At 42.1% G+C, this 230,686-nt stretch carries 201 protein-coding genes, 1 tRNA gene, 1 pseudogene and 1 riboswitch (1 of these 204 cut by a window edge); of the genes and pseudogenes, 141 read left to right on the top strand and 62 right to left on the bottom strand.

Translation table 11 applies throughout. The features are described from left to right. Positions 1 to 112 precede the first annotated feature (112 nt). From IT970_RS14305 to IT970_RS16055, 20 genes are all read left to right on the top strand, one after another. Positions 113 to 1,231, top strand: coding sequence for a polysaccharide export protein (locus IT970_RS14305; RefSeq protein WP_196857447.1), 1,119 nt, complete (start codon positions 113 to 115; stop codon positions 1,229 to 1,231). Between the two features lie 12 nt (positions 1,232 to 1,243). After that, positions 1,244 to 1,678 (top strand): low molecular weight protein-tyrosine-phosphatase, encoded by a 435-nt coding sequence (locus IT970_RS14300; protein ID WP_118844695.1) that lies wholly within the window; start codon positions 1,244 to 1,246, stop codon positions 1,676 to 1,678. 14 nt (positions 1,679 to 1,692) lie between these two features. Further along, positions 1,693 to 3,948, top strand: a complete 2,256-nt coding sequence (locus IT970_RS14295; protein ID WP_196857446.1) for a polysaccharide biosynthesis tyrosine autokinase — start codon at positions 1,693 to 1,695, stop codon at positions 3,946 to 3,948. Positions 3,949 to 4,084: 136 nt separating this feature from the next. Further along, on the top strand, positions 4,085 to 5,365 hold the full coding sequence (gene tviB / locus IT970_RS14290; protein ID WP_180311173.1) for a Vi polysaccharide biosynthesis UDP-N-acetylglucosamine C-6 dehydrogenase TviB: 1,281 nt from the start codon (positions 4,085 to 4,087) through the stop codon (positions 5,363 to 5,365). A 15-nt stretch (positions 5,366 to 5,380) separates the two neighbouring features. Further along, positions 5,381 to 6,337, top strand: a complete 957-nt coding sequence (locus IT970_RS14285; protein WP_182395649.1) for a Gfo/Idh/MocA family oxidoreductase — start codon at positions 5,381 to 5,383, stop codon at positions 6,335 to 6,337. A 2-nt stretch (positions 6,338 to 6,339) separates the two neighbouring features. Next, positions 6,340 to 6,915, top strand: coding sequence for an acyltransferase (locus IT970_RS14280; RefSeq protein ID WP_182395647.1), 576 nt, complete (start codon positions 6,340 to 6,342; stop codon positions 6,913 to 6,915). Positions 6,916 to 6,934: 19 nt separating this feature from the next. Next, positions 6,935 to 7,999 (top strand): DegT/DnrJ/EryC1/StrS family aminotransferase, encoded by a 1,065-nt coding sequence (locus tag IT970_RS14275; RefSeq protein ID WP_196857445.1) that lies wholly within the window; start codon positions 6,935 to 6,937, stop codon positions 7,997 to 7,999. A gap of 11 nt (positions 8,000 to 8,010) precedes the next feature. Continuing rightward, on the top strand, positions 8,011 to 8,499 hold the full coding sequence (locus IT970_RS16110) for an acyltransferase (protein WP_269216515.1): 489 nt from the start codon (positions 8,011 to 8,013) through the stop codon (positions 8,497 to 8,499). After that, a complete protein-coding gene (locus IT970_RS14265) occupies positions 8,492 to 9,709 on the top strand; it encodes a lipopolysaccharide biosynthesis protein (RefSeq protein ID WP_196857443.1) in 1,218 nt (405 codons plus the stop codon). The genes IT970_RS16110 and IT970_RS14265 overlap by 8 nt, the downstream gene beginning before the upstream one ends. A gap of 2 nt (positions 9,710 to 9,711) precedes the next feature. After that, a complete protein-coding gene (locus IT970_RS14260) occupies positions 9,712 to 10,986 on the top strand; it encodes an O-antigen polymerase (protein ID WP_196857442.1) in 1,275 nt (424 codons plus the stop codon). Between the two features lie 5 nt (positions 10,987 to 10,991). Continuing rightward, positions 10,992 to 12,134, top strand: a complete 1,143-nt coding sequence (locus tag IT970_RS14255; protein WP_196857441.1) for a glycosyltransferase — start codon at positions 10,992 to 10,994, stop codon at positions 12,132 to 12,134. 129 nt (positions 12,135 to 12,263) lie between these two features. Further along, the gene (locus IT970_RS14250) at positions 12,264 to 13,382 is read left to right on the top strand and encodes a glycosyltransferase family 4 protein (protein WP_196857440.1); all 1,119 of its coding nucleotides are present in this window, start codon (positions 12,264 to 12,266) and stop codon (positions 13,380 to 13,382) included. 70 nt (positions 13,383 to 13,452) lie between these two features. Continuing rightward, entirely contained in the window at positions 13,453 to 14,679 is a 1,227-nt protein-coding gene (locus tag IT970_RS14245) for a glycosyltransferase family 4 protein (protein WP_196857439.1), read from the top strand. Then, entirely contained in the window at positions 14,676 to 15,272 is a 597-nt protein-coding gene (locus IT970_RS14240; protein WP_196857438.1) for a sugar transferase, read from the top strand. The genes IT970_RS14245 and IT970_RS14240 overlap by 4 nt, the downstream gene beginning before the upstream one ends. Next, positions 15,265 to 15,909, top strand: coding sequence for an acetyltransferase (locus tag IT970_RS14235; RefSeq protein ID WP_196857437.1), 645 nt, complete (start codon positions 15,265 to 15,267; stop codon positions 15,907 to 15,909). The genes IT970_RS14240 and IT970_RS14235 overlap by 8 nt, the downstream gene beginning before the upstream one ends. Positions 15,910 to 15,938: 29 nt before the next feature. After that, entirely contained in the window at positions 15,939 to 17,114 is a 1,176-nt protein-coding gene (locus IT970_RS14230) for a DegT/DnrJ/EryC1/StrS family aminotransferase (protein WP_196857436.1), read from the top strand. A 317-nt stretch (positions 17,115 to 17,431) separates the two neighbouring features. After that, positions 17,432 to 19,396 (top strand): polysaccharide biosynthesis protein, encoded by a 1,965-nt coding sequence (locus tag IT970_RS14225; RefSeq protein WP_196857435.1) that lies wholly within the window; start codon positions 17,432 to 17,434, stop codon positions 19,394 to 19,396. A gap of 449 nt (positions 19,397 to 19,845) precedes the next feature. Beyond that, positions 19,846 to 20,754, top strand: a complete 909-nt coding sequence (galU, locus tag IT970_RS14220; protein WP_196857434.1) for a UTP--glucose-1-phosphate uridylyltransferase GalU — start codon at positions 19,846 to 19,848, stop codon at positions 20,752 to 20,754. 274 nt (positions 20,755 to 21,028) lie between these two features. Then, positions 21,029 to 22,087, top strand: coding sequence for a YjbH domain-containing protein (locus tag IT970_RS16060; protein ID WP_231387290.1), 1,059 nt, complete (start codon positions 21,029 to 21,031; stop codon positions 22,085 to 22,087). A 200-nt stretch (positions 22,088 to 22,287) separates the two neighbouring features. Continuing rightward, positions 22,288 to 23,160 carry a hypothetical protein gene (locus tag IT970_RS16055; RefSeq protein WP_231387289.1) on the top strand — a complete coding sequence of 291 codons (873 nt, stop codon included), beginning with the start codon at positions 22,288 to 22,290 and terminating at the stop codon, positions 23,158 to 23,160. A gap of 27 nt (positions 23,161 to 23,187) precedes the next feature. On the opposite strand, the gene IT970_RS14210 is transcribed toward IT970_RS16055, so the two are convergent. From IT970_RS14210 to IT970_RS14195, 4 genes are all read right to left on the bottom strand, one after another. Beyond that, complete coding sequence (locus tag IT970_RS14210; protein WP_196857433.1) at positions 23,188 to 23,556, bottom strand: four helix bundle protein; 369 nt, start codon at positions 23,554 to 23,556, stop codon at positions 23,188 to 23,190. Positions 23,557 to 23,714: 158 nt separating this feature from the next. Next, the gene (locus IT970_RS14205; protein ID WP_196857432.1) at positions 23,715 to 25,085 is read right to left on the bottom strand and encodes an MBL fold metallo-hydrolase RNA specificity domain-containing protein; all 1,371 of its coding nucleotides are present in this window, start codon (positions 25,083 to 25,085) and stop codon (positions 23,715 to 23,717) included. Between the two features lie 888 nt (positions 25,086 to 25,973). Further along, on the bottom strand, positions 25,974 to 27,053 hold the full coding sequence (locus tag IT970_RS14200) for a phosphotransferase enzyme family protein (RefSeq protein WP_196857801.1): 1,080 nt from the start codon (positions 27,051 to 27,053) through the stop codon (positions 25,974 to 25,976). A 13-nt stretch (positions 27,054 to 27,066) separates the two neighbouring features. Further along, on the bottom strand, positions 27,067 to 27,981 hold the full coding sequence (locus IT970_RS14195) for an NTP transferase domain-containing protein (RefSeq protein ID WP_196857431.1): 915 nt from the start codon (positions 27,979 to 27,981) through the stop codon (positions 27,067 to 27,069). A gap of 819 nt (positions 27,982 to 28,800) precedes the next feature. Between IT970_RS14195 and IT970_RS14190 the strand changes: the two genes are divergently transcribed. The 5 genes from IT970_RS14190 (at position 28,801) to IT970_RS14170 (ending at position 37,118) form a co-directional block, all read left to right on the top strand. Further along, positions 28,801 to 29,274, top strand: a complete 474-nt coding sequence (locus tag IT970_RS14190; RefSeq protein WP_036973240.1) for a DUF721 domain-containing protein — start codon at positions 28,801 to 28,803, stop codon at positions 29,272 to 29,274. Between the two features lie 589 nt (positions 29,275 to 29,863). Then, a complete protein-coding gene (gene secA / locus IT970_RS14185; RefSeq protein ID WP_036973239.1) occupies positions 29,864 to 32,572 on the top strand; it encodes a preprotein translocase subunit SecA in 2,709 nt (902 codons plus the stop codon). A gap of 62 nt (positions 32,573 to 32,634) precedes the next feature. Beyond that, positions 32,635 to 33,033 carry an 8-oxo-dGTP diphosphatase MutT gene (gene mutT, locus IT970_RS14180; protein WP_065979523.1) on the top strand — a complete coding sequence of 133 codons (399 nt, stop codon included), beginning with the start codon at positions 32,635 to 32,637 and terminating at the stop codon, positions 33,031 to 33,033. Positions 33,034 to 34,392: 1,359 nt separating this feature from the next. Beyond that, on the top strand, positions 34,393 to 36,465 hold the full coding sequence (locus IT970_RS14175) for a M13 family metallopeptidase (RefSeq protein WP_196857430.1): 2,073 nt from the start codon (positions 34,393 to 34,395) through the stop codon (positions 36,463 to 36,465). Between the two features lie 53 nt (positions 36,466 to 36,518). Continuing rightward, on the top strand, positions 36,519 to 37,118 hold the full coding sequence (locus IT970_RS14170) for an REP-associated tyrosine transposase (protein WP_231387288.1): 600 nt from the start codon (positions 36,519 to 36,521) through the stop codon (positions 37,116 to 37,118). A gap of 494 nt (positions 37,119 to 37,612) precedes the next feature. Here IT970_RS14170 and yjgA read toward each other — a convergent pair whose 3' ends face one another. Then, positions 37,613 to 38,134: a ribosome biogenesis factor YjgA gene (gene yjgA, locus IT970_RS14165; protein ID WP_036973236.1), complete on the bottom strand. Its 522-nt coding sequence runs from the start codon at positions 38,132 to 38,134 to the stop codon at positions 37,613 to 37,615. A 137-nt stretch (positions 38,135 to 38,271) separates the two neighbouring features. On the opposite strand from yjgA, the gene pmbA reads away from it, so the two are divergent. Both pmbA and IT970_RS14155 read left to right on the top strand, forming a co-directional pair. Further along, the gene (gene pmbA / locus IT970_RS14160) at positions 38,272 to 39,609 is read left to right on the top strand and encodes a metalloprotease PmbA (protein WP_036973235.1); all 1,338 of its coding nucleotides are present in this window, start codon (positions 38,272 to 38,274) and stop codon (positions 39,607 to 39,609) included. 126 nt (positions 39,610 to 39,735) lie between these two features. Further along, positions 39,736 to 40,152, top strand: a complete 417-nt coding sequence (locus IT970_RS14155) for a VOC family protein (RefSeq protein WP_118844667.1) — start codon at positions 39,736 to 39,738, stop codon at positions 40,150 to 40,152. 1,158 nt (positions 40,153 to 41,310) lie between these two features. Here IT970_RS14155 and IT970_RS14150 read toward each other — a convergent pair. Further along, complete coding sequence (locus IT970_RS14150; protein WP_065979377.1) at positions 41,311 to 41,970, bottom strand: LiaF domain-containing protein; 660 nt, start codon at positions 41,968 to 41,970, stop codon at positions 41,311 to 41,313. Between the two features lie 319 nt (positions 41,971 to 42,289). Between IT970_RS14150 and IT970_RS14145 the strand changes: the two genes are divergently transcribed. From IT970_RS14145 to IT970_RS14135, 3 genes are all read left to right on the top strand, one after another. Continuing rightward, positions 42,290 to 42,856, top strand: a complete 567-nt coding sequence (locus IT970_RS14145) for a BON domain-containing protein (protein WP_036973231.1) — start codon at positions 42,290 to 42,292, stop codon at positions 42,854 to 42,856. A 55-nt stretch (positions 42,857 to 42,911) separates the two neighbouring features. Beyond that, on the top strand, positions 42,912 to 43,070 hold the full coding sequence (locus tag IT970_RS14140) for a YqaE/Pmp3 family membrane protein (protein ID WP_036973230.1): 159 nt from the start codon (positions 42,912 to 42,914) through the stop codon (positions 43,068 to 43,070). 248 nt (positions 43,071 to 43,318) lie between these two features. Then, positions 43,319 to 43,540, top strand: a complete 222-nt coding sequence (locus IT970_RS14135; protein ID WP_036973229.1) for a hypothetical protein — start codon at positions 43,319 to 43,321, stop codon at positions 43,538 to 43,540. Between the two features lie 113 nt (positions 43,541 to 43,653). On the opposite strand, the gene IT970_RS14130 is transcribed toward IT970_RS14135, so the two are convergent. Further along, positions 43,654 to 45,681 carry a methyl-accepting chemotaxis protein gene (locus IT970_RS14130; protein WP_065979378.1) on the bottom strand — a complete coding sequence of 676 codons (2,028 nt, stop codon included), beginning with the start codon at positions 45,679 to 45,681 and terminating at the stop codon, positions 43,654 to 43,656. Between the two features lie 123 nt (positions 45,682 to 45,804). Here IT970_RS14130 and IT970_RS14125 point away from each other — a divergent pair, with 123 nt between their 5' ends. Next, a complete protein-coding gene (locus IT970_RS14125; RefSeq protein ID WP_074989331.1) occupies positions 45,805 to 46,575 on the top strand; it encodes an NADP-binding protein in 771 nt (256 codons plus the stop codon). Here IT970_RS14125 and hutC read toward each other — a convergent pair whose 3' ends face one another. Then, positions 46,576 to 47,283, bottom strand: coding sequence for a histidine utilization repressor (gene hutC, locus IT970_RS14120; protein ID WP_036973226.1), 708 nt, complete (start codon positions 47,281 to 47,283; stop codon positions 46,576 to 46,578). It lies immediately after the preceding gene. A 143-nt stretch (positions 47,284 to 47,426) separates the two neighbouring features. Here hutC and hutI point away from each other — a divergent pair, with 143 nt between their 5' ends. After that, a complete protein-coding gene (gene hutI / locus IT970_RS14115; protein ID WP_036973224.1) occupies positions 47,427 to 48,668 on the top strand; it encodes an imidazolonepropionase in 1,242 nt (413 codons plus the stop codon). 120 nt (positions 48,669 to 48,788) lie between these two features. Further along, entirely contained in the window at positions 48,789 to 50,462 is a 1,674-nt protein-coding gene (locus IT970_RS14110; RefSeq protein ID WP_227006798.1) for a GGDEF domain-containing phosphodiesterase, read from the top strand. A 1,808-nt stretch (positions 50,463 to 52,270) separates the two neighbouring features. Here the strand turns inward: IT970_RS14110 and IT970_RS14105 are convergent. After that, entirely contained in the window at positions 52,271 to 53,320 is a 1,050-nt protein-coding gene (locus IT970_RS14105) for a formimidoylglutamase (RefSeq protein ID WP_075593948.1), read from the bottom strand. 5 nt (positions 53,321 to 53,325) lie between these two features. Then, positions 53,326 to 53,826: a ribonuclease E activity regulator RraA gene (rraA, locus tag IT970_RS14100; RefSeq protein ID WP_036973221.1), complete on the bottom strand. Its 501-nt coding sequence runs from the start codon at positions 53,824 to 53,826 to the stop codon at positions 53,326 to 53,328. A 241-nt stretch (positions 53,827 to 54,067) separates the two neighbouring features. Here rraA and IT970_RS14095 point away from each other — a divergent pair, with 241 nt between their 5' ends. The 3 genes from IT970_RS14095 (at position 54,068) to IT970_RS14085 (ending at position 57,636) form a co-directional block, all read left to right on the top strand. Then, complete coding sequence (locus IT970_RS14095) at positions 54,068 to 54,604, top strand: phosphatase PAP2 family protein (protein ID WP_075593949.1); 537 nt, start codon at positions 54,068 to 54,070, stop codon at positions 54,602 to 54,604. After that, the gene (locus tag IT970_RS14090; protein WP_036973219.1) at positions 54,601 to 55,650 is read left to right on the top strand and encodes an MJ1255/VC2487 family glycosyltransferase; all 1,050 of its coding nucleotides are present in this window, start codon (positions 54,601 to 54,603) and stop codon (positions 55,648 to 55,650) included. Before IT970_RS14095 ends, IT970_RS14090 begins: the two co-directional genes overlap by 4 nt. Positions 55,651 to 55,755: 105 nt before the next feature. Further along, positions 55,756 to 57,636, top strand: a complete 1,881-nt coding sequence (locus tag IT970_RS14085) for a methyl-accepting chemotaxis protein (protein WP_196857429.1) — start codon at positions 55,756 to 55,758, stop codon at positions 57,634 to 57,636. 73 nt (positions 57,637 to 57,709) lie between these two features. Here IT970_RS14085 and IT970_RS14080 read toward each other — a convergent pair whose 3' ends face one another. The 5 genes from IT970_RS14080 to priA all read right to left on the bottom strand — a co-directional run bounded on the left by IT970_RS14080 (position 57,710) and on the right by priA (position 62,831). Further along, the gene (locus IT970_RS14080; RefSeq protein ID WP_074989335.1) at positions 57,710 to 58,084 is read right to left on the bottom strand and encodes a gamma-butyrobetaine hydroxylase-like domain-containing protein; all 375 of its coding nucleotides are present in this window, start codon (positions 58,082 to 58,084) and stop codon (positions 57,710 to 57,712) included. A gap of 79 nt (positions 58,085 to 58,163) precedes the next feature. After that, positions 58,164 to 59,492, bottom strand: coding sequence for an HslU--HslV peptidase ATPase subunit (gene hslU, locus IT970_RS14075; RefSeq protein ID WP_036973213.1), 1,329 nt, complete (start codon positions 59,490 to 59,492; stop codon positions 58,164 to 58,166). Positions 59,493 to 59,503: 11 nt separating this feature from the next. Next, positions 59,504 to 60,022 (bottom strand): ATP-dependent protease subunit HslV, encoded by a 519-nt coding sequence (gene hslV, locus IT970_RS14070; protein ID WP_008115012.1) that lies wholly within the window; start codon positions 60,020 to 60,022, stop codon positions 59,504 to 59,506. 80 nt (positions 60,023 to 60,102) lie between these two features. Beyond that, positions 60,103 to 60,633, bottom strand: coding sequence for an SPOR domain-containing protein (locus IT970_RS14065; protein WP_065978292.1), 531 nt, complete (start codon positions 60,631 to 60,633; stop codon positions 60,103 to 60,105). A 17-nt stretch (positions 60,634 to 60,650) separates the two neighbouring features. After that, complete coding sequence (priA, locus tag IT970_RS14060; RefSeq protein ID WP_075593951.1) at positions 60,651 to 62,831, bottom strand: primosomal protein N'; 2,181 nt, start codon at positions 62,829 to 62,831, stop codon at positions 60,651 to 60,653. A gap of 246 nt (positions 62,832 to 63,077) precedes the next feature. On the opposite strand from priA, the gene rpmE reads away from it, so the two are divergent. Together rpmE and IT970_RS14050 are read left to right on the top strand one after the other, a co-directional pair. Then, complete coding sequence (rpmE, locus tag IT970_RS14055; protein WP_036973208.1) at positions 63,078 to 63,293, top strand: 50S ribosomal protein L31; 216 nt, start codon at positions 63,078 to 63,080, stop codon at positions 63,291 to 63,293. 524 nt (positions 63,294 to 63,817) lie between these two features. Then, positions 63,818 to 65,059, top strand: a complete 1,242-nt coding sequence (locus IT970_RS14050; protein ID WP_065978294.1) for a malic enzyme-like NAD(P)-binding protein — start codon at positions 63,818 to 63,820, stop codon at positions 65,057 to 65,059. Between the two features lie 122 nt (positions 65,060 to 65,181). Here IT970_RS14050 and metJ read toward each other — a convergent pair whose 3' ends face one another. Beyond that, entirely contained in the window at positions 65,182 to 65,502 is a 321-nt protein-coding gene (gene metJ, locus IT970_RS14045) for a met regulon transcriptional regulator MetJ (RefSeq protein ID WP_036973203.1), read from the bottom strand. 223 nt (positions 65,503 to 65,725) lie between these two features. On the opposite strand from metJ, the gene metB reads away from it, so the two are divergent. Next, the gene (metB, locus tag IT970_RS14040) at positions 65,726 to 66,991 is read left to right on the top strand and encodes a cystathionine gamma-synthase (RefSeq protein ID WP_074989337.1); all 1,266 of its coding nucleotides are present in this window, start codon (positions 65,726 to 65,728) and stop codon (positions 66,989 to 66,991) included. A gap of 4 nt (positions 66,992 to 66,995) precedes the next feature. Further along, positions 66,996 to 69,341, top strand: a complete 2,346-nt coding sequence (metL, locus tag IT970_RS14035; RefSeq protein WP_074989338.1) for a bifunctional aspartate kinase/homoserine dehydrogenase II — start codon at positions 66,996 to 66,998, stop codon at positions 69,339 to 69,341. Between the two features lie 85 nt (positions 69,342 to 69,426). Here the strand turns inward: metL and IT970_RS14030 are convergent, their stop codons facing one another. Next, the gene (locus IT970_RS14030) at positions 69,427 to 71,937 is read right to left on the bottom strand and encodes a penicillin-binding protein 1A (protein WP_196857428.1); all 2,511 of its coding nucleotides are present in this window, start codon (positions 71,935 to 71,937) and stop codon (positions 69,427 to 69,429) included. A gap of 132 nt (positions 71,938 to 72,069) precedes the next feature. Here IT970_RS14030 and IT970_RS14025 point away from each other — a divergent pair, with 132 nt between their 5' ends. From IT970_RS14025 to IT970_RS13985, 9 genes are all read left to right on the top strand, one after another. Beyond that, positions 72,070 to 73,149, top strand: coding sequence for a pilus assembly protein PilM (locus IT970_RS14025; protein WP_074989340.1), 1,080 nt, complete (start codon positions 72,070 to 72,072; stop codon positions 73,147 to 73,149). Continuing rightward, a complete protein-coding gene (locus IT970_RS14020) occupies positions 73,137 to 73,709 on the top strand; it encodes a PilN domain-containing protein (RefSeq protein WP_074989341.1) in 573 nt (190 codons plus the stop codon). The genes IT970_RS14025 and IT970_RS14020 overlap by 13 nt, the downstream gene beginning before the upstream one ends. Beyond that, entirely contained in the window at positions 73,699 to 74,304 is a 606-nt protein-coding gene (locus tag IT970_RS14015; RefSeq protein ID WP_036973195.1) for a type 4a pilus biogenesis protein PilO, read from the top strand. The genes IT970_RS14020 and IT970_RS14015 overlap by 11 nt, the downstream gene beginning before the upstream one ends. Beyond that, positions 74,301 to 74,837: a pilus assembly protein PilP gene (locus IT970_RS14010; RefSeq protein ID WP_036973194.1), complete on the top strand. Its 537-nt coding sequence runs from the start codon at positions 74,301 to 74,303 to the stop codon at positions 74,835 to 74,837. Before IT970_RS14015 ends, IT970_RS14010 begins: the two co-directional genes overlap by 4 nt. After that, positions 74,824 to 76,905 (top strand): type IV pilus secretin PilQ, encoded by a 2,082-nt coding sequence (locus tag IT970_RS14005; RefSeq protein WP_065978298.1) that lies wholly within the window; start codon positions 74,824 to 74,826, stop codon positions 76,903 to 76,905. Before IT970_RS14010 ends, IT970_RS14005 begins: the two co-directional genes overlap by 14 nt. 179 nt (positions 76,906 to 77,084) lie before the next feature. Then, positions 77,085 to 77,603: a shikimate kinase AroK gene (gene aroK / locus IT970_RS14000; RefSeq protein ID WP_036973192.1), complete on the top strand. Its 519-nt coding sequence runs from the start codon at positions 77,085 to 77,087 to the stop codon at positions 77,601 to 77,603. A 27-nt stretch (positions 77,604 to 77,630) separates the two neighbouring features. Beyond that, positions 77,631 to 78,701 carry a 3-dehydroquinate synthase gene (aroB, locus tag IT970_RS13995; RefSeq protein ID WP_196857427.1) on the top strand — a complete coding sequence of 357 codons (1,071 nt, stop codon included), beginning with the start codon at positions 77,631 to 77,633 and terminating at the stop codon, positions 78,699 to 78,701. Continuing rightward, complete coding sequence (locus tag IT970_RS13990) at positions 78,701 to 80,095, top strand: AAA family ATPase (RefSeq protein ID WP_074989342.1); 1,395 nt, start codon at positions 78,701 to 78,703, stop codon at positions 80,093 to 80,095. The genes aroB and IT970_RS13990 overlap by 1 nt, the downstream gene beginning before the upstream one ends. Positions 80,096 to 80,148: 53 nt before the next feature. Then, entirely contained in the window at positions 80,149 to 80,991 is an 843-nt protein-coding gene (locus IT970_RS13985) for a Dam family site-specific DNA-(adenine-N6)-methyltransferase (protein ID WP_065978301.1), read from the top strand. Here IT970_RS13985 and IT970_RS13980 read toward each other — a convergent pair. Together IT970_RS13980 and IT970_RS13975 are read right to left on the bottom strand one after the other, a co-directional pair. Next, on the bottom strand, positions 80,963 to 81,148 hold the full coding sequence (locus IT970_RS13980) for a DUF2970 domain-containing protein (RefSeq protein ID WP_196857426.1): 186 nt from the start codon (positions 81,146 to 81,148) through the stop codon (positions 80,963 to 80,965). The two genes, IT970_RS13985 and IT970_RS13980, sit on opposite strands and share 29 nt — an antisense overlap. A 5-nt stretch (positions 81,149 to 81,153) precedes the next feature. After that, on the bottom strand, positions 81,154 to 81,450 hold the full coding sequence (locus IT970_RS13975) for a hypothetical protein (protein ID WP_074989344.1): 297 nt from the start codon (positions 81,448 to 81,450) through the stop codon (positions 81,154 to 81,156). Between the two features lie 327 nt (positions 81,451 to 81,777). On the opposite strand from IT970_RS13975, the gene rpe reads away from it, so the two are divergent. Genes rpe through trpS form a run of 3 tightly spaced genes read left to right on the top strand, consistent with a single transcriptional unit; the run spans position 81,778 to position 84,179 of the window. Continuing rightward, positions 81,778 to 82,464 carry a ribulose-phosphate 3-epimerase gene (gene rpe, locus IT970_RS13970; RefSeq protein WP_036973185.1) on the top strand — a complete coding sequence of 229 codons (687 nt, stop codon included), beginning with the start codon at positions 81,778 to 81,780 and terminating at the stop codon, positions 82,462 to 82,464. Next, positions 82,461 to 83,126, top strand: coding sequence for an HAD-IA family hydrolase (locus tag IT970_RS13965; RefSeq protein WP_036973184.1), 666 nt, complete (start codon positions 82,461 to 82,463; stop codon positions 83,124 to 83,126). Before rpe ends, IT970_RS13965 begins: the two co-directional genes overlap by 4 nt. A gap of 48 nt (positions 83,127 to 83,174) precedes the next feature. After that, positions 83,175 to 84,179, top strand: a complete 1,005-nt coding sequence (gene trpS, locus IT970_RS13960; RefSeq protein WP_036973183.1) for a tryptophan--tRNA ligase — start codon at positions 83,175 to 83,177, stop codon at positions 84,177 to 84,179. 482 nt (positions 84,180 to 84,661) lie between these two features. Here the strand turns inward: trpS and IT970_RS13955 are convergent, their stop codons facing one another. Together IT970_RS13955 and uvrA are read right to left on the bottom strand one after the other, a co-directional pair. Further along, entirely contained in the window at positions 84,662 to 85,738 is a 1,077-nt protein-coding gene (locus IT970_RS13955; RefSeq protein WP_074989345.1) for a hypothetical protein, read from the bottom strand. 13 nt (positions 85,739 to 85,751) lie between these two features. Beyond that, on the bottom strand, positions 85,752 to 88,571 hold the full coding sequence (uvrA, locus tag IT970_RS13950) for an excinuclease ABC subunit UvrA (protein WP_074989346.1): 2,820 nt from the start codon (positions 88,569 to 88,571) through the stop codon (positions 85,752 to 85,754). Between the two features lie 163 nt (positions 88,572 to 88,734). On the opposite strand from uvrA, the gene IT970_RS13945 reads away from it, so the two are divergent. From IT970_RS13945 to IT970_RS13880, 14 genes are all read left to right on the top strand, one after another. After that, positions 88,735 to 90,102, top strand: a complete 1,368-nt coding sequence (locus IT970_RS13945) for an MFS transporter (protein WP_036973178.1) — start codon at positions 88,735 to 88,737, stop codon at positions 90,100 to 90,102. Positions 90,103 to 90,121: 19 nt separating this feature from the next. Then, positions 90,122 to 90,814 (top strand): single-stranded DNA-binding protein, encoded by a 693-nt coding sequence (ssb, locus tag IT970_RS13940; RefSeq protein WP_065978307.1) that lies wholly within the window; start codon positions 90,122 to 90,124, stop codon positions 90,812 to 90,814. A gap of 149 nt (positions 90,815 to 90,963) precedes the next feature. Next, a complete protein-coding gene (locus IT970_RS13935) occupies positions 90,964 to 92,307 on the top strand; it encodes a tyrosine-type recombinase/integrase (RefSeq protein WP_008467570.1) in 1,344 nt (447 codons plus the stop codon). Next, on the top strand, positions 92,297 to 93,904 hold the full coding sequence (locus IT970_RS13930) for a site-specific integrase (RefSeq protein ID WP_008467572.1): 1,608 nt from the start codon (positions 92,297 to 92,299) through the stop codon (positions 93,902 to 93,904). Before IT970_RS13935 ends, IT970_RS13930 begins: the two co-directional genes overlap by 11 nt. After that, complete coding sequence (locus IT970_RS13925) at positions 93,897 to 96,143, top strand: hypothetical protein (RefSeq protein WP_008467573.1); 2,247 nt, start codon at positions 93,897 to 93,899, stop codon at positions 96,141 to 96,143. Before IT970_RS13930 ends, IT970_RS13925 begins: the two co-directional genes overlap by 8 nt. Further along, entirely contained in the window at positions 96,143 to 96,640 is a 498-nt protein-coding gene (locus tag IT970_RS13920) for a hypothetical protein (protein ID WP_008467575.1), read from the top strand. Before IT970_RS13925 ends, IT970_RS13920 begins: the two co-directional genes overlap by 1 nt. Before the next feature lie 363 nt (positions 96,641 to 97,003). Then, the gene (locus IT970_RS13915; RefSeq protein WP_076918876.1) at positions 97,004 to 97,804 is read left to right on the top strand and encodes an undecaprenyl-diphosphate phosphatase; all 801 of its coding nucleotides are present in this window, start codon (positions 97,004 to 97,006) and stop codon (positions 97,802 to 97,804) included. A 12-nt stretch (positions 97,805 to 97,816) separates the two neighbouring features. Next, positions 97,817 to 98,794 (top strand): calcium/sodium antiporter, encoded by a 978-nt coding sequence (locus IT970_RS13910; RefSeq protein ID WP_008468262.1) that lies wholly within the window; start codon positions 97,817 to 97,819, stop codon positions 98,792 to 98,794. Then, positions 98,794 to 99,639, top strand: coding sequence for a mechanosensitive ion channel family protein (locus IT970_RS13905; RefSeq protein ID WP_008468264.1), 846 nt, complete (start codon positions 98,794 to 98,796; stop codon positions 99,637 to 99,639). The genes IT970_RS13910 and IT970_RS13905 overlap by 1 nt, the downstream gene beginning before the upstream one ends. A gap of 2 nt (positions 99,640 to 99,641) precedes the next feature. Further along, the gene (locus IT970_RS13900) at positions 99,642 to 100,658 is read left to right on the top strand and encodes an FAD:protein FMN transferase (protein ID WP_196857425.1); all 1,017 of its coding nucleotides are present in this window, start codon (positions 99,642 to 99,644) and stop codon (positions 100,656 to 100,658) included. 266 nt (positions 100,659 to 100,924) lie between these two features. Beyond that, positions 100,925 to 101,488, top strand: coding sequence for a recombinase family protein (locus tag IT970_RS13895; protein ID WP_008468268.1), 564 nt, complete (start codon positions 100,925 to 100,927; stop codon positions 101,486 to 101,488). 3 nt (positions 101,489 to 101,491) lie between these two features. Beyond that, positions 101,492 to 101,932, top strand: a complete 441-nt coding sequence (locus IT970_RS13890; RefSeq protein WP_008468269.1) for a hypothetical protein — start codon at positions 101,492 to 101,494, stop codon at positions 101,930 to 101,932. Beyond that, positions 101,929 to 104,103, top strand: coding sequence for an AAA family ATPase (locus tag IT970_RS13885; RefSeq protein ID WP_008468270.1), 2,175 nt, complete (start codon positions 101,929 to 101,931; stop codon positions 104,101 to 104,103). The genes IT970_RS13890 and IT970_RS13885 overlap by 4 nt, the downstream gene beginning before the upstream one ends. A gap of 485 nt (positions 104,104 to 104,588) precedes the next feature. Beyond that, positions 104,589 to 106,286, top strand: coding sequence for an EAL domain-containing protein (locus IT970_RS13880; protein WP_196857424.1), 1,698 nt, complete (start codon positions 104,589 to 104,591; stop codon positions 106,284 to 106,286). Here IT970_RS13880 and IT970_RS13875 read toward each other — a convergent pair whose 3' ends face one another. After that, on the bottom strand, positions 106,287 to 107,183 hold the full coding sequence (locus tag IT970_RS13875; protein WP_196857423.1) for a 1-aminocyclopropane-1-carboxylate deaminase/D-cysteine desulfhydrase: 897 nt from the start codon (positions 107,181 to 107,183) through the stop codon (positions 106,287 to 106,289). Positions 107,184 to 107,419: 236 nt separating this feature from the next. On the opposite strand from IT970_RS13875, the gene IT970_RS13870 reads away from it, so the two are divergent. From IT970_RS13870 to IT970_RS13825, 10 genes are all read left to right on the top strand, one after another. Further along, the gene (locus tag IT970_RS13870; RefSeq protein WP_196857422.1) at positions 107,420 to 109,444 is read left to right on the top strand and encodes an SUMF1/EgtB/PvdO family nonheme iron enzyme; all 2,025 of its coding nucleotides are present in this window, start codon (positions 107,420 to 107,422) and stop codon (positions 109,442 to 109,444) included. A 132-nt stretch (positions 109,445 to 109,576) separates the two neighbouring features. Then, the gene (locus tag IT970_RS13865) at positions 109,577 to 110,620 is read left to right on the top strand and encodes a rod shape-determining protein (RefSeq protein ID WP_036973172.1); all 1,044 of its coding nucleotides are present in this window, start codon (positions 109,577 to 109,579) and stop codon (positions 110,618 to 110,620) included. Then, a complete protein-coding gene (gene mreC / locus IT970_RS13860) occupies positions 110,620 to 111,462 on the top strand; it encodes a rod shape-determining protein MreC (protein WP_174403892.1) in 843 nt (280 codons plus the stop codon). The genes IT970_RS13865 and mreC overlap by 1 nt, the downstream gene beginning before the upstream one ends. After that, positions 111,455 to 111,934, top strand: coding sequence for a rod shape-determining protein MreD (mreD, locus tag IT970_RS13855; protein ID WP_036973169.1), 480 nt, complete (start codon positions 111,455 to 111,457; stop codon positions 111,932 to 111,934). The genes mreC and mreD overlap by 8 nt, the downstream gene beginning before the upstream one ends. Beyond that, on the top strand, positions 111,934 to 112,503 hold the full coding sequence (locus IT970_RS13850; RefSeq protein ID WP_036973166.1) for a Maf family protein: 570 nt from the start codon (positions 111,934 to 111,936) through the stop codon (positions 112,501 to 112,503). The genes mreD and IT970_RS13850 overlap by 1 nt, the downstream gene beginning before the upstream one ends. Position 112,504: 1 nt before the next feature. Then, a complete protein-coding gene (rng, locus tag IT970_RS13845) occupies positions 112,505 to 113,977 on the top strand; it encodes a ribonuclease G (RefSeq protein WP_036973165.1) in 1,473 nt (490 codons plus the stop codon). Beyond that, positions 113,977 to 117,837: a YhdP family protein gene (locus IT970_RS13840; RefSeq protein WP_196857421.1), complete on the top strand. Its 3,861-nt coding sequence runs from the start codon at positions 113,977 to 113,979 to the stop codon at positions 117,835 to 117,837. The genes rng and IT970_RS13840 overlap by 1 nt, the downstream gene beginning before the upstream one ends. Next, positions 117,827 to 118,657, top strand: coding sequence for a carbon-nitrogen hydrolase family protein (locus IT970_RS13835; RefSeq protein WP_065978312.1), 831 nt, complete (start codon positions 117,827 to 117,829; stop codon positions 118,655 to 118,657). The genes IT970_RS13840 and IT970_RS13835 overlap by 11 nt, the downstream gene beginning before the upstream one ends. After that, positions 118,654 to 120,093 carry a metalloprotease TldD gene (tldD, locus tag IT970_RS13830; RefSeq protein ID WP_036973157.1) on the top strand — a complete coding sequence of 480 codons (1,440 nt, stop codon included), beginning with the start codon at positions 118,654 to 118,656 and terminating at the stop codon, positions 120,091 to 120,093. Before IT970_RS13835 ends, tldD begins: the two co-directional genes overlap by 4 nt. Positions 120,094 to 120,252: 159 nt before the next feature. Next, positions 120,253 to 120,501, top strand: a complete 249-nt coding sequence (locus IT970_RS13825) for a hypothetical protein (protein ID WP_196857420.1) — start codon at positions 120,253 to 120,255, stop codon at positions 120,499 to 120,501. A gap of 72 nt (positions 120,502 to 120,573) precedes the next feature. Here the strand turns inward: IT970_RS13825 and IT970_RS13820 are convergent, their stop codons facing one another. Both IT970_RS13820 and gorA read right to left on the bottom strand, forming a co-directional pair. Next, a complete protein-coding gene (locus tag IT970_RS13820; protein WP_196857419.1) occupies positions 120,574 to 121,308 on the bottom strand; it encodes a glutaredoxin family protein in 735 nt (244 codons plus the stop codon). Positions 121,309 to 121,486: 178 nt separating this feature from the next. Then, positions 121,487 to 122,848 (bottom strand): glutathione-disulfide reductase, encoded by a 1,362-nt coding sequence (gene gorA, locus IT970_RS13815; protein ID WP_118844656.1) that lies wholly within the window; start codon positions 122,846 to 122,848, stop codon positions 121,487 to 121,489. A 151-nt stretch (positions 122,849 to 122,999) separates the two neighbouring features. Between gorA and prlC the strand changes: the two genes are divergently transcribed. The 5 genes from prlC (at position 123,000) to IT970_RS13790 (ending at position 129,833) form a co-directional block, all read left to right on the top strand. Continuing rightward, positions 123,000 to 125,051, top strand: coding sequence for an oligopeptidase A (gene prlC / locus IT970_RS13810; RefSeq protein WP_036973149.1), 2,052 nt, complete (start codon positions 123,000 to 123,002; stop codon positions 125,049 to 125,051). Between the two features lie 107 nt (positions 125,052 to 125,158). Continuing rightward, positions 125,159 to 126,337, top strand: coding sequence for a response regulator (locus IT970_RS13805; protein ID WP_036973146.1), 1,179 nt, complete (start codon positions 125,159 to 125,161; stop codon positions 126,335 to 126,337). A 104-nt stretch (positions 126,338 to 126,441) separates the two neighbouring features. Continuing rightward, positions 126,442 to 127,197: a class I SAM-dependent methyltransferase gene (locus tag IT970_RS13800; protein WP_036973144.1), complete on the top strand. Its 756-nt coding sequence runs from the start codon at positions 126,442 to 126,444 to the stop codon at positions 127,195 to 127,197. A 116-nt stretch (positions 127,198 to 127,313) separates the two neighbouring features. Then, positions 127,314 to 129,239 carry a methyl-accepting chemotaxis protein gene (locus IT970_RS13795; RefSeq protein WP_196857418.1) on the top strand — a complete coding sequence of 642 codons (1,926 nt, stop codon included), beginning with the start codon at positions 127,314 to 127,316 and terminating at the stop codon, positions 129,237 to 129,239. Between the two features lie 120 nt (positions 129,240 to 129,359). After that, positions 129,360 to 129,833 carry a peroxiredoxin gene (locus IT970_RS13790; protein WP_036973141.1) on the top strand — a complete coding sequence of 158 codons (474 nt, stop codon included), beginning with the start codon at positions 129,360 to 129,362 and terminating at the stop codon, positions 129,831 to 129,833. Positions 129,834 to 129,895: 62 nt separating this feature from the next. Here the strand turns inward: IT970_RS13790 and IT970_RS13785 are convergent, their stop codons facing one another. Beyond that, complete coding sequence (locus IT970_RS13785) at positions 129,896 to 132,022, bottom strand: S8 family peptidase (protein ID WP_065978316.1); 2,127 nt, start codon at positions 132,020 to 132,022, stop codon at positions 129,896 to 129,898. A 322-nt stretch (positions 132,023 to 132,344) separates the two neighbouring features. Here IT970_RS13785 and IT970_RS13780 point away from each other — a divergent pair, with 322 nt between their 5' ends. Continuing rightward, positions 132,345 to 133,529 carry an NAD(P)/FAD-dependent oxidoreductase gene (locus IT970_RS13780; RefSeq protein ID WP_036973136.1) on the top strand — a complete coding sequence of 395 codons (1,185 nt, stop codon included), beginning with the start codon at positions 132,345 to 132,347 and terminating at the stop codon, positions 133,527 to 133,529. A gap of 143 nt (positions 133,530 to 133,672) precedes the next feature. Here the strand turns inward: IT970_RS13780 and IT970_RS13775 are convergent, their stop codons facing one another. The 5 genes from IT970_RS13775 to coaBC all read right to left on the bottom strand — a co-directional run bounded on the left by IT970_RS13775 (position 133,673) and on the right by coaBC (position 142,825). Then, positions 133,673 to 135,373, bottom strand: a complete 1,701-nt coding sequence (locus IT970_RS13775; protein WP_196857417.1) for a diguanylate cyclase — start codon at positions 135,371 to 135,373, stop codon at positions 133,673 to 133,675. A gap of 177 nt (positions 135,374 to 135,550) precedes the next feature. Then, positions 135,551 to 137,764 carry a catalase/peroxidase HPI gene (gene katG, locus IT970_RS13770; RefSeq protein ID WP_036973125.1) on the bottom strand — a complete coding sequence of 738 codons (2,214 nt, stop codon included), beginning with the start codon at positions 137,762 to 137,764 and terminating at the stop codon, positions 135,551 to 135,553. A 188-nt stretch (positions 137,765 to 137,952) separates the two neighbouring features. Further along, on the bottom strand, positions 137,953 to 140,715 hold the full coding sequence (locus IT970_RS13765) for an alpha/beta hydrolase family protein (protein ID WP_196857416.1): 2,763 nt from the start codon (positions 140,713 to 140,715) through the stop codon (positions 137,953 to 137,955). Positions 140,716 to 140,931: 216 nt separating this feature from the next. Beyond that, positions 140,932 to 141,519 (bottom strand): nucleoid occlusion factor SlmA, encoded by a 588-nt coding sequence (gene slmA, locus IT970_RS13760; RefSeq protein ID WP_036973120.1) that lies wholly within the window; start codon positions 141,517 to 141,519, stop codon positions 140,932 to 140,934. Positions 141,520 to 141,631: 112 nt separating this feature from the next. After that, a complete protein-coding gene (gene coaBC / locus IT970_RS13755) occupies positions 141,632 to 142,825 on the bottom strand; it encodes a bifunctional phosphopantothenoylcysteine decarboxylase/phosphopantothenate--cysteine ligase CoaBC (RefSeq protein ID WP_065978320.1) in 1,194 nt (397 codons plus the stop codon). A 143-nt stretch (positions 142,826 to 142,968) separates the two neighbouring features. On the opposite strand from coaBC, the gene radC reads away from it, so the two are divergent. The 17 genes from radC (at position 142,969) to alr (ending at position 154,594) form a co-directional block, all read left to right on the top strand. Further along, positions 142,969 to 143,643 (top strand): RadC family protein, encoded by a 675-nt coding sequence (gene radC, locus IT970_RS13750; RefSeq protein ID WP_036973117.1) that lies wholly within the window; start codon positions 142,969 to 142,971, stop codon positions 143,641 to 143,643. Positions 143,644 to 143,917: 274 nt separating this feature from the next. Further along, on the top strand, positions 143,918 to 144,154 hold the full coding sequence (gene rpmB, locus IT970_RS13745; RefSeq protein WP_036973115.1) for a 50S ribosomal protein L28: 237 nt from the start codon (positions 143,918 to 143,920) through the stop codon (positions 144,152 to 144,154). Positions 144,155 to 144,165: 11 nt separating this feature from the next. Next, complete coding sequence (rpmG, locus tag IT970_RS13740; protein ID WP_022946036.1) at positions 144,166 to 144,321, top strand: 50S ribosomal protein L33; 156 nt, start codon at positions 144,166 to 144,168, stop codon at positions 144,319 to 144,321. A 244-nt stretch (positions 144,322 to 144,565) separates the two neighbouring features. After that, positions 144,566 to 144,907: a 30S ribosomal protein S6 gene (rpsF, locus tag IT970_RS13735; protein ID WP_036973113.1), complete on the top strand. Its 342-nt coding sequence runs from the start codon at positions 144,566 to 144,568 to the stop codon at positions 144,905 to 144,907. 67 nt (positions 144,908 to 144,974) lie between these two features. Beyond that, entirely contained in the window at positions 144,975 to 145,277 is a 303-nt protein-coding gene (priB, locus tag IT970_RS13730) for a primosomal replication protein N (protein WP_036973732.1), read from the top strand. Positions 145,278 to 145,289: 12 nt separating this feature from the next. Continuing rightward, entirely contained in the window at positions 145,290 to 145,517 is a 228-nt protein-coding gene (gene rpsR / locus IT970_RS13725; RefSeq protein WP_002962753.1) for a 30S ribosomal protein S18, read from the top strand. 35 nt (positions 145,518 to 145,552) lie between these two features. Next, positions 145,553 to 146,005 carry a 50S ribosomal protein L9 gene (gene rplI, locus IT970_RS13720; protein ID WP_036973111.1) on the top strand — a complete coding sequence of 151 codons (453 nt, stop codon included), beginning with the start codon at positions 145,553 to 145,555 and terminating at the stop codon, positions 146,003 to 146,005. Between the two features lie 337 nt (positions 146,006 to 146,342). Beyond that, positions 146,343 to 146,765: a type IV pilin protein gene (locus tag IT970_RS13715; RefSeq protein ID WP_196857415.1), complete on the top strand. Its 423-nt coding sequence runs from the start codon at positions 146,343 to 146,345 to the stop codon at positions 146,763 to 146,765. Between the two features lie 5 nt (positions 146,766 to 146,770). Further along, positions 146,771 to 147,223 carry a GspH/FimT family pseudopilin gene (locus IT970_RS13710; RefSeq protein ID WP_036973108.1) on the top strand — a complete coding sequence of 151 codons (453 nt, stop codon included), beginning with the start codon at positions 146,771 to 146,773 and terminating at the stop codon, positions 147,221 to 147,223. Then, a complete protein-coding gene (locus IT970_RS13705) occupies positions 147,220 to 147,618 on the top strand; it encodes a type IV pilus modification PilV family protein (RefSeq protein ID WP_118844649.1) in 399 nt (132 codons plus the stop codon). The genes IT970_RS13710 and IT970_RS13705 overlap by 4 nt, the downstream gene beginning before the upstream one ends. Then, positions 147,618 to 148,142, top strand: coding sequence for a prepilin-type N-terminal cleavage/methylation domain-containing protein (locus IT970_RS13700; RefSeq protein ID WP_118844648.1), 525 nt, complete (start codon positions 147,618 to 147,620; stop codon positions 148,140 to 148,142). Before IT970_RS13705 ends, IT970_RS13700 begins: the two co-directional genes overlap by 1 nt. After that, positions 148,123 to 149,871: a DUF7305 domain-containing protein gene (locus tag IT970_RS13695; RefSeq protein WP_196857414.1), complete on the top strand. Its 1,749-nt coding sequence runs from the start codon at positions 148,123 to 148,125 to the stop codon at positions 149,869 to 149,871. Before IT970_RS13700 ends, IT970_RS13695 begins: the two co-directional genes overlap by 20 nt. A gap of 125 nt (positions 149,872 to 149,996) precedes the next feature. After that, positions 149,997 to 150,548 carry an RNA polymerase sigma factor gene (locus IT970_RS13690; RefSeq protein ID WP_036973104.1) on the top strand — a complete coding sequence of 184 codons (552 nt, stop codon included), beginning with the start codon at positions 149,997 to 149,999 and terminating at the stop codon, positions 150,546 to 150,548. Further along, the gene (locus IT970_RS13685) at positions 150,535 to 151,023 is read left to right on the top strand and encodes a hypothetical protein (protein ID WP_083202712.1); all 489 of its coding nucleotides are present in this window, start codon (positions 150,535 to 150,537) and stop codon (positions 151,021 to 151,023) included. The genes IT970_RS13690 and IT970_RS13685 overlap by 14 nt, the downstream gene beginning before the upstream one ends. Positions 151,024 to 151,034: 11 nt before the next feature. Continuing rightward, positions 151,035 to 151,976, top strand: a complete 942-nt coding sequence (locus IT970_RS13680) for a DUF4097 family beta strand repeat-containing protein (RefSeq protein ID WP_036973102.1) — start codon at positions 151,035 to 151,037, stop codon at positions 151,974 to 151,976. Between the two features lie 159 nt (positions 151,977 to 152,135). Beyond that, positions 152,136 to 153,515: a replicative DNA helicase gene (gene dnaB, locus IT970_RS13675; RefSeq protein ID WP_036973100.1), complete on the top strand. Its 1,380-nt coding sequence runs from the start codon at positions 152,136 to 152,138 to the stop codon at positions 153,513 to 153,515. Next, complete coding sequence (gene alr, locus IT970_RS13670; RefSeq protein ID WP_074989353.1) at positions 153,515 to 154,594, top strand: alanine racemase; 1,080 nt, start codon at positions 153,515 to 153,517, stop codon at positions 154,592 to 154,594. Before dnaB ends, alr begins: the two co-directional genes overlap by 1 nt. Before the next feature lie 9 nt (positions 154,595 to 154,603). Here alr and IT970_RS13665 read toward each other — a convergent pair whose 3' ends face one another. Further along, the gene (locus IT970_RS13665; RefSeq protein WP_036973096.1) at positions 154,604 to 154,843 is read right to left on the bottom strand and encodes a DUF2960 domain-containing protein; all 240 of its coding nucleotides are present in this window, start codon (positions 154,841 to 154,843) and stop codon (positions 154,604 to 154,606) included. A 114-nt stretch (positions 154,844 to 154,957) separates the two neighbouring features. Between IT970_RS13665 and IT970_RS13660 the strand changes: the two genes are divergently transcribed. From IT970_RS13660 to IT970_RS13650, 3 genes are read left to right on the top strand one after another with little or no spacing between them, the layout of a single operon-like run. After that, positions 154,958 to 155,215, top strand: coding sequence for a YkoF family thiamine/hydroxymethylpyrimidine-binding protein (locus IT970_RS13660; protein ID WP_036973093.1), 258 nt, complete (start codon positions 154,958 to 154,960; stop codon positions 155,213 to 155,215). A gap of 23 nt (positions 155,216 to 155,238) precedes the next feature. After that, positions 155,239 to 155,862 carry a nicotinamide riboside transporter PnuC gene (gene pnuC, locus IT970_RS13655; protein ID WP_036973092.1) on the top strand — a complete coding sequence of 208 codons (624 nt, stop codon included), beginning with the start codon at positions 155,239 to 155,241 and terminating at the stop codon, positions 155,860 to 155,862. Then, positions 155,863 to 156,669 (top strand): phosphotransferase family protein, encoded by an 807-nt coding sequence (locus IT970_RS13650; RefSeq protein WP_065978322.1) that lies wholly within the window; start codon positions 155,863 to 155,865, stop codon positions 156,667 to 156,669. It begins immediately after the preceding gene. On the opposite strand, the gene IT970_RS13645 is transcribed toward IT970_RS13650, so the two are convergent. After that, complete coding sequence (locus tag IT970_RS13645) at positions 156,666 to 156,848, bottom strand: hypothetical protein (protein ID WP_036973088.1); 183 nt, start codon at positions 156,846 to 156,848, stop codon at positions 156,666 to 156,668. The genes IT970_RS13650 and IT970_RS13645 overlap by 4 nt on opposite strands. A 199-nt stretch (positions 156,849 to 157,047) precedes the next feature. Between IT970_RS13645 and IT970_RS13640 the strand changes: the two genes are divergently transcribed. Together IT970_RS13640 and IT970_RS13635 are read left to right on the top strand one after the other, a co-directional pair. Continuing rightward, positions 157,048 to 157,122: transfer RNA gene (locus IT970_RS13640), tRNA-Arg, on the top strand. A gap of 64 nt (positions 157,123 to 157,186) precedes the next feature. Then, on the top strand, positions 157,187 to 157,408 hold the full coding sequence (locus IT970_RS13635) for a Rho-binding antiterminator (RefSeq protein ID WP_036973086.1): 222 nt from the start codon (positions 157,187 to 157,189) through the stop codon (positions 157,406 to 157,408). A gap of 7 nt (positions 157,409 to 157,415) precedes the next feature. On the opposite strand, the gene IT970_RS13630 is transcribed toward IT970_RS13635, so the two are convergent. After that, complete coding sequence (locus IT970_RS13630) at positions 157,416 to 158,387, bottom strand: zinc transporter ZntB (protein ID WP_074989354.1); 972 nt, start codon at positions 158,385 to 158,387, stop codon at positions 157,416 to 157,418. A gap of 160 nt (positions 158,388 to 158,547) precedes the next feature. Here IT970_RS13630 and IT970_RS13625 point away from each other — a divergent pair, with 160 nt between their 5' ends. Genes IT970_RS13625 through IT970_RS13615 form a run of 3 tightly spaced genes read left to right on the top strand, consistent with a single transcriptional unit; the run spans position 158,548 to position 161,020 of the window. Continuing rightward, entirely contained in the window at positions 158,548 to 158,970 is a 423-nt protein-coding gene (locus IT970_RS13625; RefSeq protein ID WP_036973081.1) for an ATP-dependent zinc protease family protein, read from the top strand. A 52-nt stretch (positions 158,971 to 159,022) separates the two neighbouring features. Continuing rightward, positions 159,023 to 159,928, top strand: coding sequence for a 30S ribosomal protein S6--L-glutamate ligase (gene rimK / locus IT970_RS13620; protein WP_036973079.1), 906 nt, complete (start codon positions 159,023 to 159,025; stop codon positions 159,926 to 159,928). Between the two features lie 33 nt (positions 159,929 to 159,961). Beyond that, a complete protein-coding gene (locus IT970_RS13615; protein ID WP_036973078.1) occupies positions 159,962 to 161,020 on the top strand; it encodes a succinylglutamate desuccinylase/aspartoacylase family protein in 1,059 nt (352 codons plus the stop codon). Between the two features lie 45 nt (positions 161,021 to 161,065). On the opposite strand, the gene IT970_RS13610 is transcribed toward IT970_RS13615, so the two are convergent. The 4 genes from IT970_RS13610 to recQ form a co-directional block, all read right to left on the bottom strand. Continuing rightward, entirely contained in the window at positions 161,066 to 161,626 is a 561-nt protein-coding gene (locus IT970_RS13610) for a mechanosensitive ion channel domain-containing protein (RefSeq protein WP_036973077.1), read from the bottom strand. Positions 161,627 to 161,690: 64 nt separating this feature from the next. Continuing rightward, on the bottom strand, positions 161,691 to 163,406 hold the full coding sequence (locus IT970_RS13605) for a BamA/TamA family outer membrane protein (protein WP_231387286.1): 1,716 nt from the start codon (positions 163,404 to 163,406) through the stop codon (positions 161,691 to 161,693). Between the two features lie 67 nt (positions 163,407 to 163,473). Beyond that, positions 163,474 to 163,770 (bottom strand): DUF3630 family protein, encoded by a 297-nt coding sequence (locus IT970_RS13600; protein WP_036973075.1) that lies wholly within the window; start codon positions 163,768 to 163,770, stop codon positions 163,474 to 163,476. A 7-nt stretch (positions 163,771 to 163,777) separates the two neighbouring features. Continuing rightward, on the bottom strand, positions 163,778 to 165,601 hold the full coding sequence (gene recQ / locus IT970_RS13595) for a DNA helicase RecQ (RefSeq protein WP_036973074.1): 1,824 nt from the start codon (positions 165,599 to 165,601) through the stop codon (positions 163,778 to 163,780). Positions 165,602 to 165,990: 389 nt separating this feature from the next. On the opposite strand from recQ, the gene rarD reads away from it, so the two are divergent. Then, complete coding sequence (gene rarD / locus IT970_RS13590; protein ID WP_036973073.1) at positions 165,991 to 166,914, top strand: EamA family transporter RarD; 924 nt, start codon at positions 165,991 to 165,993, stop codon at positions 166,912 to 166,914. A 2-nt stretch (positions 166,915 to 166,916) separates the two neighbouring features. Here the strand turns inward: rarD and IT970_RS13585 are convergent, their stop codons facing one another. Next, positions 166,917 to 168,152: a GGDEF domain-containing response regulator gene (locus IT970_RS13585; protein WP_036973072.1), complete on the bottom strand. Its 1,236-nt coding sequence runs from the start codon at positions 168,150 to 168,152 to the stop codon at positions 166,917 to 166,919. Between the two features lie 79 nt (positions 168,153 to 168,231). After that, on the bottom strand, positions 168,232 to 168,606 hold the full coding sequence (locus IT970_RS13580) for a DUF413 domain-containing protein (protein ID WP_036973071.1): 375 nt from the start codon (positions 168,604 to 168,606) through the stop codon (positions 168,232 to 168,234). A 90-nt stretch (positions 168,607 to 168,696) separates the two neighbouring features. Here IT970_RS13580 and IT970_RS13575 point away from each other — a divergent pair, with 90 nt between their 5' ends. Together IT970_RS13575 and IT970_RS13570 are read left to right on the top strand one after the other, a co-directional pair. Further along, complete coding sequence (locus IT970_RS13575) at positions 168,697 to 169,551, top strand: LysR family transcriptional regulator (protein WP_036973070.1); 855 nt, start codon at positions 168,697 to 168,699, stop codon at positions 169,549 to 169,551. Positions 169,552 to 169,747: 196 nt separating this feature from the next. Continuing rightward, entirely contained in the window at positions 169,748 to 170,680 is a 933-nt protein-coding gene (locus IT970_RS13570; RefSeq protein ID WP_196857413.1) for a porin, read from the top strand. Between the two features lie 54 nt (positions 170,681 to 170,734). Here the strand turns inward: IT970_RS13570 and recG are convergent, their stop codons facing one another. Genes recG through asnC form a run of 3 tightly spaced genes read right to left on the bottom strand, consistent with a single transcriptional unit; the run spans position 170,735 to position 174,084 of the window. Continuing rightward, on the bottom strand, positions 170,735 to 172,816 hold the full coding sequence (gene recG / locus IT970_RS13565) for an ATP-dependent DNA helicase RecG (RefSeq protein WP_036973068.1): 2,082 nt from the start codon (positions 172,814 to 172,816) through the stop codon (positions 170,735 to 170,737). Positions 172,817 to 172,854: 38 nt separating this feature from the next. Next, positions 172,855 to 173,571 carry a tRNA (guanosine(18)-2'-O)-methyltransferase TrmH gene (gene trmH / locus IT970_RS13560; RefSeq protein ID WP_065978344.1) on the bottom strand — a complete coding sequence of 239 codons (717 nt, stop codon included), beginning with the start codon at positions 173,569 to 173,571 and terminating at the stop codon, positions 172,855 to 172,857. A gap of 54 nt (positions 173,572 to 173,625) precedes the next feature. Further along, the gene (asnC, locus tag IT970_RS13555) at positions 173,626 to 174,084 is read right to left on the bottom strand and encodes a transcriptional regulator AsnC (protein ID WP_036973064.1); all 459 of its coding nucleotides are present in this window, start codon (positions 174,082 to 174,084) and stop codon (positions 173,626 to 173,628) included. Between the two features lie 187 nt (positions 174,085 to 174,271). Here asnC and asnA point away from each other — a divergent pair, with 187 nt between their 5' ends. Continuing rightward, positions 174,272 to 175,267 (top strand): aspartate--ammonia ligase, encoded by a 996-nt coding sequence (gene asnA, locus IT970_RS13550; RefSeq protein WP_036973062.1) that lies wholly within the window; start codon positions 174,272 to 174,274, stop codon positions 175,265 to 175,267. 48 nt (positions 175,268 to 175,315) lie between these two features. On the opposite strand, the gene IT970_RS13545 is transcribed toward asnA, so the two are convergent. The 11 genes from IT970_RS13545 to IT970_RS13495 form a co-directional block, all read right to left on the bottom strand. After that, positions 175,316 to 176,920 carry a DUF342 domain-containing protein gene (locus tag IT970_RS13545; RefSeq protein WP_036973061.1) on the bottom strand — a complete coding sequence of 535 codons (1,605 nt, stop codon included), beginning with the start codon at positions 176,918 to 176,920 and terminating at the stop codon, positions 175,316 to 175,318. Positions 176,921 to 177,077: 157 nt separating this feature from the next. Then, positions 177,078 to 177,470: a RidA family protein gene (locus IT970_RS13540; RefSeq protein WP_036973059.1), complete on the bottom strand. Its 393-nt coding sequence runs from the start codon at positions 177,468 to 177,470 to the stop codon at positions 177,078 to 177,080. Between the two features lie 11 nt (positions 177,471 to 177,481). After that, a complete protein-coding gene (spoT, locus tag IT970_RS13535) occupies positions 177,482 to 179,587 on the bottom strand; it encodes a bifunctional GTP diphosphokinase/guanosine-3',5'-bis pyrophosphate 3'-pyrophosphohydrolase (protein WP_036973057.1) in 2,106 nt (701 codons plus the stop codon). Between the two features lie 130 nt (positions 179,588 to 179,717). After that, positions 179,718 to 179,993 carry a DNA-directed RNA polymerase subunit omega gene (rpoZ, locus tag IT970_RS13530; RefSeq protein ID WP_036973056.1) on the bottom strand — a complete coding sequence of 92 codons (276 nt, stop codon included), beginning with the start codon at positions 179,991 to 179,993 and terminating at the stop codon, positions 179,718 to 179,720. A gap of 110 nt (positions 179,994 to 180,103) precedes the next feature. After that, complete coding sequence (gene gmk, locus IT970_RS13525; RefSeq protein WP_036973055.1) at positions 180,104 to 180,724, bottom strand: guanylate kinase; 621 nt, start codon at positions 180,722 to 180,724, stop codon at positions 180,104 to 180,106. 112 nt (positions 180,725 to 180,836) lie between these two features. Then, complete coding sequence (locus IT970_RS13520) at positions 180,837 to 180,977, bottom strand: hypothetical protein (RefSeq protein WP_196857412.1); 141 nt, start codon at positions 180,975 to 180,977, stop codon at positions 180,837 to 180,839. A gap of 15 nt (positions 180,978 to 180,992) precedes the next feature. Continuing rightward, a complete protein-coding gene (locus tag IT970_RS13515; protein WP_196857411.1) occupies positions 180,993 to 181,769 on the bottom strand; it encodes a peptidylprolyl isomerase in 777 nt (258 codons plus the stop codon). Between the two features lie 45 nt (positions 181,770 to 181,814). After that, positions 181,815 to 182,498, bottom strand: coding sequence for a respiratory nitrate reductase subunit gamma (narI, locus tag IT970_RS13510; protein WP_036973053.1), 684 nt, complete (start codon positions 182,496 to 182,498; stop codon positions 181,815 to 181,817). Between the two features lie 10 nt (positions 182,499 to 182,508). Further along, positions 182,509 to 183,222 carry a nitrate reductase molybdenum cofactor assembly chaperone gene (narJ, locus tag IT970_RS13505; RefSeq protein ID WP_036973052.1) on the bottom strand — a complete coding sequence of 238 codons (714 nt, stop codon included), beginning with the start codon at positions 183,220 to 183,222 and terminating at the stop codon, positions 182,509 to 182,511. A gap of 3 nt (positions 183,223 to 183,225) precedes the next feature. Further along, positions 183,226 to 184,761: a nitrate reductase subunit beta gene (gene narH, locus IT970_RS13500; protein ID WP_036973051.1), complete on the bottom strand. Its 1,536-nt coding sequence runs from the start codon at positions 184,759 to 184,761 to the stop codon at positions 183,226 to 183,228. 14 nt (positions 184,762 to 184,775) lie between these two features. Further along, positions 184,776 to 188,501, bottom strand: a complete 3,726-nt coding sequence (locus IT970_RS13495) for a nitrate reductase subunit alpha (protein WP_196857410.1) — start codon at positions 188,499 to 188,501, stop codon at positions 184,776 to 184,778. A gap of 267 nt (positions 188,502 to 188,768) precedes the next feature. Between IT970_RS13495 and IT970_RS13490 the strand changes: the two genes are divergently transcribed. The 10 genes from IT970_RS13490 (at position 188,769) to IT970_RS13445 (ending at position 196,752) form a co-directional block, all read left to right on the top strand. Beyond that, positions 188,769 to 190,592 (top strand): histidine kinase, encoded by a 1,824-nt coding sequence (locus IT970_RS13490; protein WP_083422916.1) that lies wholly within the window; start codon positions 188,769 to 188,771, stop codon positions 190,590 to 190,592. Positions 190,593 to 190,715: 123 nt separating this feature from the next. Next, positions 190,716 to 190,847: riboswitch (molybdenum cofactor riboswitch) on the top strand. Beyond that, entirely contained in the window at positions 190,835 to 191,806 is a 972-nt protein-coding gene (moaA, locus tag IT970_RS13485) for a GTP 3',8-cyclase MoaA (protein WP_075593988.1), read from the top strand. Its footprint overlaps the riboswitch before it by 13 nt. A 1-nt stretch (position 191,807) precedes the next feature. Further along, the gene (gene mobA / locus IT970_RS13480) at positions 191,808 to 192,380 is read left to right on the top strand and encodes a molybdenum cofactor guanylyltransferase (RefSeq protein ID WP_118844642.1); all 573 of its coding nucleotides are present in this window, start codon (positions 191,808 to 191,810) and stop codon (positions 192,378 to 192,380) included. Then, entirely contained in the window at positions 192,368 to 192,919 is a 552-nt protein-coding gene (moaB, locus tag IT970_RS13475) for a molybdenum cofactor biosynthesis protein B (protein ID WP_036973048.1), read from the top strand. The genes mobA and moaB overlap by 13 nt, the downstream gene beginning before the upstream one ends. Continuing rightward, positions 192,919 to 193,389 carry a cyclic pyranopterin monophosphate synthase MoaC gene (moaC, locus tag IT970_RS13470; RefSeq protein WP_196857409.1) on the top strand — a complete coding sequence of 157 codons (471 nt, stop codon included), beginning with the start codon at positions 192,919 to 192,921 and terminating at the stop codon, positions 193,387 to 193,389. Before moaB ends, moaC begins: the two co-directional genes overlap by 1 nt. Positions 193,390 to 193,404: 15 nt before the next feature. After that, a complete protein-coding gene (moaD, locus tag IT970_RS13465; protein ID WP_065978349.1) occupies positions 193,405 to 193,650 on the top strand; it encodes a molybdopterin converting factor subunit 1 in 246 nt (81 codons plus the stop codon). A gap of 2 nt (positions 193,651 to 193,652) precedes the next feature. Continuing rightward, positions 193,653 to 194,102: a molybdenum cofactor biosynthesis protein MoaE gene (locus IT970_RS13460; protein ID WP_065978350.1), complete on the top strand. Its 450-nt coding sequence runs from the start codon at positions 193,653 to 193,655 to the stop codon at positions 194,100 to 194,102. 10 nt (positions 194,103 to 194,112) lie between these two features. Then, positions 194,113 to 194,865 (top strand): molybdate ABC transporter substrate-binding protein, encoded by a 753-nt coding sequence (gene modA / locus IT970_RS13455; protein ID WP_196857408.1) that lies wholly within the window; start codon positions 194,113 to 194,115, stop codon positions 194,863 to 194,865. Positions 194,866 to 194,869: 4 nt separating this feature from the next. Then, positions 194,870 to 195,562: a molybdate ABC transporter permease subunit gene (gene modB, locus IT970_RS13450; protein WP_118844640.1), complete on the top strand. Its 693-nt coding sequence runs from the start codon at positions 194,870 to 194,872 to the stop codon at positions 195,560 to 195,562. 14 nt (positions 195,563 to 195,576) lie between these two features. Continuing rightward, positions 195,577 to 196,752: an ATP-binding cassette domain-containing protein gene (locus IT970_RS13445; RefSeq protein ID WP_180311120.1), complete on the top strand. Its 1,176-nt coding sequence runs from the start codon at positions 195,577 to 195,579 to the stop codon at positions 196,750 to 196,752. On the opposite strand, the gene IT970_RS13440 is transcribed toward IT970_RS13445, so the two are convergent. From IT970_RS13440 to narL, 3 genes are read right to left on the bottom strand one after another with little or no spacing between them, the layout of a single operon-like run. Then, complete coding sequence (locus IT970_RS13440) at positions 196,749 to 197,033, bottom strand: hypothetical protein (RefSeq protein WP_036973042.1); 285 nt, start codon at positions 197,031 to 197,033, stop codon at positions 196,749 to 196,751. The two genes, IT970_RS13445 and IT970_RS13440, sit on opposite strands and share 4 nt — an antisense overlap. A gap of 15 nt (positions 197,034 to 197,048) precedes the next feature. Next, positions 197,049 to 198,305, bottom strand: a complete 1,257-nt coding sequence (moeA, locus tag IT970_RS13435) for a molybdopterin molybdotransferase MoeA (RefSeq protein WP_118844638.1) — start codon at positions 198,303 to 198,305, stop codon at positions 197,049 to 197,051. Positions 198,306 to 198,307: 2 nt separating this feature from the next. Beyond that, on the bottom strand, positions 198,308 to 198,961 hold the full coding sequence (gene narL, locus IT970_RS13430) for a two-component system response regulator NarL (protein ID WP_036973040.1): 654 nt from the start codon (positions 198,959 to 198,961) through the stop codon (positions 198,308 to 198,310). A gap of 278 nt (positions 198,962 to 199,239) precedes the next feature. Between narL and IT970_RS13425 the strand changes: the two genes are divergently transcribed. Beyond that, complete coding sequence (locus tag IT970_RS13425; RefSeq protein ID WP_036973039.1) at positions 199,240 to 200,853, top strand: antiporter; 1,614 nt, start codon at positions 199,240 to 199,242, stop codon at positions 200,851 to 200,853. 69 nt (positions 200,854 to 200,922) lie between these two features. After that, positions 200,923 to 201,294 carry a ribonucleotide reductase subunit alpha gene (locus IT970_RS13420; RefSeq protein ID WP_118844637.1) on the top strand — a complete coding sequence of 124 codons (372 nt, stop codon included), beginning with the start codon at positions 200,923 to 200,925 and terminating at the stop codon, positions 201,292 to 201,294. Between the two features lie 134 nt (positions 201,295 to 201,428). Here IT970_RS13420 and ubiT read toward each other — a convergent pair whose 3' ends face one another. Next, positions 201,429 to 201,947 carry a ubiquinone anaerobic biosynthesis accessory factor UbiT gene (gene ubiT, locus IT970_RS13415; RefSeq protein ID WP_036973036.1) on the bottom strand — a complete coding sequence of 173 codons (519 nt, stop codon included), beginning with the start codon at positions 201,945 to 201,947 and terminating at the stop codon, positions 201,429 to 201,431. A gap of 80 nt (positions 201,948 to 202,027) precedes the next feature. Here ubiT and ubiU point away from each other — a divergent pair, with 80 nt between their 5' ends. Both ubiU and IT970_RS13405 read left to right on the top strand, forming a co-directional pair. After that, the gene (gene ubiU / locus IT970_RS13410) at positions 202,028 to 203,020 is read left to right on the top strand and encodes a ubiquinone anaerobic biosynthesis protein UbiU (RefSeq protein WP_065978354.1); all 993 of its coding nucleotides are present in this window, start codon (positions 202,028 to 202,030) and stop codon (positions 203,018 to 203,020) included. 8 nt (positions 203,021 to 203,028) lie between these two features. Beyond that, complete coding sequence (locus IT970_RS13405) at positions 203,029 to 203,898, top strand: U32 family peptidase (protein WP_118844636.1); 870 nt, start codon at positions 203,029 to 203,031, stop codon at positions 203,896 to 203,898. Here IT970_RS13405 and IT970_RS13400 read toward each other — a convergent pair. Then, positions 203,895 to 205,613 (bottom strand): bifunctional protein-serine/threonine kinase/phosphatase, encoded by a 1,719-nt coding sequence (locus IT970_RS13400; RefSeq protein WP_036973029.1) that lies wholly within the window; start codon positions 205,611 to 205,613, stop codon positions 203,895 to 203,897. The two genes, IT970_RS13405 and IT970_RS13400, sit on opposite strands and share 4 nt — an antisense overlap. A gap of 321 nt (positions 205,614 to 205,934) precedes the next feature. Here IT970_RS13400 and IT970_RS13395 point away from each other — a divergent pair, with 321 nt between their 5' ends. The 3 genes from IT970_RS13395 to IT970_RS13385 all read left to right on the top strand — a co-directional run bounded on the left by IT970_RS13395 (position 205,935) and on the right by IT970_RS13385 (position 208,993). Beyond that, positions 205,935 to 207,203 (top strand): MFS transporter, encoded by a 1,269-nt coding sequence (locus tag IT970_RS13395; protein WP_065978355.1) that lies wholly within the window; start codon positions 205,935 to 205,937, stop codon positions 207,201 to 207,203. Further along, positions 207,200 to 208,402: an NnrS family protein gene (locus tag IT970_RS13390; RefSeq protein WP_196857407.1), complete on the top strand. Its 1,203-nt coding sequence runs from the start codon at positions 207,200 to 207,202 to the stop codon at positions 208,400 to 208,402. The genes IT970_RS13395 and IT970_RS13390 overlap by 4 nt, the downstream gene beginning before the upstream one ends. Before the next feature lie 147 nt (positions 208,403 to 208,549). Further along, a complete protein-coding gene (locus IT970_RS13385) occupies positions 208,550 to 208,993 on the top strand; it encodes a putative zinc-binding protein (protein ID WP_051501921.1) in 444 nt (147 codons plus the stop codon). Positions 208,994 to 209,009: 16 nt separating this feature from the next. Here the strand turns inward: IT970_RS13385 and IT970_RS13380 are convergent, their stop codons facing one another. Further along, entirely contained in the window at positions 209,010 to 209,753 is a 744-nt protein-coding gene (locus tag IT970_RS13380; RefSeq protein ID WP_118844635.1) for a HesA/MoeB/ThiF family protein, read from the bottom strand. A gap of 183 nt (positions 209,754 to 209,936) precedes the next feature. Between IT970_RS13380 and IT970_RS13375 the strand changes: the two genes are divergently transcribed. Together IT970_RS13375 and IT970_RS13370 are read left to right on the top strand one after the other, a co-directional pair. Further along, positions 209,937 to 211,127 carry an alginate export family protein gene (locus IT970_RS13375; RefSeq protein ID WP_036973023.1) on the top strand — a complete coding sequence of 397 codons (1,191 nt, stop codon included), beginning with the start codon at positions 209,937 to 209,939 and terminating at the stop codon, positions 211,125 to 211,127. Between the two features lie 331 nt (positions 211,128 to 211,458). Continuing rightward, on the top strand, positions 211,459 to 212,931 hold the full coding sequence (locus tag IT970_RS13370) for a NarK family nitrate/nitrite MFS transporter (RefSeq protein ID WP_036973021.1): 1,473 nt from the start codon (positions 211,459 to 211,461) through the stop codon (positions 212,929 to 212,931). Between the two features lie 85 nt (positions 212,932 to 213,016). Here the strand turns inward: IT970_RS13370 and mog are convergent, their stop codons facing one another. Further along, positions 213,017 to 213,544, bottom strand: a complete 528-nt coding sequence (gene mog, locus IT970_RS13365; RefSeq protein ID WP_036973017.1) for a molybdopterin adenylyltransferase — start codon at positions 213,542 to 213,544, stop codon at positions 213,017 to 213,019. A 265-nt stretch (positions 213,545 to 213,809) separates the two neighbouring features. Here mog and nrdG point away from each other — a divergent pair, with 265 nt between their 5' ends. Next, entirely contained in the window at positions 213,810 to 214,262 is a 453-nt protein-coding gene (gene nrdG / locus IT970_RS13360) for an anaerobic ribonucleoside-triphosphate reductase activating protein (protein ID WP_065978358.1), read from the top strand. Between the two features lie 5 nt (positions 214,263 to 214,267). Further along, the gene (gene nrdD, locus IT970_RS13355) at positions 214,268 to 216,067 is read left to right on the top strand and encodes an anaerobic ribonucleoside-triphosphate reductase (RefSeq protein WP_065978359.1); all 1,800 of its coding nucleotides are present in this window, start codon (positions 214,268 to 214,270) and stop codon (positions 216,065 to 216,067) included. Positions 216,068 to 216,100: 33 nt separating this feature from the next. Here the strand turns inward: nrdD and IT970_RS13350 are convergent, their stop codons facing one another. Beyond that, complete coding sequence (locus IT970_RS13350; RefSeq protein WP_051501920.1) at positions 216,101 to 216,682, bottom strand: hemerythrin domain-containing protein; 582 nt, start codon at positions 216,680 to 216,682, stop codon at positions 216,101 to 216,103. A 269-nt stretch (positions 216,683 to 216,951) separates the two neighbouring features. On the opposite strand from IT970_RS13350, the gene IT970_RS13345 reads away from it, so the two are divergent. From IT970_RS13345 to IT970_RS13315, 7 genes are all read left to right on the top strand, one after another. After that, positions 216,952 to 219,417, top strand: coding sequence for a S8 family peptidase (locus tag IT970_RS13345; protein ID WP_065978360.1), 2,466 nt, complete (start codon positions 216,952 to 216,954; stop codon positions 219,415 to 219,417). A 165-nt stretch (positions 219,418 to 219,582) separates the two neighbouring features. After that, complete coding sequence (locus IT970_RS13340; RefSeq protein WP_065978361.1) at positions 219,583 to 220,419, top strand: DUF6689 family protein; 837 nt, start codon at positions 219,583 to 219,585, stop codon at positions 220,417 to 220,419. A 29-nt stretch (positions 220,420 to 220,448) separates the two neighbouring features. Beyond that, positions 220,449 to 221,345: an FHA domain-containing protein gene (locus IT970_RS13335; RefSeq protein ID WP_051501919.1), complete on the top strand. Its 897-nt coding sequence runs from the start codon at positions 220,449 to 220,451 to the stop codon at positions 221,343 to 221,345. Positions 221,346 to 221,364: 19 nt separating this feature from the next. After that, positions 221,365 to 224,691, top strand: coding sequence for a serine/threonine-protein kinase (locus IT970_RS13330; protein WP_118844634.1), 3,327 nt, complete (start codon positions 221,365 to 221,367; stop codon positions 224,689 to 224,691). After that, a complete protein-coding gene (locus tag IT970_RS13325) occupies positions 224,684 to 225,400 on the top strand; it encodes a sensor histidine kinase (RefSeq protein ID WP_036973007.1) in 717 nt (238 codons plus the stop codon). Before IT970_RS13330 ends, IT970_RS13325 begins: the two co-directional genes overlap by 8 nt. 1 nt (position 225,401) lies before the next feature. Next, positions 225,402 to 226,040 carry a response regulator transcription factor gene (locus IT970_RS13320; protein ID WP_036973006.1) on the top strand — a complete coding sequence of 213 codons (639 nt, stop codon included), beginning with the start codon at positions 225,402 to 225,404 and terminating at the stop codon, positions 226,038 to 226,040. Positions 226,041 to 226,139: 99 nt separating this feature from the next. After that, entirely contained in the window at positions 226,140 to 228,605 is a 2,466-nt protein-coding gene (locus IT970_RS13315; RefSeq protein WP_182395482.1) for a S8 family serine peptidase, read from the top strand. Positions 228,606 to 228,710: 105 nt separating this feature from the next. On the opposite strand, the gene IT970_RS13310 is transcribed toward IT970_RS13315, so the two are convergent. Beyond that, the gene (locus IT970_RS13310; RefSeq protein WP_036973004.1) at positions 228,711 to 229,571 is read right to left on the bottom strand and encodes a YicC/YloC family endoribonuclease; all 861 of its coding nucleotides are present in this window, start codon (positions 229,569 to 229,571) and stop codon (positions 228,711 to 228,713) included. A gap of 180 nt (positions 229,572 to 229,751) precedes the next feature. Between IT970_RS13310 and rph the strand changes: the two are divergent. Beyond that, positions 229,752 to 230,465 (top strand): annotated as a pseudogene (gene rph, locus IT970_RS13305) (ribonuclease PH). A gap of 23 nt (positions 230,466 to 230,488) precedes the next feature. After that, a protein-coding gene (gene pyrE, locus IT970_RS13300) for an orotate phosphoribosyltransferase (RefSeq protein ID WP_036973002.1) crosses the window boundary here: on the top strand, positions 230,489 to 230,686 show its start. It continues 447 nt past the right edge of the window; only the first 198 of its 645 coding nucleotides appear in the window; it begins with the start codon at positions 230,489 to 230,491; the stop codon falls past the right edge of the window.

Below are 230,686 nucleotides of genomic sequence, written 5' to 3'. Positions count from 1 at the left end.
ACACTCAGTCTTGCGAACCAATGGTTGCCATGCTTTAATTAGGCAGCAAAAAAATAAACAGTTGTGGGTTTATTTAAACTGGACGTTTTAAAAAATTATTTGGGAAATAACAATGGCGCTTAGCTGTAAAACAATTGTGACGTCATTTGCGTTACTAGCAATGACTGGCTGTACAATCATCCCCGGTAGCCATTTTGAAGGAATCGAATCGGGTGAAAAAGTAGATAACTTTGAGAAGGAGCTCGATAAAGTAAATATTCAAATCATTGACTCTTCTTTAATTAATCAGCAAAAACAATCTCAAGTTACACACACTAAACCAACAAGCTTAGACGGTGTTGATACCTCTGACTATCAATACAGATTAGGCGTCGGTGATGTACTAACTATTGGTGTATGGGATCACCCAGAGCTTACAATACCAGCGGCTGTTCAGCGTACTGCCGAATTTGATGGCTTTCGTGTTCAAGCCGATGGCACAATTACGTATGCATATGCACCAAATATTCAAGCGGCTGGCAGAACAGTACAAGAAGTACACGCAGAACTTGTTAAGCGCTTAAGCCGCGTTATCGAAGACCCACAGGTCGATATTAAGATAGTTGGTTTTAGAAGCCAAAAAGCCTATGTCACGGGCGAGGTAAATAAACCAGGCGTACTACCAGTAACCGAAATTCCACTTACATTAATTGATGCATTAAACCAAGCCGGTGGTTTAACTGAATCTGCCGATTGGCGAACAGTGACATTTACACGCGGTGATAAAACCGAAGTTATTAAATTAGATGACTTTTACGCTAAAGGTGATATTTCACAAAATCGTTTGTTAAAACATGGCGATATTGTCCACGTAAACCGTAACGATATGCAAAAAGTGTTTGTATTAGGCGATGTTAAGCGCGCTGGTACAGTGGGTGTTAATCGTTATGGTTTAAATTTAGCGCAAGCATTAAGTGATGCGGGTGGTTTAAACGAAAACACGGCAGATGCTAACGGTGTCTTTGTACTACGTAAACGCAATTTAGAAACCGACGGTGTAATTGCCGATGTATATCAGCTACATGCTAAAAATGTGGCGGCTTTAGTGTTGGCCGAGCAGTTTAAGTTACAACCTCACGATATTGTATATGTAACAAGTGCACCGCTTGCCCGTTGGAACCGTGTAATAAGCTTACTACTGCCTTCTGTTAGTACGGTAGATGCTATAAACGACGTAGCAAACACAAACTAAGGGTTAAATGGTATGTTTGATTCTGTATTAGTTGTGTGTGCTGGCAATATATGCCGCAGCCCAACCGCCGAATATGTATTAAAAAGCAAACTGCAAGGTAAAAATGTTACTGTATCGTCAGCGGGGTTAACCGCCCTTGAAGGAAAACCCGCCGATGCCCAAGCTCAGTTAATTGCAAACGAGCATAATATTGATATGAGCGCGCATCAAGGTAGGCAAATTAACTCAAACCTTGTTGCAAATAATAGCGTAATACTCGTGATGGAGCAGCGCCACATAAATGACTTGTGCGCGCGTTACCCACAGGCTCGCGGTAAAACATTTTTGCTTGGTAAGTGGGTAGGCGATAAAGAAATACCCGATCCTTACCGTCAAAGCCAAGAGGCTTTTAAGCATGTTTACGAATTAATCGATAGCGCGTGTAGCGCTTGGCAAAAGTATTTATAAGGAAAGGCTAGTACATGAATGCTCAGCCCACTGCATTAGCAGCAAACAAACAAAATAGAACCCAACAAGAACAAGCAAGCCAAGAAATCGATTTAATGGCGTTATTAGGTGCATTAATTGACCGCAAATACTTTATAGCGGCAATTACGGCAGCCTTTATGGCTGTAGGTGTGTTTTATGCGGTTTTTTCTACTCCGGTTTACCAAGCAACGGCCATGATACAAGTTGAAGACGGTGGCGCATCGGTACCAGGCTTTGATGACATGGCCGGTATGTTCGAAAGTACCTCGGCTGCGGTAACCGAAATAGAGCTACTAAAATCGCGCTCTGTTATTGGTGAGGCCGTCGACACATTAAAGCTCGATATTATTGCCGAACCAAAGCTCTTTCCTGTAATTGGTAACAGAGCGTTTCGTAAGTTTACTCCAGTAGAAAATGGTGACCTAGCAGAGCCTAGTTTTGGGGCAAGCAGCTATGCGTGGGGTGGCGAGAGCATAAGCGTATTTAGATTTGACGTACCGCGTTCAGCAATCGGTACAGGTTTTACCTTAGTTGCTGGTGAAGGTACTGGCAATAATAAACAATTTACACTTTTAAATGGTGACGGCGACGTTATTTTAAAAGGTAAAGTGGGTGAAGAGCTAACAAATGGCAAATTTAACGTAACTATCCGCAGTTTAGTTGCGCGCCCTGGCACCGAGTTTACACTTTTACGTAAAGACCGTTTAAATACTATTTTAGATTTACAAGCTGCAATTGGTGCAGGCGAAAAAGGCAAAGACTCCGGCATTATTAATTTAAGCTTACAAAGCGAAAACGCGGGCTACGCCGAAAAAGTGCTCGATAAAGTGGCCGCTATCTATGTACGCCGCAATGTAGAGCGCAATAGCGCCGAGGCACAAAAGTCACTCGAGTTTTTAGAGATACAGTTACCCGAGGTCAAAAAGCAGCTTGAATACGCAGAGCAGCGTTTTAACGACTACCAAATAAAGCGCCAATCAATTGACATTACTTTAGAGACGCAAGGCGTACTAGAGCAAGTGGTAGAGCTTGAAACAAAATTACAAGAGCTTGAGCTAAAGCGTTTAGAGTTAAGTCGTAAATTTAAAGATAGCCATCCAACTTACCAAGGGGTGCTTGAACAAATAGAAGCGGTCGAAAAACAAAAGCAAAACCTAGTGGGCGAGGTAGGCAACCTACCCGAAACTCAGCAAGAGCTATTACGCTTAAAACGCGATGTAGAAGTAAGCAACCAAATTTACACACTACTGTTAAGTAAAACGCAAGAGCTCGATATCGTGCGTGCAGGCACGGTAGGTAATGTTCGTATAATAGACTATGCCGAGGTTAATACCTCAAAACCGGTTAAGCCTAAAAAAGCACTGATTGTTGTTATGGCAACCATGCTGGGTGGCATGTTAGCTGTAGCTATTGTATTAATACAAAAAGCGATACATAAAGGGGTCGAAGACCCTAACGAAATTGAGGCGCTAGGCCTGCCTGTATACGCAAGCGTACCGTACTCAGACTACCAAGATAAGCTAACCGGTTTTAGCCGTGCTAAAAAGGGCCGTAACAAACCTAAAACTATACTGGCGGTTGATAACCCTGCTGACTTATCAATAGAGGCATTACGTAGCCTACGTACCAGCTTGCATTTTGCGATGATGGAGTCTAAAAACAACCTGATTGCTATTTCGGGGCCAAGCCCAGGCGTAGGCAAGTCGTTTATATCGGTTAACCTTGCAACGGTGCTGGCACAAAGTGGTAAAAAAGTACTGATTATCGATGCCGATATGCGTAAAGGTTACTTGCAAACGCAATTTGGTATGCAATGGGATGATGGCTTAAGTGACTACTTATCGGGCCGTTTAAATCTAGAGCAAGTAACAAAGCACTCGCAAGTGCAAGACCTCGACGTAATTACACGGGGCCAAATACCACCAAACCCCTCTGAGCTACTAATGCACAGCAACTTCAGTAAGCTAGTCGAAGAAATAAAAAGCAAGTACGACATTGTAATAATTGATACACCGCCTATTTTAGCGGTAACAGACCCAGCTATAGTCAGTGCCCACACCGGTACAACATTGCTAGTAACACGTTTTGGCCAAAACCATGCGCGTGAAATAGAGCTTACCCGTAACCGCTTTGAGCAAAATGGCATTGATGTAAAAGGCGTGGTATTCAATGGCGTATTACGTAAAGCAAGCAATGCATATGGTTACTATGGTTATTACAATTACGAATATAAATCGGGTGGTAATTAAGCAGTTAAATTGTTTTATTTGGAGTAAAGCTGCTCTGCTTTTGAGTTGTGATAATGAATTATCTGTTCATGTTTAGTGAAAGGTGGTTTTGTGTTTTGGCAGTATAAGTATTTTTTAAATTTAAGAGAGTATTAAAATGCGCGATTCATTAACGGATCTAAAGATTGGCATAATAGGCTTGGGTTACGTAGGTCTCCCATTAGCAGTCGAGTTTGGTAAAAAGTACCCTGTACTGGGTTTTGATATTAACCAAAAACGAGTCGATGAGCTAGAAAAAGGGCATGACTCAACGCTTGAAGTTAGTGATACAGAGCTTGCAGATGTTAAGCATTTAACGTTTTCGTGTAATAAGCAAAATTTAGCTGAATGCAACGTTTATATTGTAACAGTGCCAACGCCTATCGATGAAAGCAATGCGCCTGACTTAACACCACTTCGTAAAGCATCTGAATTACTGGGGGAGTTTGTTAAAAAGGGTGATGTCGTTATATACGAATCAACCGTTTATCCCGGAGCAACAGAGGAAGTGTGTTTACCAATCATCGAAAAAGTATCAGGCTTAAAATTTAATGAAGACTTTTTTGCAGGTTACTCACCTGAACGAATTAATCCTGGTGATAAAGTAAACACGCTAACTAAAATAATGAAAATTACGTCTGGCTCAAACCCAGAAGTTGGTGAGTTTGTAAATAAACTATATGGCTCTATCATTACTGCTGGTACTCACTTAGCGAGCTCACTCAAGGTCGCAGAAGCTGCTAAGGTCATTGAGAACACGCAGCGTGATTTAAATATTGCAATTATTAATGAATTTGCAAAAATCTTTAATCGCTTAGGTATTGATACAGAAGAAGTGTTAAATGCGGCGGGAACTAAATGGAACTTTCTAAAATTTAAACCTGGGCTTGTTGGTGGGCATTGCATTAGTGTTGACCCTTATTATCTTACTCATAAAGCACAAGAAGTGGGTTATCGCCCCGAGGTTATTTTAGCGGGCCGTCGTATTAACGATGGTATGGGGGAGTATGTTGCCACCCAATTAGTTAAAAAGTTAGCGAGCAAAAAAATTCATATCGATGAAGCAAAAGTGCTTATTTTAGGCTTTACCTTTAAAGGTGATTGCCCAGATGTACGTAATACAAAAATTATTGATATTGTTAAAGAGCTTCAAGATTTTAATATGTCGGTAGATGTATATGATGGTTGGGCAAACCCGGCTGAAGTGAAGCATGAGTATGGTGTGGAGTTAATTACCACGCTAGAGAAAGGCAAATATGATGGTGTTGTATTAGCTGTTGACCACTCAGAGTTAAAAGAAATGGGTGAAGCAAACTTACGTGCATTAGGTAAAGAGAACCACGTTTTATATGATGTAAAGCACGTTCTAAAACCACATGAAGCCGATATCAGACTATAAAGGAATTAAAATAATATGAAAAACTTTGCTCTTATTGGTGCCTCAGGTTATATCGCACCCCGTCATTTAAAAGCAATTAAAGAAACTGGTCATAACTTATTGGTTGCAATGGATATCAACGATTCTGTGGGTATTATGGATAGCCACTTTCCTGAAGCGGAGTTTTTTACAGAGTTTGAAGACTTTACCGCATACGTTGAAGACCAAGCAATGCAAGGAAATAAGATTGACTACATTTCTATTTGTAGCCCTAATTACTTGCACGCGCCTCATATGAAGTACGCATTAAAAAATGGTATTGATGTCATATGCGAAAAACCATTGGTTCTGCATTCTGAAGATATGGATATTTTAAAAGAATACGAACAAAAATATGGTGCTAAAGTGAATTCAATTTTGCAATTACGCTTGCACCCATCAATTATCGCCTTAAAAGAAAAGGTTGCTGCTGCGCCTGCAGGCACTGTTTTTGATGTCGATCTAACGTATATGACTTCACGTGGTAAATGGTATATGAAATCTTGGAAAGGATTTGACCATAAATCGGGTGGTGTAGCGACCAATATTGGTGTTCACTTTTATGACATGCTGCATTTTATTTTTGGTGAGTTAAAGCATAACGAAGTTCATTTTAGAGACGAAAAAACTTCAAGTGGTTACCTTGAATATGAACGTGCTCGCGTAAAATGGTTCTTGTCAATTGACGCAAATAACTTACCTGAAAACGCTGTAAAGGGTGAAAAACTAACTTACCGTAGTATTACGATAAATGACGGCACTAACACAGAAGAGCTTGAGTTTTCGGGTGGCTTTACAGACCTACACACTCAAAGTTACCAAAATATTTTGGCAGGTAACGGCTTTGGTGTTGATGAGAATCGTGTGGCAATTGAAACAGTCGAAAAAATCCGTGAAATGCCAATTGCAGTTGCGAGTGATAAAGCGCACCCCTTACTTTCAAAGGTACTTTAGCCATGAATTATCATGTACACGATAGTGCCATTGTAGATGATGGCGCAAAAATTGGTGAAAACACACGTGTTTGGCACTTTGTTCACGTATGTGGTGGTGCTGAAATTGGTGAGGGCTGCTCGCTAGGTCAAAATGTGTTTATCGGTAATAAAGTAACCATTGGCCATAACGTAAAAATACAAAATAACGTATCAGTTTACGATAATGTGCACCTAGAAGATGATGTGTTTTGCGGCCCTAGTATGGTGTTTACTAATGTGTATAACCCGCGCTCATTTATAGAGCGTAAAACAGAATATCGCGATACGCTTGTTAAGCAAGGTGCAACACTTGGCGCTAATTGCACAATAGTATGCGGTGTGACAATAGGTGAATACTCTCTCGTTGGTGCTGGCGCTGTTATTAATAAAGATGTAAAGCCTTTCGCGTTAATGGTAGGTGTACCTGCTAAACAAATAGGCTGGATAAGCAAGTATGGTGAGCAGTTAGACTTGCCGCTCGAAGGAAATGCTATTGCTACATGTGAGCACACAGGTGAGCAATACAAATTAGAAAACGGCTTTGTTTCGATTCAATAATTTTTAGAAGTACTCATAAATGCAATTCATAGATTTAGCTGCGCAATACCAGCACTTAAAAACTAAAATAGATAAGCGTATACAAACAGTGTTAGACCATGGCCATTATATAATGGGGCCAGAAGTACACGAGCTTGAGGACCAGCTTGCAAGCTATGTGGGTGTTAAGCATGCCATTACCTGTGCAAACGGTACAGATGCTTTAACGCTCGCTATGATGGTGTTAGGTATCAAAGAAGGGGATGCCGTTTTTTGCCCAACCTTTACCTTTTTTGCAACGGCAGAAGTAATTGCTTACGAAGGGGCAACACCTGTATTTGTTGATTCTGACAAAGCAACATTCAATATTTGCCCTGTCGATTTAGAGAAGCGTATCCAAGCGACGATTGCTGAGGGTAAATTAACGCCAAAAGCGATTATTGCGGTTGATTTATTTGGCTTACCAGCAAATTACCCCGAGATTCAAAAAATAGCAGATAAGTACAATTTAAAGCTAGTTGAAGACGCGGCGCAAGGGTTTGGTGGTGAAATTGATGGCAAACGAGCTGGTAGCTTTGGCGATATAGCCACTACGAGTTTCTTCCCAGCTAAGCCTTTGGGTTGTTATGGCGATGGTGGTGCTGTTTTTACTAATAATGATGAGTATGCAGAGTTACTAAAATCATACCGCGTACACGGCAAGGGTAAAGATAAATACGATAACATCCGCATTGGTATGAACTCGCGCCTTGATACGATTCAAGCCGCGATATTGCTTGAAAAACTAGCCGAGTTCCCGGTAGAGCTAATTAATCGCAATAGGGCGGCGGATAATTACGAGAAGACTCTGTCAGATAGATATCAAACCCCACAAGTACCAACGGGTTATACAAGCTCATGGGCACAGTATACGCTTGTATCTGCCAATCGTGATGAAGAGATGGCAAAGTATAAAGAGCAAGGTATACCCACCATGATTTATTATGGTACCTGCATGCACGAGCAAACCGCATTTAGCAAGTTAGGTTATCAAGCAGGGGATTTTCCAGTTGCAGAAAAATTGGCTAAATCAGTGTTTAGCTTACCTATGCATGGGTATTTATGATGGTAAATAGCATGATCGCTCAAATTATTATTAAAATAATGAATTGGGCGAGAAGAGAGTCACAAAAGAAACTAATAAGTCAATTTCCAAATATTGACGATAATGTAGTCTTGGGAGTGGATTGCAGGCTCACAGGCCCTAAAAATAATATATATATAGGTGAATATACGTACATAAATGCTGCTCAATTACAGGTTGGAGATAGAAGCACAATAAAAATTGGGTGTGGGTGCGCAATTGGTTATAACGTAAATATTAAAAGTAAAACTCATAGTATGTCAAAACCAACAAGAACCTCCCTTGGTGATATTATTCATGTTGAAAAGGATATAATTATTGGTGATGAATGTTGGATTGGCGATAATGTTTTTATAAAGGAAGGGGTTGTACTGGGTAAAGGTTGCATTGTTGGTGCCAATTCTGTAGTTACTAAATCATTTTCAAATAACACTGTAATAGGTGGTGTTCCTGCTCGAATAATAAAGAAAAATAATGGCTAAAGGGGTTCTTTTTATTTTCTTGGGGTCACTTTTTTCACAGGTAATCCCTTTTCTTGCATTACCAATTCTCTCTAATTTGTATACTCCACTTGAATTTGGTTTTTATTCAACAATTTTAGCTTGGGTGGGGGTATTGTCAGCTGTAGCTTTTCTAAGGTATGAAGTTGCAATTGTAACTGTGGGAAAAGAAAGGCATGCACGTGCAATATTGTATTTTTGTCAAAAATTCAAATTTATCGTTTTTGTGGTAATGGTATTGATTTCTTCAGTTTTATATTTGGTTATTAGAGATGGTTTATTAATTTTTATACCTGTAGCTCTTTACTTTTCAATGAGTTACATCCTGAAGGAAAAGGTCTTAAATCGAGAGCAAGGGTATGGGGTCCTATCTCTAGGTAGAATTATAAAATCTTCAGTAGAATGCTTTGTTTCTCTAGGTTTTGGGTATTTTGCCATCTCAGAATTTGGTTTGGTTTATGGTGTGATTGCTGGCTTTTCAGCGGGAGCATTTTTTTTAGCTTACTCAAGTGAAGTAACAACTAGTTCTTTTAAAAAGGGTTATGTTGCGCAGGTTTTGCAAAGATATTCTGACTTCCCTAAGTATTCAGCACCTCAAGCCTTGTTAAATAATCTCACAACAAACTCTTTAATACTTTTAATACCTTTCTTTTATGGTAGTCATATATTAGGTGTTTTTGCTTTTGGCTATAAAATAGTGCAAGCTCCTCTAGGGATAATTTCAAAAGCCATACAGGTTGTGTTGTATCGCCATATTACAAAGAAAATTAATAATAGAGAAAGTGTATTGAAAGAGCTTTTTGGTTTTATATTTGTGTTGAGCTTTCTATGTATAATTATTGTTTTTTTAATGTATAATTTAGATAAGATTTTCACTTTTTTCTTCGATGAAACTTGGTCTGAAGGTGCTAGATATATCAAAATATTGACGCCCTGGCTTATTGTTTCATTTTTTGGCTCTCAATTTTCCTTTTTCCCAATCGTTCTAGGAGAGCAAAAAAAATCAATGTTCTTTGAATTTTTTTATTTTTTATCAAGAACTCTGCCTTTTTTGATTTTGTGGGTTAGTGGGGAAGATGATTTCGAGCTATTACTATATATGATTTCTTGGATGTCAAGTTCGATTTCTTTTTTTATATTGCTCTGGTACGCGAAACTTTGGTATCAGTATGAAAAATCTTTGGGGATGTAAAGATGTATTTGCAATTCTTGATAGTAATTTCTCCACTTCTGCTCGTAATTGGCATTATTCTTAAAAGTGCTAAAGAACCTAATGGTTCATTTTTTTTAGTATCTTATTTACCAATTTTAATAATAACACAGGCATATTTTTTATTTTTTGACGTTCAGTCTGATTTTTTAATCAATTTGCCATTTTTTGAACGTGAAAATTTATTATATATATATATTGCAAATACGTTTTTTTATGTTTTATTATTTTTTGTTTACTTCTTTTTAAAATCTAAAGAACTAAAAATGACTGATAAAGTTGAGGTGAACTTTTGTCCTCCATATCTATTGGTTGATATCCTTTTAATGATTGGTTTTTTGAACTTTTTATGGAATGTCTATACAGTTTCAGGGTTTGATCTTATTAATTACATTCGAACTATTTCTATTAGGAATGAACAGTTTTCTGATGGTGGAACAACGTTTTTTTACATGTTCTCCATGTTTTCTGGTTTCGTTTATGTTCATATGTATTCAAAAGGGAGTATTAGTCTTATTAAGTTATCTATATGCCTTACTATAATAACGTTGATATTATTTAGTAAAGGGAGGGTAACTAATACTTTGTCATATTATATATGTTTAATTGTTATTTTTTATAAGAGTAAGGATTTTTATTTTTATCGCTTTTTGAAGTATTTTTATTTGTTTTTATTTGTGTTTTTTATCTTCTATTTGTACAGGGTGTATTCAAGTTTTTCATTGAATGGCTTAGAAATGGAGTCCGATAAGCTTTTTGATTTGTTTACATTTTACTTGTTTGATAAGGGTAATACCCCCAATGTTTTAGTTGAGTACTTTATTATGGAGAAATACTATGACGCTAGTGATTCACCTATGCACGGCATATCCATTTTTTCATCGTTAATAAAGTTATTTTCAAATGATACCGCCACCTTCATTCCAAGTTTGTATATCAAGGAAAATTATTTTGGAGATATTTATGGTGGTGCTTTACCACCGACAATGCCTGGAGAAGCAATCTTAAACTTTGGTTTGCTAGGGTTGTTTATTTTTCCTATCTTTCTCGGTTTTTTAGTTTATCTGGTTGATAGAAGATACAAACGCTCATCTAGTTTTTTGGAGCTTGTAATAGTGGCAAATGTAATAGGTTATTTTTTATTTGCCTCTCCAAAAGGTGAGTTTGATAACTTTCCTCTAGTGCAACTAATTATTTTTATAATGTTATATTATTTCTTAGCATTATCGAGCGAAATAGTTAATGTTTTTAGGAGGTAGCAGTTATGCGAGTAGTAATAAATACACCAAATTACCCAAACCCATATAGCGAAGCTAGTTTTGTTTTTGTAAAGCAGCAGGTAAAAGCTTTAAGTAAATTACACAGTGTTACTGTGATTGCAGTCATTCCAGTTTCAATGAAATTATGTCTGAAAAGAAAGTCATTTAAATTTGGGTTTGTTAGATCTGGAGAGTCTCAAGAGCAAATTTTTTTATTTCCTGCCATCCCATATTTAAACAAGTTTAATAAGTTTGTTAGAAATGTGATTCTGCATAAGTTGAATCAATCATTCATAAAGAAAAATTCAGTAGATATTATACATGTGCATAATTCTGATGTATGTGCTAGTGCTTATGAGCTGAAAAGAAAGTACTCTATTCCATATGTGATAACCGAACACTCGACAGCATTTTCTCGTGGACTTGTATGTGAGGAAACTGTAAAAAAATACAAAATGTTTTACAGTTTTTCTGATGCTAATTTTGCAGTAAGTGAGCCGTTTTCAGCTTTACTTAATTCGATTTTTGATATGAATTTTAAGTATATACCTAATGTTGTCGACACAAACAGATTCGTTATCGAAAATGCTGCCTCAACTAAAGGTGATAATAATGTATTTAAGTTTATTAATGTTGGCTTTTTAGATAAGAAAAAAAATCAACTGCAACTGATTAAAGAGTTTAAAGTTGCACTGGCAGCTAAGCCGAATCTTCAACTGACAATCGTTGGAGATGGACCAGAATATAATGCTTTAACCAAATATGTTTTAGATCACAAGTTGGAAAGTAAAGTTTTAATGTATGGTTATGCTAGCCATTCTGAATTGAAGGATTTGTATCGAAGTCATGATTGTTTCATTTTGTCGAGTTTAATTGAGACTTTTGGTGTTGTAATTATTGAAGCTATGAGTGCTGGTTTACCTTCTATTTCGACAAAGTGTGGCGGTCCAGAGTCAATTATTACAAACTCAAAGTTAGGGGTTTTGGTAAACAATAATTCTGAGGGAGAGTTAACTCAAGCAATGTTACAGGTGACATGTATGAAGTTTGATAAAAACTATCTTAGAAACCATTGTTTGAAAACCTATTCATATGAAGCTTTTTCTGAAAAGATGACATCTGAATATACCAAAATAACTAAGAGTTAAATTATAATTATAATTTACATTGTATGTTTCTATTTTTATTGCCGACGGTATGTTTTTGTGCTCAATGTAGATGTTTAATTAATAATGAAGATTTTGTCGTTAGATAAGAGATTTATCAGCAGGTTTTTTATGAAAGAAAAGATAAAAATATGTCATTTGACTTCAGCCCATACTCGGTATGATACACGTATATTTATAAAAATGTGCTGTTCACTTGCCTTTAAAGGTTACAATGTTTCATTAATAGTTGCTGACGGAAAAGGCTTAGAGTCAAAAAGTGGTGTTTCGATTATTGATGTTGGATTTAAGAGTGGTAAGCGCTTAAGCCGAATGACTAATACTGTTTTCAAAGTGTATAAAGCTGCTGTTGACTTAGACGCAGCTATATACCACCTGCACGATCCTGAGTTGTTATTAGTTGCGTTACTTTTAAAGCGTAAAGGTAAAAATGTAGTTTTTGATGCACATGAAGATTTACCAGTTCAAATATTAAGTAAACCGTATTTACATCCTTTTTTTGCAAAAGTAATTTCTAGAATTGCGCATTATTACGAAAGTTATTTATGTAAGAGAGTTGATGCTGTTGTGGCTGCTACTCCCTTTATCCGCGATAAATTTCTAAACATAAACCCTAATACGGTTGATGTTAATAACTATCCTAAAGTTGAAGAGTTTATAAAAATCGATACAGCTAATTTTTCACATCGTGAGTCTTGTTGCTATCTTGGAGGAATTACTAAAGTTAGGGGGATTTATGAGATTGTGGATGCGATGTCGCGAAGTGAAGCTAATGGAAATTTATTGTTAGCTGGCAACTTTCTAGAAAAACAAGTGCAGGATGACGTAGTAAAACTAGAAGGGTGGAATAAGGTTGATGACCTTGGTTGGCTAAATCGTGAGGACATTCAAACTGTTTTAGGGCGTTCTTTTGCTGGTTTAGTTACATTGCATCCGATTGAAAATTATAAAGATGCATTACCGGTTAAAATGTTTGAATATATGGCCTCAGGCATTCCTGTAATAGCCTCAAATATCACATTATGGAAAGACATAGTAATAGGAGATGAGTGCGGTATCTGTGTAGACCCTTACTCAAGTAAAGAAATATCTGATGCTATGAATTATCTTGCTAATAATCTCGAAGTCGCCAAAGCTATGGGGGCTAGAGGGCGTGATGCTGTACTTAAAAAATACAACTGGCAGATTGAAGAAGAGAAATTGTTTCAGCTTTATTCAAAGTTAACTTAGAAATAAGTTTATTGCATGTTTTTGCTTTTGAGCAGTAAGAGATAATTAAGTATTTAATCGGCTGATTTTTATGAAAAAAAAAGTATGGTATATTTCAAAATATGCAAATGTAAATGCTTACGGAGCAGACACTCGACAAGCTAGCTTTTGTAACGAGTTTGCAAAAGCCGGACATAATGTACGGTTGATAACTTCAAATTCATCTCACCTTTATAGTACTTTGCCTGAATTTGAGTCTCGTTATAAAGATATGGAAAACGATGGCTATACAGTCACTTGGGTTAATACTTTAAAATACAGCAAGGCAACGAGCATTAAACGTATTTTAAGTTGGCTTTGGTTTGAGTTTTTTGTGTTGATGATGGCGTCCCGTAAGCAATATGAAAAACCCGATGTAGTTATTGCATCGTCACTGTCAATTTTATCTGTATTGTCTGGCTGTTTTTATAAGTGCTTTTACAACGCTAAGTTTATTTTTGAAGTGCGTGATATTTGGCCGCAAACCCTTATTGAACTAAAAGGGTTTAGTCATAAACATCCATTAATTTGGTTATTGTCAAGAGTTGAAAAGTTAGGTTATAAATACTCAGATTCAATAGTTGGTACAATGCCGGGCCTAAAAGAACATGTTGAAAATGAAGTCGGGCTAGGCAGTAAAGTTGTATCAATTCCGCAAGGTGTTAATTTAGATTTTTATACAGAGAATCAACAAGAGTTAACTTCAGCTTTTATAGAAAATTATATACCTAAAAATAAATTTATAGTTACTTACACAGGTACTATGGGTGATGCTAATGCACTAGAATATGTTGTTAGTGCTGCAAGAGTTATGCAGAGCGAACAGGTAGCTAATGTGCATTTTTTACTCGTAGGTGATGGTTACCTAAAAGATCAGTTAATTGAACAAGCCAAGGGGCTTAATAATATTACCTTTGCGCCAGCAATTAAAAAAGAGCAAGTTCAGCAAGTTCTAAAGCTGTCTAATATCTTGGTTGCATCAGTAAAAAATGAAAAAATATATAAATATGGTATTTCATTAAATAAATTTATTGATTATATGTATGCTAAGAAGCCAGTTATCTGTATGTTTTCAGGCTATCCATCCATGATTAATGAAGCGAACTGTGGCGAGTTTACTCCTGCAGAAGATGTACAATCATTTGTAGAGGCTATTAAAAAATACCAAGAAATGAGTGTAACTGAACTTAATACACTTGGTGAAAATGGGCATCGATTTTTAGTCGAGCAGCGTGTTTTTTCGACATTAGGGAATAAGTTTATGGAGTTATTTAAATGAAGCGTATCTTTGACTTTTTAATTGCCTTGTGTGCAATACTCACTTTACTCCCTGTAATTGTTATTGTTGCTGTACTTATTCGTTTTAAATTGGGCTCGCCTATTTTATTTACCCAAGACCGACCTGGTTTGAATGGTAAAACTTTTAAAATGATGAAGTTTAGAACCATGCTTGATGCTAAAGACAAGTTCGGAAATTTACTGCCTGATAATGAGCGAATGACTAAGTTTGGTGCCTTTTTACGCTCCACTAGCCTCGACGAGTTACCTGGGCTATTTAATGTACTCATGGGCGATATGAGTTTGGTGGGACCTAGGCCATTGTTAGTGCAATATCTACCACTTTATAGTACCGAGCAAGCTCGCCGCCATAATGTGCGCCCCGGTATAACAGGGTGGGCACAAGTAAATGGGCGTAATGCCATTAGCTGGGAAGATAAATTTAAGCTTGATGTATGGTATGTTGATAATCAAAGTTTTTGGCTCGATATAAAAATACTGTTTTTAACGATTAAAAAAGTATTTATTCGAGAAGGTATCAGTGCAGACGGTCATGTAACTATAGAGCCTTTTAAAGGCAGTAAAAATGACTAATACAAAGCCAGTAGTTGCTATTTTAGGAGCAAGCGGGCACGGTAAAGTGGTTGCCGATTTAGCTGAGCAGCTTGGTTACGCAGTTAGCTTTTATGATGACTCATTCCCAAAAAAAACAGCGCTTGAGCATTGGAATATTGTTGGTACTTTCTCAGATTTATTATTATGTGACTCATCACATTGTGAGGTGCTCATCGCTATTGGTAATAACGAAGTTCGCAAACAAAAATGTGATGAGTTAATACAGCGCGGCTTTTCTTTGGCCACATTAGTACACCCTACTGCAACAGTAAGCCAATACGCTAAAATAGCTGCGGGTACTGTTGTATTGGCTGGCGCAGCTATTAATGCCTTTGCTGAAATTGGCAGTGGTTGCATAATAAATACATCAGCAGTTATTGAGCACGATACTAAAATAGGCGAGTATTCGCATATTTGTCCAAATACAGCGCTAGCTGGAGCAGTTAAAATTGGTAAATGCTGTTGGATTGGTATTGGTAGCCAGATCATTCAATTAATATCAGTAGGTGATTACACCTTAGTGGGTGCAGGTAGTGTAGTTGTTAAAAGTTTACCTGCAAATGTAACTGCTTTTGGTTCGCCAGCAGTCGTAGTTAAAAGCGATAAAAAGAGTTAATAATCGCTCTTAGATGGATTTAATTTAAAATGTTAAACACCCCTTTTTCTCCTTGGCCTAGTTTTACACAAGAAGAGGCCGATGCGGTCAGCCGCGTTATTTTATCGAATAAAGTTAATTATTGGACAGGCACTGAATGTCGTGAGTTTGAAAAAGAATTTGCGACATGGGCCAACAGTGAATACGCAATTGCTTTGGGTAATGGAACATTAGCGCTTGATCTTGCTTTAAAAGCATTAGGTGTAGGCCAAGGCGACGAAGTAATTACCACTCCGCGTACATTTTTAGCTTCGGCTAGTAGCATTGTAACTGCGGGTGCAGCTCCTGTATTTGCCGACGTTGACTTAAATAGCCAAGCTATTACTGCACAAAGCATTAAGGCAGTATTAACGCCAAAAACTAAAGCAGTTATTGTTGTTCACTTAGCGGGTATGCCAGCCGAAATGGATGAAATAATGGCATTAAGCGCTGAGCATGGTTTTTATGTAATAGAAGATTGTGCTCAAGCGCACGGTGCTAAATACAAAGGTAAATCGGTTGGTAGTATTGGTCATGTAGGTGCGTGGAGTTTTTGCCAAGATAAAATTATGACCACGGGTGGCGAAGGTGGCATGGTTACCACAAACACTAAAGAGTTATGGAGTAAAATGTGGAGCTATAAAGATCATGGTAAAAGCTTCGATGCAATATATAACCGAGAGCACCCACCAGGTTTTAGATGGCTGCACGAAAGCTTTGGCACTAACTGGCGAATGACCGAAATGCAAGCTGTTCTTGGCCGTATTCAGTTAACACGTATGAGCGATTGGACCGCCAAACGCCAAGCCTATGGCACTGAGTTAGACAACGTAGCAGCTAACTTTAACTGTATTCGCTTAGTTGATGTGCCAGAGTATTGTGAGCATGCAGAGTACAAGCATTATATGTTTGTTAAACCTGAACAGTTGGCCGAAGGTTGGGATCGTGATCGTATAGTGAACGAAATAGTCGCGCGTGGTGTACCTTGTTTTCAAGGCAGTTGCTCAGAGGTATACCTTGAGAAAGCCTTTGATAACACACCATGGCGGCCTGAAAAGCGTTTACCAAACGCTGTAGAACTAGGCGAAACTTCAATCATGTTTTTAGTACACCCCACACTTACCACTGATGAAATCGCACAGTCAGTGCAAGTTTTAAAAGACGTGTTTGAGCTGGCGAGTAAGTAATGTCACTTTAGTTATTTTTGTGTTGTCATTGGGGGCTGGGCGTTTTGCTGTATTGCCGAGCCTTCAATGTTTAAATAAATTGAGAATATAAAACTAATAATTGCTTGGAGCGCTGTTCCTTAAAGAGAAAGTTTGGCGTTAAGTGGCACAAGTTAAGTAATTTTATTTTATAAAAATCAGTAGCTAATGATATTGTATTAGTTTGGTGGCTAGATTCATTTGGTTCAGCTATAATTCATGAAAATTTAACAACTGTTAAGCAGCCAGTCAGCTTAGGTTGGTATGTTAATCGGCAAAAACAAGACAGGGAACTTGTTGTGGATAATATTATTCGCTCTATTTTAAACTCTTCGCGTGCAACTAAGCGCATTATTACTCTTTTTATCGATTCGCTATTTATAATATCAGCGTTTTGGCTTGCGTTAATAGTAAGGCTCGATAGCATTGCACCGCTTAGTAAAACAGACAACTGGATGTTGCTTTTACTACTTGTGCCAACTGCACTGTTTATTTTTATTAATTTAGGCTTGTACCGTGCAGTACTGCGTTATATGAACTCGCAAGCTTTATGGGCAATTGTAATTGGCACCCTTATTAGCACGATTGCTTTGGTACTTTTTGCTTTTTTTATTGGTGTAGAAATACCCCGTACTATGCCGTTTATTTTTGCTTGGCTGTGCTTACTTACAGTGGGCGGAGCACGTATTGTTGTACGTGCGATGATTGGTAAATTAACAACAGCAAATAAAGAGTCGGTTGTTATTTATGGTGCGGGTTCGTCGGGCCGACAATTAGCTACAGCTTTAGGCGCAGGGCCAGAGTACTTTGTACGTGCATTTATAGACGACGACGAAACAAAGCAGGGCTCTATTATTCAAGGTATTCCTGTTATTGCCTTTAAAGATATTTACGACCTAATTAACAGAGGTAAAGTAAGTAAGGTTTTACTAGCAATGCCTAGTGAGAGTAGAGCGCGTCGTAAACAAATTTTAGCGCAGCTTGAGCCGCTTTCTATTAAGGTGCTTTCTATTCCAGGTATGGCCGATGTAATAGAGGGTAAAGCTAAGCTTTCTGAGTTTAGAGATGTTGAAATAGAAGACCTATTAGGTCGCGATTGTGTTGCACCAAAGGCGCATTTATTGGCCGCTAATATTAAAAATAAAGTGGTTATGGTAACGGGGGCCGGTGGTTCAATAGGGTCAGAGTTATGCCGCCAAATAGTAAAGCAAAAACCAACTAAGCTTGTGTTGTTTGAGTTAAGTGAGTTTGGTTTATATTCAATAGAAAAAGAATTAGCAGAGTATATCGCTAATAATCAACTTAATGTTGAACTAATTCCAATTATGGGCTCTGTACAGCGCATTAACCGAATTGAAACAGTAATGATAGCGTTTGGTGTACAAACTGTTTATCACGCGGCAGCTTATAAGCATGTACCTTTAGTTGAACACAATGTTGTTGAAGGTGTACGCAATAATGTTTTTGGTACTTATTACACGGCTAAAGCTGCTGTAAATGCCAAAGTTGAAACCTTTGTGCTTATATCTACCGATAAAGCAGTGCGCCCTACTAATGTTATGGGGGCTACAAAGCGTATGGCAGAGCTATGTTTGCAAGGTTTGGCCCAAAATAAAGGTAAAAACCATAACACGCGGTTTTGTATGGTAAGGTTTGGTAATGTTTTAGGCTCAAGTGGCTCGGTAGTACCATTGTTTCGTAGGCAAATACGTGAAGGCGGCCCAATAACGTTAACTCATCAAGATATTACTCGTTTTTTTATGACCATCCCCGAGGCCGCACAACTTGTTATACAAGCAGGTGCTATGGGCAAAGGGGGCGATGTATTTGTACTTGATATGGGCGAGTCGGTAAAAATTATCGATTTAGCCACAAAAATGATTCGTTTATCTGGCTTTGAAGTAAAAGATAAAAACAACCCGCATGGTGATATAGAAATAGTGTGTACAGGCCTTCGCCCAGGTGAAAAGCTGTTTGAAGAGCTATTAATTGGTGACAATGTAGGCGAAACCTCGCATGAGCGCATTATGACTGCGAATGAAGTTATGCTGCCTCTAGCAGAGCTTAATGTGTTTTTAGAGGCGCTTGATATCGCTTGTCATAACTTTGATCACGAAACCATAAGACAATTATTGTTAGACGCACCAACCGGCTTTAATCCGACCGATGGTATTTGTGACCTGGTTTGGAATGCTAAACAAACAACAAGTCATAATATCAATGACTTTGCAGAGCAAGGCAAGGTAGTTAATTTAAAAAATTAACAAAGTATATTTGATGTTTTTTTAAAAAAAGGTTGCTACGTAAACGCGCCATGCAAGCATAACGCCTACGGTTTAATGTAGGCGTGAAATTTATTTCGCGCGAAAAGGGTTGTAGGCAACGATTTACGAGAGGCGAGCTAGTACAGCTAAATCGAGAAGGCTGTTTTATGCCGCTGTAAAGGTTTGCTTTTTCGGCGTTAAAACGCCTCCCACTGTGTGATGCGTTTTACTTGTAGGAGGCGTTTTAGCCGCGAATTTTTAAAGAGAAGTTGCAGCGAAAACGCGCCATGCATGCATAATGCCCACTGTTTTTGTCGGTTGCTCTTTGAATTTTATTATTCCAAAATAATATTGTTCGCATCTCGTACCCTAACAATCATTCATTTTATATCAAGCTTAAAACTGTTAATTTCAATTTAAATAGAATTAAATTCAAACAAGGACTTACTATGAAAGCCGTTATTCCTGTTGCAGGGCTGGGCACTCGCATGCTGCCAATGACTAAGGCTATTCCAAAGGAAATGCTGCCATTAGTAGATAAACCGCTCATTCAATATATTGTGAATGAATGTGTGGCTGCAGGCATTAAAGACATTGTACTCGTAACGCATAGTTCTAAAAATGCCATTGAAAACCATTTTGATACCAGCTTTGAGCTTGAAGCAACACTCGAAAAACGTGTAAAACGTACCCTACTTGATGAAGTACGTTCTATTTGCCCTGAAGATGTAACCATTATGCATGTACGCCAAGGCGAAGCTAAAGGGTTGGGCCATGCAGTAATGTGTGCTAAACCGATTGTTGGTGATAACGACTTTGTGGTTGTATTGCCCGATGTTATTTTAGATGCGTATACGGCAGATCAAAAAAACGAGAATATTGCTGCGATGATCAAGCGTTTTAAAGCGGTTAAAGCAAGCCAAATTATGCTTGAACCTGTTGCCTTTGATGATGTGAGCAAATACGGTATTGCCGACATAAACGGTGTAAAAATTAAAGCGGGCGAAAGCGCCCCTATTAAAACCATGGTTGAAAAGCCAAAAGCTGAAGATGCGCCTTCTAACTTAGCGGTTGTTGGTCGTTATGTATTGTCGAAAGCTATTTGGCCACTACTGGCTAAAACCCCCGCTGGTGCGGGCGGCGAAGTTCAGCTAACTGATGCGATCGACGAGCTAATGAAACACGAAATTGTTGAGGCTTTTCATATGAGCGGCCGCGCACATGACTGTGGTGATAAACTGGGCTACTTAAAAGCCATTGTTGAATACAGTATGCGTGATGAGAAATTAGGCGCTGAATTCACTGATTTTGTGACGCAAATGGTCAACCCTACAGAAAGGCACCTTAAAGCGGTTTAACAAAAAGATTTCAAATATAAGAAGTTAGATATTAGATTTCAGAAGTCAGATCACACAACACATTTAGTGGTTAGAAGTTAGTTAATAGCTTTTAACCACTTGCTTTATCCTCCCCCTAAACAAAATCTTGTTCAACTCGCAACTCGCAACTCGCAACTCGCAACTCGCAACTCGCAACTCGTCACTATTTAATTCGTACTATCTTCTTGTTTTTTGATTCTAATGTTATATTTACTTTAATTAAGGATTTTATAATTTTAACTCGGACTCACCTATGCCTAAATTTAATACCTTGTTTTTAAGCTGTGCTGCTGCATTAAGCTTACCGGCTGCTGCAGATGACATTAAAGTGTATCAATCATTCTCTGGTTACACAGGTTTAATAAACACCCCTAATGCAAAGGTGCAATTAAAAGGCACTGCCGATATTGGTTTTAATAATCAGTTAGATTTTTTTGGGCGGGAATATGTAGATGGCCATAACTTTATATTTTCTGCTGGGCTATTTGATGGCTTAGAAGTCAGTGGTCAAATAGCATCAAGTACAATGCACGATAATACCTATTCAATCGAAGGGCGTGGGCAAATTCGTGATTTATCATTTAACGCTAAGTATCAATTACCTTATATTCCAAAAAACTGGTTTAGTGTGGCTGTAGGCGCTAAAGATATAGGTGGTGCAGCCAATAACTACGAAACCTATTATGTAGTGGCATCAAAAGAGTTATGGGATTTTAGATTCAGTGCAGGTGTTGGCCGCAGTGACCGCCGCACAGGTGAAATGGACGGTGCCTTTGCGGGAATTGAGTGGCAACCACTCGAGTGGTTTAGTGTATTAACCGAGTACGATGCCGAAGCAGTAAATGCAGCTGCACGTATTACAGTACCTAAAAAGTGGCTTTACGAAATTGGTGAGCTTACTTTTACCAGCCGTTTTTACAGCAGTACCGATTTTTCTGAAGAAAAAGACACCTATTGGGGTGTTAACTTTAGCCTACCATTGTCTGATGAAGCTAAAAGTAATTATAAACCTGTTGAACCAGCGCCATATGTTGCACCGGTTAGCACTAAGCCAATGGCTAAAGTGAATGACCATGGTGTAGGGTTTATTCATACTGCCATGGCTCCAGAACTTGCAGAACAACCTAAGGCATTAACGCTTGCTAATATTAATAAAGCACCTAAAGAGCTGTCTAATGCAAATTTAGGTGACCAAGTTCAGCAATTAAAAGATGCTTTATTAAATGACGGCTTTGAAAATGTGGTAGTTGGTTTTAACACCAGTACAATTTTTATTAATTTTGAGACTCGGTATTTAACCGCAACAACGTAGACGCGATAGGTGTTGTACTTGGTCGCATTACAGAAAATGTTAGTATTGAAAACAAGCACTTTAGTGTTCAATTATCTAAGTCGGATTTACCACTAATCGCCATTCAGGGAAATATTGATAACTACCGTGCCTTTATAGAGCGTGGAATAAGCCCTGACTTAAATATTCAACATGGTCGAGCGAGTATCCCAGAGGGGGTTGTGTGGGCAGGTAAAGCACAAGCAAGCCCATACTTTAAGCCTCGTTTAACTGTAAGCCCTGTGCTTTCATCAACATATGCTACTGAGTTTGGTGTTTTTGATTACTCGGTAGGTGCACGTGCAACACTTGATATACCGCTTTGGAAAGGAGCGGGTATTAATGTGGCTGCGCAAACTATCATTGAAGAAAGCGACGACTTTGAAGACCGTAAAGTATTTGATAATTACAGCCTTGACGAAGGCATTGTAAATGCAAGTTTGTATCAAACCTTTGCGTTACCGTTTGGTTTTTATAACCAAACGCAAATAGGTTTTTATAAAGATTATTTTGATTACAAAGCGATTATTAACGAAACAGCATGGCTCAGCCCTGAAGGTCGCCATAAAGTAAGTGCAAAATTAGGCTATTTTGATTTTGCTGATTACAGAGCGACTCGCGAGTATCAAACGCTTTCTTATCAATACAACTGGGTAGAACACGATATTACTTTACACGCCACCGGCGGTAATTATTTTTACGAAGACAGTGGCTATAAGCTAGAAAGCCGTTTTTGGTTTGGTGACAGCTACGTAGGTGTATATTATCAAGATACTGAATCGCAAAAAATAGGTGTCGCAATTAGCATTCCGCTTACTCCACGTAAAGACATGAATGTCACGCGTTATGGTCAGTTAAAAGGCCAAGCTGCGTGGCGTACTTCTGTTGGCACACGTATCGGTAATGATGTAAATACCCTGGTATTTAATGAAGCTTATGCGCCTACATCATCAATCACACTCGATAATACGGTGTTTAATAAGGGCCGCTTAAATGCAAGCTACATTTACAACAACCTAGCGCGCATGAAAGAAGCGTATGAGAGTTATAAATAACGACCTTTAGAAGCTAGATATTAGAAGTTAGTGGTTAGAGCCACTAGCTTCTAGTCTTTTATCAAAGCGTTGTTTTAGGCCCGTTAGCATTGCACCTAACTCTTTTGTTTTTTTGATCCAAAGTTGTGCTTCATCTCGGTTTATATAGCCTATTTCTATACCAATATAAATTTGTGTTCTTGCTTCAGCAAGAGAAGCTCTCGCAATATCGATAAATCGACTTTTTTCTTTAAAACTTTCGCGACTAACCCCCTCTGCAATATTGCTAGGTACAGACAAACCTGAACGCGTTAACTGGTCTCGAAAGCCAAAATCTTTAATCTTAGTTGTTGATTTATAAATATCTGCACTTAACCGTGCCGAACGTTTCCATACATCTAAGTTTTCAAAATTCATAACAAATTCCTTGTGCTATTTTAATCTAGTTTCTAACCTCTAACCTCTAACCTCTAACCTCTAACCTCTAACCTCTAACCTCTAACCTCTAACCTCTAACTTCTAACTTCTAACTTCTAACTTCTAACTTCTAACTTCTAACTTCTAATTTCTAATTTCTAATTTCTAACCACTATTTCTATTCCTATTTCTTTTCCTAAAGCCTGTTCGAGTTTTTCTGCTAATGTCTGTTTTGCTTGTTCATCGCCATGAACGATTTTAATTAAACGGGGTTTTTTACGCATACCGGTTACAAACTTAATTAATCCGGTTTGATCTGCGTGGGCGCTGTAGCCGCTAATTGTGTGGATTTGTGCGTTTATGGTTACTTTTTCGTTATTTATAAATACATAACCATTGCGTGGGCCATAGGTTTGAATATCGCGCCCAAGAGTTCCTTGTCCTTGGTAGCCTACAAAAATGACATCGGTTGTTTTGTCTGGCAAAAAGCGAGCTAGATAATTCACAATTCTGCCACCGCTGCACATGCCACTTGCTGCAATAATAATGGCAGGCTGTTGTTTAGAATCTAAAAAGTTAATAAGTGCTTGGTGCTCTTGGTGAGTGTCGATGGTATGTAACTGGCTAAAATCGAGCGGATGGCGGCCTTGGTTTATTCTTTTTTTAGCTTCGTCGTCCCACAGTTCTTTAAAGTGCAGGTACTCAGTCGTGAAATTTGCCGCCATGGGTGAATCTACAATAATTTGTAGTGTATGCCACATGGAGCGTTTACTCGCGGCATGAATAATCTGTTCAAGCTCGTATAGGAGCTCTTGCGTTCGGCCAATACTAAAGGCAGGTATAAGCACCACTCCGTTGTCGCTTACAGCTCGCTCAATAACCTTTTTAAGCATTGTTACTCGCTCTTTTCTGCCCTGATGGTTTTTATCGCCGTAGGTTGATTCAATAACGAGAGTATCAGCTTTATAAGGTGGCTTAGGAGTAGGTAACAGTGGTGTATAGGGGGCGCCTAAATCACCAGAAAAAACGACGCGATGTGTATTTGGTTTACTGCCAAGTTCAATTTCAATATAAGCTGAGCCTAAAATATGCCCAGCACGCTGCAAACGAAACTTTGTTTTTAGCTGTAAGTCATCGAGAACATGCCACTGATTAAAATCAATCGCAATAATTTGTCGTTTAAGTAATTTAAGGCAAGTGCGGATCATGCTTTCATCGCGGGTGACGCCTACTTTTAAAGCATCTTCAATCACCATGGGCAGGAGTTTAGCACTTGCCAAAGAGGTATAAATAGGCCCTCTGAAACCTGCTGCGAGTAGGTATGGAATACGACCAACATGATCAATGTGGCAATGGGTAACAAGAAGCCCCTTTAATGTTGAAATATCAAATTCGATATTAAGATCGTGTTTGCTTTCTTCTCCCTGAAACAAACCACAATCAACAAGTAAAGAAGCCGAGTCGTTTATGAATAGCTGGTGGCATGAGCCAGTTACGCCGTTCACCGCTCCATGGTGTTTTATATGCATAATATACCTTCGGTATTAATGGGGTAGTTTTCAGCATAGAGGTTATTGGTTGTTAGAGCAACGGATGATAAGGCATAGGTAACCATAACGAGCAACGAGTAACGAGATGCGAGCTAAACCGTGAAGGATGTTTTATACCACTGAACAGGTTTGCTTTTTCGGCGTTAAAACGCCTCCCACATGTGTGATGTGTATCACTTGTAGGAGGGGCTTTAGCCGTGAAAGGGTTATAGTAACGAGTTACGAGTTACGAAGTACGAGATGCGAGCTAGTACAGCTAAATCGTGAAGGTTGTTTAATACCGCTGAACAGGTTTGCTTTTTCGGCATTAAAACACCTCCCACATGTGTAATGTGTATCACTTGTAGGAGGGGCTTTAGCCGTGAAAGGGGTGTAAGCAACGAGTTACGAGAAGCGAGATGCGAGATGCGAGCTAAACCGTGAAGGATGTTTAATACCGCTGAAAAGGTTTGCTTTTTCGGCGTTAAAACGCCTCCTACGTGAGAGATGTGTATCTTTTGTAGGCGTGAAATTTATTTCGCGTGAAAGGGTTATAAGCAGCGAGTTACGAAAAGCGAGATGCGAGCTAATGTAGGCGTGAAATTTATTTCGCGCGAAAGGGTTGTAAGCAACGAGCTGCGAGAAGCGAGATGCGATCTAAACCGTGAAGGATGTTTAATACCACTGAACAGGTTTGCTTTTTTGGCGTTAAAACACCTCCCACATGTGTAATGTGTATCACTTGTAGGAGGGGCTTTAGCCGTGAAAGGGTTATAAGCAACGAGCTGCGAAAAGCGAGATGCGAGCTAATGTAGGCGTGAAATTTATTTCGCGCGAAGATGGCTAACCTCTAACCTCTAACCTCTAACCTCTAACCTCTACTTCAGTTCATCCCTTATTTATCTCTAAAATCGCTTTAAGGGTATGCTCTTTGGCGAGAATATCGCGGTATAGGGCAAACTGGTTGCGGGCACGTTCTAGGTTATGGTGTGCGTGCTTGGTGGCAAAGTAGTTATCACCATCGATAAAGTCGGTTAAAAAGCGCAGGCCAATCATAAAGGTCATGACTTTTGTACCAAGCCAAAAGCTTTCTTTTTCGGCGTCGGTAATAACCTCTTTTAACGGTTCTACATAACCTTTTACGATAGCGGCGAAGATCTCTTCGCGAACGCGCACGTTGTTTAAATTCGTAGAGTCTTCTTGCTCTGGTGAGCAGAATGTACGCACCATGTCACCAAAATCAAACAACCAGTAGCCTGGCATGCAGGTATCTAGGTCGATAACGGCTTTGGCATCATCTGACTGCTTACAAAAAAGCATGTTGTTTATTTTCGTGTCGTTATGGCAAGGTCTAAGTGGAATTTTACCTTCAAGCTCTTTTAGCTCATCGACTAGCGTATATTGGTTTAAGCAAAAATCAATATCGCTTTGGCAAAGCGCAACTCTGCTTGCTGGGTCATGTTCGACGACCTTTTTGAAAGCATCAAAACGCATCGCTAAATTATGAAAATTAGGAATGACATGATGCAGCTGGTCAGCTTCAAAGTCTTGCAATGCTAGAGCGAATTGTCCAAATGCATTGGCTGCAGTTTGTGCCTGCGAAATCGTTGCAACAACATCTTCGCTGTAACTGCCGCCAATAAATTCGAGTGCACGCCACACACCGTGATCGTACTCAACCAAAAAGTCATTTTTTATTGTGGGTACATGGCGAATAATGTCTAAATCATACTCACCTTTTTGGTGTTTTTCTGTTAAATGCTGTTCAATCAAACGTGCATTTTCGACCAGTTGCTCTGGGTGTGGAAACACATCGGTATTGAGCTTTTGCACAACTAGCGCATGTTCGTCCGTTTTTAAAAGCATTGTGGTGTTGATGTGGCCGTTGCCAATTGGTTTTAGACTTACATCCACTTTGTTTAGGCCAAAACATTCAGATAAATGCGCTGCAACTGGGTTAGACTTCATAGGAAATTCACTTTTAATTTGCATTTGAACAGGTGTGCTTGTCGTTAGTTCGTCCGTGATGTAATTCATAAAGCTTTTTTGAAACCTTTTCTAGCTCTGATCTGTAAGTAACACCATACCAAGCAGATTGAGCCTGGTAGACAGCCACTGATTGAAATGTGTTTTTGATTGCTTTTTGGATTTGGTCAGGCAAATAATACTCTTTTGTGACACCGTTGTCATTATCTTCTAGAAACTCAGAAAAACCACTCTCTAAATACTCAAAAATACGCGGTGTAATTCCCCAAAAGCTCATTGAGCCTAGTGCATCATTTGCTATTTCGCACTGTTCACCGTGTGGGTTATTGCCATAAAGCGTGTTGTTCTCACGTTTTATATCTAAATACTCGACCACATCGATAAGATAACCTTGCTGATCTACTTTACATACCCCCCGGTTAACGCCACCTTGCTTTGAAAGCGTGTCTTTAATTGGGTAGCCAACCATTGCCCACTGCGAATTGTATTTAAAATGTTCTGCGATAATCTCGAATGATGAAGCACCGTAATAATCATCGGCGGTGATAACTATAGCAGGGTTATGAACAAACGGTTTTGCACATAAAAGTGCGTGGCCTGTACCCCAAGGTTTAGTGCGCGTTGTGGCTAGAGAGCTAAATTTAGTGGGTATCGATGTGATTTCTTGTTCTACGAGCACAATGTCGAGTGATTTAGGTAAGCGAGGTAAAATGGTGGCCTCGAACTCTGCACGTATTTTTTTATTAATCACGATGACAACTTGGCTTACCCCCGCGTTTACTGCATCGGCAATGCTGAGTTCCATAATGGTACAACCAAGGCCTGGGATCTCAGCAATTTGCTTATTTCCACCAAAACGGCTACCAAGCCCGCCCGCCAATACGATTAAAGTTAGAGAGTGTTGTGTCATTGCGCATTCAGAGTGAAAAAACAAAGGAAAAGTTTACCAGAAATATTTACGGCGTAGGAGGGGCTTGAACCGTGAAATTATAAGTAACGAGTTACGAGAAGCGAGATGCGAGCTAAATTGAGCTGGTTGTTTAATGTCACTGAACAGGTTTGCTTTTTCGGCGTTAAAACGCCTCCTACGTGTGTAGTGTGTATCACTTGTAGGAAGGGCTTTAGCCGTGAAAGGGGTGTAAGCAACGAAGTACGAGAAGCGAGATGCGAGCTAGTACAGCTAAATCGAGAAGGTTAATTAATACCGCTGAAAAGGTTTGCTTTTTCGGCGTTAAAACGCCTCCCACGTGTGAGATGAGTGTCACTTGTAGGAAGGGCTTTAGCCGTGAATTTTAAAAGAGACGTTGCTGCGCAAACGCGCCATGCAAGCATAACGCCTACGGTTTAATGTAGGCGTGAAATTTATTTCGCGCGAAGGGGTTATAAGCAACGAGTTACGAGAAGCGAGATGCGAGCTAAACCGAGATGGTTGTTTAATGTCGCTGAAAAGGTTTGCTTTTTCGGCGTTAAAACACCTCCCACGTGTGTGATGTGTATCACTTGTAGGAAGGGCTTTAGCCGTGAATCTTATAAAAGATGTTGCTGCGCAAACGCGCCATGCAAGCATAACGCCTACGGTTTAATGTAGGCGTGAAATTTATTTCGCGCGAAGGTGCTTTACAGCTCGCAGCTCGTATCTCGGTTCTCGCATCTTGTTATTCTCGCTTTACCTTGGCGGTCGGTGGTATATTCTCTTTGGTAGGTAATAAAACCGTTTAGGTAGATAATTATGGCAAAAGATAGATACGCGCCAAAAGCGCTTGGCGATATTATGGCTGGCTTGAGTGGCCGTCTTGCGTCGTATGCTGGAAAAACGCAAGGTCTTTCGAGCCAACAAGCTATTCTTGATGAGTTTTTAGGGGAAATACTGTCTAAAAAATGCCGCGTAAGTAACTATCGTGATGGTACGTTAATGATCGAAGCTGTTTCTGCGCCTATTGCGCTGCGTTTAAATTATTTAAAAATGGATATGCTTTCGCACTTTCGTGCTGCGGGTATGGCAGAGCTCGGGCAAATTAAAATAACAGCGAATCCGCAAGCAACCCAACGTTTATCAGCCTCACCAAAACACGACAATAAACCCGTTTCTAAGCGCCAAATGAGCGAGCAAACAGCTGATTACTTAACGGCTATCGCCGCTGATGCACCGCCATCACTGAAAGAAAAACTTGAGCGCTTGGCATTGCACGGGCGAAAGAAGTAACTTGTAGGCGTGAAATTTATTTCGCGCGAAGGTTTATAATAGAAGTTAGAAGTTAGAAGTTAGAAGTTAGAAGTTAGATATTAGAAGTTAGATATTAGAAGTTAGATATTAGAAGTTAGATATTAGAAGTTAGATCACGCAGCTTGCTTGAGGTTAAAGAGGATTTATTTTGTTCTAACCACTAACCACTAACCACTAACCACTAACCACTAACCACTAACCACTAACCACTAACCACTAACCACTAACCAAATCGCCTTTTTTCACCCCACATCTTGATTTTATTTCGAATGTCGCCATATCTATCGGGTGGTTTAATTTTCGTGTTTTTTTGCGGGGTTAAACTAAAGTTTACGGCTGATTTTTAAATTTTCTTGCTGAAATTCCATATCTTCACGCTGAGATGGTTTGATGTTGCGCAGACTCTGGTATGATAGCGCACGAAATAAGCGGTGTTTTGAACAGCGTACAGATAAATTGTTAATTAATATGCTCTACATCATAAGCATAAGCGCATATTAATTATCAATTGTAGAAAGTGGGTTAGCTAACGAGTAGCTAACAAAGAATATATTGTAACGGTTTTATCATGATATCTAATTTATTTACCAAGATTTTTGGTAGTCGCAATGACCGCACTATTAAAAACCTAAGAAAGACGGTCGCACTGATCAATGCGCTTGAAACGCAATTAGAAGCGCTTTCTGATGAAGATCTAAAAGCAAAAACAGCAGAATTTAGAGAGCGTTACGATAACGGACAAAGCCTAGATGATATTCTACCAGAAGCATTTGCTGTGGTACGTGAAGCATCTAAGCGTGTAAATGGCATGCGTCATTTCGACGTACAGCTACTAGGTGGTATGGTATTACACCAAGGCCGTATCGCAGAAATGCGTACCGGTGAAGGTAAAACACTAACAGCAACATTGCCTGCATACCTACGTGGTTTAACGGGTAAAGGTGTTCATGTTATTACCGTGAACGACTACCTTGCAAAGCGTGACGCAGAAACCAACCGCCCATTATTTGAATTCCTTGGCCTAACCGTAGGCTGTAATGTGCCAGGCATGATGCCACAGCAAAAGAAAGTGGCTTACAGCGCCGACATTACTTACGGTACAAATAACGAATTTGGCTTTGATTATCTTCGCGATAACATGGCATTTAGCATTGACGAGCGTGTTCAACGCCCACTTTACTATGCTGTAGTGGATGAGGTGGATTCAATCCTAATCGATGAAGCGCGTACGCCGCTTATTATCTCAGGCCCGGCTGAAGACAGCTCTGAGCTTTACATCGAAATCAACAAGATTGTGCCAGAACTTGAGCTGCAAGAAAAAGAAGACGAAGAAGGCGTTGAAGGCGACGGCGACTTTACTATCGATGAAAAGTCTAAGCAGGTTCATTTAACTGAGCGTGGCCAAATTAAGGTTGAAGAACTACTGATTGAGCGTGGCTTAATCGAAGAAGGTGATTCACTTTATTCAGCTTCAAGTATCACATTATTAAGCCATGTTTACGCAGCACTGCGTGCGCATAAGCTTTATCAAAAAGATGTTGATTACGTTGTTAAAGAAAACGAAGTAATTATCGTTGATGAGCACACAGGCCGTACAATGGAAGGCCGTCGTTGGTCAGAAGGCTTACACCAAGCTGTTGAAGCAAAAGAAGGTGTACGCATTCAAAACGAAAACCAAACATTGGCATCAATCACATTCCAAAACTACTTCCGTTTATACGACACGTTAGCGGGTATGACGGGTACAGCAGACACAGAAGCGTTTGAGTTCCAGTCTATTTATGGTTTAGACACGGTTGTAATGCCAACTAATAAACCGATGATCCGTGATGACCGTGCCGATCTTGTGTATTTAACACAAGAAGAAAAGTACGAAGCCATCCTTGCCGATATTAAAGACTGTCAAGAACGTGGTCAGCCAGTACTTGTGGGTACTATTTCTATCGAAAGTTCTGAGTACTTATCGCAATTCTTACGTAAAGAAAAAATTAAGCACAATGTACTTAATGCTAAATTCCACGCGCAAGAAGCCGACATTGTTGCTGACGCGGGCTTACCTGGCACAGTAACGATTGCCACTAACATGGCCGGTCGTGGTACCGATATCGTGTTAGGTGGTAACTGGCACAGCGAAATTGAAAAGCTAGAAAACCCAACTGATGAGCAAATCAAAACGATTAAAGAAGAGTGGCAAAAGCGCCATGATGCAGTAATCGAAGCTGGTGGTTTACACATCATTGGTACTGAGCGTCACGAGTCGCGCCGTATCGATAACCAGTTACGTGGTCGTTCTGGTCGTCAAGGTGACGCAGGTTCGAGCCGTTTCTACTTATCAATGGATGATGCGTTAATGCGTATCTTCGCAGGTGAGCGCATGACTAACATGATGCGTAAACTGGGCATGCAACGTGGCGAAGCAATTGAGCACCCTTGGGTTAACCGTGCAATCGAAAACGCACAACGTAAAGTTGAAGCGCGTAACTTCGACGTACGTAAACAACTTCTTGAGTACGATGATGTTGCAAACGACCAACGTCGCGTAGTTTACTCGCAGCGTAACGAACTACTTGAAGAAGGCGATATTTCAGAAACTATCACTGCAATCCGCAGCGATGTTCTTAATGGCATGATTGACCAATACATTGCACCGCAAAGCTTAGCGGAAATGTGGGATATTCCAGGCCTTGAAGAACGCTTAAAGCAAGATTTCTTAATTGAACTGCCAATTTCACAATGGCTAGCTGAAGACAGTAAACTTTACGAAGAAAAACTGCGTGAGCGTATCGAAGAAGCCGTTGAGCAAGCATACAAGCAAAAAGAAGAGATGGTGGGCGATTCAGTACTACGTCAATTCGAAAAAGCGATTATGCTACAAAGCCTAGACCAACACTGGAAAGATCACTTGGCTGCAATGGATCATCTTCGTCAAGGTATCCACTTACGTGGTTATGCACAGAAGAATCCGAAGCAAGAGTACAAGCGTGAATCATTCGAGCTATTCTCTGAAATGCTTGAAAACTTAAAAATCGACGTAGTGAGTATTTTAAGTAAGGTTCAAGTACGTGCAGAAGAAGATGTTGAAAAGGTAGAAGAGCAACATCGTCGTAGCGAAAATGCACCACGTGAATACCAACACGAAGAAGCTGAGCACATTGGCGGCGAAACGCCACAAGGTGCTGTAGTTAGCCACCGTGCAGAGCCTAAAGTAGGCCGTAATGAGCCGTGCCCATGTGGTTCAGGTCAAAAGTTTAAACAGTGTTGTGGTAAATTAAAGTAACCAAAACACTGGGATAAAAAGCGACGCTTGCGTCGCTTTTTTTATGATTGAGGAAATATAAAATGACTAAGAAAATAGTGCATGTCGCAGTCGGTGTAATTTATAAAGACCAACAATTATTTATTTGTAAGCGCCCAGACGATAAACACCAAGGTGGCTTATGGGAGTTCCCTGGTGGCAAGGTCGAGCAGGGCGAAAGCGTGTTTGCAGCGTTACAACGTGAGCTGTTAGAAGAAGTAAACCTGACGGTTAATGGCAGTGATGAATTAATGGTTATCGAACACGATTACGGCGATAAATGTGTGCGTTTAGATGTTCATATAGTTGATAACTTTACAGGCGAAGCCCATGGCGCAGAAGGTCAGCAAGGTAAGTGGGTACCCATTAATGAGCTTGATTACTACGTGTTCCCAGCCGCCAACGTCGAAATAGTTGAAAAGATAAAGCAACGTTTTAAATAAGTAACGAGATAAATAAGCAACGAGCTGCGAATTTCGAGGTACGAGCTATACCGAGCTGGTTGTTTAATACCGCTGAACAGGTTTGCTTTTCGGCGTTAAAACGCCTCCCACGTGAGAGATGTGTATCACTTGTAGGAAGGGCTTTAGCCGTGAATCTTATAAAAGGTGTTGCTGCGCAAACGCGCCATGCAAGCATAACGCCTACGGTTTAATGTAGGCGTGAAATTTATTTCGCGCGAAGAGGTTGTAAGCAACGAAGTACTAAAGCGAGATGCGAGCTAAACCGTGAAGGTTGTTTAATACCGCTGTAAAGGTTTACTTTTTCGGCGTTAAAACGCCTCCTACGTGAGAGATGTGTGTCACTTGTAGGAAGGGCTTTAGCCGTGAAAGGGTTATAAGTAACGAGTTACGAGAAGCGAGATGCGAGCTTGTATAGTTAAAACGCCTCCCACGTGTGTAGTGTGTGTCACTTGTAGGAAGGGCTTTAGCCGTGAAAGGGTTGTAAGCAACGAGTTACGAAGTACGAGATGCGAGCTAATGTAGGCGTGAAATTTATTTCGCGCGAAGAGGTTGTAAGCAACGAAGTACTAAAGCGAGATGCGAGCTAAACCGAGAAGGATGTTTAATACCGCTGAAAAGGTTTGCTTTCTCGGCGTTAAAACGCCTCCCACGTGTGAGATGTGTGTCACTTGTAGGAAGGGCTTTAGCCGTGAATTTTTAAAGAGACGTTGCTGCGCAAACACGCCATGCAAGCATAACGCCTACGGTTTAATGTAGGCGTGAAATTTATTTCGCGCGAAGAGGTTATAAGCAACGAAGTTCGAGCTGCGAGAAGCGAGATGTTGGATGCGAGCTAAATTGAGCCGGTTGTTTAATGTCACTGAACAGGTTTGCTTTTTCGGCGTTAAAACGCCTCCCACGTGTGAGATGTGTGTCACTTGTAGGAAGGGCTTTAGCCGTGAATCTTATAAAAGATGTTGCTGCGCAAACGCGCCATGCAAGCATAACGCCTACGGTTTAATGTAGGCGTGAAATTTATTTCGCGCGAAGGTGGCAAACCTCTAACCTCTAACCTCTAACCTCTATTTTCTATTTTCTATTTTCTATTTTCTATTTTCTATTTTCTATTTTCTATTTTCTATTTTCTATTTTCTATTTTCTATTTTCTATTTTCTATCTTTTAACCTCTAATTTTTTGTTTCATCGTTCAAATATGCAGCTCATCCCTTTTTGATAAAAATTGTTACATATTCGATTTTATTGTTTTGCATATGAGGTTTATTATGGGGGAAGCGAAAAACTACCTGCTATTATGGTTTTTCAATAGATACTTCAAAAACAATTAAGTACAGGACTCCCATGAAAAAAGTAACACTTACCGCTGCAAGTATTGCGCTTGCACTTGGTCTTGTTGGTTGTGGTGAAAAAGAACAAGAAATTAAAACACCTGCAACGGCAACCGTCACTGAAGCAAAAGCACCTTTAGATTCAGGTATTGAACTGGCGAACATGGACAAGTCTGTTCGTGCACAAGACGACTTTTACTATCACGTTAACGGTGAATGGCTAGAAAAAACAGAAATTCCAGGTGATAAATCAAACTACGGTTCATTTACTCAGCTTTATGATGATTCGCAAAAAGCGATGAAAGAAGTACTCGAAAAAGCCGCTGCAAATAAAAATGTTAAGCCAGGCTCTGACGAAGCTAAATTAGCTGCTTTCTATAACAGCTATATGGACGAAGCGGGCCGCGAAGCTGCGGGTATCAAACCATTAACGCCAATTCTTGAAAGTGTTGACGCAGTTAAGAATAAATCAGACCTCGTTACATTAATGGCTGAGTTACGTATTAAAGGCGGAAGCTTACCATTTGGTTGGTACGTAAATAACGACGCGAAAAACTCAAGCGAAAACGCGATGTATGTTTACCAATCAGGCCTAGGTTTACCTGACCGTGATTACTACTTAAAAGATGATGAAAAATTCACCAAGATTCGCGCAGCCTATGAAGCATACATTACTGCTATCTTAAGCAAAGCGGGTGTTGCTGATGCAGAAGCTGCTGCAAAAAATATCATCGCACTTGAAACAAGTATCGCTGATGCACAGTGGAGCCGCGTTGAAAGCCGTGATGCAACCAAATCTTATAACAAGATGAGCATTGCTGATGCGAATAAATTGACGGGTGAGTTCGATTTAGCTGCGTATTTTGATGCATCGGGCGTTAAAACCGACGACGTAATCGTTCGCCAGCCTAGCTACCTAGAAAAATTTGCAGGTATCTATAGCGATACTGATTTAGCAACATGGCAGAACTACCTTAAATTCCATTTTGTGAGCAATTACGCAGGTCTTTTAAATAAAGAGCTAGTAGACCTTAACTTTGATTTTTACAGCACAACACTTCGTGGTGTGACAGAGCAATCACCTCTGTGGAAAAAAGCCGTTGATGCGTCTAACGGTGTGTTAGGCGAAATTCTAGGTAAAGTATACGTTAAAGATAACTTCCCGCCTGAAGCAAAAGCGCGTATGGAAGAGCTGGTTGATAACGTAATTAAGGGCTACGCAGTTGCGATTGAAGGTCTTGAATGGATGAGCCCTGAAACGAAACTTGCTGCGAAAGAGAAGCTTGATAAGTTCACGCCTAAAATTGGTTATCCAGATAAGTGGAAAGACTATTCATCGCTTGAAATTAAAGGTGATGACCTCGTTGGTAACTACATTCGCTACAGCGAGTGGGAATTTGCAGACATGACTGCAAAAATAGGCAAGCCGGTAGACCGCTCTGAGTGGCACATGACACCACAAACGGTTAACGCTTACTACAATCCAGTAAATAACGAAATTGTATTCCCTGCAGCTATTTTACAACCGCCATTCTTTAACCTAGAAGCCGATGACGCAGTAAACTACGGTGCTATCGGTGCGGTAATCGGCCACGAACTAGGCCATGGTTTCGACGACCAAGGCGCAAAATATGATGGTGACGGTAACTTACGTAACTGGTGGAGCGAATCAGATCTTAAACAGTTTGAAGAGCGCACAGGTCAACTTGTTGCTCAGTACAATGAGTACAAGCCATTTGAAGATGCAAGCGTAAATGGTGAACTGACACTTGGTGAAAATATTGGTGACTTAGGTGGCTTAACAGTTGCTTATACGGCCTATCAATTATCACTTGGTGATGAAAAAGCGCCAGTGATTGACGGCTATACCGGCGATCAACGTTTCTTTATGGGCTGGTCTCAAATCTGGCGTCGTAAATATCGTGATGAAGAGTTACGTAACCGCCTAATGACAGACCCTCATTCACCAAGCCACTACCGTGTAATCGGTATTCTTTCAAACATGCCTGAGTTCTATGAGGCATTTGACGTGAAAGAAGGCGACAAAATGTATATCAAACCAGAAGATCGTGTGAAGATCTGGTAATAAACCATGGTTTGAAAAGAAGGCTCTGAGTGTTTGCTCAGAGCCTTTTTTGTATGTATATCATTGTAGGAGGCGTTTTAACGCCGAATTGTTTAGGTTTTTTTTATTTAATGTTCACGGTTAAAGCCGTTTCTATGTATATTTATCTTGATTGTGTTTTATCTTTGACTAGGTTTAATACAGTGAATGGAGGGTTATGGATGACCGCACATTATCAAAATCTAAGAAAGCATAGGGTATCAATTCCCTTTCATTACTACAGTGTTACAACTTCAACTCTCGATAGAAACTGTTATTTTTCTGACTTTAATAATGCTCGAGTCTTAATTAATACCTTAAAGGCTATAGAAGATATTAAAGCTAGAACAATTTGCTTCGTTGTAATGCCTGATCATCTACATTGGTTATTTCAGTTACAAGATAAAGTACCTTTAGCGACATTAATGAGAGAAATTAAAGGGAAAAGTTCATATTTGATAAACAAGTCAGCAAGTTCAAAAAGAAAAATTTGGCAGCCAGGATATTATGATTCTTTGATCCGGAGTGAAGAGCATTTACGAGACGTATCGCGGTACATTATTGCAAACCCGTTGAGGGCTGGAATTGTTAAAAATGTGCGTGATTATCCTTATTGGGATTGTATCTATTTATAGTTAAATTTTACCATTCACGGCTAAAGCCGTTCCTACAGGAATTGTAGGAGACGTTTTAACGCCGAAATGGTTATTGTGTTTTGTTCACGGCTAAAGCCGTTCCTACAGGAATTGTAGGAGGCGTTTTAACGCCGAAGTGTTTATGGTTATTGTGTCATGTTCACGGCTAAAGCCGTTCCTACAGGCGTTGTAGGAGGCGTTTTAACGCCGAAATGTTTATGGTTATTGTGTTTTGTTCACGGCTAAAGCCGTTCCTACAGGCGTTGTAGGAGGCGTTTTAACGCCGAAATGGTTATTGTGTTTTGTTCACGGCTAAAGCCGTTCCTACAGGAATTGTAGGAGGCGTTTTAACGCCGAAGTGTTTATGGCTATTGTATCATGTTCACGGCTAAAGCCGTTCCTACAGGAATTGTAGGAGGCGTTTTAACGCCCCGAAATGGCTATAAAAAAAGCCGCATAATTTACATTAAGCGGCTTTTTATATTAAAAGAGACTTAAACCATAATCGCATCTTTTAGATACTGGAATAACTCTTTGTAACTCTTTGCCGGTTTTTCGGCTTTAACTTCCTTGGTTGCATTACGCACTAGTTGACGCATTTTTTGACGCTCAAGCGATGGATACTGCTCAATAGTCGGGTTGATTAAGTCATCACCTTGCTTGATCAAGTCATCACGAAGCTTTTCTATTTTATTCATTAATACGTCAGCTTGGTTATTCTTGTTCAGCATGATGTCAATCATGGCTTGAATTTCATCAACGTTTTCAGTGGTACGTAGTACTTTTGCAATATAGTTTAAGTTACGACGGTAAGCATCGCTTTTATCGCTAACTTTATCTGCAACGACGAGGGCTTCTTTAAGCTCGTCGTTTAATGGTAAGCGGTCGCGTTGCTTTTTAGCCATCCCTGCGATTTCAGCGCCAAGATCGTGATATTGCATTGCCTCACGCTTTAATTCGCTTTTTGATACGTAAATAATTTCTTCTTCAATTGCAGGCTTTTTCTTCTTCGCCATAAGGATGCTCATCCGGTAAACTTAACTATTCACTATTATACGCCATTTAGTTAATGATTAATATTAGCTGATGCACGTCTCGCAGTGTGTTAGCATTCGCTACACTATAAAAAATATCATAGCCTAGGACACCGAAGATGAAAGATCCTATTTATCAACATATTTCACAAGTGAAAGATGCCGTAAGCGAAGTTCTTGAGCATGCTAAAAAGCTCGGAGCAACCGCTGCAGAAGCTGCAATGTCGAGCACGTCAGGTTTGTCTGTTAGCACGCGAATGGGAGAAGTTGAAACAATAGAGTTTAACCAAGATGGTGGCTTAGGTATCAGTGTGTATGTGGGTAATAATAAAGGCTCTGCATCAACCGCCGACTTAAACCCAAAAACGTTACGTACTGTGGTCGAAAAAGCAATTGATATTGCTAAGTTTACATCTGACGATCCATTCAACGGTATTGCCGATAAAGAACTACTTGAATTTGCACCACAAGATTTAGATTTATATCACCCGTGGGATGTCAGCCCAGAGCAAGGTATTGAGTTGTGTCATCAAGCAGAGCAGGCCGCATTGAATGCTGATGAGCGCATTGTAAATTCTGATGGTGCGAGCTTTTCGTCTCACCAAGGGCTTCGCGTATATGGTAACAGCCATGGCATGATTGCTGGTTACCCGCGTACTCGCCACAGTATAAGCACCATGGTGATTGGCAAAGAAGGTGAGCAAATGCAGCGTGATTCTGCATACACTGTTGCTCGCCATAAAGATGATTTAAACGATGCTGCAAAAGTGGGTCTTGAAGCGGCTACAGAAACACTCGCTAAACTTAATAGTCAAAAACTCGGTACCATGAAAGTGCCTGTTATTTTTAGAGCAGATATTGCCAACTCGTTGTTTGGCCATTTAGTGTCGGCGATTGGCGGTGGTGCACTTTATCGTAAATCGAGCTTTTTACTCGATAGTTTAGGCACCAAAGTGTTCAGCGATTGTGTGAATATTTCTGAGCGTCCGCATTTATTAAAAGGCCTTGCTTCATCACCGTTTGATGCGGAAGGCTTAAAAACAGTCGACCGTGAAATTATTCAAGGCGGTGAGCTGCAAACTTACCTATTAGCAAGCTATGCGGCTCGTAAATTATCAATGGCACCAACCGGTCATGCGGGCGGGATCCACAACTGGTTAGTTGAGCAAACGCACGCTGATTTAAAAGCGCTGTTAAACACCATGGGCACCGGCTTATTAGTCACAGAACTCATGGGGCAGGGGGTCAACACGGTAACAGGTGATTACTCGCGTGGCGCAGCGGGCTTTTGGGTAGAAAACGGCGAGATTCAATACCCTGTCAGCGAGATAACAATCGCAGGCAACCTTAAAGATATGTTTAAAGCGGTTGTCGGGCTGGGTGGCGATATTGAGCGTCGTGGCGGGATTCAAACGGGCTCAGTGCTAATTGAACAAATGCAGATAGCAGGAAGCTAACACGCAACGAAGCATCATAAAGCCTCACTTAATAAAGTGGGGCTTTTTTATTAAAAAATGCTTTACCTCAACTAAACTTTAGGTTTTATCGTACTGGCAGTTTCATAATTTAAAAGGAAATTCGCTATGCATTTAGAACACATAAACCTAGTCGTAAGTAATGTTGACGCCATGCTGCATTTTTATAAAGCCGCGTTCCCTCATTGGCGAGTAAGAAGCCAAGGCGACAGCACCTGGTCTGGAAAGCCGCGTAAATGGCTGCACTTTGGTGATGATTACCAGTACATCGCATTCAGCGATAATGGTGAAGATGAAAATCGCGATTTATCGGGCCATCAAGTGGGCCTTGCTCACTTTGCTTATGTGACACACGATATTAATGCCGTGATTGAACGCCTTGTAGATGCAGGCTACGAAGTGGATAAATTAGGCCCTGAAAACCCTTACCGAAAAAACGTGTATTTTATTGACCCCGCAGGCTTTGAAGTCGAGTTTGTCGAATATTTCAGTGACATCCCAAGTGAAAGAAATAACGATCTTTAGTGATGAAAAAACGAGAGCGAAGTACGAGCGAAATAAGTAACGAGTAACGAGTAACGAGTGACGAATTACGAGATGCGAGCTAAACCGTGAAGGGTGTTTAATGTCGCTGAAAAGGTTCGCTTTTTCGGCGTTAAAACGCCTCCCACGAGTGTAGTGTGTATCTTTTGTAGGAGGGGCTTTAGCCGTGAAAGGGTGTAAGCAACGAGTTACGAAAGGCGAGATACGAGCTAAACCGTGAAGGTTGTTTAATGTCGCTGAACAGGTCTGCTTTTTCGGCGTTAAAACGCCTCCCACGAGTGTAGTGTGTATCTTTTGTAGGAGGCTTTAGCCGTGAAAGGGTGTAGGCAACGAGTGACGAAAAGCGAGATGCGAGCTAGTACAGCTATACCGAGCTGGTTATTTAATATCGCTGAATGGGTTTGCTTTTTCGGCGTTAAAACGCCTCCCACGAGTGTAGTGTGTATCTTTTGTAGGAGGCTTTAGCCGTGAAAGGGTGTAAGCAACGAGTGACGAAAAGCGAGATGCGAGCTAGTACAGCTAAATCGAGATGGTTGTTAATACCGCTGAAAAGGTTCGCTTTTTCGGCGTTAAAACGCCTCCCACGTGTGTAATGTATATCACTTGTAGGAAGGGCTTTAGCCGTGAAAGGGTTGTAAGCAACGAAGTACGAAAAGCGAGATGCGAGCTTGTACAGCTAAATCGAGATGGTTGTTAATACCGCTTAAAAGGTTTGCTTTTTCGACATTAAAACGCCTCCCTCGTGTGTGATGTGTGTCACTTGTAGGAGGGGCTTTAGCCGTGAAAGGGTGTAAGCAACGAGTTACGAAAGGCGAGATACGAGCTAAACCGTGAAGGTTGTTTAATGTCGCTGAACAGGTTTGCTTTTTCGGCGTTAAAACGCCTCCCACGAGTGAAGTGTGCATCACTTGTAGGAAGGGCTTTAGCCGTGAAAGAGTTATAAGCAACGAGCTGCGAGATGCGAGCTTGTATAGTTAAAACGCCTCCCACATGTAGTGTATATCACTTGTAGGAGGGGCTTTAGCCGTGAATTTTATAAAAGACGTTGCTGTGCAAACGTGCCATGTAAACATAACGCCTACGGTTTAATGTAGGCGTGAAATTTATTGTGCGCGAAGGGGTTTCGCAACTCGCATTTCGTTATTGCACTCTATTCATTTCTTTCCAGCTGGCTTTTAGGCTGTTGGCAAAGCTGATGAACTTTTCTTTCATGGTGCGTTTGACTTTAATCTCTACTGAGCCTAGCCAAACATTACCTTCAATCGTAATTGTGGGGCCTTGCCCTTTATTGAGTGCAACCGATTTATTTTCAACGCTACCTACCACACTAAACAGCTTTGACACTACATTTACATGTTCTGGCACGTAGATTTCGTCGCTGCCTAAAATACAGTTTACGTAGATGGTGACATGCTGGTGCTGAAAAACGGCTTCACTAAAGTCTAATTCAATTGAGCCTAAACAGTTCGTTAGGTGAATTTCTTTCGGGACTAGCCATTGGCCGCTGCGCTCGTTGGAACCTAAAATACTGCGTAGTTGCAGGCTTTCTGCATCGCTACCATGTGCATAGTGAGGCTTAAACTGCACGTGTTTATGTGACTTGTAGTCAATATCTGCTGTTAACTCTAAGTCAGCAACCAGCTCAATTAACACCTCATTGCTGGTGGCTTCCATTGCTTGGTCTAGTCTTCGTTCAAATGCTTCTGCTGAAATAACTGCATGACTGTAGTTATAGATAAGTTGATCGATTACTTCTTCTCTTACTTGCTCGATGGGGCGATCTTCGAGTTTGACGGCCATGATAATTCCCTGTTGAGTTTTAAAGTTATGTTAATCACAAAGCAAAGTGTAGGCCAAAAATTATTTTATTAATATTCATTGGTTTATGTTTTTTGGTGTGGGCTTTCATTCGTTAAATTAACCATAGATTAATAAGATTGACAATTAATTAGTCATTTTTGTAACAGAGTGAACTTCTTACCGAATTGTCTGTAAATAATTACCGAAACGAATATAAACCATGGCTGAATATAGATTTAACTTATTGAATAATATTAAAATAAAAGTTGGCATCGTATTCGCATTAGTTATCTCGTCTTTAATCAAAAGGAGAAAGATTATGAATACATTCAACAAGACTATGATTGCTGCGTTAGTAATTGGTGCAACAAGTATGAGTGCTCAGGCAAGCAACTGGGAGAATGAAAGTAAAGATGCTTGGATTGATGGTAAGGCAGAAACTGTGCTTCTTATGAACACTAACCTAAATAATTTTGATATCAACACAGACGTAAAAAACGGCAAAGTTGTATTAACCGGTAAAGTTGATAGTGAACTAGACAAAGAGTTAGCTGAAGAGCTTGTACTTAGCCTAGACGGTGTAACTGCTGTTGATAACAAATTAACGGTTGTGAAAAACATGAAGTCTAAGGCAGCGAGTGCAGATAAAGGTGACTCAGTAGAAAGTGACTTAACTGATGCGAAGATCAGTACAGTGATCACCACACGTTATTTATTTAACTCTGAAGTAGGCGGCACTGATATTGATGTCGATACAGATAAAGGCGTTGTTACATTAAAAGGTACGGTTAAGTCAGATGCAGAAAAGCAATTAGCAGTGAGCATTGCTGAAAATGCTGAAGATGTGCGTAAAGTCATCGATGAACTTAAGATTGTTGCTGAATAATAGCACGCCCTATAGCCCAGCTTTGGCTGGGCTTATCTTTTTCAAGGAGTGAGTTATGGATTTAATACGCATTATTTTCTCGGTTTTAATTCCGCCTCTTGGCGTATTTTTACAGGTAGGTTTAGGGGCACAATTCTGGATTAATATTATTTTAACCTTATTAGGGTACATTCCAGGTTTGATTCATGCTGTGTATATTATCGGTAAGCGATAATAATCACGGTTCAAAGGAATGAGTGTACGGCAAGGAAATGCACACGTAATAATGGATGACAACACTGCAAGGAGATTTACAGTATGGAAAATGTAACACAGCACAAAGGACAGCAAGGAAGTAACAAGGCGTTATGGACAACCGCACAATGGCAACGCTTTATGGATAAAGTGAAAGGATAAACACCAAGGATTTTGGTTTAGGCTAGGAGCCAAATATGGATGAAGCTAGCGTAAGGAGGTGACAAAATGGAACAAGTACAAGCGCAATTATTACACGGACTGAACAACAAGGGAGTTGCTACATGGAATGAGCAACAGTGGCAACTATTTATGGAACTTACTAAAGCGGTTACGCCACAGGTAACAAGGAAGGCTGACGATAAAAACCCGATGTCATCTTCAGGTGACATCGGGTTTTTAATTACATCTGCAATCTATCTCAATACCAATTCAAATCAGTGTGAATGATTTAGACCTGTCGTTTGCAGCGTTAAAAATTTCTTATTAACGACTGCATGGTGCCTGATTTGTTACTTATAATAAGTAGCAAGAACACACACCTAGAACAATTCAATGACTAATCACAACTTAAATTGATTAACTGTTTTATTAAGTGAAATAGCTAGCTCATTGAGATCGCGTGCTTCGTCTGCTAACTCATGTGCATGATCTGCTGTACTATTAACTAAATGGTTAATTGCCGCGAGGCTATTGTTAATGTCCTCAGCAACCACCGTTTGTTGCTCAGTTGAGGTCGCAATTTGATGACTCTGGTCTTGTACATTCGTCACTGAGCCTGCAATATCTTGCAGAGCTTGCAGTACAATTTGAGTTTGCTCTACAGAGCCTTCTGCACGCTCTTGACCCTGCTGCATCATGGTGGATGCTTTTTGAGCTATTTGCTGTAAACGCGTGATCATATTACGAATATCATCGGTCGACTCTTGTGTACGACTTGCCAGTGAGCGTACCTCATCAGCAACCACCGCAAAGCCTCGCCCTTGCTCACCTGCACGCGCCGCTTCAATGGCTGCATTGAGTGCCAGTAAATTGGTTTGTTCTGCAATTGAGTTGATTACATCGACAACAGCGCCAATATTGCCGCTTTCTTGCTCAAGCCCAGCAACAACTTTAGATGCCTCACCGATGTGGCTGGCAAGTGCGGTCATCACCGATTGCGCCTGCGTTGAACGCTTGGTGCCATCGGCTGTAATGCTTTGCACTTCTTCGGCTGCATTGTTGGTGTGTTGCGCATTTCGCGAAATTTCGAGTACCGTAGAGGCCATTTCTGTTACTGCGGCGCTAACACTGTCAACTTGTTGTTTTTCTTGCTGAATTTCGTCGTTGGTTTTTTTGGAGACGATTTTAAGCTGTGAAGCCGCTTGGCTTAACTGCTCAGCTTGGGCTGCTGTATTAAGCATCATGGCGCGTAATTTATCGATAAAGGTATTCATGTGGTGAGCGAGCTGACCAACTTCATCTTGACTCTTTATTTCGATTTTTTGGGTTAAATCACCATCACCTGAAGCAATATCACGCATGATATAAGTAAGTTTTGTCAGTGGTTTAGTGATCATTTGCGTAGCCCAGAAGATCATCGCAATAATAATCGCTAAAATGATGATCACAGAGGTCGTTGTTGTCATGACTGCATCATGTACTGGCTCTTCGATCATGCTGGTTGGTATTAAAATACCCACATACCAATCAAGGTATGGGCTTTCTAATTCAAGGCGGTTGTATACAACGTAATATTGCTCGCCTTTTAGGGTGACAAAACCACTGCCGTCTTTGTTGCTTTTCATGGTGCGGTTTAATTCGCTGAAGCCTGATGTGTCACTAAATTGTTTTTCGAGGGCATCAAGACCTTCTTTGCCGTTTGGACCTTCGTCTGTCACAGACAGTTTATGGCCGGTGCGCTTAGATAAGTGAACCACCTTTTGGTTGCCATCAAGTAAAAAGCCAAACCCTTGTCCGTTAAAGCGAATATCTTCAACCATGTCGTTGATATTGTTAAGTTGTAAATCAACCCCCCCAAAACCAACCAGTTTGTTTTGTTTATTATAAACAGGTTGCTGTACTACAGCTGAGGCGTTGCCTGTGGTTAAATCAACAGAAATAGGACCAACATACAATTTGTTGATCTTTAAGGCATCTTGCCACCAGCCACGTTTATAAGCGTAATAAGGCTGGCCATTGTAGTGGGTGGTGCGTTCGTTTTCTTTAAAGTACTCACCAGTTGTCGCCGATGCGAAGAAGGCAGATAAAATATTGTCGTCGTTGCCACTAATACGCACAAAGTCTTGGTTAACGCTGTCGTATCCGGGTTGGTTCTCAAGGCTTTGATCGCGCTTGTTCCAATTATCAAACCAATTTACTAAGTGCGGGTTGGTCACAAAGGTTTCAACTACTTTACCGTATTTGGCAAAGTAACTTTGCATTGAAAGCCGCTCACTTTGTAAGTAGCTATCCGCTTCGCGTTGGATAGCCTGACGTGATAGGTCAGCAATATGGCTCACAAAAAAACTAGACGCGATGATAAGTAATACACTTATCGTTCCGCCGATGAGTAATAATATTTTTTTACGTAAAGAAAGGTTATTTAACATAGGTGCACGTGTTTTTATTATCGGGTAGAGTTAGTTATCTAATCATATTTGCACCTAAATCGCTACATTGCATAGTGAAGCTTATTAATAAAATATTACATATAGATAAGGCGATATTATTAAATGGTTAATTTTGATAATAAAATAGTTGTACTTGGTGCTGGGTGGCTTGGTCAGGCACTTTGCTTTGAAGCCAAAAAATTACAGTGGGATGTGCAAGGCACACATCGAAGTAGTGAACATCAATTTGATTTTCATAGACAATTCTTACTTGAGCAGGGAAAAGTTAAGCATGATGTTAGCCTTGAAAATGCATGGTGGGTATGTGCTATTCCTCCACGTAGTAGGCAACAGCAAAGTAATTATTTAGAGACCTTAAATGCAGGACTGGCTCTTGCCGATTCATTGCATTGCAAAGGCTTTATTTTGTGCTCGTCAACAGGGGTTTATGCTAATGATAATGGGCTTTACAACGAAGCAAGTATTATTGAGTGTCAAACAGACCGTCAGCAACAGCTATACGATGCAGAGCAAGCCGTATTAAAAGCAGGTGGAAAAGTATTACGTTTGGCTGGTTTAGTTGGTCCACAACGGGAGCCGGGACAATTTGTGGCAGGTAAAGAGTTGTCTAGCTCAAGTGAGCAAATCGTTAATATGGTTCATCAGCAAGATGTAATTAACGCAATATTTAGTGTTATTACGCATTGGCCTGTGGCACAAAGTGTTTATAACGTCGTTAATCCTGATCACCCAACTAAAGCTGATTACTATCGAGAAAAGTGCCGTGAGAAGGGTAATCCAGCGCCTACTTTTACCAGCAATGAGGTGGGGGAGCGAATTATTAATGGTGAAGCCATTAAAGCGCTCAACTTTAGTTACCAACACGCTATTTAGCTATTTTTTAAAGGTTAAATGCCCGCCTAATCGGTATTTACTGCCGGGTGAAACAAGACGTGCAAAGCTCACAATACCTTGTGATGACCATGTTCGGCGGATTACTTGCAAACAAGGCTCTTCGTTATATAAGTTGAGCCATTCACACATTTCAGGGTTGGGCATAACGGCTTCAACCGTGTGGCGTGCCTCGGTGAGTGGGGCGACGCGCGATAAATATTCATGCGGTGTTTGGTTGTGAAAATCTTGCTGTAAGTAGTCTTTGGCAAGTAAAGGGTTCACGAAACGCTCTTCAACTTGCAGTGGTTGCTCGTTTTCATTGTGCACAATAACACTGCGATACACATGGCTGTCTACTTCAACACTCAGTGCAATGGCAATAGGGGCGATAGCACGTATCGATTCCATAACCAAAATAGTGCAACTGTAGTGACTATTTCGTGCTTTTACCTCGTCGGCAATGTTTTTTATTTCTAGCAATGAAGATTGCGATTTGAAGCTTGCTACAAATGTGCCTAACCCTTGATTGCGCGTTAAAATACCGGCTTCGGTGAGTTCTGATAAAGCGCGTCTTGCTGTCATTCTACTCACTTGAAATTGATTAGTGAGCTCATTTTCTGATGGTACACGGTCATTTTCTTGCCAGTGACCAGCGCGGATATTTTCAAGAATAAATTGTTTTATTTGCGCAAACTTAGGAACACTCATGCTGAGAACGTTATTGGTAACTTTTTAGTGTGTTTCAAGGTGGCATAATTTTCTTGTATATACAAGGTGAGTTGTTAAACTTTAAACAATTTCAAGTTACAGGGTTCAAACGACCAAACCCGACGCATCAGTATAGGTGAAAAATGCACACAACGAATAATGATCACGCACACTGGGATTTATTGATCACAGATGCCAATATCGCGACGATGGACCCTGCAATTGATGCACCATATGGTGCGCTTGAACACGCTGCAATTGCAGTAAAAGATGGCAAAATAGCATGGCTAGGATCACAGGCTGACTTGCCACAATTTGATGTGTTAGCAACCCCAACAGTATCTGCAAAAGGGCAATGGTTAACACCAGGGTTAATTGATTGTCACACTCACCTTGTATTTGCTGGTAGCCGTGCAGAGGAGTTTGAACAACGTTTGCAAGGTGTGAGTTATGAGCAAATTGCAGCAAACGGTGGCGGCATTGCGAGTACGGTTCGCGCCACACGCGAAGCCGACCATGAAACACTATTTGTTGCAGCGAAAGAGCGCTTAAATGCGTTGTATGGCGAAGGGGTGACCACCGTAGAAATTAAGTCTGGTTATGGCTTAGATTGTGAAAACGAAATTAAATTACTTGAAGTTGCTCGCTTATTAGGTGAAAACCACCCTGTCGATGTGAAGACAACATTCTTAGGTGCTCATGCGTTACCGCCAGAATACAAAGGCCGAAGCGATGAGTACATTGAGCTTGTATGCGGCGAGATGTTAGAACAAGTGGTTGCAGGAAACCTTGCTGACGCCGTTGATGCTTTTTGTGAAAATGTAGGTTTCAGTAACGAGCAAACTCGACGCGTTTTTGAAGCAGCTAAAAAGCATAACCTGCCAGTGAAGCTTCATGCTGAGCAGTTATCTAATCAACATGGTGCTGCGTTAGTCGCCGAGTTTAATGGCTTATCCGCTGATCATATTGAACACCTTGATGAAGCGGGTATTAAAGCAATGGCTAGCGCTGGCACGACGGCAGTGCTCTTGCCGGGTGCCTTTTACTTTTTACGTGAAACAAAATACCCGCCGATTGAATTACTACAGCAATACCACGTGCCTATCGCAATTTCTACTGACTTTAACCCAGGTACTTCACCTTTGTGTTCATTGCACTTAATGATGAATATGGCATGTACTATTTTCCGTATGACACCAGAGCAAGCATTAGCAGGGGTAACACGTAATGCTGCGGGGGCATTAGGTCTCAGTGATCGTGGTGTGCTTAAAGTCGGTGCGCGTGCCGATATTGCCCATTGGCAAATATCCCATCCTGCGCAATTAAGTTACCAATTTGGCGTAAATAAACTGTTAAATCTGTGGATTTTGGGTAGACTAAGTTAGAGAGAGTTTTTACGCATTTTGGATTACATGTCATTAATTGCCAGTTTAGCGAGCAGTACTGCGAGCCTCGTAAATTTAAGTAGTGATGTTGTACCAGTTTTTTTAGCTGGTGCCGTTTTTATGGCAATGATATGTGCCTTGTGTGTAACCCATCATCCCGTATTAAGGTTAAGCCTAGTCGTTAATGGCGTATTAGGCTTAGCAATCCTGAGTGTAGGGTCACCTTGGCTTATTTTATTACTGGCCATAAGTCTGTGCTTTCATCTGTGGCAAGCATTTAGAACGACAAACTGGTTAGCAATCACACTCAGTGTGTCGGCAGCACTCTGTTTTGCCGTGTTATTTTCTGCGCATTTTTTACTTGATATTGCCTTTTATTGGTTAGTATTGTCGGTGGTTATACTCAGTGTGTCAGGCTTTTTTAATTACGAAGAGCCCGCAGAAGACGAAGAGGTTCCCGTTGAGCCTAGCCGCCACGACGATTTAGATAAAACCCCGCTAAAAGAGCTTCCCGATCGCAAAGGATTAGAAAAAAGCTTCGCAGTATACAGTGAAGCGCATTCAAAAAACTGTGTGCTGGTTGTGATTCGCCTCGAAGGATTCGAAACCGTTAACCAGCACATAGGCCGTGACTTTGGTGATTTATTACTGGCTCAATCGGCCAATCGTATCAAACAGCAGCTCACCTCAGATGCAGTTCTGAATATGAAAGGGCGCTCAGGGGGCGTCGATAAGCTGGCTCATTTAGGAGGCTTAAACTTTGCGTTTATTTGCGCGGTTGAAGAGCAAAAGCACCTTCATGAACAATTAATTAGCCAAATAAGGCAAGTGACATTAAAGCCGTTCAATGTGGCCAATTGCACCATTGAAGTTAAAGTGCGTGCCAGTTATGTAAATTGTAACGACCCTGATCACAGTTTTGATAATTTAATCTCTTTTGCTTACCTTGCACTTGATTCAAACCCAGATAAAGCGATAGTGCCGTATCAATCACAAATGATGATCGAACAGTTAGAGCAACAAGCCCGATTACGTGAACTTGCTCATCTTGATTTTGCCAGTGAGCTTGAACTGTATTTTCAACCCGTGATTCGTAATAGTGATGAACATATTGAGTTTTTAGAACTCTTACTGCGTTGGCAACACCCCAAACAAGGCATATTAGCGGCCAATAAGTTTATTGATGATATTCGCGTTGCGGGGCTTGGGTATCCGGTTGCTGCGTTTGTCATTGAGCGTGCCGCAGAGCTTGCAATGGCCTTACGTATGGAAGGCATTCAATTACCATTGAGTATCAATGTGTTTGGCCCTGAAATGCTTCATGAAGAGTTTATAGAGTTTGTAGACCGCATCGCAACTGAGCATCGCTTAGAGCCCGGAGATTTAATTATAGAGTGTCCGTTAGACTTATTCATGGGGTTAGATGACCAAGGTAAAGCCATGGTCGCGCGGCTTAATAGTATTGGTATAAAAGTGTGTGTTGATGGCTTGGGAGACAGCCCCGTTTGGTTGGCTAAGTTACCTAACCTTAATGTTGAATACATTAAAGTTGCACCGTCATTAACCGCAGACTTTGCGCATCAAGCCCAAGTGCGCAGCTTAGTATCGGGTATGGTCGATATGCACACGCAAAATAATGCTAAAGTAATTTGTGAAGGTGTTGAAACACTCGAGCAACTGAAGTTTGTTAAATCACTTAATACATATGCCGCACAAGGTTATTATTTTAGCTACCCGCTGAGCAGTGTGGGAATGATGTCTTGGCTAAAACAATGGCGGCTAGAACGGGAATAGTGCAAACGCGCCATGCAAGCATGCCGTCTACAGTTTAATGTAGGCGTGAAATTTATTTCGTGCGAAAAGTGTTATAAGCAACGAGTTACGAAAAGCGAGATGCGAGCTAAACCGTGAAGGTTGTTTAATGTCGCTGAACAGGTCTGCTTTTTCGGCGTTAAAACGCCTCCCACGAGTGTAGTGTGTATCTTTTGTAGGAGGCTTTAGCCGTGAAAGGGGTTATAAGCAACGAGTTACGAAGTACGAGATGCGAGCTAGTACTGTTATACCGTGAAGGTTGTTTAATGCCGCTGAATAGCTTTACTTTTTCGGTGTTAAAACACCTCCCACGTGTGAAGTGTGTATCTCTTGTAGGAGGGGCTTTAGCCGTGAATCTTATAAAAGATGTTGCTGCGCAAACGCGCCATGCAAGCATAACGCCTACGGTTTAATGTAGGCGTGAAAGGGGTGTAAGCAACGAGTTACGAAAAGCGAGATACGAGCTAGTACAGCTAAATCGAGAAGGTTGTTTAATGTTGTTGAAAAGGTTTGCTTTTTCGGCATTAAAACACCTCCCTCGTGTGTGATGTGTGTCACTTGTAGGAGGGGCTTTAGCCGTGAAAGGGTGTAAGCAACGAGTTACGAAAGGCGAGATACGAGCTAGTACAGCTAAATCGAGAAGGTTGTTTAATATCGCTGTAAAGGTTTGCTTTTTCGGCGTTAAAACGCCTCCTACGTGAGTGATGTGTATCACTTGTAGGCGTGAAATTTATTTCGCGTGAATGGGTTACAAGCAACGAGTTACGAAAGGCGAGATAGGAGCTAGTAAAGCTAAATCGAGATGGTTGTTTAATACCGTTGAACAGGTTTGCTTTTCGGCGTTAAAACGCCTCCCACGTGTGAAGTGTATCACTTGTAGGAAGGGCTTTAGCCGTGAAAGGGTTATAAGCAACGAGTTACGAAAAGCGAGATGCGAGCTATAGCGTGAAGGTTGTTTAATGTCGTTGAATAGCTTTACTTTTTTGGCGTTAAAACACCTCCCACCTGTGTAATGTGTATCACTTGTAGCCGTGAATCTTATAAAAGATGTTGCTGCGCAAACGCGCCATGTAAACATAACGCCTACGGTTTAATGTAGGCGTGAAATTCATTTCGCGCGAAAGGGTTATAAGCAACGAGTTACGAAAAGCGAGATGCGAGCTATACCGTGAAGGTTGTTTAATGTCGTTGAATAGCTTTACTTTTTCGGCGTTAAAACACCTCCCACGTGTGAAGTGTGTATCTCTTGTAGGAGGGGCTTTAGCCGTGAATCTTATAAAAGATGTTGCTGCGCAAACGCGCCATGCAAGCATAACGCCTACGGTTTAATGTAGGCGTGAAAGGGGTGTAAGCAACGAGTTACGAAAAGCGAGATACGAGCTAGTACAGCTAAATCGAGATGGTTGTTTAATGCCGCTGAAAAGGTTTGCTTTTTCGGCGTTAAAACGCCTCCCACGTGTGTGATGTGTATCACTTGTAGGCGTGAAATTTATTTCGCGTGAATGGGTTACAAGCAACGAGTTACGAAAGGCGAGATAGGAGCTAGTAAAGCTAAATCGAGATGGTTGTTTAATACCGTTGAACAGGTTTGCTTTTCGGCGTTAAAACGCCTCCCACGTGTGAAGTGTATCACTTGTAGGAAGGGCTTTAGCCGTGAAAGGGTCATAAGTAACGAGTTACGAAAAGCGAGATACGAGCTAATGTAGGCGTTAAATTCATTTCGCGCAAACGCGCCATGCAAGCATGGCGTCTAAAAACGAGGTTACTCACCCGGCTTTTGGCGCGTTTTATTACAGGCTTTCTCTTGCTTGCAAGTAAGCATTAACTAATGCGGTAATGATTTGCCCAGCATCGTTTATTCCTGCCTCTAACCCTACTGGGTGTTGCGATGGTGCACCTTCACATAAATGCAGGTAGCTGGCATGAACATGCCTAGCAGCTAAATGCACAAAATGCTCAGCATCACTGACACTAAAACCACAGTTTGTGTAGGCGCTTACCGGCATGAGTGAAATACTATCGAGGTCTACTTCCACGCCAAGGGGGGCGCTGTCAAAGCGGGCAAGCGCCTGTTTGCAGGCCGTTGAAAGGTCGATAGTGCGACGCACTTGAATATCTTGGTAGCTATCAAACAAGAAGTTCGCATCTTTGAGAGCATTCAGAATTGCTTGGTTATTTTTAAATTCGTGCAAACCGATTACATGATATTGCGCAAGGTGACTTTCAGAATAGGCGTACCTGAAGCCGTTACCACTGTGGCGACCTTCACACTCTCTAAAATCTGCATGTGGGTCTAAGTTAATGGCATTAACAGGCTTAGCGTGGTGTTTACTTAACGCACGTAAAATTCCTAAGCAGTTATTATGGCCCCCACCAATGACAATAGGTTCTAAACCTGCGGCAAAGATCATCGCCAGTACGCGTTCAACGCGGGTGTCGATATCTGCGCAAAGTTGGCGCAGCTGAGCTAAGTCAGCGTCGTTTTTGTTATCGAGGTGAGCGGCTTGCTGGTTTATATCATCAAGTTCCACTTCGCCGAGTAATAACACGCGTTCATGATTTAGAAATTGATTATGAGTTTGATTAAGAAAGCGCTTTAAAAAAGCTTGCCATGCTTGATGCGAACCGCCATTGCCTAAATTAGCACGGGGACCAATATCTTCACACACGCCAACGAGTACATAGCGAATGCCGAATTGTTTTGCATCGATAAGGGCTTGAGGTGCGTTTGTGTGTGTATCGAGGAGGGCGAGGGCTTGCCACGCTTTCTGTTCGTTGGCGCGGCGGACACATAAATGTTTAACCGCCGCTTCATCATAAATTTTAAGGTAGTCAGTCACCGAGTTTAGTCTTCTTCTATTACGTCGAACTCTAATTCATCAGCAGATAATATAATGCCGGTGCTATCAGCGTAAACAAAGTCACCATCAAAGAATGAGACACCCGCAAAGTTAACGCCAATGCCGTCTTCACCGGCTCCTTCACTGTCGGCAGCAACAGGAATAGACGCAATTGCTTGAATGCCTAAATCTAATTCTTCAAGGTCATCAACATGGCGAATAGCACCATATACAATGATACCTTGCCAGTTATTTTCTAATGCGATTTCAGCCAGCTCAATATCAATTAGTGCGCGGCGGGTTGAACCACCACCATCAATTAACAGTACGCTGTCGGTACCATCGGTTGATAATATTTCGCGGATCAGCTCATTGTTCTCAAAACATTTTACGGTTCTAACTCGACCACTGAAACTTGGGCGTCCACCAAAATTGATAAACATAGGTTCGAGCACATCAACCACATCGGCAAAGTGGTCGCATAAATCAGAAGTGCTGTAATCCATTTTTTCATCCTCTAAAGAGACTGTCTGTTTAGTACTCAGTATACCCTGATACAACTCAATAACAACGACTTAATACGTGTTTATTACTTTAAATCAAAGGAATCAAGTCACCGCAACATTAGTGTCTCAAAAGCGTCACCTAATTGTTATTTTTAACACCTAAGCTGAGATGAGTAGCCCTCTTATAAAGAGGTCATGTTTGTATTAAAAACAGACACAAAGTATGACAAGGAGCTTGGCCATGGCAAATAACATACTGACGAAGTTAGCAAAAGTGGATGAACAGTTGTTTTTAAGCGTATTTAACGATGCATCGCCTAATTGGCTTAGACGCTCAGCAATCGGTCTATCAAAAACCGGCGATGGTGGGCTATACCTGATGTTATTTGTGGGGTTTTGGTGGTTCAGCGAACAATTACATTTCCAGCAGTTTGCCTTGAGCCTGTTGGTTGGCTTTGCTATAGAGCGACCCATTTATTTTATGGCTAAAAAACGCATTGCTCGAGTCAGGCCTTGTGATTGTTTAGTGCAAGGGGCTTACCTGGTGCCCAGTGATAAGTTTAGTTTGCCCTCGGGGCACAGTGCTGGTGCGTTTGTTGTTGCGACTATTTTAACGATGTACTTCCCTGCTTTTATGGCTGTGTGGTTTATCTGGGCGGCAGGCGTTGCGGCTTCACGGGTTGTCGTGGGCGTGCATTATCCAGCCGATGTGATTGTTGGTGCGGTGATAGGGTCGAGTTGTGCTGTGCTTGCTGTGATGGTGGTGGAATATATATGAGAATTTTGTACGGTATTCAAGGTACAGGGAATGGTCACATAACACGTGCTCGGGTTATGGCAACAACATTCAATGCATTAGGTGTCGATGTTGATTATGTGTTTTCGGGCCGCCGTGAGCACGATTACTTCGATATGGATGAATTTGCTAACTACCGAGCGTTTCGTGGTTTATCGTTTACCAGTAAATCGGGGCAAGTTGATAGCTTAAAAACACTCAAAAATGCTCGGCCATTGCAGTTAATCAAAGATATAAAAAGCCTTGATTTACGTCACTATGATTTGGTGTTTAATGATTTTGAGCCGATCACAGCATGGGCGGCTAAACAGCAGGGGGTGCCGGTTATTGGTATGAGTCATCAGGCGGCATTTTTGTCAGATAAAGTGCCGATGTTTGGTCGCTCATTTTTCAGAAGAGCGTTAATTCGTCATTATGCGCCCGCTAATGTTTATTTAGGTGTGCATTGGCAACCTTATGCAAAAAATATTATTCCTCCGTTTATTGCGGCTCATCAGCATAATAATCCTGTCATGGTTGAAAATAAGGTGTTAGTTTATTTACCATTCGAAAACTTAGACAGTGTAGTCGACTACCTAAAAGACTTTCCCGAGCGCGAATTCTATTGCTACCACCCTGATGCAGAAAACTCATCAATTGGAAATATTCACTTAAGATCACCATCACGCGTCGGTTTTTTAAATGATCTTGCCAATGCGGGGGGAGTGATAGGAAATGCTGGATTTGAACTGGCCAGTGAGGCCTTGCAATTGGGTAAAAAGCTGCTGTTAAAGCCGCTTGGTAAGCAATTTGAGCAAGGCATAAATGCACAGACTTTATTGTCAATGGGGGCGGCGCATGTCATGAGCTATTTAAATCCCTATGCCATGGATGACTGGCTGCAATCAGCACAAAACAGAAAACTGAATTTTCCTAGCGATCCGGCTCCTTTGGTTGACTGGTTACAAAAAAGACAATGGCAACAACTAGATAAATTGCACTACCACTTGTGGCAACAGGTTGATATTGAAAAAAAAGTTATTGTTTAAACCATTCGTATCAACGACAATGCCCGGCAACATTAGCTACTTTTATTAGCTGCTTTAAATAGTTTAGCTATACTCTTATATGCATGTATCTATAGGGCGCTCTGAATGAATGTATTACAAAACTTAACTATAAAACGTCGTTTACAATTAAACGCGTTAGTTGTTGGTCTTGCAATGATTGTGATGCTATGTGTCATTATCTTTGAGTCTCGCACGATGCTAAAACTCAATGAGACAATTCAAAACGCGGAGGAGCTTGATATTCATGAGCTTTCTATGCGTAAGCATGAGAAAAACTTTCTGTTTTACAAAGATGTAAACAGCCTTAGCTTATTTGAAAATGAGTACACACAACTTAAAACAAAAATGGCGCGATTAGATGAATTGCTAAACGATTTATCGATGAACACAGATAAGTTAGGCGAGTTTAGACGTCTAGCTAAAGTGTACTACGATGATTTTAACAGCGTTGTAGAGTTACAAAAACAAATAGGTTTACACCCAAAAGATGCGCTTTATGGTGATTTGCGTAATGCTGTGCATCAAGTCGAAACACTATTAAGTGAGCGCGAAGATTACCGTTTACTCACTTACATGTTGCAGTTACGCCGCGCCGAAAAAGATTTTATGCTGCGATTTGACACAAAATATCTGACCAAGTTTGATGAATTAGTCGCTGATTTTGAGTCCGCCATTAAAGTAGCTGAGCTTGATGGTAACTACGAAAGTCAATTACTGGCTCTTTTAACAACCTATCAAACTAAATTTAAAGCACTCGTCGATGCACAAGTCTTACTCGGTCTAGACTTAGATTCGGGTGCCTTGGGTAAAATGAAACAAAGCGTTGAGATGAGTGATGCCATTGTTTCAGAACTGACCGATGAGACAAAAACATTTGTTGAATCAAGCGCGTCGCAAGCACAGTTAATTGCTTTAATGGTGTTTATTATTGCAAGTGCTGTTGTGATGATTTTGGTTTACTTTACCAGCCGTTCAATTATTCAGCCTATTGAGCGTGTATACCATACAATTAATGAGATTCGTCGTAGTAACGATTTAAGTATTTCGATTGAGCAGTCGGGCAAAGACGAAGTGACGATTATGACGGTTGATTTTAACAGCTTAATTGGTGATTTTAAAAAGCTGATTTACGAAGTTAACACGGCACTGAGTACGCTTAATATCGCGACTGAACATTTATCAGAAACCACATCAGCAACCAGTTCGGGTATGCAAGAGCAACTGCATGAAGCCGATATGGTTGCAACTGCTGCAACTGAAATGCAGGCAACCATTCAAGACATTTCGCATAATACCGAAGCCGCGGCTAAAAAAGCAGAGTCAACCAATTTAAGTGCCCAACAAGGTCGCTCAGAAGTTGAGTCAACGGTCGTACAGATTAATCATTTATCTGAATCGCTTGGAAATGCTTCGAGTGTTGTGTCGCAATTAGAAAAAGATGCCGAAACGATTGGCTCGGTGCTTGATGTGATCCGTGGCATTGCTGAACAAACGAATTTACTCGCACTGAATGCTGCAATCGAAGCGGCGAGGGCCGGTGAACAGGGACGCGGTTTTGCTGTGGTTGCTGACGAAGTTCGCTCGCTTGCACAACGTACACAAGACTCAACTCAAGAAATTGAAAGCATTATTACGACCTTGCAAGGGCGTACCCGAGAAGTTGTCAGTATTATGCAGCAGTGCCGTAATCAAGGTGGCGAAAGTGCCGCTCAGGCAACGAAAGCAGGTGAGTTACTACGCTCTATCACTGAAGACGTGCAAACGATTATGGATATGAGTACGCACATTGCGACGGCGATTGACGAGCAAAGTCAGGTGGCTTCTGAGGTTAACAAAAACGTGGTGCGTATTCGAGATATTGCTCAACAAGCCTCTGGACATGCAGTCACTAATGCACAAACCAGCGAGGAAGTCTCTGAGCAGGCTCGCGTGCTGTACCAAGCAATTGATAAGTTTAAAGTGTAGGGATTCAGTAACAGATAAATTTAAAAGCGCGCAATTTTGTCGCGCTTTTTTGTTTTAGGTGGCGCTAATAAAACTAAGGTACAAACTTTATTGGTACGCTGTCTTTATTCGCTTCGTGCTCATGGACACGGGTTTGGTATTGTTGCCAAAGTGAGTCTTTATTAGCCTGTAAATCGGCTAAATAATGCCAGCTGTATAAGCCGCTGTTGTGATTATCGCTAAATACTAAACGAAGCGCATAATGACCAACTGGCTCAATTTTGCTAATGCTTACTTGGTGCTTATTTAGTACCAGCTTCATGGGCTCATTACCATGGCCTTGTACTTCGGCTGAGGGTGAGTGAACACGTAAGAACTCTGCACTAAAGCAAGCACTCGACTCATCGTCAAAGTAAACGTCTAGTACTTTGCTTACGCTGTGATAATGCACTTTCGTCACTTCTTTCATAGTAAACCCTATCATTGATTTTTAAGCTAACAAAAAAGCCTCCAACAGGAGGCTTTTAATTATAACGATAATTTAGTGATTAAAGAATAAAGCGACTTAAATCTTCGTCTTCAACCAATGCGCCTAGGTGCTGCTCGACGTAATTAGCATCAATTGTGAGCGTTGAACCCGCTTTTTCAGAAGCATCGAATGAAATTTCTTCCATTAGCTTTTCCATCACAGTGTGTAAGCGACGTGCACCGATGTTTTCGGTTTTTTCGTTTACTTGCCATGCGGCTTTAGCAATACGCTCAATTGCGTCTTCAGTGAAATCAACGTTAACCTGCTCTGTTTTCAACAGTTCGCGTTGCTGCTCTGTAAGCGATGCATGTGGCTCTGTAAGGATACGTTTAAAGTCATCGGCGGTTAACGCTTCTAGCTCTACGCGAATCGGTAAACGACCTTGTAGCTCTGGGATCATGTCTGACGGTTTTGCCATTTGGAATGCACCAGATGCAATAAATAACATGTGGTCAGTCTTAACCATACCGTGTTTAGTGCTCACTGTTGAGCCTTCGATTAATGGCAGTAAATCGCGTTGAACACCTTCGCGGCTTACATCTGGGCCTGACGCTTCGCCACGCTTACAGATTTTATCGATTTCGTCGATAAATACGATGCCGTTTTGCTCTACAGCAAAGATAGCTTGCTCTTTTAACTCTTCAGGGTTAACAAGTTTAGCGGCTTCTTCTTCAACTAATAGCTTGAAAGCTTCTTTGATTTTCAGCTTGCGCTTACTGCGCTTATCACCGCCCATGTTTTGGAACATGCTTTGTAACTGGTTGGTCATTTCTTCCATACCAGGCGGAGCCATGATCTCAACGTTAGGCTGTGCTTGTGCAACATCAATATCGATTTCTTTATCGTCTAATTGGCCTTCACGTAACTTTTTACGGAACGACTGACGTGTCGAAGAGTTTTCATCAGAACGTGATTCACCAAACGTATCACGTGCTGGTGGTAGTAGGGCGTCGAGAATACGCTCTTCTGCCGCTTCTTCAGCTCGGTGCTTGAATTTTTTGGTTTGTTGTTCACGGGTCATTTTGATTGAGATATCAACTAGATCACGAATGATCGTCTCAACTTCTTTACCAACATAACCCACTTCAGTGAATTTTGTTGCTTCGACTTTAATGAAAGGCGCATTAGCTAGTTTAGCAAGGCGACGTGCAATTTCGGTTTTACCGACACCGGTAGGGCCAATCATTAAGATATTTTTTGGCGTAACCTCAGCGCGTAATTCGTCGCTAAGCTGCATGCGACGCCAGCGATTACGCAGTGCGATTGAAACTGCTTTTTTAGCTTTTGCTTGGCCAATAATGTGTTGATCAAGCTCGTGAACGATTTCTCTTGGAGTCATCTCAGACATGGCAGTTCCTATTACAATTCTTCAATAGTTTGGAAATTATTCGTGAATACACAGATGTTGCCTGCAATTGTTAGGCTTTTCTCTACAATTTCACGGGCACTTAGGTCGGTATTTTCAAGCAGGGCTGTCGCAGCAGATTGTGCGAAGTTACCACCACTGCCAATGGCGATAAGGTCGTTCTCTGGTTGTACTACGTCACCATTACCGGTGATGATCAACGAGGCGGTTTCGTCAGCAACGGCCAGTAGCGCTTCAAGCTTTCTGAGTGCGCGGTCACTTCGCCAATCTTTGGCCATTTCTACTGCGGCCTTGGTGAGGTTACCTTGGTGCATTTCTAGTTTGCTTTCAAAGCGTTCGAAAAGGGTGAAGGCATCAGCAGTACCGCCAGCAAAACCAGCGATTACTTTGCCATTATAAAGACGTCGAACTTTGCGGGCGTTGCCCTTCATTACGGTGTTACCAAGTGAAACCTGGCCATCGCCACCAATAACGACCTTGTCGTCGCGGCGAACACTTACAATAGTAGTCATGATTATTCCTCATCATCGAGCGGCGAAGCCGCTCGTAAAAAGCGATTGATGAGGTGTTTATATGGGTGAATGAGCTAAAATCAAGTCCAAAGCCAAATTCCACAGCCCATTATTTTAATGCGCTTGAGTTTGTTTTTGTCGCTTTCTGCCAGACGTTTGGTTTCGTAAGGGCCTAAACGCACTTTATACCAAATGCCATTACTGCCTTCTACGCGTTTAACTTCAGACACTAAGCCTGCAAATGCAATCTTCGCTTTTAAGGTTTGAGCTTGTTCCAGCGTTCTAAAAGAGCCGCATTGCATTACATAAGGGCCTTTTTGCTCAATCTCTTTTACTTCAACCTGAATTTCGTGTTCTTTTATTTCTTTAATAAACTCGGGTGGTTTCGGTTTTGGAATAACCTTTTCTTCTTCTGATTTTGTTGGATTAGCTTGCTGCTCAACAAGTTCAGGATCGGCATTATGTTTGATATACCATAAACCATACCCAAACCCACCCAGCAAAATAAGGGCGACAAAGACAAGAACAATAGGGAACGGCTTTTTTGCCGGGGCTTGTTTTTTATTATTTCGATTTGATGGTTTTTTATTTATGTAATCGTGTTGTGCCATGACTTTTTTATTGGCCTTTAAATCATATCTATTGGATCAACGTCTAAGCTCCAACGCACCTTTTGCGCTAATTTACTGGTGCTTATATAGTCAACCATTTGCGCTAAATATTGGTGTAAGTGGGAGCGCTCCAGCGCTTGAATATGTAACTGAAACCGATATTTACCTGCTACACGCTCCAATGGCGCAGGGATCGGTCCGAGCAATTGTATACCAGATATGTTCTGGACAGGAACCAAATCAGTTAAAAAATCCATGACTTGATTTATGTTATGTCCTTCGGCACGCACAATTGCCATGTTTGTTATGGGGGGGAGCTGAGCATCTTCTCGTTCTGCAAGGGCATAGCGCGCAAAATCTTGATAGCCATTATTCACTAAATCTTGCAATAGTGGGTGCTCAGGAAAGTGAGTTTGTAACAGTACTTGTCCCGGTTCACCACTGCGTCCTGCACGGCCTGCAACCTGAGTGACAAGCTGTGCTAAATGTTCTGTAGCGCGAAAATCACACGAGTACAAACCACTATCAACATCTAAAATAAGCACTAAACTGACATCGGCAAAATGATGGCCTTTCGCAAGCATTTGCGTGCCCACCAAAATACGCGCCCCCCCTTGATTTATGTCGTCGAGGGCTTTTTCTAAGCTGCCTTTACGACGAGTTGAATCTCGGTCAATGCGGCTAATGGGTATATCAGGGAAAGTTTCTGCTAAAAACTCTTCAATTTGTTCCGTGCCTTTACCATTAGGAAAAATCTGTGTGCTGCCACAATCGGGGCATTGATGGGGCACTGCATGCTGCTCGGAGCAATGATGGCAGATCATTTGTCCAATTGCTTTGTGGAATGTGGCACTGGTACTGCAACGTGAGCACTCACTTAACCAGCCACACTCATGACATATGAGTGTGGGAGAAAAGCCGCGTCGATTTAAAAACACCATGACTTGCTTGCCGCGCTCAAGATGTTGACGCATATAGGCCAAACTTGCATGGGCAATACCGGCTTGTTCGGGTTGGCCTTTCATATCCATTAAGTGAAATTGGTTATCAGTGCTGGTTTGCGCACGCTCCGTTAAGCTCAATAGTTGGTACTTGTTATTTATTGCTTTATGTAACGTTTCGAGAGCGGGAGTTGCGCTACCTAGTATCAAGGGTATTTGCTGTTGATAAGCTCTGTAGGCTGCTAAATCGCGAGCATGATAACGCAGCGTATCTTGTTGCTTAAACGAGCTGTCGTGCTCTTCATCAACAATGATCATACCAAGTGATAAAAAAGGTAAGAAAATACTCGAACGGGTGCCGATAACAATGGCGCAGCTGCCTTTTTCGCAGAAACGCCATGTTTGCAAGCGCTCGTTGTCGGTTAATGCTGAATGCCAAAGCATAATAGGGGTATCGGGAAAGCGACGGCGAAAACGATTAACGGTTTGTGGTGTTAGCCCAATTTCGGGCACTAACACCAGTGCTTGCTGGCCTTTTTTTAGAACCTCTTCAAGGCACTGTAAATACACTTCTGTTTTACCACTGCCGGTAACGCCTTCAAGTAAAAAACAGGTGAACCCACTTGCTTGATTAATCGTTGTGCATGCAACGGCTTGTTCTTTGTTTAGGGTTGGTTTACTGCCAATTGTTGGGGCGCGTTGCTGCCATTGGTTATCATGTTCGATAAACTGTTTAATGAGTTCTTTTTCGAGCAAGCTATCAATGGTTTTTTTATTAAAGCCGAGTGCTTTTAATTCGGTTAAAGATGACTTGCCTGACTGCGCTAGCTGCTTCAGCAAATTAAGTTGTGTTTTTGCTTTGAGTGAAGGTAATTTTGCACCTTTGTCGGTGAGTTCAACCATATTTATACTGGTTTTGTCTGGGCATTCACCTTGGCGTAGTGCCGCTGGAAGCGCTGTATGAATTGTTTCACCAAGTGGGTAGCAGTAATAGCGAGCAGTAAATTTTAGCAGTGCTAAGTGTTGCTCAGATAAAATAGGGGCATCGTCTATAACATCAATAATGGCTTTAATTTTATCTTCGGGTACATCGGTACTGGTTTTGATTGCCAGTACGACTGCTATCTTTTTTTGAGAGCCAAAAGGCACACGCACACGCATGCCTACTCGCAGCTCAGGGCTATGTAGCAGCTGCTCAACTTTATAATCGAAGGTACGCTGTAAAGGGACTTTTATGGCAACTTCTACAAAGTGCATAACAACTCAACTGAATTAAGAATAGAAAAAATAGCGTGTGTTGCTAATGTACTAAAATTAGTGCTAAAAACCTACCAACAAATACTGAACGTTTGATGACTTGTTTATTTTTTTAGCTAAAGATGAATTTAAAGCTTGTCGAGAGGCTGCTTGAGCTATAAAATACGCGACCTATTAATTGTATTAACGACGTATGGTGCCAGACTTCGGGTTTGGAGAGCGATGCGGCCTTAACTAGAGGTTCCTATGAAAGAAGGTATTCACCCTAAGTACGAAGCTATCACTGCAACTTGTTCATGTGGTAACAAATTCGAAACTAGCTCTACTTTATGTAAAGACATCCACTTAGACGTATGTTCTGAGTGTCACCCGTTTTACACTGGTAAGCAAAAGATTTTAGACACTGGCGGCCGTGTTGATCGTTTCAACAAGCGCTTCGGTGCACTTAGCAGCAAGAAGTAATATCTGCTGTTTAGTTGAAAGAAGTACCCTTTGGGTGCTTTTTTTATGCCTGAAATTCAGAACCATTCTTTTTTATATCCCATGCCTACACGCTTTATGTGCATAACTATTTCTGCTTGTTATGCCCAATATATCGCTAATAATGCAGACAAATAGTGATCCCTTCGCTATATTTTGAATGATATAAATGATTCCAAAAGTTGTAAAAAGTAACAATTTATATGAACTTCACCTATAAATGCTGTTAAGTTCGTTAAAGTTGCTCATTTTGCTAAGTTTCGGTTATTTGCTGTGTTCGTGCCTATAAAATACAAAAACAGGTGCTTAAATGGCCACAAATAGATGAATTTTTATCTGTTGTGAATTAAAACTATGTGCAGAAATTGTTGGGAAATCCTTTAAAATTAAGCGATATAGCATATAACAGGATAGACCTGATAATACTTGGAATTTTTATATATTACAGGTATCGTACAGATGCAAGCCCTCTCACTTTTTAACTTATTGCAGGATACTATCGCGTTATGTCAGATTTTCGTGAACAAGCATTACATTACCACGCTCACCCCGTTCCAGGTAAAATTAGTGTAGAACTAACTAAACCAGCAGAAACGGTTAATGATCTCGCTCTAGCATATAGTCCAGGTGTCGCAGAGCCCGTCCGTGAGATAGCAGCCGATCCAGCAAATGCCTATAAATACACCGGCAAAGGTAATATGGTTGCGGTTATTTCAAACGGTACCGCAATTTTAGGCTTAGGCAATTTAGGTCCGCTTGCATCAAAACCTGTGATGGAAGGTAAAGCACTTTTATTTAAACGCTTTGCAGGTTTAGACTCGATAGATATCGAAGTAAAACACCGCACGACAGAAGACTTCATTAATACTGTTGCAAATATTGCCGATACGTTTGGTGGTATCAACCTAGAAGATATTAAAGCGCCAGAGTGTTTCGAAATTGAAAAAGCGCTTATTGAGCGTTGTAGCATCCCTGTTTTCCACGATGACCAACATGGTACTGCAATCGTAACAGCAGCAGGCATGCTAAATGCGCTTGAAGTACAGGGTAAAGATATCGAAGACGCGATTATCGTGTGTTTAGGTGCCGGTGCAGCAGCGGTTGCATGTATGGAACTACTTATTAAATGTGGTGCATTGCGTGAGCACATTTATATGCTTGACCGCAAAGGCGTGATCCATACACGTCGAGATGACTTAAACGAGTATAAATTGCTATTTGCTAACAATACCGATAAGCGCACTTTGCAAGATGTGATAGCCGATGCTGATGTATTTGTTGGTGTATCTGGCCCTAACTTATTAACCGCTGAAGATTTAAAACTGATGGCAGATAAGCCGGTGGTTTTTGCATGTTCAAACCCTGATCCAGAAATCGCGCCAGCTGTTGCACACGGTGCACGTAATGATTTAATTATGGCAACAGGGCGTTCTGATTACCCTAATCAGGTTAATAATGTATTGTGTTTCCCATTCATTTTCCGCGGTGCGCTTGATGTGCGTGCGACATCAATCAATGATGAAATGAAAATTGCAGCGGTGCATGCTATTCGTAGTATTGCGAAAGAGCCTGTGCCTAACGAAGTGCTTAAGGCGTCGGGTGTTGATTCACTTGAGTTTGGTGCTGAGTACATTATTCCAAAACCAATGGACCCACGCTTATTACCACGTATTGCACGTGCTGTTGCAGAAGCAGCCGTTGAGTCTGGTGTGGCGCAAATTGACATGCCAGAAAACTACATGCGTTAAATAATTAGGTACCTATTCGTTTGATTAAGCGGGTAGGTATAACTAACTGCAAATAAAAAACTCAGCCAAGGCTGAGTTTTTTTATGTCTGAGAAATCGGCTACGATCCGGTGGCCGAAATATTTACTCTGAATCAAGTACGGGGATATCTAACCCCATTTCTTGCATAATTCTTTTTACTTCTTCAGGTACTTTTTCAGGGTTATCTTTACGAAGGTCGTCATCATTCGGTAATGGTTGACCTGTAAAAGCGTGTAAAAAGGCTTCGCACAGTAGCTCACTGTTAGTGGCATGACGAAGATTATTAATCTGACGACGCGTGCGCTCATCAGTTAATACTTTTAATACGTTCAGCGGAATTGATACGGTAATTTTTTTTACTTGCTCTGATTTTTTACCGTGTTCTGCATATGGGTGAATGTATTCACCGTTCCATTTAGCCATAAGTTGTTTCGTTGCCTCGGTTGTCAGTTGTTTACGCCTTATCCACAGCGCAAGATGCGGAAATTCTATCGCTTTAAAAAAGATAGTCAAATACTAGTTATTTAGCCATCTAGTCGTGTAAATGTATAAACTTCTATGTAATGGCGATAAATGCTTTGACTTCTCATATTTGATCATCTAACCTTTTAGACGTCTAAACATCCAATTCTAAGTAGGTGATGAAATGAGTGAAAAAAATAAAGCGACGATTGCTGTTCGTCATGGCATTGAAGCCGATAAACACCACGGTGCAGTCGTTCCACCAATTTACTTATCAACCACTTATTCGTTCGCTGATTTTGATACTAAGCGCCAATATGACTATGGCCGCAGTGGTAACCCTAACCGTGATATTTTAGCCGAAACACTCGCTGAACTAGAGGGCGGAGCTAAAGGCATTATTACTGCGACAGGCATGGCGGCTGTTCACTTAACGACACAGCTTTTGAATAGCGATGATACCTTGGTTATTCCACATGACTGTTACGGCGGTAGCTATCGTTTATTTACCTCATTAGAGAAGCGCGGTTTACTGAAACTAAAAGTGCTTGATTTAACAAAAGCTGAAAATCACCAAGAAATCTTAGCGATAAAACCTAAACTGATCTGGATTGAAACACCCAGTAACCCCATTTTACGCCTAACAGATATTAAAGCGATTACCGCCATTGCTAAACAATCCGGTGCACTTGTTGCGGCTGATAACACGTTTTTATCGCCGGCCTTGCAAAACCCGATTGAGTTTGGTGTTGATATAGTCGTGCATTCAACGACTAAATACATTAACGGTCACTCTGATGTGGTTGGCGGTGCTGTTATTGCAGCAACGCAAGAGTTGGGTGATGAACTGGCTTGGTGGGCAAATAATATTGGTATTACGGGTGCACCGTTTGATAGTTATCTTACTCTGCGTGGTTTACGCACTTTAAATGTGCGTTTAAAACAGCACCAAGAGAATGCGTTTGCAATTGCAGAATATTTAGAAGATTCACCGTTTGTGAGCCAAGTATATTATCCCGGTCTCGCTTCTCATCCTCAGCATGCGCTCGCTAAAGCACAGCAACGCGGTTTTGGTGGCATGGTGAGTTTTGATATTAAAGGCGACATTAATGATGCTGCGGCTTTTCTAACAGGCCTTAAAGAGTTTAGCTTAGCCGAATCATTGGGGGGCGTTGAGAGTTTAATTTGTCACCCTGCGACCATGACTCATGCTGGAATGGAGGCAAAAGCTCGCTTAGAAGCAGGGGTGGGTGATACGTTAATTCGTATCTCTGTTGGCATTGAGGATGTAAAAGATTTAATTGCCGATTTAGACCGTGTTTTCAATTTAGTTAAACCAGGTCAGGGGCAGCAAGCCACTCAGAGCAACGCGAAGCAAACGCACACGCAAGCCAATACGCAACAAAGCAGCACTTTTAAGTTAACGCCAGCACATACGGCATTGTGGTAGAAAAATGGTAAATATTGTTCATAAATTTGGTGGCTCAAGCTTAAGCTCTGCAGAGCGTTATCATGCTGTGGCAAATATTGTTTTAGCAAATACGCAGCAAGGTGATTGTGTGGTGGTGTCTGCATCGGGCAAAACAACCGACACCTTGGTAAAACTTTGGCAAAGTTATCAACAGCAAGATAACCAAGCGGTTAGTGATATTTTATTGCTGATTGATAATAATCAGCGCGCCTTAATAGAGCAGCTGTTAGTAGCAAAAAACAAGCAGCAGGCATTGGCACAATTAAAAGATGAGCTGGCGCTATTAAATATACTTATTGCTAAACAGCAACTACAAGAAGCCGTGTTGCTAGCACATGGAGAAGTATGGTCTGCGCGTTTATTAGCGGGCTATCTAAATCAGCTGGGTGTGGCAGCACAGGATGTGGATGCACGGCAGTTATTTACATTAAATGATGGCCAACTATTGCATCAAAAGAATCAACAGCAATGCACCGATGCGATCAGTAAAGTAAAGATCAATGTGGTGACAGGCTTTATCGCTGCAGATTGTCAGGGTAAGACGGTAACACTGGGTCGTAATGGCAGTGACTACAGTGCGACCTTGTTAGCAAGCTATACCTTTGCCAAGCAAGTGTCTATTTGGACTGATACCCAAGGTGTATTCAGTACAGACCCTCGTAAGGTGAAAAACGCCGTTAAATACGCAAAAGTGTGCCGAGAGCAAGCTAATTTATTGGCTCGCTTAGGTAACCCTGTTTTACATGCAAAAACCTTATCACCGCTTAAAGACAGCGACATTAAACTTGTTGTAAGAAGTAGCTTTGATTGTGATGCCAGCCCAACTGAGGTTGTAAAAGAAGGGTATAGCAAGGCGAAGCGTTTTATTACGACCTTAGATAATATCGATTTACTGCGTGTTGATACGCTAAGCACAGGTGAAGTGGGGGAGCTGAGTCAGCTAATTCAGCACAGTTTGCATCATTTTGTGAAAGAAGGTGATACCTATTTGCTGGTACCAGGGCACAGTACTCATCAAGTGGTGAGTCACCTTGCTGGGCGGGCTAATATTGTTGAATCTAATTTAAGCGGCTGCGCGGTTGTGGCACCAAGTAGCGATGTGAGCCAGTTAGCTGAACAAGCAATTTCGCTCCTTAAAGAGCAAAGTATTCATCCACGCTTTGTACAACAAGATCAGCAGTATGTGTTGCTACTAAACGATCAAGCTATAGACAGCGATGTACTGACCCTGTTGCATGATAAATTGGTCAACAAGGGTCAAGAACTGGCTATTATCGTGGCTGGGCTGGGTAATGTTGGTGAAGTCTTTCTATCACAGTTACAGGCTCAGTTTGTTAGGTTATCAGCTCATTACCAGATTAAAGTCGTGGCATTATTACGCTCAAAACAAATGCTATTTAGTGCCAGTGGCTTGAACACAGAAACGTGGCAAGCGCAGTGGCAAAGTGAAGCCCAACACTACGATAAAGAAACACTGCTAACACGTATTAGCGAACTTGATTACGAACACAAAGTGGTGATTGATATCACCGCCAGTGAAGCGTTTAGCCAATTATACCCAGCACTCGTTGAGCTTAATTGTCATTTAATTAGTGCCAATAAATATGCAGGCACAGCGGCAAATGATTGGTATCAAACATTGCGCTCTAATTTAGCTGAGCGTAATTTGTTGTGGCGTTATAACACCAGTGTAGGGGCCGGCTTACCAATTAACTTTGCATTGGCAGACTTACAAAATAGTGGTGATAGTATTCATCGTATAGAAGGGGTTTTTTCGGGGACGCTGTCGTGGTTGTGCAGTTGCTATGATGGTAACGTTCCGTTTACTGAACTTGTGCTACAAGCGCAGCAAATGGGCTACACCGAACCTGACCCGCGTGAAGATTTATCTGGCCGAGATATGCAGCGCAAGTTACTTATTTTAGCCCGCGATTTAGGGTTAGATTTAGAGCTTGATGACATTGCATTAACGCCATTGATGCCTGAAGAACTGGCAACAGGAAGTTGGCAAGACTTCCTTGCGAACAGGCATTTGCTTGATGCATTCATCGAAGAAAAGGCTGCCATTGCACAGGCCGAAAATAAAGTTGTTCGCTACACCGGTGCAATTACGCTCGTTGATGGTAAAGCGAAAGCAGCCGTTGGCTTAGTGAATGTTGCACACGATGATGTATTAGCTAGCTTAAAGCCGGGTGATAATATTTTTGTGATTAATTCGCAGTGGTACACAGACAACGCGCTCGTCATTCAAGGCCCTGGTGCAGGAAAAGAAGTGACTGCTGCGGGAGTTCATTCAGACCTTTACTGGTTAGTGAATAACTTAAAATAATTTTGCTGATCTTAGTTTAAATAGCTAAGCAAAAAGCGCCCAATGGGCGCTTTTTTATTAGTCTAATAAAGGTGTTAAAGACTGTTTAGAACAGCTCTTCCTCTGTAGAAAGTGACTCTTCAAACACATTAGTCGGTTGCTCAAGGACATACTTCGTCGGAGCGGTGCCTTTAATAAAGTACTCAAAGCGACTGGTGTAATCATTTTTATGGCTCAGTAACCCTGTTGCTAAATCAATGCGCACAGACACTAAGCCTTCTGGAAACTCAATCGGTGCCTCAGGCATACCATCTAAAGCAACTCGCATAAAATCAACCCAAGCTGGTTGAGCCGTTTTTGCGCCTGATTCAGCCCCTGATATTTGTGACTTATCAAGGTTACTGTTGTAGGTTGAACGACCCAGTGGGTTGCCTGGGTTATCAAAGCCAACCCACACAGAGGTCAGTACATTGCGATTAAAACCACTAAACCATGTATCAACAGAGTCATTCGTGGTTCCGGTTTTACCTGCTAGATCACGGCGATCAAGCGCTTGTGCACGCCAGCCAGTACCACTCCAACCTGTTTTATGTGCCCAGCTTCCGCCACCCCAAATTGCGCTGTGCATTGCTTGCGAAATTAAGAAAGCATTTTGTTTTGAGATGATACGAGGCGCGCAGCGAGGCTGAGCGTTGTGTTCTAATTCTGTGGCCATCAGTTGGCTATCATCAAGTGTTGCAAAATCGGGCGTGACCTTTTGCTCTGGGGTATCACAGGCAAGCTCTGGTGTGGCTTTATATAAAGTTGTTCCAGCAGAATCTTGAATTTCAGAGATGTAATAAGGCGTAATTAAGTGCCCTCCATTTGCAAAGGCACTCATGCCGCGTGCAAGCTCAAGAGGCGTAATAGAGGCACTCCCTAATGCCAGCGACTCACTGCGGTTAATGTCGCTATTCAAAAAGCCAAACTTTAATAAATGATCTGCTGTGCGCTCTAAACCAACACCGCGTAATAACCGAACTGAAATAACGTTTTTAGATTGTGCTAAAGCACGACGAATACGAATAGGGCCATTGTAAACTGCTGGGCTATTTTTAGGACGCCATGCAACACCTTGGCTTTTGTCCCATTGGTTAATGGGGGCATCATTTAATATTGAGGCTAAGGTATAGCCATTTTCTAACGCCGCTGAGTAAATAAATGGTTTAATATTCGAACCTACTTGGCGCTTAGCTTGTACTGCACGATTATATTGGCTTTGCTCAAAACTATACCCTCCCACAATGGCTTTTATGCGACCATCTTGAGGGTCAAGTGATACTAAGGCGCTTGATGCTTCGGGTACTTGGCTTAAAATATAGCTGTCATCTGGATTCTTACGTAGCCAAATTTGTTCGCCAGCATTGAGAATTTCGGTGGCCGTTTTCGGTGCAAAACCTTGGCGATAACGGGTAATGTATTTACGTGCCCATTTTAGGCCATCCCACTCAAGGGTTATATGCTCGCCATTTTTTAGTAATACCTGCGCAGATTGCTCAGCAACATTAGTGACTACGCCCGCACGTAAAGGGCCAAACTCTTTTACATCTTTAAGTTTATCTAAAATAGCGTCTTCGCTAAGCGGACTATCAGTATTGCTATCCCAAAGCTGCGCGGTGGCGCCTCGGTATCCATGGCGCATATCGTAGGCATGTAGATTGTCGACGAGCGCATCTTGGGCTGCTTGTTGAATATTAGACTCAACACTGGTGTATACTTTAAAACCTGTGTTGTATGCACGTTCGTGGCCGTAACGGGCCACCATTTCTGCACGCACCATTTCAGAGATATACGGTGCATAAACTTCAATTTCTGCCCCATGAAATTTAGCGGTAATTGGTGCGTTAATGGCTTCTTTGTATTCACTCTGGGTAATATATTTTTCGGTTAACATACGGCCAAGAACAACATTTCGTCGACTTTTTGCGCGTGCAGGGTTACGAATGGGGTTTAAAGCCGAAGGCGCTTTGGGGAGACCTGCAATCATTGCCATTTGAGGCAGTGTAAGCTCATTCAGTTCTTTACCGTAATACACTTGTGCAGCAGCACCTATACCGAATGCGCGGTTACCTAATTCAATTTTATTTAAATATAATTCGAGAATTTCATCTTTGCTTAATATGCTTTCTATGTGCAAAGCAATGAAGATCTCTTTCACTTTACGGATGTATGCTTTTTCACGAGTTAAGAAGAAGTTACGGGCAAGTTGCATTGTTATAGTACTTGCGCCTTGTTTCTTTTCACCTGTAGATATGAGTACAATGGCTGAGCGGATGATACCGATAGGGTCGATACCAATATGTTCATAAAATCGATTATCTTCAGTTGCTAAAATAGCATCGATTAAAGGCTGGGGAATTTCATCGATTGTGACCGGAATGCGGCGTTTTTCACCGAATTGGTTAATCAATAAACCATCTCTAGAAAATACTTGCATAGGTGTCTGTAATTGAACGTCTTTCAGTACCTGAACGCTAGGAATATCAGGTTTAACGTAATAGTATAGACCGACTAAAGTGATTAGTCCTAAAAATGAGCAGATGATAATAAATTGTAAAGTTCGTTTTAATAAAATCACTTATATTTTCCCTAAATGGACTCCCAATTAGAATCGGAGACTGCTAGTATATATTGATTAAAAAATGAATAATATTTTTTCAGATAAAAATTATAACTTGTTTATTATTAAAACAAAGGCCAAGTTGCAAACATGCTAAGTCAGCTATTTAAAAAGCCTTCATCTATGATGGTAGGGATCGACATTGGATCGCACTGCATTAAAGCAGTGTTGTTGCAGGAGACAGACACAGGTTTGCGACTTGAGGCGTTAGCTATAGAGCCAATGCCAAAGGGAGCAATGTCTGAGCGTACAATTCAAGACATTGAAGCGATTGGCAATGTTATCGCTAAATTAAAAAGGAAAATACCTAAATCTGTTCAGGCTGCGGCAGTAGCCGTGTCTGGTCAAACCGTGATCACCAAAGTGATTTTCATGGATGTATCATTAACTGATGCTGAATTAGAGTCGCAAATTGCAATTGAGGCAGATAGCCTCATACCGTACCCACTTGATGAAGTAAATATAGACTTTGAAAAACTCGCCATTAATGAGGCCGATCCGAGCAAGGTTAATGTATTGCTCTCAGCTGCCCGTACAGAAAGTGTTGAGGCACGCGTTGGTGCTTTAGAAACGGCTAATTTAAAAGCTAAAGTGGTCGATGTAGAAAGTTATGCACTTAGTCGAACAATGGATGTGTACTACCAGCAGTTGCCAAGCGATGCGTACAATAAGTGTGTTGCTGTGGTTGATATTGGTGCCGTGCTGATGTTAGTGAGCGTGGTACAAGCGGGTGAAACTATTTATACCCGTGACCAAGTGTTCGGTGGTGATCAATATACAAATAGCATTGTTGCTTACTACAACAAAAGTTTTGATGAAGCTGAAATCGGCAAAACAACCGGTGATTTGCCGCCTAATTACACCTTTGAAGTATTGGCACCTTTCCAAACATCGTTGTTACAGCAAGTAAGACGTGCGGTGCAAATGTTCTTAACCACAAGTGGCAAAGATCATGTTGACTATATCGTTTTAACCGGTGGCACGGCGATGATTGAAGGGTTAGATCGCTTACTCATTGAAGAATTAGGAATTCATACTGTGGTTGCTGATCCTTTCGCAAACATTGAGGTTTCTCCAAGAGTTGATCGCAATGTGCTGCAGCGTCACCGAACGCAGTTTGCGATAGCTACTGGGTTGGCGTTAAGGAGCTTTTCATCATGCCACATATAAACCTACTGCCTTGGCGCGAACAACAACGTAAAGAATCACAGAATAAATTTGTGACAGTACTTTTTGCAGTTGTGGTTATCAGTTTCTTAAGTATGTATATATTAAGCTCTTTTTATAGTGGTTTACGCGAAGGGCAAAATATAAAAAATGATTTCTTAAATACAGAAATTGCCTTGCTTAATCAGCGTATCCGCGAGATTAATGATCTTGATAAGAAAAAAGAAAGCCTTCAACAACGCATGCGACTCATTGAAGAGCTACAAAGTAGTCGTAACCTTGGTACGCAGATTATGGATGAAGTGGCAAAAATAGTGCCAGCGGGTGTCTATCTTACCAAGCTTGAGCGCCAAAATGACCGTATTCATGTGATTGGTCGCAGTGAATCTAACAATCGCTTATCGACGATGTTACGACAAGTGCAAAGCTCTTATTTGTTAGAGCGACCCGTAATGCAAGGCATTGTTGCAGGTGAACAAACATCTAGGCTATTGAGTGATTTTAATATGGATTTTTACGTTAAACCGTTTGATAAAATAGGAGAAGCACCTAATGAGCCTTGATATCAAATCGTTAACTGAAATAGATTGGAATGAAATAGAACTCGAAAACATGGGCGATTGGCCCATTGCTGTAAAAGCACTGTGTTGTGCGTTTGTTGCGGCAATCGTGTTGTATTTCAGCTATAGCTTGTTAGTGTCAGACGAAATAACCAGCTATCACGCCGCGGTTGCAAAAGAAACCGAACTGCGCAATACGTACAAACAAAAATACGCTTTAGCCAGTAAATTAGAGTTATATCGTCAACAAATGGTCGACATGGAAGAAAAGTTTTCACAGCTTTTAAAACGCTTACCAACGTCGAATGAAACACCGGGGCTCCTTGACGACTTATCGTATGTGGGGACAACGAGCGGCTTAACCTTTTTGAAGATTGGCTGGTTGCCGGAAATTAAAAAAGAGTTTTACACCGAATTACCCATTAAAATTGAGGTAATAGGAACCTATCATGAGTTTGGTGACTTTGTTGGCAAAGTGGCACAGTTACCACGTATTGTGAGTTTGCATGATTTTACCATTCAAACGTCTAACGAGAATGAATTAACCTTTAGCGTTGTGGCAAAAACCTACCGTTATGAAGGGGGGCCTAAGAAATGAGAAAGCTCCCGTTAATTATTGTTATGAGCTTGCTTCTCAGCGCCTGTAATGATGATACTTCAGAACAAAAAGAGTTTATTGATCAGGTAAAAGCGAGCACGACCCCTGAGGTTGAGCCTATTCCTCAAATGGCAAAGTTTGAATATTTTGAATACAGTGCAGGTGAGTTACGTAGTCCGTTTGTCGCTCCAAAACCAGAAATAATTCAAAATAACTTGGTTCAAGTTAAAAACTGTTTACACCCAGACCCTGACCGTGTTCGTCAACCACTTGAAAAATACCCGCTCGATAACTTGTCAATGAAAGGCACTATCGGTAGTAAAGGGAGAACCTGGGCATTGATCAAAGCCGCTGACGACACGCTATATCGTGTCACAGAGGGTAATTATCTAGGTTTGTATCATGGTGAAATAAAAGAAGTGCACGACAATTATATACAATTATTAGAATTAATTCCTGATGGGTCTGGTTGTTGGAAAGAGCGTCTGACAAAACTAGAAATGTTAGAGGCAGATACAAATGGTGCAAGTTAATCGTATGAAAGGTAAAAATAAGATGCATAAAGGAATGGCTTGGTTAGTACACATGCACAAATTTATGTTGGCGGCATTGGCACTCTTAATGACGCAGACAGCGATTGCTGCTCCTCTTCTCTATGATGTGCGTTATAACCCCTTGATGAAAGGCGAAACGCAATTACAGTTAGTGTTTGATGAGGCCCTTACCTTTGAGCCAAAAGTGCAAGTGTACAATTCGCCTGCACGCATTGAGATGTTATTTAGCGATGTCGGTGTAGATAACAATGTCCGCGATGTTGAAATAAATCAGGCGGGTATTAAACATGTCAGCAGCACAATGACATCACAAGGCTTGAAAGTAACCGTTTCTTTAGAGCGTTTAAAAATTTATAAAACGACTGCGAAAGATAACATCGTCACTTTACACGTATCAGACAACCCAATCACCACCGATGAGTCGGCTGATCCGCTATCAGCAAAAAATAATTACATTAATACGGTGCAATCAATTGATTTTCGTCGCGGTGATAAAGGCGAAGCGCGCTTACTTGTGTTTTTACAAGATACGCAAGCGGCAATCGATGTACATGAAAGCGGTGGTAAAATTGTTGCAGAATTTCACCATACAGACATTTTAGACGATTTATTATATCAATTAGATGTTCTTGATTTTGGCACTGTTGTTAGCACGATAGAAACGTTTAAAGAAGATAATTTGACGCGCATTGTAATTGAACCTAATGCCGCATTTAAATTTACGCATCAGCAGATCGAAAATATCTTTACTTTGACCGTCGAAAAAGATGACTCACAACGCGCATACCTTGATGGCGGTATTGAATACCAAGGTCGCCCAATGACCTTAAACTTTCAAGATATTCCGGTCCGTGCTGTGCTGCAAATTATCGCAGGCTATAACGAGTTTAACCTTGTCACCAGCGACTCAGTGTCAGGTAACATCACATTACGCCTAGAAGGTGTGCCATGGGATCAAGCACTCGACGTGGTGTTAAAAGTGAAAGGCTTAGACAAACGCATGGATGGCACCATTTTAATGGTGGCACCGTCTGAAGAATTGGCTGCTCGCGAAGCGAAAGAGTTAAAAGCAAAACAGCAAGTTGAAGACCTAGAGCCTTTATACAGTGAATATATTCGTCTTAACTACGCGAAAGCGGAAGAGTTCGCCGATTTATTAAAAACCGACACTAACAGCATCATTTCTGCACGTGGCAGCGTGTCGGTTGATAAGCGCACCAATACACTATTAATTAAAGACACCGCTAAGAGCATAGAGAGTGTTCGCCGTATGGTTGATACGCTTGATATTGCGGTGCGACAAGTTGTTATTGAGTCTCGTATGGTGACGGTTCGTGATAACGTACAAGAAGACTTAGGTGTGCGTTGGGGCTTTAGTGACCAGCAAGGCACTGATGGCTTAGCGGGAACACTTGAAGGCGCTGAAACGATTTCAAATGGTTTGATCCCGAACGTCGCTGATCGTCTAAATGTTAACTTACCAATCTCAAACCCAGCAGGGAGCATTGGTATGCATGTTGCGAAACTTGCCAATGGCACTTTAATTGATCTCGAGCTGACTGCGCTTGAAGAAGAAAATAAAGGTGAAATCATTGCCAGCCCTCGTATTACCACAGCAAACCAGCAAAAAGCCCGTATTGAGCAAGGTACTGAAATTCCCTATGTAGAGGCTGCTTCAAGTGGTGCAACAACGGTGAGTTTCAAAAAGGCGGTATTAAGCCTTGAAGTGACACCGCATATCACGCCAGACAACAAGGTGATTCTTGACCTTATTATCACTCAAGATACACGAGGCGATACGGTACAGACTCCAACAGGCCCTGCAGTCGCTATTGATACGCAACAGATCCAAACACAAGTGTTGGTTGAAAATGGCCAAACCGTCGTACTCGGTGGTATTTTTCAACAACAAATTGTGAACTCAACAAAGAAAGTACCTCTACTAGGTGACATTCCATATTTAGGTGTGCTGTTTAGAAGTACGAGTGAATTTAATGAAAAAAGAGAGTTGCTAATCTTCGTAACACCAAAAATTCAGATAGATTAAGTGTTTTTTTCTTAAGCAACGAGCAATTCGCAGGTTTAATTGCTCGTTATGAGGCTTTTTACGCTAATTGACTTGAAATGACCAATCAATTACTGAGATAATCCCCTCCTTAATTTTGGGGCCAGGTCGTTAGGCGGGGTTTTATTTCAAATTTTAGAGTTCGTTTGTACTAAAAAGATATGGCTGAGAAACGTAATATATTTCTAGTGGGCCCTATGGGGGCTGGCAAAAGCACAATTGGTCGTCACATTGCTGACCAATTACACCTTGAATTTTTCGATTCAGATCAAGAGATCGAGCGTCGTACAGGAGCAGATATTGCTTGGGTATTCGATCTTGAGGGTGAAGAGGGCTTCCGACTTCGTGAAGAGACTGTTATTTCAGACTTAACTGAGATGCAAGGCATTGTTCTTGCTACTGGTGGTGGTTCTGTGATCAGTAAAGAAGTTCGTAATAAGCTTTCTGCTCGAGGTATTGTTGTATACCTAGAGACACCGATCGAAAAGCAGGTTGCACGCACACAGCGCGACAAGCGTCGCCCATTATTGCAAACAGAAGAAGCACCGCGCGATGTATTAGAGCGCTTAGCTGAAGAACGCGAACCGTTATACAAAGAAGTGGCTGATTTTGTTGTCCGCACTGATGAGCAAAGCGCTAAAGTTGTTGCTAATCAAATCATTGAGAAATTAGATTTTTAAAAACCAATAATAAAAAGGAAATTAGCGATGCTTGAATTAACTGTTAATTTGGACGAGCGAAGTTATCCTATTTATATTGGTCAATCTGCACTTCAACAGACAGGTCGACTCCGCGAGCACATTGGCGATTGTCGACCTATCATTATCACCAACGACACCATTGCACCTTTGTATTTAGATGATGTAATGACGTCGTTGGCTGATCTTAATCCGTTATCTTTTGTTATTCCTGATGGTGAGCAATTTAAATCACTGGATTGGTTTGAAAAGATTTCAGCGTTTTTACTTGAGCATAACTGTGGTCGTGACACCTGCTTAATTGCATTAGGCGGGGGTGTTGTAGGTGATTTAACGGGCTTTGTAGCTGCGTGTTATCAGCGTGGTGTGCCGTTTATTCAAATACCGACGACATTGTTGTCGCAAGTAGATTCATCTGTGGGCGGTAAAACAGCGGTTAACCATCCGCTGGGTAAAAACATGATTGGTGCTTTTTACCAACCGCAAGCTGTGTTTATTGATACCAAATCATTGCATACTCTGCCAGAGCGCGAGTTTGCAGCCGGTATGGCAGAAGTAATCAAGTACGGCTTAATCTACGATACAGAGCTATTTGCTTATCTTGAGCAAAATATCGCAAAGTTAAAGTCACTTGACGAGCAAACGCTTCAGCATGTGATTTATCGTTGCTGCGAAATCAAAGCACTTATTGTTGCAGAAGATGAAAAAGAAGCTGGTTTACGTGCACTCCTAAACCTGGGCCATACTTTTGGTCATGCTATTGAAGCACAAATGGGTTACGGTAATTGGTTGCATGGAGAAGCCGTGGCGGCAGGTATGGTGCTTGCAGCCCGACTGGCACACACGCGAGGCGACTTATCAGTATCTGAGGTTGAGCGTATTGTACAGTTAATATCACAGTATGATTTACCTGTGGATATTCCAAGCGAGATGACCAGTGAGCAGTTTCTGATTCATATGCGCAAAGATAAGAAAAATAAAAAAGGCACCATTCGCTTTATTCTTCCTACACAATTTGGTCAATGTGCGCTGGTCAGTGATGTAACCGATCAGCAGGTCTGTGATTTAATAGCGCGCTAATGCAATCACAAATATTGCCTAGCCGTGCAGCGCTAGTTGATCGTATTGCCCTCCAATTCGAATATGGGCAGAACCTAATATGCTTATTAGGCGCATCAGGATTAGGAAAAAGTTATTTGTTGGAAACGTTTATTACCGACAAATATCTTGAGTTCAACAAAGCATTTGTACAACTTTCTGGCAAGATGACTGATCAACAGTTCATCACTGAGCTACTCGAACAAAACTTTCGTAACCCACTGATTGATCACACCCTCAGTTTATCTGAAAACTTTTATCAGCTTTATAAACAACAACCCTGCGGTAATTGTTTGTGGGTGATTGATGGCGGCCGTCATTTATCAGATGAAATGATCCAACAGTTAGAAACGTTAGCAAAACAAAGCCCAACAACTTTATATATTTTGCTTGCCTCACAATCATCGGGGCAGTTTACGCAAGCGGTTGAAATTCATCTTGAAGCATTGAACATAAGTGAAAGTAAGCAGCTAATGCGCTGGTTTTTTGATAACTTACCTGTTGAGGAAGACCCTGTATTTCGTACTTTTTTACAAGAAGCACAGGGCAATCCTGCGTTGCTACTTGCATGGCAACCTGAGCTACAAACCGCTGATATTCGTGCGCCAGAAAAAAGTTATAAGCTGCTGTATATCATTTTATTGTTGTTAACGACCATGCTGTTGATTATTGGCTTTTTATACAAAGCTGATATGACGCAGTGGTGGAAAGCGCATTATCAACAAGATACCGCCTTACCGGTGGAAACGGCACTTTCTACTGACGCTGTTGTTAACTCGCAAAGAGACACCGAGCTTAAAGCCGTTGAGCAGCTAGAACCAGAACGAGCACCTGAGCTGCCATCGCCAACAGTTGAAACCGCAGAGATTATTAAGCAACCCGATGAAAAGCATGAAAATAATGTTGCTGCAATTGTTGATAGCCTCGCGCCAGATAAAACGATTGAGCAACCATCACAGCCAGTAGAAAAGCCAAGCAGTGATGAAATTGCCGCTGCGCTGACCTCTGATGCGAAAAATACTGATAACATTGATTCACTCATAGAAGAGCCTGTGAATGACAAACCGCCACTACTTAGCGGTAATGCTTGGTATTTAGCACAGCCAGACAATAATTTTGTTATTCAGCTATTGGCTGTCACGAACCCACAGATCAGCGAGAAATTTATCGCTGAAAATACCTTACAAGGGCAAGTGAATACTTATAAAAGTATGCGCAGTGGCAAGCCATGGTGGATTGTCACTTATGGCAGTTTTTCGACCTTAAGTGATGCTAAGAAAGCAGCCTTATCACTTTCTGAAAATGTGCGTAAAAATCAGCCTTTTTATAAAAAAATAAGTAAAATTAAACAAGAAATCGCTTCACTAGATCAGTAAATTAAAACTGATTAGTGTAAAATCGCGCAACACTGAATTGAAGTTAAGAGCAGATGCAGCAAAAGACCAGGGCCTTCCTTAAATGGGCAGGCGGAAAATACAGCCTAGTTGAGGACATTCACGCCCGTTTAAAACAAGCGAGTATGAATGCAGACACCTTAGTTGAGCCTTTTGTTGGTGCGGGTTCAGTGTTTTTAAATACTGATTTTAAGCATTATATTTTGAATGATATCAATGCAGATCTCATCAATTTATACACAGAGTTAAAGCGCTCGCCAGATGAGTTTATTAGCGACGCTAAAAAATTGTTTGTTGAATTAAACAACCAGCCAGAAGCTTACTATGAATATCGTGTGCAGTTTAATCAAAGTAGCGATGTGTATGAACGTGCTATTTTATTCTTATACATGAATCGTCATGGTTATAATGGTCTATGCCGTTATAACTTGAAGGGGATTTTTAACGTCCCCTTTGGAAAATATAAACGTCCCTATTTCCCTGAAAAAGAAATGAGCTTTTTTGCTGAGAAAGCACAGCAAGCTACGTTTACCTGCCTAGGCTATGACGAAGTCTTTAAGCTTATTCCTGAAAACGCTGTTGTGTACTGTGACCCACCGTATGTACCGCTTAGTAAAACCGCGTCTTTTACGTCATATGCTAAAGGGGGGTTTAACTTAGATGATCAAGCAAACCTAGCAAATTTAGCCGAGCAAGCTGCTTTTGAAAACAATACCCCAGTGCTTATCTCGAATCATGATACGGTCTGGACGCGTAAAATATACAGCCAAGCATCATTAGACGAGATTCAAGTTAAGCGAACAATCAGCCCTAAAGGCGGTTCACGCAATAAAGTCAATGAGTTAATGGCTATGTATTTAGCACCAAAGACACGGTGAAATAGATAGCAGCGACGAAAAGAATAAATAAGATGAGGGCAATCACAGCGAGGGAGCTGAGTGAATGCTCTTTGAAATCAGCTTGACGTTTGTCTTCTGATTGAACACCAAAAAATGCCGCAACGACACTTTGTAATGCACCAAAGAATTTTTTCATGCGATTTAGAACGTCGAGCCTAAACCGCTAACTTTATTTGATTCTTCGCTGCTAGTTAACAGTTCAAGTAAATCTAAGTAATGAAATTGAGCACTACGGCTATCGCCCGTTATCCACGAAAACCAACCCGTTTCTTTATTAGTTTGAATACATTGATTAGTCGAAGACGATACAGTAATCGTATTGCATTGACAGTCTGATGTGGCTGCTAGAAATGTATCTTCATCATTTGAAGAAAGTGATACAAAAGCAGTAACTGAAAGTGCGGACGCGATTAAGATCCCAGTTTTAAAAGCACGCATTGTAATAACCTTTGTTTGTGTTATTTAGATAAGCATACATAAAAGTTGTTCAAATAACAAACTTAATTAATGCTGAATTAGATGATTTTTTAGTAAAATTAGCAGCTTGAAGTAAATGAAATGTTTGATTTTTGTTTGTTTTTAGTTGTTATTAAAAAAGAGGTTATACGCAATGGGGTCGTTCTTTTTACCTAGATTCAATAGTCTAAAAGGCTGACTCTATTATTTTGTCGGGCGCTGCGCTTTCGTGCCGGTGTTTAAATCAGCTAACGATTGGGTTACATTAAGCGCACTTTCATTGCTGTAGCAAATTTTAAGGGATCTCTCATGCTGGAAACATTACAAAAGTATTTAATTGCCCCGTCTATTTTATCGGCCGACTTTGCGCGTTTAGGCGAAGATGTCGATCGCGTCTTAACCAGTGGTGCTGATGTTGTACATTTTGATGTAATGGATAACCACTATGTGCCAAACCTGACCTTTGGCCCCATGATTTGCAAAGCATTACGTGACTACGGTGTTACCGCACCGATAGATGTGCATTTAATGGTGAAGCCGGTTGACCGCTTAATTCCTGATTTTGCTGAAGCTGGGGCATCAATTATTAGTTTTCACCCAGAAGCCAGTGAACATATTGACCGCACCTTACAGCTAATTAAAGATTGTGGTTGCCAAGCGGGATTGGTGTTTAATCCTGCAACCAGCCTGAGCTACCTTGAGCATGTACTCGACAAAGTTGATGTGATCTTATTGATGTCGGTAAACCCCGGTTTTGGCGGTCAAAGCTTTATTCCACATACCTTAGACAAGTTACGTCAAGCGCGTAAAATTATTGAACAATCAGGTCGAAATATTCGCCTTGAAGTGGATGGCGGTGTTAATGTGGATAACATTGCAGAAATCGCTGAGGCAGGAGCCGATATGTTTGTTGCCGGTTCTGCTATTTTCAACCAACCTGATTACAAAGAGGTGATCGATAAAATGCGTGCAGAGCTAGGAAACGTTAATTCATGAGATACGATGCTGCCTTTTTTGACCTCGACGGCACATTAGTCGACAGTGTTTATGATTTGTATATTGCCATGAATTTAACGCTAACAGATTTAGCGTTCCCAGTGGTCACACAAAAATTAGTGGAAGGTTGGGTTGGTAATGGCATAGAAACGCTTGTTAAGCGAGGCTTGAGCGGTGATATGCAAATAAGCGAGCATTTAGATGATGCGTTGGCACAGCAAGCTATCACTCTTTTTTATCAGCACTATGATGAGGTTGTTGGTGATTATAGCGCGCTTTATCAGCACGTTGAGACAGGTCTTGCAGCGCTGGCAAGCATACCCAAAGTCATCATAACCAACAAAGCACGCCGCTTTACTGAAAAACTACTTGATAAGTTGGCACTTACTCATCATTTTCAGTTTATTGTTTGCGGCGATGATATGACAAAAAAACCATCAGCTGAACCGTTACAATTTGCTTGCACACAACTTAATGTAAGCCCAGAAAAAGCCATTATGATCGGTGACTCTAAAAGCGATGTATTAGCAGCTAAAGCCGCTAATGTTGATGTTATCGCGCTCGGTTATGGTTATAACCAAGGTGAAAACCTTGCTGATTTCAATCCAGAGTACCTCTGTGATAATTTCTTAGATATAATACCTGTTCTTACGCAAAGGTAAGTACATTTTAAATTTAGTCTTATTAGTTTAGTAAAATAAAGGAACATCATGAGTAAACCAGTAGTGTTAAGTGGCATTCAGCCAACCGGTGGTATGACAATAGGCAACTATGTTGGCGCTATTAACCAGTGGCTTAAGCTACAGGAAGACCACGAAAGTTTCTTTATGCTGGTTGATTTACATGCCATTACTGTACGTCAAGATCCTGAGCAGCTGCGCTCACGTGTTTTAGATGGTATTGCATTGTATGCGGCGTGTGGTATCGACCCTGAAAAATCTGCGTTATTTGTTCAATCTCAAGTGCCAGAGCATGCTCAGCTTAGTTGGGTGTTAAACTGTTATGCGCAAATGGGTGAGCTTAACCGTATGACGCAGTTTAAAGACAAGTCATCAAAGCATGCTAATAACGTAAACGTGGGCTTATTTTCATACCCTGTATTACAAGCCGCTGATATTTTGTTGTATCAAGCTGATCAAGTGCCAGTAGGCGAAGACCAAAAGCAGCATTTAGAGCTTACTCGTGATATTGCGACGCGTTTTAATAACCTGTACGGAGATGTATTTAAGCTTCCTGAGCCATACATTCCTGAATTTGGTGCACGTGTAATGAGCTTACAAGACCCATTAAAGAAAATGTCTAAGTCAGATGAAAATCCAAACGGCTACATCATGTTGTTAGATGAACCGAAGAAGATTGAAAAGAAACTGAAAAAAGCCGTTACTGATTCAGATGAGCAAGCACGTATTTACTTCGACCGTGAAGAAAAGCCAGGCGTATCTAATTTACTTACCTTGTTATCAGTTGCCACTAAACGCTCAATCGAAGACTTAGTGCCTGAGTACGAAGATAAAATGTATGGTCACCTGAAAAAGGATACAGCAGCAGCCGTGGTTAGCATGATTGAGCCTATCCAAGCGCGTTTTCATGAAATTCGTGATGATCAAGCGTTACTTAATAGCATCATGAAGTCTGGCGCTGAGAAAGCGAGTATTCGTGCTGAAAAAACATTAAAAGCAGTGTACGACGCGGTGGGTTTTATTCCTCGCCCGTAGTCATATAGCAACGGCTTTTAAAGATATAAAAATACCGCTTATAAGCGGTATTTTTATATCTAAGCGTCTAACAGAAACTCAATGCCATTAAGACGCTAAATAGGCAAATGAGTGACACAGCATATTTATCTGTTTTTTCCATTCTACGTTCCTCATCACATTTAAAATATGACTCAATTTTCATCAAAGCTGGTTGGGTATATCTTCAGGTATAAAGGTTGGTGACCTGTTGATAGCGCTACAATAACGGCCTTAGAGGGGGGATGTCGCTTATCAAGATATGAGCAATTTGTTTGATAAGGTTTTTTAATTTATACCTTTTATTTATCAGTGAGTTATATTTAAATCTTATGAAAGAAAATAAGCTTTTAATCAGTACTTTTTAGTGTTTTTTATTGCTTTAGTAGGCTTTGCTTTTACTGCGCTTTCTTCCATTGGTTTCAAAAAACGCAGTAAGCTAAGTGAGTAGCGTGTTTGAGCCGCTATTTTTTAACGGGCGTAACGCCAGGCGAATCACAAGCGATCACCGAAAAGCGATAGCCATACGGCGCATTGTGATCGGGGGTAATTTGAACAATCTCATAATCATTCAATTCCACAGCTTTACTCGTCTCATCTTTTAAGCAACGAGAGTAACTATCAGCCTCAAAGCTAAAAGCAAACATGGCAATGAGACGTTTGCTGCGCTCAAAGTAGCCCTTGGTATTTAAAAATTGACGTAAGTTTTCAACGGTTTCACTCTCACCATCACTCTCACCCTCACTGTCTATCTCAACATTGCGCTTAGATGGGGGCGTTTCTGCGCTGCTCTTTGGAAGGTGTTGTTCTATTTTTTCACTGATTTCTTCAACGGCTTTTTGTTGCTCAGAGGGTGACTCTTTTGCTATCGCTTGGCCATCAACAAAGCTTGTAAGAATATTATCAAGCACCTCTTCAGGTGGTTTGTCATTAATGAACGAAGTCAGATTAATAAAGACCACTGACGCTAATATAAAGCGCACTATAGCCGTTAATAATGGTGAATAACTTTGACTAATAAATTTTATTCGCTCTGAGCCAAACGGTTTTATTAATAATAAAATGAAGATATAGAAGGGTAAAAAAAGTTGAAACAACAGCAGGGTACCTAATGTGATCCCCATTGCCCAAGGGGGCAAATACAGTAAGGTGGCAAAGTTATGGGTATAGTTAAAGTGGTTGGCCGACACATGGGTAACGTCATTAACAATGCCACTGGCCCCAGCTAATACAAAGTTTGCGATACTGGCATAGAAAATTAAGATGAGTGCTTTGCCCGCTAAAGAGTGCCACAGCTGATTAAACTTAGGCCAAAATTCAATAACGAGGGCAATGATAGTGATGGTGGCACTTAGCCAGCCTGATTGCAGAACAATCAGGCTGCTTAATGCTAAAAGGTAGAGCTTTTGTGCGGTACTTAAGTTAAACCAAATGGCTTGTATACGTTCAACCAACCTTGTTTTATGAGGTTGCCAGCTACGCTGCTGTTGTTGAAACTGTTTATTAGCGCGCCACTTCGCTATTTTTAAATACCTACGCACCCAACGTCCTTTTTTATAGTAGTGGTTTTAAGTATCTGCCTGTGTGTGAACGTTCGCAATCGGCCACTTCTTCAGGGGTACCCGAAATTAAAATTTCACCGCCGCCAGAGCCCCCTTCAGGGCCTAAATCGACAATCCAGTCAGCAGTTTTGATCACATCAAGATTGTGTTCAATCACTACAATGGTATTGCCATGGTCGCGTAAACGGTGAAGCACCACTAATAATTGCTGAATATCAGCAAAGTGTAAACCTGTTGTAGGTTCATCAAGTATATAGAGTGTTTTACCCGTGTCGCGTTTTGATAGCTCACGTGCCAGTTTTACACGCTGCGCTTCACCACCTGATAAGGTTGTTGCTGCTTGCCCTAAACGGATATAAGACAAGCCAACATCCATTAGGGTTTGTAGCTTGCGGGCAATCGCGGGAATTTTATCAAAATACTCGCGCGCGTCTTCCACGGTCATTTCTAATACTTGGTGAATATTTTTACCTTTGTACTGTACTTCAAGTGTTTCACGGTTGTAGCGCTGACCTTTACATACATCACACGGCACATACACGTCTGGTAAAAAGTGCATTTCTACTTTGATTACGCCATCACCTTGACACGCTTCACAACGACCGCCTTTCACGTTAAAGCTAAAGCGACCGACTTTATAACCTCGTGAGCGGGCTTCTTGGGTGCCAGCAAACAGTTCACGAATACCAGTAAAAATACCGGTGTATGTGGCAGGGTTTGAACGTGGCGTACGGCCAATCGGGCTTTGGTCAATATCAATTACTTTATCAAAGTGTTCAAGACCACTAATCGATTTATACGGTGCGGCCTCTGCGGTCGTTGCACCATTAAGTTCAGTGTGAGCGAGTTTAAATAAGGTGTCGTTGATAAGCGTTGACTTACCAGAGCCTGAAACACCAGTGATACAGGTCATCAAACCGAATGGAATTTTTAAATCAACATTCTTTAGGTTATTACCCGTTGCGCCGAATAGCTCAAGCCATTTGTCGTTCGTTGGATGACGAGTGGTTGGTACTTCAATTTTTTTCACACCCGATAAGTATTGCCCGGTGATAGAGTCTTTGCTCGCTAAAATATCGTCATGCGTACCTTGTGCGATAACATGACCACCATGAACACCGGCACCTGGACCAATATCGATAATGTGATCTGCAGCGCGAATTGCATCTTCATCGTGTTCAACCACTATCACGGTATTCCCTAAATCGCGAAGGTGAATAAGGGTTTTTAGCAAGCGGTCGTTGTCGCGTTGGTGTAAACCAATTGACGGTTCATCCAGTACATACATAACACCAACAAGCCCAGCACCAATTTGGCTTGCCAAGCGAATACGCTGCGCTTCACCACCCGATAGTGTGTCTGCACTGCGCTCAAGTGATAAGTAGTTTAAGCCAACATTTATTAAAAACGATAAGCGATCACGGATCTCTTTTAAGATTTTATCGGCAATCTGAGCACGCTGACCTGTAAGCGCTAGGCCTTCAAAAAATGCCATACTTTCACCAATACTCATGGTGGTGATAGCTGGCAAATTAGTTTGACCTATGAATACGTGACGAGCCTCTTGGCGTAAACGAGAACCATGACAGCTTGGACATGCTTGGCTGGTTTGATATTTTGCCAGCTCTTCGCGAACTGAGTTTGACTCGGTTTCGCGGTAGCGGCGGTTCATATTATTTAATACACCTTCAAACTCGTGATTACGAGTAATAAGGTCGCCGCGGTCATTTCGATAATTAAAGGCGATTTTGGTTTTACCCGATCCTTCAAGAATGACTTTTTGGGCATCTTTACTTAATTCTTGAAACGGGGCTTCTAGGTCAAAGCCATAGTGTTCAGCCACTGCTTGCAGCATCTGAAAATAATAAAAGCTGCGTTTGTCCCAGCCCTTAATCGCACCGCCCGATAAACTTAGCTCTGGGTTTTGCACCACACGATTGGGATCAAAGTACTGGCGAACCCCTAAACCATCACAGCTTTGACATGCACCAGCAGGATTATTAAACGAGAAAAGGCGAGGCTCAAGCTCGCTCATAGCGTAGCCACATGTTGGACAGGCAAAGTTTGCTGAAAAAAGCATGTCTTCGCTAAGTGAGTCATCCATTGCAGCGACGTGCGCAACACCACTTGAAAGATCAAGGGCTGTTTCGAATGACTCGGCTAAGCGCTGCTGCTGACCATCTTTCACTTTAAAACGATCGACAACCACTTCTATCGTGTGCTTTTTATGCAGCTCTAACGTGGGAGGATCTGATAAGTCACATACCTCACCATCTATACGGGCACGAATAAAACCTTGACTTGCTAGTTGCTCAAGTAGCTTTACATGCTCACCTTTACGGTCTTTAACCACGGGGGCGAGTAGCATGAGTTTGCTGCCCTCTGGCAGAGCTAAAACCGTGTCGACCATTTGGCTAATTGTTTGTGCTGCCAGTGGTAGGTCGTGGGTAGGGCAGCGAGGTTCACCAACACGGGCAAAGAGTAAACGCAGGTAATCGTATATCTCGGTGATTGTGCCAACCGTCGAACGTGGATTGTGCGAGGTTGATTTTTGTTCAATAGAGATAGCCGGTGAAAGACCTTCGATATGATCAACATCAGGCTTTTCCATTAACGATAAAAATTGTCTTGCATAGGCTGAGAGTGATTCTACATAACGACGTTGCCCTTCTGCATACAATGTATCAAACGCTAAAGACGATTTCCCTGAACCAGATAGGCCAGTGATAACTATCAGCTTATCACGGGGAATGGTTAGGCTGATGTCTTTTAAATTGTGCGTACGGGCGCCTCGGACTTCAATGTTTTCCATGCTATCTCGTTTTATTACCAAGTGATTATTTCAGTATCTCACAATACGCGACAAGATTAATCCTTGATCAAAGAAAAAATCCTCACTTACAGGTGATTATTTATTTTTCGCTTGTGGTAGAATCCACGCTTACATTTTAATAGACAGCAAGATTCAGTAATTCATGACAGCATCTTCACTCAACTCCCGAGAAAAACGCGCTGCCGTTTCGTTAGCGAGCGTGTTTGCGTTCCGTATGCTTGGCCTATTTATGTTGATGCCAGTTCTGGCTATTTATGGTCAGCAATTGGAAGGTTTTTCGCCGCTATGGATTGGTTTTGCAATCGGTGCGTATGGTTTAACGCAAGCCGTGTTACAAATTCCAATGGGGTGGTTGTCGGATAAAATAGGCCGTAAAAAAGTGATTATTGGAGGCCTGTGCGTGTTTGCGCTTGGTTCCGTTATTGCTGCCACCGCCGAGTCGGTACAAATGGTGACGTTTGGCCGTGCATTACAAGGTATGGGCGCGATTGCCAGTGCGTTACTTGCTTTGGCTTCAGATTTAAGCCGAGATGAGCAGCGTCCAAAGGTGATGGCTGTTATTGGTATGTGTATTGGTATGAGCTTTGCTGTTGCGATGCTACTAGGGCCAATAGTTGCGGCATCTTGGGGTGTTGCTGGCGTTTTTTGGCTAACAGCTGGGTTGGCCATTTTAGGTATTTTTATTGTCTTGTTTTTGGTTCCGAATGCTGTAAACAAGGCACCCAAAGGCGACACGCTTGCCACCTTAGATGACATAAAACAATTAATTAAACACCCGCAATTAGCGCGTTTAGATTTTGGGGTTATGTTACTTCATCTTACGTTAACCACGGTGTTTGTAGCCTTACCGGGGCAATTAATTAAAGATGGATTAATTGCTGATCATCATTGGTATTTATATATTCCAGTCTTATTTTTAGCGTTTTTCTTAATGGCGCCAATGATGATAGTGGCTATCCGCAAAGAAAAAGAAAAACAGGCGTTTATTGGTTCAATCGCTTTATTAGTATTGAGCATGCTGGCGATGTCATTCTGGGTTGATTCTGTGATTGGCATCGGTGTGTGTATGTTAGTTTACTTTGTCGCATTTAATTTTTTAGAAGCCACTATGCCTGCATTAGTGTCTCGTATTGCCCCTGCAAACCAGAAAGGCTCTGCCATGGGCGTGTTTTCGTCTACGCAGTTTTTTGGTGCCTTTTTAGGTGGTTTATTGGGGGGCTATGTTGCACAAGCGCTAAGTGCGCAAGCAGTGTTTGCGGCGGCGGCACTTGTTGGGGTAATATGGCTTATCCTTGCTTGGAATATGCAAGTCCCACCAAGAAGTAAAATTATTAGCTTAATGACAGAATTAAGTTCCGAGCAGCAGGCACAAGCGCTTGCTTCTCGTCTAGTTGCTTTACCGGGCGTAATAGAAGCAACGGTTGTTTGCGATGAAAATCGCAGCTATTTAAAGATTAATGATAAAGAATTTGACCTAGACCAAGCACGAAAAGCGGCTGGTTTAATCTAACGTTTAAAGGAGAAGTTCCATGGCACGCGGTGTGAACAAAGTAATCTTGGTTGGTAATTTAGGCCAAGATCCAGAAGTACGTTATATGCCTAATGGCAATGGTGTAGCGAATATCAGCATTGCTACGACTGACAGCTGGAAAGATAAAAACACAGGGCAAATGCAAGAGCGTACAGAATGGCACCGTGTTGTTTTATTTGGCAAGCTAGCTGAAGTAGCGGGTGAGTACCTTCGTAAAGGTTCACAAGTTTATATTGAGGGTCGTTTACAAACACGTAAGTGGACTGATCAATCTGGCCAAGAAAAATTTACCACTGAAATCGTGGTAGACATGGGCGGTCAAATGCAAATGTTAGGTGGCCGTGGTGGCGACCAACAGGGTGGTGGTTATCAAGGTGGCCAATCACAAGGCGGTTACCAAGGTGGTCAACAACAAGGTGGCGGCTATGGTGGCGGTTCGCAGCAAGCGCAAAGCAACAGCTATGCACCTCAGCAGCAGTCAGCACCGGCGCCAGCACAACAACAGCGCCCACAACAACAGCCTGCACCTGCACCGCAGCAAAATAACAACCAATACGGTGGTTATGGCCAACAGCAAAGCAGCGCACCACAGCAAGGTGGTTTTGCTCCTAAGCCACAAAATGCACCACAAGGTGGCGCATCAAACCCAATGGAACCACCAATCGATTTTGACGACGATATCCCGTTCTAACCAAAGACAAAATATTAAATGTTGAAAAACAATCTTAAAAGCCGCTTTATAGCGGCTTTTTTAGTTTTATTAGAAAATTAATGTTGAAAACTTAAAAATATCTATTATATTACTTTATAACAAATATAAATGTTTATTAGCGGGTGTTTATGAAAGTTGCCGTAAAGAAATTTAAAAGTGGAGAGCGCTACGTCTTTTTATTAGGAAAAGATGGCGTTCCTGATTTTTGGGTTACTCACTTTGTCACGCAAAAACTGCGAATGACTAAAGCGGCAACATCAATTGAGCAATATCTAAAAGACATTAAACATTTGAAACGTTGGGAGGAGATCAACGGTAGAGATCTTCTTGACGAGATATACAACGGTAAAGTACCCAGTCGAGATGATATTAAGGATCTGAAGGAACACTGTTCGTATCAGGCCAAAGCTTTAAGCGTGAAAACTGCAAGTAATGTGGTCGATATGGGACAGTTTCACTTATCTAAATCACAAGACAAGCCCACGATAGGTAAATCTCAATATATATCTAGAATTGCTCACATTGCCGAGTTCTTGACTTTTATTGGAAAAGAACGAGTCAAACATAAACCAACCGCAGCCGAGCTTTTTGATGAGTTAGATAAAATGAAAACTCGACTTAAGAGTGGTAAGCCAAAAGGAAAATCGAAAAAGACTTCTTTGGATAAATCTGGGATTACAGATGATGTCTTTGAAGATTTTGTTGAGGTGGCTAAGCCAGATTCAAAATACAACCCGTTTAAAAACCCTGTTATTAAGTTTAGAAACTATCTAATTGTTCAAGTGTTGTATGAGACAGGGTTTCGATGTGCCGAGTTACTAGCGCTTCGGATCAGCGACATAGGAACAGATACAGATAATCCAACATTGTCGGTAGTTAGACGACATGACAGTAAAGATGATCCTCGCTTAAAAGAGCCAACGGCAAAGACCCTTGGCAGAGCTGTTTCTATCTCAAAAGAGCTTAGAGACTTGTTAAATACCTATATCAAGGTTCATCGTGCTGGTACAAAAGTAGCGAAAACACATCCATTTATATTTGTTTCACACAAAGACAAAGAGGGACATTATCAATCTGGGCAACCGATCATTCAGCAAACCATTAACGATATCTTTAATAGCATAAAAGCAGTGAATCCAGAGCGTTTCTGGGCTATTACACCTCACTCTTATCGACATTATTTCAATGATCAATTGTCAGACACCATTGATGAGGAAAGAGAAGCTGTTAAACAAGAGGTTAAACGATTAGAGCAGGAAGGCTTGCATGAAGAAGCGAAAAAATACGCCAACGAAAATACGATTACAGAACAAAGAGAACTTGAACTTCGAGCAGAATTAAACGGACATTCATCTCTCAAATCAGGTGAGATATATCTCAAACGAACAGCAAGAAAACAAGCGCAAAAGATACGTAAAAAAATGCAAGCGAAGATGAAGCACAAAGCAGAAGGAGGTCATCATGGCGGTTAAAGCAAACAAGTTACAAGGTTCAAGAAGCACTAGAACGAAATCCGATAAGCGATACAGCAAAGCTAACTATGAATTTGATGTGTATGATGATCTTTGGCAATTAGATGCAAATAAGTCGCTGAATTTTGAGTTACTCGCTTCGTTAAATTTAGATCCAAAGTTCGAAAATAATTTCAAACTGGCCTTGGCTGACTATGCTTCAGAATTTTCCTCTTCTTATGCGTTGAATATATTCATGTTTAGCCGATTACTTTTTGCAATTGGTGTGAGTGATGCTATTCGGGAACCGCATATAGTGAATTTCAAAGCGACCCTCACTAAAAGCACAGAGTATAAGCTTGGTTACATTCGTGCATTTATACTCGACTGGTATGACAAAGAGATCAAAGGAGTTGATAAAAAGACCGTTGAGTTACTTAACTCACTCAAACTTTCTGGTAATGAAAAAGGAAAAGCCGTTGCCTTAGGTTGTCCTTTTAGTGGTGCGTACTCATATGAAGAACAAACGGCCTTTATAAACTGGTATGTGGATGCTTTTACCGAGAAACTGATCTCGTTGACTGACTATGCATTTATCATGGCGCTACAACAAACAGGTGCCCGTCCAGTTCAACTCACCTATCTCTATTATGGTGACTTAATAACAAGGGTTGAAGAAGGAGTTGAGCATTTTGATTTACAACTCCCTAATGCCAAAAAACGTGATGAAAACTTTAGAGGATCGTTTCAAACCAAGGAGGATACTGGTGAAGATTTAATGCTGGTGCTTACAGCACAAGCAAATCAGTCCATCAATGCTGTTGAAGAGCAATTTGATATTAAATTGACATCCAGCCAAAAGAAGCAAATCCCTATTTTCCTTAATACACGAGAAGTGGCTAAGTTAGAAAGTTTTGATGAATTTGAACAGCTACAACAAAGTACGCCTGACTTATTATGTTTACGGACCAAAGGAGCAAACCCATCAGTCGGTGAAATGATCAGGCGCTTGTCTCGCCTTTGCCCTTTAAAAACAACACGGATTAAGTTAGATGACGGGTTTGGTGATTTGCATATCAACCCCAGACGATTCCGCTATACCCATGCGACCAATATGGCAATGCTAGGTGCAAGTGACTATGCAATAGCTGAAGAATTAGGCCAGTCAGATACCCAGCAAGTCAAAGTCTATACAGAGTTCAACGAAGAAATGGCTGATAGGCTTGATGAAGCACTTGCATCTGATTTAACGCCATTAGCGCAAGCATTTTCGGGTACTTTGATTGATAGTGAAAAAGATGCAATTCGAGCCAATGATCCTCGTAGTCGAATTAACAACAATGATGGTAACCCTGTGGGAAGTTGCGGAAAATTTGGGTTTTGTGCAAATGGCACAATTCATTGTTACACCTGCAATAAATTTCAACCTTGGCTAAATGCGCCTCATACGGAAGTCCTGAAAAGTGTTATTTCTGAACGTGATCGCAAGCGAAAGATGGGGGCAAGTGAGTTTGTATTGCAAGGCCACAATCGCAGTATTGATGCGATCAAAGTGGTCATTCAAAAATGTCATGCTAGAAAGCAAGAGCTGGAAAAAGAAGGAGCGTTAAATGTCTGATGTATTGGTATTTACACCCAAGCATAAACTAGATTTCCAGAAAAATTATGCTGAGTTCATAGCATTCGCAAAAAACGATTTAACGCTTTTTGATGATCATGAATTTGAAGCTCCTCTTGGAATTCAGAATGGATGGGAATGCGATAAATGGTCTTGGAAAACAGCAAGAGAAAAGAAATTAACTATCGTGTTTGGAAACAGTGTAAACCATTCCAAATATATACCGTTCAAACAGCCATTTGCTGACTTTGCCAAAGCCTATGTGCGATACCAACAGTCGCTGAATCATAAAGATTCAACCGCTTGGGCTTCATCTTTAGTGTGGATCTACAATGCCCTAGAAGAAAACGCGACTCAAAATGAAAGAGCAGACGTTGATATTATGAACCTCACCAACACGGTAATAAATAGTGTTGAGGAGCAGATTAAGAACAGTGGATTAAGTACTGGAAGCAAGCGCAATATTGGACTTTCACTTGAAAAGGTTTTGAAGTTCATCAAGGACAAGCGATTCAAACTAGACCTACAAGAGTGGTCAAACCCATTCCCTCGTCCATCTGATTCAAAAATTAAACTTGATAAGGATAGTCGTAAAGAAGAGGAAGATAAATGCCCTTCTGACTATCAAATGCTGCAAGTGGCAGATGCCTTTCATAAAGCTAAAACACTTCGTCAAAAATACTTCACTAGCCTATGCGTTATGCTGATGTGTCAGCCGAGTAGAAATACAGAACTTAATGGTTTAACAACAAACTCATTACAAAGAAGTGAAAAAGGACGTTTATATCTAATGTGGCATCCTGCAAAAGGAGGAGATCCCGTCAAAAAATGGGTGCCTAAACTACTAGAGGATGTCGTACAGCAGGCATTTGACAGACTCATTGATATTTCTGCTCCCGCTAGAGCTGCGGCGAAATTTGCTCATGAAAATCCAGAAGTATTTTTAGTACATAATGAATGCATTACACCTGCTAATTTTCCTCAAGACAAACCGTTAACATATAATCAATTTGCAAAAGCAATGTGCTTAAAGACTGGTCTGGATTCAAACGGAACACAGATGAGTTGGACGCATAATGGTTCACTAAAATGGTTACGTAACTTAATAAGCCAAATCAATCATGTGGCAGATTGGAAAAAGGATTTATTGAATGGGTGTAAAGTTTCGCAGGACAACGAAATACTGACCAAACACACTCATAACCCTACTGGGATTAGTATAAAATTCCCTAGTTATAGAGATCTTCGCTCTGTTGTTGACCAAAAATATAAAACAAAAGACTTTCCCAACTATGGTGATGTGAAGCTTTGGGATTGCATAACGTTAGTTCGAGAAAATGAGTTTCACAAAGAGTTTGATGTTAAGCCTTTTTCTTGGCTAATGACCGGGCACGGTTCTGTAAGTGATGCAATAGGTTCAGATCGCCCTTCAGGAGAAGAGACAATCGAATCAATCTTTGATGAATTGGCAATCACAGACGAAGATGGTACTCGATTACAGTTAAATACTCACCAACCTAGGCATTGGTTAAACACCAAGTTGAAACTGGCTGGTGAAGAAGATTGGTTGATTGCCAAGTGGTCGGGTCGCGCTGATATTGAACAAAACAAAGCTTACGATGGAAGAACTCAAGAGCAAAAATCACGGTTAACCAAGCGTATTGGTCATGTTGCAAATGGTGAAGGTGTTATGACGGTTGCTCAAGCCAATCAGTTTTTATCGCCATACACATCAGAGTCGCCACCTCCGGCAATCGTGTTGCATGATTTAGGGTTACCTGTCTCTCTTAAATCTCTCGGAATTAATCGCTCAGGTGTCGCTCAGTTCACAGGGTTAGGTTATTGCGTTCACAATTATGCAGAAAGTCCGTGTGTTAAAAATGGCGATTGTGCGGTCTGTAGCGACCATGAATGCCTTAAGGGACTGCCTAACACCCTAGAAGAGCTTAAAAACCTTGAGAAGCTTTATAAAGAGCAGCTAGAGGATGCAATCGTTAAAGCAGGAGATATAGTTTTCGGTGCTGATCGCTGGGTAACTGCATTAGGCTTTAGGTTATCAAAGATTAAAACCATTATTGCTATGATGGAAGATCCAAACAGACCTGATGGTACACCTATCAGGATTCCTGACGAATTAGACCCTTCCCCTGTCAAACGATCACTCAATATTGACGAGCAAAATGTTATTCCAATTTTCGATCTTACTGCCTTGGCATTATCTGATCTGGAGGAGTCATAATGGCTTTTGTAATTGACAATAAAGAAACGATTCTAGCCATCATTGATGGTTGGAGCGGTAAGCTCACATATGATCTTCTTTCAGAAAAACTTCAATCAGAATTGGGCTTAAAACGCCCCCCATCAAGGCACACTTACACAAAGCATGATGAAATAAAACATGCATTTGACCTAAAGAAAGAAGAGCTTAGATCTAAAAAATCTACTGCAATCGAAGAAGCCAAGTCGCTATTTGATAGCTCTGATAAATTAAGCCAGCTCTTAGAAAACTTAGACAATGATGATGCAACCATTGCTGAGCTTATAAAGCGTGTTGAAAAACTTGAAAATGAGAATGAAAGGCTTAACTCAGAAAATAATAGATTAAATAGCCTAAATGATAATTTACTTGAAAGGTTTGCTCGTTGGCAGCATAACCTCCAAAAGATGGATGGTGTCGATTTGAATAAGCTGTTTTCAATGATAGATGATGGATTACCCAAAAAGAATAGAGATTAAATAAGGAAATTATTCCCGTTTTATGGGGGATATTTGAATAAAATAGGAAGTAAAAATCACATTTATTTTAAAAAAACAATGAGACTATAAAAAACTTTGTTAATCTGAAGAAAATCTATATACTCTTTGCGACTCTAGGGGAGTAGTCTCTCAGTTTTTTACTGAGTTGGTTGTCAACAGTCTCCGAACCCGCAGGTTCGTGGCAACCAAGTCCAAGTGGATTGACAAGACCTAAGGCATTTCACAGCGTTCAGGGGGCGCTGTCATTTGTCTTTGGTAATTGTTAACACACGCCCCTGAGGAACTTCTATTGAATCATCAATCCATTTTAGTATGCTTATCAGCTACTCGTGAGGTCTGCTGATGGAGCTACTTCACGCCATTTTTCTTGGTATTTTGCAAGGGATCACTGAATTCCTGCCTATTTCCAGTTCTGCCCATTTAATACTGGCCCCTGTGTTAGCTGGATGGGAGGATCAAGGTGTTGCCTTTGATCTGGCTGTCCACGTAGGTACGCTTCTCGCTGTTCTTCTGTATTTTTACAAAGATGTTGGTGTGTTGACGCAAGATGGTATCAGTTCAATCACGCAAAAGCGTTTTGTTGGTCAAGGTAAGCTCACTTGGTTTCTGGTCATAGCCACTATTCCAGCAACGATAACAGGCTTGCTGTTGTTAGAATTCATCGACAGCCAGCTACGTTCAGTTGAAATAATTTTCTTCACGACCTTGGGGTTTGGCTTCTTGCTTGGCTGGGCGGATTGGCGGCCAAATCAACAACGCACACTCTCAACGTTAAGCTGGAAAGAGGCTGCTTTGGTAGGCGTTGCACAAGCATTTTCACTCATTCCGGGAACGTCACGTTCTGGTGCAACCATTACTGCTGGTTTACTACTGGGATTAAGCCGTGAAGCGGCTTCTCGATTTTCATTTCTGCTTGCCATTCCCATTACTGCAATGGCAGCGAGTGCCAAATTACTAGACGTTGCGACTAAAGACGTAAACGTTGATTGGATAGCCTTTCTGACTGGTGGCATAACGTCTTTTCTTATGGCGCTTACAGCTATTCATTTCTTTTTAAAATGGCTTAATCGATTCGGGATGTGGCCTTATGTGGTTTATCGAATTGTACTGGCAGCAATAATTTATTTTGTTTTAATGAACTGAGGAATAATAAAAATGACTTTAGCGATATTAGCCATTTTAGGTGGCTTTATATTATTAGTATGGAGTGCGGATCGCTTCGTTGAAGGGGCTGCGGCTACCGCAAAACATGCGGGTATGCCACCGTTGTTGATCGGTATGGTCATCGTCGGTTTTGGTACGTCAGCCCCAGAAATGGTGGTATCGGCAATGGCGGCATTGGATGGAAACCCAGATTTAGCACTTGGAAATGCTCTGGGATCGAATATCGTCAATACAGGCTTAATCCTCGGTGTTACTGCTTTAGTGGCCCCCATTGTCGTCCATTCGAAAATTGTTAGAAAGGAATTACCGTTACTGTTTGTAATCGGACTCATATCTGGGGCTTTGCTATGGAATGGCTCGTTGAGTCGTGTCGAAGCAATCGTGCTGCTTGTGGGCTTCTTCGGGTTAATAGGTTGGACAATATTCACTGCACTTCGTGGTCGAGGAGATGCGCTTGAAGCTGAAACAGAAGCTGAACTTGTTGAGCATTCAATGCCTCTTGGTCGAGCCATTTTCTGGTTAGCATTAGGGCTTATCTTACTGATTGTTAGTTCTCGCATTCTTGTTTGGGGGGCCGTATCGATTGCCCAAACATTAGGTGTTAGTGACTTAGTTATTGGTTTAACTATCGTTGCTTTAGGTACTTCGTTACCAGAACTTGCTGCTTCTGTCATTGCAGCGCGTAAAGGAGAACACGATATTGCTATAGGTAACGTGGTTGGCTCTAATATGTTCAATATTTTAGCCGTGGTGGGTATTGCTGGTGTTATTTCGCCAATGCCTCATATCTCTGCCGAAGTATTGACACGAGATTGGCCTGTAATGATGGCAATGACGGTGGCACTTTTCGTTATGGCTTATGGTTTTCGCGGACAAGGGCGCATTAATCGGGTTGAAGGAGCGCTGCTACTTACAGCTTTTGCGGCCTATAACACTTGGCTTGTGGTCACGGTGACGGGGATTTTTTAATGAGTAATCTTGCATTATTTTGGAATAACCACTCTGAAGCAATTCTTAATCTGGGCTACCAAGGCTTACTCGCAATTGGCATTCTAATTACCAGCTCCTTAATAGCTAAAACTATCAGACGTAGCATCTACCGTACCAATGAACGATTACAAAAGTTAGATGCAACACTTATACCTATTTTCGCAACTGCTGCGGGTTATGCAGTTTATGTCATTGCTGGTGTGTTTATTCTGGATATTTTCGGGGTAAACACCGCAAGTCTAATCGCTTTAGTAGGTGCGGCTGGCCTCGCTATTGGCTTGGCGCTAAAGGACACACTAAGCAATATTGCTGCCGGGATAATGTTATTGATTTTAAGGCCGTTTCGAACAGGTGAATTTATTGAAGTCGCGGGGACAATGGGTACGGTGCGAGAAATAAATTTATTTGCCACAATTTTAGAAACAATAGATGGTCTATATATTGCCTCTCCAAACAGTGTCTTGTGGGGTGCCAGTATTAAGAACTTCACACGCAATGGCAAACGTAGGATGGATATAATCGTGGGAATTTCCTATTCCAATGCCATTGACCAAGGTTTTGAAGTACTTCAACGTATAGCTGAAACGGAAACACGCCTACTGAAAGACCCTGCTCCGCAAATTATGGTCGCAGCAATGGTAGACAGTGCTGTCAACATACAGCTTAGAGCGTGGGCAATGAATGATGATTACTGGCAGACTTACTGGGATTTGAATAAACGTGTAAAAGAATCCATCGAAGCGGCAGGCTTAACCATACCGTTTCCTCAACGAAGCTTGCATATTATCAGCGGCACGGAACGAATCGCAGATAGGGTTGAATAAAAGTGAAGCAATATTTAACAATTATAGCCGTAATCATTGGATTAAGTGCCTGCTCAAAGCCAGCACAGGTTGAGGTGCTGACAGGGCATGATCAGGGTACAATATGGCATGTTTCTGTGTGGCATCACGGTGATAAAGCGTTGAGTGAGTTACGTCACAACATTGAAACTGAATTTGCACGATTGGATAAGGCGTTGTCGAATTACCGCACAGATTCAACCATTGAGAGCTTCAATCGCTCAATTACATTGCAACCTGTTGTTGTGGGTGACGAAATTCCAATGCTGGTCACAGAAGCAAGAGTAGTTAGCGAGGCGAGCCAAGGGTGCTATGACCTAACTATTAAACCTTTATTCGATGTATGGGGTTTTAAAGGTGATACTCTTACGCCTCCTTCATCAGAGACCCTATCAGAACTCAGTAAACACCTTGGTTTTGATAAATTAAGCGTAACGTCAAATACACAACTTCAAAAAAATGATCCGAGAGTAAGTATTGACCTTTCGTCTATTGCCCAAGGCTACAGTGTTGGGCGAATTGCTAAAGTGGTTGAAGATATGGGCATACAGAACTATCTAGTAGAAATCGGTGGCGAGCTGCAAACTCGTGGGCGTAAACCTGATGGTTCTGCGTGGCGCATTGGACTGGAAAGACCTTTGCCGGGCGGTAGAACGGTGCAAAAGACAATCGTTATCAATCAAGATAAACCAATTGCAATTATGACTTCTGGAACATACCGTCATTACTTTGATGACGCTGGTAAGCGATATAGCCATGTACTGGATGCCAGAACTGGCGCACCTGTTAAACATAATACTGTTTCCGTCACTGTTATCCACGACAACCCAACGCAAGCAGATGCGTGGTCTACCGCATTGTTGTGTTTGGGGGTTGAGCAAGGTATGGAAATTGCGCGACAGCATGATATTGCGGCTCTTTTTATTAACGTCAATTCGGATGAACTAGTGGAGTCATCGACTGAAGCATTATTTAAACTGAAAAATATTCAGTTTAAATAATGGAAGGCAATACGTTTATTGGTAGTTAAACTAACCTCTGATAAATCCTTGGTTTATTCTAAATTTTAATTTATGTACACATGGTGAGATCAAGTCACTTTTGTAATTCATCACTTCATTTATTTAAACTCTGTAAAAGTGCAGTTGCGGACTAATCTTTATTTTTGTTTTTAGTTCATGAACTAAATATTTATTTTCATAAAAGGTTTATGCGAGTCCTGCCTTGAACTAAAGTTATAACTTAGGTTCACGTAAAGAGGCTGGAGATGGCGTTAATAGGGTATGCGAGGGTTAGCACGCAGGAGCAAGATCTTGAAGCTCAAGTTGCAGCATTAGAGCGTCATGGCTGCGAGAAGATGTTTTCTGGCAAGCAAAGCGGTAACTCTTTGGATAATGTAAAAAAACTTGACGATCTTCTCGACTACATCCGTGAAGGAGATGTTGTATGCGTTACGAAGCTTGATCGTTTGGGGAGAAGCCTCAAAGGGATCATGACCGCAATAGATGGTATCCATTCAAAAGGTGCTGCTCTTACAACGCTTGATGGAGTTATTAACAGTGCGGATGATTCGCCTTTTGGAAAAGCTGTTCTTCATGTTATTGCCGTTTTTGCCGAATTAAACAAAAGCCTAATCATCAAAAATACGACTGAAGGCCGTGAGCGGGCTATTGCTCAGGGGAAGCATATGGGCAGGCCAAAGACTATTTCTGATTCGGATAGGGAAAAGATCCGAAAGTTAGTGCAATCAAAACAGAAGTCACAGAACCAACTCTCAAAGGAGTATGGCGTTAGCAGGACGACGATAAGACGCATCGTCGAGGGGAGTTAATACATGAGTAAAGAAAGAGGTCAACGTAACAGAGACTTATTCCTTGGCTGGGTGGCTGAAATGAAATCAAAAGAGTTGCCTAACTGGTTGGATTATTGGCATGGCGATACGTTAAGTCCCAAAAAAATTGCTGATGAGCTTGGTTTTGATTCCTCTGCATTTAAGGAAAAAAGAAATAAAAAGCTCTTTGATTTGTTGCAAGAACTTAAACAAGAACTTGCTACCTCCGGTGTGTACCAGCAACGTAAGAAAAACCTGCCTCTCGATAAGGAGATCATTGATGTATCGAAAGAAACTGACGAAGACATCAAAGATAGCGCTAAAGTCAGAGACCTAAAAAGAACAAACCGAAGACTACAAAACGAAAACGCTAAGTTAGCTGCCGAAGTTGCCAAGCTATCTGAATTTAAAGATGTACTGATTGAAATGGGCTTGTGGAAATGAAGAGTAGTGCTTATCTGGTAAGGATCACCAGAATATACCAGTACCACCCGGATAATGTCCGGCTGGGAGCTGTTTTTGTTAACCACAAAGCAGGTGCGCATCGTATTGAGATTCTGACTACTCAAGAAAAGTTAAATATTGATCCGAAAGTCGGGCAGCAATGGAAAATTCTCAAAGAGCAAAATTTCAGTATTAGGCAACAACAAGTCAGTACGGGGGGTTATGTTGATGTCTGGCGCTTTATGGAGCCGACACTGAAATGTGTTATGCCTGATAATGGCCTTGGCTTTGTAACTTTTTTAAGCACTGAGAAAACGTTTGAAGGCATAGGTAAGGTAAGCGCACAATTTCTTTGGAATGAATTTAGAAGCGATATATTTAACATACTTGAATGTGATAAATATGCGCCATACGAACAAGACCAGTCAATAACGAATTTTCAAGCTGTCAGGAATGTTCTGCTTGGTGATAAAGCCGTGCATGGATTATGGGCTGGCTATAAAGAGTATTCCAACTTAAAACACTCAGCTCAATTGGTTGAGTGGGAAATAGAAGCCCCTATCCAGCGGCAGTTGTTCAGATTTGCAGATCAGGATGCGATCAATTTTCTTACGCAGAACCCATACCGCTTATTTTCACTGGGGATGCGATTTAACAAGGTAGACGCTATCGCTCAAAAACATTTCGGTATCAAACAGGATGATGAAGTCAGACTGGTAGCAATCGTTGAACAAGCATTGAGATTATGGAGCGATCAAGGCAATACGGTTGCGGATTGGCAAGATATTGAATTGTATGTTTCTAAGCTGTTGAACAAAGACCAACGGCTAGTTGCAAGGGCAAGTGAGCTAGATGGCGATATCATAGGATTTGTTAAGCAAAACAACCAATATTATGTTTCAGGCAATTATATATTTGAGAAAACGATAGCCAAGCGTTTTGGTAACCTCAGAAAATCAAACAACCGTTGGTCGAGCGAGTTGGAAGATGCATTCAGGACCTCGTTCCCTGCCGATTGGCCCATTGAAAAAGCACAAGAACGTGCCGTAAGGACAGCATTAGTCAGTCACGTCTTTGCGCTAACTGGAGGAGCTGGAACAGGTAAAACAACGACTACTAAGCTTATTGTAAATGCTTATCAAAAATTAGGTTATACGATATACCCCGTTGCGTTATCTGGGAAGGCAGCCCGTAGGCTTCAACAATCAATCGGTAATGAAACGAAGACGATTGCAAAACTGTTACGAGAAACTGATCTTGATGAAGATAAGGCGGTACTGCTTGTGGATGAAGCCTCTATGCTGGATGCATATACCATGTGGCGTTTGGTTACTTTGTTTTCTGATAAGGTTCGAATCTTGTTAATTGGTGATCCTTATCAGCTTCCACCGATTAATGCGGGTTTCATTTTAAATGATGTCATTAAAAGCGGTGTAATAAACCATGTAGAACTTGATGTCGTGAAACGACAGGGGGCTGATAGTAGTGTGCCTGCATATTCCAATGCTATAAGGCACGGCATAATGCCAAAGTCATTAACTACCGCTGATATTACATTCCAAGAATCAACAGGCGATATTCTGCGAGATGCAGTGACTGTATATTCTGAGTATGACAATACCATGATAGTTGCTCCTACCAATGCTACAGTTAGAAACGCAAACATTATGCTGCAAGATGCAGTAAACCCTGATGGTAAGACTCTTGACCTTACGGATATGCCAATTACTAAAGGCAGCTACGACTTTAGAGAGGGTGATCCGGTTGTTATTACGTTGACTAGTTATAAAAACGATTTACAGAATGGAACACTGGGTGTCATTAAGAGCGCTGAACCTACTGAGGATTATGCTTGTGTCCTTGAGCTTGAAGACCTCGATGAAAAAGGTAACAAACGTTTATTAGAAGTGGACTGGCAATTATTTGAGTATATCGATCTTGCTTACTGCTTAACCTTACATAAATTGCAGGGTTCACAAGCTCCAAATGTCATTGTGTTGCTTGAGCGAGGAAGATTACTTGATCGTAGTTGGCTGTATACGGCTGTGACAAGAGCAGAAGATAAAGTACATATTATTGGCACGGAAGCAGCTTTTCGATATGGTGTTAACAAGAAAGGAGCGGTTGATACTCGTAAAACCGCCTTGGCAGAAATGTTGAAAAATGTTTAAATTTAACCGTAATTGGTATAAAATAGCGTAGTTAATCTACATTTTTACTTTTTAATGTTTAAAAGTTAATTGGGGTCACTTGGGTGAAACCATTGCTAATAAAGGGTGTTGTTACTGTACTGACCCTGAATTTATGTATTTTGTCTTAGATAACCGTTCTAGCACCGGGGAAAAGTTAAAGTATTAAGCAAGATACTTTATATAAAGATTGTATTAAGAACCCAGCCTTGGTGCTGGGTTTTTTATTGCTCAAAATAGACCACTTAATTAAGCACAATGGTATAAACGAATAGGGATGGCTTCGAATATGTTTCGGTTACAAAATAATTCTCATTAAGGCATTTTGCTAGGTGTTTAAATTTACGTAACTTTTGACAGCGTTGGTCAGGCGATGAATCAGAAATTTCTTTAAATCGCCCTGCAGCCTTGTATTTATAGGGTTCTTGAACAACACTTTGTGTATATTTGGGCAACTAACTTGTGAAATGAAAAAAGACCTAACATCACAAATAAAGCAACCGGAAGTCATTTATGTGACGGCCGCTTTTTTGTTATTAGTTGTTTTTAATATTTTTTTAAGTGACGTATTACACGAGAAAGTGCATCGCACAGGTACTGAGCTTGCAAGGCAAGTATACGACTTAAACTTAGACCCCATTGCGTCAAAAGATATCATTGCAACCTTAGTTGAAAGTAAAGGTTTTGCTATGAACGTGACAGATGTGCCACATAATTTTGCCAACTTTATTGATTTAGAGCAGGAGGTATTTAGTTATCACACTGTGAGTTTGCGCCTTTTTCACTGGCCTTCATGGGTCGTTGAAAGTCATTTATTTATCTTTTTGAACTTAATTCTAATTGGGGCTGGGTATTGGGGATTTCGCTGGTGGCGAGTACTGTCTAAAAAAGTATTGGTAGCCGCAGCACCGCCGGTGAAGCCTATTGAAAAACAGGTCAAGCCGGTACTTAAAAAAGGAGAGCTGCCAAAGCCGCTGCCTCATCAAGATTTAAATATTTTGTATGGGGTACCAACAAACTACAATCATTTATTTGCTCTGTTTTTTTGGAAAACCCCGTTTCCGGCGAATCTTGATGTCGATAATTACTTTAAAGTAGTGATTGCCAAAGGGTTTGGAGAACTTGTTAATCGCTCGGTAAAACTACTTCCCTCGGGCGGTATAGCTGTAACACTAAACAGTGTGCCTGCCACCGAAGTTGATAAGTACAGCAAGCGTTTGCATCACGTTGTATATCAAGCGTGCCTTAATTATCGCAGCGATTTATCGCGTGGTGATATAAAAATTGGTGTCTGTAATTACCGTACTGGGGCTGATCAGGCTGTGGTGTATCAGCTTACTAAATCGGCACTAACTTTAGCTAAGCAAAGTGCATGGCAACACATTCACCGCTTACCGTTTGGGCATACGCAATCTAGTATGCTCACTGATAGTAATGAGCACCTGTTTGAGTACATTAAGAAAAAGCATTTTATGTTGTTCTTTCAACCGTTGTTTGACTTAGAAACGGGGGATATTTTGCAGCATGAAGCGCTTATTAGAATTCGTCATAAAAGCTTAGGATTACTTGCTGCTCGTCATTTCATTCCACAGATGACCAGCAAGAAAGATGTTTTATTGTTAGATCAGACCGTAGTGACACAAGTACAAAAAATGCTTGATAACGAATCAGGTGCGATGATGGTAAGTATAAACTTACATGCGATGAACTGGTTTAATGATGAGTTTTGGCATTGGTTTAAAGCGCAAATGCAAGGCTTTGATGCAGCTAATAAATTACAATTTGAGCTCAGTGAAGACGATTATTTAAAACAGCATAAACAATTGAGCTCGCAGTTTGCTTGTTTAGAAAAATTATCCGCAGGTATTGTGATTGACAATGTTCGCAGTGCCGAAAACCTTGTTGAATACAAGCAACTTAATAATGTGTGTAGTATTAAATTGGCATACGAGCTTATTCATAATATTGATACTAATACGCAGCAACAAAAAGTGGTTAGACAGATTATAGCGAAAGGCAATGAGCTTAATTTTCCTGTTTATGCTGTAGGCGTTGAAACACGCAACGAGCTTGCAACATTAAAAAACTTAGGCGTCATCGCAGCGCAAGGTTTTTACTTTGCTGAACCCCTACAAAAGCTTGCCGATATTACGCCTTTTAGTTAGTTAGATTAAACGACGGTACTTTAAGCCGTCTAACCCTTGCAAGCCACCAGTATGGATAGCCATGATCCGCGTGCCTTCTGCAAAGAAACCTTGTTCTATCAATTGCCACAGCGCATACATCATTTTACCGCTATAAATAGGTTCAAGTGGGATGGCGTGTTGTTGCGTAAATGTCTGACAAAACTCCCACAGTTCATGACTGAATTTGCCATAACCGCCATCATGATGTTCAAGTAATAGCTGCCAATTTTGTTGTTGTCTTGCTTTACGGCTCAGTTGCTTAATGTCATCAATTAAATATTCGGCTTGTTTTAATACTGCAATACCGAGCACGGTTGTGGAGTGTGGGCTGCCTTCAATTAAGCCTGCCAGCGTGCCACCACTGCCTGTTGGGCAAATAATGACATCGCTCGTCGGTAAGCTTTGTGCTAATTCTTGGCACCCGAGCAGCGCCGCAGGGTTAGTACCTCCCTCTGGTAGAATATAAGCATGCGGGAACTGCTTTTGTAATTCTGCCAAATAGCCGCTTTCGCCTCTAAAACGGTAAGTAATACGGTTAACGGGGTGCAATGTCATCCCACAGCGTTTGGCGAACTGCAATGTGGGGTTGTGTTCATCAAGCTCAGGTCCGCGAATAATACCGTGCGTTTTAAACCCAAATAACTGACCCGCAGCTGCTGTGGCATGAATATGGTTTGAAAATGCGCCGCCAAAAGTGAGTAGCTCAGTTTTTCCCTGTTGTTGCATAGCCCGTAAATTAAATTTTAATTTACGCCATTTGTTACCACTAATTTGTGGGTGAATAAGATCATCACGTTTAATCTGTAATGTCAGCTTTTGTGCTGATAACAGTTCGTGGTTGATGGTTTGAACAGGCGATTCAGAAATAATAGTCACGGTTTAATTTACGCTAAAAAAGACGCTTAATTGTAGCAAAGTCGTCATAGAGATAGAAATTAGTCAATTAAACTAAAATGATTTTGTTATTTACTGGCATCAACTAAGGTAATAGTTGTAAACTCAGATAATAATTGAACAAAGCTTGTGTTTTGCCTTGCAAGTACATAGCATAAGAGTTTAATTATAAAAAATAATAATGACCAAATAATTGCCGCTTTTTGGGAATGGAATATATGCGAATTGCTCCTTTATCTCTGTTAATTTCAGTTAGTTTGCTAGCATCGAGTGCATTTGCACAAGATACTGCTACGGTAACTGGCATTGAATCAGAGATCAGTAAAAAACAAGCCGAATACGATAACTCGACCTTAATACTCGAAAAACACCTAAAAGAAGAAAGTCAGTTACAAAAACAACTCGAATTATTGCGCGCCCGCTCAGCTGAGCTAGACAAAGAAAAAAACCAAGCGCTTGATGCAATGAACGAGATGTATCGTCGATTAATTGATGACCCCACTTTAGATATTAGCAATGCACAAACGCGCTATCAAAAAGCAGTGGTGGATCACAAACAGAACAAAGATGACATTTCGATGCAATTGGCGGCAATTGCATCGCATAGAAAAGATATTGAGCAAATTCGTGTTGCTAAGCATACCCAACTAAACACCTTAGAGAGCTTAAAAGAGCAACTCGCAACAGCACGTGTTGAACGTTTGCGCAATGAGTTTACGCGTGAAGGCACACTTGAAGTTAATCATACGATTAATTGTAAGCGCACAGAAACATTAGCAGCGTGTGAGCAACGTGGTCAGCAAATGGGATTACAAAAAGCCACCAAGCGCTTTGTAGATCAAATTTTTGCTAACTTAACAGAAGAACGTTTAGTTGAGCCGAAACGCAATTTAGCGGGTGCACAAGTTAAAATTTTAAGTAGTCATGTTGTAAATAGTGCCTTTAGCGGACAAGGTAACTATAACGTGAACTTAAGCGTAACGATGCGCGGTGATGTGAACAGCAGCCGTTTATGTAGTCTGCTTAACTTAGACAACCGTTTTTGCGCAGATTATGGTTCACCGCTTGCTGGAAACTATCAACCCAATTACACCACCGCTTACTCTGATAGTCAGTTAACATTCAGTGACTCTCAGGATAATAGTCAGGTGGTATCGGTTTCGCGTATGAGCGAACAACCTGTAAGTGATTACTCAGTAAAAAAGCCAGTAAGGGTTGAACCATTACCTGATCTAAAAAAATCTAAAATGGTTGAATTAACGCTTCGTTCAAATGTTTATGATGATGAAGTGTTTATTGATGGTGTGAGCTTTGGGTCAACCAAGCTAACGACATCATTACCAAGAGGTTTTCATGATATTGAAATACGCAAGCGTGGTTATAAAAGCTATAAAGCGCGTTTAGACTTGCGTAAAGCTCAAACTATTAATGCAAAATTAGTTAAAGAGCCTGAACCAATTGTCGCTGCCGTTGTCGCAACAGAGCAACCTACAGCAGCGCCAGTGGCAAGTATTGTTAATAAAACCAATACAGCGAGTATTGTGGTTATCCCAGCGGGTACATTTAAGATGGGTGACATTAACGGTAATGGCTTAGCTAATGAGCGCCCTGTTGTTGAAAAAACCATTGCTAACTCATTTGCCATGCAAAGCAAAGAAGTCAGTGTGGGTGAATATGAGCAATTCGTTGCTAATACAGGTTATAAAACAGAAGCCGAAAAGAATCGTGGCTGTGCTTATTACTTAAATGGTGAGCCAGTATGGGAGGCGACCTTAAACTGGCGCAACCCAGGATTTGAGCAAGACAGTGATTTTCCGGCTGTTTGCTTAACGTATAATGATGCCAAAGCATATGCAGATTGGTTATCAGGGCAAACAGGGCAGTTGTTTCGTTTACCGAATGAGGTTGAGTGGGAGTACGCTGCACGCGCAGGTAAAGAAACTGAATACCCTTGGGGTAACGAGATAGGTAAAAATTTAGCGAACTGTGGCTGGTGTGGTAGTGAATGGTCAAACAAAAGCGCTGCACCAACCGGGTCGTTTTCTCCTAATGCATTTGGTCTGTATGACACAGTAGGTAATGTATGGGAATGGACAAACAAAAAACCGGGGCAGTCTGATGTGACTGTTCGTGGTGGGGCATGGAATTTCGCTCCGAGCCTAGCACGTGTATCAACACGCTTAATTTTAGCGCCAGATTTTCGTGCAAACTATATCGGGTTTCGTTTAGTACGCGAGCGATAAAAATTTTTAAAGGAAGCAAAGCAGGCTTCCTTTTTTAGCAATTTAATAAAGGCAGTTGCGCTTTATTGTGCTTAGCATGGTAGAGTGAGAGCAGCTAGTATAAGAACGTATTATCAAAGGTCATCCAGCCTCATGTTTAAAAAACTTCGTGGTATTTTTTCAAACGATCTATCGATCGACTTGGGTACAGCCAATACCCTTATTTATGTAAAAGAAGAAGGTATCGTATTAAATGAACCTTCAGTAGTTGCTATTCGTCAAGAGCGAGCTGGTGGTCCTAAAAGTGTTGCGTCTGTAGGTACGGAAGCAAAACAAATGTTAGGCCGTACACCGGGTAACATTAAAGCGATTCGTCCAATGAAAGACGGTGTTATTGCCGACTTTTATGTCACCGAAAAAATGCTCCAGCACTTTATCAAGCAAGTACATAACAACAATTTTATGCGTCCTAGCCCACGTGTCTTAATTTGTGTGCCGTGTGGGGCAACACAAGTTGAAAAACGCGCTATTCGCGAATCAGCAATGGGTGCAGGTGCACGTGAAGTGTATTTGATTGAAGAGCCAATGGCTGCGGCAATCGGTGCAGGCTTACCAGTATCAGAAGCAACCGGTTCAATGGTTGTAGATATCGGTGGTGGTACGACAGAAGTGGCCATTATCTCGCTTAATGGCGTGGTTTACTCATCATCTGTGCGTATTGGTGGTGATAAATTTGATGAAGCTATTATCAACTACGTCCGTCGTAACTTTGGTAGCCTAATTGGTGAAGCAACCGCTGAAAATATCAAGCATCAGATCGGTTCGGCATTCAAAACTGATGAGCCTGTTGAGATTGAAGTACGTGGTCGTAACCTTGCTGAAGGCGTGCCGCGCTCATTTACACTTAACTCACATGAAATCCTAGAAGCATTACAAGAGCCTCTAATGGGGATTGTAAGTGCGGTTATGGTTGCACTTGAGCAATCACCTCCTGAGCTTGCCTCTGATATCTCTGCACACGGCATGGTATTAACAGGCGGTGGTGCATTGTTAAAAGATTTAGATCGTTTATTAATGGAAGAAACAGGTATTCCTGTTGTTGTTGCTGACGACCCACTAACTTGTGTTGCTCGTGGTGGCGGTAAAGCATTAGAAATGATTGATATGCACGGTGGTGACGTATTTAGTTACGACTAATGAAGTTAATGTTTGGTCGTACCATCTCTTTGCAACTGCGACTCTTTGTCGCAGTGCTTTTGAGTGTCGTATTGATTGTGGGCGATCGATATACACAAGGTGGTACAACAATCCGCACCAGTTTAAATACACTGGTTAGCCCACTCATCTATCTTGCCAATTTGCCGTATGAGCTATTTAGTATTGGTGCGAAGAATCTTCATACTCGCGATCAGCTTCTTACTGAAAACGAAGCACTGAAGAAAAAACAGCTTTTACAAAGCGAACAACTACAACAGCTGCAATTTTTATCGCGTGAAAACGACAAGTTGCGTGCGTTACTCGGCTCGTCTGCAAAGCAATCAAATCGTAAAATAATTGCCCAAGTGCTCTCTGTTCATTCAAATCCATACAGCCATCAGGTTGTGATCAATCGTGGCACTACAGATGGCTTAAGCGAAGGCCAAGCTGTGATTGATGAAATGGGGGTTGTCGGGCAAATTACACAAGTGGGTTCAACCACTTCTCGCGTTTTGCTTATGACCGACACAACCCATGCGACACCGGTACGTATTTTACGCAATGATGTTCGCACTGTGGTTGAAGGGATTGGCAAAATAAATGTCGTGAAGCTGTCGCATGTGCCGCATAGCCTTGATGTACGTATTGGTGATATTTTAGTGACTTCAGGTCTAGGGGGGACTTTCCCTGAGGGGTATCCTGTGGCCGTGGTAACCGAAATTAATCGTGATGAAGGTCACCCATTCGCACAAGTGTATGCTGAGCCAATTGCCCAACTTGACCGAATTCGTTTATTGGTTGTGCTGTGGCGTAATCAGCAGGAGAGCATAAGCAATGAATAGCCGTCACTCTTTGCTGATTGCAATTAGTATCTTTTTTGCACTGGTCATGGCATTAATGCCGTTACCTATCTCATTTGAGCCATACCGCCCAGACTGGGTGTTACTGGTGCTTATGTACTGGTCGTTAGCGGTGCCGCACCGTTTAAACATTGGCACAGCGTGGGTTGTGGGTTTATTAATGGACTTAGCATCGGGCTCACCACTGGGCGTGAACTCGCTGACCTATTCGGTGTGTATTTTTATTACCGCCAGTAACTTTCAAAAAATTAGAAACTTTTCTTTATGGCAGCAAAGTATATTAATTGCTTTGTTTTTAACGCTTTACCACCTAATGCAATTTTGGCTTAATCACTTTTTGATGGGAGTTTACTTCAGCCCTCATTATATGTGGCCCGTGCTGACTGGCATGCTGTGTTGGTGGTGGATTTTCTTAATTTTGCGTAAATACCGCCGTCATTTCAGGATTAGATAATGCAAACCGCAATTTATTTGGCGTCTGCATCACCGCGCCGAAAAGAGTTGCTCAGCCAACTCGGCGTTGAGTTTTCTCAATTTAGCGTTGATGCAGATGAAAGCCAATTTCCGAACGAATCGCCACGTCATTACGTTGAACGTTTAGCCAAACTCAAAGCACAATCAGGCGTTGCAATGGGCTATACCGACAGGCCCGTGTTAGGCAGTGATACGGTTGTGGTTATTGATGACACAGCCCTTGGCAAACCGCTTGATAAAGCCGACTTTGTTGCAACGATGCAACGTTTGTCGGGCCGAACTCACCAAGTTATGACCGCCGTTGCAATTGCTGATACACAGCACGTAAAAAGCTGCCTTGTTATTACCGATGTCACTTTTAAACAGCTTAGCGATGATGAAATCGACGCTTATTGGCACTCTGGTGAACCGCACGATAAAGCGGGTGGTTATGGCATTCAAGGCCAAGGTGGACGGTTTGTAAGTCATATTTCTGGTAGCTATTTTGCAGTAGTAGGCTTACCTTTATATGAGACTGAGCAGTTATTAAATGAATTTTTAAGAGGGTAACATGAGCACTGAATTACTGATCAACGTTACACCGAGTGAAAGTCGTGTTGCGCTTATTGAAAACGGCGTACTACAAGAGATCCAGCTAGAAAGAATTGGCAACCTAGGCATTGTTGGCAATATTTACTTAGGCAAAATCAGCCGAGTATTACCGGGAATGCAAGCCGCATTTGTTGATATAGGCTTAGAGAAAGCAGCGTTCTTGCACGCATCTGACATTGTAAATAGTGCTTCAATTGTTGAAGGAGTCGATGAGCAGCCCATTAAAAAGGTGCAAGATATCCGTGAACTAGTGCGCCAAGGTCAATACATTATGGTGCAAGTAGTGAAAGATCCTTTGGGCACCAAAGGGGCGCGCTTAACGACTGATATCACAATTCCATCACGCTATTTAGTGTTCATGCCTGACGCGACCCATGTTGGCGTAAGTCAGCGTATTGAAACCGAAGAAGAACGTACCAGACTGAAAAAAATAGTCGCTGAATATGGCGATGAAGATGGCAGCTTTATTGTGCGTACCGCTGCTGAAGGCGCTTCAGAAGCTGAGCTGCGTCACGATGCAGAGTTTTTAAAAAAACTGTGGCAAAAAATTGTCAATAAACGCAAAAAAATCAGTAAAGAGAGCATCTTACACGAAGACTTAACGCTGGCGTTTCGTACCCTACGTGATTATGTTGGCGAAGACATGGAGCGCATTCGTGTTGACTCAAAGCTGACATACCAAGAGTTAAAAGAATTTACTGAAGAGTTTGTGCCCATCTTATCTGGGGCGCTTGAATACTACCCAGGTGAGCGACCTATTTTCGATTTGTTTGATGTCGAAACCGAAATTCAAAAAGCCCTTCACCGTAAAGTTGAGCTTAAATCAGGTGGTTATTTAATCATTGACCAAACCGAAGCAATGACCACCGTTGATGTAAATACCGGTGCATTTGTTGGGCATCGCAATTTAGAAGAAACCATTTTTAACACCAACATCGAGGCAACATCGGCAATCGCACGACAACTGCGATTACGTAATTTAGGTGGCATTATCATTATCGACTTTATCGATATGGTAAGTGACGAGCATAAACGTCGCGTTTTACACTCACTTGAGTCGGCACTGGCAAAAGACCGCGCAAAAGCCAATATCAATGGCTTATCTGCTCTAGGTTTAGTCGAGATGACTCGTAAGCGTACCCGCGAAAGTTTAGAACATATTTTATGTGACGTGTGCCCTGCGTGTTCAGGCCGAGGGTCGCAAAAAACCGTTGAAACGGTATGCTACGAAATTCTGCGTGAAATTGTCAGGGTTAACCGTGCCTACGCAGCCGATAAGTTTATGGTGTATGCAGCGCCTTCGGTAAGCGAAGCGTTGATCAACGATGAGTATCATAACCTCGCCGAGCTTGAACTATTTATAGGTAAACAGGTCAGTATTCAAACAGAGAGTTTATACAATCAAGAACAGTTTGATGTGGTAATGATGTAATGAAGGCAAAAACGGTCTGCTTTTTTTGTTTACGTAAGTTATGGCAAGTTTTTGCTATTACTATCGTACTGCTGGCCGTTATTGTCTCTGTTTTAAAGTATACCCTGCCATATGCCAATGACTATAAAGGCGACATTGAAGCGTTTTTGTATGAACAGTTCGATGTAAATCTTTCAATAGGTGCTATCTCAGCCAGTTGGCAAGGTAAAGGCCCTTCCTTAGTCCTTGAAGATATTTCTTTTGAGGACAACCAGACTTCACCGATTGCACTAACCATAGATAAAGCCAGCCTAGAGGTAAATCTGTGGGAGTCGATTAAAACTCGTCAACTTAAATCAAGTTACTTTGTGATCAATGGTTTTCATGCCGATGTTGATTTGCCAACCATGCTTAAGTTTGGCAACAACAAGCAAGCAGACAGTTTTGAGCAAAAAGAGTTAATAGAAAGCTTGTTTTTGGGTGAAACGGGCCACTTTGCGATTCAAGACAGTAGCATTAATTTTATGCTTAATGATGGCAAAGAGCGTACGTTAATTCTTGAAAACATTGTGTGGCAAAATACCCCAGAACAGCATCAAGGTTCAGGAAGCCTAGCCTTACCGGGGATTTCTGTCGGCAACTTTGATGCCCGCATGGCACTTAATGGTTCAACGCTTGAGACCATGGCTGGCGATATTTATGTGCAAGCTGCGAATGTCGATGTCTCAAAATGGCTGGCACAATACATCAATACAGACAAACAACAATTGCACTCCGATATGAACTTGCAAACCTGGTTTAGCCTTGAAAAAGGACTGATCAGTGACGTAAAAGTGCAATGGTTACCCAGCTACATAAATTGGCAACAAAACCAAGAAGCGCATCAAATTAGTTTAAATGAAGGGGGCTTTCACTTATTCCCTTGGCAGAATGGTTGGCGTTTAAAAAGTACCGGACTTGCTTTTGAAAGTGATTTAAAACAATGGCCAACATTGCAGTTTGAAGCCCAGCTTGGAGATACAAATAAGATTTGGCTCAAGCAGTTTGACTTTGCATTGTTATCAAAATTATCTCAATTGAGTAACTTTGAAGTATTAGCGCCATTTTTAGAACGACAGCCTAATGGCCAATTAAGCGAAGCGTATGTTGAATTTGGTGCGCAAGATAACTGGCAGTTGTGGTTTAAGGGTGAACAGCTCAACTGGTTATCCTTACAAGGGATCCCTGGTGGGCAAGCCATTCGGGTTGAGGGAAATATTAACCAAGCTGCGGGGCGTATAACGTTATTTGGCGAAAATAACCGTTTGTTAACCAATGGCAGTTTTAGCCAAGACATTCCTTATAATCAGTTAAATGTTGAACTTGATTTACGTCATTACGACGATGGGTGGCGTATTAGCAGTGACAACATTTGGCTTGATAATGACGAAGTAACCGTTGCAGCAGAAATGATGCTTAGCCTAACTGCAGAGCCGCGCCTTGATTTATATGCCGAAGCGTACGCACCTGATGCCAACGTGGCGGGGCATTATTTTCCATTACCGGTAATGAGCGAAAACTTAGTTAACTACCTAAACGGCGCCATTAAAGGCGGCGAAGTTAATAAAGCACAGGTGTTGTTTTCGGGGCCGTTTAGCGGTTTTCCGTTTAAAGAGCAACAAGGGCAGTTCGAAGTATTGGCAAATGTGAACAATGCCAAATACCAGTTCACACCCAGTTGGCCCAGCGTTGAAAATGCCAATGTGATTTTGCATTTTGAAAATGAACGCATGGATATTTACAGCAAGTCAGGCACACTTGTTAACTTATCACTTGGCGACAGTGTACATGTAAGTATTGCTGATTTAATGCATGCCGATACACTAAATGTAGCGATAAATAAACGTGCCCACGGCAATAAATTACAGTCATTTTTTGCAGCCACACCGCTCGCTAAACCGTTAGCAAGTGTTTTTGAAGTAGTACAAGCGCAAGGTGAAGCCACAGCAAATATTAATTTGCTTGTCGATTTACATTCAGGCCATGTTGATACCCTCGGCGAAGTTGAGCTTGCTAATTTACCTGTTTATCTTGCTCAGCCTGGCATCACACTTAATCATATGACGGGCATTGTTAAATTTAATAACGACAAAATTGATTTAAAAAATGCCAAAGCTGATTGGTTAGGTATGCCGTTAACAGCCAGCTTTAATAGCGAAAATGTGGCTGATAACTACCGCGCAGAAATCGCGATTAAATTGGCCTTAGATGCAGAACCATTAATTGAGCAAGGGCAGGGTCTGCTCGAAGGTTATTTAACGGGGCAAAGTGACGTTGCTATTAATGTCTCCCTTAACTTTTTACCCAACGACTTCAACTATCGCGCTGATATCAGCGGTAACTTAGTGGGTATAACCAGTCAATTACCCGCACCTTACACAAAAAGTGCTGACAATGCTTGGCCTATCAAAGCGGTAGTGCAGGGCGATCATATTTCTAATTTGATCACTGCAAATATCAATGAACAGCTGTTTTTCAATGCTATTTTAGATAATGGCAAAAAGCAGTTTAATAACGCACACCTTATTTTAGGTTCAAAAGATTTAGGCCTTAACCGAGATGGTTTTGCGGTATCGATTGACCTACCAGAAACTAAGCTTGTGCCATGGTTTGGGTTGATTGAGCAAATTATCGATTTGACCAAGACTAAATCAGACGGTCCTGGCGTAATGCCTGCATTTAATAATGTAACGGGTCAATTTAATAAGTTAGCGGTTCAAAATATCGATTTTAATGATGTTGAGTTTAGGCTAGCACCAAAGCAAGCCGATTTAGAGCTTAAACTAAATGCCAAAGAGCTTAGAGCTGATGCACTCATTCCGACAGGCGATACACGTAGGCCTATTCAAATATTTACTGATTATTTACGGGTTAACTTTAATGACACCGCGACGGAGTCTGCACATGAAGTTGAACAACCTGAAGACTTAAGCTGGTTAACACGTATACCAGCCATCGAATTTAACTGTGAAGATTGCAAACTAGCCGAGTACCAACTTGATAAAGTAAAAGCCACGTTTGGTGGTGATAATAATAGCTTGATATTTACTGAGCTCGTGATAGATAAAGGCGACCATATACTGAGAGCGAAAGGGCAATTTGCTGATGGCTCAACGCGTTTTAACGGTCACCTACAAAGTGATGATATTGGCGACTTATTTGATGAGTTTGATATTACTACTACAGTAAAAGACTCCGATGCCGACATAAAATTTGCCCTCGCTTGGCAAGGTGCGCCGTATAATTTTGATGTGCCCACGCTAGCAGGCGAGTTAGATTGGCGTTTAGGTGAAGGGCATTTAGCGGAAGTGAGTGACGGTGGTGCTAGGGTGTTTTCATTGCTTAGTCTCGACTCACTGGTACGTAAGCTCAAACTTGATTTTAGAGATGTATTTTCAAAAGGCTTCTTTTATAACAAGATGCAAGGCACGATGCAGTTAGAGAAAGGGATTGCTTACACTCAAGATACCAAGCTTGATGGTGTGCCTGCCGACTTAACGATTAAAGGCCACACTAACTTAAATACCTTTGAAATAGACTACGATCTAGCCGTTGCCCCGCAGGTTACCTCAAGTATTCCAGTGATCGTGGCATGGATGGTCAACCCGGTAAGTGGCCTTGCGGCGCTTGCAATCGATAAAGTAATTCACTCTGCGAGAGTGATCTCAGAAATCAACTTTAAGGTGACAGGCAGTATGAATGATCCGGTTGTTGAAGAAATTGATCGCAAGAGCCGTGAAGTAACTTTACCGCAAGCGGCACAAAGCCAGCCGCAGTCATCAACAAGGCTTAAATTAAAAGATGCAGCCACCTCAGCGAGCTTCGACAACAATGACAGTTAATACTCAGCCGCAGGTTGTAGCAGTGCAAATGTGCTCGGGAATGAATGCGGAGCAAAATTTGGCTTTTTTAGCAGACACGCTTGCACAATTGCCCACGACACGTCCGCTGCTTGTATGCCTACCCGAGAGCTTTTTAATTTTTAGCAAGCACACTCAAGCAAGTTATCAGCTCGGATTACACATTGAACAGTACACTGCCGCACTGGCTGCGCTATGTAAACAACATAATATTTGGTTGGCTGCTGGGACAGTGCCGGTATCACAACCTAACGGTAAATATTTAGCCGCCTCGTTTTTATTTAATAACCAAGGTGAGGTGGTAGCGCAGTACAATAAGATCCACTTATTTGATGTCGATGTTGCCGATGGCACGCGTAATTATCGGGAGTCTGATGCCACCGAAGCGGGCAAAGATATTGTAGTGGTTGATTCACCCTTTGGTAAAATCGGCTTAGCAGTATGTTATGATCTACGCTTTAGTGGTTTATTCACTGCGATGCAGCGCCAAGGGGCTGAGCTCATCTTAGTACCCAGTGCCTTTACCACTGTAACAGGAGCTGCTCATTGGCATACCTTGTTGGCTGCCAGAGCGATTGAAACGCAATGTTATGTGGTAGCCGCTGCACAGTGGGGTGAGCACGAAAATGGCCGACAAACATATGGCCACAGCATTATTATTTCGCCATGGGGAAACACGCTCAGTGAGCTTGCCTCCGGCACTGGTTTTATCAGCCATGAGCTTGATTTAAACCGACTGAATACAATTCGCCAAGACATGCCAGTGCAGTCTCAGCAACGATTTAGAGAGCATTTATTATGAACACGGTTGAACAGCATTTATTACATGACAGCCAGCTAAATAGAGAAGAATTAGAAAAAACGCTCGCTTTTATTCATCAGCATCAAGTGGATTATGCCGATCTGTATTTTCAATCTAGCCACCATGAATCATGGGTGTTAGAAGATGGTCTCGTAAAAGAAGGCTCATACAACGTTGAGCGTGGTGTGGGTGTGCGCGCTGTAAGCGGTGAAAAGACAGGGTTTTCGTACTCAGATGCAATCAATCTTGAAGCGCTGAATAAAGCCGCAACAGCAGCACGAAGCATTGCTAACGCAGGCGAAAGCAAAACGATTCAAGTATTTAGCGATGTAGCAGCAAAACAGCAGTATGCACCGCATCAGCCAATTCAAAGTATGAGCGATAACGACAAAGTGAGCCTATTGCGCGAACTTGAAAACTACATTCGCGAGTTAGCCCCCGACGCAGAGCAAGTGATTAGCTCTATGTCAGCAGTGTACGAAGAGGTACTCATTGCAGCAAGCGACGGCACCTTTGCCACCGATATTCGCCCGCTTATTCGTTTAAATTGTTCCGTATTACTTGAGAAGAATGGTCGCCGTGAGCGTGGTGGTGCAGGCGGCGGTGCGCGTTTAGATTACGGCTACTTTAAAGAGTTAGTTGATGGTAAGCCGCGCTGGATGGAATACGCAGAAGAAGCTGTACGCCAAGCTAAAGTGAACTTAGAAGCCATTGATGCGCCAGCAGGTAGCATGGAAGTGGTACTGGGGGCAGGTTGGCCGGGTGTGTTACTGCATGAAGCCGTGGGTCATGGTCTTGAAGGTGACTTTAACCGTAAAGGTGCCTCTGCGTTTAGCGGTAAAGTCGGTCAAAAGGTGGCTTCCGAGCTGTGTACTGTAGTGGATGATGGCACCATAGCCGACCGTCGTGGTTCACTGAATGTAGATGACGAAGGCACACCTGCTGCGTATAACGTGCTTATTGAAAACGGTATTCTAAAAGGCTACATGCAAGATAAGCTCAATGCACGCCTAATGGGTGTAAACCCAACAGGTAATGCGCGTCGTGAGTCGTATGCTCACTTACCTATGCCGCGTATGACTAATACCTACATGCTGGGGGGCGAGCACAGCCAAGCTGATATTATTAGCTCTGTGAAAAAAGGCATCTTTGCGCCAAACTTTGGGGGTGGTCAAGTTGATATCACCTCAGGAAAGTTCGTATTTAGCGCTTCTGAAGCGTATTTAATTGAAAACGGTAAAATTACTCAGCCTATCAAAGGCGCAACACTGATTGGTAACGGCCCAGAAGTGATGCAGCAAATTTCGATGGTAGGTAACGACCTTGCGCTTGATAAAGGCGTAGGGGTATGTGGTAAAGACGGTCAAAGCGTGCCGGTAGGGGTTGGTCAACCAAGCCTTAAAATTGACAACTTAACGGTCGGTGGTACGGCTTAATCGCCCTCTTTTTCCCGCTTCAGTAAGGCAGGTTAAATTTTTAACCTGCCTCATTTCATAACACTTCACTTCGCAGTAAAAATGTATCAATATAGGTACCATCAATACCACTATATTCGTTACTGTTCGCAGTAAATATAATAATTTTAAGGTGAAAATATGAAAGTAACGCCAATTTTATTAATACTACTCATGCTTACCGGCTGTGCATCACAGGAAGTAAGAGAGGGGTCTGCAAATGAAGTGTATGCCGAGCACGAGTGTTTAGGCGGTGAACTAGAAACCGATTACAGCTATACCATTTTTAGTACAGACGAAGATGACAGCAACAAAGGTTCAGTGACGTCGACGTGTCATCCGGTTAAAACAGAAACTGAGTTTGAGCGTGACTTACGCAATGGCGGGTAGCACGCCCATTACAGTGGCTTAACGTCTTATTAAGCCACTGAAAATTATCACCTTAAGCTTTAGCATAAATGGCTAAAGTGTACTCAGCATCCAGATACCTGCCGCTATCATAAATAAGTTTTCGCTGAGAGAAATAAAGCCCAGCGGCACATTGCTGTCGCCACCCACACAGGCACATTTTAGCTCTCGCTTATCGATATAAACGGCCTTAAATACCGACACCGCACCTATGCCACCAATAAACAACGAAAATGGCGCGACGGCTAAAGCTGGCAGCTTAGCAACCATACCTATGGCAACGTAGGCTTCAATAAATGGGTAAACATAGGCATAAGGCACAACACGCATTGCCAGTAAATCATAAGTAATGAATGAGTTTGAAAAGCTGTACAGATCTTGTAGTTTTTGAATAGCGAGCACCGCCATTGTCAGTGCAACAAACAGCATTAAGTTCTGCATCGACAGTAAAGCTGTGCCGCTGGCGTAGCTAAACCCGCAGCTTAAGAGTAGGGTTACCGCAAAAATCGCTAAAACTGGGGTATAAGTTGTGCCTTGTTGACCCGCTTCGGGTAGATTGAAAAAGTCGCGCAAATCATCATACCCCCCAATACGCTTATTATCGATAAAGGTTTGTGGCGTGGTTTTTACTTGATGCTGCTCTTTAAATGCATCTGTTTCTTCGCGGTTAGTGAGGTGGCGGTCATTAACCTCGTAACCATTGCGCTCTAACAAATCTTTAGATTTTAAACCAAATGGGCATATATGCTCATCGGTCACCATGCGATATAAAATTGCAGACTTAGACACAGTGCCTCCTTGTAAAAATGCCAAGCTTATTGCGTAATCTTTACTCGATAACACAGTAAACAATGGCAAAATGTTGGTATAACCTAGCAGTTACAAGGTTTGTGCCGACTTTCTACAAGGCATAAAAAAACCTTGCGGCAGCACCACAAGGTTTTTAATGTTTTCTCGCAACGCGAGTTTATCTCATCGTCACGAACTCTTCTGAGCCAGTAGGGTGAATCGCTACTACGGCATCAAAATCTGCTTTGGTTGCGCCCATCTTCATTGCGACTGCAAAGCCTTGGATCATTTCATCAACAGTAAAGCCAATGCCGTGTAAGCCAACAACTTTTTCGTTATCACCTGCACACACGAGCATCATGTTACATGCTTGGCGGTGTTGAGTAACTGCTGTGTACATAGCTGCAAAGCTTGATTTATAAACCTTTACGTTTTCAGCACCATATTGCGAAATCGCTTCTTGCTCTGTTAAACCAATCGTGCCGATTGGTGGGTGACTGAATACAACAGTAGGTACTAGCTCGTAGTCCATTTTTAAATCGTTTGGTAATTCGTTATTGAATAAACGCTCTGATAAAATACGGCCCGCTTTTACAGCCACGGGTGTGAGCTCTATGCCGTGTTCGATGATGTCGCCAACGGCATAAATGTTTTTAGCGGTTGTATTTTGATACTCATCAACTTTTACGTAGCCACTTTCGTTAAGTTCAACGTCGGTCGCTGTGATATTCAGTTTATCGGTTGTTGGTGTACGACCAATTGCCCAAATAACTTCATCGACATTTTGGCTGTGACCATTTTCAAAGTGAATAGTTAAACTGCCATCGCTTTCTTTAATCACTTCTTTTGGTGTGCAGTCAGTGTGAAGTGTCGGGCCTTCTTTCGCCATAATGTCGACAAGCGTATCAACAATGTAAGGGTCAAAAGTACGTAATGGTTTATTTTTACGAACAAATAAATGCGTTTCAGTGCCAAGGCTGTGAAGTACACCTGCGATTTCGACAGCAATGTAACCAGCACCCACAACAGCAACACGCTTAGGTTGGGCATCTAGCTCAAAAAAGCCATTTGAATCAATACCTAGTTCAGCACCTGGGATGTTAGGAATCGTTGGACGACCTCCCACGGCAATCAGAATATGGTCAGCGGTGTATAGCTCACCGTTAACTTCAACGGTTTTGTTATCAACAAAGGTCGCGAAACCGTTGATTACCGTTACGCCATTGCTTGATAAGTATTTGTTATACCCTTGGTGGATACGGCCAATGTAAGCTTCGCGGCTTTCTACTAATTTAGCCCAACTAAAACTTTTTAATTCGACATCAAAGCCGTAATCGGGTGCGTATGCATTAATTGCTTCAGCAATTTGTGCGCCATGCCACATTACTTTCTTTGGAACACAACCTACATTCACACAGGTGCCACCCATGTGTTTTGCTTCAATAAGTGCGACTTTTGCGCCACGCATTGCAGCACGGTTTGCAGAGGCAATACCGCCACTGCCACCACCAATTGCAATGTAATCAAAATGCTGAGCCATAGTTTGTCCTCAAAAATAGATAGTTTTTTATTAATTAATCGATTTATTAATAAGTTGATAATAGCATAATAAAGACCGAGGTTAAGCCCCTTGTATTTCATCAATTCGCCCCAACTTCAACACCATATTCGCATAAAAATTGAGAACGAAAATGACAATTGCAGAAAATAACCCACTTATTGGATTAGAAGGGCTTCCGCCGTTTTCTAAGATTAAACCAGCCCATGTTGTGCCGGCATTAAAAGAAGCGATTGCACACTGTCGTGCCAAAATTGATGAGGTATTGGCAAGTAAGTCATACACTTGGAATGACCTAGTTCTTCCACTTGAAGAGGCTGATGACAAGTTATCACGACTATTTTCGCCAGTATCGCACATGAATTCGGTGGTAAATAGCGACGAGCTACGCGAAGCTTATGAGCAATGTTTGCCGTTGTTATCTGAGTACTCAACCTTTGTTGGTCAGCATCAAGGTTTATACGATGCCTATAATGCTTTACATAGCAGCGAAGAATTTAAAACACTCACCACTGCACAGCAAAAAACCATTACTAATGCGTTGCGTGATTTTGAATTATCGGGCATCGCGTTAAAGCCTGAGCAACAAAAACGATACGGTGAAATTAGTGCGCGCTTATCAGAGCTTGCCTCTAAGTTTGGCAATAATGTGATGGATGCGACACTCGCTTGGCAAAAACACATTACAGATGAAAGTGAATTAGCAGGCTTACCTGAGTCAGCACTGGCACTCGGTGCCGATACAGCAAAAAGCAAAGAGCTTGATGGTTGGGTGTTCACCTTAGATTTCCCTTCTTATTTGCCTATTATGACCTATGCCGATAACCGTAAATTACGTGAAGAAACGTACACTGCGTTTGTAACTCGTGCGTCTGACCAAGGCCCTAATGCAGGTGAGTTTGATAACTCAGATATCATGAGCGAAGAGCTTGCACTTCGTCATGAACTGGCCGAGTTACTCGGTTTTAGCAGCTACGCAGAAATGTCATTAGCAACTAAAATGGCCGAATCTGAGTCGCAAGTGTTCTCGTTTTTAGAAGATTTAGCGGCTAAGTCAAAGCCACAAGCTGAGCAAGAGCTTGCTGAATTAACAGCCTACGCACAAGAAAAACATGGTGTAAGCGAGCTTGCAGCATGGGATTACGCGTATTATGCAGAAAAATTAAAGCAAGAAAAGTACGCAATTTCTGATGAAGTACTGCGCCCATACTTTCCTGCCGATAAGGTCTTAAACGGGTTATTTACCACCGTAAACCGCTTGTTTGATATTAGCGTGAAAGAAGTGCATGAGTTTGATAGCTATCATCCAGATGTGCGCTTCTTCGAGATTTACGATAGCAGTAACACGCTACGCGGCCGTTTTTATCTTGATTTATATGCACGTGACCGTAAACGTGGTGGCGCTTGGATGGACGATTGCATGGGGCGTAAAGTGCGCGCCAATGGCGAATTACAAACGCCTGTCGCTTACTTAGTCTGTAACTTTAATAAAGCAGTGGGTGATAAACCTGCGCTGTTTACTCATAACGAAGTGACAACTTTATTCCATGAGTTTGGACACGGTATTCATCATATGTTGACCCAAGTTGATGCTGCGCCAGTGGCGGGCATTAATGGTGTGGCATGGGATGCTGTAGAGCTGCCAAGCCAGTTCTTAGAAAACTGGTGTTATGAAGAAGAGGCCCTTAACTTTATCTCGGGTCACTATGAAACGGGTGAGCCGCTGCCAAAAGAACTGCTTGATAAATTATTGGCCGCGAAGAACTTTCAATCGGGCATGCAAATGCTACGTCAGTTAGAGTTTTCGCTGTTTGATTTTACCATTCACCATGATTACAAAGCGGGTGAACCTTGTAATATTCAAGCCACGCTTGATGAAGTTCGCAGTAAAACTGCGGTTGTTAAAGCCCCCGCTTTTAACCGTTTTCAGCATGGTTTCAGCCATATTTTTGCCGGTGGTTACAGTGCCGGTTATTACTCATATAAATGGGCTGAAGTTTTGTCGGCAGATGCTTTCTCTAAATTTGAAGAAGAAGGTATTTTTAATAAAGAAACGGGTCACGCTTTCTTAAAGAACATTTTAGAAAAAGGAGGCAGTGAAGAGCCGATGGAATTATTTAAAAAGTTCCGAGGTCGTGAACCTCAAGTCGATGCACTCCTCAGACACAGTGGCATTGCAGCCTAAGTTATTATTGAATGAAAGCGCCGTAAGGCGCTTTTTTTATTAATAAATCTTAGCAAAATCAATCTTGCGTACTATGCTTTTTAGAAAAGCATTTACAGGAATAAAGCATGTCAAAACTGGTGTTAGCCATTGATGATGATAAATACGTACATCATGTCATCGAAGAGTCGCTCTCGGGCTTTTGCACATTGATCCATGCTAAAAATGGCGAAGAAGGATTAAGACAGGCACTTAAATATAATCCAGATATTATTTTGCTGGATATTGAAATGCCCGGCAAAACGGGTTTTGAAGTATGCACTGAACTTAAAGCACACCCACAAACGAAAGATACACCGGTGATGTTTTTATCGGGTAAAACCGAATTGCCCGACCGGGTTAAGGGCTACAATGCCGGTGCAGCCGATTACATTGTTAAGCCGTTCAACGCTGAAGAACTTATGGCGCGTATTCGCGTGTTATACCAATATCGTCAGCACTCTAAAAAGTTAAAAAGTGATGTTGAACGTGCGCAGATCACCGCCGAAATAGCCATGACAGACTCGGGCGATATGGGGCGTATAATGCGTTACGTAGGGCAAAGTTATCATGCGCACGATATTAAAGCGTTGTCTGAACACATGTTTGAGTTTTTTAATCCGATGGATCTCGATGTGGTTCTTGCATTTTGGTATCAAGATATCGGCGTATTTTGCAGTGCAGAAGGCGGAGTATGTCCGCTTGAGCAAGAGCTACTTGAAAAACACCGTGACGCAAACCGCTTTGTTGATTTTGGGCATCGCACCATTGTTAATTACCCAAAAATATCGATGTTAGTAAAAAACATGCCATTAGACGATGCGCAGCTTTATGGGCGTTACAAAGATTTGTTTCCGCATATTCTCGAAGTGACTAACGCCAAAGTACAAGATATGGAAGTGAACGAGCGCGCGTTAGCCCAAGCACAGCAAATTGGTAATGCTTTTAATGAGCTGTCGGAACAGATGTATCAAAATAGTGACTCACGAGAGCGGGCTGTCGAAAAGTTTGCCGCACAATTAGTTGAGCTAACTAAATCAGTGGAACAAAGTAACGTATCAAGCAGTGATGAAGTGGTCTTTCACCTTCAGCAGTTACAGCAAACCCAGTTGTTATTTGCATCGCTTAATGATGATTTAGCATTTATTAAATATCAGCTTAAACACATTATTGAATCGCGTAATGAGTTACTAGAAAACCTGCAAAAAATTGCAGAGCCACGCCATACTGAAGATGTCACCTCGCAAACAGATATCGAGCTATTTTAGCGATTTAAATAGTGACGTAACTTTTACTTTGCACACCTGTGAACCATGTATCTTAAATACGTTTGGGTATATACTTGCGTTGCATTCGGTTCACGGAGTAAATTGTGGTAATTCATTGTCCTTTTAAAGAAATGCGTCCTTATTTAGACGCCATAGAGCAACGTTTCGGTTTAGCCGAATGGGCTAAAAATAATGATGGCTTTTCATTGCACTATGACGATCAGGGCCTAAGCCTTAAAAAAAAGGATGAGCCGAAGCTGGGCGCTATTCATGTTGATTTTGTGAGTGGTGCGGCAGCGCATCGTCGCAAGTTTGGTGGCGGTAAAGGTCAAGCGATAGCCAAAGCGGTGGGCCTAAATAAAGGAGCCACTCCCGTTGTGCTTGATGCAACAGCAGGCCTTGGCCGAGATGGCTTTGTGCTTGCGTCGTTAGGTTGTCATGTAATTTTGCATGAGCGCCACCCTGTGGTTGCTGCGTTATTATACGATGGCCTAGAGCGAGCCTATAACGATGCTGATATTGGTCCATGGATGAAAGAAAAAATGAGCTTAGTGTTTGGCTCAAGCCACACATTACTGGCTCAGTGTAACAACGTACCCGATGTTGTTTATTTAGATCCTATGTTTCCACATCGAGAAAAATCGGCGCTGGTTAAAAAAGAAATGCGTGTATTCCAAGAGCTGGTGGGTGCGGACAACGATGCAGACGATTTACTCGAATTTGCGTATCCATTAGCTACTAAGCGGGTTGTTGTTAAGCGACCTGATTACGCGCCTTTTTTAAATGACAAAACCCCCAGCATGCAAATCAAAACCAAGAAAAACCGCTTTGATGTGTATGTAAAAGCTGCCATGGTGTAGTGTAGTTATTAAGTATTGATTTGTGATTACATTTGACGTTAATTTGGATGATTTACATCAAATTGTCATAAAAGGTTAATATTCTACGCGCGTAACGACTTTTGGGAATGTAGTTCATGCGCGTGTCATCATTTACTCGGTTATTAGCCGTTTTACTCACTCTTGCCAGTATCTTACTGGCGGCCACCTTATTTTGGGCAAGCCAAACCTTACTCGGCTTAGAGCAACAAGATAACGCTTACAACAAGCTAAAAAACACCATTATTATTGATTTAAAAAGCCACCTTGATGATTATTTAGAGCAAGGTGATAGCCAACATTTAAATCAAGCCTCTATCCTGATCAGCGATGTTAAAAAACAGCATTTAGCAAGCTTGCCAAAGGAGCTCGCAAGCCAACTAACGGCACAGCTCAGCGAATTAGATAAAGATATTAACGGTAAATACCGAGCACTGGGGAAACTTTCAGGTAACGAAATGGCGCTGCTTGATAATTCACTCAGGCAAATGGCAGGGGCGGCATCATCGTTAGTGGGTTATGCAACACAAGCCAAGCCACAAACTGCATTAGCGCTTGAGTATTATCAACTTGCAAGTGATTATTACAGTGAAGTAACGACCCTTGCCTTATATACTTACAAACTTATTGTTAGTTTTGATCAAGACACCAAAACCAGCCTTAATCAAAGTGTGGCGAACCTTAACACCCTTGCCAATAAAATAGCGCAACTTGATAATTTAGGGGTCATGAGCGAGGTTGACGAAGACGCCTTATTTTTTGGCGAAGAGGCTGAAGACTTAGCAGGCGACATAAAAGCAGAGCTAAGCAGCTGGCCTAAGCGCTTTCCGCGCGACTTAGCATCGACCATCGCGCAAGCAGAGCAACGCCAAACAGGCATGCAAGCATTACGTGCGCAAATAAACGCGCTGTCTAGTACGGTACTTGGTGCCGAGCAAAAATTAAAAGAGCAACAAGGGCAACTTAAGCAACAGGTTTTTATTGTGTTTTGCTTTGCTATTGGCATGTTAGTGGTGTTAGCGGCTGGCGTGTACTTTGTACAGCGTAATCAAGTGCTAAACCCACTGCGTCAATTACGTGATGGCTTTGCATTTTTAATTGAAAGCAATGAACTAAAAAATATTCAAAGTAATAACCCCAAGACAGAAGTGGGCGAAATAGCACATTACTTTAACCAGCTAATTGAGCGTCAACGCGGTGAAGCCGAAGAACGAGCGCAAATGCTTAAAGTCATTAATGACTTTATGCTAGAAATGAGCGAACACCTCCACACGATTGGTCAGCAAACTGATGCGAGCCGAACACAGGTCGAGCAAAATCAAGCTTTACTCAATGATATTCAGCATATCGGCGAGCAAGTTAACAGGATAAATAGCCAAGTGGCCGACAATGCCAAGCACACCTTCGATGCCATGGAGCAAAGCTTAGGGTTTGCTGACAACATGCTCATAGCCAGCTCACACACTGAGCAACGTGTAGAGCAAGGTTTAACAAGTTTAAAAGCACTATTAAGTGGCGTAAATGATGTTGGCCACGTGATCGAAGTCATTAAAAATATTGCCGAACAAACTAACTTACTGGCACTTAATGCCGCCATTGAATCGGCGCGGGCAGGAGAGCATGGTCGCGGCTTTGCCGTTGTCGCTGACGAAGTGCGTAAATTAGCAAGACAAACCCAAGGCTCACTGGATGATATTAACAGCCAGCTTAGTCGCTTAAGTGAAAACTCAACCATGGTATCAACACAAATTAGTGCACTTGCGAGTGATGCCGAGTTACAAACGCAAAATGCCCAAGAGTTAAAGCGCAACTCAGAAGGGGTTGCCGAAAATGCACAAGACGCCAATAAAGTCGCGTTTGATGCCATGGAGCTTGCAAAGCAGCAAAATGCTTTACTCGAAAACTTTAGTCAGTCAATGCTCAGCATGAAAGGCCAAGTAAGCGAATCAAATGTTCTTGTGAGCGATATTCAACAGCGCCTACAACAGCAAATGAATACCATTAAACGTAGCTTAGGATTGTAATTAGCCGAAAATGGCTTCGCAGATATCACGCACTTTTGTGTATCGTAAAATGAAGCATGTGCTGCAATGTATCGTTTAGGTATATACTCTGAACTCATACTAAAATTTCAAGGAATTATGATGATTGAACAAGGCCAAACTTTACCAACAGCAAGCCTAACAGAACTAACGAGCGAAGGAATGCAAACGCATTCAACAGAGTCTTTGTTTGCAGGCAAAAAAGTGGTTTTATTTGCAGTGCCTGGTGCTTTCACACCAACGTGCTCAAATGCACACTTACCTGAATTTGTGGCACTTGCCGATAAAATTATGGCGAAAGGTGTTGATGCTATTTACTGCGTATCGGTAAACGACGCGTTTGTAATGAAGGCATGGGGTGAGGCGCACAACGCTGAACACATTCGTATGTTAGCCGATGGTGATGCCAGTTTTACTAAAGCACTTGGTTTAGATAAAGACACCGCGAGTTTTGGTGGTATCCGTTCGACGCGTTATGCAATGATCGTAGAAAACCAAACGGTAGCAGGCTTATTTGTTGAACAAGATAAAGAGTTTGCAGTAAGTCGTGCTGAGGCTATTTTAGAAAAGCTATAAGTACAAAAAAGCCGGACGAGAGTCCGGCTAAAAGTCCCAGGGGAAACGGGAGTATTCAACCATTAAGGCTGATATTGTGCATCAAGTGTTACACCTGAAAAGGTGCGATACGCATTTAAGCTTAAGTGCCACGTACCTGCTTGTGGGTTACTGAATGTACATGTTTCAGCATTGCCATTTTTGTACGGGCGACAGTCATAACTTGATGTTGTAGGCTGGCTGCCAAATTTAACAAACAAGTCAGCATCACCAGTGCCACCAGATGTCGTGACAGTGAAGCTTGCCATGCCTGCTGGTACTTCTAGTGTGTAGTGTTTCCACTGACCCGCACTTGCAGAAATATCAGTAACCGTGCCGCCACCTGCTTGAGGTGCACCTGTACCACCAGATGTTGTTAAATCGCCCACTAGGCTCACACCTGAATAAGCAGAGTAGCCGTTAAGCATAACGTGATAAGTGCCTGCAGTTGGGTTATCAATCGAACATACTTCTTCATTACCCCCTTTGTATGGGCGACAATCGTATGTTGATGTTGTTGGTGCGCTACCTGCACGAACGTAAAGGTCGGCATCACCTGTACCACCACTCATCGTGAATGTTACGTTTGTAGCACCTGCTGGAACTTCCATTGTGTAGAAAGTTTGGCTGCTAGCCGCACCACTAAGACCCGTAAGAGCTTGACCATCTTCTAACACGTTACCTGTTGGCGGTGGAGGTGTAGTACCCGACGCCGCAGCAACCGCTGCTGCCGCATCTACAATACCAGTACCACAGCTAGTACATGTTGCTGGGAAAGCACGAGTTGTTGATTTTAAAATGCTTTCTATTTCATCAGGTGTTGCAGAAGGTTTCGCTTGCTTAATAAGCGCAGCGACACCGGCAACGTGTGGGGCAGCCATCGACGTACCTTGTGAATAGTGATAGCTGTCGCTTGAAGGGCTAGTTGAGCCTGAGTTGTGAGTTGATAACACACCTTCTGAATCGTTAGCAAAGCTTTGCGCGCCGCCCGGTGCAGCAACATCAATATTACTACCGTAGTTAGAGTAATAAGCACGGCCACCGTTACGGCCAACTGACGCAACGTTTACTACGCCATTACAGTTACCAGGATTATAGTTAGCTGAGTTGTCGTTATCGTTACCTGCTGCAATTACAATCACAGTGCCGTTATTACGAGCTTGGTTGATAGCACTTTGTGTTGTAGAGCTACATGAACCGCTGCCACCTAAACTCATATTGATAACATCAGCAGGGTTTGCATTCGCAGGAACGCCAGATACAGAACCACCTGATGCCCAGATGATACCGTCGGCGATGTCTGATGTTAAACCACCACATTTACCAAGTACACGTACAGGCACAACTTTGGCGTCATACGCAACACCCGCAACACCTTCACCGTTGTTAGTCACAGCAGCGACAGTACCCGCAACGTGCGTACCATGCCAGCTTGAGCTTTGTGCGCCGTGTGTATAACCACACTCATTAGCACTAATTGCGTCACCTGGGTCACGTGCATCGCTATCGCGACCGCCACCGTCATTTGCTACCGATAGGTTAGAGATCATGTCGTAACCCGGCAAAATGTTGGCATTTAAATCAATGTGTGGGCGGTAACCCGTATCAAGTACCGCAACCACAACGCCACTCCCTGTTGCTGTATCCCATGCTGTAGGCAGGTTTAAACCACCAGCTTGCTCATAATAATGCCACTGATCTGAATAACGTGGATCGTTAGGCGTTGCAAATGGCTTTAACATTTGGTCAATTTCGATGTATTCAACGTTACCCGTTGCAACCATTTCTTGCATAAACTCTTGAGCTTCTTCAGCTGATAGCTTTTTATCAGCACGCATAACGTGGTGATTGCTCATTGCCATTGCACGCACGTATTGTGCTTTCACTTGGCCTTTTTTACTTGTGAAGTTTTTAACAAAGCCCTGCGCTTTTTTATTCATTAGCATCGGCGTTTGTTCTGCAGCCGACATAGTCATCATTTCATCATTGTTATTTTTGTATTTAATGATGAATTGTGTACCAAAACCGTCTTGGCCTTGTAGCTTAGCGGCTGTTTCCGCCATAGACGGTGACATCATTTGGTTTGGCGTTGCCATCGCTGCCGTCGTCCCAAACAACGCAGTGAGGCTCAGTGCGATTGCGCACTTTTTTAAGTTATTGTTAGTTGTCATAATGATCCCTAGATTGTTATAAGTTTCTTCGCAATGTTTTTCGCGAAGGGGGACAAAGGTAAAATAAATGTAAATTAAGTTAAAATATCGTTTTGTTATGTTTGTCTCTATTTTAGTTATAAACAAGTGTATAGATGGCTAAATCTGACTTTTAACTGGGTTTTAAGGTGGTTTTCTCATTCTAAAGTTTTAATTTTTCTATTTAGAGTTTTTGCTTTATTTCGTTTTTTAGGTTTATCTTTTTTGTAAAAACACCTTTCTGTTAACACCGCGTATAAAATAACTTGTTATAATCAGCTAAATTTTTTAATGAGTATGCGTAATGACCCAAGTAGATGTAATTGTGATTGGCGCCGGTGCCGCAGGTTTAATGTGTGCAGCACAAGCAGGTTACCGAGGCCGAGCGGTTACAGTGCTTGATATGGGTAAAAAGCCGGGCCGTAAAATTTTAATCAGCGGTGGTGGACGGTGTAACTTCACCAATGAAAATGCCAGCCCAGATAATTACTTATGTACAAACCCTCATTTCGTAAAGTCGTGTTTAAGTCGCTATACCCAACACGACTTTATTGAGTTGGTAGACCGCCATGGTTTGGCGTATCACCATAAAACACTGGGTCAATTATTTTGTGACAACAGCGCTCAAGATATTGTTGATATTTTATTGACTGAATGTGAGTGGGCGGGCGTGAACATAGCCTTGCGCAACGAAGTGCTTAGCGTCACAAAAACTGATGCAGGGTACGAGGTAATAACCGAGCAAGATACTTATCAATGTGAATCGCTGGTGGTTGCATCGGGTGGCTTAACAATGCCAAAACTGGGTGCATCGCCCATTGGCTACAAAATTGCTGAGCAATTTGGCTTAACGGTTTTACCCACAATGGCAGCGCTTGTGCCATTCACTTTGCACCAGCACGATAAAGATCGTTTTGATGGACTGTCGGGGATCAGTATTCCGTGTGTGGTAACAAGTGAAGACGGTACACAATTTAAAGAAAACATACTCTTTACTCACCGTGGTTTGTCGGGACCTGCTATTTTACAAATTAGCTCATTTTGGCGCGCAGGGCAGAGTGTGTATATTAATTTATTACCAGCGATCGATTTAAAACAGCAGCTTGAAGAGTGGCGTCAAAGCCAAGGCCAAAAGTCGCTAAAAAATACCCTCGCGACGATATTGCCAAAGCGTTTTGTAGAGATGCTGCACGACACCAAAGCTATTCCTGATTGTAATGTTAATCAGCTAACCCACACGCAAATAGATGCGCTGCACGACTACATCCACAACTGGCAAATAAAACCTAACGGCACCGAAGGGTATCGCACTGCAGAGGTCACGCTAGGCGGTGTAGACACCGATGAGTTAAGCTCAAAAACCTTCGAAGCCAAAAAAGCACCCGGCCTTTACTTTATCGGCGAAGTTACCGACGTGACAGGCTGGTTAGGCGGCTACAACTTCCAATACGCTTGGAGCTGTGGCTTTGCAGCAGGGCAGTATTGTTGATGATAGACTCTAGTCGCTCGGCTTTGCGCCAATTCCGCTTTTGCTTATTAGTTGGGCTTAGTATGTGCGAAGTGCTTTAAACGTGCAGTTGTATAAAATGACCGACGGTGAATAACTTGTTCATTACCGTTATGTGAACTCGCTTACACCGCTACTTCAACACAGTTTCGGCCATTGTTTTTTGCTTTATAAAGGGCTTTGTCGGCAATTGATAGGGTTTCTTTTATTGTGGTTGAGGCATGGGCAACGCTGTGAACGCCTAGGCTTACGGTAAACTTTACGGCTTGAGCATCATTGCTTTTGATGCGGGTGTTTGCTGCTTTTTCGCGGATGCGCTCGGCCACGGCTTTGGCGTCGTGTAGGCTGCAATGCAGTAAAAGTACAAATTCTTCACCGCCGTAGCGGCAGGCTATATCGTCTTTTCGTTGTTGTGTAGTGAGTATGTTTGCAAACTCAATAATGACTTTATCGCCAATATCATGGCCATAAGTGTCGTTAATGGCTTTAAAATGGTCGAGATCGGCGATGATCAGCGTTAACTCTTGATGATTGCTTGCCATTGCAGCAATGAGCTCTTCACTTTTTCTATCAAAGTAGCGTCGATTATACAGGCCTGTCATTGGGTCGGTATCGACAAGGCGCGTTAATTCTTTTTGCTGTGCTTTGATTTTTTCGAGCGTTTTTATACGGTAAGACAATATAAACGCCATCATTAATGCTTCGAGTAAAATACCTATGCCGACGCCATGACTGTTTATCACGTTCGCGTCGGTGATACCTTTGTAATAAAGCACGGCCAGCATATTGAATATAACGAACAGTGAATGGCCAAGTAAAAAATATTTGGCCAGTGAATCCCCTTTTCGCCACAGTGATATAGAGACACCAAAGGTGACGGTCATCATCATTGCGGCAAGGGTGCTGGCTGGTTTTAGTGCGCCAACGACATCGAATAAACTGTAGATAAAGTCGCCAACCAGTAATACGAGAATGAGCGACAGGGCTATATGCTCTTTTGGGTAATGCTTTTTAGTTTCGAAAATTAGCATCACAAAAATTACTAAAAAGCTGGGCATACTGAGCAAACTAGAATTAAGTTGCAGTACTTCAGCACTAAAAATGCCAAAAAAGTTAGCAGCTACGCCATACGAAAGCGCCACCCATACCGTGCCCGATATTAAATACAGGGCGTAAACAATATTTTCTATTTTACGTGCCGATAAGTACAAGAAAAAGTTATAGATCATCAGCGCTAGCATCATGCCAACCAGTAATGCAATGTAGTTGCCGTTGCCAACTAGGGCGCGTTTTGAATGCTCTTCATTATAAATATTTAGAGCAAACCATTGATGCGAAAAAGTAACGCTTTTTACATAAATGGTTTTTTGCTGCTGTGGGGCAATATAGAACGAAAACACAGCACTGCCGCCGAACATATTGGCTTTTGGACCCGATGTATCTAGTTGAATTTCAGATTGATTAATGAGTTGCCCATTGTGGGTTTCGTAAAATCCTACCTCTTCTAGATGGTAAGCATCGGGGTTGTGAATAAATAAACGTAAGGTATCGCTGTCGTTGTTTTTAACGGTTATTTTTGACCACGTTGTTTTGGCATTGGTGCCCAGAGTGAGCTCATTTTCACTGGCTGTGAATGTTTGATTTTGTATTTGCGATAGTGTCATTTTTCCTGTTTTATCAATAAAATAACTCATATCGAAACGTGTTAAGTTAACTTGTTCATTGTTGAGCGATATAACGGAGTCAATGGATGTGGTAGGGCTATTTTGTGCAAAGGCAAAGAAGGAGTGACTGATAAAAAATAGTAATAATAAACGTGCGATCATCCTTGGTGCCTATGGCTAAATTGTTTAGTAATAAAGTGTTATTTTTAACGTAATCAGCTGCATTGTCGAGCGAATTTTATCCAAAATAAAAAAAGCCGCTGTAAAAGCGGCTTAATGGGTTGCGAAAAATGAATACCAACGCGCAATAATACTGAATTAAGCGAGTTGGTATTGGTATTAACGTAGGTCGAATCTGTCTAGCGTCATTACTTTAGTCCATGCTGCAACGAAGTCGTCAACAAACTTTTGTTTAGCATCGTCAGATGCATACACTTCAGCAATAGAGCGTAGCTCTGAGTTAGACCCAAAGATTAAGTCTACCGGTGTTGCTGTCCACTTAAGCTTGCCTGACTGACGGTCACGGCCTTCGTAAACACCTTCTTCAGATGACTTAGACCACTTCGTTGACATATCGAGTAGGTTAACGAAGAAATCGTTGCTTAATGTGCCAGGTTTTTTCGTGAATACACCGTGTTGTGTTTGGTTAGTATTAGCGTTAAGGGCACGCATACCACCTAGTAGTGCTGTCATTTCTGGCACCGATAAGCTTAGTAAATCAGCACGCTCAACTAACATTTCAGCAGGTGATTTCCATGCTGAGCTGTAGTAGTTACGGAACGCGTCTGCCGTTGGCTCAAGTACTTCAAACGATTCAACGTCAGTCATTTCGAGTGATGCGTCCATACGACCTGGCTTGAATGGTACTGCAATAGAAAAACCTGCATCACTTGCTGCTTTTTCGATAGCAGCCGCGCCACCCAGAACAATCATATCTGCCAGTGAAATTTCTTTTCCACCTGCTGCATTTTTATTGAACTTAGTTTGGATTTTCTCAAGCTTGCTCAGCACATTTGCCACTTCTTTCGGGTTATTTACAGGCCAATCTTTTTGTGGAGCAAAACGAATACGTGCCCCATTTGCACCACCACGCATGTCAGTATCGCGGTAGCTTGCTGCTGATGCCCACGCCACACGTACCAGTTCAGATACAGATAAACCCGAATCTAAAATGCTTGCTTTAAGTGACGCGATGTCTTTGCTATCAACTAGCTTGTGGTCAACTTCAGGAATGTAATCTTGCCAAATTAGCACTTCTTCTGGCACTAAGTCACCTAAGTAACGAGCGCGTGGGCCCATGTCACGGTGGTTTAGCTTGAACCATGCTTTAGCAAACGCTAGTTCGAACTCTTTCGGGTCGTTTAAGAAACGCTCTGAAATTTTACGAAACGCAGGATCTGCCTTTAACGCGATATCAGTTGTGAACATGATAGGCGCATGACGCTTACCTTTAATGTGCGCATCTGGCACTAGGTTAGACGCTTGACCATTTTCTGGGATCCATTGTGTTGCGCCTGCTGGGCTTTTTGTTTTAACCCACTCAAATGCAAATAAGTTTTGTAAGTAGTTGATTGACCATTGCGTTGGCGTCACGGTCCATGCACCTTCAAGACCTGAAGTAACAGTATCTTCTGAGTGACCTTTACCGCACTTGTTTTTCCAACCTAAACCTTGCTCTTCGATAGCGGCTGCGGCGGGTTCTTTGTCTAAACAAGTCGCTTTTTTCGCACCGTGTGCTTTACCAAAACTGTGACCACCTGCGATAAGTGCAACGATTTCTTCATCGTTCATTGCCATACGACCAAACGATAAGCGAATATCATCAGCCGCAAGAAGTGGGTCTGGGTTGCCATGTGGACCTTCTGGATTCACATAGATTAAACCCATTTCAACCGCTGCTAATGGGCCTTTTAGTTTGCCTTTTTTGTCGCGGCGCTCGTCAGTTAACATTTTGCCTTCAGGGCCCCAGTAAACGTAATCTGGCTCCCAATCGTCTTCGCGACCACCGGCATAGCCGAATGTTTTGAAACCCATTGATTCAAGTGCCACGTTACCTGTTAGCGCCATTAAATCTGCCCATGAGATGCTGCGACCGTATTTTTGTTTAATAGGCCAAAGTAAGCGACGCGCTTTGTCTAAGTTGGCGTTATCTGGCCAGCTGTTTAGTGGGTCGAAACGTTGTTGACCACCGCCAGCGCCACCACGGCCATCGAATGTACGGTAAGTACCTGATGCGTGCCACGCCATACGAATGAAGAATGGACCATAGTGACCGTAGTCGGCAGGCCACCAGTCTTGAGAGTCAGTCAGCACTTTTTCAATATCGGCTTTCACTGCATTAAGGTCTAACTTTAAAAATTCTTTTTTGTAGTCAAAGTAAGGACCCATTGGGTTTGATTCAGCGCCGTGTGCGCGCAGTTGACTTAAGTCGAGTTGCTCTGGCCACCAAAATTGGTTTGATTTGATGTCGTTAGTGGCGTGTACATTTGTTGCGATGAGTAATGAAACAGCAACAGCGACTTTTGAAAATGCTGAGGTTGATTTTTTTAACATTGTGTTGTCTCCAGTTGGAAGTTGCGTGAAATATAGAGCTGTTCTGGTTAACTTTCCACTTACAAACTGGGGTTTAAATCGATTGATAAAATCGAAAAAATAGATGGAATGATTGATTTTATAGAACAAAGCCAGCAACAATGCTGGCTCTGGAAGGGGGGCAGATAAGCTGATATTCAGCTTATTGTTTATTCTTCAATAAAGGGTACGCCGTTTTTGATCCACTCAGCGGCGGGTTTACCTTTTAGATAATGGTCAAAGTACTCCATCATGCGAATTGAAAAATCTACCTGGTTAGGGAATTTCTTCAAGTGATGTGGCTCGCCTTCATACTGTAAGAACGTAGCATCTTTACCTGCACGACGCAGTGCCAAATAGTACTGTACTCCTTCGTGCCAGGGCACGGCGTCATCTTTGTCACCAAACATAATTAAAATAGGTGTGTTTACTTTATCTGCAAAGAATACCGGTGAGTTCTCGATGTAAAGTTCAGGTGCTTCAAATAATGTTTTACCAATGCGGCTTTGCCCCGTTTCGTATTGGAACTGACGCGCAAGACCTGATTTTAAGCGAATACCGCTGTAAGCACTGGTCATGTTAGATACAGGTGCACCCGATACAACCGCCTTAAACATATCTGTTTGGGTGATCATAAAGGCGCTTTGGTAGCCTGCCCATGAGTGACCTTGTAAACCAATTTTATTAGGATCGGCAATGCCTAAATCAATCAGTTTTTGAGTCGCGTTAATCATGGTTTGGGTCGATGATTTACCTGGGTGACCAATTTCAAAGCGGATATCCGGTAAGAAAATGGCGTAACCATTCGAGGTAAACATAGGGAAGTTAGGGCGATGATTTAACTCCATTTTCGGGAAGTCATACATGCGCTGGCTCATATAGCGATAGAAGTACACAACGACGGGCACTTTGTCGCCTTTTTTGTAGCCTGCCGGCTTGATTAGAACACCTTGTAAGTCTTCACCATCAAAGCCTTTATAGCTAATAAGTTCAGGTTTTTCGCCCCAAGCAAAGTTGCTAATTTGCGGGTTTAGGTTCGTCACACGCTGTGGGTTTTTGAAGCTAAAATCTGCTTGGTAGTAATCAGGGAATTGTTGGTACGTTTGCGCAGTAAAGAGGTATTTGTCGGCATTTTTAGCTTTTTTCACCACATCATAGCGCTTTTTACCCGACAGTACTTTGCTTACTTTATTGCTTGTTAAGTCAAGCTTGGCAATTTCGGTTTGCTTATCTTGTAAGTTAGTTGCGCTTAGTAATAATGTGTCGTCTTTAGCAAAGCCAACGTGGTCTTTATCAAGTTTAATAACACGATATTGGGTATTTGTTTCTTTACCTTGTGTTAAGCGCGTTGCCTTTTGTGTTGCGACATCAAAAGCCCAAATATCAAATTTGCTGTAAACCAGTACTTGGCTGCTGTCGTTTAACCAGCCTGCAAAACCATAACCCGGTTGAGGTGATGGGTAGTCATGCTTATCATCGGCAAAAATAGCGTTAATTGCCTTAGATAACGTCGAAACTTTGTTGTTACCTAGGTCTTTTAGCTGAACGTGGCTGTCTTTAAAAAATGCCGCGTATTGACCATTTGGCGCAAGGCTGGGTCTAAAGGGATAGTCACTGACGATAGGTGTTTGTTTACCTGTTTTAACGTCAACACTGAAGTAATCAGCAAAGAAACCACCATACATAACACGCTCTAAATACGGCAGGTCTGAGTAGCCTAAAAGCGCGTCACGATTAGTGTTAAGTGATACCTCGGGCATATTGGGTGTACTTAATTGTACAACCTGTTTGCCGTTTACGTGGTAAACCGCTTGGTAGTGACGAAGTTTGTTAGCCTCATTCCACTGTTGTTCTTCACGAGGTTTAATTTCAACGTCTTTATTGTGCCAAACATTTAAGCCTTTATGGTCGCGAATTGTATCGAAATCATATAAAGAGGCTTCGTCTGTATACTCTTTGGCTTTTACTTTATCAGCCAGTTTTGGGTGATTCTCGAAATATAGACGCTTACCGTCTTCAGACCATGTGAGTGAGGCTGTTTTACCGATAGTCCAGCTGCTATCTGCAGAGTTAATGGTTGATAGAGCCCCGTTTTCTAAAAGCTGTAAGCTGTGGTCGCGACGTCTTGTATCATCGTTTACATAATTACCCACTAAAAGCGCTGCGGTATTGCTGTTAGGTTGCCATGCAATTTTGTTTGCAACCACACCTGGCTCATCAATTAATACACTGGTATTAAAACTATTTGTTAAGTCGACTAATACGATTTGGTTGTCGGCACCATCACTAAAGCTTTGGCTTGCTAATAATTGCTCGCCAGTGCTGCTAATCGCATAGCTAAATACATTATTTATAGTGTGAGTGGTTTTGTCTTGAAGGTTAACAAGCACTAAATCAAAGCGTTTATCTTTTTTGTCTGGCTTGATTTCGCTGCTGTTTTCGTCTTTTTCTTGGTCGTCTTTGGCCTCAGTTTTATCTGCTTTTTGATCAAGACGGTAAGCAAGCCATACGCCATCATCTGATAACGTATAATCTTTTACATCGTTAAACGTTTGTTGTTCACCGTCTTTAGTATTCACTAAAACTAGGTTGTTTTTTAGCTCATCTTTTTTCTTGGTGGTTTCTTTTTCAAGTAGGGTTGGTACTTGTGTAAACGCGACCCAGTTTGCTGCTTTATTAATAGTAGGGCGCGTACCGCGTTCAACGGTGCTTAGTAAGGCATTGTTATTAAGCGTGTATACTTGGCCTTGTGCATTGCCGCGATAAGGGTCTGCACTCAAGGTTAAGATACGACCATCTTCAGACAGTTGTGTGCCTTTTGCGTATTTAAAATCAAACACGTCTTTAAATTGCAGGGCTTCCTTAGCACTGACTTGTGTGCTGCCTAGGCTAGTCACCAAGGCTAAGCTCAAAAGTGATAATTGCGCTTTCATTTACCTTTCTCATTGTTTTTAAGTTTATGCCCCAGTGTAGCGTTTTTAATAAACAATTCGAGTAGATACGATAAGTTGCCAGTTTCCTAAGGTGGGTTAAAGTTATTAGTTACGTGAAACGCGCTACGAGAAATGAGCTACGAGGACTCGCTTATGGGGGACAATCAAAAGGTGGGGGATTAAGCGCGATATGACATCGCGCTTATAAAGCTTGTTTTACAACCAGATTTTTTGTAATTCTGGCCATTGCTTTTCAAATTGTGAGCTTGGCTTTGCTTTAAAGTCGCTACGCACGAATTGATTCATCTTACCTTCGACATAGGCAAGTAAGAAATTGGCTAACGTGGTTTCGTCTGATTGAAATGCTTTGCCTTCACGTAGTTTTCGCTCACGCAATACTTGCTTAAATTGTGTTTCAAGCTTTTCGAATAAGCCTTGCACTCGTTCGCGTAAACGCTCTTGCTCACCTTGCAGGGCATCGCCGGTTAATATGCGAGTAATTCCTGGGTTTTTCTCAGCAAAGGCTAATAATAACAGCAAGATATTATAAACACGGGTTTGGCTTTCTTTCTCATTTTCTAATATGAGGTTAATGCGTGATAACAGCGTATCTTCAATAAATTCTATTAGGCCTTCAAACATCCGTGCTTTACTCGGAAAATGACGATATAACGCAGCTTCAGACACGCCCACTTCAGCCGCTAATTTTGCGGTGGTGATACGTTGACCTGGGCTGGTTTCTAACATTTGTGCGAGTGCTTGCAGAATCTGCTCTTTGCGATTACTTCTTTTTGTCGCAGGCATGACCATTCCTTTCTTATAATTTATTACTTGTGCTCAGTAGAGTCAGACAAGCCATTTTTTGTGCAAATGAGGCGCTTATGTTAATGTTTTATTCAGCTTCTTTCCAGCATTTTTACACACGCTTGGCAAGCTCAGTCATTACGCTCATCGCGAGATCCTTTTTACTACCCATGGCTAAATCTAGCTGCTCATTATGCCAGAACAGTGTTAAAGCATTATGATCTGAATTAAAGCCAAGACCTTCTTTTGACACATCATTCGCGCAGATCATGTCGAGGTTTTTGTTTTTTAATTTACCTTGGGCGTAGCTAGCCACATCTTGCGTTTCTGCTGCAAAGCCAACAGTGTAAGGGCGGTTTTTACTAAGCCCAGCTACGTTTGCGATCACATCAGGGTTTTTGACTAAAGTGAGCGTGAGTTCGTCACCTTGTTTTTTCATTTTTTGATCTTGAATTGCGGCTGCGCGGTAATCGGCGACTGCAGCACACCCAATAAAAACATCAGACTGCACCGCAAGTTCCATCGACGCAGTTAAAAGTTGCTCTGCGCTTTCAATATTGGTGAGCTTTGCATTCGCGGGTGCTGTAATTGCGACGGGCCCTGAAATAAGGTTGACCTTAGCACCTAAAGCAAGCGCTGCTTCTGCAAGGGCATAACCCATTTTGCCTGAACTATGATTCGAAATATAACGCACAGGATCGAGGGCTTCACGCGTGGGGCCAGCGGTAATTGTGATTGTTTTACCTGCCAATAATGGCTCAATGTCTGGTTGCGTACACAGCGCCACTAGTTCATGAGGTTCTAACATTCTTCCGGCACCTACATCACCACAGGCTTGTTCACCTTTACCGGGTCCCCAAATTGCGACGCCGCGATCTTTGAGAGTTCTAAGGTTTGCTTGAGTCGCTGGGTGAGCATACATTTGTTGGTTCATTGCAGGAGCAACCGCTACTTTAGCAGGTGTGGCTAACAATAACGTAGTCAGTAAATCATCGGCAATGCCCATCGCCATTTTCGCTAAGATATTGCTGGTCGCGGGGGCGACTAAAATCAGGTCAGCCCATTTGGCAAATTCAATGTGTCCCATTGCTGCTTCGGCTGCAGGGTCAAGTAATGAATCAGAGACAATTTCTCCACTCACAGCTTGCATTGTCAGTGGTGTTATAAAATGTTTGGCTGAGTCGGTCATGACCACTTTAACGTCGCAGCCCGCATCTTTTAAACGACGAACAAGTTCTGCACATTTATAGGCTGCAATGCCACCACTCATACCTAACAGGATTTTTTTATTAACTGATTTTGTCATTACGTGAAATTTTACCTTTGTCGATATGGGCTAACGATAGCAAATCTTTGCCGATTGCATGAAGTTTTCTTTTTTAAAGACAGGAAAAAACTGGATTTTATATTACAGTTTAATGACCAAAGTAATGTTTTTAGGGACAAATGATGCCATTAACGGATTTACCATTGGCAGAGAGACCACGTGAGAAGCTGCTTTTACAGGGAGCTAAAGCGCTTTCAGATGCTGAGTTATTAGCGATATTTTTACGTACTGGCGTGCCGGGCATGAACGCGGTTGAGTTGGCTGAGCATCTATTGCGTATAAATAGTACATTGCACAACTTGTTTAATGCCACAGAACATGAGTTTTGTGCACAAAGGGGCCTAGGTGCTGCAAAGTATGTACAATTACAAGCCGTGTTAGAGCTTAGCCGGCGATACATGCTCGAGCAATGTCATAGAGAGGCTGTATTTAATTCGCCTCAGTCGGTGTACGACTACCTAACAATTAAACTACGGGGGTTACAGCAAGAAGTGTTTATGGTGCTGTACTTAGACAGCCAAAACCAGTTGATTAAAGATGAAGTGCTATTTTATGGCACAATTAATGCCGCATCTGTTTATCCTCGCGAAGTGGTTAAAGCCGCATTAAGAAATAATGCAGCGGCACTTATTTTGGCTCATAACCACCCAAGTGGTGTGGCAGAACCCAGTCAAGCCGATAAGTTCATAACGCAAAAATTACAGCAAGCGCTGTCGTTGGTTGACATAAATGTGCTGGATCACATCATTGTGGGCGGTAAAAATTGTGTTTCTTTTGCCGAGCGAGGGCTTATATAAGGCTGTATGCCCGAGAGAGTGTGTTAAAAATGAGCAGTTTAGGCTGTTTTTAGAAATTAGTTTAATTTAAATGCAGTTTTTACTTTCCCTAAGGGCTTTCGATCATTATAATTAGCCGCTATCAAATTTACACATGAGCTGATTGGATAAGATCTGTTACTTGATCTTTGCCTGTATAAGCTGTATAAAGAGCGCCCTTCGATTTATCCCGGGGCACAAATACATGGCCTAAGGGAAAATTAAGCTCGAGCGAAGTTATTGGAGATATATAGACATGTCTAAAGTATGTCAAGTTACAGGTAAGCGTCCAGCGGTTGGTAACCACCGTTCACACGCGAGAAACGCGACTAAACGTCGTTTCCTACCTAACCTACAAACTCACCGTTTTTGGGTTGAAAGTGAAAAACGTTTTGTAACATTACGCACTACGACTAAAGGTATGCGTATTATCGATAAAAAAGGCATCGACGCGGTTCTTACAGAAATCCGTGCTCGTGGCGAAAAAGTTTAAGGAACTGAATCATGCGCGATAAGATCCGTTTAGTTTCAACTGCTGGTACTGGTTTTTTCTACACTACCGACAAGAACAAGCGTAACATGCCTGAAAAAATGGAAATCAAAAAATACGATCCTAAAGCTCGTAAACACGTGATTTTCAAAGAAGCTAAAATCAAGTAATTTTAGTTTTTCAGAATCTCAAAAACCCAGCCTCGGCTGGGTTTTTTGTTTTATGCTTAACTACCTTAGAAAATTAGGCTATTGCAAATATTTATAAGATTGTAACTTGGCTTGCTGTTTTATCTTGCTTAATTATCAATCTAAGCGTAAAATGCGCGCTCATTTCGGCTTATTAAATTTAATTCCTTGCCTTAAACCGACTGGCCGAAACGGTAGAAGGCTCTATTAACCGTAAGGAATATCCATGCGTCATTACGAAATCGTATTCATGGTTCACCCTGATCAGAGTGAGCAAGTACCTGGTATGATCGAACGTTATACTGGTTCTATCACTGAAGCTGGTGGTACTATCCACCGTCTTGAAGACTGGGGCCGTCGTCAATTGGCTTACCCAATCGACAAGCTTCACAAAGCTCATTATGTTCTTATGAACGTTGAAGCACCTACTGAAGTAATCAGCGAGCTAGAAACTACTTTCCGCTACAACGATGCAGTGCTTCGTAACTTAGTTATGCGTACTAAAGACGCTGTAACTGAAGCATCTCCTCTTGCGAAAGAAGAGAAGAAAGAAGCACCAGCTGCTTAATCGTTTTGAGTCCAAGCATGGCGCTTGCAGTTGAGACACTAAGATGAGCCAACCGGTTAATCCTTTTATGAATCAGCTGACGTTATCTGGGGTTGTATGTAAAACCCCAAAATATAGTCAAAGCCCTGCTGGTATACCGCATTGTATTTTTGTTCTTGAACATAAATCGATGCAAGTTGAAGCAGACCTTAACCGTAATAGTTATGTCAGGCTTCAAGTTGTTGCCAGTGGCACGCCAATGCAACAACAGACTCAACAATTGCACGTTGGGCAACAAGTGCAAGTGACGGGTTTTTTAAACCGACACGAAGGCCGAAATGGTTTAAGCCAATTGGTCTTGCATGCTCAGCATATAGAAAGAATTTTTTGAGGAATTAAACTCATGGCACGTTATTTCAGACGTCGTAAGTTCTGCCGCTTTAAAGCGGAAGGCGTACAACAAATCGATTATAAAGATCTAGCTACTCTTAGAAACTATGTTACAGAAAGTGGCAAAATCGTACCTAGCCGTATCACAGGTACTAGCGCTAAATATCAGCGTCAGCTAGCAACTGCTATCAAGCGTGCTCGCTACTTAGCCCTTCTTCCATACACTGACTTACATAAGTAAGCAGCGGATTAACAGTTTTTAAAAGGTGTAGAGACATGCAAGTTATTCTACTAGACAAGATCGCAAACCTAGGTGGCCTAGGTGACCAGGTTGTAGTTAAATCTGGCTTCGCACGTAACTTCCTTTTCCCACAAGGTAAGGCAGTTCCTGCAACTAAAGCTAACATCGAAACTTTCGAAGCACGTCGTGCTGAGTTAGAAGCTAAGATCGCTGAAGATCTAGCTGCTGCTCAAGCTCGCGCTGACAAGTTAGAAGCATTAGCTGAAGTTACACTAGTTTCTAAAGCTGGTGACGAAGGCAAGTTATTCGGTTCTATCGGTACTCGCGACATCGCTGAAGCTATTTCAGCTGTTGGCGTTGAAGTTGCAAAATCAGAAGTTCGTTTACCTCTAGGTACTATCCGTGAGACTGGCGAATTTGACGTTGCAATCGCAGTACACTCAGACGTTACGGCTACTATCAAAGTAATCGTTATCGCTGAAGCTTAATAGCAATATTAAGTAGAAAAAAAGCCGTGCTTTATTAAGCGCGGCTTTTTTGTATCTAAATTTTACTTACTTACTTACTTACTTACTTACTTACTTACTTACTTACTTACTTACTTACTACTCTTTTTGCTTTGCTTCCCTGTCAATAGTTGTGCTATTTGCATTAATGTTTAATAGAATGGGGTTTTGTTTACCTATTTTAAACACAAACAGCCTTTTGTCTTAATTTTTTATTTTTAGTTAGTATAATCAGGCTAGTTAGTTAGAATTGGTTAAATTGACAGCGACAGCGCTGTCATTTATAGTGGTTTCATAAAAAAGTTGTAAGGAATGAAAGTTGAAGGAGACATTATCATCGGGAAAACACAGTGGTTTTACACTTGTTGAAATACTGATCGTTATCGCTATTTTAGGTATTTTATATAGCGTAGCGTTACCTGGTTATACCGAACAAATGCAACGCAGTCGCCGTGCCGACATACAACAAGAGTTATTGCAATATAGCGCGAGTCTTGAGCGTATTTATTCAAGAAATGGTGGTTACCCTAACGCATTTACGGCACAAAATACTGATTTTTATACTTTCACTTACACCCCTACAGATAAAGTCGCCGGTGCAATCAGTGACTTTAAAAACCGTGGTTATAGTTTAAAAGCATCACCAAAGTCTGGTTCGGCGCAAGCAAGTGATCGTTGTGGTGATCTCACTGTGAAACATGATGGCAGTTACACCGCCTCAGAGAATGATTGTTGGGAGTAGTTGAAGTGCGACGAAAGGCCGGATTTACACTGATAGAATTAATGGTCGTACTGGTTATTATTGGTATTATGGCTAGTCTTGCTTTCCCGTCATTTAGCCAGCAAATCTTGCAAGATCGCGTTGTAACGACCGCAAATCAACTAAATAGTGTCTATAAATATGCGCGCAGTGAAGCAGTAAAGCGTGAGCGACAAATTAACTTAGTCGTTAATAACAACCGCTGGCAGGTAACGCTAAATGAAGCGGGCGTGGCTACGGTTCTTAAAGAATTTAGTGTAACCAAATCTGGCATAACGGTTGATTTAGCAGCCTTGACCGTGAGTGCCAGTGGCGAGGTTAACCAGCAAGCGCAAATAGATATTAAAGACAATCACAGCAACACCACTGACTATGTAATGTGTGTACTAAAAAGTGGCCAAAACTGGTTAGTTGAAAGTTCAGAGCGAGGATGTGCATGATTAAGCAGCAAGGTTTTTCATTACTAGAAGTCATGATATCTGTGGTAATCGCCGGAATCGCTTTATTAGGGTTGGCTGCTGCCCAACTTAAATCGCTTCAGTATGCTACTAACAGTTTTCATTACACGGTGTCGCTTATTCAAGGTCAAAACAGCATAGAGCGACTTTGGCCGCATATTTGTGATATTCAAAAAACCAACCCCGGCTTATTTCAAGATGCGACCTTTAGAGCGAGTCTTTCTCCACAGGTTAGTGACTACGAAATAACTCTGCCTGCTGTATACAATAATGACATGCAAATTAATGTTAGTTGGGTCGATAAACGCATGACTGATAATGCTGAGAACCAGATCAGTTTGAATGCGAGTTTCCCTGATTTGTCGGCGGTGTGTTAATGATAAAACATACAAAAGGGTTTAGCTTAGTCGAGTTAATGGTGGCGCTGGCTGCGGGAGCATTTTTACTTGCTGGGATTAGTTTGTCTTACTCGGCGATTAAAGGCACGATTCAGGTGAGCAAAGAGCTCGAAAATGCACAAGAGGTGCTTCGTTACACGAGTAAAGTGTTTAATCGCAGCATTAAGCAAACTCAAATAACCCCGGTTATTAGTGCTGATAAAAGCATGATAACCATCACTCAGCCTGCTGGTGTCATTGCCTGTGATGGTCAAGTTACCGCAGTGCAAGTTACTGAAGTTTATAGCTTAAACGATAATAACTTAATGTGCTCACTGAATGGCGCAGCTGCGGAGCGTTTGTTAACTGGGGTCGAGAGCTTATCGTTTGATATCGCGGGTGAATTAGTGACGGTGAGTGTGAAACCAGAGCAATTACCTGGGCAATTCGGCAATGGTATAAATATCGATATTGCGCTCACAAACACAATCTTACTGAAGGCATATGGTGGTGGCAGTGTTTAATAAGCAACATGGTTTTACCTTAATTACAGTGCTGATTTTAACGAGCATGGCCAGTCTTGTGGTGCTGAGCTCACTGCGTGAAAATATTGTGCAAGAACGTTTGAGCGGTAATTTTCAGAAAAAGTTAAACAGCCGTTTGCTAGCCGAAAAAGGGGTGTTTGAGCAAGCTAAACTATTACAACAAACACTGAACCGTGAAGGCGTATTAGCGGTTGATGATTTAATTAATAAAACGAATTTAGCGTCTGGTACCGGCATTATTGCGAGTGATGCTACCTTTAGTGCAACCCTTACTAAAAACCCTGATGGCGAGCTTGAAATTGCCAGCCTAGGGCAGCGCTTTGAAGGCGATGCACAGAGTAATTTAGTCGCACGCTTTGGCATTCAAGGTGCCAAAGGCAGCTCGGTATTTACCAATGCGATGGTTGGCTGTAAAGGGGTTAATTTGTCGGGCAGTGGAAGTATCGACAGTTATGATTCAAGCCAAGGTACTTACGAAGAAACTAAATCGGACGACGGTGATGTATCAACTATTGCCGGTGACTCTGATGTTGTGCTTTCAGGGCACTCGCCAATTAGAGGTGATGTAAAAGCCAGTGGTGTAATTTACTTAAACGGGTCATCGCCCATTATAGGTAATATTCACTCTAATACGGGGGTGTATATTTCTCCAGGTAGTGGTCTGCGAGTCGATGGAAATGTGTATACTCGGGGCTACTATAAACACCGAGGTGGCCGCATTTCAGGTGTAGTAAGAGCAAATGGTGATGCCACAATGCAATGGTCTACTTACATTGATAATACTCAAGGTGAGACCCTCGATATCATGTATGGTGGTACTGGTGACTTTAAAGACACCTACAATAACCAGCAAGACGGCGTACATTACAGTAATAGTAAATTTAATATAAACCCGAATGTTGAACCCGTCACTGTGGCCGACCCCACGGCACCTGATTACGATCCGAGTAACCCTGATACCAACTGTGACCCTTTAATTTTGCCCGAAAAAATGACTGACATAATGGCTGGTATCACTGGGTATGATTCTATTTCGGTTGGGCCTACTCAACTATTTAAGTTTAATACTGAACAAGGGTTTCACAGCAATGGTGGCAGCCAAATTATTGTGCCGACCTTAGCTGATGTATTTTTGTTTGATAAGAAGATTCAAAATCAATCTAATGGGAGCCATTCTAAAGAGTATGTATTTGCTTTAGATGGTTTGAAAATGACCAGTGATGGCAAAATGGAAGTCTCAGGGGGCGATGTCATCTTATTGATAGATGGTGATTTTTCAATGGAAGGTGATACCACCCTGACGATCAAAAAAGACAGCAGTCTTACTGTATTATTAACGGGAAAAGTTAATATTGGTGCCGGTGCTAAAGTGATCACTGAACAAGAAGGATTAACGACCAGTGGGCATCCATCGCTGTCGTTTTACTCGTCATTTAACAGTGTGAATGGTGTGCAATTTAGTGGCGCTGCAAACTTGTATGCCGCAATTTATGCGCCGCTTACCACGGTAAAATTGTCGGGAAGTGGCGAGCTATTTGGCAGTGTTCGTGGTGCGGTGATCACCTCATCAGGCGGCAGTGGGGCGCACTATGATGCGGGTCTGCTTAAAGTACAAAATGGGGGGAAACCGTCAACCCCTGCACGGATTGTGTTTTTAGGCTGGAGCTACAAAACACCGCCACAGAGTGAACCGAGCCCCGCACAATAATGACCTAATTCGAGCAAGGTGATACTTGCTCGAAAAAATATTTAGTTTCATTTAAACCTTTTGAATCCCTCCTTACGTCTAATACACTAAATTCACAACAATAATCATAAAGGACAACATCCGGGATGTTGATAGATGCAGAGCAAGCGTTTGCACAGCAAAGTGAGCACACCTTGATTGAGCGCGTAAAAAGCGGCGATCAAGTTGCCTATGCAGCACTTTATGAGTTGCATGTGAAACGTGTTTACAGCCTTTGTTTGCGACTTATTGCAGATAAAGAGCACGCCGAAGATGCAACACAAGAAGTGTTTGTACAGTTGTGGCACAAAATCGCCAATTTTGATGGGCGCTCACAGTTTACGACCTGGTTACACAGCGTGACGAGTAATATTGCGATTAGCTATATTCGTAAACATAAAAACTGGTTACAGAAAGTCGTGAGCTTTGAGCAAAGTGGCATGGATGAACAAAGTGCAGCGGACTGTCAGGGTTTAAATGGCCTTGATAAATTAGTACTCAGGTTGCCCGAACGAGCGCGTATGGTGTTTGTACTCCATGCAATTGAAGGCTATCGCCATGAAGAAATAGCCAGCATGCTTGATATGGCCGTTGGTTCAAGTAAATCGCAGTTTCACCGTGCAAGGCAGTTATTAAAAGAGTGGTATGAAAATGAGTAAGCCAGATTTTGAACAGTTTTTAAATGACTCGCTTAATCAACCTAAGCAAGATATCGGCCCAGATAAAAACTTATGGCCGGGTATTGAGCGTGCAATTGCTCACCCTACAGAGCAACAAGCTGAACAGTCACGTTTTACGTGGAATAAGCTTGCAGCCGTTGCTGCATGCTGTGTTGCGGCACTGCTTAGCGTGCAATTGTTTGTTGCTCAGACCGAGCCGAATACGATGATAGCCATGAGTGATTATTTTACGAAGCAAAAACAGGGCTTGTTGGTGCAATATCAGAATCAACCTGCACTTACCGACAATTGGCAGCAGCAGCTTAAAGAATTAGAAGAAGCAGAGAGTGCCATTAAGCAAGCACTGGAAAATGAACCTGAAAATCCTGCGTTATTACAAATGCTGTCGCAGGTTTATCAGCAACAACTTGATTTAATTAATAAGGTGCATGCACCTAAGTGGCAAACGATTTAGGAGTGATAACCATGAAACTACTCGCATTAACATTAGGATTACTGCCACTGATGGCAATGGCAGGACAAACAATCAATGAACAGGTTGATATACCTGCGAATAAGCGCATTTTTATTGAAAACCAACGTGGTGATGTGCGTATTGAAGGGTGGGATAAACCGGTGTTAAAAATCGAAGGTGAATTAGATGATAAAGCCGACGGTTATCGTTTAGATGTGGAAGGAAGCCGCGTCGAGTTTATTGTCAAAATGCCACGTAACATAAGTGGCTGGAACAAAGGCGACGGTTCACGTTTAACGATTTATATGCCAAAAAGCAGTGAGCTCGAATTTGCTGGGGTGAATGTGACTGTCAGTGCCAAAGAGCTGGCAGCAGGCGCCGACATTGATACTGTGAACGGTGATATAACGGTGCAGGATATTAGCGGTAACATGAGTTTTGAAACGGTGAATGGTGATGTCAATGCGATTGACCTAAACGGTGACATTCGTTTTGAAACGGTGAATGGTGAAATTAATGATAAAAACTCACAAGGTACGCTGCGTTTTACAGCAGTAAATGGCGATATCAAGTCAAAAACCAAAGCCGAAGATGTGCGTCTTGAAAATGTAAACGGTAATATCGACTTTGCATTTGATGCAATTAAAAAACTACGTATCAATACGGTAAACGGCGAAGCCGAAGTGCATATTAATAAATTACTCACCGGTGCAAATGTGCGCTTTGAATCTGTCAGTGGAGATGCGGAGTTTTACTTCCCAGCTGACGTATCAGCCCAGTTTGAAATAGAAGCACATGCAAACGGCAAAATTGTTAATGAGTTAAGTGATGATAAAGCAATAAAAGCGAAGTATGGGCCATCGAGTGATCTTGAGTTTAGTGTCAATGGCGGGAACGCTGATATTGAAATGGATACCATTAGTGGTCGCATAGAACTGCGCAAACAAAAATAATCACTAAGGTGAGCGTCATTAATCTAAGCACTGAGTAATATGTCTAGTTACCAAGGTTTAGCTTAATTACAATAAAGCGGGAAGATTTCCCGCTTTTCTATTTGCACAGCCTTTGCAAGTCGATAGAATAGAGCCATTCAATTTAAGTTTTGTGAAGATATGGCTAAACCAGATAAGCAAGTCGATACGTTAAAAGTTCCTCCCCATTCAATTGAAGCTGAGCAATCTGTTTTAGGTGGTTTAATGCTTGATAATCAAGCGTTTGACCGTGTTGCTGAGTTGGTTGTCTCGCAGGATTTTTATACCCGCACACATAAGTTGATTTTTGAAGCGATGGTGAGTCTTGCAGAAGCAGGCGACCCGATTGATTTGATCACCATTTCTGAAAGCTTAGAAAAAAATAATCAGCTGAGCAATGTGGGTGGCTTTGCTTACCTTGCTGAAATCGCAAAAAATACTCCCAGTGCTGCCAACATCGACGCATACGCAAATATCGTTCGTGAACGTGCTGTTATTCGTGAAATGATTGGTGTTGCAAACGAAATCGCCGAAGCGGGCTTTAGTCCAGAAGGACGCACAAGCCATGATTTGCTCGATTTTGCAGAAAGTAAAGTATTCAAAATTGCCGAGCAACGTACTAAAAGTACCGAAGGTCCACAAAGCTTACACAGCATTCTAGAAAAAACGGTTGATAAGATTGAAGAGTTATATCAATCGCCACAAGATGGTGTAACGGGTGTAAGTACAGGGTATGCCGATCTAGATAAAATGACCGCGGGTATGCAGCCTTCAGATCTGATTATTGTTGCTGCACGTCCATCAATGGGTAAAACCACGTTTGCGATGAACTTAGCTGAACATGCGGCAATGACGCAAGACAAACCCGTGCTGATCTACTCACTAGAGATGCCGTCAGAACAAATTATGATGAGGATGCTTGCCTCACTCGGTCGTATTAACCAAACGAAAGTACGTACAGGCCAATTAGATGATGATGATTGGGCTCGCCTCTCTTCAACCATGGGCTTATTGATGGAAAAAGGGAAGATGTATGTTGACGATGCATCAGGCCTTACACCGACCGATGTACGTTCGCGTGCACGTCGTATCGCACGCGATCATGGCGGTATTAGTATGATCATGGTCGACTACTTGCAGCTAATGCGCGTTCCGAGCTTATCTGATAACCGTACCTTAGAGATTGCCGAAATCTCGCGTTCATTAAAAGCCCTTGCCAAAGAGCTACAATGCCCTGTAATTGCCCTGTCGCAGCTTAACCGTACGCTAGAGCAACGTGCTGATAAACGCCCAATCAACTCTGACTTACGTGAATCAGGCTCAATCGAGCAGGATGCCGACTTAATCATGTTTATTTATCGTGATGAAGTGTATAACGAAGACAGTGCTGAGAAAGGGGTCGCTGAAATCATAATCGGTAAGCAACGTAATGGGCCTATCGGTAAAGTGCGTCTTACGTTCCAAGGTCAATTCTCACGCTTTGATAACTACGCGGGCCCAGCTATGGATGACGAATATTAATGCGCTTAGCCATCGCCGAAATTAATCTAAAAGCACTGGCTAATAACTTAGCGCAAGTGAAGCACTTTGCGCCCAATTGCAAGGTGATGGCGGTGTTAAAGGCCAATGCATATGGCCACGGTTTGGTTAAAATTGCCCAGCACCTAAGTGCCGCTGATGCATTTGCAGTGGCACGTATTGATGAAGCATTAGCGCTGCGGGCGGGAGGTTTAACAAAACCAATCGTTTTACTTGAAGGCTTTTTTCATCAAGACGATTTACCTATTTTGCTCGCGAATAACTTTCAGACCATTATTCATGATGAAAATCAATTGGCTGCACTTGAAAGTGCCACGTTGGATGCACCGATAGCGTGTTGGTTAAAAATTAATACAGGGATGCACCGTTTAGGGATTGCACCATCACAATTTGAATCGTTTTATCATCGTTTAAAAGCAAGTGACAATGCACGTGATGATATTAAATTAATGACGCATTTTTCGTGTGCTGATGATGTAAACGATGAGAAAACCACCCAGCAAATAGCGTTATTTGATTCATTAACGGATGGCAAAGCTCAGCAGCACTGTTTAGCAAACTCAGCGGGTATTTTAGCATGGCCGCATGGGCATGGTGATTGGGTTCGCCCAGGGTTAATGCTTTATGGTGTCTCGCCGATGCTAAATGGTGTGGGTAAAGAACACGGTTTAGCGCCAGTGATGCGTTTAACAACACGCGTTATTGCAATTCGCGATGTTGATGCGCATCAGTGTGTTGGTTACGGAGGCCGTTGGTGCAGTGATAAGCCAACCAAGCTTGCGGTTGTCGCGATGGGATATGGTGATGGCTATCCTCGCCATGCACGACAAGGCACACCGGTGATCATTAAATCACAACGCTATGGTATTGTCGGCACCGTCGCGATGGATATGATAACAGTTGATATTGGCGATAATGGCGACAATATTCAAGTGGGTGACGAAGTAATCATGTGGGGCCCAGAGCTGCCTGTCGAAGAAATAGCGCAGTGTGCTAGTACCATACCTTACGAGCTACTGTGTAATATTACTCCGCGAGTCAGCTATGAGTATCAAGAGTAACGAGGCACGTTACTCTTTAATAAAATAGATGTCGCTAAAGCCCATTTTTGCAAACTCTTGGTCACGAAAATTACGCACTGCCGCAGAGCCTTTTGAGGTCATTTCTATTTGTTGTTCCATCTTTAAATAATTGCTTAAGTCAATTCCCTCAGCTGCCGCAATGGCGTGGTACATGTCGCGGTACTTGTCTTTAGAAAAGTTGATTTCGCGAGGTTGGTTTTTAAATGTGTATGTAATGCGGCGTGCCATAATGACTCCTCTTAATTTATAGGGCTGATTTTACACTAAATACGAGCCTTAGCCATGACTTGTCGCTATAAGCGGGTTACAATGCGACACTGTTAAAAAACTCGGTAGCTTAAAATGAAACTTTCTGTAGAGATTAGTAAATACCCACTTCATCAAGATTACATTCCATTTATTAAAGGCTTTATTGACCGCGTAAACAGCTATGATGGCCTTAAAGTGATTACTAATACGCTATCTACACAAATTTTTGGTGATTACGACTTAGTCATGTCTGTACTTAACACTGAAATTAAGCGCTCTTATGAAGAGTTTGGTAAAGCAATTTTTGTTTGTAAATTTTTACACGGTGATTTGTCGCCAAGCGATGATTAAGTAATCGATAACGACGGCGTGATATGGAATTTTTAACCGAAACTTTCTCTGGCTTTACGGCAATGTCGCACTGGGAATATATTGCAGTGGCGTTGTCGATGGCGTACTTGTTGCTCGCGATTAAAGAGAGCTTATGGTGTTGGCCTGCCGCGTTTGCAAGCACCTTTATTTACACCGTAATGTACTGGAACGGCGCGCTATTAATGGAGTCGCTGCTTAACTTATACTACATGTACATGGCTGTGTATGGGTGGGTAATTTGGCGACGAGGTTTAAACCATAAAGACCGGTTGCCGATTGTTTCGTGGTCATTAAAAAAGCATGTCGTGATCTTATTTACTACCTCATTAGCCTCGGTGGTGATTGGTTTCATCATGACCAATTACACGCATGCAGATTTTGCATATTTAGACAGCTTTACCACCTGTTTTGCTGTGGTTACAACCTACCTTGTCGCCAAAAAAGTTCTTGAAAATTGGCTATACTGGATTGTTATAGATGCGGCTTCCATGTATTTGTACTTTGAAAAAGGGTATTACCCGACCTTGGTGCTGTTTGTGTTTTATACCATTATGGCAGCGTGGGGGTTTAAAACCTGGTATGAAGAGTATGAGCAACATCAAGCTAAGCCATTAGCTCAACTTTAAATGAAAACAGAACAACAAATAAACGCGCTATTTTCGCGTTTTGATCCCGCGTTAACGATTACGTCAATCAGTCCATTGGTTGAAGGGTTAAGTAACGATAATTACTTAGTAAAAACAGCGACCAATAGCTATTTGGTAAAACATTATCGCGACCATTGGCCTGCACTAGGCTTGGCTGCTCAAACACATTTTGCTAAACAAAGTTGCTGCCCAGCGCCTCTTTGGCTAGAACAAGCCACAGACACGGCTATTTTCGATTATGTTGAAGGTCGTATTGCCAGCGGCGATTTTTGTGACAGTTTACTGCCAGATTTAGTCAATCTGCACCTGTATCCCTTGCTCACAGAGCCAATGGACATCGCTTATGAAATTAATTGTTATCAACACACCACTCGCTACCAACAGCATCTTACATTAATAGAAGAGTCACTCGCTTATATTGCTAATGCACCAAAAGATATGGGCTTTTGCCATAATGATTTGGTTAAAGAAAATATCATTGTGAATAATAGCGGTATGTTTTTAATTGACTTCGAATATGCCAAAAGTAATGATGTTTATTTTGATTTGGCAGCCTTAGTAGTCAGTTTTCAGCTGAATACTGAACAACAGCAAGCTTTGCTTGAACAATACCGAACACTTGTATCAGCCCACCACGAATTTACCCTTTCGCTCAACAAGCTGGCGGCATTTCAGGGGCTATTTTTATTATTGTGTATTTGTTGGTACGAGCAAAGAGGGGCAATGGATAAAGTGGCGCCACTGCTTGTGCAGCTTCACCACTTCATTAAACAGCAAAAACGCTAAAGGCCACCAATTCGCTCGGCAAGCTCTTTGTATTTTTTTACATCATCGTGTTCGAACAAAGGCTCACCTTTGTCATCTTGTGATTTCGAGATCAGTAAATGTTCGCGAGCAAGTCGTTTCACGCGTTCTACTTTTACACCTAAAAATTCTGCAACTTGCTCTGTTGACATTAAACTCATGATCAAATTCCCACCTTGTTATTAATTTTATAAGTATACGTTAATACCGTGGTTCTGCCTTAATGTGAAGTGTTTTAATGAAAATTGCTGAATTTATAAGCATGTAAAGTGTTCAATGCTAGCATTTATAGCAAGATGCCATTATCATTGCCGGGTTGTCATGCTGATATCGCGAGTTGGTACTGACAACGACAAATGTGCTCTCGTGGTGAAATGGATATCACGTGGCCCTCCGGAGGCTGAGTTGCAGGTTCGATCCCTGCCGAGAGCGCCATTTGCTCCTTCTTTTGTTATTTTCTACACTGTTTATATCCTTTTTATTTTCATGATTTTAAAACATGACTTATCAACCCATTGCATGTGGTGATTACGACCAATTCGAATTGTGGTGTATGCACTCAACAGAATTACAGATTACATTGCACTCAGGCGAGCAAGTAAATGGCAAAGCGATTAACTTACAGATTATAAGTCCTGAAGGTGAACACTTAATTTTGAGCACAAAAAAAGGCGAACACGCCGTTCGCCTTGATTTAATCAAATCTGTTGAGCCACGCTAAGGTAGGCTTATAACCACTTTTTATTCTTAAAGTAGATACCAATACCAACGGTAAGGACCACTAAGAAGATTAAAAATAGGCTAAATGCATACGGACTTTCCGTGCCCGGAATGCCGCCCACATTGACACCAAGTAAGCCCGTTAAGAAGCCCAATGGTAAAAACAATGCTGCAACCACCGACATCACATACATACGCTGATTAAGTTGTTCAGACACTTGGTTAGCAATAGTCTGTTGAATAATTTGTGCACGTTCAATTGAGCTGTCTAGCTCTTCTAAAAAGCGAATCAACATATTGGTTGTTTCGTTTAAACGGGCTTTGTCGTCTTCATCTAACCACTTGTATTTGTTGTTTAACAACGTAATAAGGGCCTCTTTTTGTGGCCTTAAATAGCGTTTTAGGGCGATGGTCTGACGGCGCATTTGTGCTAAAGCTTGGTTATCAAAACCTTTGCTTGGCTCATCAATTTCGTCTTCAAATATATCCAACGTGTCATCAAGGCTATCAATGACCCCTTGCATACGCGATGTAAGATTTTGTGCTAATTGACACACGAGCTCTGAAATTGAACATGGACCGTTACTGTCATCAAATGTTGCAACAACATCTTGCACTGAGAGTAAACGGCGTTTGCGGGTTGTGATAATAACGTTTTCGTTTATAAATAAGCGCAAAGACACCATGTCTTCAGGGCTTTGTGCGGGATTTAAATTAACGCCACGTAAAAAGAGCATCGAACCGTTGGTTACTTTTGTTAGGCGTGGACGCGTCTCATCCGCAATCAGGGATGCTAATTCATAGTCAGTCAGTAAATTACTGTCAGCAAGCCACTTTACAGCGTCAGCTTGGCTGTAATCCATATGAACCCAAAGTTTTCCATGTTCGGGTTGCCAATTCTCCAGCTCGGTACTATTGTCAATAGCACGTGCACCGCCTTGCTCGTCTAAAATTAAGACATGAAGTAACCCATTGATCATATTGAACTCTCATTTTACAAATAGTGCGATATAGTTGAGTATATACATTATTATAGTCAAGACTATATTAATGAAATCGATTTATCGATGAGATGAATATATTTTGTTGGTGTTTCTAGCTCTGTAGCGTATAAGACACTTTTTTATAGAGGGCACATTAATGAGTGCAAAAATTATCGTTGGCTGGCGCGAATGGCTAAGCCTTCCTGATTTAGGAATTGATAAAATCAAAGCAAAAGTGGACACGGGGGCGCGTACATCGTGTATTCATGCTTTTGATATTGAAGAGTTTTCAGAAAATGGCGAAAACTGGGTGAAATTCACAACCCAGCCTCTGCAGGATGATGTGGATACTGTGGTCCACTGTCGTGCAAAAGTGATGGAGCGTAAGTATGTGACCAGTTCAAGTGGTCAAAGAGAGCTTCGTTACTTTATAGAAACAACGTTAGTCGCAGGAAGCCAAAGCTGGCCCGTTAGAGTGACTTTAAGTAACCGTTCAACAATGAAGTTTAGAATGTTGTTAGGGCGTACAGCAATGGAAAATCGCATAGTCGTCGATCCGGCTTTATCTCATTTATTATAAAAGGCGCTCATAGCACGCTCAGTGTGTGAGTTTGTCAGTAAAGGTTTTAACTATGAAACTTGGTATTTTATCTCGCAACCAAAACTTATATTCAACACGTCGCTTAATTGAAGCAGCTGAGCAACGTGGTCATGAAGTAAAAGTGATTGATGCATTGCGTTGTTATATGAACATTAATTCTGATCAACCAGAAATTCATTACCGCGGCGAAAATTTAAAAGATTTTGATGCTATTGTTCCGCGTATTGGCTCGTCAGTGACCTTCTATGGGTGTGCAGTATTACGTCAATTTGAAATGATGGGCGTGTTCCCTGTAAATGAATCAGTGGCTATTTCACGCTCTCGCGATAAATTACGTTCATTACAGCTATTATCGCGTAAAGGTGTAGGTATGCCTGTCACAGGGTTTGCAAGCAAGCCTGATGATGTTAAAGACTTACTAAGCATGGTTGGTGGTACACCGGTGGTTATTAAGTTACTAGAGGGTACACAAGGCATTGGTGTTGTGTTAGCCGAAACGCGCAAAGCGGCAGAAAGTGTAATCGAAGCTTTCATGGGCTTAAAAGCGAACATCATGGTGCAAGAGTACATCAAGGAAGCGGGCGGTGCAGACATTCGCTGTTTCGTTTTGGGCGATAAAGTAATCGCAGCGATGAAGCGTCAAGCACAAGAAGGTGAGTTCCGCTCTAACTTACACCGTGGCGGCAGTGCGACATTGGTTCGCATTACCCCTGAAGAAAGAAAAACAGCCGTTGCTGCAGCAAAAGCAATGGGCTTAAACGTAGCGGGCGTTGATTTACTTCGCTCAGCACGAGGACCATTAGTGATGGAAGTTAACTCATCGCCGGGTCTTGAAGGTATCGAAGTGGCTACGGGTAAAGATATTGCAGGCATGATTGTTGATTTTATTGAAAAAAATGCAGCAACGAAAAGAACTGCAACACGTGGTAAAGGCTAAGATTTACAAGCGCTCTAGTAAAAGGAAAAGTGCGTGGCAAAGGTTAAGAAAAATACTCCGTTTTCAATTTTAGGTGATACGGTTGGTGTGGGTGAACGTAAAACGTTTTCTATTGAAGCAGCAAAGCTTTATACCCACTCACCACTTAATATTCCAATTGAAGTCGTTAATGGGGTCCAGCAAGGGCCTGTGTTAATGGTATGCGCGGCAATTCATGGTGATGAGCTCAATGGTGTTGAGGTTGTAAGGCAATTGCTCGCAAAAATTGAGCCTGAACAATTACGCGGCACAATTATAGCGGTGCCAATAGTGAATGTATTTGGCTTTATCCATAAGTCGCGTTATTTACCTGACCGTCGTGATATGAATCGCAGTTTTCCTGGTTCAACACGGGGGTCATTAGCTGGGCGAATGGCGAATGCCTTTTTCTCGCAGGTGGCAATGCATTGTACGCACATTATTGATTTGCACACTGGTGCGATTCATCGTACTAACTTACCGCAAATTAGGGCTAACTTAAGTGATCCTGATACCGCGGCTATGGCAAAAGCATTTGGTACACCAGCGGTGATAGACGCCTCATTACGCAATGGCTCTTTACGCAGTGAAGCGGCTAATTTAGGTATCCCAGTGATAACCTACGAAGCGGGTGAAGCGCTGCGATTCGACCCCATTGCGATTGCAGCCGGTGTGCAAGGCGTTGATTATGTTATGCGTCATTTAAAAATGGTGCGTGGTAAGCGGGCGAAAAAACTCCCAGAGCCAGTGATTGCAAGTTCAACAAGTTGGGTGCGTGCAGAGGTTGATGGTATTGTCCGTGCGCAAGTATCCCTTGGTGAGCGCGTCATGAAAGGGCAAGTGCTCGCTTATATCAGCAGTCCACTTGGTGATGCTGAGCTTGAGCTATTAGCGCCACGAAGTGGCATTGTAATTGGCCAGCAAACCATGCCGCTTGTAAATGAGGGCGATGCGGTATTCCATCTTGCTTACTTTGCGCATGCGAATAGCTTGGTAGAGCAACAGCTAGAAACCTTTATTGACGAAATAAGCGATATTGAAGACGAGCTTAAAACGGCTGAACTCAATAATTAGTTGCTGACATCGTCAATACATAAAATAAAAGCCGCATTTGCGGCTTTATTTTTTGGGTCCCAGAATACGCTTTGTTGATTGCGTTTTACTCGGAGTAGGGGCTTTATTGAGTACCATTACTGGGCGAGTAACAAAAATATTATTGGGGTAAATAACCTTGTGACCATCGACATGCTCAAGCACCACGTTCATCAAACCCATTTCAATGATACGTCCCTCTAAAAAGTTTGCGCCATCGATGACACGTATCCAATAGCCCACACGACAGTCGTTTTGAATGAACATTAATAAAAAGGCGGTTAAATTACTCAATAACGACCACGCTGCGAATAGGGCGACACCTAACATAGCAAATAGTGATGAACCTAAAACTAATAAACCGCGCAGCTCAATGCCCCAAAATACTAACACTAGGCACAGCATTACAATGGCGAGAATAATGTTTAGTAGCAGTTCTGCACGATAAACACGATGAGGATCTGCTTTACCTTTGATGGCTTTTAACAGCAGTTTCTTTGTGGTTTTTCTTAGTAATGGGTAAAGTAAAATCGCGATAATCGTCACGATTAAATGGTATTGCTCGTTAAAGAGTGTTTCGAAGTCCAAGGGGGATCCTACATTAATGTTAAGCGTCGAGATTTTAGCTCTTTACTAACCGAATAACACTATCTTAGAAAGTATTTTTAACGGTGACAAGCCATTGCACAGAATCAATGTCGCTGTCCTTTTTGTTGATAGGCGCAGCAATATCGAGGTGAATGACTGTTCCGGCATTTGCTCGACTGGGTGCTAACCGTAAGCCAACACCGATATTTTGCAGTACATTACCATTCGTGCCGTTATCTTTGTCGTTATACCAAGCGCGGCCGATGTCGTAAAAAGCCGCGCCACCGACTTTAAATAGTTGCAGTAAGTCATATTCCCAATAATAGCGTTTTTCGAGACTTACTAAAAAGCTACGATCGCCAATTTGATAATCAAGCGGGTAGCCACGTAAACCATTTTCGCCGCCAAGGGTGAGTTGTTTATCGGCTGTTAGGTTTTTGGCATATTGCAGGCGCACTTTGGCATACCAGCTTTGTTGTAAACTGGTATTCAAATAGTATTGTACTTGGCTACTGGTTATGAGATTTTCGACATCGTCTTGTTCTTCGTTCCAATAACCATCTATATCAGCTTTAAAGCGCCATAGCTGATTATCTCCGCTGTAATGGGCTTTTGACAGAGACAAAGAATAAATAGTCCGGCTGGCATCATCGCTAAAATCTTTACTTGAATAACCCAGTAATGCTTGAATATTCCAGCCAAGATTTAGGTCTTCAGTACGATAAATACTGTCGAAATTTCTTACTTTTACATAATGGTCTTCGAACCATTGCGCACTGATGAACGGGTAACTTAGGCTGCGATCATCTGCGATAGGTAACTGGGTGGCAGCAATGGCTTTAAAGGTGTCTTCACGGTTTTCTATTCCTAAACTGATTCGTTGTGTCCAGCTTCGGGCAAGTTGACTTGAATGTCCAAAGTAAGCGCGATTGAGGGTGGTTTTTTGCTCGAACTCACTGACAACTTCGCCGCGATAATAGAGTGGCTCACGGCGCTGGTCTGAGTAACTGGTTGCACCGTAACTGTAAGGAGTATCAATTGAGTAGAATGGGTAACTAACATCGATGTAATGGCGTTTACCATCATCGTTATCTGAATATTCGAGTCGACCACGGTAGCGACTCGAAAAGATATTAGGGTCATCGTATACAAATAAATACCCGGTGCGGTCTGCATCGTGCGTACGCGAGAACGACACCCGTTTACCCCAGCCTAAAAAGTTTGATTCACGAAAGCCTATACTTGATTCGTTTTCACCGCCGCTGCGACTAAAGCTAATTTCGGGCAGCAAAGTCCACAAGTCACGCGTAACGACTTTAACATTCACGTTGCCGTCGCAATCAAGTTCAGCATGAATGCGTGCATCGTATAAATAACCTTGTTTACGCAAGAGTCGTTCTGATTCTAGTAACTTACGAGGTTGATAAATATCCCCCTCTGAAAACAGCAGTACACTGTGAATCACTTCGGGTTCGGTTGTCATATGAGCACGATTCGCAAAGCGAAATAACGCGTTGTTTTCTTCTTCAAGTGCGGTATTGAAGACATTGATCTGTTCAAGCTTAATGGAAGTGATTTTGCGGTTATCGGCGGCTTCGGGGAGGGGATTGTCAGTATCGAGCTGGCGACGTAAGTTGTTGTCTTGCGTTTTAAGAGTGCGTTGGTTGTGACAGTAGTTATTATTGTCAGCGAGTACCTGCTCTGCATAGGCATGCGATGTTACGCTAAGTAACACCATTGGTAAAATCTGAGCAACAAAGTGCGACTGCTTAAATCCCATTTACACCCTTAGTTGTTTATTTGCTATGCAACTACTACATACTAAGCGTGAGAAAAAGTCTAGCTTATTATTGTAACTGCATGACTAAATACTGATGAAGTTTTGGCAAAACACTCGCCGCTTCAACGCCTTCAGCGTTTATCCAAACACTTTCGCTATAATGTTCAAAGTTTAGATTAAAACTATGATCTGTAAAGTGAAACCTTAACTGATGACGATCGGCACCGGCATCAAAGTCTGCAATTTTAATTGCGGGGGCGTGCAAAAAGAGGGTAGCCCACAGTTCAAAATCTTCGTCGTTAGGCAGGTCGCGTGAGTTAATGACAATTATTTCATACTCGGCGTCATAAATAAGGTTAGTCATTGTAATCCTAGTGGGCGGCGAGGTAGTCGCGAATGGTGTTTAAAAAAGGAGAACCGTACTTGTTTAGCTTCGTAAACCCCACGCCTGATACTTTTAAAAATTCGCTATCATTGGTCGGCATGAGCTGTGCCATTTCAGCCAACGTTTTATCATTGAAAACGACATACGGAGGAACGTCATCCGCATCAGCCAATTCCTTACGCAGAGCCCGTAATCTAGCAAACAGCTTTTTGTCGTAATTAAATTGCGCGAGTTTATCTTGATAAACGTGTTTGGCTTGTAAGCGTGGCTCGGCTAATTGCAGGGCGTATTCACTTTTAAGTACTGCACGAGCTGCTTCGGTTAAGCGCAGTGAAGAGCCCTGAGTTATATCTTGGCTTAATAAGCCTTGGTGAATAAGCTGCCTTAAAATGCTCAGCCAAAACTCCACACTGTGATCTTTGCCTATACCGTAAGTGCTCAGCTGGTGGTGATTGTTATCGCGGATACGGCTGGTATTTGCCCCGCGCAGCAATTCAACAATATAACCAATACCAAAACGCTGCTCTGCACGATATACGCACGAGAGTGCTTGTTGCGCGACCAACGTGCCGTCAAAGCTTGTCGGTGGATTTAAGCAAATATCGCAGTTGCCACAGGTTTCACGTTTGTACTCGCTAAAATAGTTGAGCAGGATTTGTCTGCGACATGTTTGGGCTTCAGCAAAGCTGGCCATCGCATTAAAGCGCTGCTCTTCTACTCGGCGGCGTTGCTCATCTTCGATATCTTCAAAAAAGCGACGAACGCGTCCTATGTCGGCCGGATCAAAATACATTATCGCTTCAGCGGCTAAGCCATCACGACCAGCACGGCCTGTTTCTTGGTAGTAAGCTTCAACACTTTTAGGAATATCGTAATGCACAACAAAGCGTACATTAGGTTTATTAATTCCCATACCAAAGGCAACCGTTGCTACTACAATTTGAATATCGTCACGGGCAAAACCTGACTGCACAAATTGTCGTTGTTCGTTACTCATCCCCGCATGATAAGCCGCGGCATTAAAGCCTGCATCAGCGAGTTTTTCGGCAACATCATCAACACGTTTACGGCTGGTGCAGTAAATTATTCCACTTTGGTTTTGCTGCTCTTTTAAATAACGCAGCAGCTGCACCATGGGTTTGAATTTTTCTTCGATGGTGTAACGAATATTGGGCCTATCAAAGCTGCCTGTGTGTACGTAAGGCTGATTAAGCTGTAGCTGCTCAATAATATCGTAACGTGTCGCTTTATCGGCTGTGGCAGTTAATGCCATCATCGGAACATGCATAAAACGCTGTTTTAGCTCATTAAGCCGACAATAGTGAGGCCTAAAATCATGGCCCCAATGCGAGACACAGTGCGCTTCATCAATAGCAAACAGAGCGAGTTTTAGGTGACTAAGGCGCTCTAAAAATTCGTGCTGTAATACTTTTTCAGGTGCAACGTACAACAGCTTTATTTGCCCGTAATGCAGTTGCTGGTACACCGCTTGCTGCTCTTCGAATGGCAGACTGTTGTTAATATAAGCGGCCTGAACGCCCAGTGCTTTGAGTTGTGCAACTTGGTCTTGCATTAATGAAATAAGCGGCGAAATGACGACAGTGACACCATCAAGGATCAAGGCGGGTACTTGATAGCAAAGTGATTTTCCCCCACCTGTTGGTAACAAGACGAGCGAGTCTTGTCCGTCAAGCGCTGCGGCTATAATCGCTTCTTGACCATCACGAAAATCCTTGTAACCAAACACTTGTTTGAGTACGGCTTGTGGTGATCGAACGGGGGTGTTAGTCATTGCGGTATTGGTATTCATCGCCGAGCATTTTAGTGTTTTTTTTGGATGATGTCTGTAGCAATATACCTAAACGACCTCAATATGCAGAATTCAGCGTTTCACAGGTGCTTAATATCAAGGCGTTACTTTGCAACAATGGCAGTCCCTTTTAAGAAGTAACAACGATGAGAGTAAGTGCCTGTGGAGCGCCCAAAGGGTTGGTTTAAAAGCGATTTATACTGCGTTATTGATTTTAACAATAGAACCACTATTACTTGCAATCAATGTCTTGCCTAAATCGCTTTTAATTCCAACTGAAACTCGCATCTTGAGGTGGTTTGGGTATACATGGGTTTATTTGCCGCGTTTTAGTTGCGCCAGTAAATAGGCGGCGTAAAATAGTGTTTTTAATCTATAAAGCCTGACTTATGCCTACCAATCTTGAACAGCGAAAAGGGGTTATTTTCGCATGTTTAGCGTTTTTTATGTGGGGCTTAGCACCCATTTATTTTAAACTTTTACAGAATATATCTGCCTTTGAAATCTTGATGCACCGTGTTATTTGGTCGGTGTTATTTTTGTTGATCATTATTGCTGCACGCCATCAATGGCAGCGCATTCGCGTTGTATTAGGTCAGCCTAAGTTGCTCCTAATGCTGGTGGTAACGGCCAGTTTGCTTGGCTTTAACTGGGGCTTGTTTATTTGGGCGGTAAACAATAACCACATGCTCGATGCGAGTTTGGGTTATTACATAAACCCACTTTTAAATGTGTTGTTAGGTATGCTGTTTTTAGGTGAGCGACTGCGTAAATGGCAAGGCGTAGCCGTTGGCCTTGCATTATGCGGTGTATTATTACAATTGCTCAGCTTTGGCTCTTTTCCAATCGTGGCTTTTTCTTTGGCAGGCTCGTTCGCTATCTATGGCTTACTGCGTAAAAAGCTGCCTATCGAATCGCTGCCAGGGTTATTACTTGAAGCGTTAATTTTACTGCCTGTTGCTCTGGTTTACTGGTGGTTAATGGTGCCCACAGCCAGTTCTGATTTTACTGCCAATGATTGGCATATCAATCTGTTACTTATTAGTGCAGGTGTGGTGACCACGTTGCCTTTGCTGTGTTTTACAGGCGCTGCTAAACGTTTGCAGTACAGTACATTGGGCTTTTTTCAGTATATTGGTCCAAGTTTAATGTTTGTGCTGGCAGTGGCATTTTATGGCGAAGTATTTGATGCTGAAAGGGTGATAACGTTTGCGTGTATATGGAGCGCGCTGGCTTTGTTCAGTTGGGATTCGTACCGTCAAAGCCGTAAGCAGCGTAAAGCATCATTAAAAGCAGTGACTAAACCTATTTAATATCAGCTCACTAACTTGTTACGGCCAGTCTCTTTGGCTTGATAGAGTTTTAAATCGGCCTGTTTTATCAGTTCATCAATGCTGTAAACAGGCCCATTATGAAACCCGATAGATAGCGTAAATGTAATGTTGTCACGACTAAATTCCGCGCTGTGTTTTTCGATGAAATGGCGAAATTTTTCTAATCGTTGCTGTGCTTGTTGCGGATCATTATCAGCAAAAAAGACAGCAAACTCTTCTCCGCCTAAGCGTCCGACTAAATTATCTTTAAAGTACTTAAGCAGGCACCGTGACAGGCATTTGAGTACATCATCACCTGAGTCATGACCGTACTTGTCGTTAATTGATTTAAAGTAATCGATATCAATCATGCCGAGTGAGACCGATTTTTTTGCCGCGTGTGCCGCTTTTAAATGCTGACTCGCCTCGCCAAAGAAATAGCGGCGGTTAGGCAATGATGTTAGGTAGTCGGTATTCGCTTGTAAGCGAATCGTTTTAATATTTTCTAACATGTCGACGTTTTGGCTTAAGCGACAATAAAACTCTTCGTTATTAAAGGGCTTACTTAAATAATCGTCAGCGCCAGACTTTAAAAAACGCGTTGATAAATGCAAGGTATCTTGTGCTGAAATACCAATTATGGCTTTTTCGTCATTGTTATACAGACGACGAATTTCGACACAGAGCTGATCGCCATTCATATTAGGCATTTCGTTATCAGTAATGATCACAGAGATTGAGGGGTTTTCTGCTAAGACTCGCAGTGCATCTACGCCATCTACCGCTTCAATAACTTGGTACTTATGCCGTGCGAGTAGATTACAAATGTGACGGCGAGTTGCGGGTGAGTCATCAACCACTAAAACTAATATTTGTTCATTACGCGGTAGGCGAGTCAGTTGTTTTTCTAAGTATTGATAGGCTTGTTTATTTTCTTTGGTGATGTAATCAATGATAGGATGCTTTTCGACCGTGTTTCGGGTTTTTTCGTCTAAATTGCCGGTCATAACGATGGTAGGAATGTCGGCATCGACGCTGCAGGGGATGGCTTCACCGTTGGGTGCATCTGGAAGGATAAAATCAACAACGGCGCAAAAATAGTTATTTTCAGCAATAAGTTGTTTAGCTTCAGCTAACGATGTTGCGATGTCTGCTTCAAACCCGACTTTATGCGCGATATGCTTTTGCACTCGCGCAATAGTAGGTGCATCTTCAATGATTAATATTTTTCTGGTCACGTTTTACCTTGTAATAACTTTATCGCGTAGCGTAAGTTATTACATGTTGTAACTCTAAAAAGTTAAAAAAGCAACTTGCTTATAAACTATCCGACTCAGAATAATAATCAACGCTTTGTGGTGTCGGGCTCGCGATACGAGAACGACCGAACAAAGTATGAAACTTAGTTTTGCAGGTAGTTTGTTTTAGGTATTTTATCCAAGCGCGCTCAATTGGGTTGGTTGCTTCTAGGTTACCTGTGACTACTTGCACAAATTGAGTTTGAAATTCATTTTGTGGTTCTAGGGTTTTGTTGTATAAACCCTTTAGTACAACACCATGCTGTTCGAGAATGTCGGCTTCTAGCAAAGTGAAGTGACCACTACGACCAAAACCGCGTGGGAAGTTTTGATCATCATAAAATTGACGTTGGCTTACGAATGCCTGACGAAGTGATGAAATGTCATTGCTCATGGCTGTATCCTCATACCCTATTTTCTTGCAGGAGTATGGATCAAGTTGTCGATTTTATTAAACAAGTTATTTTTATCGTAAGGGTAAAAAATGGATATCGATTTATTAAAGACCTTTGTTGAAGTGGTGCGCACACGTCACTTTGGTAAGGCAGCTGAAAACCTGTACATTACCCAGTCTGCTGTGAGTTTTCGGATCCGTCAATTAGAGCAAGGTTTAGGCGTTAATTTATTTATTCGTCAGCGTAATAATATACAGCTAACAGCGCCGGGTGAACGACTCTTACCTCACGCACAAATGATTATCACCGGCATGCAAAGGGCTAAAGTCGATGTGGCACTTGCTGATAATATGCATAAGCAAATTAGTTTAGCAGGCACTCCGAATATTTGGGATGCTTTTTTACAGTTTGGGATCACGAATATTGTCTCGGCAATGCCGGGAGTTTCATTGGTTGCTGAAGTGAAGGCGCAGCAAGAGAGCACGCGTTTATTACTTGAGCGCACACTCGATTTAGCCGTGCTGTTCGATCCCCCTAAAGTAGATGAGTTAATTGTTGAGCGTATTTGTGAATTGCCGATCATTCCGGTGAGTGCATACGAAACAGCAAACAGTGAGAACTTTTTTGATAACCAGTATGTGTATGTAGACTGGGGCACCTCGTTTTCGTTATGGCATGCTCGTGAGTTTAATGGTCACGCTCCTCCTTATTTTAGAACCAGCACCGGGCGTATTGCCTTAGACTTAATTTTGAAGTGTGGCGGTAGTGCCTTTATTCCTCAGTTATTAGTCGAGGAGCAGCTTAAAGCGGGTGAGCTATATCATGTTGAAGATGTGGCGCATACCTCGCGAGATGTGTTTGTTGCCTACCACAGAGATAATGAACAAACGCCACTATTAGAGAAATTGGTGACTTTATTGACTGAATTAAAAATTAAAGCTTAAAAAATTTTAAACGATGCTTTAAATAAAATTTTATTTCGCAGTAGTAAGTTACGTTTTTATTTCAGAAATAATTACATTTCATGAAGGTAAATTTACGATTTTATTTCAATTGTCATTTTTCTGTCATTTTTCGCTGGCAAACTGCCCGCATTGAAACACGAGCACGTGTTTTTGTTGCGATTATTGAGGAAACGACATGAAATTTGCAAAGTCTAGCTTATTCTTAGCTTTATTTGGTGGTTTATCTTTTTCAGCATTAGCGGATGTTGATGTGTATGGTAAAGCAAACGTGACTGTTCAATCATCTGACGATGGTGAAGGGTCTTTCACTGAAATCAAAAGCAATAACTCACGTTTTGGCCTGAAAGGCTCTGAAAAAATAACTGAAGGCTTAGAAGCTGTTTATAAACTAGAGTTTGGTGTTGACGTATCTGACGCTGATTCAAAAGGCGACAATGATGACAACATCACTGCACGTAACCAATACGTAGGTGTTAAAGGTGGCTTTGGTCAGGTTGTGATTGGTCGTAACGACACAGCAATGAAGCTATCTCAAGGCAAAATTGATTTATTCAATGACCTTGAAGGCGATATTAAAAATGTATTTAAAGGTGAAAACCGTTTAGGTAATACGATTTCTTACGCATCTAACGATTTCAGTGGCTTTAAAGTGCTTGCAACCTATATTGCAGAAGATGATGTTGATGCAGATAACGGTTATTCACTTGCAGTTACTTACGGTGACGCTCAATTAAAAGACAGCAAACTGTATGCCTCTGTTGCAGCAGATAGTGAAGTGAAAGGCTACGATATTGTACGTGCAACCGTACAAGGTAAAGTCGGCGACTTTAAACTAGGTGCTATGTACCAAACACAAGAGAAAGTGGATGGCAGCACAGAAGCGGATGGTTACTTGGTGAATGCGGCGTATAAAATGAATAGCAACACGTTCAAAGTTCAATACCAAGTGATTGATTTTGATGAAGGCGATAAGAAAACGGCTATCTCTGCTGGTGTTGATCACACGCTTAGCAAAAACACCAAAGTATTTGGTTTCTACTCAACATTTGATATGGACAACCAAGTGGATCAAGATTACCTAGGCGTTGGTATTGAATACAAATTCTAACCGTTCACACGGATAACTCCCTTATTTTAAGCCCTGCATTGATGCGGGGCTTTTTTATGCGAGCGCGTAATCTGATTTGCCGGCTAACCAACGTGTAATTAGCTTGTTTGATTGCTCTGGGTAGTCGGTTAACATTTTAAAGGCAATGGGTCTGACATGGGCCAGCGTTTGTTTGTCGCGATTAAGGTCGGCGATTTTAAATTCGGCTAAACCGGTTTGCTTGGTGCCGAGCACTTCACCTGGACCACGGATTTCAAGGTCTCTTTCGGCAATAACAAAGCCGTCATTACTTTCGCGTAATACACCTAAGCGTTTTTGTGCTGTTGCAGATAAAGGCGCGTGATAAAGAAGAACACAGTGCGATGCTATCGCTCCTCGACCAACACGGCCTCTTAATTGATGTAATTGCGCAAGTCCTAAGCGTTCGGGGTTTTCAATGATAATCAGGCTGGCATTCGGCACATCAACACCCACTTCAATCACCGTTGTCGCGACTAAAACATGAATATTACCCGCTTTAAACTCACTCATAATCGCTTGCTTTTCAGCGGCTTTCATTCGGCCATGTACTAAGCCGACATTTAGCTCGGGCAGGGCTTCTTTTAATTGTGCTGCGCTGTCCTCTGCTGCTTGGCACTGCAATACCTCAGACTCGTCAATAAGCGTACAAACCCAATACACTTGACGGCCTTGCGCTGTGCAGGCTGTTCTGACTCGTTGAATGATTTCATCACGGCGAGTATCTGGAATGGCAACGGTTGTGATAGGCGTTCGACCTGGCGGTAATTCATCAATTACAGAGGTTTCTAAGTCTGCATACGCGGTCATAGCCAACGTGCGTGGGATAGGTGTGGCTGTCATAACCAGTTGGTGGGGATAACAGTCGCCAAAACGCCCTTTTTCACGCAGTGATAATCGTTGGTGCACACCAAAGCGATGTTGCTCATCAATAATGATTAAAACAAGGTTATTAAATTCGACCTGCTCTTGGAACAGCGCATGAGTGCCAACAATCATTTGCGCCTCACCCGAGGCTATTTTTTCAAGTGTGGCGGTGCGCTCTTTTCCTTTACTTTTGCCTCCAAGCCATGCGACTTCAATGCCCAAGTTGTTAAACCATTGGCTAAAGTTGATACCATGCTGCTCAGAAAGAATTTCGGTCGGAGCCATTAAGGCAACTTGGTAGCCTTCGCTAATTGCTGTTAGCGCACTGAGTGCTGCAACAAGGGTTTTTCCTGAGCCTACATCACCTTGAACAAGGCGCATCATTGGGAAAGGGTGTTGAAGATCGCCCTTGATCTCTGCCACAACTCGGCTTTGTGCCGTGGTGGGGCTAAATGCCAGTGTCGACAAAAACTCTGTCTCTAGCGGGTTATGAGGCTTTAATGCAATAGCTTTTACACTTTGGCCTTTTTGGCGTAGCTTCAACAAGCTTAAATTTTGTGCGAGCAGCTCTTCAAATACTAATCGTTGCTGAGCAGGGTGAAAGCCTTGCTCAAGCGCCGTTAAATCGACATCGTTTTGCGGGCGATGCAAGGTCAAAAGTGCTTCACTTAAGCGCATGCCAGTGGGTTGAAATTGTTCTGGCAGTAATTCTTCAACGGGATATTTAGCAAGTAAAGCTAAGGCTTGGTCGCTTAAAGCGCGGATAGATAGCTGCTTAAGGCCTTCAGTAACAGGGTAAACGGGTGTTAGGGTGGTGTTCGTCGGTTGTTCTGATGGCGTGTCTGACAAACTGTATTCAGGGTGGGTCATTTCAAACCCAACCCGACCACGGCGTATTTCACCAAAACAGCGAATAATTTTACCAGCGCTGAGCGCATTTTTTTGTGCCGCACTAAAATTAAAAAAACGCAGCGTTAAACGACCTGTGCCATCGTTAACTTGGCAAACCAGCATGCGTCTTTTGCCAAATGTAATTTGGCTGGTTTCAATTGTGGCCTCGACACTCACATGGCTGTGTGGCTGTAATTCACAAATGGGGTGAATGCGAGTACGGTCTTCATAGCGGTGCGGTAAATGAAACAGCATATCTTGCACTGTATGAATACCAAGCTTAGCAAGGCGCTCGGCCATTTTGGGGCCAACGCCTTTTAATTCAGTTATCGGGTATAACGCTAAGCTACAATGACTCAATGGTGACTCAAATTATTAATTAGTAAACTTTTTTCAGTTTACTGTGAGTCGTTAGCGGCTTCAAGCGATTGCGTATGTTTTAAAATCTGCCAAAAGTCATCATCAGCGACTATTTCTCCACTTTCATCAAGCGCGGGGTAAGGCAGTTCTTTTTCGCGGCATTGCTTTGCAATAATAGGGTGGCATCCCTCAAATAAAATACGGTGTTTTATGCTGTCATCTAACATATTACGTTCATACAGGCCGGCTTCTTCGCGTTGGCGCTGTGCTTCAAACAAAATTAATGCGGCTGCAACGGATACATTGAGCGATTGCACCATCCCTTGCATTGGAATAATGATGTGTTTATCAGCATGCTCAAGTGCGCGAGGCGAAATTCCATCACGCTCTTGGCCTACAATCACAGCCGTTGGTTTGGTGTAATCAATTTCGCGAAAGTCGACCGCATCGTCACTGAGGTTAGTTGCTAAAATTTGCACTTCTGGATTATGGGCTCGCATCATCGCTACGGCGTCGTCTATGGTGCGATGCAAGTGCGTTTCTAACCAATTTTTGCTGCCACCCGAGGTGTTATTGGTTAGCCATTTTTGATTGTCAGGCCACACTGCGTGCACATGATGACAGCCTGTTGCGTCAGCAGTACGGGCAATGGCTGATAAATTATGATGCTTGTGTACTTCTTCTAAACAAACCGTTAGGTCCGTTTGGCGGCGTTCTAACACCTGTTTTACACGCTCAAAGCGAGTTGTATCCATAGTTGTGTGCTCGTTGACGGATTCTAATTGGCGCTGATTATACCCAGTATAAGGCTAGGGCACTACCGCTCTACTTATTGGGTTTTGTAACGAAATAAGCGTTTCAGTTGATTGAATGGCCTCTATGGCTTGAATTTTATTGATCAACACATCCTGTAAGTGGTCAATAGAGCGCGCCATTACTTTGATAAATATACTGTAGTTGCCTGTGGTGTAGTAGGCCTCAACCACTTCTTCAAGCTCTTTTAGATGCAGTAAGGTGTCTGGGTAATCACGGGCATTATTGAGATTTATACCAATAAAACAGCAGACATCGTAACCGAGTTGCTTTGCATTAATACTCACTTGGGTGCCGGTGATGATACCGGCTTGTTTCATTTTTTCGACGCGAACATGAATAGTGCCGGCACTGACGGCAAAGCGTTTGGCTAATTCTGCGTATGGGGTGCGTGCATTTTCCATTAATGCGTTGAGGATGTTTTTATCGAGATTATCGATTTGATAATTTTCCATGAATTAACCGAGTTGTAATTATTGATTATCTAAAATTTATAGCATTATTTTTACGATAATTGCAATGTTAAGTTCTTTTTGTTACGGGTTATTGAAAATAACCTTCATTTGGTTGAGGATTGTTTTAACGAAGAGATTTTAGTTCTCTATAAGCAAGTAACAATAACTGGGAATGAGGCCAATTATTATGAGTTCACACTACCTGCAGCAACAGCAGCAAATTAGTAAAGTAAAACAGTTTTTTTCGAGTCAATTAGAGCAGCAACTTGGCTTAGTTGAGGTGCAAGCCCCTATCTTGGCAAAAGTAGGTGATGGTATTCAAGATAACCTTAGCGGAACTGAAAATGCTGTATCGGTGGCGGTGAAAACGATTCCTGGTAGCCAGTTTGAAGTGGTGCATTCACTCGCTAAATGGAAGCGTAAAACGCTCGCCGAGTATGATTTCTCTGTCGGTGAAGGGCTTTATACTCACATGAAAGCATTACGCCCAGACGAAGAGTCATTAAGCCCGATTCATTCAGTGTATGTTGACCAATGGGACTGGGAAAAAGTGATTTGCGAAAGCACTGAACGTACTTTAGATAAACTTAAAGAAACAGTGACGTTACTTTATCAAGCGATAAAAGCGACTGAACGTTATGTTGCAAGTGAGTTTGATATCCCCCCATTTTTACCTGAAAAAATTACCTTTGTTCACAGTGAACAATTACGCCAAATGTACCCTGATTTCACTGCGAAACAGCGTGAAAAAGCGATTGCGCAGGAATACGGTGCGGTATTTTTAATTGGTATTGGGGGAGCGCTTGCAGATGGTAAAATTCATGATGTGCGTGCGCCAGATTACGACGATTGGTCGACGCAAACCTGCAGCAAGTTTGCTGGTTTAAATGGCGATATTCTAGTGTGGAACCCAGTACTTGAAGATGCGTTTGAAATATCGTCGATGGGAATTCGTGTAAGTCCTGATGCATTGGCTACACAACTGGCGATTACGGGCGACCAAGCGCGTCTTGAATTTGATTGGCATAAAGCGTTATTAGCGAAAAAGTTCCCGCAAACGATTGGTGGTGGTATTGGTCAGTCTCGTTTAGCGATGCTGCTATTACAAAAGCACCATATCGGGCAAGTGCAGGTCGGCGTGTGGCCTGAGCAGTTAAAGCAGCAAGTTGAAGGAATTCTTTAGTTTAAAGATTAATGACCCTGGTAAAAAGAGGCTTTAAGCCTCTTTTTTTTAACTTGTTTTAAACTCAACTTCAATTTTGCTTTCTTCGAGTTTGACTTTACAAGGTGGGTATTGGCGGTTAGTGAGTAACACTTTATCGAAAATATGGATCTCAACTCCCGAGTGCAATGTTTTATTAACGACGAGTTGTGCGCCTTCAAGCAGTTCATGTAAATGAAGCTCTAAGTTTGAGAGCTTTTTCTCGAGCTGCTCTGCTTGTTCACAGTAATGCATTTGTGTAGCGCCTATCTTAGCCAATAACAGCTTTTTCTTTTCAGCGTCTTTGACTTGGTCGGCTTTTTCAATGGCTTCTTGCAAGTTATCTAGCTGTGAGTCGGTTTGTGCTAGGTCTTTTAAACACTGATCGGTTTGTGCGGTGACTTGGGCGCCAGAGGCCGCGAGGTTAATAACCATTTTGGCACCTGATTCATTACCAATTTCACCTGCTATCACCATTTGTGCATCTAAAATAGTGCCCCCAAATAACTTACCTTGAGGGTTGTCTTCTTTGCCTAACTGCAGCAACTTAGCGGCTTTCATCACACAATGGCTTGATTGGCGGTCAATGATAATGTTATTGCCTTCAAGGTAGCTGTATTGACCATGAGATAGGTGAATGTCGCCTTGGCAAACAATATGACAAGATAAGCTTTTATCATCGAGCTGGTGGCCTATTACACCTTGTTTTATGGTGATATCGCCTGCCGCAGTTAAGTGACCTGACTCAACGGTTCCCATGACGGTAATGTCGCCTTTCGCATTTATGCGCATGCCGGGTTCAACGTTATGGGTTACGATGACACTGCCTTCAAAATCAACATGGCCACTTTTAACGTTAACATCAGCAATCGTAAAAATGTCGTCTACACGCATGCCATTGGCAATATCAACAGGCACCCCTGCGATCACTGAAATCAGCTCCAGCGGATTGTTTTTTGAAATCTCAGTGCCTTCACCTGCAACTAAGGCATGGCTCTCACCAGCTTTAGCTGGCAGCACATCACCGGTGACGGTAAACCCTTCTTTACCGGGAGTGGCAGGCACTTGTTTTATAAGCAGTACACCCGGCTCTACGCTGGCTAACTTACCAAAGTCACGCATGTCGGCGGTGCCATCTTCACGTAGTTTGGGCTGTTTTAAACGGTCTTTTAACGTTTCTACTTGCGGCACTAGTTTTGAGGGCTGGCCATCAATGGGCAAGCGGCCTTTTGCTAATACGCCTTTGGTTTTAGTGCCTGCGGGAAGCTCAAACTGTTTTTGCAATAACTGTTCTAAAAATGCTTGTTTATAACCCCGTGCTACGCCGGCTTTAATGAGTTCTTTTTTCGCGTTTTCAAGGGTTAGGGCTTTGCCGCCTTCAGCGATAGTCAACTCACCAGTGGCCAGCATTTTGTCATCACTTAATGATACCTCAAGGCTTGCATCATGCTTTGAAGCTACAACGAGCATACGTTCAGTAGATTTATTTTTAAAAAAGTTATTGATCGCATCATGATCCACTCTGCATTCGCAGAAGGATGACTTTTCTAATGCTTCGATAATAAACGCAGCACTGGGTGGTGAATGTTCGTGAACATCTAATAAGACGTTTCCATTGTGAGCCAGCTTAAACACGTGGGGGATCCTTTTGTACTACAATAGTTAAAGGTTTCTAATTATTATTACTACACAGATTGCTAGAGAATGGTTTGTGAGTCAAGAACTTCGGCTGAGGAAAATAGTAACTTTGTCTAAAAAAGTGCCAGCAAGGGGGTTGCTGGCACTGTGTGTATTAGTTCGTTGAAGGTAATTCCATAATACCGTCAATTTCAACTTGCACGCCTTTGGGTAGTGCACGCACGCCAATTGCAGCGCGAGCTGGATAAGGTTGTTTAAAGTACTGGCTCATCACTTCATTAACAATTGCAAAGTTTGATAGGTCAGTCAGGAAAATATTGACTTTAACCATGTCTTGAATTTGACCACCCGCGGCTTGGCAAACAGCCGTAAGGTTTTTAAATACTTGATGTGTTTGCTCTGTAAAGTCTTCAGAAATAACGTCCATTGTTTCTGGTACAAGAGGAATTTGACCTGATAAGTAAACAGCGGTACCTACTTTAACAGCCTGGCTGTAAGTGCCGATTGCTGCGGGTGCATTGTCAGTAGAAATAAAAGATTTGTTCATGATTATCCTTGTTACTTTTTACGGTAGACTTTTTGTACATCTGGCATCACACGAATGCGACGCATAATATTGGCAACGTGAACACGGTTCTTCACGGTAATGCCTAAGTCTATCATGTATAGATTACTTTCTTTTTCGTCGGTGGCTATCTCGACAATGTTTGCTTGGGTTGAGGCGATGACATTGGTGAGCTTAGCAAGTGCCCCTTGATGATTGATAATTTCAATACGAAGGGCGGCAATGTATTCTTTCTCGGGATTATCGTCCCATTTTACAACCAAGTATTTCGAACGTTCATTCTCCCAGCCGCGAATATTCTTACATTCTTGGCGGTGAACCGTTAAGCCTTTACCTTGGCTGATATGAGCGGTGATGGCATCTCCAGGAACGGGACGGCAGCATTTAGAGTAATTAACGAGCATACCTTCGGTGCCGATAATGGTCGCTTTGGCTTTTCTGGCAAGCGCATTAAGGTCGTCGGCCTCTACTTGCATTAGGCGCTTGGCAATTAAGACGCTCATTAAGTTACCAGAGCCTATTTCGACCAACAGCTCTAATACGGTATTCAGTTCATGTTCTTGAAGCACGCGGCGAATATTTTCATCTGGAATGTCATCCAGTTTTTGCTCACCAAGGGCTGAGTCGAGTAAGCGACGCCCTAGTAACAAGGCTTCTTCGTGCTGTTGGCTTTTAAGGTAGTTACGAATCCCTAAGCGGGCTTTACCTGTCACCACAAAGTTGAGCCACGTGGCGTTAGGGTGTGCGCCAGAACTGGTAATAACTTCGACGGTTTGACCCGTATCAAGCGCTTTACTCAGTGGATGCGGTTTGCGGTTTACACGCGCCCCCACGCAGGTATTACCTACATCGGTATGCACTGCATAGGCAAAGTCAACGGCGGTTGCCCCCATGGGCAGTTCAACAATACGACCATCTGGCGTGAAAACATAAATCTCTTCAGGGAATAGCTCGGTTTTAACGTTTTCAACGAACTCAAACGATGACCCAGCACTTTGTTGTAGCTCAAGTAAGCTTTGCATCCATTGGCGTGCACGTTGTTGTGCGGTGTGACCTGCGCTATCACCGGCTTTTTTATACATCCAATGAGCGGCAACCCCTTTGTCGGCCATATGATCCATATCGTGGGTACGAATTTGAATTTCGACCGGAATGCCATGTGGGCCCACTAATGATGTATGCAATGATTGATAACCATTGGTTTTTGGCACCGCAATGTAATCTTTAAAGCGCGTTTCAATTGGCTTATACAAGTTGTGCGCAACACCTAAAACGCGATAACAGGTATCCATGTTATCTACATTGATGCGAAACGCGTAAATATCCATGACTTCGTTAAAAGAGAGCTCTTTGTTCAGCATTTTTTTATAGATGCTGTAGAGGTGTTTCTCACGGCCAGAAATCGTGGCGTCGATACCAGCCTCTTCAAGGCGTGCTTCGATTTCACTTTTAATGTTACTGATGACTTCTTTTCGATTACCGCGGGCTTTGATCACTTCAGATTTCAAAGCGCGATGACGCATAGGATAGAGTGCCTGAAAGCCTAAATCTTCCAGCTCATTTTTAATGTCGTGAATACCTAAACGATTTGCAATTGGCGCATAAATTTCGAGTGTTTCGCGGGCAATACGACGACGCTTGTCGGGACGAAGTGCGCCGAGTGTGCGCATATTGTGCGTTCTGTCTGCCAGCTTAATTAAGATCACGCGAATGTCTTGTGTCATTGCCATGATCATTTTACGGTAGTTTTCCGCTTGGAATTCTTTTTTGTCTTTAAAGCTCAGCTTATCGAGTTTACTAACGCCTTCTACTAATTCGGCAACTGTGTCGCCAAAAATCTCAGCTAAATCTTGTTGGCTAAAGTCGGTGTCTTCAATCACGTCATGCATTAATGCTGCCATTAAAGTTTCGTGATCGAGATGCATGCCAGCAAGAATTTGTGTCACTTCGACAGGGTGAGTAATGTAGGGCTCGCCACTTGAACGTGTTTGACCCTCGTGGGCTTCACGAGCAACCACGTAAGCTTTTTGCACCAGCTCGATATCGGCGGGAGACAAATATTCGGATATTTTCTTTTTTAGACCTTCAAAAAGATACAAAGTCACACTCCAATGCGCAAATGAAGTAAATCGGTAACGGTATGAATAGAATATACGATGAAAAGAAGGGCTTGCCAACGGCTAGTGCTGAAATACTAGCCGTTTAGCGAAATCAAAGCGGGGAGCTTGATTATTGGTTGCCACCTACGATAGCAGCCACTGCAGCCATTTCTGCTGCTTCTTGGTGTTGTTGTTCTTCACGATCAATTAAGTCCATTGATGAGCTATTTACTAACCCTTTCTCAATTTCACGTAAAGCAATGACTGTCGGCTTGTCATTTTCTGCGTCAACAAGTGGATCTTTTCCACCTACCGCGATTTGGCGGGCACGACGAGCCGCAACTAAAATTAAGTCAAAACGATTACCAATTGCATCTACTGCATCTTCAACAGTTACGCGAGCCATCTTAGCACTCCAAATAAATTCTTAAGCAAAGGCGTAGTTTACTGCACCAAGTCAGATTCGCCAATAGCTAGTGGTTAATTTTTATCTCTATTCGTTAATTAACGCGTGTCTTACTTTAATAAATTATCTAAAAGCGTTTGATGGCGCTGTGCTTGGCTCTTGAGTGATAAACGTTTTGCCATAACAATTGTTTCGATTTCAGCAAGGGCTGTGTCGAAGTCGTCATTTACTACAACGTAATCATATTCATTGTAATGAGAGGTTTCAGACTGGGCTTTGGCCATTCTTCCTGCAATAACCTCACTCGAATCTTGGCCGCGGTTCGTTAAGCGTGATTCAAGCTCTTCTTTTGAGGGGGGCAAAATAAAAATGGTTTCAACATCTTCGACTAATTTACGAATTTGCTGTGCACCTTGCCAGTCAATATCTAAAAATACATCAATGCCTGCTGCAAGCTGAGTCTCAATTGCTTGCTTTGAAGTGCCGTAGTAATTATCGAACACTTGCGCCCATTCAAAGAAATCATTCTTTTCAATCAGTGCTTTAAATTCCTCAACCGACACAAAATGATAATGCACACCGTTTTCTTCGCCTGGGCGAGGTGAACGAGTTGTGTGTGAAACCGATACTTTCATATCGCTGTGTTTGTTTAGTAATGCACTAATTAAGCTTGATTTACCTGCGCCTGAAGGGGCCGATAAGATAAATAAATTTCCGCGAGTTTGCGCCATGATCTGTCTCTATTGAAAATAAATAGGCTTGTAGGAGCGAATACTCCAACAAGCCTTTACTGTATTCTACAGTGTACTTTATTTGACGCGTTGTGCTCAAGTTTCAGTGAGATTACTCGTCTTCATTGTCAGGGACTGCTTGCCCCTCATCTTTGTGCTTTGCGGTATCCGCCAAAGCTTGCTCACTCGGCGTATTGTCTTGAACGGTTGGTTTTGTATTCTCTTGCCCACCACAGGCTCCACAACAACTCATGTGTTTTCCTTTATTTTATTGTACAAGCGGACTGCTGCTGACATTAAAGTCGAAGCCTTCAATATCGGCGTCAGCAATTAATAATTGGATATATTGCGCGATGGCTTTGCGCTCTACTTTTTTATTCAGGTAGTCCTCAATACGTGACTCCACGGCTTCAAAAGGCAGTTGCAGCCCAGGCTCTTTATGATCAACATAAACAAGGTGATAACCAAAACGAGTTTCAATAGGGTGAGCAATTAAGCCAACATCAGCACTGAATACTTGACGTTCAAACTCGCTGACGGTTTGCCCTTTTGTTATTTGACCAAGTTGGCCTCCTAACTGAGCCGAATCACATTTTGAATATTGCTGTGCAAGCTCACTAAAAGAAGCGCCTTGCGAGAGTGCGTTAAGCAGGTTTTCGGCTTGGTTCAGCGCATGACTACGCGCTTTTTCATCACTACTCGGTGCTGCAAGTAAAATATGTTTTGCTGCAATGAGGGGAGGTGTGGTGAACTTGGGTTTGTTTTGTTGATAATAATGTTCGCACTCAGTCGCGCTGGCACGGGGCAGTTGCACTTCAGTAGCGATAAGTTTTTCGAGCAATTTATTTTGGCGTTGCTCGTCGGTGTCTGAAGCGTGCGTATCTAGATTGATATTTAGCGCTTGTGCGCGTTGTTGTAACAATTCGCCAATGATCAAACTCTGTGCCGCCTCTACCATCGCAGCGCGATGATCGTCGGCTGGGTGATACTGCATTTCATTAAGAATTTGTGTTTCGCTAATAGTGTGTTGATTAACGTTAATCATATCGACCTCGAGGGGGAATGCCCTGTCGAAACAGGGCATGATAGGTTAAGATTTGCTACGAACCACTTGGTAGTTTCGGCCTAAATATTGTACCGGTACGCTGGCAATATGAACTAAGCGACTAAATGGGAATACCACAAATAACGTCATACCTAGTGCAACATGTAGCTTATAAATCCAATGTACTTGTGCAATTGCTGCGGTTGCTTCGGTTAAATCAAAGGTCACAATGTTTTGTGCCCAGCTCATTAGGAGTAGCATTTCTGCACCATCTAAATGACCTGCTGAGACAAAAATTGACAATAAACCTAAAATTAACTGCACGTATAACAGCAGTAAAATTGCAATATCCATATTACTGCTGGTGGCTCTAATGCGCGGTTCATATAAGCGGCGTTTGATTAAAATGGTTAGACCGTAAAAACAAATCAAACCAAACACACCGCCTAACGTCATGGCAATCAGTTGCTTGTGACCCGCTTCAATACCAAACACATGCCATACTTCTGCTGGTGTGAGTAAGCCTACAAAGTGGCCGAGCAATACCATAATGATACCAATATGAAATGCGCGGCTGCCTTGCTTGAGTTTTTTGCTTTCAAGTAGTTGGCTTGAGCCTGTTTTCCATGTGTACTGCTCTCGGTCGTAACGTATTACCGAGCCAATAACAAACACGGCTAAGGCGATATAGGGGTAAATCCCAAAGAAAAAGGTGTTTAAATAACTCATGATGAACTCCTTAACTGGCTTCTTGATTAAAGTCAGTCCAGCTAACTGGAACATATTGATCTTTGCGCTGAGTTTCGTCAGGGCGATTGACTGAACTTGGGCAGTTAGTTGCATCTTGTGCACCAAAAGTAATGGCTTCTTCTTCCCATTCTTTGTCAATTGCTTGTTTCGTATCGTCGCGCTTTTCACCGTTGATTTGCTTGCGTAATACCTCGAGGTCTAGGTCACTCTGTGCAAGCTCTAGCAAGCTTAAAAACAGTAATGAGTAGTTACTCTCTCGTTTTTCGAGTCGGCACAATAGCAGACCAAAAATATGATCAACTTCAACTAACCAAGACTGAGCATTCTCCTCCCCTTGGGTTGCTAAGAACTCTAAAAACAGGGGAATGTAGTCAGGTAGTTCATTTTGACTTAACTCTAAACCTGCCTGTTTATATTGCTCTACTAAGTCGACCATAGCTTGACCACGGTCACGGCTTTCGCCGTGAACATGTTCAAAAAGCCACAGACCAAGCGCGCGTCCACGTTCAAACAATCCGTCATACTCGGCTTGCCAGTCGAGTATGTCTTTTTCGCATTGTGTGGTGATAAAATCACAGACAGCACGTTGATTTTGCTCTGTTAGTGAACTTTGCTTAAGCGTGCTAATTAGCTCATCTTTCGCTTCTACAAGCTCAGCAGTCGGGTAATCAAGTAAATGAGAAAATACACTTAAAACTTGCATAACTTACTCCTTGATTTCAACGGGGATAATTTGTTTCACGGTGGCTTTTTTGGCACCAAATAAATTTACGCCGTTGTTACCATCACTACAGCCATTACCAAAACTGAAACCACAGCCATTTTTCATATCGTAGGCATCTTCAGCATACGATTTATGACTGGTGGGTATCACAAAGCGGTCTTCGTAATTGGCAATCGCCATATAACGATACATTTGCTCAACTTGGTCAGCGCTTAGTCCAACTTGCTGAAGTACTTCGAGATCTTCAACGCCATCGACTTGTTGCGAACGTTTGAAAGCGCGCATAGCAATCATGCGTTCAAGTGCTCGTACAACGGGCTTCTCATCACCTGCGGTAAGTAAGTTAGCAAGGTAGCGCATGGGGATACGTAATGACTTCAAGTCAGGAATAACGCCATTCATGCCAACATGACCAGCCTCTGTCGCTGATTGAATCGGCGACAATGGTGGAATATACCAAACCATTGGCAAGGTTCTGTATTCAGGGTGCAGAGGCAGTGCTACTTTCCAGTCCATTGCCATTTTATAGACAGGAGATTGGCGTGCTGACTCTAACCAATTTTCAGGGATCCCTTCTTTGCGTGCTGCTTCAATGACCTCAGGATCGTTCGGATCTAAGAACATACTAAGCTGTGCAGGGTATAAGTCTTGCTCATTCGGTACACTTGCAACTTCTTCTATGCGGTCTGCATCATAAAGTAAGACGCCTAAGTAACGAATTCGACCTACACAGGTTTCAGCACACACGGTGGGTTGACCTGCTTCGATTCGAGGGAAACAGAAAATACATTTCTCTGATTTACCCGATTTCCAGTTGTAGTAAATTTTCTTATACGGACAACCTGATACACACATCCGCCAGCCACGGCATTTGTCTTGGTCAATTAAGACAATGCCATCTTCTTCACGTTTATAAATCGCACCAGAAGGGCAGCTAGCAACACAGGCTGGGTTGATGCAGTGCTCACACAGGCGTGGCAAATACATCATGAAGGTTTTTTCAAATTGCCCGTAAATGTCTTTTTGTACTACGTCGTCAAAGTTTTTATCTTTTTTACGCTCTGAGAATTCAGTCCCGAGAATCTCTTCCCAGTTAGGTCCCCAGTTGATTTTCTCCATACGCTGACCCGTAATTAACGAGCGAGGGCGAGCAACCGGTTGGTGCTTGCTATCAGGTGCGTTATGCAGATGTTGATAATCAAAATCAAACGGCTCGTAGTAATCATCAATTTCGGGCAAATCTGGATTAGCAAAAATATTAGCTAATAAACGGCGTTTATTACCTTGTTTGGGCTCTAATACGCCTTTACTGTTGCGTTTCCAGCCACCATTCCATTTGCTCTGGTTTTCCCATTCTTTCGGATAACCAATACCCGGTTTGGTCTCTACGTTGTTAAACCAAGCGTATTCAACACCTTCTCGGCTAGTCCATACATTCTTACAAGTGATTGAACAGGTATGGCAACCGATGCATTTATCTAAATTTAGGACCATGCCAATTTGTGCACGTACTTTCATAATTTTATCCTCGGTTACTCGTTATCTAGCCAATCAACCTTGTCCATCTTACGGACAATTACAAACTCATCACGATTACAGCCCACAGTACCGTAGTAGTTAAAGCCGTATGATTGCTGTGCATAACCCCCAATCATATGGGTTGGTTTCATGATGGCGCGGGTAACTGAGTTATGAATACCGCCTCGAGTTCCTGATATCTCAGAGCCTGGTGTGTTTACAATGCGCTCTTGTGCGTGGTACATCATGCTCATACCTTGTGGTACACGCTGTGATACGACGGCACGTGCTGCAATGGCACCATTTACATTGAAGATTTCGATCCAATCGTTATCTTTAATACCCCCTTCTGTGGCATCCGTTTCACTGATCCAAACAATCGGACCACCACGGCTTAATGTCAGCATAAGTAGGTTGTCTGAGTAGGTTGAGTGAATGCCCCATTTTTGGTGTGGTGTAATCCAGTTTAAAACTAACTCTTTATTACCATTAGGTTTTTTATCTAATAATGGTTGAGTTGTTTTTAAGTTTACAGGTGGTTTGTACGACACCATGGTTTCACCGAAATCACGCATCCATTGGTGATCTTGGTAAAATTGTTGACGGCCGGTAACGGTACGCCAAGGGATCAGTTCATGCACATTGGTATAGCCTGCGTTGTAAGACACATGCTCATCTTCAAGCCCTGACCATGTTGGCGAGCTGATGATTTTACGTGGTTGTGCTTGAATATCTCTGAAGCGAATTTTTTCATCTTCTTTAGGGGTTGCTAAGTGTGTATGGTCGCGACCCGTGAACTCACCCAATGCTTGCCACGCTTTAACAGCAACATGACCATTGGTTTCAGGAGCAAGACTTAAAATGACTTCAGCTGCATCAATAGCGGTGTCTATTTTTGGACGACCTTTTTGTGGGCCTTCGCTGGTGTGCGTGTAATTCAACTCACCTAAAAACTTCACTTCTTGGTCTGTATTCCAATTAATACCTTTACCCCCATTACCGAGTTTCTCGAGCAGTGGCCCAAGAGAGGTAAAGCGGTTGTAGGTATTAGGGTAGTCACGCTCAACTTCAATCATATTGGGTGCTGTGACACCAGGGATCAGATCGCATTCGCCTTTCCACCACATACTAATGCCGTCTGGCTGGGCTAACTCGCTTGGCGTGTCGTGCATGAGTGGCGATGTTACTAAGTCTTTCTCAACGCCTAAGTGACCTTCACATAAATCAGAGAATTTTTTCGCAATGCCTTTGAAAATATCCCAATCCGAACGTGATTCCCACACTGGATCAACCGCTTTTGAAAGTGGGTGAATGAATGGGTGCATGTCGGATGTGTTCATATCATCTTTTTCGTACCAAGTTGCGGTTGGTAACACGATATCGGAATACAAACAGGTCGTTGACATACGGAAATCAAGTGTGACCCATAAATCAACTTTGCCCTCAGGTGCATCATCATGCCATACAACGTCTTCAGGTTTTTTATCTCCGCTTTCGCCAAGATCTTTACCTTGCAAGCCATGCTTAGTACCGAGGAAATGACGCAGCATGTATTCGTGACCTTTACCCGATGAACCCAGTAAATTAGAGCGCCAAATAAACATGTTACGCGGGAAGTTTTTAGGGTTATCAGGGTCTTCACATGCAAAGTCTAAATCACCAGATTTAAGTTGCTGCACTGCATAATCTTTAGCTGATAATCCTGCTTTTTCTGCATCTTTACACAGTTGCAGTGGGTTCATGCCTAGTTGAGGGGCAGAAGGTAACCAGCCCATGCGTTCTGCACGTGTATTGTAGTCAATGATTGAGCCAGTCCAGTTCTCTTTATTTGCTAAAGGAGACAGCACTTCGGTCATTTCAAGTTTTTCATAACGCCATTGATCAGAATGGTTATAGAAGAAAGACGTCCCGTTCATTTGACGCGGTGGACGTTGCCAATCCAAACCAAACGCAAGCGGTAACCAGCCACATTGTGGACGTAACTTTTCTTGGCCTACATAGTGAGCCCAGCCACCACCTGATTGACCCACACAGCCACACATCATCAGCATGTTGATTAAGCCACGGTAGTTCATATCCATGTTATACCAGTGGTTAAGTCCAGCACCCACGATGACCATGCTGCGGCCACGAGTTTTGTCTGCGTTATCGGCAAACTCACGCGCTACTTGGATTACGTGAGCTGCGTTAACACCGGTGATTTTTTCTTGCCATGCAGGTGTATACGGCACATTGTCTTCATATGATTTTGCAACCGCAGGGTCGTCCAAGCCGTTGTCAACGCCGTAATGCGCAATCATTAAGTCAAATACGGTGGCAACGAGTGCTTCGCTACCATCTTTGAGTGTAATTGTTTTAACAGGGACTTTACGAACTTGAATATCGTCATGTTCAGTATGTTGGAAGTAACCAAGTTCATGTGTTTGGCCACCAAAGTAAGGGAATAATACTGATTCAACTTTATCTGAGTGATCTTTTAAGCTGAGCGCTAACTTGATATCGCTGCCGTTTGTTCCTTCACGTTGCTCAATATTCCACTTGCCTTTTTCACCCCAACGATAGCCAATAGCCCCTGTTGGTGAGACAAGTTCATTGCTTGTTTCATCAAGGCCAATGGTTTTCCATTTAGGGTTGTTGTCTTGGCCTAAGTTATCAGCCAAGTCTGCTGCACGTAAGAAGGCACCTTGTGTGTAGCCTTGGTCGGTTTTATCCAACACGACAAGCATAGGCATATCGGTGTAGCGGCGAACGTAGTCGGTAAAATAACTACTTGGTTTTTCAATGTGGAATTCTTTTAGAATTACATGTCCAAAGGCCATTGCCAGAGCAGCATCGGTACCTTGTTTTGGCGATAACCAAATATCTGATAATTTAGAGCATTCAGAGTAGTCAGAAGTAATAACAACCGTTTTGGTGCCTTTGTAGCGTACTTCAGTGAAGAAGTGAGCATCAGGAGTACGTGTTTGTGGAACATTTGAGCCCCAAGCAATGATATAATTTGAGTTATACCAATCAGCTGATTCTGGAACGTCTGTTTGTTCACCCCAAATTTGTGGCGATGCAGGTGGTAAATCACAATACCAGTCATAGAAGCTTAAGCAGTTACCACCAATCAGTGATAAATAACGCGAACCAGCCGCGTAGCTAACCATACTCATTGCAGGAATAGGTGAGAATCCCATGATACGGTCGGGGCCGTACGTTTTTGCGGTGTAAACATTAGAAGCCGCGATGATCTCGTTCACTTCATCCCATTTAGCACGGATCAAGCCACCTAAACCACGTTTTGACTTGTAGCTTTTCGTTTTAGCAGGGTCAGTAACAATCGATTCCCATGCTTTAACTGGATCACTATGTACTTGCTTAGCTTCGCGCCACAGTTTTAATAATGCTTGACGAACTTTAGGGTATTTTAAGCGGTTGGCACTGTAAATATACCACGAGTAGCTTGCTCCACGAGGACAACCACGAGGTTCATGATTTGGTAAGTCAGGACGTGTACGAGGGTAGTCTGTTTGCTGAGTTTCCCAGGTAACTAGCCCATCTTTTACATAAATTTTCCAACTGCATGAACCTGTACAGTTTACACCATGTGTAGAGCGTACAATTTTGTCATGCTGCCAGCGACGACGATAGCCGTCTTCCCAATCGCGATTTTCATCAGTTGTTACACCGTGACTACCCGCAAAGCTTTGCTTGTTAGTCTTGAAAAAGCGCATTTTATTCAACAAATGGCTCATTTACTTATTCTCCTATCCTGCTCAACTTTAGCGCTCAATCACTAGGCACCTTGAAGCGGCAGAAAGCTACATTGCAAATCAAATATAGTGTTTCACCGCTACAGTAACTTGATGAGGATCAATATCTCAATGGGGGGTAAGGCCATGAATATTATGAGAATACCTACAAAGAGGTAGTGTAAATGTGGGGCTGTTAGGGTGAAAATACTGGTGTTGATAACATACAAGCGTTATGGTTTCGTAACATAGAAAAGGTGGGTAATTATTGTGGGTATTCGGTTAAATGAACTAAAAAATCGATTTAATGGCTCGGTCATGGTGTATATCAAAGGGTCATTGGTCGGGATTATTAGTCTGGCCATTACGACCTTGTTTGCATCGTATTGGATCACAGAATTAGCCGACTTAGATGCTCGCGCAATTAATTTGAGTGGCTCGCTGAGAATGGAGTCGTATCAGCTGGGAATGTACGGCCTTGAAGGAAACAAACAGGAAATAGATAAACGCATTGCAATATTTGAAGAAAAACTAAGAAACCCCATTTTTCAGAAGCTACAAAATGATGAACAGTTAAATGTGTTGTGGCAGCAAACCATTGTTCATTGGCAATCATTCCTAAAGCCCGCACTGCTTAACCTACCGATAGAAGATAAGGCTCAATTTAATCTCTATGTAAAAACACTCGCTCAAAATGCTGATGCATTTGTTTATGCGGTGCAAATAGATGCTGAAAGCAAAATTAGATTACTGCGCACTATTCAAGTTGGCGCGTTGTTTATTACCTTATTGGTGGGCATGTTTACCTTGCATTTAATCAGTTTAAGGGTTGAAAAGCCTTTGGCTGAACTGACTCACGCTGCCTACGCTATCGGGAAAGGAAATTTTACGCATCATGTTGATTTACAGGGCGATGACGAACTGGCGTTAATGGGAGCCACCTTGAACCATACCTGCGAGGCGATAGCATCAATGTATGGCCAACTTGAGTTACGCGTAAAGCAGCAAACTGAAAAGCTTGAGTTAAATAATCAGACCCTTGCGTTTTTGTTTAAAACAGCCCGTTTGCTACTGGAAACCAGAGAAAAAAAGCATGACTTACAGCAAACGTTTGATGAGTTGTCGCAACTCATTGGCGTTAATGACATTGAGTTATGCTTAATGACATCGGGTGGCGACCAGCCGTATGTACAAATAAAACCAACACACGATGACAAGGGAGCATGCCGCGCTCAAAGTTGTGATAACTGTATTGGGAGCGCTGCATTTGTATCAATTGATGACAGCACCGTAACACGCTTTCCATTAGTGTATGGGGATAACCATTACGGTGTGATTGTTGTGCGTGGAGGCAAATGCTTTGCCGAAGATTCTTGGCAGTTACAGCTTGTTCAGTCGGTGACCGACCAGGTTGCCTTGTCGCTTAACCTTGACGAGCAGCATAATCAAGACCGTCGTATCGCGTTACTCCATGAGCGTACGGTGATTGCGCGTGAGTTACATGACTCTTTAGCACAAGCATTATCGTATTTGAAAATTCAAGTGACGCGCTTGTCAAAAACGCAGAATAAGCAGCAATATGATATGCAGCAGCCGATTATTGATGAACTTAAAATGGGGTTAGATTCTGCATATCGGCAATTACGTGAACTATTAACCACTTTTCGTTTAAAAATGGTGGAAGAGGGGTTAGAGGCATCGCTGAATAAAACCATTGATCAGTTAGCCTCGCAAAGCAGCATTTCGTTTCATTTAGAGTTTGCCGTTAAGCAAGTGCCTTTATCACCAATGGAAGAAATTCATATCTTACAAATTGCACGAGAGGCAAGCCAAAACACCGTGCACCATTCACAGGCGAACAATGCGTGGATCACCTTAAAGCAACTTGATGATGGTCAATTAGAGCTTGCTATTAGTGATGATGGCGTAGGGATTAGCCACAATGCAGAGAAATTAAACCATTATGGCATGGCTATTATGCAAGAGCGAGCCAAACACCTTAATGGTGAGTTAGTGGTATTACCTCGAGAAGAGCAGGGGACACAAGTAAAACTGACGTTTTTGCCTGTCGGCGGTAAAGATCTGTATCAGTGATTTAAAGATTTTATAATGTATAAGCGCATGATTGATAGTGGGCTTGTTGCTGTAAATTACTTATTTGTGGGTAGTTTGTCTGCCCATTCTTTTGTATGGTGATGCAAATGCAAACTCTCTAAGCTGTATCCAAGATGCTGAAGTACATCGACCTAAACTAGTTTTTAGCATGGTTAATGTACCGTGGGTGACCACCGGGTAAATAAAGAAATTTGTTTGCCTCCCGACTTGGAAAGGCTGTGATGTTGCAAGATAATTTTGATAGAAAATATAATTACTTACGCTTGTCAGTAACGGAAGTCTGTAATTTTAAATGTAATTACTGCTTACCGGATGGCTACGTGTGTGATGCTCGTCCGAAAACCCTCAGTGTTGATAAAATTAGCACCTTGGTAAACGCCTTTGCGATGGCGGGTACTAAAAAAATACGCTTAACTGGCGGCGAGCCTACTTTGCGCAAAGATCTTGCCGATATCGTCGGAGCATGCAGTGAAACCCAAGGTATTGATACCGTTGCAATGACAACCAATGGCTATCGCTTACTTGAAAAACTTCCTCGTTTAGTGGCCAGTGGTTTAACAAACCTAAACCTGAGCGCCGATAGCTTGAATCCTTATACATTTTCGCAAATCACCGGCAGTGACTCATTACATGAAGTACTTAGCTGTGTTGATAAAGCCTTAGAGCTGGGTGTTAAAAAAGTTAAATTAAACGCGGTCTTACTCAAGCAATACAATGCCAACCAATTACAGCAATTTCTTGATTATATTAAAGATAAGCCTGTCACATTTCGTTTCATTGAACTGATGCAAACCGGTGATAACCGGGCTTATTTCAATGCCCAACATGTACAAGGTCAGCAACTTAAACAACAGCTTTTACAGTCGGGTTGGCGAGCAGCCCCCAAAGCGGTGGATGCGGGCCCAGCCGAAGAATTTTTTCACCCTCACTATGCGGGTCAAATTGGCTTGATCATGCCTTACAGTAAGGCATTTTGTGCAAGCTGCAACCGCTTACGCGTCTCTGCTGAAGGCAAATTGCATTTGTGTTTATTTGGTGAAGCAAATGATGACTTAACGCCATGGTTAGATAATCAAGATGTTAGAGGCTTAGCCACTCACCTTTTAAGCAGTGTTCAACATAAATGGCAAGGCCATCAATTACAAATGGGACGAACAGGGCTGACCAAACAACTGGCTATGTTAGGGGGTTAGTATGTTAGTGGGTATTGTTCTGGCTGGAGGGCTTTCTCGCCGCATGGGGCAAGATAAGGCTTTACTTGAAATTAATGGTCAAACGCAATTAACACGCGCGATTGCTTGCCTTAAAGACGCGGGCTGCGATGAGGTCATTGTGAGTCGAAATAGCAGCGGTTTTATCGTTGATAAATTTGTACAGCAAGGACCTGTTGCAGGTATTCATGCCTGTTTGAATCACGCTGAGTATGATGATGCGCTTGTTATTCCTATTGATATGCCGCTGCTATCTAAAACAACTTTACGCACCCTTATCAACCAAGGGCGCAGACGAGATTGTGCCTGTTACTTTGCACACAGTGTATTGCCTTGTTACCTCAATCGGCTTGAACGCGCGAGTTTAATTGCCCAGCAACGTTTAGAGCATGGGCAGCGCTCTGTCAGTGGTTTACTTGAAGAGCTTGGAGCGGCCGTCATTGAATTGTTTGAGTCAAATGGCGAGGGTCGTGAACTATATAACGTTAATACACCACAACAATGGGCACAGGCTCGTTGTTTGGTTGATCAAAAGGATTACGCATGGCGCGAGTAAAAAGCAACCGCTTTGTACCATTAAACATAGCGATTTTAACAGTGAGTAATAGTCGAGGCCCTGAGCAAGACACTGCGGGTGATTTGTTGCAGCAAAAAGTCATAGACAGTGGGCATCATGTGCTTAATCGACAATTACATAAAGCCAATATTTATAAAGTACGCGCGGAAGTCGCTACATGGATAGCCAGTGACGATATTGACGTGGTACTGATTTCTGGTGGCACTGGACTGACACCGGATGATATTACGCCTTCGGCAATTGATGTGTTATTTGATGTGTCTGTGAGCGGTTTTGGTGAGTTATTCAGGCATTTGTCTTGTTCGCAAATTGGCACCTCATCACTGCAATCCAGAGCGTTAGCAGGGCTTTCGAATAGAACCCTTGTTGTTGCTATGCCGGGTAGCCCAAATGCGTGTGCTACCGCCTGGGATGAGATTTTATGTCAGCAACTCGATTCGCGGTGTGGGCCATGTAATTTTGTAGCAGAGCTTAAATCACATCGTGTTGAACAGTGCCATTCTCGGGAGATGAATTAATGCAGTTAACGCACATAGATAAAAGTGGTCAAGCAAGCATGGTTGATGTTGCAGATAAATCAGCAACAGTGCGAGAAGCGCGTGCATGCGCAACGGTCGTGATGCAGCCAGAAACGCTCGCTCTTATTGAGCAAAATCAGTTAGACAAAGGCGATGTATTAGCTGTCGCACGTATTGCAGGAATTCAAGCAGCAAAAAAAACAGCTGATTTGATCCCCCTTTGCCATCCGTTGGCGTTAAGTAAAGTGGCGGTTGAGTTTTCTATTAACAACCAAGGCTGTGCGGTTGATATTCAAAGTTATTGCAAGTTAGTTGGGCAAACCGGGGTTGAAATGGAAGCGTTAGCTGCGGTATCGATTGCAGCACTCACTATTATCGATATGTGTAAAGCGGTTGACCAAGGCATGACAGTACAGAACATGCGAGTTACCTATAAAAGTGGTGGCAGACGCGGCACCTATATTGGCTAATTAAGGGGAGTATGTATGAATAAGGTACTTTTTTTTGCACAGTTACGTGAACGTTTAGGCTGTGACTCGGTGCAACTAGATGCACAAGGTATGTCGGTTAGGCAGTTACGCCAAACATTGGCTGAACGAGATGAGCGTTGGCACACCTGGTTACTCGATAAAGATGTGTTAGTGGCCGTAAACCAAATTTTGGTTGATGATAATGCTGCGGTCGGCACTGGCGATGAGGTTGCTATGTTTCCACCTGTCACTGGAGGTTAGTGATGATCCGTGTACAAGAACATGATTTCGATATGAACGAAGAGTATCAATCCATGTTAGCTGACGACTCGGTGTCGGGCGCCGTGGTTATGTTTGTAGGCCGTGTTCGCGACATTAATCAAGGCCACCAAGTTGATAGTTTATATCTAGAGCATTATCCGGCGATGACAGAGAAATACCTTACCCAGTTAGAGCAGCAAGCGTTGTCATTATGGCCTTTGGAAAAGGTAACCTTAATTCACCGCGTTGGTAAATTAAGCTTAACAGATCAAATTGTGCTGGTGGCAGTGTCGAGTGTCCACCGCGAAGCTGCATTTGAAGCGGCACAGTATTTAATTGATTTACTTAAAGCGCGTGCGCCATTTTGGAAAAAAGAGCACGTTGAAGGAGAGCAGACTCGTTGGGTGAGTGCCAATCATAAAGATCAAATAGCGGCTGCCCAGTGGCTGTAGGGTTGAAACAATGCAGTGGCTAACAAATAAACTAACCACATACACGATAGCGACTGTGCTGGTTTTATTGTGCTGTGTTTCGCCTGCAAGCGCTAATGATAAAGACACATCCTCTTCGCTAACGATTGCTTGCTCGGCTAACTTTGTCGCTGTAATGGATCAGTTGCTGCCAGTATTTAAAGCACAGGTTAAAACCGATATACAGATTAAAGTGGTGACTGGCTCGTCAGGCACACTCGCAACACAGCTTCGTTATGGAGCCCCTTATGACGTATTTTTTTCAGCCGATGCAATATTACCTACACAACTAAAAACCGATGGTTTTGGCATTGAAAGCACAGTGTATGCGCTTGGCGAATTGGTGTTTTATTCGTCCGAGGGCTATGACAGTTTGGAAGGCGTTATGACACGTTTGCCCCATATTACTTTAGCTATTGCGAATCCACGTTATGCACCTTATGGACAGGCTGCGGTTGAGGTATTGGCTCACTTACAAACCAAGCCGAAAAAAACAGTAACGGGGGGATCTATTTTGCATGCTTTTCAATATGTTGAAAGCCAAAATGCAGAGTTAGGCTTAATTGCAAAAAGCCTACTGCAACAACCACATAATGGCACGGCTATCGCCATTCCCAGTGAGTGGTATCAGCCAATTGAGCAGCATGTTTTATTAGTAAAAGACTCAGTGTTTGCGCGTCAGTTTTATCATTTTGTTCAAACTGAACAGGCACAACAGTTAATAAAATCAATGGGCTATAGGTAATACTATGAGCGAGGGAGACTTGCAAGCCATCTTTATTACGTTAAAACTTGCTGCGTTAAGTACGCTGGCGTTGTTAGTAATAACGATTCCCTGCGCATATTGGCTTGCGCGAAGTAAACGGGCCATAAAACCCTTCCTCGAAACCTTAATTACCTTGCCTTTAGTTTTGCCTCCTACGGTATTAGGGTATTACTTTTTAGTGTTATTTTCGCCGCAACAAGGTATCGGTTTATGGCTGCAAAATACCTTGGGTATACAGTTAGTCTTTAGCTTTTCGGGGATTTTAGTGGCGTCGATGATCTACAGCTTACCTTTTACTTTTCGGCCCTTACAAAGTGCATTTGAACAATTGCCAGATAACTTATACAGCAGTGCTGCCTTATTGGGCTTTAAGCCATGGAAGCAGTTTTTATGGTTAGTACTCCCCATGATTAAACCGGCTATTTATACCGCTGCGACTTTAAGCTTTGCCCATACGGTGGGGGAGTTTGGTGTTATTTTAATGATTGGCGGTAATATTCCAGGAGAAACTCAAGTTGTGTCACTGGCGTTATTTGATCATGTTGAGAGTTTTAATCTTCAGGCTGCAAATATGCTTGCAGGGCTGATGCTCGTGTTCTCATTTGCCGTTGTGTTTGCATGTCAATGGTGGCAAAGGCAAACGCAGCATGTAAGTACACCAACCAGCTTGCTTTGAATAGGTTTAAACAGATGATGGCATTAAATAGCGACAGCAGCATGGGTATTTCAGACCCACAGTGTACGTCTAAGCCTGTGGTTGCGCATATTGAACTTAATTGTTCAGAGCCTGTTACTCAGCAACTTGATTGTCAGCTTAAGACCTTGCAAATAACGGTGTTATTAGCCCCAAGTGGTACAGGTAAAAGCAGTTTGTTTAATGCAATTGCGGGTGTTGCTCCTGCTTCTGGCGGGTTAAAAGTAACAGGGCAGCAGCAGTTAGGTATGCCAGCACATAAGCGCCGCATCGCTTACGTAACACAGTCTCCTTTGTTATTTGACCACCTAAGCATTGCCGCTTTATTAAAGTTGGTTGCTAAGCAACAAGCGCAGCCATTTGATATAAGTTGGGCAATAGACCCCTTAGGGCTGACCGACAAACTAGTGTATCGGGCTCACCAATTAAGTGGTGGACAGCGCCAGCGCGTTGCGCTTTTGCTTGCGATGATAAAAGGAGCGCCTTTATTATTATTAGATGAAGTGCTTACCGGTCTCGATCAACTTAATAAGCAAGCCTGTATAGGGGTTATAAAAGACTACCTTTGTAAAGTGCAAGGTGCTGCTTTGTTAGCATGCCACCAACTGGATGATGTATTAGCTTTAGCTGATAGCTGCTTATTGCAGCATACGATAAACAATAGTACACAGTGGCAAATGTTCCCTGTGGATGAAGGTGTTGAGCGTTATCAGCAGCAGTTACTAGAGAGCCAATCGAGTGAGAACATACAGGGAAGTCAATTTACCTCTATGTTTTACGGACAGGTTCATGCTCACTTTCCTGCGCTGGGCTTAACGGAGTATCACGTTGGCGGGCAGCGCTGCTTTGCTGCGTATAATTCAGAGCATCAAATAGGGCGTTTGCAGCCATTAATACTGAAAGCAAATCGTCTGGGTTTATCAAAAATAGCACTACCAGAGAGTAGTTTTGTGAACCAATTAAAAGTGCGGATCACGGCGTTTTACCCCGTTAATATGGGAAAAGAGCAAGGTATGTTGGTGAAAGTAAGGCTCGCTAACAGCGAACAAGACGGTGTGCATAAACCCGCATCATTGCATGTGTGGATCACGCGCTTATCATTTAATCAACTACAGCCTAAATTAGATGAAACGTGGTTTTTAATAGGTAAAGCGGACGCATTACACGGTTAACTATCGACTAAGTTATTTCTTACTAAACCGCGTTTTACATTTTTGCAGAGCTTCGCGAATCGAGAAATATCGTCAAAATTAGGGATTGTGCCTATTTGCAGCTGGTGTTCCCAGTAGCATAGTTCGGTATCAACCAACTCCATTAGCTTTTTAGGGCAGCCGATACACGAGTTATCGGTGCCACAAAAAAAGGTATCAGGTTCGTATAAGGGAAGCTCTACTTTTACCTGCTCGATTAATTGCTGCATGGCGGTGACGCGGTCAGGTTTACGTGTTTGCATTTGACTGCTTTGCTTCTAATTTAATGCACAATCAAAAGGAATAAAGGGCACTAAGTCGCCACTTTGCCACTGAGTTTTTTCAGCATCAAGCAATAAATAACCTTGGCTTTTTGCAAAAGTACTGAGCATGCCAGAACCTTGTCCTTTTAAAGGCTCAATATAGGTTCCTGTGTTATCGACAACTAATGAAGCACGAATAAATTCAGCGCGACCTTGTTTTTTACTAATATCACACGCTAAAGGTAACTGAAGGGGAGGCTGTGTACGCACTGTTTCACCAGCCATTTTACGAAGCGCAGGTATCGCGAGTTGATGCAATGTCACAACACTTGAAACCGGGTTGCCTGGTAATCCCATAAATCGCTTGTTGTGGCCGTCTTGTGTTAAATGCTTAAAATGACCGTATGCGAATGGTTTACCTGGCTTTATTGCTACTTTCCAAAACTGCATTTGACCAAGCTCTGTGAGCACTGTTTTTGTGTGATCAGCATCACCGACCGACACACCACCCGAGGTAATAATGACATCGGTATTTGAAAGTGCTTCTTCAAAAGCCAACTTTAGCGCGTCAGGGTCGTCAGCAATGATGCCAAAATCCTGCACCGCAAAGCCTAAATTAGTTAAAATAGCCTGAATCGTGTAACGGTTAGTATCGTAAATTCCACCTTGTGAAAGTGGCGTGCCGGGTTCAAAAAGTTCATCGCCCGTAGAAATAACCCCCACTTTAAGTGGCTTATAAACGCTAACAGAGGCAATACCAAGCGAGGCAAGCATACCGATATCTGTGGCTGTTAAGCGTTGCCCTGATGCAAATAATTGGCTGCCGATACTGATATCTTCACCTTGTTTACGTACATTTTGTGCAAAGCAAGGCTTAGTGTTTAAAGTGATTGTTTGTTCAGTGGAGACCGTGACATGTTCTTGCATTATCACCGTATCAAAACCAGCCGGAATATGTGCGCCTGTCATGATGCGTATGCAGCAACCTGATTGCCATTCGCCGTTGAATGGATGCCCGGCATAGGCAGTGCCAATAATATTTAAATGTGTGTGTTCATTTAAGTCACTAAAACGAAATGCAAAACCATCCATTCCTGAGTTATCTGCGTTAGGCACATTAATGTCGGCGATAATCGGTGCAGCAAGAATACGACGATGAGCAGCCGATAAAGGCAGTGTCTCTGTTTTAACTAATAACGGCGTGTCTGATAAAAGTGCTTCGCTAGCGTGTTGAAAAGAGAGCAGGGGCTGCTCACTCGAAAACTGATTCATTATTAAGCCCCTTTTTGCTGATTGATTATCCACACGGCAGCTTCAACACGTGAGCGCAGGTTTAGCTTTTTCAGCAGGTGTTTTACATGCACTTTAACGGTGCCATCAGAAATATCTAATTCTCGTGCGATTAACTTGTTTGATAACCCTTTCGCAATTAACTTGAGGATTTCAAATTCACGGCTAGTGAGTGAATTGAGGATGTTCGCTTTTTGCGATACATCAGGTTTGCGGATAGCTTGGGCGAGTACCCCTGTGAGCTTTTCACTCAGCACCATTTTACCCAGTGCCGCTTGTTTTATTTTTTCGAGAATTTCTTCAGGATCCATGTCTTTTAGTAAGTAACCATCTGCGCCATAGCTGATTGCAGTGAGCACGTCTTCATCGTTATCAGAAACCGTTAGCATAATAATACGCGATGTAACATCACTGGCACGCATGGCTTTAAGGGTTTCTAAGCCATCCATTCCTTGCATATTAAGGTCAAGAATAATGAGATCGGGATCATGCTCTATAGCTAACTGTAGCCCTTCTTTGCCTGTTGCTGCCTCACCGATGACGACAAGTTCGTCTTCTAAATCGATTAACTGTTGTAGGCCTTTGCGTAGTAATGGGTGGTCATCAACTAATAAAATTGAGCTGGTTAGTGCATTCATACTTTAACTCTTTGTTGGCTTTAGCCTGAAAGACTGGCGGTTTAAAAATATCTTAACGTGGATCAATAAAGTATTCACCAAAAAGCCTCCCTATTACTCCTAATAACCTTAAGCTTTCTTATATTATTTAATGATAAACAATTACTTACGCTTAAATATACCCACTAAGTGGTAGTTGTTTGCTGTTTATGCTGTGTGTGGCTTACCCATCAATGTGAATTGTTGAGTTGATTTTATGTGCGCATAGTAAGTTCAATTAGAACGAAATGGAGCAGCATATGGCTGAACTAGACAAGTGGGAACCGGAAAATGAAGCTTTCTGGAATTCCCAAGGTAAAAAAATTGCGCAAAGGAATTTATGGATTTCGATCCCAAGTTTACTTTGTGGCTTCGCTGTTTGGCTTTACTGGGGAATCTTGACCGTTCAGATGATGAATGCAGGGTTTAGTTTTAGCGCAGATGAGCTATTTACGCTGACGGCGATAGCTGGACTTTCTGGTGCTACATTACGTATTCCCAGTAGTTTCTTCATTCGCTTTTGTGGTGGCAGAAACACGCTGTTCTTCACTACATCGCTACTCATAATTCCGGCTCTATTTACCGGTTTGGCATTACAAGACCCAACGACACCATTGTGGCAATATCAGTTACTTGCTTTGTTGTCGGGTATTGGTGGGGGTAACTTTGCTTCTTCAATGTCAAATATCAGCTTTTTCTTTCCAAAAAAACAACAAGGTTTAGCGCTGGGTCTCAATGCAGGGTTAGGTAACTTTGGTGTGACAACGATGCAGATTTTGATTCCATTGTTTATGACATATGGGGTGTTTGGTGCATTGGGCGGCGACCCAATTACGTTGGTGAGCACGTCGGGAAGTTTGATTGGTAAAATTCCAGCCGGTTCTGAAACTTGGCTGCAAAACGGTGGCTTTTTATGGCTACTGTTCTTAATACCGCTGTTCTTTGCAACATGGTTTGGTATGAATAACATTCGCACGCCAGAAGTGTCACCAAACTTAGGCAGCCCTCTGAGTGCATTTGCAATGATTTCTGTGATGCTAACGATTGGTCTTGCCACTGCGGCGGCTGGTCTGTGGCTGATGCTTCCTGAATCAGCAAATGGTTCTGGCTTTGGGGTACCGAAAGAGTTGGTACTGGTGCTGGTTGTTGCTATTACCGTATTTTTACTGAAGATGATACCGGGGGCGATTGGTAAAAGCCTCACTAAGCAATATCAAATCTTTAATAATAAACATACCTGGGTAATGAGCACGATTTACACCATGACGTTTGGTTCATTTATTGGTTTTGCGGCAGCATTTCCGTTAGCAATCAAAGTTATTTTTGGTTTTCAACACATTATGGTTGATGGTGTGATGACCCATAGTACCTTAAACCCAAATGGCCCAAGTGCGCTCATGTATGCGTGGATGGCACCATTTATTGGGGCATTAATTCGTCCACTAGGTGGGTGGATTGCTGATAAATGGGGTGGTGCGTTAGTAACACAAGTGTGTTCTGTGGTAATGATTACCTCGTCATTAGGTGCGGCCTATTACATGAAAGAGGCTTATCAGTCGCCTACACCTGAAGAGTTCTTTATGCCATTTTTCATCTTATTCTTAGTGCTATTTGGAGCAACAGGGATTGGTAATGGCTCAACCTTTAGAACGATTGCGATGGTGTTTCCTAAAGAACAAGCAGGCCCTGTATTAGGTTGGACTTCGGCAGTGGCTGCATACGGTGCATTTTATATTCCAATGGTATTTGGTCAGCAAATTAAAGCGACAACACCTGAGGTAGCACTGATTGGTTTCGCGGTATTTTATGCGCTATGTTTGATTATTAATTGGTGGTTCTACTTAAGAAAAGACGGCGAATTTTATAATCCATAACGATCTCCACTTGTCCAGAGCCATCAACTTCGGTTTTTGGCTCTTTTTCTATTGTTGCAGGAAAAGAATATGAGTAAGTTTCAAGAATTATTATCCATGGCTCGCCATCAAGCTGAACCCGTTAAGCTACTGTTGTTATTTACAAAAGCAAATGTTGAAAGTTCAGTTAACGATGTCAATAAAGGGGTGATTGAGCCTGTTATGTGTGTTGATAAACTGCCTAGTGAGTTAACTGACTATACGGCGCTTTGTCACGAAGCAGATAACATAAACCAAGCATGGGATTTATTATTTGTCACCAGTATTGGTGCTAATACAGAGGTCAGCCTGATTGAAAGTAGCATGAAGGAGATGATTAAAGACGTACAAAGTGGTAAAAACACGGCGTTGTATGTTGTCCTCGACAGAGAAGATAACCTTGTAGAAATGGTCGGTAGTTAAGTCAGCATAAAAAATTGCACGGCAATAATGGCACAAAGTAAGTGGTCGATATTAAACTGATTAATGGCCGTTAGTGTGCTCTGTGCACAACTCTCCTAAATGTAAACAGAAGGCAGCTACTCGCTGCCTTCTTTTTATTGTAATGACTCTACGTACTCTGTTAACTGATTAAATAACCAGTCTGGCAAGCTTGCTTGTGGGTCTTGCGTATCGAGCCAGTTTTTAACAGTTAGGCACAGTTCTGTGTCGCCTTGGATTGCTAATTTACGTGAGAAAAAAAGTGTATCAGGGTCGTATTTTCCACTCATCAAACTTAAAAATGTATCACTACTCCCCGTTAACTTTCCGTCGTATTTGAGGTGTTCTTTAGGGAGTAACCACGGTTTTATAGAGAAAATAGTTAACCGTTTAGAGGTTGCATTGAGTGAAATAAGCAAGCTGAGTGGCAGGTTATCGACGTCAATGCATAACTGTTTATCAATTAAAAAGTCGAGCTCACCGTCGTTGATCTGTGTTTTAAAAATGAGGTTTATTCGCTGTTCTATCAGCCAACTTATGCCTGCGGTTGGCGTGAGATGAGTAATAGCAGTTAGCCATTTCGGGGTAAAAAATGGCGGAGTTTTATGCTTCATAATATCAGTGAGACTAATCATATTAGTAGATTACCTTATTAGGTTTGCTGGCTTACCATTATTGATAATTTATTTCTTAGTTTAAATAATCAGGAGTGGGTATGGAGTTACTTTGCCCAGCAGGAAACTTACCCTCGTTAAAAAGGGCGATAGCGCAAGGCGCTGATGCGGTTTACGTTGGCTTAAACAATGATACCAATGCGCGTCACTTTGCGGGCCTAAACTTGAATGAGCGGCAACTCGTTGAAGCGGCAGACTATTGTCAGCAGCATAAAAGAAAATTGCATGTTGCTATTAACACCTTTGCTCACCCCAATCATTTTACAAGATGGAAGCATGCCATTGATGAAGCGATTGCAGTGGGGGTAGATGCCCTGATTGTTGCTGATATTGCTGCGCTTGATTTTATTGCGAATAATTATCCGCACCAAGAAATGCATGTCAGTGTGCAGGCATCGGTGACAAATGCACTCGCAATTGATTTTTATAAGCAGTTTGGTGTGAAGCGAGTGGTATTGCCTAGGGTATTAAGTTTGCAACAGGTCAGGCAATTGGCAACCACCACCGACATCGAACTTGAGCTTTTTGCCTTTGGTAGTTTATGTATTATGGCCGAAGGGCGTTGTTATTTATCTTCATATTTAACAGGCGAATCACCTAATACAACAGGTGCCTGTTCGCCGGCCAAGTTTGTTCGTTGGCAACAACAGGGCGATCGAATGCAATCACGCTTGAATGATGTATTGATTGATCAGTTCACTGACGATGAGCAAGCCGGTTATCCAACGTTATGTAAAGGGCGTTTTGTTGTTAATAACGAAACCTACCATGCCTTAGAAGAGCCAACGAGCTTAAATACGCTTTCTCTGTTACCTGAGTTATTAGCCATGAATATTGCGGCCGTTAAAATTGAAGGCCGACAGCGCAGCCCTGCCTATGTTGAGCAAGTTACACGCGTTTGGCGACAGGCTATTGACCATGCAAAGCAAAATGCGACTGACTTCAGTGTTGAAACGCATTGGCAAACGACGCTGGACAGTTTATCTGAGGGGCAGCAAACCACCTTAGGTGCGTATCATCGCAAGTGGAAATAGGAGTAACAATGACACAGTTGAAAGTTGCGGTAGGGCCCATGTTGTTTTTGTGGCAAAAGGAGTTGCTCGAACAATTTTATGAGCGGGTAGCGCAGTCGACAGCCGATATTGTTTATTTAGGCGAAACCGTCTGTGGAAAGCGACGTTTAAGTCGCCTAAATGATTACCTTGAGTGGGCTAAAATGCTAGAGCAAGCAGGAAAAGAAGTGGTGCTGTCTAGCTTAGCCTTGTTGGAGTCGGGGGCTCAACTTCAAGAGTTAAAACGTGTGTGTCGTCAAAGCGCGTATTTAATAGAGGCGAATGATCTTGCCGCCGTGCAGCAATTACATAGCTTGGGATTACCATTTGTGATTGGCCCCGCAATTAATGTTTATAACGGTTATACGCTAGCAAAGTTTGCTCAAATGGGAGCTGTGCGCTGGGTTATGCCTGTTGAATTGTCGAGAGATTGGCTGGTGGCTTTAAAACACGAATACGCGGGTTTGACAGATTTACCGATGCAATTTGAAGTGTTTAGTTATGGCTTGTTGCCTTTGGCTTACAGTGCGCGATGCTTCACGGCTCGCCATTATGACTTAGCTAAAGATCAATGTGAGCTCACTTGTCAAAAGCACCCTTCGGGATTAATGACCCACAGCCAAGACGGTAAAAAGGTGTTTACCTTAAATGGCATTCAAACAATGTCTGGGCAAGTGTATAACTTGTGTGAAGACCGCCATGCACTCAATAGCAGTGCGGATATCGCGCGGCTAAGTATGCACGATATGGACGACTTACAATGGATTGAGTCGTTTGCTTTGGGCACCGACTCTAAGCGACCGGATGAACATATTAATGGCTTTTGGCATCACATTGCGGGTATGCATTGCCAGTCTTAGTGCTGGCTAAATAAATACAATATGAGAGCCAGTGTGATAAACCAAAAACCACTTACCATTTTCCAAAATAATAAACTGCTGGCTTCCTTCGGTTCAGGATCCGGTTTTAAAAATTCAGGATTAGGGACGGTTAAGTCATGCATGAGTGCATCCACGGTTTGATAGCGCTCTGTTAAATCAAAACTAACCCCTTTTTGCAGTGCTTTATCAAACCAAATTGGAATAACGGGGTTATGTTTAATGGCACTGTGATAACGTAGTTTGTCGTAGTCTGCCATGCTTGTGCATTGCTCAACTTTTTCGCCATAGGGTAAATGGTGAGTAAATAATTCATAGCAAATAGTCGCGAGGCTATACACATCACCTTGCACGGCAGCATTTTTGCCCAGCAAATAATTCGGGTCTGAATAGCTGGCCGTGCCAAGTGCCCCTTGATGTTCTATTGGCTGATAAAGCTCCGCAACTCCAGCAACAAACACGGAACCAAAATCAACCAGTTTGATTTCATCATTTTCTAATACCATCACATTGCCAGGTTTGAGATCTTGGTGAATCGCATCATTACTATGAAAAGCATTTAAGGCCGCTGCAATGTGTTTAACGATGGCGATTGCTCGTTTAGGTTTTAGTGGTTGATGCTCAGCTAACCAGTTGTCGAGGCTGGTGCCATCGAGCCATTCCATTAAATAATACAGGGCACTTCTTGGCCGTGAATGTTGATAAATTTTTACCACATAAGGGGAGTCAATTCGGCTGCCAATCCATTGCTCTTTAATAAAGCGGTCGATGTAATGTGTGTCGTCGTCAAAGTTGGCTGAAGGCGTTTTCATTGCGTAACGCTTTTTTGTAAGCTCATCTTCCACTAAATAAAGTTGACTACGTGATGAGGCAAACAGCTCTTCAATGACAAGATAACCATCTAATTTCATACCTGCTTTAAGCGGCGGTGGAAAAGGCAATTTTGTGAGCTCAGCGCTATATTCAGCTTCATTTTGATATGCCAGCTCTTTTATTTTTAAAACGACACAACTGATATTGTCATCACTGCCATGCTTTTTGGCTTCTATACACAGTTGCTCTGCTATTTTAGAGGCTGGTTGATAACTCAATAAGTTATCTATTAAGATATCGGTCGGGAGAAAATCATGCACCCCGTCAGAGCTTAATAAGTAAATGTCACCTTGTTGTAATTCATTGCTGCTGTAATCAATGTGTAAGTTGTTATCCATGCCAATGGCACGCGATAAAAACGATTTTCCTTGCCCTAAATTGGTGGTGTGGTCGGCTGTGAGTTGCTTTAAGTTTCCATTTCTAAAGCGATAAATTCGACTATCACCCACATGAAAAATATGACCATGATTTCCTTTTAAAATCAGGCAGCTTAAGGTTGATAAGTAGCCTTTATTTTCTTGTGAAAATGCATGGCTTTTACGAAAAAGACGTAAATTGATTGCCGATAACACTTGTTCGCCACTGCGACTAACAGACCATGTATCGGGGGTTTTAAAGTATTCACTAAGAAAGCGTTCAACGGCTGTTTCGCTCGCTTCTTTACCAGCTTCTGCTGAGCTGACACCGTCGGCAACACAAAATGCGGCACCTTTAATATTGCTGAGGTACTCATCTTTTGGAATAAAAAGACCTGCGCAATCTTCGTTGATTTCTTTTATTCCGCGTGAGGTATGAAATCCTGCATCAACCTGAGTGCTTTGCATAATGTGTAGTTAGCTTTGAAATAATATCAAAATAGTGCAAGAAAACGGGGGGAGTATTCAACCTGTACAGATCAATAAACGGTCAGTTTTTCAGGTCTGTTTATTATCAAATAAGCTTAACTACCTCTTTTGGGGTAATTGCTGTTGTTTTTAATGTTTTGATTTTTATGTGCTTTTTATTTTATTCGTCGTTTTTGTCTGTTGATATTTTTAAGTTGTGGCATTGTGGGTAGAGCCTCATAAAAAGCGCGTGCTTTAGGTAGAATGGGTTAATGATTTATAGATGACGTGTTCATCGACCGTTTTTAATTGGAGCATCGCATGTCAGAGTCTCGCGCTAAACGTGCGTTATTATTTGCTACCTTAGCTTTTGCGGCTAACTTTTCCGTATGGACATTGTATGCGGCGATAGTATTGCCTTTATCATCGCAATGGCAATTAACGGTCACTGAGTTAGGTGGCTTACTTGCAGCCCCGATGTTCACAGGTGCATTGTCTCGGATCCCCGCTGGCGAATTGGCTGACCGCTATTCGGCAAAAGTGCTCTTTGTTGTGCAAATGTTAGTGTGTGTGCCCGCCCTTGCATGCTTGTATATAACGACAAGCTATTCTCAACTACTTTTTCTCGGTTTATGGATTGGTCTCAGTGGTAGCTCATTTACCCTCGGTATCCGTTATGTGTGTGATTTTTATCAACGCAGTCAACAAGGAACCGCGATGGGGATTTTTGGCGTGGGTAATGCCGGTGCCGCTATTACACTCGTGTTAGCGCCTTGGTTAATGGAGCGCTATGGTTGGCAGTGGGTTGGGCCTGTGTATGCGTTTGGTTTGTTATTTGTTGCGGTGCTGTATGGTGTGTTTGCCCCCAGCCAGCCAGATAACGCTCATGTTATTAATAGTAAACCGCAAACCTGGACACTGTTACTGAAAAATACGCAAGTTTGGCGATTAGGGCTCTATTATTATTTTGTGTTTGGTTCTTTTTTGGCCTTACTGCTTTGGCTGCCATATTACTATATGCAGGCCTACCAATTATCAATTAAACAAGCGATGGCCTTTACATTGTTTTTTGTTGCAACGTCGTCGGTGATACGGGCTCTTGGTGGGTGGTTTGCCGATAAGTATGGCGGTCGTAGTGTTAACTGGAGCGTATTTTGGGTGTGTTTAGTGTGTTTGTTTTTCTTAAGCTACCCGCCCACAACAATGACCATTCATGGTATTAAGCAAGATGTGAATTTATCTGTGTCGGTGAATGTGTGGGTGTTTACCGGCTTATTATTTGTGATTGGCTTAGCGCAAGGTTTTGGGCGTGCCAGTGTGTTTAAAGTTATCCATGAAAACTACCCGTTAGAAATGGGCAAGGTAGGCGGTTTTATTGCTGCCATTGGGGCCTTGGGAGGGTTCACATTACCGATAATGTTTGGTGCGGTGGTTGATTTATTTGGCTTTTACAGTGCCTCATTTATGTTGCTTTACGCTGTGTTAGCTGTCTGTATGATGCTGATGTATTTCGCGGTGCGTGCTGAGCGCTATCAACGAAGATTGAATGAAGCTGCGAGTTATAATTTTTTAGAAGATGATAGTTTATGATGCAAATATCCGATGAACAACAAACCAAAAGTGACGTTGCCTTATTTCAGCTCGCATTTCGTCCGCTGTTTTTGTGTGGGGGCCTATTTAGCTGTATTGCTTTGGTTGTGTGGGGATTAGTACTCAATGGTCACTGGTCTTTTTCTCCTTATGGAGGGGCTTTGTTTTGGCATAGCCATGAAATGCTGTTTGGTTTTGTGTGCGCTATTGTTATCGGCTTTTTATTAACCGCGGTACAAAACTGGACAGGTTTACGCTCTATTCATGGTCGAAAGCTGCTGCTGTTAACTCTTGCATGGTTAATCGCGCGAGTTGCCATGGTGGTGCCCGCTTTGCCGCACTGGTTAGTATTTGGTATTGATATGGTGTTTTTGCCCTTAGCGGGTTATTGGTTAGCAAAACCAATCATTGTTAAAGGGCAAATGCGAAACCTCTTTTTTGTGCCGATTATTTTATTACTCAGTGCTGCCAATTTATTAATGCACTTAGGCGTGACACTGGGGATGCCTGAGTTGTATCAGCATGGTTATATGTCTGCTATTTGGCTAATTACGTTATTAATGAGTGTATTAGGCGGGCGTGTAATTCCCTTTTTCACTGCAAATGCAACTGCGACAAAGAAGGTCGACGGTAAACCTTGGTTAGAGATTGCAGCGCTTGGCAGTACCTGGTTTATTTTTGTGTTGTTTTTTACTGGTGCCGTTTATTACCTGAGCAATGAGCTCATTGGCGGCATGCTCATTATATGTGCTGTATTTCATTGTCTTCGTGCGGCGCGATGGCCGTTTTTTAAAACCTTAGCGGTTCCACTGCTGTGGAGTTTGCATTTGGCTTATTGGTTTATTCCTGTGGGAATTATATTAATGGGGATGTCTTATTTCACTGATTTATTGTCAATTTCGACCGCTTTCCATGCACTGACTGTGGGGGCTATGGGCAATATGATTTTAAGCATGATGGCGCGTGTTAGCTTAGGCCACACTGGAAGAAAATTAGTGGTTAAGCACGCCATTATTTTTGCATTTGGTGCGGTATTAATTGCGGCCTTATTACGCGTATTTGGTGTGTTGATAAATTCACAATTGAGCCTGTATTTTATTTCTTTATCTGTGATTACATGGTGTATGGCTTATGGTTTATTCTGCTTGGTGTATTTTCCGGTGTTAACACAACCAAGAGCAGATGGCCGCGCAGGCTAACGTTTCTATACGTCAATATGGTTGTTTAGGTAAAGTAGCTACCTCTTTTGAATTAGTGTGGACTTCATTCCTCTTGATGTAGATCAAGCTGAATTTTTGTACGCTTACTAAGCTGATATTTACGTATCAGTAAAAAGAGTGGAAAGCATGAAGGAGCAATCTTTACCAATATTGTTAACGTGCTCTGGCTGTAGTTATGGTGCAGAGCTGGCTGAAGACTTATCACAAAGTTTAATTATGCAGGGGAAAGTTGAAAAAGTCTCCATTGCGGCATTAACAGCAGGTTCTGCTATGCATTGGCAAAAGTTAGCATCTTCTCCTGCGATTATTGTTTTTGATGGCTGTGGGCTTAACTGTGCGAAGTTAAGCCTCGAAAAGTTATCTATTAATACATTTTATCATTTTGATATGACCAAGCAGCTTCAGAAAATAAACAATGGCGTGGGCAAACCTTCGCTAGCGGCCTGTTTGCAAGTGACAAAAACGGTGCAGTATCAACTCGCGTCTGTCCTACCAAAGCAACATAGAGTGAATCAAAAGGAAGCCGCAGGAAGCAAAGTGATCGCGATGTTTCCGTGTGCAGAGCGTTAAGGTTAGCAATGTAACTTTAACGCTCTGCACACACCTCGCAGTGGGGTTGTTTTGGAATAATAAACTCTTTAAATGTCAGGTGCTCTGCATCATATAACAGCATTGACACTGTTTTAGGGGGCATAGATAGCAGGCTTTTAAGCGCCTCTGTGGCTTGCAATGAACCTAAAGTGCCAACTACTGGGGCAAGGACCCCAGCTTCCATACAGCTTAATGAGGGTTCTTTAAATAGCCGAGCAACGCAGGCATAACAGGGATCGCCGTCACGCATTGGAAAGTGAATGAGTTGCCCTTCCATACGAATTGCAGAACCTGAAATTAGGGGCGTTTTATGTGTCCAACACAGGCGATTAAGCAGTAAGCGTGTTGCGAGATTATCACTGCAGTCAACGACAACATCAGCGCTGATTAACTCTGGCTCATGGTGTGTCGTAAACTCAGAAGCATAGGTTGTCATCTTTACTTGGCTATTGAGTGCTGTTAATTGCTGTTTAGCTGATTCAACTTTTAACTGACCCACACTGTTTTCGGTGTGTAATATTTGTCGTTGCAGGTTAGTTATATCCACTGTGTCATGATCAAATAAAGTAATTTTTCCGACACCTGCCGCAACAAGGTAAGGGAGTACTGCACTACCCAGTCCTCCAGCTCCGACAACGAGTACGTGGCTTGCCATAATGGCTTCTTGCCCTTCTTCTTGAACCTGAGGAAGCAGAATATGACGGCAATAACGCAGGGTGTTGGCACTCTCTAATAACATGCAATTTTCCTTCTTTAGAACGCGTCTATAAGCCTACATTAAATAGGGCAGTGTTGTTATACCTCTTTGGAGGTGCAGTGAGTCATATTAGGTAACGCTATGAAAAAATTGATTTAAATCAATTTTCATAGTTATGCATAGCCGTAATCTGTGCATAACTTAAAAACATAGCAAGGTAGTGATATGAAAACACAGCTCTCAGTTCTAACAGCGTTAGTTACATTTGCTTTGAGTACGCAAGTGAGTGCAACTGAAGATAATGGCATTCATAACATGTTGGCGAATGGTGAAGTGCATGGCATGTTGCGTTATCGATATGAAAATGTCGATCAATCGGGGATCGCTGAACAAGCACATGCATCAACATTACTCACGCGTATTAATTATACAACGGCGACACTCAAAGGCGTTTCAGCACTTCTCGAGTTTGATAATGTTACCGAGATTGGTAATGACAATTATAACAGTACGGTTAATGGTCATACGGATCACCCCGTTGTTGCTGACCCTAAAGGTACTGAGGTTAATCAAGCAAGCTTGCAATTCAAAAATAAAGAGTTGCACGTTGTTGCGGGTAGACAACGTATCAACCTTGATGACCAACGATTTGTAGGGGGTGTCGCATGGCGCCAGAATGAACAAACTTTTGATGGTTACAGAGTCGTTTATAAACCAACAGAGTCATTAAAGTTCGACTACAGCTATGTGTTTAATGTGAATCGTATTTTTGGTGAAGACAGCAATAAAAGCGATTTGCACGGTAAATTACACTTTGCCAATGCTGCATACCAAGTTAATAAGCAATTTAATGTCAGTGTGTTTGCCTATCTCTATGACTTTGATGCTGCTTTAGCCAGCTCAACACAAACAATGGGTGTACGCGCAACAGGCCAATTATCCGATTCATTGAGTTATACGCTCAGTTATGCAACTCAACAAGATTATGCCGATAACCCCAATTCGTTTGATGCTGACTATATATTAGCGGAGCTAAAGGGCAAAGTGAGTAAGCTTGGCTGGAAAGTTGGCTATGAGCTGTTAGGCTCAGATAACAACATAGGTTTTAGTACACCACTGGCAACAGGGCACAAGTTCCAAGGTTTTGCAGATAAGTTTTTAGCGACCCCAAGTAATGGACTTGCTGATTTATACTTTGGCGTTAATGGGCAGTTGGCAGATATAAAGCTGAGCGCGACTTATCACTTTTTTGATAGTGATGCACACAGCATCGATTATGGCCAAGAGCTTGATTTAACGGCTGCATATGCACTTTCAAGCAACTGTAATGTGCTGTTTAAATATGCCATGTACAACGCTGATGATTATGCCACGGATACCGATAAGGTATGGTTGATGCTCACTCATAAGTTTTAATCGCTTAGCATGCTTTTTAGCCGCTAGATTAGTTTCAGTTCCCTGCAATTATGAGCCTCTTCGGAGGCTTTTTTCTGTGTGATATCCCAAAACCTCATTGTTATTCCTCCAATATCTCCTTTTATCTCCCTCGTAGAGTGATAGGGAGTGTTAATACACCTTAGTAGGTAGTAAGCGCAGTTAATAAAGGCATTGCTTTACAGTGCGCCTATTCATAGGGGGTAGAGGTGTTTTTGGCTGCACGGCGGTTACCTTTATTCCTTGATTTACATCAATTCTTTTTTAGTAAGTCGGCTCAGAATCAAATTAATAAAACCGTTTGGAGACGACAATGGCGAGTGAAAAATTTAACCTTTTTTCCTTTCAAGGAAAAATGAAAATCTTACATCTTAGTTGGCTTGCATTCTTTATCACCTTTTTTGTGTGGTTTAATTTTGCACCGTTACTACAGGCTGTAAAAACCACCTTGGGATTAAGTACAGAGCAAGTAAAAACACTACTGATCTTGAACGTGGCTTTGACCATTCCTGCCCGCGTGATTATTGGCATGCTAACCGATAAATATGGGCCAAGGTTAGTCTATTCATGTTTGCTGATTGTCAGCGCAGTACCTTGTTTAATGTTTGCTTTTGCTGATAGCTTTTTGCAAGCTGCCATTGCTCGTTTTTTACTTGGGTTTATCGGCGCAGGCTTTGTTATTGGTATCCGCATGGTGTCTGAGTGGTTCCCTCATCACGAATTAGGCACCGCAGAAGGTGTGTATGGTGGCTGGGGTAACTTTGGTTCCGCTGCTGCGGCTTTTTCACTGCCTACGTTGGCATTAATTTTTGGCGGCGATGATGGTTGGCGTTATGCAATTGGTATTACGGGTATAATGAGCTTTGTTTATGGTTTTATTTATTATTTTAATGTAACCAATACACCTAAAGGCTCGACGTACTTTCGCCCTAAAAATTTAGGGGCGATGGAAGTCACTTCTAAAGGCGATTTTTTCTTACTCCTAATCATGAAAATCCCTATGTATGCAGCAATGGCATTACTGGCTTGGAAACTCTCACCCAATGGTGTTGGGATGATTGAAGCAAATGTCGTACACCTTATTTATGGTGGGTTAGTGCTGTTGTACTTGTTTGAAGTTAAAAAAGTGTGGAACGTAAATAAAACGGTATTTGAGCAAGAAGTACCTGAGTTACATCGCTATAGTTTTAAGCAAGTAGCTGTGCTGGATATTTTGTATTTTACAAATTTTGGTTCTGAGCTTGCTGTGGTGTCAATGCTGCCGCTATTTTTTGCTGAGACCTTCTCACTTGACCCTGTTATGGCAGGGATGGTGGCCGGTGCGTATGCATTTATGAACTTAATGTCACGCCCAGCAGGTGGGTTTATTTCAGATAAGTTTGGTCGCCGTACAACGTTACTTATTTTAACCGCCGGTTTAGCCGCAGGTTATCTGTTAATGGGCATGGTTAATTCGCAGTGGCCATTATGGTTAGCAGTTGCAACAGCCATGGCGTGCTCTTTCTTTGTTCAATCAGGAGAAGGTGCTGTGTTTGCCGTCGTGCCATTAATTAAACGTCGCTTAACAGGGCAAATTGCAGGGATGACAGGGGCATATGGTAACGTTGGGGCAGTTACATTTTTAACGGTGTTATCGTTCGTCGATTATGCAACTTTCTTTTATGTTATCGCCGGTACGGCAATGATTGGCTTTGTTACTTTGTTCTTTATGGATGAACCGCGAGGTCAAATTGCTGAAGTACGCGAAGACGGGACTGTTGAACTGATTGATGTATCACACAAATAAATCTTAATACGATAGAAAAGCCAGCTTAAGCTGGCTTTTTTCGTTATTAACTAAGGGGATGTTTTAACGTTATGACAAACCTTATTTATGACTTAGGTCTAAATACTTGAACCACAGATTCATCACATTCTAAGTAAGGCCCTTCAAGTAAATCAATACAATAAGGCACCGCAGGAAATACGGCATCAAGACATTGACGAATCGCTTTGGGTTTGCCCGGTAAGTTAATAATTAATGAGCGGTCTCTTATCCCCGCTGTTTGTCGAGAGAGTATAGCCGTTGGCACGTATTTTAAGCTTTCAGTACGCATTAACTCACCAAATCCTGGCATCATTTTGTCACACACCGCTTCTGTGGCTTCGGGGGTTATGTCTCGTTTGGCGGGACCCGTTCCACCTGTGGTAATGATTAAAGCGCATTGTTCTTGATCGGCAAGCTCGCATAATGCCGCTTCAATTAAATGTTGCTCGTCTTCAACTAATCGATAGCATGCCTGCCATGGCGAACTTAAATAGTCATTTAATGTATCGGTGATAGCGGGTCCCGATAAGTCATCGTACTGGCCTCGGCTTGCGCGATCACTAACAGTCAAAATTCCAATTTTCGCAGTCATTTTCATCTCTTTACAATTCATTTATTCGCACTCTAGCAAAGTGATGGGTAAAGGTAACTCCTCCAAAGTAGGTAGAGGTGTCTGGGTGGCGCTCCGTTTCGCTGCATTTTATTTTTGACAGGAGGGGGTTTTGATTGGCTACCCATTTTGTTCTTTTGGCAGAACTAAGCTGCTTTGATCTAGATCAAGTTTCAAACTGGCTTAAAACGGTGTTGATACTATATATTGATCATATTGAAATTTAAAACACAATATGTAGTGGTTTATGTTTAATGTATTAGAACCCCAAGTGTGCTTTCAAGAAGTCCCTGGACACATTGCGTTAGGCTTTGTGTGCACGGGGTGCCCCTTGCGCTGTCCTGGGTGTCATAGCGTTGATACATGGGATCCAAAGCATGGTGAGCGGTTAACATCGCAACGCTTTCTAGGGTTACTTGAGCGCTATAAGCACTTGATAACTTGTGTGGTGTTTTTTGGCGGAGAATGGCAGGAAGGTGATTTAGTTTATTTTTTAAAGTTAGCAACGCAGCAAGGCTTAGCAACGTGTTTGTATACCGGGCTTGAGGATGTGTCGGAGCAATTAAAAGCACAGCTGACTTATGTAAAAACGGGCCGTTATGTCGCTGAATTAGGTGGCCTGGCGAGCCATTTAACTAATCAACGATTTATTGAAATTGCTTCGGGTAAGGTACTTAACTCATTATTTTTAAAAGGATAACAAAAATGTCTATGCTGAATTGTGAACAATTAAAAGAAAAAATGCGTTTCATCGAAAACTATACACAGGCCAAGAATGCGGCCGATGGTTCTAAAGTGGATGCGAATGCAAATGTGACATTAAAAAATATAGCGACGCTAGAATCAGAAATAATGAAAGACTTTTTCATTCACGTTAATCGCACTCAGGTGAGCAATAAAATAACCGCGCTTTTCGGCGAGTCATTGGGCAAAGAGTACCTTCGACAAATTGAGAACCATGAAATTTATGTGCATGATGAAACGAGCTTAAAGCCTTACTGTACTTCTATCACCATGTATCCATTTTTATTGGATGGGCTAACCAAATTAGGGGGAGAGTCTAAGGCACCTAAGCATTTAGAATCGTTCTGCGGCAGTTTTGTGAATCTTGTTTTTGCAATTAGCGCGCAGTTTGCAGGGGCTGTCGCGACGGTCGAATTTTTAATGTATTTTGATTACTTTGCGCGTAAGGATTACGGCGATGATTATTTAGTTACTCACTATAAACAGATAGAAAATCACTTACAGCACGTCGTGTACGCTTTAAATCAACCCGCTGCTGCACGAGGTTATCAAAGCGTATTTTGGAATATCTCGTTGTACGATAGTGCATACTTTGAGGCTATGTTTGGTCATTTTGTGTTTCCTGATATGACGGCTCCCGATTGGTCGTCTTTAAAGGCACTGCAAAGCATGTTTTTAAATTGGTTTAACCAAGAGCGAAACAAAGCTGTTTTAACATTCCCTGTTGTCACCGCTGCCATGCTAGTAGAAGACAATGAACCTAAAGATAAAGAATTTGCATTGATGTGTGCCGAAAACTTAAGTCAAGGCGGCTCATTTTTTGTTTATCAATCAACCGATGCTGATTCATTAGCCTCATGCTGTCGACTTCGTAATGAAATTAGCGATCATAGTTTTTCGTATAGTTTAGGCGCGGGGGGCGTTTCGACGGGCTCTATCAATGTTATTACACTCAATATGAATCGATTGGTGCAAGATGGCAGAGACCTAGCAACAGAAATAAGAAAAATACATGCTTATCAAATCGCGTATCGCACCTTAATGGAAGAGTACCAGCAAGCGGGCATGCTACCGGTGTACGACGCAGGGTTTATTTCCTTTAACAAGCAATTTTTAACCATTGGTATTAATGGCATGGTTGAAGCCGCAGAGTATTTAGGTATTCAAGTGGGGGTTAATGATGCGTATAAAGAATGGGTGAAAAGTCAGTTAGAAGTGATTTATAAAGAGAATCGCTTAGCAACAAAAGAGACCGGCTTTTTATTTAACACTGAGTTTGTTCCTGCTGAAAATTTAGGGATAAAAAATGCCAAATGGGATAGCGAAGATGGCTACTTCACGCCAAGAGAATGCTACAACAGTTATTTCTATTTAGTAGAAGACACAACACTAAATCACCTTGATAAGTTTATATTGCATGGTAAATCGATGACAGAGTTTTTAGATGGTGGCTCAGCACTGCATTTGAATTTAGAAGAGCATTTAGACACTGAGCAATATATGCAGTTATTTAATGTGGCAGCGCGAACGGGGTGCAATTATTTTTGCATTAATGTGAGGATCACCATTTGTAATCACTGTGAGTATATCGATAAGCGCTCAAGGCAATCATGCTCACAGTGTGGTTCAACAGATATTGATTATGGCACACGCGTGATTGGCTACTTAAAAAGAGTGTCGTCATTTAGTCATGGCCGACGCAAAGAGCACAAATTGCGACATTACCAATGCACAAAAGTACAACAATCAGCGTTAGCCTAACAATGTAAAGGGGCGTCTATTGCCCCTTTTGCCTTAACCTTGCATAAAAAGAATATTATTTTCTAAATGAATGTGCTCGTTTAAATCGTTGTAGAGCTCATGTATTTTGGCATAAAGACGCTGCCAGTCTTCATCAGCATCGTGCGGAGGAGTAAACTTATTGGTGAGTGTGGTTAATTTTTCGAGTGCCTTCTCGTGCTCTAAGTGTTCTGCTTCCATCACACTAATAGGACCCGATGGATAATAACCTTTCATGATCATTGGGAATAAAATGGCCTCTTCTTTCATCATATGTTCTTCAAGTTCATATTTCATTTGCGATAAATGAGATTCCAGATGATGAGGGTAGTCACAATGATCAGTATTTTTTAATTTCACTGCTTTGGTTAATTGGATCAATTGTTGAAATTGCATTCTGTGCTTTTCATGAAAATTATCGATGATATGCGCAATGAGCTTGATGGGCGATTGTGCCTCCCAGTTTATGTTACTGCCTGAAATAGCTTGTCCAATATGAGTGTGTTGCTTGGTGGTTGAGTTATCTTCATTGACAAGGTCAATAGCATTAGCGCTTTCGCTCGCTATATCATTTGATGTTTCTGTACGAGCAGACATTCTCAATCCTTACTTTTAAATGACGAATGGTTTAATCAATCTAGTTGAAACATAGGACGAAAGATATTCCTCAAAGGGGATAGAAAACGCTTAACCTTTACTAGGTAGTGCCCGTAAAAATTCATTTAATACCTTACCTAATAGGGGATTTCCCTCATGCCATGTAGGGATTGATCCTGATAGCTGCCAACTTCATTCGGCTATTTAATTAGAAATGTAAATAAAACATTAACCATTTTAGGCGTCAATTCACGCAAGGTAGGTGTCAGATGAAACTATTAATGAAAAATATGGCGGTTGGTTTAACGCTTGCAGGATTCAGTTTAAACGCAGCGGCAGCCGCAGTGATAGGCTCTCAATTAGAGCAACAGCTTAAAACTATGTCGCTCACAGACAAAGCGATGGTGGTTGTAAGTTACGAGCAAATGGAAGCACTTAAAGCCACACAAATAAGTAAGTTAATTAATCTAGGTATCACACAAAGTGTGCAATTTAAGTCATTACCAATGATTGGTGTTGTTGCATCACCTACACAAATTAAAAAGTTAGCAGCAATGGAAGGGGTTCGCTCTATTTTTGCAAATAGACCTTTAACTTATTACAACCTAGAAGCGCGAGAAATTACGGGGGTTGAAAAGCTTCAATCAGACGAATTCACGGCTAATAATGGGATGACGTTCACAGGTAAGGGCGTCACCGTTCTTGTCAATGATTCTGGCATTGATGCGTCACTCGCTGATTTAGAGTATGGCGCTAAAGTCATTGAAAACGTGCAAGGGATTACTCATGCCAGTGCTATTTCAATTACTGGTGCAAGTGGTGTGTGGATTGAAGGCCAACTTAACACCGATTTAAATGTAGGTCATGGCACACACTGTGCGGGCACTGTGGCTGGTTGGGGAAGCCATTCTGATGGTAAGTACCAAGGTGCAGCACCGGGTGCTGATTTAATTGGTTATGGTTCTGGCGCAGGTATTTCTATTTTGGATGCTCTGGGTGGTTATGACTATGCCATTACCCATATTTGGGATTTTAATTCGCCGATTCGTATCATGAGTAACTCATGGGGAAGCAGTGGTAAGTTTGAAAGCCATGATCCTATTTCATTGGCATCTTATAAAGCTTACAAGTTGGGTATGTTATCAGTGTTTGCTGCGGGTAATTCAGGTTCAGGCGAAGATACTCACAACCCATATGCACAAATTCCATGGGGAATGTCGGTGGGTGCAGGCACAAAGCAAGGTGATTTAATTGATTTTTCATCACGGGGTAAAAGTGGTGAACAAGGCACCTTTACTATGCCAGACGGCAGTGAGTGGCAGTATAAAAATGAAATAACAATAGTCGCACCGGGAGTGGATATTATTTCGACACGCGCAAAAACGAACATCGTGTCGAACGGCGGTGCAGATGACATTGACGCAATTGAAGCTGAATACTTACCTTATTACACAATGATTTCAGGCACGTCAATGGCCACCCCCCATGTTGCGGGTGTGGCTGCGCTGATGCTGGAAGCAAACCCCGACTTAACACCGCTTCAAATTAAACAGATTATGCAAGAAACAGCGACAAACATGCCGGGCTATCAAGCATGGGAAGTGGGCGCTGGTTATGTCAATGCGTATGCCGCTGTAGCAGGCGCATTGGGTTATAACGCTGAAAATAGTGTCACAGTAAATAACTTAAACGACTTTAATGCGAATGCCATTATTGTGGATGACAGCTCACCCACCCCATTTGAAGTGTTCTATTCACCAGTGGGTGAACCAGAGGAATTTACCTTTACTGTTGGCAGTGATGCTGCGTTTATCAATGTGGCTGCAGATGTGCTGGCGAACACCACTAAACTCAAACTTGAAGCACCCGATGGCACGGTTTATTTTGGCAACTTAACCTTGCCAGTACTTGATACTTCAATGCGTGTTTCAGCGCCAGCACAAGCCGGAGAGTGGAAGTTATCTGCGTTTGGTTTGACCTCGTTATCAGGTGTAGAAGCCGATCCTACAGGTGTCACAAATGGCCCAGGCTTACCTGAGTTTATTAGTGGTGAAATTAGTATTTTGAAGTCAGGTGGATACCAAGGGCTTAATGATATTTTTGTTCACCCAGCTCGAAAAGCGATTGAGTTTGCGGTTAGTGAACGACTCGTTGATGGTCACGATGATGGCTACTACCGACCTGATGTAAACCTATCACGTGCAGAGCTTGCTCAGTATCTTGTGATGGGAATGGCAATCAGACAACAACGTGACATTCTGGCGACACAAAAACCGGCCTTTGCGGATGTTATGTCTGGTAGCGAAGCGTTTGTCGATGCCGTTACGTCAGTAGGCTCAGCGTTAAAAGACCGTAAACAAGAGCAAAATCCAGTAATGTCAGTATCGGGGCAGTCATTTAATCCGACGGGCACAGTTAGCAAAACCGATTTAGCGTACTCATTAGTGCAAGCACTTGGCTTACAATCGCAGGCTGGCAATCACACGGGCGATATCACGGTTGCTTACAACGGCGAACAAATCCCGCTTCGTGATAGCAATGCGATACCTAGCGAATTAAAAGGGTATGTGCAATTGGCTGTTGATATGTCGCTGTTAGGTGTCCGTTTTGAGCTTGAACAGGGTCGCTATGATTTAACACCGACGCTTGTTGCTTACTTTGAACCAAACACCGTAGTAAGCCGGGGTGATTACGCGGTGATTATTGGTCGAGTGTTCAATCAATATTTAAGATAGTTAAGTCCTTGATGAATAAAAACCAACCTGAAAAATGGTTGGTTTTTATTCGTTATTTTTCATTAAAAACTTGCGAAATACCCCAGTCGAAAGTAAGTTTAATGTTGTAGTTTGTTAAATAAACGTGTTACTTCGGCTTGCCGTCGTCACGAGAGAGTTGAGAATATGAGCCAGTTCAAGACGTTTTACATCATTGCATTTGCTTTAATAATGATGCTTTCAAGCCCCGTATCACACAGCACAGAATTAGTCAGTGTCAATGTTCAAGGTAATACTGTTGAGGCCGTGATTAACCTCCCTGCAAATATTTCAGCAGATATTATCCTTGAATTTGAAAATGCAGTAGGCCTTACCGCTGATAATATAGGTATTACAGCCGAAATTATTGATATCACGTCGCTTAATCTTTTGCAGCGATTACCAAACAGTAGCAATATTTCTTTGCAAGCGCTTTTTCCAATGATGATTACCATTGAGCCTGATACCAGTGGCGGTTTTTCGTTTTCGGGAGTCGCCAGTGTTGACATTCATACGCACAATTTAGAGTACACAGCGGGTACGCCGCTACGCTTTTTTAAAGCGCCTTTGGGCGGTGAGTTTAAAGATATTACCACAACAATGGGGGCGGGGAGTTACCGTGCTCGCGGTTCAACAGGCCGCTTTTCACAGTTTATAATTGTCGCTGACTTACGCCCTGCAACCGTTGTGATCAATACAAAGTTTAACGACTTACAAACGGCGTTAAATGCTTTTTCTAGCCAGATTGACAGTGTTGTTTATTCAACACTATTGCAAGACGTCGCCGATATTAACCAAGCAATCATGACGCTTGATTACAGCTCAGCGAGTAGTGAAGTTAGCCAGTTTATTAATAATGTGAAAGCTAATCGAGGCCAAGCAATTCCAGATGTGTGGCGCTCAAGCCGAGATGTCGATAATGTGATGGGTGAGCTCATAGCTTATGCAAATACGTTACGCTTTAGTTTGAGACTTGCCAATTAAGAATAATAAGGTTTGTAGAGTAGTTGTGTATGCCCGCTAGAATTACGGTTTGTTATACTGATCAGCCTGCGATGGAAAGCTATTTATACGAACAGAGTGGATACCTCATAGGACGTGCGAAAGAGTGTCAGTTAATTTTGGAACACCCAACGGTGTCACGTCAGCATGCTCGTGTGTCGCACAGTAATGATGCATGGCAACTTAATGATCAACGAAGTTTAAACGGCACGAAAGTAAACGGTGCCGTTGTAACTCACTCAACCCTTGCTGATGATGCAATCATTTCGATTGGTGATTTAGATTGCTTGTTTGAAGCAAAGTCAATGTCGCAAATAGCGGCCATTAATGAGCATAACACCTGGCGATTAACACAAAGTAAGTTAGCCTCACCGTCTTCTAATACAGACTATTTAAAAGAAAGCTTAATTGCCCAATTACATAACCTAATTACGTTAACAGGCACGCAGCGTGGTGTGTTGCTATTAGGCGAACAATTAGATTCATTACAAGTATGTATTGCGCAAGGTTTCAAAACGGGTGATTTTAAATTGAAACGCTTTGAAGGCAGTGTTGGTGCAATCTCTCGTTGCTTTGAAAAAGCAGAACCCGTGGTGGCTATGGATGTGTCGGTACATGATTTACTCAAACACCGCGACAGTATTCAGTTGAAAAAAATATCCTCGCTCGCGTGTATCCCGTTACTGTTTGACGGTCGAGTTGTTGGGGTCGTGTATACCGACAGCCAATTAGCGGGAAAAGTACTGACTGATTTAGACATTGAAATTTTCCACAGCATGGGACTTCAAATCGAGGCTGCAGTGCAAGCCTTACTGTTGCAACAATCTATTGATAACTTACAAAAAGTGGTTACAGATAAGCACGTTAACGAAAATACTGGCTATACTTTATTTAATTTATGTCATTAACCCCTGTTAAATAGGTGATATGAGCAATAACGACGTTTCTAAAAATAGCAGTGATGAATTGCATGAAACTCAGGTAATTAGCTCACCGACTTATCTTAAGCCTGGCGAATGTTTACTTGGCCGTTTTGAGATTGAAGCCATGTGTGGTCAAGGTCAGTATGGGTGTGTTTACCGCGCCTACGACAAACAGCTTGATACACACATTGCCATTAAAGTACTTAATCAATCAATTAGTCAGCAATCAGATGCGATTGCAAAGTTCAAACAAGAATTACTGCATTTACGTCAATTAAGCCACCCGACTATTTTACGTGTTCATGAATATTATCATTGGCAAAATCTACATTTTATAACGATGGATTGGATTGATGGCCAATCGCTAGAAGAGGCTAGCCTGACTTTTCAGAGTCGTGAAGAGCTTATTACATTTGTCAGCCAGTTATTAGAGGCATTGGTTTTTGTGGAGCAAGCCAATGTTGTTCACCGAGATATTAAACCCGCCAATATTATGCTCGATAAAAAGGGACGACTGTATATTTCAGACTTTGGTTTATCGGTGTTAGGAGGCAGCGCAGATGTGGGCGATATTGTGGGGACGGTTCATTATGCCCCTCCAGAGTATTTGCAGTTTGGGGCTGTAAATTCGACTACTGATTTATACGCGGTTGGCGTGGTGTTGTATCAGCTGTGTTGTGGTGAACTTCCCTTTACTGGACAAAGCCTTGATGAGGTATTAACGGCAAAGCAGCTTAATAAAGCAAAATGTCGCGTAAAGCATAAACAACTGGCTTTTATTGCGCCATTTATCAACAAACTTATTCATTCTCAAGTTAACGCACGTTTTAAAAATGCCACTGAGGCACAAACGGCATTTTTAAAACAAATTAAAGAAAAACCGCACAACATTAAAAAACACTCTATGTTGATGGCTGTCGTGGTGGTTATAGGCTTATTTATTATGGCTGCGGTGTTTTTAAGCATGCCACACGATACTCCCCAACAGCCTGAGAAAGAATACTATGCAGTGGCTGTTTTACCTTTACAAAGTAGTGACGATAGCGTTGCACAAGGGCTTGCTGAATATATTAACTATCAACTGCATGAATTAGGTCATTTACGAGTAGTAGAGCAAGGCAGGCTAAGTCAGTTGCTCTCTCAACTTGGAATTACAATGCCGTTAGATGAGCAAAAGCTAGCGCTGGTGGCTGACTTATTAAATGTAAGCTACCTGATTGCTCCGCAACTATACCCAAGTGGTTCAGAGCAACACGATATTAAATTTAATGTTTATCAGCTTGAAGGGCACACATTACAGCAAAATACACTCTTAACGAGCGATTTTAACCAAGCTAATTGGCAACAAAGCGTGTCGAGTTTTACCGAGCGTTTTTCACAGCAATTGCAATTATCAACTGAAGTGAAGGCATTACAAGTTGACCCTCAACCTGCAGGTGAGTTGTTTATTGTGAAGTCGTTCCTGCAAAAAGGTGAGTTTGAAAAAGCGCAAACATCGTTATCGCAGTTTTTAACCAAGCACCCAAATTCAGGGCTAGGTTGGTTATTGCAAGGTGAATTATTGCTTGCCACCCAGCAATTTTTCGATGCTGAGAATGCTTACAATCAGGCCCTTAAGTTTGCGGAAGATAAAACCTACACAGCAAAATTTGCCAGTGCGAGGCTTAATGATCTCGCCGGTAAAGCAGAGCAAGCTCAAGCTGACTATGCAGCCCTTGTAAAGGCATTTCCTTATGATGTGGAATTAAAAATAGCCCTTGCTGAGTTTTATTTTCTGACAGAACAACATCAAAAAATGGAAACGCTGTTGCTTGAGGTCGTTAACCTTGACCCTTACCATCCCGATGCATGGTTTATGCTTGGCCGAGCTGCATTTTTACAAGGGCAGTATCAAAAAGCGGTTGATGAGTATTTTGTTAAAGCCTTAGTAACTGCCAAAAAATCGAAAAATGCGTATCAAGAAGGCGAAGCGCTGAATGCGTTTGGTGTTGTTTACAATCAACTCGGGGAGATTGATTTAGCCTTTGATTACTACCGTCAAGCACTCGCTATCCGCGAAAACATTGACGACATTGCTGGAATGGCAACCACCATGGGTAACCTGTCTTCATTGCACCTTGCTAAAGCACAGTACACAGAAGCAGAACGCTATTTACAACAGAGCATTTCATTGTACGAGCAACTAGGCGATCAAGAAGGACTATCGCATACTTTTAACGAGTTAGGGGTGCTTGAAGAAGAGCAGGCTTTGTATCAAAAAGCACTTGAATATTATCAGCAAGGCCTCGACATACGCATGACGCTTGGCAACCAAATGCTGCAAGCCGAGAGTATGAATAACATCGGTTTTATGTATTTTATGCTGTTAAATAAAAAGCATGCGTTGGTTTATTGGCGTCAGGCTGAGCAACTGTATCAAGGTATTCAATACCCCTTGGGTATCATCCATGTAAGGCAGAATTTAGGGCAAATTGAATTAGCACAGGGAAATTGGCGAAACGCGTACCATCTTTTCAATAATACACTGGCAGATGCTAAACAACTCAATAGCACCTTTGAGCAATGGGTATCGCGTAGTTACTTATCTAAATTGACCTTTTTACAAGGAAATTTTGCAAATAGCATCACTGAGTTAAGTGCCATTTATGAGCAAGCAAAGTCATTGCAAGATATTCGCGCGATGAGTGAATTTGGCTTGTGGCTTGTTGATTGGTCGTATCAATTAGGTGATATCACCGGCGCAGCGTCAACAATCGCGAGCTTAAAACAAGATATCGCCGATAAGGGCAACCGTGAGTATTTTAGCCGACTTGCATTTTACAGTGAGCTCATAACGGGTGAGATGATCACTCAACAACAAATGAGTGAGCCCATGAGCAAAGATTATAGTCAGGGCGCTATTTATATTGCCAAGCTCATTTATGCGGCTCGTGAAGCACTGCGTCAACAGCAAGATATTAGTGCTCATTTAGCGGCGCTGGGTAATGTTGATTTTACTTTATATCAATATGCCTATCTTGAGTATTTAGAGCTGCTTGCTGTACAGCAGTTTATGCAACAGCAATGGCCTGATTTTCAGGCAACGCTAAAACAGGCTGATATTCTACTTCGTAAGATGGGAGGGTACTGGCGGAGTTTTCAATTTGATCGATTAAGAGTGCAGTTTGCTTATCACAATGAGCAAGCACCCAGTAGCTTAAAAGCAAAGCTTAATTCAGAGTTAAACACTTTATTGGCCAATCTTCCTAAAGACAGAAAGGCTGAATTTTTAAACTATCAAAGTTATTTTCAACTTGATGATTCGTTACAGGACTTGGCTGGTTATGAATAATGATAAGGATATCACCTCGCTGGTGGCAGAACTTAACCAAAAGCAGCAGCAAATTTCGCAGCAACTTTCAAACTCTAATGAGCAAATGCGTGGTTTAGCAAAGCGTGTTTGGCAGGTGCAAGAGAATGAGCGAAAGCAAATAGCACAAGAGCTGCATGATGGGGTTGGGCAGCTACTCACCGCTTTAATAAATCAATTACAGCAAGCAAAAAATGAAGCTCCCAGCCATGCTCTCAATGAGAGTATTGAATTAGCTCGCCAAGCATTATCAGATACTCGGGTTATATCACGGCTTATGCGACCGCGCATATTAGACGATTTAGGCCTTGTGCCTGCACTTGAGTGGTTGGTGAGAGTGATGTCTGAACAGCAGGCGTTTACTATTAACTTACATCACCAAGTTGATAATAACCTAGCCAGTGATATACAAACCTTGGTATTTAGAGTGGTACAAGAAGCGCTGACCAACGCCATTAAACATGCGAAGGCAAGCCTAATTACCATTAATGTGATAGCAACAAAAAGCATGTTAATGGTCAAAGTAAAAGATAATGGTCAAGGTATGGAACTACAACCTGATGATCTAACAACAGGCTTTGGTTTAGGGGCAATGCGAGACCGAGTTATGGCATACGGTGGTCAGCTAACGGTCACGACTGCGCCACAGCAGGGCTGCGAAATTAAAGTGCTAGTAACAGGAAATAATTAATATGATTAGCGTACTGATTGCTGATGACCACACTATTTTGCGCCAAGGTCTGGTGAGTTTACTGAGCAATGACCCTGATATTCGAGTACTTGCTGAAGCGGCAGATGGTTTATCTGCCGTACAAAAAGCACTTGAATTAAAGCCAATGGTGATTGTTATTGATATTAGCATGCCAGAATTAAACGGCATGGAAGCGGTTAAACGACTTCATGAGCAGTTACCAGAAGCTAAAGTACTGGTGTTAACCATGCATGAAGAGCAAGAATACGTAATACATATGGTACGGGCTGGTGCATCTGGTTACTTGTTAAAAGACAGCGCCAGTGATGAGCTTATTGATGCCGTAAAAGCACTTGCTCAAGGGAAAACCTATTTTAGCCAATACGCTGCCAGTGTATTAGCAACCATGTCATTAAAACCGGCTGAAACCTGGGATGACCCTTATCGTAATTTAACCAGTCGTGAGCGTGAAGTTTTTCATCTTATTATCGAAGGTAAAACCACCAAAGACATTGCACGCTCTTTAGATATCAGTGTAAAAACGGCTGAAAATCATCGTGGTAAAGTACTTGATAAGTTACAAGTCGCCAATGCAGCTGAACTGGTCCGTTACGCTGCAAAATATAATTTACTCATATAAAGGTGTTTTAACCTTCTTGCTCTAGGGGTTTTCCCTCATTTTTAAAAGCCTACGTGTTTGCCATGCTGAGAGAGTCAAAACAAATTAAGGTTTACTCTCATGCTTAACACTCAATTAAAATCACAAAAACTACTCGCGGGTCTTGTTGGCGCAGGACTAAGCTTAATGTCACTGAATTTATCAGCTAAATCTTTGGGGCCAGAAATTAGTCAGTTACTGACCCAAGCAACAGAACAAGATGTGTTCGAAGTTATTGTTACGTTTGAAGGTAATAAAGCGGTCGACTCTGAACTGATGAGCGTCATTCAGTCGGCAGGTGTGTTAGGCGGTGTTAGTTTAAAAAGCCTGCCTATGGTCGGTATTACGGCAACTAAAGCTCAAATCGAGGCTATCTACGCATCAGACAAAGTTCGTTCAATTTGGTACAACGCGCCACTATCACTAGAAAATGATGGTTCAACTCAAATTACTGGTGTTGACCGATTACGTGCCGATAGCTCTTTACGACATAAAGGCATGCCGTATTCTGGTCGCGGCATTGGTGTTGTCGTTAATGATTCAGGGGTGGATGGAACGCATGGCGACATCAAATACCCTAACCACGTTGTACAAAACGTGCTTGCACAAACAAACTTAAACTCGTTGTCGAGTGTATTACCCATTACTTACCAAGAAGATGTTGATAACACTGATATTGCGGGTGGTCATGGTTCACATGTAGCGGGCATTATTGGTGGTAATGGTGCAATGTCGAGTGGTAAGTATCAAGGGGTCGCGCCGGGTGCAAAAATTATTGGTTATGGGTCGGGTGCGGGCTTATTTATTCTAGATACACTGGGTGGTTTTGATTACGCTTTAACGCATCAATTCGATTATAACATTCGTGTTATTTCAAACTCGTTTGGAAATACAAGCGACACAGGCACAGACTTTAACCCAGATGATCCAACAAATATCGCAACCAAAAAGTTGGCAGACAATGGGGTAATTGTTGTTTTCTCAGCGGGTAACTCAGGAAGCGGTGAAGGCACGATTACAGGCAACTTCAAAAAAGCACCTTGGGTTATTACTGTGGCAGCCGGTGATAAAACCGGTAATTTGGCCAGCTTTAGTTCTCGCGGTGTGAAAGGTAAAGGTGGCGTTGTTAGCATTAATGGTGAACAGCTCGAATGGCAAGATAGACCAACAATTACGGCGCCAGGTGTTGATGTTATTTCAGCAAGAGCTTCACTTTCAAGCTTGAGCACCTTGAGTCTAGCTGATGACAGTGAAATTATGGATATTAATCATGTGCCGTATTACACATCAATGAGCGGCACCTCAATGGCTGCACCACATATTTCAGGTATTGTCGCGCTGATGTTAGAGGCGAATCCAAACCTGACATGGCGTGAAGTGAAAACCATTTTGCAAGAAACCGCGACAAATATGCCCGGACTTGAAGATTGGGAAGTTGGGGCAGGTTATGCAAATGCTTATGCCGCAGTACAGTCAGTCGTTGATCAACAACGTACGTTTGGTACCACGACTAAACTTAACCGTAACTTTAATGCTCAAGCGCAAACATCAGTGCAGGCTGAGTACAATGACACCGTTGATTTTAGCCCCGTGGGTGATAATTCAGGCACCCTTATTAATGTTAGCCCAGATGCGTCAATGTTGATGGTGAGTGCCAATGTTTCTGACAACACCGTAGGGTTGTCACTCACCAGTCCTTCGGGTAAACGTTATGGCTCGAGTATTGCGTTGCCAGTACTGGGCCAAAATATTGCTGTAACAGCCCCAGCAGAAGCCGGCGAATGGGTGCTAAAAGCCAGTGGTATTGGTGGTTTGTCTGGGGTAGATGTTGACCCCATTGGTGTAACCAATGGTTATGCTGTGCCAGGCTCGATTCCTGTTAAAGTAAAAATAGTTAAAACAGATGGTTACACTGGACTTGATGATGTAGCCGCTGATCACCCTGCAAAAGCGTTTATTGAAATGGCAGTGAGTGAGCAGTTAGTCGATGCAACAGAGAATGGATTTAAACCCGATGACTTTTTACTTCGCCAAGAATTAGCCGACTTTTTAACACTCGGTGCAGGAGTGAGACAATCAAACAAAGCGACACAAGTAAGCTATACCGATGTTGATGCTTCGTATAGCGCAGCAATTAATGCAGTAACACAAAAAGGGGCTGCGCTTCGTAATACAGCACAAGATCAAGCGCCTGTAATGTTGACTGATACAACGATGTTTTCACCAACAGAGCAGGTGAGTCGAAGTGAACTTGCTTACTCGCTCGTGCAATCATTAGCACTGCAAGAAACAGCAGCTACATTTAGCGGTGATATTACAGTGGTTTACAACGATGAGCGATATACACTGGAAGATCAACATACTATTCCTGACCACCTAAAAGGGTATGTACAGCTGGCGCTAGACCTTGGCATTTTGAATGCGTACTTTGATGTACACCAAGGCCGCTTCGACTTAGAGCCAAAAGTAACCGTACACTTCAATGGTGATGAATCGGTAACGCGTGCTGACTATGCTGTAGCTGCAACACGTTTTTACAATAATTAGCCTCCCTTCACCGATGCTAATACCACTTTATTCCCCTGTAGAGTGGTTTTTAAACAAAAGACCCTGCAACAGCTGGGTCTTTCTTATTTTAAAATAACAACAGAATTATTCTATGTTTTGGATCTGTTCGCGCATTTGTTCAATTAACACTTTAAGCTCGACAGCTGCGTTTGTGATGTCGCTGTTAATTGACTTAGACGCAAGCGTATTCGCTTCGCGGTTAAACTCTTGCATCATAAAGTCTAAACGACGACCGCAAGCGCCACCTTTCGTTAATATTTTTTTAGTTTCTTTAACATGCGATTTTAAGCGGTCTAGTTCTTCGGCCACATCTTGTTTTTGAGCAAGGTAAATAAGTTCTTGCTCAAGACGTGATTCGTCGATATCCGTTTTTAACTCTTCTAGTTTTTGATTTAGTTTGTCGCGTTGCCATTTAGCTATTTCTGGTAAGTGGCTCTCAACAATGACTACTTGCTCTAAAATTGCATCTAAACGGGTTGCAATCATTTCGTGAAGGTTAGCACCTTCATCGCCTCGTGCTTGTTTAAAGTCTTCGATTACTTCATCAAAGCCTGCGATCAGTGCAGTATTTACACTATCCATGTCTAACTCTTCAGCTTCCATCACACCTGGCCAACGTAAAATATCAACAGGGTTGATGTCGCCATTGCTTTGCTGCTGCACCCATTGCGCGCTTTTAATAAGCTGCTCAGCCAGAGATTCATTAATTGTTAGCTCACCAACATGTGCTGGGTTTGCTGCAAATTTTAGGAAAACTTCTACTTTTCCGCGCTGTAGGTGTTTGCGTAAACGTTCACGGATAACAGGTTCCATCCCACGAAATTGCTCTGGTGCGCGGATAAAAGTTTCAAGGTAACGTTGGTTAACTGAACGAATTTCCCAAGTGCCAGTGCCCCATTCGCCTTTAATTTCGCGACGCGCATAAGCTGTCATGCTGTGGATCATGGATGATTTCCTAGTGTTATTTATTTACAAATTTGGTTGATTATACCGTATCAGCCTTTAACCTCTAGCGGAAATTTTTTCAGCTGCATATTTCACATTCATTTAATTATGTAAATCAACATGGCATCTACACGTATATATACTTATAATGTGGCAAATTCAGATTTAAGGGGATCGTTAATGCGTCCAAGCGAAAGAACACCTAACCAAATTAGACCGGTTACATTTACACGTAATTACACTATGCATGCTGAAGGTTCAGTATTAGTAGAGTTCGGAAATACGAAAGTATTGTGTACTGCAACTGTTGAAGCAGGTGTACCACGCTTTATGAAAGGCCAAGGTTAAGGTTGGGTTACGGCTGAATACGGTATGTTGCCACGTTCAACACATACCCGTAATGGTCGCGAAGCAGCTCGCGGGAAGCAAGGCGGTCGTACAATGGAAATTCAACGCTTAATCGCACGCGCATTACGTGCTGCGGTTGATTTAAAAGCGTTAGGCGAAAACACCATTACAATTGATTGTGACGTAATTCAAGCTGATGGCGGAACTCGTACTGCATCAATCAGCGGCGCATGTGTTGCGCTTGTTGATGCGCTGACGTACATGCGCAGCAAAGGCATGATCAACTCTAATCCACTTAAACATATGATTGCAGCTATTTCTGTGGGTGTATATAAAGGTCAACCAATTACAGACCTTGAATACCTAGAAGACTCTGAAGCAGAAACCGATATGAATGTTATTTTGACTGAAACCGGCAAAATCATCGAAATCCAAGGGACTGCCGAGGGTGAACCTTTCTCGTTTGATGAATTAGATGAGCTACTTTCACTGGCTAAGCATTCTATCCGTGAAATTATCGATGCTCAAAAGCAAGCTTTAGCATAATTTAGAAGTAGGTTAATTTAGTAATGAAAGATTATCAAAAAGAGTTTATTGAATTCGCACTTGAAAAGCAGGTGCTTAAATTTGGTGAGTTTACTTTAAAGTCAGGCCGTACTAGCCCTTACTTCTTTAATGCAGGTTTGTTTAACACCGGTCGTGATCTTGCTCGCTTGGGACGTTTTTATGCTGCGGCACTGGAAGATGCAGGCATCGAATACGATGTT

This window comes from Pseudoalteromonas sp. A41-2, from assembly GCF_015767615.1.
GTDB classification, from domain to species: Bacteria; Pseudomonadota; Gammaproteobacteria; order Enterobacterales; family Alteromonadaceae; genus Pseudoalteromonas; species Pseudoalteromonas lipolytica.
Note: the sequence above shows the minus strand (reverse complement) of the source record. Positions and strands in the feature narration are given on the sequence as shown.

Bases quoted from the DNA above. Each gene is read 5' to 3' on its own strand.
- hutC (WP_036973226.1), bottom strand. From the start codon at position 47,283: ATGAGTGTTCCTAAGTTTGCGCAAATAAAACAATTTATTCTTGAAAAT.
- IT970_RS13445 (WP_180311120.1), top strand. From the start codon at position 195,577: ATGATGGCATTAAATAGCGACAGCAGCATGGGTATTTCAGACCCACAG.
- moeA (WP_118844638.1), bottom strand. From the start codon at position 198,305: ATGAATCAGTTTTCGAGTGAGCAGCCCCTGCTCTCTTTTCAACACGCT.
- IT970_RS14025 (WP_074989340.1), top strand. From the start codon at position 72,070: ATGCTAAGTCAGCTATTTAAAAAGCCTTCATCTATGATGGTAGGGATC.
- IT970_RS13380 (WP_118844635.1), bottom strand. From the start codon at position 209,753: ATGTTATTAGAGAGTGCCAACACCCTGCGTTATTGCCGTCATATTCTG.
- IT970_RS13835 (WP_065978312.1), top strand. From the start codon at position 117,827: ATGACAGTTAATACTCAGCCGCAGGTTGTAGCAGTGCAAATGTGCTCG.
- IT970_RS13685 (WP_083202712.1), top strand. From the start codon at position 150,535: ATGAAAATGAGTAAGCCAGATTTTGAACAGTTTTTAAATGACTCGCTT.
- moaD (WP_065978349.1), top strand. From the start codon at position 193,405: ATGAATAAGGTACTTTTTTTTGCACAGTTACGTGAACGTTTAGGCTGT.
- IT970_RS14005 (WP_065978298.1), top strand. From the start codon at position 74,824: ATGGTGCAAGTTAATCGTATGAAAGGTAAAAATAAGATGCATAAAGGA.
- metL (WP_074989338.1), top strand. From the start codon at position 66,996: ATGGTAAATATTGTTCATAAATTTGGTGGCTCAAGCTTAAGCTCTGCA.
- IT970_RS14260 (WP_196857442.1), top strand. From the start codon at position 9,712: ATGTATTTGCAATTCTTGATAGTAATTTCTCCACTTCTGCTCGTAATT.
- rpmG (WP_022946036.1), top strand. From the start codon at position 144,166: ATGCGCGATAAGATCCGTTTAGTTTCAACTGCTGGTACTGGTTTTTTC.
- priA (WP_075593951.1), bottom strand. From the start codon at position 62,831: ATGCACTTTGTAGAAGTTGCCATAAAAGTCCCTTTACAGCGTACCTTC.
- moaC (WP_196857409.1), top strand. From the start codon at position 192,919: ATGCAGTTAACGCACATAGATAAAAGTGGTCAAGCAAGCATGGTTGAT.
- IT970_RS13915 (WP_076918876.1), top strand. From the start codon at position 97,004: ATGGAGCTACTTCACGCCATTTTTCTTGGTATTTTGCAAGGGATCACT.
- IT970_RS16060 (WP_231387290.1), top strand. From the start codon at position 21,029: ATGCCTAAATTTAATACCTTGTTTTTAAGCTGTGCTGCTGCATTAAGC.
- IT970_RS13320 (WP_036973006.1), top strand. From the start codon at position 225,402: ATGATTAGCGTACTGATTGCTGATGACCACACTATTTTGCGCCAAGGT.
- mreC (WP_174403892.1), top strand. From the start codon at position 110,620: ATGAAGTTAATGTTTGGTCGTACCATCTCTTTGCAACTGCGACTCTTT.
- IT970_RS14090 (WP_036973219.1), top strand. From the start codon at position 54,601: ATGAGAATTTTGTACGGTATTCAAGGTACAGGGAATGGTCACATAACA.
- aroB (WP_196857427.1), top strand. From the start codon at position 77,631: ATGCTTGAATTAACTGTTAATTTGGACGAGCGAAGTTATCCTATTTAT.
- narI (WP_036973053.1), bottom strand. From the start codon at position 182,498: ATGAGTTATTTAAACACCTTTTTCTTTGGGATTTACCCCTATATCGCC.
- nrdD (WP_065978359.1), top strand. From the start codon at position 214,268: ATGTCTATGCTGAATTGTGAACAATTAAAAGAAAAAATGCGTTTCATC.
- IT970_RS13885 (WP_008468270.1), top strand. From the start codon at position 101,929: ATGAAGAGTAGTGCTTATCTGGTAAGGATCACCAGAATATACCAGTAC.
- mog (WP_036973017.1), bottom strand. From the start codon at position 213,544: ATGACTGCGAAAATTGGAATTTTGACTGTTAGTGATCGCGCAAGCCGA.
- IT970_RS13895 (WP_008468268.1), top strand. From the start codon at position 100,925: ATGGCGTTAATAGGGTATGCGAGGGTTAGCACGCAGGAGCAAGATCTT.
- IT970_RS13605 (WP_231387286.1), bottom strand. From the start codon at position 163,406: ATGGGATTTAAGCAGTCGCACTTTGTTGCTCAGATTTTACCAATGGTG.
- moaB (WP_036973048.1), top strand. From the start codon at position 192,368: ATGGCGCGAGTAAAAAGCAACCGCTTTGTACCATTAAACATAGCGATT.
- IT970_RS13975 (WP_074989344.1), bottom strand. From the start codon at position 81,450: ATGCGTGCTTTTAAAACTGGGATCTTAATCGCGTCCGCACTTTCAGTT.
- IT970_RS14080 (WP_074989335.1), bottom strand. From the start codon at position 58,084: ATGAAAGAAGTGACGAAAGTGCATTATCACAGCGTAAGCAAAGTACTA.
- mreD (WP_036973169.1), top strand. From the start codon at position 111,455: ATGAATAGCCGTCACTCTTTGCTGATTGCAATTAGTATCTTTTTTGCA.
- IT970_RS13520 (WP_196857412.1), bottom strand. From the start codon at position 180,977: ATGAGTTGTTGTGGAGCCTGTGGTGGGCAAGAGAATACAAAACCAACC.
- IT970_RS13390 (WP_196857407.1), top strand. From the start codon at position 207,200: ATGATGCAAATATCCGATGAACAACAAACCAAAAGTGACGTTGCCTTA.
- hutI (WP_036973224.1), top strand. From the start codon at position 47,427: ATGCACACAACGAATAATGATCACGCACACTGGGATTTATTGATCACA.
- IT970_RS13345 (WP_065978360.1), top strand. From the start codon at position 216,952: ATGAAACTATTAATGAAAAATATGGCGGTTGGTTTAACGCTTGCAGGA.
- IT970_RS13570 (WP_196857413.1), top strand. From the start codon at position 169,748: ATGAAATTTGCAAAGTCTAGCTTATTCTTAGCTTTATTTGGTGGTTTA.
- IT970_RS14275 (WP_196857445.1), top strand. From the start codon at position 6,935: ATGCAATTCATAGATTTAGCTGCGCAATACCAGCACTTAAAAACTAAA.
- narL (WP_036973040.1), bottom strand. From the start codon at position 198,961: ATGAATGCACTAACCAGCTCAATTTTATTAGTTGATGACCACCCATTA.
- IT970_RS14245 (WP_196857439.1), top strand. From the start codon at position 13,453: ATGAAAAAAAAAGTATGGTATATTTCAAAATATGCAAATGTAAATGCT.
- IT970_RS13600 (WP_036973075.1), bottom strand. From the start codon at position 163,770: ATGACTAACCTTATTTATGACGCCGAGTATGAAATAATTGTCATTAAC.
- IT970_RS13330 (WP_118844634.1), top strand. From the start codon at position 221,365: ATGAGCAATAACGACGTTTCTAAAAATAGCAGTGATGAATTGCATGAA.
- gorA (WP_118844656.1), bottom strand. From the start codon at position 122,848: ATGGCTCAGCATTTTGATTACATTGCAATTGGTGGTGGCAGTGGCGGT.
- modA (WP_196857408.1), top strand. From the start codon at position 194,113: ATGCAGTGGCTAACAAATAAACTAACCACATACACGATAGCGACTGTG.
- IT970_RS13910 (WP_008468262.1), top strand. From the start codon at position 97,817: ATGACTTTAGCGATATTAGCCATTTTAGGTGGCTTTATATTATTAGTA.
- IT970_RS13425 (WP_036973039.1), top strand. From the start codon at position 199,240: ATGGCTGAACTAGACAAGTGGGAACCGGAAAATGAAGCTTTCTGGAAT.
- gmk (WP_036973055.1), bottom strand. From the start codon at position 180,724: ATGGCGCAAACTCGCGGAAATTTATTTATCTTATCGGCCCCTTCAGGC.
- uvrA (WP_074989346.1), bottom strand. From the start codon at position 88,571: ATGGAAAACATTGAAGTCCGAGGCGCCCGTACGCACAATTTAAAAGAC.
- IT970_RS13680 (WP_036973102.1), top strand. From the start codon at position 151,035: ATGAAACTACTCGCATTAACATTAGGATTACTGCCACTGATGGCAATG.
- IT970_RS14015 (WP_036973195.1), top strand. From the start codon at position 73,699: ATGAGCCTTGATATCAAATCGTTAACTGAAATAGATTGGAATGAAATA.
- IT970_RS14145 (WP_036973231.1), top strand. From the start codon at position 42,290: ATGAATACATTCAACAAGACTATGATTGCTGCGTTAGTAATTGGTGCA.
- IT970_RS14175 (WP_196857430.1), top strand. From the start codon at position 34,393: ATGAAAAAAGTAACACTTACCGCTGCAAGTATTGCGCTTGCACTTGGT.
- IT970_RS13695 (WP_196857414.1), top strand. From the start codon at position 148,123: ATGGTGGTGGCAGTGTTTAATAAGCAACATGGTTTTACCTTAATTACA.
- IT970_RS14205 (WP_196857432.1), bottom strand. From the start codon at position 25,085: ATGCATATAAAACACCATGGAGCGGTGAACGGCGTAACTGGCTCATGC.
- IT970_RS13905 (WP_008468264.1), top strand. From the start codon at position 98,794: ATGAGTAATCTTGCATTATTTTGGAATAACCACTCTGAAGCAATTCTT.
- coaBC (WP_065978320.1), bottom strand. From the start codon at position 142,825: ATGACAAAATCAGTTAATAAAAAAATCCTGTTAGGTATGAGTGGTGGC.
- IT970_RS13635 (WP_036973086.1), top strand. From the start codon at position 157,187: ATGACTTATCAACCCATTGCATGTGGTGATTACGACCAATTCGAATTG.
- IT970_RS13785 (WP_065978316.1), bottom strand. From the start codon at position 132,022: ATGACAACTAACAATAACTTAAAAAAGTGCGCAATCGCACTGAGCCTC.
- IT970_RS13650 (WP_065978322.1), top strand. From the start codon at position 155,863: ATGAAAACAGAACAACAAATAAACGCGCTATTTTCGCGTTTTGATCCC.
- recQ (WP_036973074.1), bottom strand. From the start codon at position 165,601: ATGAATACCAATACCGCAATGACTAACACCCCCGTTCGATCACCACAA.
- IT970_RS14065 (WP_065978292.1), bottom strand. From the start codon at position 60,633: ATGGCACAACACGATTACATAAATAAAAAACCATCAAATCGAAATAAT.
- IT970_RS14010 (WP_036973194.1), top strand. From the start codon at position 74,301: ATGAGAAAGCTCCCGTTAATTATTGTTATGAGCTTGCTTCTCAGCGCC.
- rpsF (WP_036973113.1), top strand. From the start codon at position 144,566: ATGCGTCATTACGAAATCGTATTCATGGTTCACCCTGATCAGAGTGAG.
- mutT (WP_065979523.1), top strand. From the start codon at position 32,635: ATGACTAAGAAAATAGTGCATGTCGCAGTCGGTGTAATTTATAAAGAC.
- dnaB (WP_036973100.1), top strand. From the start codon at position 152,136: ATGGCTAAACCAGATAAGCAAGTCGATACGTTAAAAGTTCCTCCCCAT.
- IT970_RS14150 (WP_065979377.1), bottom strand. From the start codon at position 41,970: ATGGCCGTCAAACTCGAAGATCGCCCCATCGAGCAAGTAAGAGAAGAA.
- secA (WP_036973239.1), top strand. From the start codon at position 29,864: ATGATATCTAATTTATTTACCAAGATTTTTGGTAGTCGCAATGACCGC.
- rpoZ (WP_036973056.1), bottom strand. From the start codon at position 179,993: ATGGCTCGCGTAACTGTTGAAGATGCAGTAGATGCAATTGGTAATCGT.
- rarD (WP_036973073.1), top strand. From the start codon at position 165,991: ATGCCTACCAATCTTGAACAGCGAAAAGGGGTTATTTTCGCATGTTTA.
- nrdG (WP_065978358.1), top strand. From the start codon at position 213,810: ATGTTTAATGTATTAGAACCCCAAGTGTGCTTTCAAGAAGTCCCTGGA.
- IT970_RS13965 (WP_036973184.1), top strand. From the start codon at position 82,461: ATGAGATACGATGCTGCCTTTTTTGACCTCGACGGCACATTAGTCGAC.
- moaA (WP_075593988.1), top strand. From the start codon at position 190,835: ATGTTGCAAGATAATTTTGATAGAAAATATAATTACTTACGCTTGTCA.
- ubiT (WP_036973036.1), bottom strand. From the start codon at position 201,947: ATGATTAGTCTCACTGATATTATGAAGCATAAAACTCCGCCATTTTTT.
- pmbA (WP_036973235.1), top strand. From the start codon at position 38,272: ATGAAAGATCCTATTTATCAACATATTTCACAAGTGAAAGATGCCGTA.
- rng (WP_036973165.1), top strand. From the start codon at position 112,505: ATGAGCACTGAATTACTGATCAACGTTACACCGAGTGAAAGTCGTGTT.
- IT970_RS13795 (WP_196857418.1), top strand. From the start codon at position 127,314: ATGCGCGTGTCATCATTTACTCGGTTATTAGCCGTTTTACTCACTCTT.
- IT970_RS14280 (WP_182395647.1), top strand. From the start codon at position 6,340: ATGAATTATCATGTACACGATAGTGCCATTGTAGATGATGGCGCAAAA.
- IT970_RS13765 (WP_196857416.1), bottom strand. From the start codon at position 140,715: ATGAAAGCGCAATTATCACTTTTGAGCTTAGCCTTGGTGACTAGCCTA.
- IT970_RS13935 (WP_008467570.1), top strand. From the start codon at position 90,964: ATGAAAGTTGCCGTAAAGAAATTTAAAAGTGGAGAGCGCTACGTCTTT.
- IT970_RS13660 (WP_036973093.1), top strand. From the start codon at position 154,958: ATGAAACTTTCTGTAGAGATTAGTAAATACCCACTTCATCAAGATTAC.
- rpe (WP_036973185.1), top strand. From the start codon at position 81,778: ATGCTGGAAACATTACAAAAGTATTTAATTGCCCCGTCTATTTTATCG.
- IT970_RS16110 (WP_269216515.1), top strand. From the start codon at position 8,011: ATGATCGCTCAAATTATTATTAAAATAATGAATTGGGCGAGAAGAGAG.
- IT970_RS13930 (WP_008467572.1), top strand. From the start codon at position 92,297: ATGGCGGTTAAAGCAAACAAGTTACAAGGTTCAAGAAGCACTAGAACG.
- IT970_RS13880 (WP_196857424.1), top strand. From the start codon at position 104,589: ATGAAAAAAGACCTAACATCACAAATAAAGCAACCGGAAGTCATTTAT.
- IT970_RS14130 (WP_065979378.1), bottom strand. From the start codon at position 45,681: ATGTTAAATAACCTTTCTTTACGTAAAAAAATATTATTACTCATCGGC.
- IT970_RS13575 (WP_036973070.1), top strand. From the start codon at position 168,697: ATGGATATCGATTTATTAAAGACCTTTGTTGAAGTGGTGCGCACACGT.
- IT970_RS14095 (WP_075593949.1), top strand. From the start codon at position 54,068: ATGGCAAATAACATACTGACGAAGTTAGCAAAAGTGGATGAACAGTTG.
- IT970_RS13990 (WP_074989342.1), top strand. From the start codon at position 78,701: ATGCAATCACAAATATTGCCTAGCCGTGCAGCGCTAGTTGATCGTATT.
- IT970_RS13460 (WP_065978350.1), top strand. From the start codon at position 193,653: ATGATCCGTGTACAAGAACATGATTTCGATATGAACGAAGAGTATCAA.
- IT970_RS13705 (WP_118844649.1), top strand. From the start codon at position 147,220: ATGATTAAGCAGCAAGGTTTTTCATTACTAGAAGTCATGATATCTGTG.
- rpmE (WP_036973208.1), top strand. From the start codon at position 63,078: ATGAAAGAAGGTATTCACCCTAAGTACGAAGCTATCACTGCAACTTGT.
- katG (WP_036973125.1), bottom strand. From the start codon at position 137,764: ATGTTAAAAAAATCAACCTCAGCATTTTCAAAAGTCGCTGTTGCTGTT.
- IT970_RS13375 (WP_036973023.1), top strand. From the start codon at position 209,937: ATGAAAACACAGCTCTCAGTTCTAACAGCGTTAGTTACATTTGCTTTG.
- IT970_RS14155 (WP_118844667.1), top strand. From the start codon at position 39,736: ATGCATTTAGAACACATAAACCTAGTCGTAAGTAATGTTGACGCCATG.
- IT970_RS14020 (WP_074989341.1), top strand. From the start codon at position 73,137: ATGCCACATATAAACCTACTGCCTTGGCGCGAACAACAACGTAAAGAA.
- IT970_RS14200 (WP_196857801.1), bottom strand. From the start codon at position 27,053: ATGAAGTCTAACCCAGTTGCAGCGCATTTATCTGAATGTTTTGGCCTA.
- IT970_RS13645 (WP_036973088.1), bottom strand. From the start codon at position 156,848: ATGAGTTTAATGTCAACAGAGCAAGTTGCAGAATTTTTAGGTGTAAAA.
- IT970_RS14240 (WP_196857438.1), top strand. From the start codon at position 14,676: ATGAAGCGTATCTTTGACTTTTTAATTGCCTTGTGTGCAATACTCACT.
- IT970_RS14285 (WP_182395649.1), top strand. From the start codon at position 5,381: ATGAAAAACTTTGCTCTTATTGGTGCCTCAGGTTATATCGCACCCCGT.
- IT970_RS13340 (WP_065978361.1), top strand. From the start codon at position 219,583: ATGAGCCAGTTCAAGACGTTTTACATCATTGCATTTGCTTTAATAATG.
- IT970_RS13850 (WP_036973166.1), top strand. From the start codon at position 111,934: ATGCAAACCGCAATTTATTTGGCGTCTGCATCACCGCGCCGAAAAGAG.
- IT970_RS13315 (WP_182395482.1), top strand. From the start codon at position 226,140: ATGCTTAACACTCAATTAAAATCACAAAAACTACTCGCGGGTCTTGTT.
- pnuC (WP_036973092.1), top strand. From the start codon at position 155,239: ATGGAATTTTTAACCGAAACTTTCTCTGGCTTTACGGCAATGTCGCAC.
- yjgA (WP_036973236.1), bottom strand. From the start codon at position 38,134: ATGGCGAAGAAGAAAAAGCCTGCAATTGAAGAAGAAATTATTTACGTA.
- rraA (WP_036973221.1), bottom strand. From the start codon at position 53,826: ATGGATTACAGCACTTCTGATTTATGCGACCACTTTGCCGATGTGGTT.
- IT970_RS13980 (WP_196857426.1), bottom strand. From the start codon at position 81,148: ATGAAAAAATTCTTTGGTGCATTACAAAGTGTCGTTGCGGCATTTTTT.
- rplI (WP_036973111.1), top strand. From the start codon at position 145,553: ATGCAAGTTATTCTACTAGACAAGATCGCAAACCTAGGTGGCCTAGGT.
- IT970_RS14210 (WP_196857433.1), bottom strand. From the start codon at position 23,556: ATGAATTTTGAAAACTTAGATGTATGGAAACGTTCGGCACGGTTAAGT.
- IT970_RS13350 (WP_051501920.1), bottom strand. From the start codon at position 216,682: ATGTCTGCTCGTACAGAAACATCAAATGATATAGCGAGCGAAAGCGCT.
- IT970_RS14230 (WP_196857436.1), top strand. From the start codon at position 15,939: ATGTTAAACACCCCTTTTTCTCCTTGGCCTAGTTTTACACAAGAAGAG.
- IT970_RS13395 (WP_065978355.1), top strand. From the start codon at position 205,935: ATGTCAGAGTCTCGCGCTAAACGTGCGTTATTATTTGCTACCTTAGCT.
- IT970_RS13805 (WP_036973146.1), top strand. From the start codon at position 125,159: ATGTCAAAACTGGTGTTAGCCATTGATGATGATAAATACGTACATCAT.
- tviB (WP_180311173.1), top strand. From the start codon at position 4,085: ATGCGCGATTCATTAACGGATCTAAAGATTGGCATAATAGGCTTGGGT.
- IT970_RS14110 (WP_227006798.1), top strand. From the start codon at position 48,789: ATGGCAATGATATGTGCCTTGTGTGTAACCCATCATCCCGTATTAAGG.
- IT970_RS13625 (WP_036973081.1), top strand. From the start codon at position 158,548: ATGAGTGCAAAAATTATCGTTGGCTGGCGCGAATGGCTAAGCCTTCCT.
- radC (WP_036973117.1), top strand. From the start codon at position 142,969: ATGCCATTAACGGATTTACCATTGGCAGAGAGACCACGTGAGAAGCTG.
- IT970_RS13920 (WP_008467575.1), top strand. From the start codon at position 96,143: ATGGCTTTTGTAATTGACAATAAAGAAACGATTCTAGCCATCATTGAT.
- IT970_RS14195 (WP_196857431.1), bottom strand. From the start codon at position 27,981: ATGACACAACACTCTCTAACTTTAATCGTATTGGCGGGCGGGCTTGGT.
- galU (WP_196857434.1), top strand. From the start codon at position 19,846: ATGAAAGCCGTTATTCCTGTTGCAGGGCTGGGCACTCGCATGCTGCCA.
- IT970_RS13495 (WP_196857410.1), bottom strand. From the start codon at position 188,501: ATGAGCCATTTGTTGAATAAAATGCGCTTTTTCAAGACTAACAAGCAA.
- IT970_RS13325 (WP_036973007.1), top strand. From the start codon at position 224,684: ATGAATAATGATAAGGATATCACCTCGCTGGTGGCAGAACTTAACCAA.
- modB (WP_118844640.1), top strand. From the start codon at position 194,870: ATGAGCGAGGGAGACTTGCAAGCCATCTTTATTACGTTAAAACTTGCT.
- trmH (WP_065978344.1), bottom strand. From the start codon at position 173,571: ATGGATACAACTCGCTTTGAGCGTGTAAAACAGGTGTTAGAACGCCGC.
- IT970_RS13440 (WP_036973042.1), bottom strand. From the start codon at position 197,033: ATGCAAACACGTAAACCTGACCGCGTCACCGCCATGCAGCAATTAATC.
- IT970_RS14255 (WP_196857441.1), top strand. From the start codon at position 10,992: ATGCGAGTAGTAATAAATACACCAAATTACCCAAACCCATATAGCGAA.
- IT970_RS13335 (WP_051501919.1), top strand. From the start codon at position 220,449: ATGCCCGCTAGAATTACGGTTTGTTATACTGATCAGCCTGCGATGGAA.
- IT970_RS13540 (WP_036973059.1), bottom strand. From the start codon at position 177,470: ATGAACAAATCTTTTATTTCTACTGACAATGCACCCGCAGCAATCGGC.
- IT970_RS14295 (WP_196857446.1), top strand. From the start codon at position 1,693: ATGAATGCTCAGCCCACTGCATTAGCAGCAAACAAACAAAATAGAACC.
- IT970_RS13690 (WP_036973104.1), top strand. From the start codon at position 149,997: ATGTTGATAGATGCAGAGCAAGCGTTTGCACAGCAAAGTGAGCACACC.
- IT970_RS13870 (WP_196857422.1), top strand. From the start codon at position 107,420: ATGCGAATTGCTCCTTTATCTCTGTTAATTTCAGTTAGTTTGCTAGCA.
- IT970_RS13825 (WP_196857420.1), top strand. From the start codon at position 120,253: ATGAAAGTAACGCCAATTTTATTAATACTACTCATGCTTACCGGCTGT.
- IT970_RS13790 (WP_036973141.1), top strand. From the start codon at position 129,360: ATGATTGAACAAGGCCAAACTTTACCAACAGCAAGCCTAACAGAACTA.
- IT970_RS14190 (WP_036973240.1), top strand. From the start codon at position 28,801: ATGGCAAAAGATAGATACGCGCCAAAAGCGCTTGGCGATATTATGGCT.
- narJ (WP_036973052.1), bottom strand. From the start codon at position 183,222: ATGCAAGTTTTAAGTGTATTTTCTCATTTACTTGATTACCCGACTGCT.
- IT970_RS13925 (WP_008467573.1), top strand. From the start codon at position 93,897: ATGTCTGATGTATTGGTATTTACACCCAAGCATAAACTAGATTTCCAG.
- IT970_RS14305 (WP_196857447.1), top strand. From the start codon at position 113: ATGGCGCTTAGCTGTAAAACAATTGTGACGTCATTTGCGTTACTAGCA.
- IT970_RS13865 (WP_036973172.1), top strand. From the start codon at position 109,577: ATGTTTAAAAAACTTCGTGGTATTTTTTCAAACGATCTATCGATCGAC.
- metB (WP_074989337.1), top strand. From the start codon at position 65,726: ATGAGTGAAAAAAATAAAGCGACGATTGCTGTTCGTCATGGCATTGAA.
- IT970_RS13840 (WP_196857421.1), top strand. From the start codon at position 113,977: ATGAAGGCAAAAACGGTCTGCTTTTTTTGTTTACGTAAGTTATGGCAA.
- IT970_RS14125 (WP_074989331.1), top strand. From the start codon at position 45,805: ATGGTTAATTTTGATAATAAAATAGTTGTACTTGGTGCTGGGTGGCTT.
- IT970_RS14235 (WP_196857437.1), top strand. From the start codon at position 15,265: ATGACTAATACAAAGCCAGTAGTTGCTATTTTAGGAGCAAGCGGGCAC.
- mobA (WP_118844642.1), top strand. From the start codon at position 191,808: ATGTTAGTGGGTATTGTTCTGGCTGGAGGGCTTTCTCGCCGCATGGGG.
- hslV (WP_008115012.1), bottom strand. From the start codon at position 60,022: ATGACTACTATTGTAAGTGTTCGCCGCGACGACAAGGTCGTTATTGGT.
- priB (WP_036973732.1), top strand. From the start codon at position 144,975: ATGAATCAGCTGACGTTATCTGGGGTTGTATGTAAAACCCCAAAATAT.
- IT970_RS13420 (WP_118844637.1), top strand. From the start codon at position 200,923: ATGAGTAAGTTTCAAGAATTATTATCCATGGCTCGCCATCAAGCTGAA.
- ubiU (WP_065978354.1), top strand. From the start codon at position 202,028: ATGGAGTTACTTTGCCCAGCAGGAAACTTACCCTCGTTAAAAAGGGCG.
- rpsR (WP_002962753.1), top strand. From the start codon at position 145,290: ATGGCACGTTATTTCAGACGTCGTAAGTTCTGCCGCTTTAAAGCGGAA.
- tldD (WP_036973157.1), top strand. From the start codon at position 118,654: ATGAACACGGTTGAACAGCATTTATTACATGACAGCCAGCTAAATAGA.
- asnA (WP_036973062.1), top strand. From the start codon at position 174,272: ATGAGTTCACACTACCTGCAGCAACAGCAGCAAATTAGTAAAGTAAAA.
- IT970_RS13370 (WP_036973021.1), top strand. From the start codon at position 211,459: ATGGCGAGTGAAAAATTTAACCTTTTTTCCTTTCAAGGAAAAATGAAA.
- IT970_RS13665 (WP_036973096.1), bottom strand. From the start codon at position 154,843: ATGGCACGCCGCATTACATACACATTTAAAAACCAACCTCGCGAAATC.
- IT970_RS14140 (WP_036973230.1), top strand. From the start codon at position 42,912: ATGGATTTAATACGCATTATTTTCTCGGTTTTAATTCCGCCTCTTGGC.
- IT970_RS14085 (WP_196857429.1), top strand. From the start codon at position 55,756: ATGAATGTATTACAAAACTTAACTATAAAACGTCGTTTACAATTAAAC.
- IT970_RS13700 (WP_118844648.1), top strand. From the start codon at position 147,618: ATGATAAAACATACAAAAGGGTTTAGCTTAGTCGAGTTAATGGTGGCG.
- IT970_RS13890 (WP_008468269.1), top strand. From the start codon at position 101,492: ATGAGTAAAGAAAGAGGTCAACGTAACAGAGACTTATTCCTTGGCTGG.
- IT970_RS13580 (WP_036973071.1), bottom strand. From the start codon at position 168,606: ATGAGCAATGACATTTCATCACTTCGTCAGGCATTCGTAAGCCAACGT.
- IT970_RS13945 (WP_036973178.1), top strand. From the start codon at position 88,735: ATGACAGCATCTTCACTCAACTCCCGAGAAAAACGCGCTGCCGTTTCG.
- rimK (WP_036973079.1), top strand. From the start codon at position 159,023: ATGAAACTTGGTATTTTATCTCGCAACCAAAACTTATATTCAACACGT.
- IT970_RS13775 (WP_196857417.1), bottom strand. From the start codon at position 135,373: ATGATCGCACGTTTATTATTACTATTTTTTATCAGTCACTCCTTCTTT.
- hslU (WP_036973213.1), bottom strand. From the start codon at position 59,492: ATGTCTGAGATGACTCCAAGAGAAATCGTTCACGAGCTTGATCAACAC.
- IT970_RS13985 (WP_065978301.1), top strand. From the start codon at position 80,149: ATGCAGCAAAAGACCAGGGCCTTCCTTAAATGGGCAGGCGGAAAATAC.
- alr (WP_074989353.1), top strand. From the start codon at position 153,515: ATGCGCTTAGCCATCGCCGAAATTAATCTAAAAGCACTGGCTAATAAC.
- trpS (WP_036973183.1), top strand. From the start codon at position 83,175: ATGAGTAAACCAGTAGTGTTAAGTGGCATTCAGCCAACCGGTGGTATG.
- IT970_RS14050 (WP_065978294.1), top strand. From the start codon at position 63,818: ATGTCAGATTTTCGTGAACAAGCATTACATTACCACGCTCACCCCGTT.
- asnC (WP_036973064.1), bottom strand. From the start codon at position 174,084: ATGGAAAATTATCAAATCGATAATCTCGATAAAAACATCCTCAACGCA.
- metJ (WP_036973203.1), bottom strand. From the start codon at position 65,502: ATGGCTAAATGGAACGGTGAATACATTCACCCATATGCAGAACACGGT.
- IT970_RS14250 (WP_196857440.1), top strand. From the start codon at position 12,264: ATGAAAGAAAAGATAAAAATATGTCATTTGACTTCAGCCCATACTCGG.
- aroK (WP_036973192.1), top strand. From the start codon at position 77,085: ATGGCTGAGAAACGTAATATATTTCTAGTGGGCCCTATGGGGGCTGGC.
- slmA (WP_036973120.1), bottom strand. From the start codon at position 141,519: ATGCCTGCGACAAAAAGAAGTAATCGCAAAGAGCAGATTCTGCAAGCA.
- IT970_RS13630 (WP_074989354.1), bottom strand. From the start codon at position 158,387: ATGATCAATGGGTTACTTCATGTCTTAATTTTAGACGAGCAAGGCGGT.
- IT970_RS13310 (WP_036973004.1), bottom strand. From the start codon at position 229,571: ATGATCCACAGCATGACAGCTTATGCGCGTCGCGAAATTAAAGGCGAA.
- IT970_RS14265 (WP_196857443.1), top strand. From the start codon at position 8,492: ATGGCTAAAGGGGTTCTTTTTATTTTCTTGGGGTCACTTTTTTCACAG.
- IT970_RS13400 (WP_036973029.1), bottom strand. From the start codon at position 205,613: ATGCAAAGCACTCAGGTTGATGCAGGATTTCATACCTCACGCGGAATA.
- IT970_RS13405 (WP_118844636.1), top strand. From the start codon at position 203,029: ATGACACAGTTGAAAGTTGCGGTAGGGCCCATGTTGTTTTTGTGGCAA.
- IT970_RS14135 (WP_036973229.1), top strand. From the start codon at position 43,319: ATGGAACAAGTACAAGCGCAATTATTACACGGACTGAACAACAAGGGA.
- IT970_RS14170 (WP_231387288.1), top strand. From the start codon at position 36,519: ATGTATATCATTGTAGGAGGCGTTTTAACGCCGAATTGTTTAGGTTTT.
- IT970_RS13385 (WP_051501921.1), top strand. From the start codon at position 208,550: ATGAAGGAGCAATCTTTACCAATATTGTTAACGTGCTCTGGCTGTAGT.
- ssb (WP_065978307.1), top strand. From the start codon at position 90,122: ATGGCACGCGGTGTGAACAAAGTAATCTTGGTTGGTAATTTAGGCCAA.
- IT970_RS13780 (WP_036973136.1), top strand. From the start codon at position 132,345: ATGACCCAAGTAGATGTAATTGTGATTGGCGCCGGTGCCGCAGGTTTA.
- IT970_RS13515 (WP_196857411.1), bottom strand. From the start codon at position 181,769: ATGATTAACGTTAATCAACACACTATTAGCGAAACACAAATTCTTAAT.
- narH (WP_036973051.1), bottom strand. From the start codon at position 184,761: ATGAAAGTACGTGCACAAATTGGCATGGTCCTAAATTTAGATAAATGC.
- rpmB (WP_036973115.1), top strand. From the start codon at position 143,918: ATGTCTAAAGTATGTCAAGTTACAGGTAAGCGTCCAGCGGTTGGTAAC.
- prlC (WP_036973149.1), top strand. From the start codon at position 123,000: ATGACAATTGCAGAAAATAACCCACTTATTGGATTAGAAGGGCTTCCG.
- IT970_RS14300 (WP_118844695.1), top strand. From the start codon at position 1,244: ATGTTTGATTCTGTATTAGTTGTGTGTGCTGGCAATATATGCCGCAGC.